This window comes from Tsuneonella amylolytica (assembly GCF_003626915.1).
Lineage (GTDB): Bacteria > Pseudomonadota > Alphaproteobacteria > Sphingomonadales > Sphingomonadaceae > Tsuneonella > Tsuneonella amylolytica.
Window position 1 is genome coordinate 724389 of sequence record NZ_CP032570.1, and the last position, 225980, is coordinate 950368.

The 225980-nt window shown below is 67.5% G+C and carries 215 protein-coding genes, 4 tRNA genes, 1 other RNA gene and 1 riboswitch (2 of these 221 cut by a window edge); of the genes, 124 read left to right on the forward strand and 96 right to left on the reverse strand.

All coding sequences use genetic code 11. From position 1 onward, the window contains the following. The 3 genes from D4766_RS03685 to D4766_RS03695 form a co-directional block, all read right to left on the reverse strand. On the reverse strand, positions 1-599 hold the 5' portion of the coding sequence (locus tag D4766_RS03685) for an arginyltransferase (RefSeq protein WP_120716231.1). It extends 244 nt beyond the left edge of the window; the window shows 599 of its 843 coding nt (coding positions 1-599); its start codon is at positions 597-599; its stop codon lies off the left edge, out of view. Between the two features lie 156 nt (positions 600-755). Further along, complete coding sequence (locus D4766_RS03690; protein ID WP_120716232.1) at positions 756-1667, reverse strand: glycoside hydrolase family protein; 912 nt, start codon at positions 1665-1667, stop codon at positions 756-758. Positions 1668-1696: 29 nt separating this feature from the next. Then, complete coding sequence (locus D4766_RS03695; protein ID WP_120716233.1) at positions 1697-2941, reverse strand: threonine ammonia-lyase; 1245 nt, start codon at positions 2939-2941, stop codon at positions 1697-1699. A 90-nt stretch (positions 2942-3031) separates the two neighbouring features. Here D4766_RS03695 and D4766_RS03700 point away from each other — a divergent pair, with 90 nt between their 5' ends. The 4 genes from D4766_RS03700 to D4766_RS03715 all read left to right on the forward strand — a co-directional run bounded on the left by D4766_RS03700 (position 3032) and on the right by D4766_RS03715 (position 6329). Then, positions 3032-4732: an amidohydrolase gene (locus D4766_RS03700; RefSeq protein WP_120716234.1), complete on the forward strand. Its 1701-nt coding sequence runs from the start codon at positions 3032-3034 to the stop codon at positions 4730-4732. 302 nt (positions 4733-5034) lie between these two features. Next, a complete protein-coding gene (locus D4766_RS03705; protein WP_120716235.1) occupies positions 5035-5250 on the forward strand; it encodes a hypothetical protein in 216 nt (71 codons plus the stop codon). Positions 5251-5491: 241 nt separating this feature from the next. Then, complete coding sequence (locus D4766_RS03710; RefSeq protein WP_120718036.1) at positions 5492-5941, forward strand: PaaI family thioesterase; 450 nt, start codon at positions 5492-5494, stop codon at positions 5939-5941. Then, complete coding sequence (locus tag D4766_RS03715) at positions 5934-6329, forward strand: PaaI family thioesterase (protein WP_120716236.1); 396 nt, start codon at positions 5934-5936, stop codon at positions 6327-6329. Before D4766_RS03710 ends, D4766_RS03715 begins: the two co-directional genes overlap by 8 nt. Here the strand turns inward: D4766_RS03715 and D4766_RS03720 are convergent. Together D4766_RS03720 and cobS are read right to left on the reverse strand one after the other, a co-directional pair. After that, positions 6326-8488 (reverse strand): transglycosylase domain-containing protein, encoded by a 2163-nt coding sequence (locus D4766_RS03720; protein WP_120716237.1) that lies wholly within the window; start codon positions 8486-8488, stop codon positions 6326-6328. The genes D4766_RS03715 and D4766_RS03720 overlap by 4 nt on opposite strands. A 73-nt stretch (positions 8489-8561) precedes the next feature. Further along, on the reverse strand, positions 8562-9551 hold the full coding sequence (gene cobS, locus D4766_RS03725) for a cobaltochelatase subunit CobS (RefSeq protein ID WP_120716238.1): 990 nt from the start codon (positions 9549-9551) through the stop codon (positions 8562-8564). Between the two features lie 78 nt (positions 9552-9629). On the opposite strand from cobS, the gene D4766_RS03730 reads away from it, so the two are divergent. After that, complete coding sequence (locus D4766_RS03730; RefSeq protein WP_120716239.1) at positions 9630-10472, forward strand: oxygenase MpaB family protein; 843 nt, start codon at positions 9630-9632, stop codon at positions 10470-10472. Here D4766_RS03730 and D4766_RS03735 read toward each other — a convergent pair whose 3' ends face one another. Beyond that, the gene (locus tag D4766_RS03735) at positions 10473-11168 is read right to left on the reverse strand and encodes a winged helix-turn-helix transcriptional regulator (RefSeq protein ID WP_234024879.1); all 696 of its coding nucleotides are present in this window, start codon (positions 11166-11168) and stop codon (positions 10473-10475) included. Positions 11169-11241: 73 nt separating this feature from the next. Between D4766_RS03735 and D4766_RS03740 the strand changes: the two genes are divergently transcribed. From D4766_RS03740 to D4766_RS03775, 8 genes are read left to right on the forward strand one after another with little or no spacing between them, the layout of a single operon-like run. Further along, complete coding sequence (locus tag D4766_RS03740; protein ID WP_120716240.1) at positions 11242-11682, forward strand: VOC family protein; 441 nt, start codon at positions 11242-11244, stop codon at positions 11680-11682. Between the two features lie 4 nt (positions 11683-11686). Next, positions 11687-12370, forward strand: a complete 684-nt coding sequence (locus D4766_RS03745) for a glutathione S-transferase family protein (protein WP_120716241.1) — start codon at positions 11687-11689, stop codon at positions 12368-12370. 3 nt (positions 12371-12373) lie between these two features. Next, entirely contained in the window at positions 12374-12730 is a 357-nt protein-coding gene (locus tag D4766_RS03750) for a DUF1428 domain-containing protein (protein WP_120716242.1), read from the forward strand. 2 nt (positions 12731-12732) lie between these two features. After that, positions 12733-13545 (forward strand): VOC family protein, encoded by an 813-nt coding sequence (locus D4766_RS03755; RefSeq protein ID WP_120716243.1) that lies wholly within the window; start codon positions 12733-12735, stop codon positions 13543-13545. Position 13546: 1 nt separating this feature from the next. Beyond that, entirely contained in the window at positions 13547-14023 is a 477-nt protein-coding gene (locus tag D4766_RS03760; RefSeq protein ID WP_120716244.1) for a VOC family protein, read from the forward strand. A 4-nt stretch (positions 14024-14027) separates the two neighbouring features. Further along, positions 14028-14705, forward strand: a complete 678-nt coding sequence (locus D4766_RS03765; RefSeq protein WP_120716245.1) for a dihydrofolate reductase family protein — start codon at positions 14028-14030, stop codon at positions 14703-14705. Next, a complete protein-coding gene (locus D4766_RS03770) occupies positions 14702-15358 on the forward strand; it encodes a glutathione S-transferase family protein (protein ID WP_120716246.1) in 657 nt (218 codons plus the stop codon). The genes D4766_RS03765 and D4766_RS03770 overlap by 4 nt, the downstream gene beginning before the upstream one ends. Before the next feature lie 16 nt (positions 15359-15374). Then, complete coding sequence (locus D4766_RS03775) at positions 15375-16013, forward strand: glutathione S-transferase family protein (protein WP_120716247.1); 639 nt, start codon at positions 15375-15377, stop codon at positions 16011-16013. Here D4766_RS03775 and D4766_RS03780 read toward each other — a convergent pair. Further along, entirely contained in the window at positions 16010-16630 is a 621-nt protein-coding gene (locus D4766_RS03780) for a J domain-containing protein (protein WP_325049112.1), read from the reverse strand. The two genes, D4766_RS03775 and D4766_RS03780, sit on opposite strands and share 4 nt — an antisense overlap. Positions 16631-16665: 35 nt before the next feature. On the opposite strand from D4766_RS03780, the gene D4766_RS03785 reads away from it, so the two are divergent. From D4766_RS03785 to D4766_RS03805, 5 genes are read left to right on the forward strand one after another with little or no spacing between them, the layout of a single operon-like run. Next, the gene (locus D4766_RS03785; RefSeq protein ID WP_120716249.1) at positions 16666-16956 is read left to right on the forward strand and encodes a BolA family protein; all 291 of its coding nucleotides are present in this window, start codon (positions 16666-16668) and stop codon (positions 16954-16956) included. Beyond that, a complete protein-coding gene (locus D4766_RS03790) occupies positions 16953-17672 on the forward strand; it encodes a glutathione S-transferase (protein WP_120716250.1) in 720 nt (239 codons plus the stop codon). Before D4766_RS03785 ends, D4766_RS03790 begins: the two co-directional genes overlap by 4 nt. Next, positions 17669-18550 (forward strand): pirin family protein, encoded by an 882-nt coding sequence (locus tag D4766_RS03795; protein ID WP_120716251.1) that lies wholly within the window; start codon positions 17669-17671, stop codon positions 18548-18550. The genes D4766_RS03790 and D4766_RS03795 overlap by 4 nt, the downstream gene beginning before the upstream one ends. Further along, positions 18547-19359: an SDR family NAD(P)-dependent oxidoreductase gene (locus D4766_RS03800; protein ID WP_120716252.1), complete on the forward strand. Its 813-nt coding sequence runs from the start codon at positions 18547-18549 to the stop codon at positions 19357-19359. The genes D4766_RS03795 and D4766_RS03800 overlap by 4 nt, the downstream gene beginning before the upstream one ends. Next, on the forward strand, positions 19359-20255 hold the full coding sequence (locus tag D4766_RS03805; protein ID WP_120716253.1) for an alpha/beta fold hydrolase: 897 nt from the start codon (positions 19359-19361) through the stop codon (positions 20253-20255). Before D4766_RS03800 ends, D4766_RS03805 begins: the two co-directional genes overlap by 1 nt. A gap of 136 nt (positions 20256-20391) precedes the next feature. Here D4766_RS03805 and D4766_RS03810 read toward each other — a convergent pair whose 3' ends face one another. Both D4766_RS03810 and D4766_RS03815 read right to left on the reverse strand, forming a co-directional pair. After that, a complete protein-coding gene (locus tag D4766_RS03810; protein ID WP_120716254.1) occupies positions 20392-21225 on the reverse strand; it encodes an outer membrane protein in 834 nt (277 codons plus the stop codon). A 159-nt stretch (positions 21226-21384) separates the two neighbouring features. Continuing rightward, positions 21385-22485 carry a DUF2332 domain-containing protein gene (locus tag D4766_RS03815; protein ID WP_120716255.1) on the reverse strand — a complete coding sequence of 367 codons (1101 nt, stop codon included), beginning with the start codon at positions 22483-22485 and terminating at the stop codon, positions 21385-21387. Positions 22486-22530: 45 nt separating this feature from the next. On the opposite strand from D4766_RS03815, the gene hisG reads away from it, so the two are divergent. From hisG to D4766_RS03865, 10 genes are all read left to right on the forward strand, one after another. Beyond that, entirely contained in the window at positions 22531-23175 is a 645-nt protein-coding gene (gene hisG / locus D4766_RS03820) for an ATP phosphoribosyltransferase (RefSeq protein ID WP_234024880.1), read from the forward strand. After that, entirely contained in the window at positions 23172-24461 is a 1290-nt protein-coding gene (hisD, locus tag D4766_RS03825) for a histidinol dehydrogenase (RefSeq protein WP_120716257.1), read from the forward strand. Before hisG ends, hisD begins: the two co-directional genes overlap by 4 nt. Continuing rightward, entirely contained in the window at positions 24458-24913 is a 456-nt protein-coding gene (gene nusB / locus D4766_RS03830; protein WP_120716258.1) for a transcription antitermination factor NusB, read from the forward strand. The genes hisD and nusB overlap by 4 nt, the downstream gene beginning before the upstream one ends. Continuing rightward, complete coding sequence (gene thiL, locus D4766_RS03835) at positions 24910-25788, forward strand: thiamine-phosphate kinase (RefSeq protein ID WP_120718038.1); 879 nt, start codon at positions 24910-24912, stop codon at positions 25786-25788. Before nusB ends, thiL begins: the two co-directional genes overlap by 4 nt. Before the next feature lie 114 nt (positions 25789-25902). Continuing rightward, complete coding sequence (locus D4766_RS03840; protein WP_120716259.1) at positions 25903-28059, forward strand: sodium-translocating pyrophosphatase; 2157 nt, start codon at positions 25903-25905, stop codon at positions 28057-28059. Between the two features lie 115 nt (positions 28060-28174). Then, the gene (locus D4766_RS03845; RefSeq protein WP_120716260.1) at positions 28175-29308 is read left to right on the forward strand and encodes a GNAT family N-acetyltransferase; all 1134 of its coding nucleotides are present in this window, start codon (positions 28175-28177) and stop codon (positions 29306-29308) included. 5 nt (positions 29309-29313) lie between these two features. After that, positions 29314-30186 (forward strand): transcriptional regulator, encoded by an 873-nt coding sequence (locus D4766_RS03850; protein WP_120716261.1) that lies wholly within the window; start codon positions 29314-29316, stop codon positions 30184-30186. A gap of 32 nt (positions 30187-30218) precedes the next feature. Next, positions 30219-31133: an acyl-CoA thioesterase gene (locus D4766_RS03855; protein ID WP_120716262.1), complete on the forward strand. Its 915-nt coding sequence runs from the start codon at positions 30219-30221 to the stop codon at positions 31131-31133. 74 nt (positions 31134-31207) lie between these two features. Further along, positions 31208-31834, forward strand: a complete 627-nt coding sequence (locus D4766_RS03860) for a helix-turn-helix domain-containing protein (RefSeq protein ID WP_120716263.1) — start codon at positions 31208-31210, stop codon at positions 31832-31834. A 266-nt stretch (positions 31835-32100) separates the two neighbouring features. Next, entirely contained in the window at positions 32101-33006 is a 906-nt protein-coding gene (locus tag D4766_RS03865; RefSeq protein WP_162935646.1) for a GGDEF domain-containing protein, read from the forward strand. Between the two features lie 69 nt (positions 33007-33075). On the opposite strand, the gene gatB is transcribed toward D4766_RS03865, so the two are convergent. From gatB to rpsU, 6 genes are all read right to left on the reverse strand, one after another. Beyond that, positions 33076-34578: an Asp-tRNA(Asn)/Glu-tRNA(Gln) amidotransferase subunit GatB gene (gene gatB / locus D4766_RS03870; protein WP_234024881.1), complete on the reverse strand. Its 1503-nt coding sequence runs from the start codon at positions 34576-34578 to the stop codon at positions 33076-33078. Beyond that, entirely contained in the window at positions 34569-36053 is a 1485-nt protein-coding gene (gene gatA / locus D4766_RS03875) for an Asp-tRNA(Asn)/Glu-tRNA(Gln) amidotransferase subunit GatA (protein WP_120716265.1), read from the reverse strand. Before gatA ends, gatB begins: the two co-directional genes overlap by 10 nt. After that, a complete protein-coding gene (gene gatC / locus D4766_RS03880; protein ID WP_120716266.1) occupies positions 36054-36356 on the reverse strand; it encodes an Asp-tRNA(Asn)/Glu-tRNA(Gln) amidotransferase subunit GatC in 303 nt (100 codons plus the stop codon). A 10-nt stretch (positions 36357-36366) separates the two neighbouring features. Then, positions 36367-38127: a DUF4153 domain-containing protein gene (locus D4766_RS03885; protein ID WP_120716267.1), complete on the reverse strand. Its 1761-nt coding sequence runs from the start codon at positions 38125-38127 to the stop codon at positions 36367-36369. A gap of 51 nt (positions 38128-38178) precedes the next feature. Next, a complete protein-coding gene (locus D4766_RS03890) occupies positions 38179-38745 on the reverse strand; it encodes an FKBP-type peptidyl-prolyl cis-trans isomerase (protein ID WP_120716268.1) in 567 nt (188 codons plus the stop codon). Positions 38746-38861: 116 nt separating this feature from the next. Further along, positions 38862-39068: a 30S ribosomal protein S21 gene (rpsU, locus tag D4766_RS03895; protein ID WP_120716269.1), complete on the reverse strand. Its 207-nt coding sequence runs from the start codon at positions 39066-39068 to the stop codon at positions 38862-38864. Between the two features lie 197 nt (positions 39069-39265). Between rpsU and crcB the strand changes: the two genes are divergently transcribed. The 8 genes from crcB (at position 39266) to D4766_RS03935 (ending at position 44547) form a co-directional block, all read left to right on the forward strand. Beyond that, positions 39266-39673 carry a fluoride efflux transporter CrcB gene (gene crcB, locus D4766_RS03900; RefSeq protein ID WP_194955789.1) on the forward strand — a complete coding sequence of 136 codons (408 nt, stop codon included), beginning with the start codon at positions 39266-39268 and terminating at the stop codon, positions 39671-39673. Then, positions 39673-40797, forward strand: a complete 1125-nt coding sequence (locus D4766_RS03905) for an RluA family pseudouridine synthase (protein ID WP_120716270.1) — start codon at positions 39673-39675, stop codon at positions 40795-40797. Before crcB ends, D4766_RS03905 begins: the two co-directional genes overlap by 1 nt. Continuing rightward, positions 40797-41396, forward strand: a complete 600-nt coding sequence (locus tag D4766_RS03910) for an FMN-binding negative transcriptional regulator (RefSeq protein WP_120716271.1) — start codon at positions 40797-40799, stop codon at positions 41394-41396. Before D4766_RS03905 ends, D4766_RS03910 begins: the two co-directional genes overlap by 1 nt. Continuing rightward, on the forward strand, positions 41393-42043 hold the full coding sequence (locus D4766_RS03915; protein WP_120716272.1) for an HAD-IA family hydrolase: 651 nt from the start codon (positions 41393-41395) through the stop codon (positions 42041-42043). Before D4766_RS03910 ends, D4766_RS03915 begins: the two co-directional genes overlap by 4 nt. Beyond that, positions 42036-42296 carry a hypothetical protein gene (locus D4766_RS03920; protein ID WP_120716273.1) on the forward strand — a complete coding sequence of 87 codons (261 nt, stop codon included), beginning with the start codon at positions 42036-42038 and terminating at the stop codon, positions 42294-42296. Before D4766_RS03915 ends, D4766_RS03920 begins: the two co-directional genes overlap by 8 nt. Then, positions 42293-42988 carry an ATP12 family chaperone protein gene (locus D4766_RS03925; protein WP_120716274.1) on the forward strand — a complete coding sequence of 232 codons (696 nt, stop codon included), beginning with the start codon at positions 42293-42295 and terminating at the stop codon, positions 42986-42988. Before D4766_RS03920 ends, D4766_RS03925 begins: the two co-directional genes overlap by 4 nt. A 98-nt stretch (positions 42989-43086) precedes the next feature. Continuing rightward, entirely contained in the window at positions 43087-43683 is a 597-nt protein-coding gene (locus D4766_RS03930) for a J domain-containing protein (protein WP_120716275.1), read from the forward strand. A 60-nt stretch (positions 43684-43743) separates the two neighbouring features. Continuing rightward, on the forward strand, positions 43744-44547 hold the full coding sequence (locus tag D4766_RS03935; RefSeq protein WP_120716276.1) for a lipid II flippase Amj family protein: 804 nt from the start codon (positions 43744-43746) through the stop codon (positions 44545-44547). 25 nt (positions 44548-44572) lie between these two features. Here the strand turns inward: D4766_RS03935 and D4766_RS03940 are convergent, their stop codons facing one another. From D4766_RS03940 to D4766_RS03955, 4 genes are read right to left on the reverse strand one after another with little or no spacing between them, the layout of a single operon-like run. Next, the gene (locus tag D4766_RS03940) at positions 44573-45157 is read right to left on the reverse strand and encodes an ABC-type transport auxiliary lipoprotein family protein (RefSeq protein ID WP_325049114.1); all 585 of its coding nucleotides are present in this window, start codon (positions 45155-45157) and stop codon (positions 44573-44575) included. A gap of 37 nt (positions 45158-45194) precedes the next feature. After that, entirely contained in the window at positions 45195-46145 is a 951-nt protein-coding gene (locus tag D4766_RS03945) for an MlaD family protein (RefSeq protein ID WP_120716277.1), read from the reverse strand. A 9-nt stretch (positions 46146-46154) separates the two neighbouring features. Further along, positions 46155-47144, reverse strand: coding sequence for an ABC transporter ATP-binding protein (locus D4766_RS03950; RefSeq protein WP_120716278.1), 990 nt, complete (start codon positions 47142-47144; stop codon positions 46155-46157). After that, the gene (locus D4766_RS03955) at positions 47144-48253 is read right to left on the reverse strand and encodes an MlaE family ABC transporter permease (protein WP_120716279.1); all 1110 of its coding nucleotides are present in this window, start codon (positions 48251-48253) and stop codon (positions 47144-47146) included. Before D4766_RS03955 ends, D4766_RS03950 begins: the two co-directional genes overlap by 1 nt. Positions 48254-48334: 81 nt before the next feature. Here D4766_RS03955 and D4766_RS03960 point away from each other — a divergent pair, with 81 nt between their 5' ends. From D4766_RS03960 to D4766_RS03970, 3 genes are all read left to right on the forward strand, one after another. Beyond that, the gene (locus tag D4766_RS03960; RefSeq protein ID WP_234024882.1) at positions 48335-51106 is read left to right on the forward strand and encodes a valine--tRNA ligase; all 2772 of its coding nucleotides are present in this window, start codon (positions 48335-48337) and stop codon (positions 51104-51106) included. A gap of 203 nt (positions 51107-51309) precedes the next feature. Beyond that, positions 51310-52044: a 7-carboxy-7-deazaguanine synthase QueE gene (locus D4766_RS03965; RefSeq protein ID WP_120716280.1), complete on the forward strand. Its 735-nt coding sequence runs from the start codon at positions 51310-51312 to the stop codon at positions 52042-52044. Between the two features lie 53 nt (positions 52045-52097). Further along, complete coding sequence (locus D4766_RS03970; RefSeq protein ID WP_120718043.1) at positions 52098-53540, forward strand: MATE family efflux transporter; 1443 nt, start codon at positions 52098-52100, stop codon at positions 53538-53540. A gap of 4 nt (positions 53541-53544) precedes the next feature. Here the strand turns inward: D4766_RS03970 and D4766_RS03975 are convergent, their stop codons facing one another. The 5 genes from D4766_RS03975 to D4766_RS03995 form a co-directional block, all read right to left on the reverse strand. Beyond that, the gene (locus D4766_RS03975; protein WP_120716281.1) at positions 53545-55227 is read right to left on the reverse strand and encodes an ATP-binding protein; all 1683 of its coding nucleotides are present in this window, start codon (positions 55225-55227) and stop codon (positions 53545-53547) included. A 95-nt stretch (positions 55228-55322) separates the two neighbouring features. Then, positions 55323-56066 (reverse strand): TIGR02186 family protein, encoded by a 744-nt coding sequence (locus tag D4766_RS03980; RefSeq protein WP_120718044.1) that lies wholly within the window; start codon positions 56064-56066, stop codon positions 55323-55325. 23 nt (positions 56067-56089) lie between these two features. Then, on the reverse strand, positions 56090-57004 hold the full coding sequence (locus D4766_RS03985; RefSeq protein WP_120716282.1) for a sulfite exporter TauE/SafE family protein: 915 nt from the start codon (positions 57002-57004) through the stop codon (positions 56090-56092). A 46-nt stretch (positions 57005-57050) separates the two neighbouring features. Next, the gene (locus D4766_RS03990) at positions 57051-57725 is read right to left on the reverse strand and encodes a hypothetical protein (protein WP_120716283.1); all 675 of its coding nucleotides are present in this window, start codon (positions 57723-57725) and stop codon (positions 57051-57053) included. Positions 57726-58165: 440 nt separating this feature from the next. Beyond that, entirely contained in the window at positions 58166-59566 is a 1401-nt protein-coding gene (locus D4766_RS03995; protein WP_120716284.1) for a glycosyl transferase family protein, read from the reverse strand. Between the two features lie 87 nt (positions 59567-59653). Here D4766_RS03995 and nhaA point away from each other — a divergent pair, with 87 nt between their 5' ends. After that, entirely contained in the window at positions 59654-60859 is a 1206-nt protein-coding gene (nhaA, locus tag D4766_RS04000) for a Na+/H+ antiporter NhaA (RefSeq protein WP_120716285.1), read from the forward strand. Between the two features lie 187 nt (positions 60860-61046). Here nhaA and D4766_RS04005 read toward each other — a convergent pair whose 3' ends face one another. Beyond that, a complete protein-coding gene (locus D4766_RS04005; protein ID WP_120716286.1) occupies positions 61047-61808 on the reverse strand; it encodes a TorF family putative porin in 762 nt (253 codons plus the stop codon). 271 nt (positions 61809-62079) lie between these two features. Between D4766_RS04005 and D4766_RS04010 the strand changes: the two genes are divergently transcribed. Beyond that, a complete protein-coding gene (locus tag D4766_RS04010; protein WP_120716287.1) occupies positions 62080-62883 on the forward strand; it encodes a metallophosphoesterase in 804 nt (267 codons plus the stop codon). Further along, positions 62880-64190 (forward strand): UDP-glucose dehydrogenase family protein, encoded by a 1311-nt coding sequence (locus D4766_RS04015; RefSeq protein ID WP_120716288.1) that lies wholly within the window; start codon positions 62880-62882, stop codon positions 64188-64190. Before D4766_RS04010 ends, D4766_RS04015 begins: the two co-directional genes overlap by 4 nt. Before the next feature lie 48 nt (positions 64191-64238). Here D4766_RS04015 and D4766_RS04020 read toward each other — a convergent pair whose 3' ends face one another. From D4766_RS04020 to D4766_RS04040, 5 genes are all read right to left on the reverse strand, one after another. Then, positions 64239-66287, reverse strand: a complete 2049-nt coding sequence (locus tag D4766_RS04020) for a S46 family peptidase (RefSeq protein ID WP_120716289.1) — start codon at positions 66285-66287, stop codon at positions 64239-64241. A gap of 75 nt (positions 66288-66362) precedes the next feature. Further along, an RNA gene (gene rnpB, locus D4766_RS04025) (RNase P RNA component class A) lies at positions 66363-66780 on the reverse strand. Between the two features lie 7 nt (positions 66781-66787). Further along, positions 66788-67495, reverse strand: coding sequence for an N-acetylmuramoyl-L-alanine amidase (locus tag D4766_RS04030; RefSeq protein ID WP_120716290.1), 708 nt, complete (start codon positions 67493-67495; stop codon positions 66788-66790). 4 nt (positions 67496-67499) lie between these two features. After that, complete coding sequence (locus D4766_RS04035; RefSeq protein ID WP_120716291.1) at positions 67500-68144, reverse strand: histidine phosphotransferase family protein; 645 nt, start codon at positions 68142-68144, stop codon at positions 67500-67502. Between the two features lie 126 nt (positions 68145-68270). Further along, positions 68271-68666 carry a M67 family metallopeptidase gene (locus D4766_RS04040; RefSeq protein ID WP_120716292.1) on the reverse strand — a complete coding sequence of 132 codons (396 nt, stop codon included), beginning with the start codon at positions 68664-68666 and terminating at the stop codon, positions 68271-68273. A 16-nt stretch (positions 68667-68682) separates the two neighbouring features. Here D4766_RS04040 and D4766_RS04045 point away from each other — a divergent pair, with 16 nt between their 5' ends. Continuing rightward, a complete protein-coding gene (locus D4766_RS04045; RefSeq protein WP_120716293.1) occupies positions 68683-69627 on the forward strand; it encodes an RluA family pseudouridine synthase in 945 nt (314 codons plus the stop codon). 123 nt (positions 69628-69750) lie between these two features. Next, a complete protein-coding gene (gene rpoH, locus D4766_RS04050) occupies positions 69751-70674 on the forward strand; it encodes an RNA polymerase sigma factor RpoH (protein WP_120716294.1) in 924 nt (307 codons plus the stop codon). Between the two features lie 51 nt (positions 70675-70725). Here rpoH and D4766_RS04055 read toward each other — a convergent pair whose 3' ends face one another. After that, the gene (locus D4766_RS04055) at positions 70726-71469 is read right to left on the reverse strand and encodes an SDR family oxidoreductase (RefSeq protein WP_120718045.1); all 744 of its coding nucleotides are present in this window, start codon (positions 71467-71469) and stop codon (positions 70726-70728) included. Between the two features lie 104 nt (positions 71470-71573). Here D4766_RS04055 and mtgA point away from each other — a divergent pair, with 104 nt between their 5' ends. After that, positions 71574-72242: a monofunctional biosynthetic peptidoglycan transglycosylase gene (gene mtgA, locus D4766_RS04060; RefSeq protein WP_120716295.1), complete on the forward strand. Its 669-nt coding sequence runs from the start codon at positions 71574-71576 to the stop codon at positions 72240-72242. Positions 72243-72246: 4 nt separating this feature from the next. Continuing rightward, positions 72247-73155 (forward strand): cation diffusion facilitator family transporter, encoded by a 909-nt coding sequence (locus D4766_RS04065; protein ID WP_120716296.1) that lies wholly within the window; start codon positions 72247-72249, stop codon positions 73153-73155. Here D4766_RS04065 and D4766_RS04070 read toward each other — a convergent pair. The 3 genes from D4766_RS04070 to D4766_RS04080 form a co-directional block, all read right to left on the reverse strand. Continuing rightward, positions 73152-73850: a class I SAM-dependent methyltransferase gene (locus D4766_RS04070; RefSeq protein ID WP_120716297.1), complete on the reverse strand. Its 699-nt coding sequence runs from the start codon at positions 73848-73850 to the stop codon at positions 73152-73154. The two genes, D4766_RS04065 and D4766_RS04070, sit on opposite strands and share 4 nt — an antisense overlap. A gap of 28 nt (positions 73851-73878) precedes the next feature. Further along, positions 73879-75147: an ATP-dependent Clp protease ATP-binding subunit ClpX gene (gene clpX / locus D4766_RS04075; protein ID WP_120716298.1), complete on the reverse strand. Its 1269-nt coding sequence runs from the start codon at positions 75145-75147 to the stop codon at positions 73879-73881. Positions 75148-75347: 200 nt separating this feature from the next. Further along, entirely contained in the window at positions 75348-76049 is a 702-nt protein-coding gene (locus D4766_RS04080; RefSeq protein ID WP_120716299.1) for an ATP-dependent Clp protease proteolytic subunit, read from the reverse strand. Between the two features lie 220 nt (positions 76050-76269). Between D4766_RS04080 and D4766_RS04085 the strand changes: the two genes are divergently transcribed. Continuing rightward, a complete protein-coding gene (locus tag D4766_RS04085; protein ID WP_162935647.1) occupies positions 76270-78369 on the forward strand; it encodes a TonB-dependent receptor plug domain-containing protein in 2100 nt (699 codons plus the stop codon). A gap of 99 nt (positions 78370-78468) precedes the next feature. Here D4766_RS04085 and D4766_RS04090 read toward each other — a convergent pair whose 3' ends face one another. The 3 genes from D4766_RS04090 to D4766_RS04100 all read right to left on the reverse strand — a co-directional run bounded on the left by D4766_RS04090 (position 78469) and on the right by D4766_RS04100 (position 80674). Further along, positions 78469-78870, reverse strand: coding sequence for a DUF1622 domain-containing protein (locus D4766_RS04090; RefSeq protein WP_120716301.1), 402 nt, complete (start codon positions 78868-78870; stop codon positions 78469-78471). Between the two features lie 47 nt (positions 78871-78917). After that, entirely contained in the window at positions 78918-80528 is a 1611-nt protein-coding gene (gene tig / locus D4766_RS04095; protein ID WP_120716302.1) for a trigger factor, read from the reverse strand. A gap of 61 nt (positions 80529-80589) precedes the next feature. Then, positions 80590-80674, reverse strand: a tRNA-Leu gene (locus D4766_RS04100). 142 nt (positions 80675-80816) lie between these two features. Here D4766_RS04100 and D4766_RS04105 point away from each other — a divergent pair. The 3 genes from D4766_RS04105 to D4766_RS04115 are packed head-to-tail and all read left to right on the forward strand — an operon-like array spanning position 80817 to position 81512. Next, positions 80817-80996 (forward strand): hypothetical protein, encoded by a 180-nt coding sequence (locus tag D4766_RS04105; protein ID WP_120716303.1) that lies wholly within the window; start codon positions 80817-80819, stop codon positions 80994-80996. Then, the gene (locus D4766_RS04110) at positions 80993-81190 is read left to right on the forward strand and encodes a hypothetical protein (RefSeq protein WP_120716304.1); all 198 of its coding nucleotides are present in this window, start codon (positions 80993-80995) and stop codon (positions 81188-81190) included. The genes D4766_RS04105 and D4766_RS04110 overlap by 4 nt, the downstream gene beginning before the upstream one ends. A gap of 40 nt (positions 81191-81230) precedes the next feature. Beyond that, the gene (locus D4766_RS04115; protein WP_120716305.1) at positions 81231-81512 is read left to right on the forward strand and encodes a DUF3297 family protein; all 282 of its coding nucleotides are present in this window, start codon (positions 81231-81233) and stop codon (positions 81510-81512) included. 12 nt (positions 81513-81524) lie between these two features. Here D4766_RS04115 and D4766_RS04120 read toward each other — a convergent pair whose 3' ends face one another. Beyond that, positions 81525-82298, reverse strand: coding sequence for a CHAP domain-containing protein (locus D4766_RS04120; protein WP_120716306.1), 774 nt, complete (start codon positions 82296-82298; stop codon positions 81525-81527). A 120-nt stretch (positions 82299-82418) separates the two neighbouring features. On the opposite strand from D4766_RS04120, the gene der reads away from it, so the two are divergent. Then, the gene (der, locus tag D4766_RS04125) at positions 82419-83819 is read left to right on the forward strand and encodes a ribosome biogenesis GTPase Der (RefSeq protein ID WP_120716307.1); all 1401 of its coding nucleotides are present in this window, start codon (positions 82419-82421) and stop codon (positions 83817-83819) included. On the opposite strand, the gene D4766_RS04130 is transcribed toward der, so the two are convergent. Together D4766_RS04130 and D4766_RS04135 are read right to left on the reverse strand one after the other, a co-directional pair. Beyond that, positions 83816-85093, reverse strand: a complete 1278-nt coding sequence (locus D4766_RS04130; RefSeq protein ID WP_120716308.1) for a DUF418 domain-containing protein — start codon at positions 85091-85093, stop codon at positions 83816-83818. The two genes, der and D4766_RS04130, sit on opposite strands and share 4 nt — an antisense overlap. A 38-nt stretch (positions 85094-85131) precedes the next feature. Continuing rightward, positions 85132-86322, reverse strand: a complete 1191-nt coding sequence (locus tag D4766_RS04135; RefSeq protein WP_120718046.1) for a tetratricopeptide repeat protein — start codon at positions 86320-86322, stop codon at positions 85132-85134. Between the two features lie 206 nt (positions 86323-86528). On the opposite strand from D4766_RS04135, the gene D4766_RS04140 reads away from it, so the two are divergent. The 3 genes from D4766_RS04140 to D4766_RS04150 are packed head-to-tail and all read left to right on the forward strand — an operon-like array spanning position 86529 to position 89248. Further along, on the forward strand, positions 86529-87254 hold the full coding sequence (locus D4766_RS04140; RefSeq protein WP_120716309.1) for an AAA family ATPase: 726 nt from the start codon (positions 86529-86531) through the stop codon (positions 87252-87254). A gap of 31 nt (positions 87255-87285) precedes the next feature. Next, positions 87286-87816, forward strand: coding sequence for a hypothetical protein (locus D4766_RS04145; protein ID WP_120716310.1), 531 nt, complete (start codon positions 87286-87288; stop codon positions 87814-87816). Positions 87817-87844: 28 nt separating this feature from the next. Further along, positions 87845-89248 (forward strand): SPOR domain-containing protein, encoded by a 1404-nt coding sequence (locus tag D4766_RS04150; RefSeq protein WP_120716311.1) that lies wholly within the window; start codon positions 87845-87847, stop codon positions 89246-89248. Positions 89249-89275: 27 nt separating this feature from the next. On the opposite strand, the gene D4766_RS04155 is transcribed toward D4766_RS04150, so the two are convergent. Genes D4766_RS04155 through D4766_RS04165 form a run of 3 tightly spaced genes read right to left on the reverse strand, consistent with a single transcriptional unit; the run spans position 89276 to position 92060 of the window. Next, positions 89276-89764 (reverse strand): VTT domain-containing protein, encoded by a 489-nt coding sequence (locus tag D4766_RS04155; protein WP_120716312.1) that lies wholly within the window; start codon positions 89762-89764, stop codon positions 89276-89278. A gap of 56 nt (positions 89765-89820) precedes the next feature. Further along, positions 89821-91038 carry a dihydroorotase gene (locus D4766_RS04160; protein ID WP_120716313.1) on the reverse strand — a complete coding sequence of 406 codons (1218 nt, stop codon included), beginning with the start codon at positions 91036-91038 and terminating at the stop codon, positions 89821-89823. Further along, the gene (locus tag D4766_RS04165) at positions 91035-92060 is read right to left on the reverse strand and encodes an aspartate carbamoyltransferase catalytic subunit (RefSeq protein ID WP_120718047.1); all 1026 of its coding nucleotides are present in this window, start codon (positions 92058-92060) and stop codon (positions 91035-91037) included. Before D4766_RS04165 ends, D4766_RS04160 begins: the two co-directional genes overlap by 4 nt. 110 nt (positions 92061-92170) lie before the next feature. On the opposite strand from D4766_RS04165, the gene sppA reads away from it, so the two are divergent. Together sppA and D4766_RS04175 are read left to right on the forward strand one after the other, a co-directional pair. Continuing rightward, positions 92171-94048, forward strand: a complete 1878-nt coding sequence (gene sppA, locus D4766_RS04170) for a signal peptide peptidase SppA (RefSeq protein WP_120716314.1) — start codon at positions 92171-92173, stop codon at positions 94046-94048. Positions 94049-94139: 91 nt separating this feature from the next. Further along, positions 94140-94214 (forward strand) — tRNA-Val (locus tag D4766_RS04175). Between the two features lie 42 nt (positions 94215-94256). Here D4766_RS04175 and D4766_RS04180 read toward each other — a convergent pair. From D4766_RS04180 to D4766_RS04210, 7 genes are all read right to left on the reverse strand, one after another. Continuing rightward, positions 94257-95750 (reverse strand): tryptophan halogenase family protein, encoded by a 1494-nt coding sequence (locus tag D4766_RS04180; RefSeq protein ID WP_120716315.1) that lies wholly within the window; start codon positions 95748-95750, stop codon positions 94257-94259. Next, positions 95735-96652 (reverse strand): alpha/beta hydrolase, encoded by a 918-nt coding sequence (locus D4766_RS04185; RefSeq protein WP_120716316.1) that lies wholly within the window; start codon positions 96650-96652, stop codon positions 95735-95737. The genes D4766_RS04180 and D4766_RS04185 overlap by 16 nt, the downstream gene beginning before the upstream one ends. Beyond that, on the reverse strand, positions 96649-98691 hold the full coding sequence (locus D4766_RS04190; RefSeq protein ID WP_120716317.1) for a glycoside hydrolase family 97 protein: 2043 nt from the start codon (positions 98689-98691) through the stop codon (positions 96649-96651). The genes D4766_RS04185 and D4766_RS04190 overlap by 4 nt, the downstream gene beginning before the upstream one ends. After that, a complete protein-coding gene (locus tag D4766_RS04195; RefSeq protein WP_234024884.1) occupies positions 98688-100307 on the reverse strand; it encodes an alpha-amylase family glycosyl hydrolase in 1620 nt (539 codons plus the stop codon). Before D4766_RS04195 ends, D4766_RS04190 begins: the two co-directional genes overlap by 4 nt. Beyond that, positions 100304-102154, reverse strand: a complete 1851-nt coding sequence (locus D4766_RS04200; RefSeq protein ID WP_120716318.1) for an alpha-amylase family glycosyl hydrolase — start codon at positions 102152-102154, stop codon at positions 100304-100306. The genes D4766_RS04195 and D4766_RS04200 overlap by 4 nt, the downstream gene beginning before the upstream one ends. Further along, a complete protein-coding gene (locus D4766_RS04205) occupies positions 102151-103641 on the reverse strand; it encodes a tryptophan halogenase family protein (RefSeq protein WP_267896441.1) in 1491 nt (496 codons plus the stop codon). The genes D4766_RS04200 and D4766_RS04205 overlap by 4 nt, the downstream gene beginning before the upstream one ends. Positions 103642-103776: 135 nt before the next feature. Next, positions 103777-106560: a TonB-dependent receptor gene (locus tag D4766_RS04210; protein WP_234024885.1), complete on the reverse strand. Its 2784-nt coding sequence runs from the start codon at positions 106558-106560 to the stop codon at positions 103777-103779. A gap of 214 nt (positions 106561-106774) precedes the next feature. Here D4766_RS04210 and D4766_RS04215 point away from each other — a divergent pair, with 214 nt between their 5' ends. The 3 genes from D4766_RS04215 (at position 106775) to D4766_RS04225 (ending at position 110882) form a co-directional block, all read left to right on the forward strand. Continuing rightward, complete coding sequence (locus D4766_RS04215) at positions 106775-107812, forward strand: LacI family DNA-binding transcriptional regulator (protein WP_120716320.1); 1038 nt, start codon at positions 106775-106777, stop codon at positions 107810-107812. A gap of 150 nt (positions 107813-107962) precedes the next feature. After that, entirely contained in the window at positions 107963-109483 is a 1521-nt protein-coding gene (locus tag D4766_RS04220) for an MFS transporter (RefSeq protein ID WP_120718050.1), read from the forward strand. A gap of 4 nt (positions 109484-109487) precedes the next feature. Further along, positions 109488-110882 (forward strand): alpha-amylase family glycosyl hydrolase, encoded by a 1395-nt coding sequence (locus tag D4766_RS04225; RefSeq protein ID WP_120716321.1) that lies wholly within the window; start codon positions 109488-109490, stop codon positions 110880-110882. Positions 110883-110886: 4 nt separating this feature from the next. On the opposite strand, the gene D4766_RS04230 is transcribed toward D4766_RS04225, so the two are convergent. Then, positions 110887-112191 (reverse strand): sulfotransferase family protein, encoded by a 1305-nt coding sequence (locus tag D4766_RS04230; protein WP_234024886.1) that lies wholly within the window; start codon positions 112189-112191, stop codon positions 110887-110889. A 117-nt stretch (positions 112192-112308) separates the two neighbouring features. Between D4766_RS04230 and serS the strand changes: the two genes are divergently transcribed. The 4 genes from serS (at position 112309) to D4766_RS04250 (ending at position 116260) form a co-directional block, all read left to right on the forward strand. After that, positions 112309-113583 (forward strand): serine--tRNA ligase, encoded by a 1275-nt coding sequence (gene serS / locus D4766_RS04235; protein ID WP_120716323.1) that lies wholly within the window; start codon positions 112309-112311, stop codon positions 113581-113583. Then, on the forward strand, positions 113583-114344 hold the full coding sequence (gene surE, locus D4766_RS04240; RefSeq protein ID WP_120716324.1) for a 5'/3'-nucleotidase SurE: 762 nt from the start codon (positions 113583-113585) through the stop codon (positions 114342-114344). Before serS ends, surE begins: the two co-directional genes overlap by 1 nt. A gap of 61 nt (positions 114345-114405) precedes the next feature. Continuing rightward, the gene (locus D4766_RS04245; RefSeq protein WP_120716325.1) at positions 114406-115203 is read left to right on the forward strand and encodes a M23 family metallopeptidase; all 798 of its coding nucleotides are present in this window, start codon (positions 114406-114408) and stop codon (positions 115201-115203) included. A 7-nt stretch (positions 115204-115210) separates the two neighbouring features. After that, positions 115211-116260: a potassium channel family protein gene (locus tag D4766_RS04250; protein ID WP_194955790.1), complete on the forward strand. Its 1050-nt coding sequence runs from the start codon at positions 115211-115213 to the stop codon at positions 116258-116260. On the opposite strand, the gene D4766_RS04255 is transcribed toward D4766_RS04250, so the two are convergent. Beyond that, entirely contained in the window at positions 116257-116667 is a 411-nt protein-coding gene (locus D4766_RS04255; protein WP_194955791.1) for a DUF1761 domain-containing protein, read from the reverse strand. The two genes, D4766_RS04250 and D4766_RS04255, sit on opposite strands and share 4 nt — an antisense overlap. A gap of 79 nt (positions 116668-116746) precedes the next feature. Between D4766_RS04255 and rimO the strand changes: the two genes are divergently transcribed. Further along, positions 116747-118180, forward strand: coding sequence for a 30S ribosomal protein S12 methylthiotransferase RimO (gene rimO / locus D4766_RS04260; RefSeq protein ID WP_120716326.1), 1434 nt, complete (start codon positions 116747-116749; stop codon positions 118178-118180). Here rimO and D4766_RS04265 read toward each other — a convergent pair. Further along, positions 118152-118730: an alpha-ketoglutarate-dependent dioxygenase AlkB gene (locus D4766_RS04265; protein ID WP_120716327.1), complete on the reverse strand. Its 579-nt coding sequence runs from the start codon at positions 118728-118730 to the stop codon at positions 118152-118154. The genes rimO and D4766_RS04265 overlap by 29 nt on opposite strands. A 94-nt stretch (positions 118731-118824) precedes the next feature. Here D4766_RS04265 and D4766_RS04270 point away from each other — a divergent pair, with 94 nt between their 5' ends. The 3 genes from D4766_RS04270 to D4766_RS04280 are packed head-to-tail and all read left to right on the forward strand — an operon-like array spanning position 118825 to position 121582. Beyond that, entirely contained in the window at positions 118825-120951 is a 2127-nt protein-coding gene (locus tag D4766_RS04270; protein WP_120716328.1) for a CHASE3 domain-containing protein, read from the forward strand. Continuing rightward, positions 120948-121313 (forward strand): response regulator, encoded by a 366-nt coding sequence (locus D4766_RS04275; protein WP_120716329.1) that lies wholly within the window; start codon positions 120948-120950, stop codon positions 121311-121313. The genes D4766_RS04270 and D4766_RS04275 overlap by 4 nt, the downstream gene beginning before the upstream one ends. Then, on the forward strand, positions 121310-121582 hold the full coding sequence (locus D4766_RS04280) for an Hpt domain-containing protein (protein WP_120716330.1): 273 nt from the start codon (positions 121310-121312) through the stop codon (positions 121580-121582). The genes D4766_RS04275 and D4766_RS04280 overlap by 4 nt, the downstream gene beginning before the upstream one ends. On the opposite strand, the gene D4766_RS04285 is transcribed toward D4766_RS04280, so the two are convergent. The 5 genes from D4766_RS04285 to D4766_RS04305 all read right to left on the reverse strand — a co-directional run bounded on the left by D4766_RS04285 (position 121579) and on the right by D4766_RS04305 (position 124858). Then, the gene (locus D4766_RS04285) at positions 121579-122118 is read right to left on the reverse strand and encodes a JAB domain-containing protein (protein ID WP_162935648.1); all 540 of its coding nucleotides are present in this window, start codon (positions 122116-122118) and stop codon (positions 121579-121581) included. The genes D4766_RS04280 and D4766_RS04285 overlap by 4 nt on opposite strands. After that, positions 122103-122615: a hypothetical protein gene (locus D4766_RS13715; RefSeq protein ID WP_162935649.1), complete on the reverse strand. Its 513-nt coding sequence runs from the start codon at positions 122613-122615 to the stop codon at positions 122103-122105. Before D4766_RS13715 ends, D4766_RS04285 begins: the two co-directional genes overlap by 16 nt. Before the next feature lie 19 nt (positions 122616-122634). After that, a complete protein-coding gene (locus D4766_RS04295) occupies positions 122635-122970 on the reverse strand; it encodes a hypothetical protein (protein ID WP_120716333.1) in 336 nt (111 codons plus the stop codon). Between the two features lie 34 nt (positions 122971-123004). Beyond that, entirely contained in the window at positions 123005-123577 is a 573-nt protein-coding gene (locus D4766_RS04300; RefSeq protein WP_120716334.1) for a LuxR C-terminal-related transcriptional regulator, read from the reverse strand. An 81-nt stretch (positions 123578-123658) separates the two neighbouring features. After that, the gene (locus D4766_RS04305) at positions 123659-124858 is read right to left on the reverse strand and encodes an LL-diaminopimelate aminotransferase (RefSeq protein ID WP_120716335.1); all 1200 of its coding nucleotides are present in this window, start codon (positions 124856-124858) and stop codon (positions 123659-123661) included. A 92-nt stretch (positions 124859-124950) separates the two neighbouring features. Between D4766_RS04305 and D4766_RS04310 the strand changes: the two genes are divergently transcribed. The 6 genes from D4766_RS04310 (at position 124951) to D4766_RS13720 (ending at position 131115) form a co-directional block, all read left to right on the forward strand. Next, the gene (locus D4766_RS04310; RefSeq protein WP_120716336.1) at positions 124951-126813 is read left to right on the forward strand and encodes a PHA/PHB synthase family protein; all 1863 of its coding nucleotides are present in this window, start codon (positions 124951-124953) and stop codon (positions 126811-126813) included. A 108-nt stretch (positions 126814-126921) separates the two neighbouring features. Then, the gene (gene phaP / locus D4766_RS04315; protein ID WP_120716337.1) at positions 126922-127734 is read left to right on the forward strand and encodes a TIGR01841 family phasin; all 813 of its coding nucleotides are present in this window, start codon (positions 126922-126924) and stop codon (positions 127732-127734) included. A 164-nt stretch (positions 127735-127898) separates the two neighbouring features. Continuing rightward, positions 127899-128276, forward strand: coding sequence for an ATP-dependent Clp protease adapter ClpS (gene clpS / locus D4766_RS04320; protein ID WP_234024887.1), 378 nt, complete (start codon positions 127899-127901; stop codon positions 128274-128276). Between the two features lie 118 nt (positions 128277-128394). After that, complete coding sequence (locus tag D4766_RS04325) at positions 128395-129672, forward strand: LptF/LptG family permease (protein WP_120716338.1); 1278 nt, start codon at positions 128395-128397, stop codon at positions 129670-129672. Between the two features lie 6 nt (positions 129673-129678). After that, complete coding sequence (gene lptG / locus D4766_RS04330; RefSeq protein ID WP_120716339.1) at positions 129679-130776, forward strand: LPS export ABC transporter permease LptG; 1098 nt, start codon at positions 129679-129681, stop codon at positions 130774-130776. A 72-nt stretch (positions 130777-130848) separates the two neighbouring features. Beyond that, a complete protein-coding gene (locus tag D4766_RS13720) occupies positions 130849-131115 on the forward strand; it encodes a hypothetical protein (protein ID WP_162935650.1) in 267 nt (88 codons plus the stop codon). Positions 131116-131269: 154 nt separating this feature from the next. On the opposite strand, the gene D4766_RS04340 is transcribed toward D4766_RS13720, so the two are convergent. Next, entirely contained in the window at positions 131270-132397 is a 1128-nt protein-coding gene (locus D4766_RS04340) for a fatty acid desaturase family protein (RefSeq protein ID WP_234024888.1), read from the reverse strand. An 89-nt stretch (positions 132398-132486) separates the two neighbouring features. Here D4766_RS04340 and D4766_RS04345 point away from each other — a divergent pair, with 89 nt between their 5' ends. The 3 genes from D4766_RS04345 (at position 132487) to D4766_RS04355 (ending at position 135496) form a co-directional block, all read left to right on the forward strand. Continuing rightward, on the forward strand, positions 132487-133641 hold the full coding sequence (locus tag D4766_RS04345; RefSeq protein WP_120716340.1) for an N-acetyltransferase: 1155 nt from the start codon (positions 132487-132489) through the stop codon (positions 133639-133641). Between the two features lie 129 nt (positions 133642-133770). After that, positions 133771-134220 (forward strand): response regulator, encoded by a 450-nt coding sequence (locus tag D4766_RS04350; protein WP_120716341.1) that lies wholly within the window; start codon positions 133771-133773, stop codon positions 134218-134220. A 481-nt stretch (positions 134221-134701) separates the two neighbouring features. After that, a complete protein-coding gene (locus D4766_RS04355; RefSeq protein ID WP_120716342.1) occupies positions 134702-135496 on the forward strand; it encodes a response regulator in 795 nt (264 codons plus the stop codon). A 147-nt stretch (positions 135497-135643) separates the two neighbouring features. Here D4766_RS04355 and D4766_RS04360 read toward each other — a convergent pair whose 3' ends face one another. Beyond that, the gene (locus D4766_RS04360) at positions 135644-137326 is read right to left on the reverse strand and encodes a CHASE domain-containing protein (protein WP_194955792.1); all 1683 of its coding nucleotides are present in this window, start codon (positions 137324-137326) and stop codon (positions 135644-135646) included. 215 nt (positions 137327-137541) lie between these two features. Here D4766_RS04360 and D4766_RS04365 point away from each other — a divergent pair, with 215 nt between their 5' ends. The 3 genes from D4766_RS04365 to D4766_RS04375 all read left to right on the forward strand — a co-directional run bounded on the left by D4766_RS04365 (position 137542) and on the right by D4766_RS04375 (position 139644). Further along, positions 137542-137760 carry a NepR family anti-sigma factor gene (locus D4766_RS04365; RefSeq protein WP_120716343.1) on the forward strand — a complete coding sequence of 73 codons (219 nt, stop codon included), beginning with the start codon at positions 137542-137544 and terminating at the stop codon, positions 137758-137760. Then, positions 137760-138371, forward strand: coding sequence for a sigma-70 family RNA polymerase sigma factor (locus D4766_RS04370; protein WP_120716344.1), 612 nt, complete (start codon positions 137760-137762; stop codon positions 138369-138371). The genes D4766_RS04365 and D4766_RS04370 overlap by 1 nt, the downstream gene beginning before the upstream one ends. 73 nt (positions 138372-138444) lie before the next feature. Then, entirely contained in the window at positions 138445-139644 is a 1200-nt protein-coding gene (locus tag D4766_RS04375) for an AI-2E family transporter (protein WP_234024889.1), read from the forward strand. A gap of 71 nt (positions 139645-139715) precedes the next feature. On the opposite strand, the gene D4766_RS04380 is transcribed toward D4766_RS04375, so the two are convergent. Continuing rightward, positions 139716-140327 (reverse strand): superoxide dismutase, encoded by a 612-nt coding sequence (locus D4766_RS04380; protein ID WP_120716345.1) that lies wholly within the window; start codon positions 140325-140327, stop codon positions 139716-139718. A gap of 61 nt (positions 140328-140388) precedes the next feature. Then, a complete protein-coding gene (locus D4766_RS04385; RefSeq protein ID WP_325049118.1) occupies positions 140389-141708 on the reverse strand; it encodes a dicarboxylate/amino acid:cation symporter in 1320 nt (439 codons plus the stop codon). A gap of 41 nt (positions 141709-141749) precedes the next feature. Here D4766_RS04385 and glmM point away from each other — a divergent pair, with 41 nt between their 5' ends. Genes glmM through thiD form a run of 3 tightly spaced genes read left to right on the forward strand, consistent with a single transcriptional unit; the run spans position 141750 to position 144129 of the window. Further along, a complete protein-coding gene (gene glmM / locus D4766_RS04390) occupies positions 141750-143087 on the forward strand; it encodes a phosphoglucosamine mutase (RefSeq protein WP_120716346.1) in 1338 nt (445 codons plus the stop codon). Then, a complete protein-coding gene (locus D4766_RS04395; protein ID WP_120716347.1) occupies positions 143087-143314 on the forward strand; it encodes a DUF1272 domain-containing protein in 228 nt (75 codons plus the stop codon). The genes glmM and D4766_RS04395 overlap by 1 nt, the downstream gene beginning before the upstream one ends. Continuing rightward, positions 143311-144129, forward strand: a complete 819-nt coding sequence (gene thiD / locus D4766_RS04400; protein WP_120716348.1) for a bifunctional hydroxymethylpyrimidine kinase/phosphomethylpyrimidine kinase — start codon at positions 143311-143313, stop codon at positions 144127-144129. The genes D4766_RS04395 and thiD overlap by 4 nt, the downstream gene beginning before the upstream one ends. On the opposite strand, the gene D4766_RS04405 is transcribed toward thiD, so the two are convergent. Together D4766_RS04405 and D4766_RS04410 are read right to left on the reverse strand one after the other, a co-directional pair. Further along, positions 144126-144998 carry an LOG family protein gene (locus D4766_RS04405; protein WP_120716349.1) on the reverse strand — a complete coding sequence of 291 codons (873 nt, stop codon included), beginning with the start codon at positions 144996-144998 and terminating at the stop codon, positions 144126-144128. The two genes, thiD and D4766_RS04405, sit on opposite strands and share 4 nt — an antisense overlap. 55 nt (positions 144999-145053) lie before the next feature. Further along, complete coding sequence (locus D4766_RS04410; RefSeq protein WP_120716350.1) at positions 145054-146346, reverse strand: DUF2254 family protein; 1293 nt, start codon at positions 146344-146346, stop codon at positions 145054-145056. A 155-nt stretch (positions 146347-146501) separates the two neighbouring features. Between D4766_RS04410 and D4766_RS04415 the strand changes: the two genes are divergently transcribed. From D4766_RS04415 to D4766_RS04425, 3 genes are all read left to right on the forward strand, one after another. Beyond that, the gene (locus D4766_RS04415) at positions 146502-147380 is read left to right on the forward strand and encodes a bacteriorhodopsin (protein WP_120716351.1); all 879 of its coding nucleotides are present in this window, start codon (positions 146502-146504) and stop codon (positions 147378-147380) included. Between the two features lie 2 nt (positions 147381-147382). Continuing rightward, a complete protein-coding gene (locus tag D4766_RS04420; protein ID WP_120716352.1) occupies positions 147383-148201 on the forward strand; it encodes a Brp/Blh family beta-carotene 15,15'-dioxygenase in 819 nt (272 codons plus the stop codon). A gap of 92 nt (positions 148202-148293) precedes the next feature. After that, complete coding sequence (locus tag D4766_RS04425; RefSeq protein ID WP_120716353.1) at positions 148294-149052, forward strand: Crp/Fnr family transcriptional regulator; 759 nt, start codon at positions 148294-148296, stop codon at positions 149050-149052. A gap of 33 nt (positions 149053-149085) precedes the next feature. On the opposite strand, the gene D4766_RS04430 is transcribed toward D4766_RS04425, so the two are convergent. Then, positions 149086-149159 (reverse strand) — tRNA-Gln (locus D4766_RS04430). Between the two features lie 197 nt (positions 149160-149356). Here D4766_RS04430 and D4766_RS04435 point away from each other — a divergent pair. After that, entirely contained in the window at positions 149357-150574 is a 1218-nt protein-coding gene (locus D4766_RS04435) for a Ppx/GppA phosphatase family protein (RefSeq protein WP_120716354.1), read from the forward strand. Beyond that, a complete protein-coding gene (locus D4766_RS04440; RefSeq protein WP_120716355.1) occupies positions 150571-151254 on the forward strand; it encodes an RlmE family RNA methyltransferase in 684 nt (227 codons plus the stop codon). Before D4766_RS04435 ends, D4766_RS04440 begins: the two co-directional genes overlap by 4 nt. A 390-nt stretch (positions 151255-151644) precedes the next feature. Here D4766_RS04440 and D4766_RS04445 read toward each other — a convergent pair whose 3' ends face one another. Continuing rightward, positions 151645-152346, reverse strand: coding sequence for a c-type cytochrome (locus D4766_RS04445; RefSeq protein WP_120716356.1), 702 nt, complete (start codon positions 152344-152346; stop codon positions 151645-151647). A 145-nt stretch (positions 152347-152491) separates the two neighbouring features. Here D4766_RS04445 and D4766_RS04450 point away from each other — a divergent pair, with 145 nt between their 5' ends. From D4766_RS04450 to D4766_RS04480, 7 genes are read left to right on the forward strand one after another with little or no spacing between them, the layout of a single operon-like run. Further along, positions 152492-153382 (forward strand): prephenate dehydratase, encoded by an 891-nt coding sequence (locus tag D4766_RS04450; protein WP_120716357.1) that lies wholly within the window; start codon positions 152492-152494, stop codon positions 153380-153382. Beyond that, positions 153383-154063: a hypothetical protein gene (locus tag D4766_RS04455; RefSeq protein WP_234024890.1), complete on the forward strand. Its 681-nt coding sequence runs from the start codon at positions 153383-153385 to the stop codon at positions 154061-154063. Positions 154064-154070: 7 nt separating this feature from the next. Then, positions 154071-155348, forward strand: coding sequence for a DUF4350 domain-containing protein (locus tag D4766_RS04460; protein WP_120716358.1), 1278 nt, complete (start codon positions 154071-154073; stop codon positions 155346-155348). 2 nt (positions 155349-155350) lie between these two features. Then, entirely contained in the window at positions 155351-156307 is a 957-nt protein-coding gene (locus tag D4766_RS04465; protein ID WP_120716359.1) for an AAA family ATPase, read from the forward strand. Positions 156308-156314: 7 nt separating this feature from the next. Further along, a complete protein-coding gene (locus D4766_RS04470; RefSeq protein WP_120716360.1) occupies positions 156315-157628 on the forward strand; it encodes a DUF58 domain-containing protein in 1314 nt (437 codons plus the stop codon). Then, positions 157625-158662 carry a stage II sporulation protein M gene (locus tag D4766_RS04475; protein ID WP_120716361.1) on the forward strand — a complete coding sequence of 346 codons (1038 nt, stop codon included), beginning with the start codon at positions 157625-157627 and terminating at the stop codon, positions 158660-158662. Before D4766_RS04470 ends, D4766_RS04475 begins: the two co-directional genes overlap by 4 nt. Then, a complete protein-coding gene (locus D4766_RS04480; RefSeq protein ID WP_120716362.1) occupies positions 158659-159564 on the forward strand; it encodes an RDD family protein in 906 nt (301 codons plus the stop codon). The genes D4766_RS04475 and D4766_RS04480 overlap by 4 nt, the downstream gene beginning before the upstream one ends. 24 nt (positions 159565-159588) lie before the next feature. Here the strand turns inward: D4766_RS04480 and D4766_RS04485 are convergent, their stop codons facing one another. Then, positions 159589-160644 carry an isoaspartyl peptidase/L-asparaginase family protein gene (locus D4766_RS04485; protein ID WP_194955793.1) on the reverse strand — a complete coding sequence of 352 codons (1056 nt, stop codon included), beginning with the start codon at positions 160642-160644 and terminating at the stop codon, positions 159589-159591. A 19-nt stretch (positions 160645-160663) separates the two neighbouring features. Then, positions 160664-161203, reverse strand: coding sequence for a phosphatase PAP2 family protein (locus tag D4766_RS04490; protein ID WP_120716363.1), 540 nt, complete (start codon positions 161201-161203; stop codon positions 160664-160666). Between the two features lie 135 nt (positions 161204-161338). Between D4766_RS04490 and D4766_RS04495 the strand changes: the two genes are divergently transcribed. Next, positions 161339-161875, forward strand: a complete 537-nt coding sequence (locus D4766_RS04495; RefSeq protein WP_234024891.1) for a GNAT family N-acetyltransferase — start codon at positions 161339-161341, stop codon at positions 161873-161875. 109 nt (positions 161876-161984) lie between these two features. Next, positions 161985-163799 (forward strand): DUF885 domain-containing protein, encoded by a 1815-nt coding sequence (locus D4766_RS04500; protein ID WP_120716364.1) that lies wholly within the window; start codon positions 161985-161987, stop codon positions 163797-163799. A 7-nt stretch (positions 163800-163806) separates the two neighbouring features. Here D4766_RS04500 and D4766_RS04505 read toward each other — a convergent pair whose 3' ends face one another. Then, positions 163807-164829: a CorA family divalent cation transporter gene (locus D4766_RS04505; RefSeq protein ID WP_120716365.1), complete on the reverse strand. Its 1023-nt coding sequence runs from the start codon at positions 164827-164829 to the stop codon at positions 163807-163809. A gap of 70 nt (positions 164830-164899) precedes the next feature. On the opposite strand from D4766_RS04505, the gene ispG reads away from it, so the two are divergent. The 4 genes from ispG to D4766_RS04525 are packed head-to-tail and all read left to right on the forward strand — an operon-like array spanning position 164900 to position 168047. Continuing rightward, complete coding sequence (gene ispG, locus D4766_RS04510) at positions 164900-166045, forward strand: flavodoxin-dependent (E)-4-hydroxy-3-methylbut-2-enyl-diphosphate synthase (RefSeq protein WP_120716366.1); 1146 nt, start codon at positions 164900-164902, stop codon at positions 166043-166045. Next, on the forward strand, positions 166042-166770 hold the full coding sequence (locus D4766_RS04515) for a hypothetical protein (protein ID WP_120716367.1): 729 nt from the start codon (positions 166042-166044) through the stop codon (positions 166768-166770). Before ispG ends, D4766_RS04515 begins: the two co-directional genes overlap by 4 nt. Next, complete coding sequence (locus tag D4766_RS04520; RefSeq protein ID WP_234024892.1) at positions 166770-167282, forward strand: thioredoxin family protein; 513 nt, start codon at positions 166770-166772, stop codon at positions 167280-167282. Before D4766_RS04515 ends, D4766_RS04520 begins: the two co-directional genes overlap by 1 nt. 24 nt (positions 167283-167306) lie before the next feature. Beyond that, positions 167307-168047 (forward strand): murein L,D-transpeptidase catalytic domain-containing protein, encoded by a 741-nt coding sequence (locus D4766_RS04525; RefSeq protein ID WP_120716368.1) that lies wholly within the window; start codon positions 167307-167309, stop codon positions 168045-168047. Between the two features lie 57 nt (positions 168048-168104). Here the strand turns inward: D4766_RS04525 and D4766_RS04530 are convergent, their stop codons facing one another. After that, a complete protein-coding gene (locus D4766_RS04530; protein ID WP_407701502.1) occupies positions 168105-169535 on the reverse strand; it encodes a L,D-transpeptidase family protein in 1431 nt (476 codons plus the stop codon). Between the two features lie 140 nt (positions 169536-169675). Between D4766_RS04530 and D4766_RS04535 the strand changes: the two genes are divergently transcribed. From D4766_RS04535 to D4766_RS04545, 3 genes are all read left to right on the forward strand, one after another. Next, positions 169676-170572 (forward strand): DMT family transporter, encoded by an 897-nt coding sequence (locus D4766_RS04535; protein WP_120716370.1) that lies wholly within the window; start codon positions 169676-169678, stop codon positions 170570-170572. A 123-nt stretch (positions 170573-170695) separates the two neighbouring features. Beyond that, positions 170696-173368 (forward strand): aconitate hydratase AcnA, encoded by a 2673-nt coding sequence (gene acnA, locus D4766_RS04540; RefSeq protein ID WP_120716371.1) that lies wholly within the window; start codon positions 170696-170698, stop codon positions 173366-173368. Beyond that, a complete protein-coding gene (locus tag D4766_RS04545) occupies positions 173365-173811 on the forward strand; it encodes a rhodanese-like domain-containing protein (RefSeq protein ID WP_120716372.1) in 447 nt (148 codons plus the stop codon). The genes acnA and D4766_RS04545 overlap by 4 nt, the downstream gene beginning before the upstream one ends. 77 nt (positions 173812-173888) lie before the next feature. On the opposite strand, the gene D4766_RS13725 is transcribed toward D4766_RS04545, so the two are convergent. The 3 genes from D4766_RS13725 to ruvA all read right to left on the reverse strand — a co-directional run bounded on the left by D4766_RS13725 (position 173889) and on the right by ruvA (position 176919). After that, entirely contained in the window at positions 173889-175046 is a 1158-nt protein-coding gene (locus tag D4766_RS13725; RefSeq protein WP_162935651.1) for a hypothetical protein, read from the reverse strand. 248 nt (positions 175047-175294) lie between these two features. Beyond that, positions 175295-176326 carry a Holliday junction branch migration DNA helicase RuvB gene (gene ruvB / locus D4766_RS04565; protein ID WP_120716376.1) on the reverse strand — a complete coding sequence of 344 codons (1032 nt, stop codon included), beginning with the start codon at positions 176324-176326 and terminating at the stop codon, positions 175295-175297. Then, the gene (gene ruvA, locus D4766_RS04570) at positions 176323-176919 is read right to left on the reverse strand and encodes a Holliday junction branch migration protein RuvA (protein WP_120716377.1); all 597 of its coding nucleotides are present in this window, start codon (positions 176917-176919) and stop codon (positions 176323-176325) included. Before ruvA ends, ruvB begins: the two co-directional genes overlap by 4 nt. Positions 176920-177292: 373 nt before the next feature. On the opposite strand from ruvA, the gene aroC reads away from it, so the two are divergent. The 5 genes from aroC (at position 177293) to D4766_RS04595 (ending at position 185433) form a co-directional block, all read left to right on the forward strand. Continuing rightward, positions 177293-178363, forward strand: a complete 1071-nt coding sequence (gene aroC, locus D4766_RS04575) for a chorismate synthase (protein ID WP_120716378.1) — start codon at positions 177293-177295, stop codon at positions 178361-178363. Between the two features lie 150 nt (positions 178364-178513). Then, the gene (gene ahpC, locus D4766_RS04580) at positions 178514-179080 is read left to right on the forward strand and encodes an alkyl hydroperoxide reductase subunit C (protein WP_120716379.1); all 567 of its coding nucleotides are present in this window, start codon (positions 178514-178516) and stop codon (positions 179078-179080) included. 85 nt (positions 179081-179165) lie between these two features. After that, positions 179166-180755 (forward strand): alkyl hydroperoxide reductase subunit F, encoded by a 1590-nt coding sequence (ahpF, locus tag D4766_RS04585; RefSeq protein ID WP_120716380.1) that lies wholly within the window; start codon positions 179166-179168, stop codon positions 180753-180755. Between the two features lie 177 nt (positions 180756-180932). Continuing rightward, positions 180933-183128, forward strand: coding sequence for a catalase/peroxidase HPI (gene katG, locus D4766_RS04590; protein ID WP_120716381.1), 2196 nt, complete (start codon positions 180933-180935; stop codon positions 183126-183128). Positions 183129-183288: 160 nt separating this feature from the next. Next, positions 183289-185433: a catalase gene (locus D4766_RS04595; RefSeq protein WP_120716382.1), complete on the forward strand. Its 2145-nt coding sequence runs from the start codon at positions 183289-183291 to the stop codon at positions 185431-185433. A 6-nt stretch (positions 185434-185439) separates the two neighbouring features. Here the strand turns inward: D4766_RS04595 and D4766_RS04600 are convergent, their stop codons facing one another. Genes D4766_RS04600 through D4766_RS04610 form a run of 3 tightly spaced genes read right to left on the reverse strand, consistent with a single transcriptional unit; the run spans position 185440 to position 187893 of the window. Then, a complete protein-coding gene (locus D4766_RS04600) occupies positions 185440-185988 on the reverse strand; it encodes a Smr/MutS family protein (RefSeq protein ID WP_234024893.1) in 549 nt (182 codons plus the stop codon). Beyond that, positions 185985-187211, reverse strand: a complete 1227-nt coding sequence (gene mltA, locus D4766_RS04605; protein ID WP_120716383.1) for a murein transglycosylase A — start codon at positions 187209-187211, stop codon at positions 185985-185987. The genes D4766_RS04600 and mltA overlap by 4 nt, the downstream gene beginning before the upstream one ends. A gap of 31 nt (positions 187212-187242) precedes the next feature. Next, positions 187243-187893, reverse strand: coding sequence for a Tim44/TimA family putative adaptor protein (locus tag D4766_RS04610; protein WP_120716384.1), 651 nt, complete (start codon positions 187891-187893; stop codon positions 187243-187245). A 220-nt stretch (positions 187894-188113) separates the two neighbouring features. Here D4766_RS04610 and secB point away from each other — a divergent pair, with 220 nt between their 5' ends. The 4 genes from secB to D4766_RS04630 all read left to right on the forward strand — a co-directional run bounded on the left by secB (position 188114) and on the right by D4766_RS04630 (position 192213). After that, positions 188114-188662, forward strand: a complete 549-nt coding sequence (secB, locus tag D4766_RS04615; protein WP_120716385.1) for a protein-export chaperone SecB — start codon at positions 188114-188116, stop codon at positions 188660-188662. Positions 188663-188721: 59 nt separating this feature from the next. Beyond that, positions 188722-190329 carry a murein biosynthesis integral membrane protein MurJ gene (gene murJ / locus D4766_RS04620; RefSeq protein ID WP_120716386.1) on the forward strand — a complete coding sequence of 536 codons (1608 nt, stop codon included), beginning with the start codon at positions 188722-188724 and terminating at the stop codon, positions 190327-190329. 6 nt (positions 190330-190335) lie between these two features. After that, complete coding sequence (trpS, locus tag D4766_RS04625; RefSeq protein WP_120716387.1) at positions 190336-191352, forward strand: tryptophan--tRNA ligase; 1017 nt, start codon at positions 190336-190338, stop codon at positions 191350-191352. Between the two features lie 132 nt (positions 191353-191484). Beyond that, positions 191485-192213, forward strand: a complete 729-nt coding sequence (locus D4766_RS04630) for a DUF4136 domain-containing protein (RefSeq protein WP_120716388.1) — start codon at positions 191485-191487, stop codon at positions 192211-192213. A gap of 70 nt (positions 192214-192283) precedes the next feature. Here the strand turns inward: D4766_RS04630 and D4766_RS04635 are convergent, their stop codons facing one another. The 4 genes from D4766_RS04635 to D4766_RS04650 form a co-directional block, all read right to left on the reverse strand. Further along, positions 192284-192613: a hypothetical protein gene (locus D4766_RS04635; protein ID WP_120716389.1), complete on the reverse strand. Its 330-nt coding sequence runs from the start codon at positions 192611-192613 to the stop codon at positions 192284-192286. Beyond that, positions 192613-193182 (reverse strand): GNAT family N-acetyltransferase, encoded by a 570-nt coding sequence (locus D4766_RS04640; protein ID WP_120716390.1) that lies wholly within the window; start codon positions 193180-193182, stop codon positions 192613-192615. The genes D4766_RS04635 and D4766_RS04640 overlap by 1 nt, the downstream gene beginning before the upstream one ends. Further along, positions 193169-194347 carry an amino acid aminotransferase gene (locus D4766_RS04645; RefSeq protein WP_120716391.1) on the reverse strand — a complete coding sequence of 393 codons (1179 nt, stop codon included), beginning with the start codon at positions 194345-194347 and terminating at the stop codon, positions 193169-193171. The genes D4766_RS04640 and D4766_RS04645 overlap by 14 nt, the downstream gene beginning before the upstream one ends. Before the next feature lie 86 nt (positions 194348-194433). Next, on the reverse strand, positions 194434-195249 hold the full coding sequence (locus tag D4766_RS04650) for a DUF1134 domain-containing protein (protein WP_194955794.1): 816 nt from the start codon (positions 195247-195249) through the stop codon (positions 194434-194436). Positions 195250-195446: 197 nt separating this feature from the next. Here D4766_RS04650 and D4766_RS04655 point away from each other — a divergent pair. The 5 genes from D4766_RS04655 (at position 195447) to purC (ending at position 200128) form a co-directional block, all read left to right on the forward strand. Then, positions 195447-195537 (forward strand) — tRNA-Ser (locus D4766_RS04655). 90 nt (positions 195538-195627) lie between these two features. After that, positions 195628-196533, forward strand: coding sequence for a sulfate adenylyltransferase subunit CysD (cysD, locus tag D4766_RS04660; RefSeq protein ID WP_120718063.1), 906 nt, complete (start codon positions 195628-195630; stop codon positions 196531-196533). Next, positions 196533-198464: a sulfate adenylyltransferase subunit CysN gene (cysN, locus tag D4766_RS04665; protein WP_120716393.1), complete on the forward strand. Its 1932-nt coding sequence runs from the start codon at positions 196533-196535 to the stop codon at positions 198462-198464. The genes cysD and cysN overlap by 1 nt, the downstream gene beginning before the upstream one ends. Next, the gene (locus tag D4766_RS04670; protein WP_120716394.1) at positions 198461-199216 is read left to right on the forward strand and encodes a 3'(2'),5'-bisphosphate nucleotidase CysQ; all 756 of its coding nucleotides are present in this window, start codon (positions 198461-198463) and stop codon (positions 199214-199216) included. The genes cysN and D4766_RS04670 overlap by 4 nt, the downstream gene beginning before the upstream one ends. Before the next feature lie 105 nt (positions 199217-199321). Then, positions 199322-200128, forward strand: a complete 807-nt coding sequence (gene purC / locus D4766_RS04675) for a phosphoribosylaminoimidazolesuccinocarboxamide synthase (RefSeq protein ID WP_120716395.1) — start codon at positions 199322-199324, stop codon at positions 200126-200128. Positions 200129-200132: 4 nt separating this feature from the next. Here the strand turns inward: purC and D4766_RS04680 are convergent, their stop codons facing one another. Beyond that, positions 200133-201011, reverse strand: a complete 879-nt coding sequence (locus D4766_RS04680) for a diacylglycerol/lipid kinase family protein (protein WP_120716396.1) — start codon at positions 201009-201011, stop codon at positions 200133-200135. Between the two features lie 50 nt (positions 201012-201061). On the opposite strand from D4766_RS04680, the gene D4766_RS04685 reads away from it, so the two are divergent. Genes D4766_RS04685 through purQ form a run of 3 tightly spaced genes read left to right on the forward strand, consistent with a single transcriptional unit; the run spans position 201062 to position 204906 of the window. Then, the gene (locus D4766_RS04685; RefSeq protein ID WP_120716397.1) at positions 201062-203917 is read left to right on the forward strand and encodes a M16 family metallopeptidase; all 2856 of its coding nucleotides are present in this window, start codon (positions 201062-201064) and stop codon (positions 203915-203917) included. A gap of 60 nt (positions 203918-203977) precedes the next feature. After that, positions 203978-204229 (forward strand): phosphoribosylformylglycinamidine synthase subunit PurS, encoded by a 252-nt coding sequence (purS, locus tag D4766_RS04690; protein ID WP_120716398.1) that lies wholly within the window; start codon positions 203978-203980, stop codon positions 204227-204229. Next, positions 204229-204906: a phosphoribosylformylglycinamidine synthase subunit PurQ gene (purQ, locus tag D4766_RS04695; RefSeq protein WP_120716399.1), complete on the forward strand. Its 678-nt coding sequence runs from the start codon at positions 204229-204231 to the stop codon at positions 204904-204906. The genes purS and purQ overlap by 1 nt, the downstream gene beginning before the upstream one ends. On the opposite strand, the gene D4766_RS04700 is transcribed toward purQ, so the two are convergent. The 4 genes from D4766_RS04700 to D4766_RS04715 all read right to left on the reverse strand — a co-directional run bounded on the left by D4766_RS04700 (position 204903) and on the right by D4766_RS04715 (position 210442). Beyond that, the gene (locus D4766_RS04700; RefSeq protein ID WP_120716400.1) at positions 204903-207161 is read right to left on the reverse strand and encodes a putative bifunctional diguanylate cyclase/phosphodiesterase; all 2259 of its coding nucleotides are present in this window, start codon (positions 207159-207161) and stop codon (positions 204903-204905) included. The two genes, purQ and D4766_RS04700, sit on opposite strands and share 4 nt — an antisense overlap. Before the next feature lie 302 nt (positions 207162-207463). Further along, complete coding sequence (glmS, locus tag D4766_RS04705) at positions 207464-209287, reverse strand: glutamine--fructose-6-phosphate transaminase (isomerizing) (RefSeq protein WP_120716401.1); 1824 nt, start codon at positions 209285-209287, stop codon at positions 207464-207466. Positions 209288-209336: 49 nt separating this feature from the next. Next, positions 209337-209528 carry a PIN domain-containing protein gene (locus D4766_RS04710; RefSeq protein WP_325049120.1) on the reverse strand — a complete coding sequence of 64 codons (192 nt, stop codon included), beginning with the start codon at positions 209526-209528 and terminating at the stop codon, positions 209337-209339. Further along, positions 209525-210442 (reverse strand): DMT family transporter, encoded by a 918-nt coding sequence (locus D4766_RS04715; protein ID WP_120716402.1) that lies wholly within the window; start codon positions 210440-210442, stop codon positions 209525-209527. Before D4766_RS04715 ends, D4766_RS04710 begins: the two co-directional genes overlap by 4 nt. Positions 210443-210612: 170 nt before the next feature. On the opposite strand from D4766_RS04715, the gene D4766_RS04720 reads away from it, so the two are divergent. Next, positions 210613-212136 carry a TadA family conjugal transfer-associated ATPase gene (locus D4766_RS04720; RefSeq protein WP_120716403.1) on the forward strand — a complete coding sequence of 508 codons (1524 nt, stop codon included), beginning with the start codon at positions 210613-210615 and terminating at the stop codon, positions 212134-212136. Here D4766_RS04720 and D4766_RS04725 read toward each other — a convergent pair. Then, positions 212133-212363 carry a hypothetical protein gene (locus D4766_RS04725; RefSeq protein WP_120718064.1) on the reverse strand — a complete coding sequence of 77 codons (231 nt, stop codon included), beginning with the start codon at positions 212361-212363 and terminating at the stop codon, positions 212133-212135. The two genes, D4766_RS04720 and D4766_RS04725, sit on opposite strands and share 4 nt — an antisense overlap. Before the next feature lie 56 nt (positions 212364-212419). On the opposite strand from D4766_RS04725, the gene D4766_RS04730 reads away from it, so the two are divergent. Continuing rightward, positions 212420-213328: a DMT family transporter gene (locus D4766_RS04730; RefSeq protein WP_120716404.1), complete on the forward strand. Its 909-nt coding sequence runs from the start codon at positions 212420-212422 to the stop codon at positions 213326-213328. 61 nt (positions 213329-213389) lie between these two features. After that, a complete protein-coding gene (locus tag D4766_RS04735; protein ID WP_120716405.1) occupies positions 213390-213521 on the forward strand; it encodes an entericidin A/B family lipoprotein in 132 nt (43 codons plus the stop codon). Positions 213522-213543: 22 nt separating this feature from the next. On the opposite strand, the gene D4766_RS04740 is transcribed toward D4766_RS04735, so the two are convergent. From D4766_RS04740 to D4766_RS04785, 10 genes are all read right to left on the reverse strand, one after another. Next, positions 213544-214002, reverse strand: coding sequence for an ABA4-like family protein (locus tag D4766_RS04740; protein WP_120716406.1), 459 nt, complete (start codon positions 214000-214002; stop codon positions 213544-213546). A 5-nt stretch (positions 214003-214007) separates the two neighbouring features. Next, positions 214008-215627, reverse strand: coding sequence for an aminomethyl-transferring glycine dehydrogenase subunit GcvPB (gene gcvPB, locus D4766_RS04745; protein ID WP_120716407.1), 1620 nt, complete (start codon positions 215625-215627; stop codon positions 214008-214010). Then, on the reverse strand, positions 215624-216985 hold the full coding sequence (gene gcvPA, locus D4766_RS04750; RefSeq protein ID WP_120718065.1) for an aminomethyl-transferring glycine dehydrogenase subunit GcvPA: 1362 nt from the start codon (positions 216983-216985) through the stop codon (positions 215624-215626). The genes gcvPB and gcvPA overlap by 4 nt, the downstream gene beginning before the upstream one ends. Positions 216986-217097: 112 nt before the next feature. Then, positions 217098-217469, reverse strand: a complete 372-nt coding sequence (gcvH, locus tag D4766_RS04755) for a glycine cleavage system protein GcvH (RefSeq protein ID WP_120716408.1) — start codon at positions 217467-217469, stop codon at positions 217098-217100. Beyond that, entirely contained in the window at positions 217466-218608 is a 1143-nt protein-coding gene (gene gcvT / locus D4766_RS04760; protein WP_120716409.1) for a glycine cleavage system aminomethyltransferase GcvT, read from the reverse strand. The genes gcvH and gcvT overlap by 4 nt, the downstream gene beginning before the upstream one ends. Before the next feature lie 155 nt (positions 218609-218763). Continuing rightward, a riboswitch (glycine riboswitch) is annotated at positions 218764-218856 on the reverse strand. 72 nt (positions 218857-218928) lie between these two features. Then, complete coding sequence (locus D4766_RS04765) at positions 218929-219873, reverse strand: sulfite exporter TauE/SafE family protein (RefSeq protein WP_162935652.1); 945 nt, start codon at positions 219871-219873, stop codon at positions 218929-218931. Next, positions 219849-222464, reverse strand: a complete 2616-nt coding sequence (metH, locus tag D4766_RS04770) for a methionine synthase (RefSeq protein WP_120716411.1) — start codon at positions 222462-222464, stop codon at positions 219849-219851. Before metH ends, D4766_RS04765 begins: the two co-directional genes overlap by 25 nt. 16 nt (positions 222465-222480) lie before the next feature. After that, positions 222481-223527: a homocysteine S-methyltransferase family protein gene (locus D4766_RS04775; protein WP_120716412.1), complete on the reverse strand. Its 1047-nt coding sequence runs from the start codon at positions 223525-223527 to the stop codon at positions 222481-222483. Further along, positions 223514-224428: a methylenetetrahydrofolate reductase [NAD(P)H] gene (gene metF, locus D4766_RS04780; protein WP_120716413.1), complete on the reverse strand. Its 915-nt coding sequence runs from the start codon at positions 224426-224428 to the stop codon at positions 223514-223516. Before metF ends, D4766_RS04775 begins: the two co-directional genes overlap by 14 nt. Then, positions 224425-225432, reverse strand: a complete 1008-nt coding sequence (locus tag D4766_RS04785) for an ArsR/SmtB family transcription factor (protein ID WP_120716414.1) — start codon at positions 225430-225432, stop codon at positions 224425-224427. Before D4766_RS04785 ends, metF begins: the two co-directional genes overlap by 4 nt. A 141-nt stretch (positions 225433-225573) precedes the next feature. Here D4766_RS04785 and D4766_RS04790 point away from each other — a divergent pair, with 141 nt between their 5' ends. Then, positions 225574-225980 carry the 5' portion of a PepSY-associated TM helix domain-containing protein gene (locus D4766_RS04790; protein ID WP_120716415.1) on the forward strand. 751 nt of this gene lie beyond the right edge of the window, so 407 of the gene's 1158 nt are visible here — the first part of the coding sequence; the start codon lies at positions 225574-225576; its stop codon lies beyond the right edge, outside the window.

Below are 225980 nucleotides of genomic sequence, written 5' to 3' on the forward strand. Positions count from 1 at the left end.
CGGATGTGGTCGAGGATGATATAGTTGCCAAGACCCGTCCGCTTCTCATGTTCGGGATCGTAGAACGAATAGATCATCGACGTCCCGTCGCCCTGGCGGTCCGTGAGGCAGGCACCGACGAGACGGCCCGGCTTCAGTCCCTCCGCGGGCTCCCGATATTCAACGACATAGCTGGTTACGGGCGTATGTTCCACCATATCCGCATAATCGATCTCGTCCATCGCGGCCATGCCGCCGCCCGGATGCCGGGCGCCGAGATATTTGCGCAGCAATTCGAACTGTTCGCCGGTCGCCCACGGGCGGCATTCGGTCGCCACGAGGTCGCCATTGCGCTTGAGGTTCCGCTTCTGTGCGCTCGAGGGCGCGAACTCCGCTACGGGAACCCGGACCGACACGCAGGCCTGGCAGTCGAGGCAGCTCGGCCGGTAGGCGACCGTCTGGCTGCGGCGGAAGCCGATCCGGCCCAGCGCGTCGTTGAGTTCGTCCGCGTGCGAGCCCTTCAGTTCGGTGAACACCTTCCGCTCGCTGCGGCCCGGCAGGTACGGGCACGGCGCGGGGCTCGTCACGAAGAAGCGGGGGAAGCGAACGGGGGCCGTCACGGCTGGGTCTGATACCTTTGGGCGGGGTCTGCGATCTCGTGCCGGTATGCCCACGCGGCCCCGGCGGTAAAAGACCTTTAACCACGTATCGTCGTTAACGGAAACTTAGTTTGCACAGTTGCGAAGAAGTTTCCGCCTTCCGCCCGACGCCGCCACTCAGCCGTGGAACGCCCGTACCGTCGCACGGCGCAGGATGCGGTCCTCCAGCGAATAGTACAGCCGGATCGTGTCGCCTTCCTCGACCAGCGCGGATGCGGCGAAGGCGATGTCGGTCCCGTCGCGGTGCTCGGGCGGCGGGGGGACAATCAGCGGTTCTAGCCCGCGGGCGGTGACGCGCGTGAAGTTCGCATCGAAGGCGATCCAGCCGATGCGCCAGCGCGCGTCGGCGGTCGCGCCGTTGTAGAACATGACCGGGTCCATGCCCGGCAGGTTTACGACCGGGCCGGTCGACAGGTGCCAGTTGTCCCACGACCCTTCCCGCACGGTGAAGGGATCGGCGACGACCTCCCACGGGCCGTCCGGCCCCGGCCCCACGGCCATGCCGATGCGCGAGGCGTTGTCCTTCGCGTATTCGTAGAACAGCCGGAACCGTCCGTCGGCCCCTTGCGCGACGGTCGCTTCCTTGATGTTGCCCTCCCCCTCGGGGGCTTTGAGCACCACGCGCTCCTTCACCAATTCGGTAAGCGACAGGCCGCGCGCGACCATCATGCAGCCCTGCAACGGATCGCCGTGGACGCCGGTGTAGTAGACGAGCACTTCGCTGTCGGCGGCGATGACCACGGTCGGGTCCTCCACCCCCTTCGCATCGTCCGGCGCGGGGCCCGGCGCGATCGCCGGGTGCGGGTCCATGACGAAGTTGAGGCCGCTTGCATCCGCCTCGCCCGAATAGATGATGCCCGTGGGATCGCCCACCTTCAGCGGGTCGGGCAGGACGCGCACGAGCAGGTGGCACCCCTTCGGGTCCGTCCAGACGTAGGGGCTCATCAGGTCGTACCCGGCGAGCAGCCCGTCGGGGCGGGAGATGTCCAGCGTGACATCGTCGAGCGCCTCGACCGCGAAATCGACCATACCCGGCGTGCCTTCCGCTGCCTAACGCGTCAGTTCAGTTCGACCTGCGTCACCGTATAGCCCTTGCCGCGCAAGTTCTCGATCAGGGCGTCGATCTGCTCGCGGTCGCGCGCCTCGCACTCGATGTCGGTGATGAGGCCCTTGGCCGGGAGGGTGGTGAAGATGCGCTGGTGATAGATCTCGATGATGTTGACGTTGTGCGCGTCGAATTCGCGCATCACCTTGTAAAGCGCGCCGGGCCGGTCCTGCAGCGTCACCCGCAGCCGCGCGAGGCGGCCCGAACGGGCGAGGTCGCGCAGCAGCACGTTGGCGAGCAGGCGCGTGTCGATGTTGCCCCCGCACAGCACCAGCCCCAGCTTGCGCCCGGCGAAGCGTTCGGGGTGGGCGAGCACGGCGGCGAGCCCGGCTGCGCCCGCGCCCTCGACCACGGTCTTTTCGATCTGGAGCAGCAGGCTGACCGCGCGTTCGAGCGCGTTCTCGTCGACCAGCAGGATGTCGTCGACCTGCCGCGCGATCACGCCGGCGGTGAATTCGCCCGGCTCCTTCACCGCGATGCCTTCGGCTAGGGTATCGCCGCCGCATTCCACCGGGCAGCCGTTGATCCGTCCGTACATCGAGGGGTAGAGCGCCGCCTCGACGCCCACGACATCGATCGCCGGGTCGTGCGCCTTGGCCACGGTGGACATCCCGCTGATGAGCCCGCCCCCGCCGATCGGCACGACCATGCAGTCGATCTCGGGCGCGTCGGCCAGCATCTCGAGCGCGGTCGTGCCCGCGCCGGCTGCTACGTGGGGATCGTCGAACGGATGCACGAACGTGAGGTCGCGTTCCTTTTCCAGCAGCCGCGCGTGGGCGTAGGCTTCGTCGAAGGTCTCGCCCTCCAGCACCACGTTGCCGCCGACGCTCTCGGTCTGCATGATCTTCACGCTGGGCGTGGTGCGCGGCATCACGATCGTCACCGGCACGCCGAGCCGGGTGCCGTGGTAGCTCAGCCCCTGCGAATGGTTGCCCGCCGACGCCGCGATGACGCCGCGGGTCCGCTGTTCGTCCGACAGCTGCAACAGCGCGTTGAGCGCGCCGCGCTCTTTATAGGCGGCGGTGAACTGGAGATTCTCGAACTTGAGCCAGATGTCCGTGCCCGCGATCGCCGACAGCGTCTTGGAATACATCGTCGGCGTCCGCACGACCGCGCCGGCGATTCGCTCCGCCGCGGCGCGCACGTCGTCGATGGTGAGGGCGGGGTCGCCGGGGCGGCGGGGATCGGCTTCGCTCATGGCCCCGCCGCCTAGGCCAATCGCGCGTGCGGGGAAACCTCGCGCGTTGTTCATTTGCTTCACAGGCTTTCTTGCCTAGGCGATAGCGCCATGAAGACCGCCCGCCTCCTTCCGCTCCTCGCCCCCGCCCTCGCCGCTCTCGCGGTCGCCGCCCCCGCCGCGGCCGACACCCTGGTCGACAACGTGACCGGCATGTCGATCGACCGCCAAGGCAACGTCACCCGGTTCACCGGCATCTGGATCGACGACGACGGCCGCGTAAAGCAGCTTCTGCAGCGAAAGGACAAGCGGCCCCAACGCACCGACTACGGCGTGGATGCCAAGGGCGCGGTGGTGATCCCGGGGCTGATCGATTCGCACCTGCACGTGATGAACATGGGGTTCGCCGCGCTGACGCTCGACCTCAGCCAGACGAAGTCGCTGGCCGAGGCGCAGGCGGCGATCCGCGCCTATGCGGCGCAGTATCCCGACCGCAAGTGGATCGTCGGGCGCGGGTGGAACCAGGAAACCTGGGGCCTCGGCCGCTTCCCCACCGCCGCCGAGCTCGACGCCGCGGTGGCCGACCGGCCGGTGCTGCTGGCGCGGGTCGACGGCCATGCCCAATGGGCCAACACGCTGGCGCTGAAGGCGGCCGGGGTCACCGCGCAGACCGCCGACCCGGCGGGCGGGCGGATCGACCGGCTGCCCGGCTCGAAGGCGCCGGCCGGGGTCTTCGTCGATGCCGCGACCGCGCTGGTGGAGAAGGCCGTCCCCCCGCCGCTGCCCGCCGATTACGACCTCGCGCTCGCCAAGGCGCAGGAACTGCTCTTCGCCCGCGGGGTGACCGCGGCGGCCGACATGGGCACCACGATCGAAGGCTGGCAGTCCATGCGCCGCGCGGGCGATGCCGGCTGGCTCAAGATGCGCATCATGGCCTACGCCGCCGGAACCGATGCGATGCAACTCATCGCCGGATCGGGGCCGACGCCGTGGCTCTACGGCGACCGCCTCAACATGAGCGGCGTGAAGATCTACCTCGACGGCGCGCTGGGTTCGCGCGGGGCGTGGCTCAAGGCGCCCTATTCCGACAATCCCGGCAACCGCGGCCTGCCGCTTATCGGCCCCACGCGCCTGCGCAACGAGATGAGCCGCGCCGCGCTCGGCAAGTTCCAGGTCGCCGTCCACGCGATCGGCGATGCCGCCAATGCCGAGGCGCTATCGGCGATCGACGAGCTCGCGCTCACCTACACCGGCGACCGGCGCTGGCGGATCGAGCACGCTCAGGTCGTCTCGCCGGCCGACATCCAGGCGTTCGGCCGCAACGGCACCATCGCCTCGATGCAGCCCGTCCACCAGACGTCGGACCGGGTCATGGCCGAAGCGCGGCTGGGCGCGGCCCGGCTGCCGGGCGCATACGCGTGGCGCTCGATCGCGGCGACCGGGGCGCCGCTCGCGTTCGGGTCAGACGCGCCGGTCGAGCTGCCCGATCCCTTCGCCGGGATCGCCGCCGCGATCAGCCGCACCGGGCCCGACGGCCAGCCGTTCGGCGGCTGGATGCCGCAGGAAGCGGTCGGCCGGGAGGCGGCGCTGGCCGCCTACACCGCGGCGGGCGCCTACGCCGGGTTCGGCGAGACACGCTTCGGCGAACTGAAGCCCGGCATGCGCGCCGACTTCGTCGTCATCGACCGCGACCCCTTGCTCGTCGCACCCGAACAGGTCCGCAACACGCGCATCATGCAGACCTGGGTGGGCGGCGAGCGGGTATTCCTCGACGATCGCCCCGCCGCGGACCTGCCGCCTGCGGGACGTTAACCCGATCTCAACCCCGAATCGAGCAATCGGGAAAGCGGGAACGGTGAGAACCGTCCCTCGTTGTAAAGTCTGCATTTTCGCGAGGTGAAACCGGAACGATCGGAGGCTTCGCGAATTGCTTTAGTGGTGGGGGACTTTCGCTCCTTCGCAACCGTTGCTTAAATGCAGCACTTGTTATCGATGATGCCGAGCAACCGAGATACCCGCCCATTCCGTATTTAAATTGGGTTGCCCTGATGAACCGCTTGGCATAGGGCGACGACGACGGATAAAGATAGAACTGCTCTTCGAGGAGATACCGTATGAAGTTCCGTAACCTTGCTGCTGCTGCCGCAGCCGCGACTCTCGTGGCGGCCCCGGTCGCTGCCCAGGCCGCTCCGCGCGCCGCTGCCCCCGCCGAAGAAACCAGCGAGCTGGGCGGCGGCAACTACATCCTCGCGATCCTCGCGGTTGCCGCGATCATCGCCGGCATCGTGATCGCCGTGAGCGACGACGACAACGACGCCGTCAGCCCGTAAGCTGACGCGACACGTCGAAAGATGGAAAAACGGGGTCTCCGGACCCCGTTTTTTTTCGTCCGCCGTCCGGCGCGGTTGCGCGGTTGCGATGGGCAATGGTGATGCGCGAGACGGGTAGATCGACTTGGTAATGCCAAGGCGGCGGCCTGCGCCGTAGGTCCACACACCCTCTTCACTCGCCTGCTGTCCATTTAGCGTTTGCATTGGGCGCGTCGCCGCGTCACCCGCACGCGCCATGAACATGTTCAGCGGAACCTTCGACCCCGCCGTCCTGTCGGACTGGGTGCTCAAGCGCGCGCACCCCGGATGGCTCGGCCTGCGATACCGCGACCACGGCGACGATTGGTGCGAGCTCGAACTGCCGTGGCGCGCCGACCTCGTTGGCGACGAACGGCAACCGGTCCTCGCCTCCGGCCCCATCGTCAGCCTGATGGACATGGCGGCCGGCATGGCGATCTGGGTGGCCAACGGCGAGTTCCGTCCCGTCGCCACGCTCGACCTGCGCGTCGATTACCTGCGGCCGGCGCGCGAATGCGCGTCCGTGATCGGGCGCGTCACCTGCTATCGCATGACCCGCAGCGCCGCCTTCGTCCGCGGCACCGCCCACGACGGCGATCCCGGCGATGCCGTGGCCGAAGTGACGGGCGTGTTCATGACGCTCGACCCCAAGCGGATGGTCTGGCGTGGCTGATCTCCTCACCGCCTACGCCCGCGCACTCGGCGTCACCGTAGCCGGCACCGACGACGGCGCGCCGGTCCTTTCGCTCGGCTTCTCGCACGATCTGGAAGGGCGCCCCGGCGCCTGGCACGGCGGGGCGATCGCCGGACTGCTGGAAACCGCCGGCTACGCCGCGCTGCGCAGCGCGCTGGCGGAGGCGGGGCGCGACCCGCTGCTGAAACCGATCAACGTCACCGTGCAGTACCTGTCCACCGGCAAGCCGCAGGCGAGCTACGCGCGGGGCCGCATCGTGCGGCTGGGGCGGCGCAATGCCAACCTGGCGGTCGAGGCGTGGCAGGACGATCCGGCCAAACCGATCGCGAGCGCCGTGATGAACATCCTGATGGTCGAAAGCGACTAGCGCGGCAGGACCTGCGGCGGCAGGTCTTCCGGCAACGGCCGCTCGTTCGCCGGCGGGGGCGGAGCGGGACCGGGATTCACCCGCACCCCCTCGCGCCCGATCCGCACGTCGACCGGCAGGCCCTCCGCGTCGGTCGTGACCGTCACCCCGTCGGTCCCGATCCGGACCCGCGAGCGGTCGTCGCCCAGCGGGAACTCGGTGGGAATGTCGCCGGGGCCCGGCACGTCGAGCGGCTCGATCGGGCCGCCGGGGTCCTCCTGTACGTCGGGCGCCGGTGCCGGTCGCGCCGCCCCGCGCCCCAATGCCTGAACCATGAAGTCGCGCCAGATGCGCGCGGGCACGCTGCCGCCGGTGACGCCGTTCAGGGGCGTGTTGTCGTCGTTGCCGACCCATACCCCGACCACGAGGTCGCCCGCGTAGCCGACGAACAGCGCGTCGCGGTAATCCTGGCTGGTGCCGGTCTTGCCGAAATTGGGCACCGACAGCGACGCCGCGCGCCCGGTCCCGCGGTTGATCGCGGCCCGCAGCAGGGTTTCCATGTCGGCGTGAGTGCGGCCCGACAGGCGGGTCTGGTTCGACCAGTTCCAGGCCCGCGCCAGCCAGCCCTGTTCGGGCGTGGCGAAGGCGCGGGCGCGCACCGGAAACTCGTTCGCCGCCACACCGGCGTAGGCCGACGTCAGTTCGAGCAGCGTCATCGTCGAGGTGCCGAGCGCGAGACTGGGATCGCCTTCGGCCAGCGGCGACCGCACCCCCAGATCGCGGGCCGTCGCGATGACCTTTTCGCTGCCGACCGTCTGCAGCAGACGCACCGCCGCGACGTTGCTCGACCGGGCGAAAGCATCCTCCAGCGAGATGCTGTCGGAATAGTTGCCCGCCGCGTTCTTCGGGCGGTAGCCGCCGGTGGTGATCGGCCGGTTGTCGATCCGGTCGTCCGGGCTCATCCCGTTCCGGAGCGCCGCCAGCCAGACGAACAGCTTGAAGGTCGAACCCGGCTGCCGCCGGGCCTGCGTGGCGCGGTTGAACGGCGACTTCTCGTAGTCCTTGCCGCCGATCATCGCAACGACCTCGCCATTGGGCCGCATCGCCACGAGCGCGACTTGCGCCTTGCCCGGCGCCTGCATCACCGCGCGCCGCGCAATGCTTTGCAGCCGCGAATCGAGCGTGGTGGTCAGCGTCTGGCCGCCGTAACCGGCCTCGGCCAGCGCGCGCCCCTGCGGCAGTGCCCAGTCGGCGAAGTAGGTGCCGGTCGGCAGCGCCTTGCCCGGCCGCACGTCGAGCCTTGGCGGACGCATCCGCGCGCCCTCGGCCGGCGTCAGGTATCCCGCCTCGACCATCGAGCCGACGACGAGCTTCATCCGCTTGGCCGCCCGATCGTAGTGCTTCGTGGGCGCGAAGCGCGACGGCGCCTGCACCAGCCCCGCCAGCATCGCGGCCTGATCGGCCTTCAGCTTTTCCGGCTGGCGGTAGAAGTAATGCAGGCTCGCCGCGCGCAGGCCGTAGACGTTGTCGCCGAAGTAAGCGTTCGACAGGTACCGCTCGAGAATTTCGTCCTTCGACAGCCACGCCTCCAGCCAGAACGCGATCAGCATCTCGCGCGCCTTGCGCGTCAGGGTCTGTTCGGGGGTGAGGAAGGTGAACTTGGCGAGCTGCTGGGTGATCGTGCTGCCGCCGCCGTAGCCGGTCCACGCCGCACGGGCGAGGCCGCGGGGATCGACGCCCCAGTGATTGTAGAACCGGCGGTCCTCGATCGCGAGAAAGGCCTCGACCACATGGGGCGGCAGCGCCTTCACCTCGACCGGGCGGTCGATCACCGCACCGTTGCGCGCGATCGGCGTGCCGTCGCTGGCGAGCAGGGTCAACTGCGGCGCGGCGATCGGCTGCAATGATTTCGACAGCGGCGCGGTGACGGCGAGCCAGGCGACGATCAGGATCAGCAGACCGATGACGGCCGCGATGCCGCGCACGATCCACCAGCGTTTCTGGCGACCGAACCACGTCCGCTTGGCAGGGCGGAGTTCGTCCAGCCGGCGGTCCCACTCCTCGAACCGGTCGGCGGCGGCGGGCTCGTCGCCATAGGCGTCGTGCAGCGCGAAGTACCCGCCCTGCGGCGGCTCCGGTTCGGGATTGCGGGATCGGCCCCAGATGTCGCGCATCGCCATCGTTTAGTGTATTATCAGGTCAATACACGCATGGATAGGCCCGGCAAGCTGAACGCGCGCCGAAGCGCCGCGTTCAGTTCCGGCCGACGACGCTTTCGGGCAGGTCCACGCCGAACACGCGCTGGTAGTATTCGGCCACCAGCACCCGCTCCGCCTCGTCGCACTTGTTGAGGAACGTCACCCGGAAGGCGAAGCCGACGTCGCCGAAGATCGCCGCGTTCTGGGCCCACGTCATCACGGTGCGCGGGCTCATCACGGTCGAGATGTCGCCGCCGATGAAGCCCTGCCGCGTCATCGCGGCGACCTTCACCATGTCGGCGATGGTCTTGGGATCGGTCTGCGGCGCCTTGGTCGCGACGATCTTCTGCTCGGTATCGGCGGGCAGGTAGTTGAGCGCCACGACGAGGTTCCAGCGGTCCATCTGGCCCTGGTTGATCGCCTGGGTGCCGTGATAGAGCCCGCTCGTATCGCCCAGCCCGACCGTGTTGGCGGTGGCGAACAGGCGGAAGTGCGGGTCGGGCCGGATCACGCGGTTCTGGTCGAGCAGGGTGAGCTTGCCCTGCTGTTCGAGCACGCGCTGGATCACGAACATCACGTCCGGGCGGCCGGCGTCGTATTCGTCGAACACCAGCGCCACCGGGTGCTGCAGCGCCCACGGCAGCAGGCCTTCGCGGAACTCGGTCACCTGCAACCCGTCGCGCAGCACGATCGCGTCGCGCCCGACGAGGTCGATGCGGCTGATGTGCGCGTCGAGGTTGATGCGGATGCACGGCCAGTTGAGGCGCGCGGCGACCTGTTCGATGTGCGTCGACTTGCCGGTGCCGTGGTAGCCCTGCACCATCACCCGGCGGTCGTGCGCGAAGCCGGCCAGGATCGCCATCGTGGTGTCCGGATCGAACACGTAGCCTTCGTCGAGGTCGGGGACGCGCGGATCGGCCTGGCTGAAGGCGGGGATCTGCCAGTCGAGGTCGAGCCCGAAGACCTCGCGCGCGCTGACGGTGGTGTCGGGCGCGGCGAGTACGGTGCGCTGGGCGGTGTCGAGGTGGTCGGTCATGTCGTTCATCGCGAAGCGGCCTAACCGCGCCGGCTGCCGCCCGCAAGCGTCCTTGCCTGCAACCGATACACCCGCGATAGTCGCGCCATGCGCCCCAGCCCCGCCGATCTCGTCCGCCGCGCCCTCGTCGGGCGGGTGCGGGCGGTGTTCAATGATACCGCCGCCGGGCAACAGCCGGTTTCGATCAGCGACGACGCGCTGTTCGAACGCGATTCGCCCATCCGCATGGTGCATTCGGGCGTCGTGCCGATGATGGTCGGCGGCATCCGCAGCCTGCTCCTCCAGATGCTGCACCCCCACGCGCTGCAGGGCGTGCTCGACCATTCGGACTTCCGGGCCGACATGCACGGGCGGCTGCGGCGCACCGCGCGCTTCATCGCGCAGACGACCTACGCCCACCGCGACGAGGCGATGGCCGCGATTGGCCGGGTCAACCGCATCCACACCCGCGTCAACGGGACCGTGCCCGACGGCACCCCCTATTCCGCGACCGATCCGCGCACGCTGGCTTGGGTCCACGTGGCCGAGGCGACGAGCTTCCTCGAGGCGCATATCGCCTACGTGCGGCCCGACATGCCGAGGCAAGAGCAGGACGAATACTTCCGCCAGTTCGCCGTCATCGCGCGGGCCCTCAATGCCGATCCGGTGCCCGAAACCCGCGACGACGCCGAAGCGCTGATGCTGGAACTGCGCGCCGATCTCGCGGCCAGCGAAGCTGCGCGGGAGGTGGCCGACCTCGTCCTCAACGGCCGGCCCGAAGGCGCGCCGCGGTCGGTGCAGCGGGCGCTCGGCACCGCTGCGGTCGACCTGCTGCCGCCCTACGCGCGCACGATGCTGGGGTTGTCGCGCCCGACCGTCAGCGCCCTGCCGGCCCGGCTCGCCACGAAGACGATGTCCGACGGGCTGCGCTGGGCATTCCGCCAGCCGTAATCAGGCGAGCGGCGGCGGCAGGCTGAACAGCGCGACGTAGCGCATGGCGAGATCGCGGTCCCCCTCGATCGCGAGATCCGCCTCGCGCTCCAGATCGGCCCACGGAATTCCGGCGTAGATGCCCGCCGCGATCGGCGCGGCTGCGGGCGCGCGGAACACCGCGTCGGCGCCCTCCACCGGCGCGCGCACGATCGGCAGTCCGGTCGCGGACGGCTCGGCCACGAAGTTCTCGTCCCCGATGGCGAACCCGATCCGGCCCGTCACGCCCGGCAGCGCCGAGCGGTCGACCATCGTGCGCATCGACATCATCAGCGACACCGGCGACAGCGGCAGCGTGGGATCGTGCGCGCTCGATTGCGCGGCCCAACGCCCCGCCTCCTGGATCAGCGGTTCGGCGGCGTAGCCCCATTCGGTCAGTTCGTAGACCTGCGCCTTGCCTGGCGGGCGAAGCTGCCGCCTGGCGAGGACCCGCGCAGCCTCCAGCGAGGCGAGCCGCTCGGTCAGCACCTTGGCGCTGATGCCCGGCAGGCTGGAGCGAATGTCCGAGAACCGCCGCGCGCCCAGCATCAGTTCGCGCACGATCAGGAGCGACCATCGCTCGCCGACGAGCTCCATCGCGAACGCGGTTCCGCAGGCGTCGCCGTACCACCGCCCGTGCCCCTCCACGACCTCTTTGGTTTCTTTTTGTAACTTCACAGTTGCTTTAGGTAACTACTCGTGCGACCCATCGCAAGTCCCCGAGTCGCACACGACCGGAATGGAGAGAGCGATGACCCAGACGATATTCGTGAACCTGCCCGTGGCCGACCTCGCCCGGTCGAAAGCCTTTTACGAGGCGATCGGGTTCGAAAACGATCCTCGCTACACCAACGATGTCGCCGCCGCGGTCTTCCTGTCCGAAGCCATCTACGTGATGCTGCTGACCCACGATTTCTGGAAGACGTTCACCAGCAAGGCGATCCCCGACGCAAAGGCGAGCGCGCAGCTCATGCTGGCGATCAGCCGTGAGGATCGCGGTGCGGTCGACGCGATGGTCGAAGCTGCGGCCGCCGCGGGCGGAACGCCCGACTGCAATCCGCGGCAGGACCACGGCTTCATGTACGGGCGCAGTTTCGAAGACCCCGACGGCCACATCTGGGAACCGAGCTGGATGGACCCGGCGGTTCTGGAAAAGGGCCCGCAGGCACACGCCGAAGCGCAAGACGGCTGACCCGATGTCGATGATCGACCCTGCCGCCGATGTCGTCATCGTCGCCTACCGGTGGGTGCCGGGCTTCGCGCAAGGCTACGTCCGCGACCTGCGCCCTCGCTGGGCGTGCGAGGAGGCCGGCATTCCCTATGCCGAGCACCTGATCGACGTGATGGACAAACCGGCGGGGTATTACCACGAGCAGCCCTGGGGGCAGGTCCCGGCCCTGCGCGACGGCGATGTGCGCGTGTTCGAAAGCGGCGCGACCCTCCTCCACTTGGGCGAGAAGAGCGAGGGCCTGCTGCCGCCTGCCGGCCAAGCCCGCGCCACCGCGCTGTCGTGGTTGCTGGCCGCGTTCAACACCGTCGAGCCGGTGCTGATGGAGCTCACCACCATCGATGCGTTCGCCAGGGGCGAGGATTGGACCGAACTGCGCCGCCCCAGCCTCGAGGCGTTCGTGCGCAAGCGGCTCGCCCCGGTGGAGGCGCTGGTCGGCAGACAGGAGTGGCTCGGCGAGGCGTTCTCGATCGCCGACATCGCGATGATCACGAGCCTCCGCGAACTCGACAGCAGTGCCTTGCGCGGCGAGCACCCGGCGATCGCCGCCTACGTCGAACGCGGCATGGCGCGCCCTGCTTTCCGGCGGGCGATGGCCGACCAGATGGCCGCCTTCGCCACCCACTCCCCGCCCCAGACAAAGGAAGCTTGACCCATGTATATCAACGGATTCGTCGTCCCCGTCCCGGCCGACAAGAAGGACGCCTATCGCGAGGTCGCCGAGAAGTTCTGGCCGATCGCCCGCGATTACGGATGCACCGGCCATGTCGAGGCATGGGAATCCGACATCAAGGACGGCAAGCACACCGACTTCCGCCGTGCGGTCGACCTTCAGGACGGCGAGAAGGTGGTCTTCAGTTGGATGACCTGGCCTGACAAGGCCACCGCAGATGCCGCGGAAGAAAAGATGATGGCAGACGAGCGGATGGAGGCGATGGGCACCGATATGCCGTTCGACGGCAGGCGCATGATCGTCGGCGGGTTCGACGTCTTCCTGGACAAGGAAGCCTGACCATGACCGATCCAGCCGACCGCGGCGCCTTCATCTGGTACGAACTGATCACCGACGACGTCGCGGCCGCGCGGACATTCTACCGCAACGTCGTCGGGTGGGAGATCGCCGCCGAAGGACAGCCGCTCCCCACCGGCGGCACCTATCGCATGATCGCTCGCTCCGACGGCGGCAACGCGGGCGGCGTGCTCGACATGAGCGCCGAGATGACGGCGGCGGGCGCGCGGCCGGGCTGGATCGGATACGTCCACCATTCCGACGTCGACGCTGCGGTGAAGGCGGTGATCGACGCCGGCGGCGCGGTCCACATGCCGCCGATGGACATGCCGGGCGTCGGCCGGATGGCGATGGTCGCCGACCCGCAGGGCGCGACGTTCTACGTCATGGCCCCCACCCCGCCCGAAGGCGATCCGGACGCGCGAAGCGACGTGTTCGATTACGCGAAGGCGCAGCACATGCGCTGGAACGAACTGTGGACCACCGACCCCGATGCGGCGGTCTCGCTCTATCGCGACCTGTTCGGCTGGACGCAGGAAGGCGCGATGCCGATGGGGCCGATGGGGGATTACAAGTTCATCCAGCACGGCGGCGACGGCATCGGCGCGATCGCAAAGGCGCAGCCCGGCGGCGAGGGTTCGCGCTGGCAATACTTCGCCGGCGTGGACGATATCGACCGGGCCTGCCGCGCCGTGACCGACAGTGGCGGCACGCTGCTCGGCGAACCGCAACAAATCCCGGGCGGCGAATATTCGGCCTACGCCCACGACCCAAGCGGCGCGACCATCGGCCTCGTCGGCCCGCGCAAGGAGACCTGAGATGGACAAGCTCACCACCGTCCTGTGGTACGACGGCGATGCTGAAGAGGCCGCGCGGTTCTATGCCGAGACGTTTCCCGACAGCGGGGTCGGCCCCATCTTCCGCGCGCCCGCGGATTTCCCGAGCGGCAAGCAAGGCGACGCGCTGACGGTCGGCTTCACCGTGTGCGGCCGCGCGTTCTCGGGCCTCAACGGCGGCGACATGTTCAAGCCCAACGAGAGCGTCAGCTTCATGATCGTGACCGAGGACCAGGCCGAGACCGACCGTTACTGGGACGCGATCGTCGGCAACGGTGGGCAGGAAAGCGCCTGCGGCTGGTGCAAGGACAAGTGGGGCTTCAACTGGCAGATCACCCCGCGCACCCTGCTCGAATCGCAGCAGGCCGGCGGCGACGAGGCGCGCCGTGCGTTCGAAGCGATGCTGCAGATGGGCAAGATCGACGTCGCGGCAATCGACGCGGCGCGCAAGGGAGACTGACGCCATGCCCCGCAAGATCACCGGAGCCGCGTTCCTGTCGCTAGACGGCGTGATGCAGGCCCCCGGCGGCCCGACCGAAGACCCCACCGGCGGCTTCGACGAAGGCGGCTGGGTCTTCCGGCTATGGGACGAAGGCGTGGGCGAAACGCTCGGCGAACTGTTCTCCGCCGAATTCGACCTGCTGCTGGGCCGGCGCACCTACGACATCTTCGCCGCCTACTGGCCCTATGCCGAAGAGCCCGAGAACCGCCCGATGCGCGATGCGTTCGATGCCGCGAACAAGTACGCCCTGACCCGCGGCAACGGGCCGCTCGAATGGCGGAACAGCCACCGATTGACGGGCGTCGAGGACGTCGCGCGGATCAAGGCCGAACCGGGCCGCGACCTCATCATCCAGGGATCGAGCACGCTCTACCCGGCGCTGCTCGAAGCGGGGCTGATCGACGAACTGATCACCATGACCTACCCTGTCATCCTCGGTCACGGAAAGCGGCTGTTCGGCGAAGGCACACCGGTCGCGAAGCTGGACATGACCGGCCACCGCGTGACCGACAAGGGCGCGATCGTCGCGCACTGGAAACCGGGCGGCGAGCTGCCCCCCTACCCCGACGAAGCCCCCATCGCCGCCACTAGCGACCGCGAGATCAAGCGCCGCAAGCGCATCGAGGACGGCAGCTGGTGAGCGGCCTTGTCCTCTACGGCCATCCGTTTTCCAGCTACACCTGGAAGGCGCTGATGCCGCTCTACGCAAACGGAACCGACTTCGAGTTCCGCAACGTCGATCCGTCGGTGCCGGGTAACTGGGACTACGTGCGCGCCCACCATCCGGCGGGCAAGTTCCCGCTGCTGCTCGACGGCGAGCGAACGATCTTCGAATCGACCGCCATTGTGGAATGGCTGGCGGCGCGCCATCCGGGGCCGGCGCCGCTGATCCCCGACGACCCTGCCGAAGCTGCGGCCGCGCGGATGACGGACCGGTTCTTCGATCGCTACATCATGGATGTCGCGCAACTGTCGGTGAACGCACACATCGCCGATGCCGAAAACCCCGACCCTGCCGCGCTCGAGACTGCCCGGACGGGACTGCTCCACGGTTATCGCTGGCTGGAGGAATGGCTCGGCCGGAACGACCTGCCCCCGCACGTCAGCCTCGTGAGCTGCGCGGCGATGCCCAGCCTGTTCTACGCCGATTGGGTCGAGCGCATCCCCGATGACTGCCCAATGGTCCGGGCGCTGCGTGCCGAACTGCTTGCCCTGCCAGCTGCGGTGCGCTGTATCGAGGATGCACGGCCGTACCGCGCCTACTTCCCCCTCGGCGCCCCCGACCGCGACTGATCGGAGAACGAAAAGCATGGCCGACTATACGTTCTACACCAACCCGATGAGCCGCGGGCAGATCGCCCGCTGGGCGCTGCACGAGGCGGGCGCGGACTACGAGCAGGTGCTGGTGGACTGGCAGGACAAGGGCGGCCTGTCCGCGGTCAACCCGATGGGCAAGGTGCCGGCGCTGGTCCATCATCGCGGCGGCCACGACCACGTAGTCACCGAGGCGGCGGCGATCTGCCACTACCTTGCCGAGATGTCCGCCCCCGGCCTGCTGCCCCGCGACGGCGAGAAGGCCGACTATTTCCGCTGGCTGTTCTTCGCGGCAGGTCCGGTGGAACAGGCCGTGACAGACCGCAGCATGGGATGGGAAGTGCCCGCCGACCGTACCGGTATGATCGGATACGGCACCTACGACCGAATGGTCGACACGCTCGAGAGCCTGCTGAAGGACCGCGCCTACGTCTGCGGCGACCGGTTCACGATGGCCGACGTCTATGTCGGCAGCCAGGTCGGGTGGGGTCTCGCGTTCGGCACACTGCCGAAGCGCGATGCCTTCGCCGCCTACGATGCCCGGCTGGACGAGCGCGAAGGACGCAAGGCCGCCCGCGCGATCGACGATGCCCTGATCGCCGAGGCGCAAGGCGCGGAGGGTTCGGGGGGCTAGGCCAGCGCGGCGCTCCGCCGGAGGAGCTGATACGCCTCGACGACCTTGCGCAGCCGGTCCTCGTGACTGCGGTCGCCGCCGTTGCGGTCGGGGTGGAACAGCCGCACGAGTTCGGAATAGCGCCGACGCAGGCCTTGCCGATCGATGTCGGGCGACAGTTCCATAGCCATCAGCGCGTCCTGTTCGGCTCGGGTGAAACGCGCGGCGTTGCTGCGGAACCGCGCCTCGTCGCGCGCCCGGTTGCGGATGCCGTTCGCGCGCGCACCGATCGCATCGAGCGGATCGTCGAAATCGGCCCAGCGCGGCATTGCGTCGCCCGCGGCATCGGCCCCGAACACCCGCCGCGTGCTGGAATTGCGCCAGCCCGCCGCCGGATGCTGCGCGTCGAGGATCTCCTCCGCGCTCATGCCCTCGAACCAGTCGTACTTCGCGTTGAATTCGCGCACGTGGTCGAGGCAGAACCACAGGGATTCGCCCGGCCCGTCGAAGCTGGCCGAGCGCGGCCCGGGCGCGCGGAACTGCCCGGCCTCGTCGCAGCCGGGGGCCTGGCATTCCTGTATCCTGTCGTCGTGTCGTCCGTGGAACCGTGTTGGGCGCATCCGGGCCGAGGTAGGCATGGACAAGCCGCCTCACAACTCCCAAGACGGCGCGCATGGCCGGTCCGTTGCAAGCCGAGATGGAATCGCTGCTCAGCGCGGCATTCTCCCCCAACCGCCTCCAGGTGATCAACGACAGCGCCGCGCATCACGGCCATTCGGGCGACGACGGCAGCGGCGAATCGCACTTCACCGTGGTGATCGAGAGCGAGGCGTTCGCCGGCAAGTCGCGCCTGCAGCGCCAGCGCATGGTCAACGCCGCACTGGGCGACATTCCCGGCCAGCGCGTCCACGCCCTCGCAATCCGCGCCTTCGCGCCGAACGAGCCAACGAAGGAGACGCTATGAGCTACGACCTCTGGTACTGGCCCGGCATTCCGGGTCGCGGCGAGTTCGTCCGGCTCGCGCTCGAGGCGGCCGGGGTGCCCTACCGCGACCGCGCGCGCGATGATGGCGAGGACGCACTGGTCGCCGACTGGCAGGGCCGCGAGGGTATCGCCCCGTTCGCTCCGCCATACCTGACCTGTCAGGTCGAAGGCGAGACTATCACCATCGCACAGGTCGGCCATATCCTCACTTGGCTCGCCGATGCGCACGGCTTCGGCGCCGGCGACCTGCCGCGCGACCTGGAACTCATCATGCTCCAGTTGACGGTCAGCGACGTCGTCGCCGAAGTGCACGCGGTGCACCACCCTGTTGCCGGCAGCCTCTATTACGCCGACCAGAAGGACACGGCGCAGCAGGCCGCGAAGCATTTCCGCGACGAACGCATTCCCAAGTTCCTCGGCTATTTCGAAGGGGCGCTCGAAGCCAACGACGGTCCGTTCGTGCTCGGCGAGAAGTGGAGCCACGTCGACACCTCGCTGTTCCAGCTGGTCGAGGGGCTGCGCTACATGTTCCCCCGGCGCATGGCCGGTGTCGAAGGCGATTACCCGTGTCTCGTCGCCTGCCACGACGCGGTCGCCGCTCTCCCCGGCATCGCGGCCTATCGCGCGTCCGACCGCTGCATACCCTTCAACGAGGACGGCATCTTCCGCCACTATCCGGAGCTCGACGGCGCATGATCGAAGCCACCATCGCCCCCGTCACCCACGATCTCGGCCAGTTCGAGGTCAACCGTGTGCTCCCGAGCAAGGGGCGCACGATGGTGGGGCCATTCATCTTCGTCGACGAGTTCGGGCCCGCCACGCTCGACGTCGGCACCGGCATGGACGTGCGCCCCCACCCGCACATCAACCTCGCCACGGTCACCTGGCTCTTCGAGGGCGCGATCGACCATCGCGACAGCCTCGGCACGTTCGCCACGATCCGCCCCGGGCAGGTCAACCTGATGACCGCGGGCCGCGGGATCGTGCATTCGGAACGCTCGCCCGAAACCGAACGCGTCGGCGGGCCCAAGCTCTACGGCATGCAGACCTGGCTGGCTCTGCCCGACGGGCAGGAAGAGATCGATCCCGCGTTCGAGGCGCAGAAGGATCTGCCGCACGTCTCCGACGGCGGGGCGCATGCCACCGTCATCATGGGCGAACTGTGGGGCGCGAAGGCGGCGACCACCCAGCACGCCGCGACCATCTATGCCGAGATCGTGCTCGATGCCGGCGGCGCCCTGCCGATCGACGCGGATGCCGACGAACGGGCGGTCATGCTGGTCGGCGGCGAGGCGAGCATCGACGGGCAGGCGCTCACGCTCAATCATCTCGCGGTCCTGCAGCCGGGCAAGGCCATGCGGCTCTCCTCCGAACGCGGCGGCCGGGTCATGCTGATGGGCGGCGAGGCGTTCGCCACGAAGCGCCACGTGTTCTGGAACTTCGTCAGCTCGAGCCGCGATCGCATCCAACAGGCGAAGGAAGACTGGCGCGGCGGCAACTTCCCGCTGGTCCCCGGCGACAGCGAGGAGCGCATCCCCCTTCCCGAAGTCCCCAAGACGGTGAGTTACCCATGAAGATCAAGGGAAAGGTGGCCTGGATCACCGGCGCCTCCAGCGGCATCGGCGCGGCGCTCGCCCGCCAGTGGGCCGCGCGCGGCGGGCACGTGATCCTGTCGGGGCGCGATATCGGCCGGCTCGACGACGTGGCGGGCTCGCTCGCCGGCGAGGCGTTCATGCTGCCCTTCGAAGTGCGCGACGAGGAGGCGCTGGCCGAGGCGACCGAATGCGCGCTGGGGTGGAAGGGCGGCATCGATCTCGCGGTCGCGAATGCGGGCATCAGCCAGCGTTCGGCGGCGGTGGACACCTCGATGCACGTCTATCGCGACATCATCGAGGTCGATCTCCTCGCCCAGATCGCCTTCGCGCAAGGCCTGATCGGCCCGATGAGCGAGCGGGGCAGCGGCGCGCTCGCCTTCGTCAGTTCGATCGCGGGCAAGGTCGGGGTGCCGATGCGCACCGCCTACAGCGCGGCGAAGTTCGGGCTCGCCGGCTATGCCGATGCGCTGCGCGGCGAGCTGTCGCAATCGGGCGTGTCGGTGCACTGCATCTATCCCGGCTCGATCCGCACCGACGTCAGCCGCAACGCGCTCACCGCCGACGGCAGCCGCCGGGGCAAGAGCGACAAGGCGATCGACGAGGGTATCGACCCCGACGAGGCGGCGGCCGAGATGCTCGACGGGATCGCCGCCGGCACGCGCGAGATCATCGTCGCGACCGGCGGGGAAAAGGCGATGGGCGAAGCGCGCCGCACCCCCGACGCCCTGTTCGACCAGGTCGCCGACATGGTCGCGAAGGGGTACATGGAGAGGTTGAAGGAGGGCTGATGATGAAGCGGGTCAAGCTGGCAAGCGGGATCGAGCTCGACGTCGTCGACGAGGGGCCGACCGATGCGCCCGCGTTGATCTTTCTCCATGGCTTTCCGGAGAACCACCAGACCTGGCGGCACCAGGTCGCGCATTTCAGCGACCGCTACCGCTGCGTCGCGCCGGACCAGCGCGGCTATCGCGGCAGTTCGAAGCCGCCCGAGGTATCGGACTATACCCCCGACAAGCTGATTGGCGACGTGTTCCAGCTCGCCGATGCGCTCGGCATCGAGACGTTCACGATCCTCGGCCACGATTGGGGCGGCGCGATCGCCTGGGGCACCGCGTTGGCGGGGCAAATGAACGGTCGCGTGACCCGCGCAGTGATCGCCAACGCGCCGCATCCCGCGATCTTCCAGGAACTGCTCTACACCAACCCGCACCAGCGCGAATCAAGTCAGTACATGCGCGGCTTCCGCGATCCGGCGAACGATGCGCTGGTGAGCGAGCACGGGCTCGGCGGCATCCTGTTGCAGGAAATCAAGTGGGACAGCGGCGACGTCATGCCGCCCGAAGAACGCGCCCGCCTGCTGGAAGACTGGCAGGACCGCGACGCCGCCTTCGCCATGCTCAACTGGTACCGCGCCAGCCCGATCGACGTGCCGCCGATGGACGCGCCCTTCGCGGTGCCCGAAGGCTGGACCCGCCCGCCGCTGCCCAACCTCGCCATCTCCACGCTGGTCCTCTGGGGCATGGACGACCTCGCCCTGCCGCCGGACAACATCGAAGGGCTGGCGGACGTGGTCGACGACCTAACGCTGTTCGAGGTGCCGGGCAGCGGCCACTTCGTGACGTGGGAAGCGCCGGACGCGGTCAACGCGGCCATCTCTCAATTTCTGGACCGGACCGGCGGTTAGGGGACCGGCGGGCCGAACCGTCCGCCCGGCATACCTAACCGTCGGTCGGCGCGGCGCTGCTTCAAAGCAACCAACGAAAAAGGGCGCCCCCGCGGAGGCGCCCTTTCCTCGATTTCGACCGAAAGGCCGGATCGCGTCAGAAGCGGAAGCCGGCAGTCACCCGGAACGAGTGGCTGTCGAGCTTCGTGTCGGCGGGGCGCAGGTTGGTGCCGCCGCCGTTCAGCAGGAACGGGTTGGTCGCCGGCGCGGTGCCCGGTCCGACCGCTACGAAGGCGTCCTCGTCCTTGTAGTTCGAATACAGGTACTCGAGACCGATCGTGAACGAGTTGCCCAGCAGGATCTCGCCGCCGCCGCCGACCTGGTAGCCGAACTGCATGTCGTCGTTGCCGTCGGGCGTGAACGAGTTGGCGCCGTTCGTGGTCGTGAAGGTACGGTCGATGTCGGCGTAGGCTACGCCGCCGGTCGCGTACAGCAGGCCGCGACCGTCGCCCGGCGAGATGCCGAGACGCGCGCGGGCGGCGACCGAGTAATCGACACCGCGGGTGTAGGTGTAGCTGGCGGGCGTGGTGCTGAAGCTGGTCTGGCTCTCGACCGCATCGCTCTTCGCGCCTTCGACCAGCACGCCGCCGACGAACATGCCGAAGCGCTTGTCGAAGCCGACGCGCACGGCGTAGCCGAGGTCGTCGCTGTCGTTGTCGCAGCCGGCACCCGGCGCGTTGCCGTTCGCCGCGCCGACGCAGAAGCCGGGCGAGAAGGCGTTGGCGCCGGTGGTCGTGCGCACGACGTCGCCGAACGTGCCGTCACGGTTGGTGTCGAACTCCAGACCCGGACGGCCGGTGTCCACGGCGTCGAGGCCGACGGCACCCGAAACGTAGAGGCCGTCGAACGTGGTGGGGGTGTCCTGGGCGAGCGTCGGGGTCGCCACGAGGGCGAGCGAAAGAACCGAGGCCGAAGCCAGCATCTTGATCATGGGAATTCCTGCAAAAGGGGTTGCGACTTTAGAACCTCCAGAACCACCCTTGGTGATACCGGTTCCGCTGCAAATGCGAACTACCGGACGATGTTGCATTGCAGCAACAGGGGCGGCTCGTTCACCGAGCGGGCGGCCCGGCGTCGTCTCGATGCGCTTTCAGGCCAGCCAGTCGATGTCCGCCCCGTGGGGATGCGACCAGGTGAGCTGGATCGCTTCCTCGCCGCCGGGCCAGTAGCGGACCTTCGTGCCGTGGCGATGCACGGTCCGGTCGGCCTCGACCGCGATCCAGGCGAGCGGCTTGTCGGGCGTCGCCCTGGCGCCGGCGGCCTCCATCGCGGCGGTGACGCGGTCCTGCTGATCCGCCGGCACGTACTGCCAGACGATCGAGTGCATGAGCACCCGCGTCGTTTCGGCAGCCTGCGGTCTGGCGAGCTCGGTTTCGATGAATTCGGCAGCGTTTTGGGCGCCGATTTTCGGCGGCTGCACGTGCGCGGCGGCGATAGCGGCCTCCAGCCGTTCGAACCGGACGGTGTGCTCGGGCCAGATGTAGGCCTTCAGCCGCAACGCCTGCGCCGGGTCGGTGAGATCGACCGGGGCGATGTCGCAGCCCTTCAGGCCGGCGATCCGCACCAGCCGGTCGGGCGGCGGCGGGCCGTGCCATTCGGGTTCGAACCGCATCACCGGATCGATCGGCCCCGCCCACACCCCGCCGAGATTGTAGGCATAGCGGTCCATCATCAGGTTGATCCCCGCGCTCGATCCGATCTCGAGACAGTCGAACACCGCCGGCAGTCCCCGGTCCGCCAGCCACAACATCGCCGCCATGAAGTTGCTCGATCGCCCCGCCTCGTTCGTCTGCGGCGGCCCGGCCAGCCAGGCCATCAGCGGCGCCTCGTGCGCGGCAATCGCGTCGCGGACCAGAGCGACATCGTCCTGCGCGGACCCGTTCGCTTTTGGCCCGCGATAGATCGGGCCGAGTTCGGGCTGCGCCCGGCTCAGCCACAGCGAGTGGATGCCGCCTGCGATCCTGAGCGGCAGCGCATCGGCGAGCGGCGCGCCCTGCCACTTGCGGATGCGATCGAGCAGCGCGCCGGGTTCGTCGCTTTCCACCAGCCGGCGCAAGGCATCCACCACCCGCGCGGTGATCGGGGCGTTGGCGGCGGTGCAATAGGCGACTTGGTTCTCGAACGAGCGGGCGACCGCGCCCTCGCCGCTCATGCCGATGTCGACCAATTCGTATTTCGGCCGCTCGTTCATCCTTGCGTTGCCCTTTCGCTGCCCGCGCCCTAGATGCGCCGCGCCGTGCAAAACCCGCCGCTGACCTTCGCCGTGCCCAAGGGGCGCATCCTCGACGAGGCGCTGCCGTTGATGGCGCGCGCAGGTCTGGTGCCCGAAGCCGGCTTTCACGACAAGGCCGACCGACGCCTCGCCTTCGCTACCGCCGACGGTGCCGCCCGCATCATCCGCGTGCGCGCGTTCGACGTCGCCACTTTCGTCGCCCACGGCGCGGCGCAGGCGGGCATCGTGGGTGCCGACGTGGTCGAGGAATTCGATTACTCCGACCTCTACGCGCCGGTGGACCTCAGCATCGGATACTGCCGCCTGTCGGTCGCGGAGCCGGCCGCCGGGGCCGCGAGCATCGACGGCAGCACGCACGTGCGCGTGGCGACCAAGTACCCCAACCTCACCCGCCGTCACTTCGAGGCGAAGGGCGTGCAGGCCGAATGCGTGAAGCTCAACGGAGCGATGGAGATCGCCCCCGAACTCGGGCTCGCAGGCCGCATCGTCGATCTCGTATCGAGCGGCCAGACGCTGAAGGACAACGGGCTCGTCGAAACGGCGCGGATCATGGAGATCACCGCCCGGCTGATCGTCAACCGCGCCGCGCTCAAGACCGATCCGCGCGTCGGTGCACTCGTCGAACGCTTCCGCGAGTTGGCCGCATGAAGCGCCTCGACATCACCGATCCCGGCTTCGCGACGGCCTTCCGCCGGATCGTCGAGGACCGGCGCACCAGCGACGACGGCGTAGCGCAGGGCGTGACCGACATCCTCGCGCGCGTCCGCGCCCGGGGCGATGCCGCGCTCGCCGAATACACCCAGCGGTTCGACGACCACCAGCTGACCCACGAAGGCGACTGGCGGATCGATCTCGCCGAATGCCGCACCGCGTTCGAGGGGCTGGAGCCGATCTTGCGCGATGCGCTCGTCCTCGCCGCGGACCGCATCCGCGCCTTCCACGAAGGGCAGTTGCCGCAGGACCGCGACATGACCGACACTGCCGGCGTGCGGCTCGGCTCGCGCTGGCGGCCGGTGGATGCCGCCGGCCTTTACGTGCCCGGCGGACGGGCGGCCTATCCCTCCTCGCTGCTCATGAACGCTATCCCCGCCAAGGTCGCCGGGGTCGAGCGGCTGGCCGTCGTCACCCCCACCCCGCGCGGGGTGACCAATCCGCTGGTGCTGGCCGCCGCGCACGTCGTGGGCGTGGACGAGATCTGGTGCATCGGCGGGGCGCAGGCGGTGGCCGCGCTCGCCTACGGCACCGAACGCATCGCCCGCGTCGACGTGATCACCGGCCCCGGCAACGCCTGGGTGGCGGAGGCCAAGCGCCAGCTTTACGGCGTGGTCGGCATCGACATGGTCGCCGGCCCCAGCGAAATCCTCGTCATCGCGGACGGCCTGAACGATCCCGACTGGATCGCCGCCGACCTGCTGAGCCAGGCCGAGCACGACCCCGACGCGCAATCGATCCTCATCACCGACGATGCCGCCTTCGCCGAGCAGGTGGAGGATCGCGTGGACGTCACTTGCGCGATGCTGTCGACCGGCAAGGTTGCGCGCCAGAGTTGGGACGATCACGGCGTGATGATCGTCGTCGAACGGCTGGAACAGGCGGTGGAACTCGCCAACGCGCTTGCCGCCGAACACATCGAGCTGGCGGTCGCCGAGCCCGCGCCGTTCGTGGACGGTATCCGCCACGCAGGCTCGATCTTCGTCGGGCGGATGGCGCCCGAGGCGGTCGGCGATTACGTCGCCGGGCCCAACCACGTCCTTCCGACCGGGCGCCGCGCGCGCTTTTCCAGCGGGCTGTCGGTGCTCGACTTCATGAAGCGTACGAGCGTGATCGAGCCGGGCGAGGCAGGCTTCCGCGCCATCGGTCCCGCCGCCGCCGCGCTCGCGCATGCCGAGGGTCTGCCCGCCCACGCCCTTTCCATCGAGACACGACTGAAATGAACAGCAACCTCCGCTCACAGGCCCGCTCGACCGCGCGCCTTGCCGCCGTCCAGGCGCTTTACCAGCAGCAGATGGAAGGCACCGGTACCGCGCGCCTGCTCGACGAGTTTCACCTCCACCGGCTCGGCATGGAAGACGAGGAGACCGAAGCCGAATTCGCGGACGCCGAAGTCGATTTCTTCGACGATCTGGTGACCGGCACCCTCGCCCGGCGCGACGAGATCGACGCGCTCGTCGGCGGCAAGCTTGCCAGCGGCTGGACCGTCGCCCGCCTCGACAAGACGATGCTGCAGATCCTGCGGGGCGGCACCTACGAACTCATCGCCCGGCCCGACGTGCCGGTCGCCGCCGCGATCAGCGAGTGGGTGGACGTGGCCAAGGCGTTCTTCGACGACCGCGAGGCGAAGTTCGTGAACGGCGTGCTCGACGCGGTGGCCAAGAGCGCTCGCTGAACGGCGAGTTCGCCTTCGTCAAGGCGCTGCGCCGTCTCGCGGCGCATCCGGCGGCGCGCAACCTCGACGACGATGCCGCGGTCCTCGAGATCGGCGCCGAGACCCTCGTCCTCACCCACGATGCGATGGTCGAAGGCGTCCACTGGCTGCCCGGACAGGACATGGCCGACGTCGCGTGGAAGCTCGTCGCCACGAACCTGTCGGATCTGGCGGCCAAGGGGGCGATGCCGGTGGGCGTGCTGCTCGGCCATATGCTGGGCGACGGGGACGACCGCTTCCTGGCAGGGATCGAAGAGGTGCTGGGCGAATACGATGTCCCGCTGCTGGGCGGCGACACGGTGTCCGGCGGCCCGCCGCGCGCACTGGGGTTGACCGCCATCGGGCGCGCCAACCACATCCCGGTTCCGTCGCGCGCCGGTGCGATGCCCGGAGACGATCTTTGGCTAGCCGGCAGCGTCGGTGCTGCGATGCTTGGGTTCGAAGTCCTCCGCAGCGGAGGCGGCGACGACAGCACCGCCTATCGCCGCCCCCGCCCGCTCCTGACGGAAGGGCATGCGCTCGCTCCGCTGGTTACGGCGATGATGGACGTGTCCGACGGGTTGCTGCTCGACGCGTCCCGACTCGCACATGCGAGCGGGGCGACGATCGACCTCGACCGCGGCGCTGTTCCCCTCGCCTGTCCCGAAGAGCGCCGCGACGACGCGCTGCGCTGGGGCGACGATTACGCGCTGCTGTTTACCCTTCCCCCCGGTACCATCCCGCCGGTCGCGGCGCATCGGATCGGCAGCGTTGGACCCTCGTCCGGGCACCGGCTTCTGATCGACGGAAAGCCGCCCGCGCCGGGCGACCGGCTCGGCTACAGCCACGCGGGCTGACCCCTTTCACAGCCCTTCGGTTTGGCACTTGCCAGTCCGACTCGCCGCCTTATACCTTTCGCATTACGCTGCCCGTCAGAGGCGGCGATCATCAGGGAATGGGAGGGGACGTTCGTGGACCTTGTTCTGATTTCAATTGTCCTGGGGGCGCTGGCGGTCGTTTACGGTTTCGTCACCAGCCGCCAGGTGCTGGGCGCAAGCGCCGGCAACGCGAAAATGCAGGAAATCGCCGCCGCCATCCAGGAAGGCGCGCAGGCCTACCTCAAGCGGCAATACACCACGATCGCCATCGTCGGCGTCGTCGTCGCGGTGCTCGTCGGGCTGTTCCTCGGGCCGATCTCGGCCATCGGCTTCGTGCTCGGCGCAATCCTGTCGGGCGTGGCGGGCTTCATCGGCATGAACATCTCCGTACGCTCAAACGTCCGCACCGCGCAGGCCGCCTCGACCGGGCTGCAGGAAGGCCTGACGATGGCGTTCCGCGCGGGCGCGATCACCGGCATGCTGGTGGCGGGCCTCGCACTGCTCGCGATCGCCGTGTTCTTCTGGGTCCTCGTCAACGCGATGGGGCTGGCGGCGAACAGCCGTGCGGTGGTCGACGCGCTCGTCGCGCTGGCCTTCGGTGCCTCGCTCATCTCGATCTTCGCGCGCCTGGGCGGCGGCATCTTCACCAAGGCCGCCGACGTCGGCGCCGACCTCGTGGGCAAGGTGGAAGCCGGCATTCCCGAAGACGATCCGCGCAACCCGGCGGTCATCGCGGACAACGTGGGCGACAACGTCGGCGACTGCGCCGGCATGGCGGCCGACCTGTTCGAGACCTACGTCGTGACCGTGGGCGCCACGATGGTGCTCACCGCGCTGCTCCTCAAGGGCCTCGGCGACCTGTTGCTGCCGATGATGAGCCTGCCGCTGCTGATCGGCGGCGCGTGCATCCTGACATCGATCATCGGCACGTATTTCGTCCGCCTCGGCGGGGGCAAGAACGTGATGGGCGCGATGTACAAGGGCTTCCTCGTCACCGCGGTCCTTTCGATCCCGCTGATCTGGCTCTGCATCGAGACCGCGATCGGCACTGGCACGGAAATCACCCGCAGCCTCGCGGATGTCAGCGCCGGTCAGCCAACCGCGGAAGAAGGCCTCGCCGAACAGGTCGTCACCTTCACCGGCATGGACCTGTTCTGGTGCTCGCTGCTCGGCCTCGTCATCACCGGGCTGATCATCTGGATCACCGAGTATTACACCGGCACCAATTACCGCCCGGTGCGCTCGATCGCCAAGTCGTCGGAAACCGGCCACGGCACCAACGTGATCCAGGGCCTCGCGATCAGCATGGAAGCGACCGCGCTGCCCACGCTGGTGATCGTGGCGGGCATCGTCATCGCCTACCAGCTCGCCGGCCTCATCGGCATCGCCTACGCGGCGACCGCGATGCTGGCGCTCGCGGGCATGGTCGTGGCGCTCGACGCCTACGGCCCGGTCACCGACAACGCCGGAGGCATCGCCGAAATGGCGGGCCTCGACGACAGCGTGCGCGAGAAGACCGACCTGCTCGACGCGGTGGGGAACACCACCAAGGCGGTGACCAAGGGCTACGCGATCGGATCGGCCGGCCTCGCCGCGCTGGTGCTGTTCGCCGCCTACACCACCGACCTCGGCGAGTTCTTCCCGAACCTCGACGTCGATTTCAGCCTGGAGAACCCATACGTCATCGTCGGTCTCCTGCTGGGCGCGCTGCTGCCCTACCTGTTCGGTTCGATGGGTATGACCGCCGTCGGCCGTGCGGCGGGCGACGTCGTCGTCGATGTGCGCGAACAGTTCAAAGCGAACCCGGGCATCATGACCTACGAGACGAAGCCCGACTATGCGCGCACTGTCGACCTCGTCACCAAGGCGGCAATCAAGGAGATGATCGTCCCCTCGATGCTGCCGGTGCTGGCGCCGATCGTGGTCTACTTCGTCATCACCGCGATCGCGGGCCAGGCCAACGGCTTCGCGGCGCTGGGCGCGCTACTGCTGGGCGTGATCGTGGGCGGGCTGTTCGTCGCGCTGTCGATGACCGCCGGCGGCGGCGCGTGGGACAATGCGAAGAAGTACATCGAGGACGGCAACCACGGCGGCAAGGGCTCCGAAGCCCACAAGGCCGCGGTGACCGGCGATACCGTGGGCGATCCCTACAAGGACACCGCGGGCCCGGCCGTGAACCCGATGATCAAGATCACCAACATCGTGGCCCTGTTGTTGCTGGCGGCACTGGCCGCCGGCGGCGCCGGCTGACACACGCACCAGTCGTTCACGGATAACGCGAGGCCCGTCCCGTTTTCGAACGGGGCGGGCCTTTGCATGTGCGCGTTAAATCTTCCCTCAGCGATATGCCGTATGGGCGGCCGCGATGGAGCATCCGGTCCGGCCATACGACGTGCGTGATCCGCGGGCGGACCTTCTCGAGGTGCGCCCGTGGCGCTCGCCGCCCGGCGGCTCCGGATGGGATGGGCTCGCGGTCCGCGCTTCCGAACCCAACCCGTTCGCCGAACGATGGTGCCTGGCGCCCGCACTCGCGGCGTTCGACGCGGCGGGCGGCGCGATGCTGGCGCACTACACCGTCGGCGGCGAGACCACGGGCATCGTCCCCCTCGCCCGGTCGGCCCGTTACGACCGCTATCCGCTGCCGCACATCGGAAACTGGCTGCATGCCAACGCCTTCCTCGGCACCCCGCTCGTCGCCGCGGGGCACGAGCACGGGTTCTGGCAGGCGCTGCTGCAATGGGCCGACGACAACGCCGGTCGCGCGCTGTTCCTTCATTTCGAAGGGCTCGCCGCCGAAGGTCCGCTGTTTGCCGCCTTGCGCGACGTATGCACCGCACAGGGGCGGGCCCGGGCCATCGTCCACCGTCACGACCGCGCGCTTCTGCGATCCGATCTTTCGCCCGAGGCCTATTTCGAAGGATCGATGAGCGCGAAGAAGCGCAAGGAACTGCGCCGCCAGGCCAACCGCCTGGCCGACGAAGGGACCGTTGCCTTCGAGCGCCGGGAGGATGCCGCCGGGCTCGATCGCTGGACCGCCGAATTCCTCGCGCTCGAGGCGGCGGGGTGGAAAGGGGCCCAAGGCTCGGCAATGGCGAGCGATCCCGCCAAGGCCCGCTTCTTCGCCGATGCGCTCGCCGGTGCCGCCGCCGCCGGCAAACTGGAACGGATCGCGATCCGGCTCGACGGCCGGCCGATCGCGATGCTGGCCAATTTCCTCGCCCCGCCCGGCGCGTTCAGTTTCAAGACCGCCTACGACGAAGGGCTCGCGCGGTTTTCGCCCGGCGTCCTCCTGCAGCGCGAGAACCTCGCGTTGCTCTCCCGCCGCGATATCGCGTGGACCGATAGCTGCGCCGCGCCCGACCACCCGATGATCGAGCGCATCTGGCGGGAAAAGCGCACGATCGTGCGCACCAGCATCGCCATCGGCGGCCGCGGCCGCCGCGCGCTCGCATCCGCTATCTTCGCCGCCGAGACGCGCGGCCAATCCCGGGGACAGTAACACCGATGGACGCCCAGACCGGCTTCACCGCGACCGACACCGCCGTCTTCGACGCCGATGCCCGCGCGCATTTCGCCGCCGCCTATCCCGAAACGCCCGGCGTCATCCGCCACAATCTGGCCGACAGCCCCCTGATGACGCTCGACGCGCTTGCCGGCCTCGCCGGTCGGCTGCCCCCCGCGTCGATCGAATACAACCGCGGCGACCTGCCGATCGGGGTAGACGGCAAGCCGGGCGGCACCAGCGTGGGGATCGAGGATACGATCCGCCACATCGCCATCAGCAACAGCTGGGCGGTGCTGAAGAACATCGAACAGGTGCCCGCCTACCGCAACCTGCTGCTGGCGCTGTTGGGCGAACTGCAGCCTCTCATCGAGGCGAAGACGGGCGCGATGCTGCGCCCACAGGGGTTCGTGTTCATCTCCAGCCCGGACGCGGTGACGCCGTATCATTTTGACCCCGAACATAATATTCTGCTGCAGCTGGTCGGCAGCAAGACGATGACCCAGTTCCCCGCCGGGGTCGACCGGTTCGCGCCCGATACCCTACACGAAGGGTATCACATCGGCGGGCCGCGCGAATTGCAATGGCGCCATGATCTTGCCGACGGGGGCACCGCGTTCGCGATCGCGGCGGGCGAGGCGGTGATGGTGCCGGTCATGGCCCCGCACCACGTCAAAAACGGCCCCGCCAGCTCGATCTCGCTGTCGATCACCTGGCGCAGCGACTGGTCCTTTGCTGAGGCCGATGCGCGCTGCTGGAACGGCGTACTCCGCCGCTGGGGCCTCAACCCCCGCCCGCCCGGCCGCTTCCCGGCGACCAATCGCGCCAAGGCGGCCGCGTGGCGCATATGGCGGCGGCTGCCGAGCACGAATTGACGCGCGCGTAAGGCTGCCCCAAGGGCGTGGACATGACCGATACCCCCGCCCAGCTCACCGACGAAAGCCTCGTCGCCGACCTCGTCGCCCTGCTCGATCCCGCACCGCTCGGCGACGACCGGTTCGAAGGCGCGCGCAAGAAGGGCGGTCACGGCCGCGTCTTCGGCGGGCAGGTGATCGCGCAGGCGCTGATCGCCGCCGAACGCACCGTGGACGAGGACCGCGCGGCCCACTCGCTCCATGCCTATTTCCTGCGCGGCGGCAGCGAGGACCATCCGATCACCCTGGAAGTAGATCGCCAGCTCGACGGCGGCAGCTTTTCCAATCGCCGGGTCGTCGCCAGCCAGCCCGACGATAACGGGACGATGCGCCCGATCCTGAACCTTGCGGCGAGCTTCCAGAAGCATCAGCCCGGCCTCGAACACGAGCGGGTCGACATTCCCGCAGTCCCCGGCCCCGAGGAACTGCGCAGCGACGAGGAACTGCGCAACGAGATCGCCCCCTCGTTGCCCGAGCGGGTCCGCCGCGTGTTCGCCGAGCCGCGCCCGATCGAGATCCGGGCCACCACCGGCCGTCACTGGCTGAGCGAGGGGCCGCAGGAGCCGGTGCAGAATTCGTGGTTCCGCGTGCGCGCTCCCCTGCCCGACGATCCGCGCATCCACCGCGCGGCGCTGGCCTACCTCAGCGATATGCAGTTGCTCGGCACCAGCATCATGCCGCACGGGCTTAGCTGGATGCGCGGCGAGGTGAAAAGCGCCAGCCTCGACCACGCAATCTGGTTCCACGCGCCGTTCCGCGCGGACGAATGGATGCTCTACCACTGCGACAGCCCGTGGTCCGGCGGCAGCCGCGGCTTCAACCGCGGGGCGATCTTCCAGGACGGCCGGCTGATCGCCAGCGTGGCGCAGGAAGGCATGATCCGCCGGAACGAGCCCCGCACGCGCTGAAACCTTTCGGAAACTAACCGAGTCTTAACCCCGCTCCCCGACTGTTTCCCCACCATAAGGGGAGCGCAATCACAGTGGCCATCGACGCGGTATTTCAACAGGACGACGAACGCGGCAATGCGCGGCGCACGCTGCGCCTCGGCGTCGGCGGGCGGCTCGGCGATGCGAGCGCGATCGCGGTCACCGTCCGCAACATCTCGGCCAGCGGATTGCTGATCGACACCCCCGCCCAGCTCGCGGACGGGGACCGCTTTGCGCTCGACCTGCCCGAAGCGCCCGATGCCGTCGCCACGGTCGTGTGGTCCGACGGAAGCCTCTTCGGCTGCCGCTTCGATACTCCCCTGTCGTCCGCCGCCCTCAGCGCAGCCGAACTGCGCGGCGAGCCGACCGATCCCGACGGGCAGGCGAGCGAGGACTTCGGGGAGCGCATCCACCGCCTGCGCATCGAGCGCGGACTGTCGCTGGCCGATATCGCCCAGCGCCTGGGTGTGTCGAAGCCGACGGTGTGGGCGTGGGAACACGGCAAGGCGCGCCCGGTCGATCGCCGCCTCCCGGACCTTGCCCAGGCGCTCGGCGTGACACCCGGCGGCCTCGAGCCGGCCATCAGCGGCCCGCCCGAAGTCCTCGAGCGCAGCCGCCGCAAGATCGCCGAAGCCTACGGCGTCGATGCGGCCAAGGTCCGCATCATGATCGAACTCTGACACGCGAAACCGCTTGCCATCTTAACTCGGAATCGAGCAGGACGAGAACGTGGTTAACGAATCGTTTCTGTTGATAAATCAATTCGTTAGTTTGGACTAACGAAAAACGGAACGACCGTCGCTACACCGCCGGGGGCTACCGCCTCTGTTCGCCGTCTCGCATTAGGGCATTGGTGCGGGACAGGGGGTTTCGTTAGTTTTCCGGGTTTCGCGAATCGGGTTCCGATCGCATGCCCGGAAGACGCCATAGGGGGCGTCGGAAGCGAATGAGGGGCACTTTCTCGCCGGGTGAATACTCGGCGCTCTATGAGCTCGTGGCGGGCAGTCCGACCGATCTCGTTCTCAAGACCGATCCGCGCGGGCACATCGTCCATGCCACTCCGGCGAGTGCGCGGCTGGGCCTTGCCTTCGCGGGCGATCCGGTCGGCCGCCACCTGCTCGAACTGCTGCACCCGTCGTGCGCCGAGATCGTCATTGCCGAGCACGGCGCAGCGGTCGCCGGACGGACGGGTACCGGCTGGATCGAGGTTCTGGCGATCGCGCAGGACGGGGCGCAGCGCTGGCTCGAGATGAAGCTGGGCCCGCTTCCTGCCGGACGGGGGGCGCTGGGGCTCCTGCGGTCGATCGAGGATCGCAGGTCCCTGGAGGACCGGCTCTTCACCGCCGAGATGACCGACCCGCTGACCCGGCTCACCAACCGCGACGCGTTCACCCGCATGCTGGCGCACCTCGTGGAGCGCGGAGCGGCCGGGCACCTCGCGCTGTTCGATCTCGACCACTTCCGTTCGATCAACTTGCGCCACGGACACAGCGGCGGGGACCGCGTGCTGGTTGCTTGCGCCCGGCTCATGCGGGCGCTGCTGGGGCCCGACGACATCATCTCGCGCACCGGCGGCGGCAGTTTCGGCGTTCTCCTGCCGGGGGCCGACGCGGGCGGAGCGCGGTCGGCCTGTGAGAGCGTGGTCGCGGCGCTGCGCGAACTGGGCGCCGAAGTGCCGCGCGGCCTTCGCCTGACCGCCAGCGCCGGCCTCGCCCGGATTGCCGGAAGCGCCGATGCCGCCCTGCGCAATGCCGAACTCGCGCTGCTCGCCGCCAAATCGCGCGGCCGGGCCCGGGTCGTGTGCGCCGAAGGGGCCGCAAGCCCGTGGTCGCTCGGCAAGAGCTGCCACTGAGCGGCCGTTTCGCACGCGCCGAAACGGCGCTGCGGAACGGCTATTCGGCGGAATCCGGTTCGCCCGGCGTCACCCGTCGAGCTTGGCGCGCAAGACCTGGTTGACGACGGCCGGGTTGCCCTGCCCGCGCATCGCCTTCATCGTCTGGCCGACGAAGAAGCCGAACAGCTTGTCCTTGCCGCCGCGATATTCGGCGACCTTGTCGGCGTTGGCGGCCAGCACCTCGTCGATGACCTTCTCGATCGCGCCGGTGTCGGACTGCTGCTTGAGCCCTTCCGTCTCGGCGATCTCGGCGGGGTCGCGGCCGGTCTTGAGGGCGATCTCGAAGATCTCCTTGGCCTGTCCGCCGCTGATTTCGCCCGCGCTCTGCATGGCGAGGATGGCCGCCTGCGCAGCGGCGGTGGCGTGCGCCGGGTTCGCCCCGCCCATTGCGTTCATCACGCCGGGCGCGACCGACAGCGTCCAGTTGGCGACCTGCGTAGCGACGTCCTTGTCGCTCTTCCCGAGCTTCCCGGCGGTTTCCGACAGGAGTTGCTCGAACCGCGCATACGTTTCCACCTCGGCGGTCAGTTCGCGCGCGTTGTAGTCCGAGAGGCCGAGCGCCTCGACGTACCGGGCGCGCTTGGCGTCGGGCAGTTCGGGCAGGCTCTGACGGCATTCGGCGAGGAAATCCTCACTGAGCTCCAGCGGCAGCAGGTCGGGATCGGGGAAGTAGCGATAGTCATGCGCGTCTTCCTTCGACCGCATCGAGCGGGTGGTGCCGGTGCCCGGATCGAACAGCCGGGTTTCCTGCACCACCGTGCCGCCGTCCTCGATCAGGTCGACCTGCCGGCGGGCCTCGTGCTCGATCGTCTGCATGACGAAGCGGACCGAGTTCACGTTCTTCGTTTCGGTACGGGTGCCGAATTCCTCTCCCGGCTTGCGCACGCTGACGTTTACGTCGGCCCGCATCGAACCTTCTTCCATGTTGCCGTCGCACGATCCGACGTAGCGCAGGATCGACCGCAACTTGCGCACGTAAGCCCCTGCTTCGGCGGGCGAACGCATGTCTGGCCTACTGACGATCTCCATCAGCGCGACGCCGCTGCGGTTGAGATCGACGTAGGACAACGAAGGGTGCTGGTCGTGCATCAGCTTGCCCGCGTCCTGCTCGACGTGGATCCGCTCGATCCCGATCACCTTGTCCGCGGGGATGCCGGCCTTCTCGTCCGCCTCGATCGTCAGCGAGCCTTCGCCCACGATCGGATGGTAGAGTTGGCTGATCTGGTAGCCCTGCGGAAGGTCCGCGTAGAAGTAGTTCTTGCGGTCGAACCGGCTCCATGCGTTGATCTGGGCGTCGATCGCCATGCCGGTGCGCACGGCCTGCCGGATGCATTCGCGGTTGGGCACCGGCAACATGCCGGGCATCGCCGCATCGACGAGTGACACCTGGCTGTTCGGCTCCGCCCCGAAGGCGGTCGCGGCGCCCGAGAACAGCTTGGCATTGGAGGTGACCTGCGCGTGGACTTCGAGGCCGATCACGACCTCCCATTCGCCCGTGGCGCCCTGGATGCGGTAGGTGCTCACCACCATTTCTCCGGCTTGGCGTTGAACTGCGCGTGGCTCTCGATCGCGAGTCCGGCGTTGAGCACGCCTTGCTCGTCGAAGGCGCGGCCGATGATCTGGAGGCCCAACGGCAGCCCTTCGGAGTTCAGCCCGGCCGGCACGCTCATCGCGGGCAATCCCGCCAACGAAGCGGGCACGGCGAAGACATCGTTGAGGTACATCGCCAGCGGATCGTCAACCTTGTCGCCGAGCGGGAAGCTGGCGGTCGGCGTCGTGGGTGCGAGGATTACGTCGCACTGCCCGAACGCGGCCGCGAAGTCGTTCGCGATCAGTGTGCGGACGCGCTGCGCCTGATTGTAATAGGCATCGTAGAAGCCTGCCGACAGCACGTAAGTGCCGATCATGATCCGGCGCTTCACCTCGTCGCCGAAACCGGCGGCGCGGGTGGCGGCGTACATGTCCTGCAGGTTCGCGCCGTCCGGCAGGTCGCGCAGGCCGTACCGCACGCCGTCGTAACGGGCGAGGTTGCTCGAAGCTTCGGCAGGGGCGACGATGTAATAAGCGGGCAGCGCGTACTTGGTGTGTGGCAGGCTCACCTCGACGATCTCGGCGCCTGCGTCCTTCAGCCAGGCAATGCCGTCGTCCCAGCTCTTGAGGATGTCCGCGTCGGTGCCGTCCATCCGGTATTCGCGCGGGATGCCGACCTTCTTGCCGCGGAGGTCGGGATCGAGGCCCGCTTCCCACTGCGGCACCGGCATGTCGAGGCTGGTCGAATCCTTGGCATCGAAGCCGGCCATCGCCTCCAGCATGATCGCGCAATCGGTGACGTCGCGCGCCATCGGGCCCGCCTGATCGAGGCTGCTGGCGAAGGCCACGATGCCCCATCGGCTGCAGCGGCCGTAAGTCGGCTTGATCCCGGCGATGCCGGTGAACGCGGCCGGCTGGCGGATCGAGCCGCCGGTGTCGGTGCCGGTCGCCGCCGGGCACAGCCGCGCCGCGACCGCGGCCGAGCTGCCGCCCGAGGAGCCGCCGGGGGCGAGGCCGGCATTGGCCCCGTCCTTGCGCCACGGCGAGATCACGTTGCCGAAATAGCTCGTCTCGTTCGACGAACCCATCGCGAACTGGTCGAGGTTGAGCTTGCCCAGCATGCCCGCGCCCGCATTCCACAGGTTCGCCGACACGGTGCTTTCGTACTCGGGCACGAAGCCTTCAAGGATGTGGCTCGCCGCGGTGGTCTGCACGCCCCTGGTGGCGAACAGGTCCTTCATTCCGATGGGCACGCCGGCGAGCTTGCCGAGGTCCCTGCCCGCCGCGCGGTCCGCATCGACGGCCCGTGCGGCCTCGACCGCCAGATCGGGTGTGGCGACGATGAAGGCGTTGAGCGCGTCCTGCGCGGCAGCGACGTTGGCGTTGAAGCCTTCCGCCACCTCCACCGCGGTGAAGTCGCCGGCGCGCACCCCGTCGCGGATTTCCTTGACGCCGAGTTCGGTCAGGTCGGTCATTTACTCGATCACCTTGGGCACGCCGAAGAAGCCGTGTTCGGGCGCGGGGGCGTTGGCCAGCACCGCGTCGCGCACGCCGCCGCCGGTCAGCGGGTCTGCATCGATCACGTCGTCGCGCAGGCGCTGGTGGTTCGGGATCACCGCGGTCATCGGCTCGACGCCGCTGGTGTCCACCTCGCCGAGCTGTTCGACCCAGGCGAGAATGTTGTTGAATTCGGGCACCAGCCGGTCGAGCGCGGCATCATCCATCCGGATGCGCGCGAGCGAAGCGATCTTGGCCACTGTTTTGCGGTCTACTGACATGGCCCGGGCCCTAGCGACCGGTCGGGGCCCCTTCAAGCGCCCTTGCGGGATCGAGCACCTCGATCGGCTTGCCGTTCACGAAGAGCGTCTTGCGCGGGACCGTGCGAACCTCGACCGTGTCGCCGTGCCGGTAGAGCGTGGTCTGGGCCCGCAGGTCCGTTTCGATGTCGGGTTCGAACTGGCCTTCGGCATCGATTATCACCACGTTCGCCGTGATGCCGCCCAGTATGGCGAACCGACGGCCGCCGCGCGCGGGGCCCAGATCGATGACATAGCACCCCTGCGCGCAGCGATAGCCGTCGGTGGCGAGGTTGCGATAGACCCGGTCCTTCACGGCGGGATCGGCGGTGCGGACGACGATGAGGCCGCGGTCGGTCCGGCGCGGTTCCACCTGTGTGACGCGCCTGTCGCGCAAGGCCAGCCGCGCCAGCCGAGCGACCTGGGGCCGGTCGCTTCGCCCTAGGGCTGCAAGCGCCTTGCGCCCCGCATCTCCGAACTCCCAGCGCAGCGCCTCGTAGTCGAATGCCTCCGCGCTGACCGTGCCGCGTTCCAGCCGCGCCACCTGCTGGCGCGCGCCGATCGCCCCGAAGTCGAAGATCGGCAGGGCCAAAAACAGCGCCACGGCCGACACAAGCACCGCCAGGTTCAGGTTCGCGCGGCGCAGGTTCTCCTGCCATCCGTGCCGCCGGCCCCGCACCGCCGCCACGAACCATGCAAGGCCGCAGGCGGTCGCCACCGCGATCGCGACGATGCCCCACAGCCGTTCCGGGCTGAGCCCGTGCTGGGCCACCCGCGTCCCCATCGACACCGCGGCGAAGACGGTGAGCGGCAGGATGCTGAGCGCAAGGACGCGCGCCGCCAAACGCAGGGCCCGGTTACCGCTGCTCTCGCCATCGTCCTCGCGCAGGATCGCATTGGCCAGCACCCATGCGCCGGCCGCGCAGGCGAGCAGGACCGGCGTCGCACTGCGTGTCGCTTCCCACAGGACGTCGGGGCCCGAGACGATCATCGCAGCGAGGAACAGCGCGAGCCCCGCCGCCAGCGGCACGGCAAGGATCGACAGGACGGCCATCACGACCGTGCGCAGCGTGCCGATGATCCCGATCTCGTTGCGCAGCGTGCCGAGAGCCGCACCCAGCGCCGCGCCGGAGAATGTCGCACCGAACCACCCCTCGCGCATCAGGTCGCGCAGCACCTCGATCTTCAGCAGGTGGAACAGTTCGGACAGCAGCGACAGCAGCAACCACGACGCACCCAGGAACACTACGCTGCCGGCAAGGCAGATGGCATCGTCCCAGACCTGTCGGTGGATACGCGCGTACGGGGTGGCGAAACGGGTGCGGTGAAACCCGGCCTGGAACAGCGGCAGAGCGATGCCGGTCGCGGCCAGTCCGGCGAGGAACCCGTATTCAGACCCCGCATGCGCATCGCCCGAACCGACAGCGCGCCACGCGAGGCCTGCCATGACGAGGCCCGCCAGCGCGGCGAAGGCAAGCGGCCCCCGCCACCGGTCCCGCTCGAGCGAGAATGCGAACGCGCCTGCACCGAAGAACACGAATGCTCCGAGCGCGGCGCGCCAGCCTTCCTTCGTGTCGGGACCGTCGCCGCCGGTCGCGGCCCATATCGCGAGACCGGCAAGCGCGAGCAGTCCGGCCAGCAGCCACGGCCGCACGGGCCAGCGCGAACCCGTAACTGCGTCACCGCTCGCCGGGTCGATCGTTTGCTCGGTCATCGTCCACTTCGCCTGTTCGGGGTCGACGATAGCTGGCACGGCGCGCCGCTCAAAGCATGAGCGGGAGGTGAGTAAACGCTGAAAAGCGCCTTACTGCTGCGGCGCGGGCGGGCCTGCCGGAGCCTCGGCGCCGCCCTGCTGAGCCTGCATCATCTGCTGCAGCGCCTGGAACCGCTGGGTCGCCTCGGCTTCGCTCATGAAGTCGACCATCTCGACATCGAACGTCAGGTTCGCGTTCGGCGGAATCGGCGAATTCGGCGGCGGGGCGTCGCCATAGGCGTCCTTGGCCGGGATATTGACGACGTACTTGCCGCCCTTCTGCATTTGCTGCAGACCTTCGGCGAAGCCGGGGACCACGCCCGAAACCTGCATCGGCATCCCATCGGGGATGATGCCGCCGGTCGGGAACGGCAGTTCCTTCGAACGGTCGAACTCGGTCCCGTCGGCCAGCGTGCCGACGTATTTGATGAAGACGACGTCCGACGGACCCGGGCGCGGCCCGGTGCCTTCGGTGATCGTGTCCACGGTCACTCCGTCGGGCACGCTGGCGAAGGCGATACCCGCACCCAGCAGCACGGCGACGACGACACCGAGCCAGAGCTTGGTCAGCGACCCCTTGGCGATCGGCTGAAGGGGAACGCGGGTGATCTCGGTCATCGTGATATCCTGAAAGGGCCCGGAACGACGAAAGGCGAACTGCTAAGGGCGAACGACAAAGGGCGCGGATTGCTCCGCGCCCCGATGCCTTATCGTGATGTGTCGTGCAAGGAGCCTTACTTGACCCCGTCGCGCTCCATCCGCTTGCGCTCCATCTTGCGGGCGCGGCGCACGGCGGCGGCCTTTTCACGGGCGCGCTTCTCGCTCGGCTTCTCGTAGTGGCGACGCAGCTTCATTTCGCGATAGACACCCTCGCGCTGCAGCTTCTTCTTGAGCGCGCGCAGGGCCTGATCGACATTGTTATCGCGAACCATGATCTGCATAAAAAGTCCAACACCTCACTGCAAAAGCCCAGAGCCCGCATCGAATGGCGGGGTAACGCCCTTGTATACATACGAAAAAAGCGGCGCATCCGTTCCCGGACGCGTCCGAACCGGGGCGCCCTTAACCGTGCACGGGCGATTCTGCAACCCTTACGGGCACTTTGCACGAGGGCTCCGGCCCCGCTAAGGGCTGCTCGATGACAGCTCCCAGTCCCCTGACGGCCAGCGCAATGGTTTTCGCCGGAGGCGGAGCGGGCGCCGTGCTCCGCTATCAGCTCGGCCGTGCGATGACCGGCGCGCTGGGCCCCGCCGCCGTATCCGCCTTTCCATGGGCCACGCTGGCCGTGAATGTAATCGGGAGCCTGGCGATGGGCCTCCTGGCGGGCTGGCTGGCTAAGGCGGGGCCCGGTGCGGGGGAAACCTGGCGGCTCGTCGTGGGCGTAGGTTTTTTGGGGGGCTTCACGACGTTTTCCGCCTTCAGCCTCGAGCTGATGCTGCTGATCGAGCGCGGACAGGCGGGAAGCGCGTTCGCCTATGCCGCGGTCTCGGTGCTGGCGGGGCTCACCGGCCTCTACATCGGCCTCATCGCGATGCGGCTCGCTTGATGACCGACCAGAGCACCGACAACGTCCGCCAGTTCACCGTCGGGTCCGACGACGAAGGCATCCGGCTCGACCGCTGGTTCAAGCGGCACCTGCCGCAGATCGGCTTCGCCACCGTCAGCCGCTGGGCCCGCACCGGGCAGGTCCGCGTTGACGGCAAGCGTGCCAAGCCGGAAGACCGGCTTGCCGCGGGCCAGGTGCTGCGCGTACCGCCGGGCGGCGACGTGCCGCGCAGCAAGGCGGCCCCCGCGCGGCGCGAGCTCTCCCCCGAACAGATCGCCGAGGCCGAGGCCATGGTGCTGGTGCAGGACCGTGCGGCGATCGTGCTCAACAAGCCGCCCGGCCTCGCGACCCAGGGCGGCACCAAGACAACCGCCCACGTCGACGGCCTGCTCGATGCCTTCGTGGAGGATGGCGGTCCGCGCCCGCGGCTCGTCCACCGGCTCGACAAGGATACCAGCGGCGTCCTGCTGATCGCCCGCACCCCGGGCAGCGCGGCGTTCTTTTCCAAGCGGTTCTCGGGCCGAAGCGCGAAGAAGGTCTACTGGGCGCTCGTCATGGGCATTCCGGAGGTCGGGCACGGCCTCATCGAAGCGCCGCTCGCCAAGCAGCCGGGCACCGGCGGCGAGAAGATGCACGTCGACGAGGAAAACGGCCAGCCGGCCCGCACCCGCTACCGCGTGATCGACCGCGCTGGCAACCGCGCCGCCTGGGTGGAGCTCGAACCGCTGACGGGGCGCACGCACCAGCTGCGCGCCCATATGGAAGCGATCGGCCACCCGATCGTGGGCGACGGCAAGTACGGCGGCCGCGAGGCGTTCCTGACCGGCAGCATCAGCCGCAAAATGCACCTTCATGCCCGGCGGTTGATCATCGATCACCCCGACAAGACGAAGCTCGACGTCACAGCCCCGCTGCCCGAACACTTCGCCGCGAGCATGGAGCAGCTGGGCTTCGACGAAACCCTGAGCGACGCCTCGCCCACCGAAGGCCCGCCGGAACGGACGAAGGACGAGAAGAAGCAGGCCGCGCGCCAGCATGCCAAGCAGCTTCGCAAGTCCAAGCCCACCCGTCGCGGGCGGGCCGAAACGCGTAAATCCATGGGGCCAAAGAAGGGCAAGCGCTGATGCACCCGAACCCGCTGTTCCGCAGCGAGGATCGCGGCCTGTTCGAAGCCCTGATCGACCAAATCGGCTTCGGCATGGTCTTCGCCGGCACCCCCGATGGCCCGCGCGTGGCGCACACACCGCTCGTGAGCACCGGTGACGGGGCGATCCAGTTTCACCTATCGCGCGGCAATGCGCTGACGAAATGGCTGGACGGGGAGACCGCGCTGTTCACCGTCAACGGACCCGACGCCTACGTCAGCCCGCGCTGGTACGCCGACCGGGCGACGGTCCCCACATGGGACTACGTCGCGCTGGAAATGGAAGGGCGTGTTCGGCGAATGGAGCGGGAGGGACTGGAAGCCCTGCTCCATACCTTCATCGAAAAGCATGAAACGCGACTGGGCGGTGAGAAATGGTCCGCCGACGAGACTCCCGCCGCGATGTGGGACAAGCTGCTCGGTGGCATCGTGGGGTTCGAGATGGAGGTGCAGGCCTGGCGCCCTACCTTCAAGCTTAGCCAGAAACAGCCCGCCGAGGTTCGCGAGACCATCGCCGAGGGGCACGAGGCGAACGGTGCCCCCGCGCTGGCCGCTCTCATGCGGAGCCTCGCGCCATGAAGCTGGCGGTGTTCGATTGCGACGGCACCCTCGTCGACGGGCAGGCCCCGGTCTGCGATGCGATGGAGGCAGCCTTCGCCCAAGCCGGCCTGCCCGCGCCGGGTCGCCACGCGGTACGCCGCATCGTCGGGCTCAGCCTGCCGCAGGCAGTGCGCGCGCTCGCACCCGATGCCGATCCGGGCCGGCAGGCCGCGGCGGTCGATGCCTACAAGATCGCTTTCCGTGCGGCGCGGGAGGAGGGACGGCTGGAAGAACCGCTGTTCGCCGGCATCGCCGACCTTCTCGGCCGCCTCGTCGATGGCGGCTGGACCCTCGCCGTCGCCACGGGCAAGTCCGACCGCGGGCTGACCGGCTGTCTCGCGGGGCACGGCATCGAAGGGCATTTCGCCTCGCTGCAGACCGCCGACCGGCATCCGTCGAAGCCCCACCCCGCCATGCTGGAGGCCGCGCTGTTCGAGACCGGCGCGCGTGCGGAAGAGGCAGTGATGATCGGCGACACGACGTTCGACATGGCGATGGCCCGCGCGGCGGGCGTGCGCGCGGTCGGTGTCGCATGGGGCTATCACGCCGCAACCGAACTGCGCACAGCGGGGGCCGAAGCCGTCGCTGCCGACGCCGAAGAACTGGAGACCTTTCTACATGGCTAGCCGCCCTCCCGAACACAGCACCGAAGGCCGGATGGAGCCGACCCCTCCCACCAATCAGGAGCGTGTCCGGTTCGCCTTCATATCCATCCACCGGCTCGTCGGGGCTGCGCTGATCGTGCTCGGCATCCTCGTTTTGCAGGGGGGGATCGACTGGTCGCAGAAGGTCGGGTGGGTCCTCCTTGTCGTGGGCCTGCTGGACTTCTTCATCGCGCCCCTGGCATTCGCGCGGTTGTGGAGGACACGGCCGGAATGAAGCGGTTCTGGAAGGACGCGACTGTCGAGGAGCGCGACGGCGGATGGCGGGTGCTGCTCGACGGGCGGCCGATCCGGACGCAGGCGACCGGCGCGCCGCAGGTGCTGCCCACGCCGGCGCTGGCCGAGATGCTCGCGGCGGAATGGCGCGCGCAGGGCGAGGACATCGATCCTGCGACTTTCCCGGCGCGCGACATGGCCGACTATGCGATCGATGCGGTCGCCGCCGACCCGGGCCGGACGATCGATACCGTGCTGCGCTATGCCGAGACCGACACCCTTTGCTACCGCGCCGATCCGGACGAGCCGCTGTGGAAGCGGCAGCAGGAGGTCTGGGAGCCGATCCTCGCCGCGTTCGAGGCGCGCGAAGGGCTGCGGATGGAGCGGGCCAGCGGAATTCTCCACCGCCCGCTCGCACCCGAGACGCTGGCGACTTTGCGCGACCGGCTGACCGGGCTCGATCCGCTGACGCTCGCCGCGCTGGAGACGATAACCGCGCTCGCCGCGTCGCTGGTCACCGGCTTGTCCGCACTGGAGGTAGATGCCGATCCGGCCGCGCTGTGGGCGGCTGCCGAACTGGAGGAAGCCTGGCAGGCGGAGCAGTGGGGCAGCGATTCCGAAGCGGAGGCGCGGCGCACCAAACGCGCGCAGGCGTTCCTACAGGCTCACGCGTTCGCGCATGCGATAAGGTGATCGCGGCGCGCCGGCATTTCGCCTAAGCAAAGGCGAATCGACCGCAAGAACGGTCAGGGATCGCACAGTCCAGGCTTACCGATCCAAGGGGTATCCCCATGCCGCGCAGCGTACCGGAATTCATCGATTTCTACGAGGTTCTGCACGTCGATCCCGGCTGCTCCCAGCGCGAGCTCGAGGTCGCGTTCCATCTTCTCGCCAAGCGGTTCCATCCGGATTCGCCCGACACGACCGACATCGACCGGTTCGATGAAGTCACTGCCGCTTACCGTGTGCTGCGCGATCCGGTCGCCCGCAAGGAGTACGACGACCGCTTCTTCCCGAACCGGCAAGAGACGATCACGAACGGCCGGTGCGACGACGCGGACGCGCTCGACGAACGGACCGCGGTGTCCGATGCCGAGATGCATTCGCGCATCCTGCTCGCGCTCTACAAGCGGCGGCGCGCGCACCCCACCGATGCCAGCGTCGGGCAGTGGCACCTGCAGCAAGCGATCGGGTGTTCGCCGGACTCGTTCGATTTTCACATGTGGTACCTGAAGTCGAAGGGCTTCGTCGAAGTCGCCGAGGACTCGGGCTTTGTCATCACGATCGGCGGCGTAGACGAGGTAATCTCGCAAAGCCGGGCGCACCGTGCCGAACGGCTGCTGCTGACACTCGCCGATCCGGACGAGGAAAACGGCGGCTCGCGCTAGGTCCCGCTCGCACCCGGCCGATCGCGCCGCTAAGGGGCGGCGGCAACCCGGGAACTTCCGATGGACCGATCGCTCCTCATCATCTGCGTGCTGACCGCGATCATCAATCTGATCGGCGCGCTGGCCTACGCCGCGCGCATCGCCGGTGTGCGGACCCGCAAGATCGCCATGAGCTTCGCGCTGTTCAACGCGCTGGTGCTGGTATCGCGGCTGTCGAACGGCTTCCTGGCGCCGCTGATCGCCAAGCGGGTCGAGAACGCCTTGGCGCGAGGGGCGGGCGCGCACCTGCAGGCCGACTTCCGCATCATCCTGCTGGCGACGACGCTGGGCGTGGTAGTGGGAATCGCGTTGGTCCCGGCGGCACAGAGGCTGATGGCGCGGGTGATCGAGGGAATGCAGCATCGCCGCTCGCTCGCCCGGGTGGCCTTGCGCACGTTCACGCCCGGCGGCCTTCGGACCCTGCGTGACTCGGCGACCCTGCCGAAGGTGCGCCGCCCGATGTCGCTGAAGCCGCCACGCGAGGTGGGCTGGAGCGTGCTCGCCGCCAACTGTTTCGCGCAGGCGATCCTCGTCGTCGGCGTCCTGGCGTCGATCTACGCCGGGTATGTCGAGCCGCAGTTCCGCGTCACCGCCTCGCAGCTGTCGGCATTGATAAACGGGTTCGCGACGATCCTGCTGTTCCTCGTGATCGACCCGCAGCTCTCGCTGCTCACCGACGACGTGATCGACGGCAAGACGAGCGAGGCGGCCTATCGCCGGTCAATCGTGTGGATATCGGGCAGCCGACTGGTGGGCACGATCCTGGCGCAGGCGCTGTTCCTGCCGGCCGCGCTCGCCATCGCGTGGGTCGCGGCGCGGATTTGAACCCGCCGCGCCGCCACGAAACCGGTCAGCGGACCCAGTCGGCAACCTGGCCTGCGACGTCGTTGGCCGCCATGTTGAGCGCTATGCCGACGGGCGCGGCTTCGGCCACGACACCGGGCACTTCGGCCGTGAAGCGGCGCGTGGTCACCTGGGTGCCGTTGACGTCGCGCACCGCGTCGAACGTCACGCGCACGCTTCCGGTCCGCGCGTCGTAGCCGAAGTCTTGCAGCGTGCCCCGCAGCTGGTTCGTGGGGGTCAGCGCCGGATCGTCGTAATCGATCACGAGCCGGCCGGTCTTGGCGCGGATGGTTTCGCCCAGCAGCTTGCGGAACAAACGCGTCGGTCGGTCGGCCCAGACGGCGTTTTCGACATAGGCGATATTGCTGTCGTCGATCTGCACCGGCACGCGCGTGACCGCCAGCTTCGCCGGGGCGTCGGGCTCGTTTATATGCAGCGCGCTGGCGACGTCGCCGTTGATCGTGGTGCCCGCCGGTACCGACGCCGTAGGGGTCAGGTTCAGCAGGCTTTCGGGCGTCTTCGGACCGAAGCTGATGCAGGCCGACAGCATCAGGACCGAGGCCGAGGCGAGTGCGATACGGGTCATGGTCATGGCGATACTCACTCGCTCGGGGTCGTTTGGGTGGACGTCACTTGGGCTTGTAGTCGGGCAGCTTCTGGCCGCCGATCAGGCCGCCTGCGCCCTGGCTGTTGATCTTTTCGGTCACTTCGCGGAGCGACTTGCTGGTTTCGCGCAGGTCCCGGATCGTCGCCTCGGCAGCGGGCAGCGTGCTTTCGGACAGCTGGCGGGCGGCCGGTCGCGCGTCCTCGAGGGTGGTCGACAGCGACTTGGCCGCGTTATCCGCGGACTGCAGCGTGGTGCGCATCTGCGCCGCCAGGCTCTGCCCTTCCCTGTTGAGGAGGGTGTCCGCCGATCCCATGACCTTTTCGAACTGGTCAAGTGCCTGGCTCGCCTCGCCCAGCGTGACCTGCAGTTCGGCCATCGTGCGCTGGACCTGCGGGGTCGCCTGCGCAAGGTCGGCGGTCATACGGTTGGTGTTGTCGAGGATACCCGCGATCGAGGCCTGGTTGCGGTCGCCCAGCAGCAGCGTCAGCCGTTCGGTCAGCGTCGCCAGCCGCTCGAGTAGCAGCGGCGCGTTCGACAGCAGTTCGCCCAGCCCGCCGGGCTTGGGCGGGATGACCGGCGCGCCTTCGGGGCAGGCCGTGGTCTCGCACGTGATCGGCTTGGCGCCCTTGCGCGCGCCGTCGAGCAGGATGGTGGAAACGCCGGTGAACGAGCCCTGCATCGTGGCGGTGGTGCCGACGAGGATGGGCACGTTGTCGTCGATCTTCACCCGCACGCGGACGAATTCGGGGTCCTTCTCCCACAGCTTGATCTCGCTGACCTGCCCCGCGGGCACGCCCGCGAAGCTGACCGCGGACCCCTTGGCAAGGCCGGCGACCGACTGCTTGAAGAAGATGTCGTACTCTTCCTGTTCGCCCTTGTTGAGGTTCGACAGCCAGACGAAGAACAGCGCAAGAGCCGCCAGCAGCGCCAGCGTGACCGCCCCCACCCAGACATTATTGGCCCTGGTTTCCATTCGCCTCGCCTATGCCTTCTTGCTTGGTGGATTGTCCAACGCTTTGACGGCGTTGAGCGCCACCGGCTGGTCCATGTGCTTGCGCAGCGTATCAAGCGCCTGCGCGGTGAGCGAAGCCCGCCCGCGCGGCCCGTTGAAGTATTCCTGGATCCACGGGTGATCGAGCTTCATCAGGTTGGGTACGGTATCGACCGCGATCACCTTCTTGTCGGCGATCACCGCCACCCGGTCGCATATCTCGTGAAGGGTATCGAGATCGTGGGTGATGAGGAAAACGGTCAGCCCCATCGTGTGCTGCAGTTCCAGCGTCAGCTGGTCGAACGCCGCCGCGCCGATCGGATCGAGGCCCGCAGTCGGCTCGTCGAGGAACAGGAGCTCGGGATCGAGCGCCAGCGCCCGGGCGAGGCCGGCGCGCTTCTTCATGCCGCCGGACAGTTCGCTCGGATACTTCGCCGCCGCTTCGGCCGGGAGGCCCGAGAGCATGATCTTGTAGCGCGCGATCTCGTGCATGAGGTCGGGTTCGATGTCGGGGTAGAACTGCTTGAGCGGCACCTCGACGTTCTCGCCCACCGTCAGGGTGGAGAACAGCGCGCCGCCCTGGAACAGGACGCCCCAGCGGTTGCGCACGCCGATCACGTCGTCGGGTTCGCCATCTGTGATCGAGCGGCCGAACACGTCGATGTGCCCCTCGTCGGGTATCTGCAGCCCGATAATCGAGCGCATCAGGACCGACTTGCCGGTGCCGGACCCCCCTACCACGCCGAGGATTTCACCCCGCTTGACCTTCAGCGACAGGTTCTCGTGGATCACCTGGTCGCCGAAGCTGTTCCTGAGCCCCTCGATGACGATCGGGTATTCGCCGCGAAACCGCTCGTACGGGCGGTTGACGTCGGGATCGCCGAGATCTTCCGCGCGGGCCGTGGCCGCGCCGTTCTCGGCCGCGACCGCGGCGGCATCGTCTTCGGCCGGCGGGGCCTGGGGTTCGGTCTCGTCGGCCATCATGCCCAGCCCACCTGCGTGAAGAATACCGCGAAGAACGCATCGAGCACGATCACCGTGAAGATCGCGACGACCACCGCCTTCGTTGTCCGCAGGCCCACTTCCTCCGAATTGCCGGAGACCTGCAGCCCCTGGTAGCACCCGGTCATTCCCACAATGAGGCCGAAGACCGGCGCCTTCACGAGGCCCACGTACAGGTCGTAGATCGGCACCACTTCCTTGATCCGGCTGAGGAAGCTGGTGAACGGGATGCCGAGCATGAGGTCGCCGATCACCGCACCGCCGATGATCGCCATGACCGATGCGTAGAAACCCAAGAGGATCATCATCAGCGTGACCGCGAGGACCCGCGGCAACACGAGCGCTTCCATCGGCGAAATGCCGATCGTGCGCATCGCATCGATCTCTTCGGTCAGCTTCATCGTGCCGAGTTGCGCGGCGAACGCACTGCCCGAACGGCCGGCGACCATGATCGCGGTCATCAGCACGCCCAGTTCGCGCAAGGTGATCCGCCCGACGAGGTTGACCGTCAGCGTCTCGGCGCCGAACTGCTGCAACTGCACCGCACCCTGCTGCGCGATGACGATGCCGATGAGGAAGCTCATCAGCCCTACGATCGCGAGTGCCTGGACCGCGACGAGTTCGACCTGGTGGACGAACGCCTTCGTCCGGAAACGGCGCGGATGGCGGATGATCGAAACCGCCGCCGAAATGAAGCCGCCGAGGAAGGAGACCCCGTTGACCGTGCCGCGGCGCATTCCGCCCACGCGTTCGCCGGCGGCGGAGAGGACGCGGACGTACGCTGGCGGGCGTTCGGGCGTCACCGTCCCGCCGCTTTCCGCGTTCTTCAGCGAATCCATCAGCCGCTGCGCGCGCTCGCTGGCACCGACGACCGCTCCGCCGGTATTGCGGGCGAGCCCGAGGACGATCCACGCGCCCAGCGTGTCGATCTCGTCGATGCCGCCGATGTCGATCTCGGACACCGGCTCGTCGATGGCGCGCAGGTCCTGGTCGACCGGGCCCAGCGTGGACACCAGATAGTTGCCCGACAGCACCAGCCGCCGGTTGCCGCCCTCGCCGCCGAATTCGAAGTCCGCCCCGTCGCTCATCTAGGCGCGCATATGCGGCGAAAACCGCGCCGCGACAAGCGGATGCTGATACGCGTGTTGCGCCTGCGAAACGGCGCTGGCATGGCACCGGCCGATATGGCCACCGAACTCGACAAGACATTCGACCCCGCCGCGATCGAAACGCGCTGGTACCGCCACTGGGAACAGGCCGGGCTGTTCCGCCCCGAGCGCGCGGACGCCACGCCCTTCACCATCGTCAATCCCCCGCCCAACGTCACCGGTTCGCTCCACATCGGCCACGCCCTCGACAACACGTTGCAGGACGTCGTGGTGCGATACGAGCGGATGCGGGGCAAGGATGCACTGTGGGTGGTCGGCACCGACCACGCCGGCATCGCGACGCAGATGGTCGTCGAACGGCAGATGGCCGAACGGCAGGACCGGCGCACGAACTACAGCCGCGAGGAATTCGTAGGCAAGGTGTGGGAGTGGAAGGAGGAAAGCGGCGGCACGATCACCGGCCAGCTCCGCCGCCTCGGCTGCTCGATGGACTGGTCGCGCGAGCAGTTCACCATGGACCCGCACTTCAGCGCGGCGGTGACCAAGGTCTTCGTCGACCTCTACAACCAGGGGCTGATCTACCGCGACAAGCGGCTGGTGAACTGGGATCCGGCATTGAAGACCGCGATCAGCGACCTCGAGGTCGAGACGCAGGACGTGAAGGGCGGCTTCTGGCACTTCCGCTATCCGCTGGCGGACGGTGCGACGACCGATGCCGGCGCCGATCACCTCGTCGTCGCGACGACCCGGCCCGAAACGATGCTGGCCGACATGGCCGTGGCCGTGCATCCGTCCGACGAACGCTATGCCGGCGTGGTGGGCAAGGAGATCGTCCAGCCGATCACCGGCCGCCGCTTCCGGGTGGTGGCCGACGAGCACGCCGATCCCGAACTCGGCAGCGGTGTCGTCAAGATCACCCCGGGGCACGACTTCAACGACTTCGAGGTCGGCAAGCGCGCCGGGATTGAGCCGGGCGACATGCTCAACATGCTCGATGCCGAGGCGAAGGTGGTCCAGACCGCCGACGGACTGGTGCCCGAAAGCTACCTCGGCATGGACCGCTTCGACGCGCGGGCGAAGGTCGTCGCGGAGATGAAAGACCTGGGCTTCCTCATCCCCCACGTCGACAAGGATGGCGAGGAACACGACGCCGAACCGCGCACGATTGCCACCCCCTTCGGCGACCGCGGCGGCGTAGTGATCGAACCTTGGCTGACCGACCAGTGGTACGTCGATGCCGAGAAGTTGGCGCAGGCCCCGATCCAGGCGGTGAAGGACGGCCGGATCGAGATCGTCCCCAAGACCTGGGAGAAGACCTTCTTCAACTGGATGGAGAACATCCAGCCGTGGTGCGTCAGCCGCCAGCTCTGGTGGGGGCACCGCATCCCGGCGTGGTATGCCGACGACGGGCAGGTCTATGTCGCGCCGACCGAGGCCGAGGCGCAGGCCCTCGCCGGCGAAGGCGTGGTGCTTACCCGCGACGAAGACGTGCTCGACACGTGGTTCTCCAGCGCGCTGTGGCCCTTCGCCACGCTCGGCTGGCCGGAGGAGACGGACCTCCTCGCCAAGCACTACCCCAACGACCTGCTGATCTCGGGCTTCGATATCCTGTTCTTCTGGGACGCGCGGATGGCGATGCAGGGGATGCATTTCCTCGGCGAAGTACCGTGGAAGCGGCTCTATCTCCACGGGCTCGTGCGCGCCGCCGACGGCGCGAAGATGTCGAAGTCCAAGGGCAACGTCGTCGACCCGCTGGGCCTGATCGACAAGTACGGGGCCGACGCGCTGCGCTTTTTCATGTGCGCCATGGAAAGCCAGGGCCGCGACGTGAAGATGGACGAGGCGCGGGTCGAGGGATACCGCAACTTCGCCACCAAGCTGTGGAACGCGACCCGCTTCTGCCAGGCCAACGGTATCGGGGCTTCGCAGACGCTGCACGCGCCGCAAGCCACCCATGCGGTCAACAAGTGGATCGTCGGCGAGGTGGTCGATACCCTTGGCGCAATCGACAAGGCGATGGCCGACCTGCGATTCGACGCGGCGGCGAACGCGATCTACCGCTTCGCGTGGGACACGTTCTGCGACTGGTACCTCGAACTGATCAAGGGACAGGTCGACGACGAGACGAAGGCCGTCGCCGGCTGGGTTCTCGATCAGATCCTCGTCATGCTCCACCCGTTCATGCCCTTCGTGACCGAAGAGCTGTGGAACGCGCAGGCACGATTCCAGGGGGGCGAGCGGCCCTACGAACTCATCGTCGCCAAATGGCCCGAACCTGGTGCGTCGGGCGATGCCGCCGCCAAGGCCGAGGTTGAGTGGCTCATTGGGCTCATTTCCGAGGTCCGTGCGACCAAAGCCGGTTTGGAAGCGAGCGCCAAGCGATTGACCGTAGGCGTTACGCTGATTGATGACCCTTACCGGCGGTGGCTTAAGAACAACCGCGCTGCATTTTTCCGCATGGTGCGCGCGGACGCGTTATGGATTTCAGATGCTCGCGATATGGGTTTCTGGGGTGATGCTAGCGACTTCACACAAGTAGCCGAGCGCGACCTTGCGGACATGGGACTGCTTGGAGAGGTCCAACTGACATTCGCGGGCATCGAGGGTCGACTTGATTTCCACGGTGCTGTGGACACCGCAGGAGCAAGGGAGCGATGGAAGAAGGCGCTGGCCCTGTCGGAGAAGGAAGCCGCGAGCCTCGCGGGCCGGCTTTCGAATGCGAACTTCGTCGAGCGCGCGAAGCCCGAGGCGGTCGAAAAGGCCCGCGCGGACCACGCCCATCACGCGGCGGAAGCCGAACGGCTGAAGGCGGCGCTGGCACGGCTGGGATAGGTGGCGCGCGAAGCGTTTTCCTACCCCGCCGTGTTGTGCCAAGGCACGGCGATGCCCGCCGCCCGCCCCTCGCACCGTTCGCAAGGCGACATGATCCTGCGACAAGGCGACGCCCTGCCCCTGCAAGGCGACGCCCCGGCCCGCCAAGGCGACACTTTCCCCTCTGGACACTGTGACAGGTGTGACACGCCCTCGGTGAGCGCATGAACCTGACCCTCGCCACCGACGACACCGGCGAACCGGAGATCTTCGCCTCGCTACAGGGCGAAGGGCTGTCGGCGGGGGTGCCGTGCACGTTCGTCCGCCTCAGCCGGTGCAACCTCGCTTGCGTCTGGTGCGACACTGCCTACACCTGGCACTTCGATGGCGACGCGCGCCCGCATCGCGGCGGCAAGACCTACGACCGCAAGGCGAACCAGGTCGCCCTGTCCCCGCTCGAGGCCGCCCGCACGATCGACCGCCTCCCGCCGCGCCGCCTCGTCGTGACCGGGGGTGAGCCGCTGCTGCAGGCCACGGCTCTGGCGGAGATGGCCGCTCTCCTCCCCGATCACGCGATCGAGGTGGAGACCAACGGCACGGTCGAGCCCCCCGCAAGGTTCGACGCCTTCGTCGGGCACTATACCGTCAGTCCGAAGCTCGCGCACAGCGGCAACGCGGCGGAACTCGCCCTGCCCCCTGCCCGTCTCGCGGCCTGGGCCGCAGACCCGCGCGCCTGGTTCAAGTTCGTCGTCGCCGCCCCGGCCGACGTGACGCAGGTTCTCGCGCTGCAGGCCGGCTTCGGCATCACGGCGGACCGCATCTTCCTGATGCCGGAAGGGACCGACACCCCCACCCTGCGTGCGCGCGAAGAATGGCTCGCCCCGCTCTGCGTCGAGCACGGCTTCCGCATGAGCGACCGGCTGCACATCCACCTCTACGGCGACACGCGCGGAACATGAGCGAGACCGAAGCCCCGCCTGCCCCGATCCCCGGCCCAGCCCCGGCCGTCGGCATGCCGCGCCGCAAGGGTACCCGCGACCTGACCAGTGGCCCCGTATTCAAGACGCTGGTTCTGTTCGCATTGCCGACACTGGGCTCGAACCTGCTCCAGTCACTGAATGGTACGGTCAATTCGATCTGGGTCGGCCGGCTGATCGGCGAGGCCGCGCTGGCCGCGACCGCGAACGCCAACATCGTCATGTTCCTCGTGTTCTCGACCGTCTTCGGCTTCGGCATGGCGGCGACGGTCAAGATGGGGCAGTTCTTCGGCGCGGGGCAGGAGGATGCCGCCCGGCGGACCTTCGGTAGCGCGCTCGGCCTGTGCCTGGCGATGGCGGTGCTGGTGGCGACGCTCGGCTGGATATTCGCGCCCGCGTTGCTCGGAGCGCTCGGTACGCCCGGCGCATCCTACGCACTGGCTCTCGATTACCTGCGGATCATCTTCGTCTCGATCCCCGGCGGCATCGTCACCGTGATGATCGCGATGGGGCTGCGCGGTGCGGGCGACAGCCGCACCCCGTTCCTGTTCATGATCCTGACCGTCGTCATCGACGTCGCGCTCAACCCCCTGCTGATCGCCGGGATCGGGCCGTTCCCCCGGCTCGGCATCGCGGGGTCGGCCACGGCGACCGCGATCGCGAACTACGTCTCGCTCGCCGCGCTCGTGACCTATGTCTATGCCCGCGACCTGCCCTTGCGGCTGCGCGGAAGCGAGATCGGCTATCTGGTGCCGCGGCGGCAGGAACTCGGCTACATCGTCGGCAAGGGGTTGCCGATGGGCGCGCAGATGCTGCTGGTGTCGTCGGCCGGCATCGTCTTCATCGGTCTCGTCAACCGCGAAGGGCTGCTGGCGGCGGCGGCATACGGCGCGGCGCTGCAGCTGTGGACCTACATCCAGATGCCCGCGATGGCGATCGGTGCTGCGAACAGCGCGATGGCCGCGCAGGCGATCGGTGCGCGTCTGCCCGGTCGGCTCGACCAGATCAGCCGCGCCGGCATCATCGCCAACCTTGCCATGACCGGCACGATCACCGCTCTGATGCTGCTGTTCGACAGGGCCGCGCTGGTGCTATTCCTGGGACCTGATAGCCCGGCGGTCCCGCTTGCCCGGCATATCCAGTTCCTCGCCAGCTGGAGCTTCATCCTGTTCGGCGTCACCATCGTCCTGTTCGGCACGATGCGGGCCGGCGGCGTCGTGTGGGTGCCACTGATCGTGCTCGCCGTCGCGATGTTCCCGGCGCGGCTCGGCTTCTACTACGGCTTTCGCGACATGCTCGGCCAGGACGCGCTGTGGCTCGCCTTTCCGTTCGGCTCGAGCGTGTCGATGCTGCTCGCGATCTGGTTTTACCGGCGCAAGGGGTGGCGCGAGAAAGGCCTCGCCATCAGCCCCGAGCGCGCGGCCGAAGAATGCCACACCGACGGCGACGCCGCCGGGCGCTTCAAGCCGGAGATGTAACCCCTTACTTGCCCTGGGAGCGCCAGCGCTGGACGATCCGGTGGACCCGGTCCTCCTCGCCGCCCGACTGGCGCCACAGCTCGACGAAGCTGGGATCGTCGGATGCCGGGCGCTTCTGCTCTTCCAGGTTGTCGAAGCTGACCCGGATCGGGATCGCCACGCCTTCGCCGCAGATGATGCACTCGCGGTTGCGAAGCGCCGGGATGCTGTCGAGGAAACCGCGCGCGCCCTCGGGCATGGCGGCCTTCACGAACGCCTGGTCGCGGTCGTTGTTGAGGCGCATCGAGATGATCGTGCCGCACTGGCTCAGCACGCCTTCCGCAAGGTCCGACGGACGCTGGGTGATGAGGCCGAGGCTGATGCCGTACTTGCGCCCTTCCTTTGCGATCCGGCTGAGGATGGTGCCCACGCTGGAGCCGTCGGCGTTCTTCTCGTTGGGGACGTAGCGGTGCGCTTCCTCGCAGACGAGCAGCACCGGGCGGGTCTTCTCCTCCCGTCCCCAGATGGCGAAGTCGAACACCAACCGGCTGAGCACCGCGACGACCGTGCTGGTGATGTCGCTCGGCACGCCCGACACGTCAATGATCGCGATGGGCTTGCCGCTCGAGGGCATGCGGAAGATCTTGGCGAGAAAATCCGCCATCGTGTCGCCCACGAGCATGCCGGAGAACATGAACTGGTAGCGCGGATCGCTCTTCAGTTCTTCCAGCTTGGTCTTGATCCGCTGGTACGGCGCGGTGTTGGTCGCCTTGTCCAGCTTACCCATCTCGTTCTGGATCTCGTTCGACAGGTCCGACAGGAGATAGGGAATCGGCGAGTCGACGGTGATCTTGCCCATCGTTTCGGCCAGCCGGTTCTTGGCGCGCGCGCGCAACAGGCACTTGGCGAGGATGTCGGCATCGATCTGGCGATCGTTGCCGTTGGTCGTGAGCAGCACCTCGCAGTGCTCTTCGAAATTCATCAGCCAGTACGGCATCTGCAGATTGCTGACGTCGAGGATCAGGCCCGTCGTCCGGAACGCGGCGGAATATTCGCCGTGCGGGTCGATCATCAGGATGTGCCCGTCGGGCGCCGCCTCGCAGATGCGGTGGAGGATCAGCGCGGCGCTGGTCGACTTGCCGGTACCGGTCGAGCCGAGCAGCGCGAAGTGCTTGCCGAGCATCGCGTCGATGTAGAGGCCGGCGCGAATATCCCGGGTGGGATAGACCGTTCCGATCTGGATGTTGCTGCGTCCGTCGCTGGCGTAGATCTGCCTGAGGTCCGCGGTGGTCGCGGGATAGATAAGGGCACCGGGCACCGGATAGCGCGTGACGCCGCGGCGGAAGCCGTGGATGCGCCCCGTCAGCTTCTCCTCGTTGCCTTCGCCTAGGAAGTCGATGTTGGCGAGCACGCCGCCGCCCGCGCGCCGGTCCTGCTTCTGGTTGCGGACGCTGGCGAGCAGCCAAGAATTGCCGACACGAATCTTGACCTGGCTGCCGACCTGTCCGGCGAGCGCGATCGACGGGTCCTCGTCCGCCATGCACTCGTTGAGACGTTCGAGATCGAGCGCGATCTGCGATCCCGAGCCGGCGATCTCGAGCACCACCCCGATGGGCTGCATCGCGTTGTCCGGGCCGGTATCGCCGCCCGCGGTCACGGCCTCCTGCGGCTGGAAGCTGTTGAAAGTCTGCCGGTCCATATCGCCCATGACGGGTGCGCCCCTCGATTAATCCCGGGGGGCGTGATGAAGCCGGTGCGGTTAAGATCGCGTCAACGCTATGGCAGGCGGAACCGCCGGCAGCGTCAGATCAGAGCGAACAGGCGACCCGCCATCCAGCCCATGCCGATCGACAGCCCGATCGCCATCAGCCCGTACCAGAACGCCTGGGCACGCGAGAACACCTCGACGAAGCGCTCGAACCCGACCTTGGCGACCTCGACCTCGGCCACCGCGGACGAAACCACACGCCCGTTGCTGACGGCGAAGGTTTCCGCGGTGTAGGTTCCCGTCGTGACGTTGGAGGGAAGCGCGATGCGCGCCTGGTAGAGCACCTGTTCACTGATGGAGACGCCGCGATCGTCCGACTTGTACAGGCCCTGCCGTTCCTTGAGGTCCACAAGCCCGGCAGTAAACCGCGCCTGCTCGGCCGGATCGATCTCCCCGGTGGGGGAAAGCTGGATGAAGTTCGTGCCGAACTCGTAGATCGCGGCGGTCTTGTCGTCGACGATCTCGGCGATCGGACGCGACGACGCGACCGCGAAGAACGACGGCGCGGAGCGGAAATCGGTACTTGCCGCGTTAATCCAGACGCCGCCGACCTTACTCTTCTCGCGAAGACGGATGGGTTCGGTCGGCCCCTTCAGCACGACGACCACATCGTATCCTCGCGCCGCCCGGGTGCCTTGCGGGTCGAGGATCGCGCCGAACAGGAGCAGTTCGGTACCGGTGAATCCCTGCCGCACGCGCACCTCGTGCTGGCTGACTTCGGGCACGAGAATGGGATCGCGCTGCGCGTCCGCCGCCGCTGGCAACATCGCGGCTAGCATCGCGATGAAGGCGAGCAGCACCCTCACAGCGGCGCGATCGTATAGATTTCGTCGGGTCTGACCCCCAGGCCCCACAGCATTCGCAAGGCGATCGCCAGGACGATCGCGGCGAGGATGAGGCGGAGCTGTTCGGGCTTCGCCTTCTGCGCCAGCTGGTCGCCGATTTGCGCACCCGAAACCGAGCCCAGCAACAACAGACCGGCGAGAACGATGTCGACCGCATGGGTCGTCAACGCATGCATCATCGTGGTGACCATCGTCACGAACAGGATATTGAACAGGCTCGTGCCGACGACCACCCCAGCGCTCATGCCGAGGATATAGAGCATAGCGGGAACGAGGATGAACCCGCCGCCCACGCCCATCAGCATCGTCAGGATGCCGACGCCGACACCAAGCAGCAAGGGTGCGAGCGGCGAGATGTAGAGGCCGGACCGGTAGAACCGCCAGCGCCCGGGCAAGGCGGCGACGAGCGGGTGGTGACGGCGCTTGGCCGCGCGCGGCTTGTCGCCGCTCCGGGACGCCCGGATGGAGGCCCATGCCTCGCGCGCCATCAGCGTGCCGATAGTGCCGAGCATCATCACGTAGAGGAAGTTGATGACCGTATCGATCTGGCCGATCGACTGGAAAAACCGGAAGAGGAGCGCGCCGATGCCGCTGCCCACGAAGCCTCCCGCGATGGTGACCCCGCCCAGCTTGTAGTCGACCCCGCCCCGGCGGTTGTGGGCGAGCACGCCCGACACGCTCGCCCCGGTCACCTGGGTCGAGGCGGATGCAGCAGCCACCGTCGGCGGGACGCCGTAGAAAATCAGCAGCGGCGTCGTCAGAAACCCGCCGCCGACCCCGAACAGGCCCGACAGGACCCCGGTCAGCGCGCCCAGCGCGATAATTACCAGCCCGTTCACCGAGAGGTTCGCGATGGGCAGGTAAACGTCCATGGCCAGCCCCTATGCCAGCCGCGCCCCGATAGGAAGCGGCGCGTCGTTAGAAGCCCGTCGCAACCGTCACCGCGACCCCGCCGCCCGGCCGTGCGTTTCCGGCAACCGGCACGCGGTAATCCACACTCACACGCGCCGGCACGCCGGCTTCCTGCAGGTCGAGCGTCAGGGATGGTCCCAAGTCGAGCCTGCCGGCAAAGCGCTGCGCCCCGCCCCATGCGCCCGCGCCGAGCCGGACTTGCGCGCCGCCGACATTTGCGACGGCCCGGTCGAGCCTGGCCTGCCCGTCGACGAAGCCGGTGGCGTAGCGTCCACCAACCCAACCCGCCTGACCGTACCCTTCGAGCCGGAACCCCGCGGGCAGGTCGATCGGGGCGAGTTCCGAAACCGCGATCAGCGCGGGTCGGATTTCCGTCTCGCCTCCGATACGGGTCGCGCGCGCTTCGGCTTGAAGCCGCACTGGTATCCGCGGGATGGGCCGCGCCGATATTCCTGCTGCGAGGTCGCTCTGCGCGAACAGCCCGGGTGCGTGCGTCGCCCGGACGTAGAGGCCTGGCGCCACGCCGCCCTTCGCTATGTCGAAGCGGACGACCGCCCCGCCCTGCGTGCCGCCATACACGGTCGGCGCAGGTCCGCCGGTCGCGACCCGCCCGATGCCGCTGCCCGGTCGCCACGCGAACCACGCGTCGGCATGAAACCGCCCCGGCTTTTTGAGCGACATCGAAACACCAGCCGGAACGAGCGGCGAACTCGCGGCGCGAGAAGCCGGATGATCGGCCATGCGGCGATCCGGCGATGGTTGCCCCAACCCATTGGACGGCAAAGCCGACAAACCGGTCGGCGGACCGAGAAAGACCGAGGGCGTGAAGCTTTCCGGCCTTTCGACCGTCGGACGGTGGGCGGGCCTCGTGAGCTTTTCCGCCCATCGAACCGACCCAACCTGTGATATCGGCTCGGCTGTGTGCGAAGCGATCCAAGCCGGGGCGGTCGAACCCGCGGGCGATCCGACCGGAACTGTATAGGTGTCACGCAAAGCCTCGGCGGGGAGAAACGGCGTTTCCCACACCATCGCCCTGACCCCGGCCCATCCCGCTAGCAGAAGCAGCAGCGCCGCCAGCGGCTCCCCACGCCGCCGTGCCCCGAGGCCTGCCGCCGGACCGTTCACGTCGCCTGCTCGCTCGCGGCGATGGCCGGATGGACCAAGTGGCGCGTCTTGTCCCACCGCGGCGCACGTCCGCTCAGGGTGGCGATATATCCGGTGAACGCGCGCCGCCCCGCCATGATCGCGATGATGTTGGCGACCGGTATTCGCAGGACCGACCGCAACCCTTCGGCCCAGCCGTATTCCCGCGCCGTGAAAGCGAAGCGCCAGGCCGCGCGCCAGACGAAGCTTGCGAGGTTGAAGACAAGCAGGGCCCAAATCCATGGCGACGGTTCGAGCGCGGCGCCCACCCCGATCCATTCGAGCGCCAGACCGATGGCGACAAGGGCGAGAAGCAAATAAGCGGACGCCAGTACGAGCGCGGTCAACGGGCCGCGCCGGTCGCGCAATCGCATCCAGGTATCGATCACGCTGTCGCTCCAGCCCAGCCGGTCCCACGACTGCAAGGCGATTCCGTGCACCCAGCGCGTCTTCTGCCGGACGGCCCAGTCGATCCGGTGCGGAAACACGGCGCGCGTCGCAACCAGCCGTCCGTCCGCGTGGCGCACGCGCACGAACCGGGTCCGTCCTCCCAGGTCGGCGATGCCGAGCCCGAGTTCGTAGTCTTCCGTCAGGCACTCGGCGGCGAAGGGACCGTCGCCATCGCGCCGGCGCGCCAGCCAGCCGAGCGCACGCCGCGATATCGCGCAACCGACCCCTGCGGTCGGCAACCCCGCACCGAGCGCATCGCGAACGACCATCGCCTTGCCGTGGGCTTCCGCGAATTCCTCGCAATAATGCGATGCGATCCAGCGCGACCGCGCGATGGGTTCGGGCAGCACCGGCAACTGGACGAGATCGGCGACGGCCAGTCCCTGATCGAGCAGTCCCAGCGCTGCGGGATCGACCATGTCCTCGGCGTCGTGCATCACGATCATCCGGAGCGCCCGACCGGAGCGGCGCTCGTCCTGCTCGATCGCGCGGTACAGCCGGTTGAGACAATCCGCCTTCGTGGTGGGTCCGTCGCGATCGTGTATGACGAGACGCACGCGGGGATCGCCGTCTGCCGCGACCGCGACGGCTTCGATCGAGGCAGGATCGTTGCGGTAGCATCCGACATAGACCGCCAGATCGGCGTGCGGCCAGGCGCCGAGCATATGGCGCACCGTCGCGCCGATCACGCCCGCTTCCCGCCACGCCGGCACGATCACTGCTGCCGGTCCGGACAGGGGCGCATCAGCATCGTGCCCGTGCGAAAGCCGCCCGGTTCGCGCGCGGCCCGTTAGCCGGAGCCAAATCCACGCAAAATCGATTGCGAGTTCGTCTATCGCCCCGACCAAAAAGAAGATACCGGCGAACAGCAACAGTTCGTGCTGCACCAGCACGAGCCATTCGGCAGGTGAAAATCCCCCGTTCGGCAAGTTGGCGACCCCCGTATTGCCCCTTAGGTGTCGACTAACGAGGGAAGTAGCGGCTGGCAACGCAAACTATCGATTGAGAATAACGGAATGACGCAGACGAAATCGCCACTGAGAATAGCCATCGCTCCAGTCCGGGCTTTGTTCGTGTCGGATGCGCGCGAAGGGCTGCTTTTGATGGCGGTGGCGGTGTTGGCCCTGATCGTCGCCAATTCGGCATTCTCCGAGGCGTACGAGGGTTTGCTACACGGAACCCTGCCCTGGTCCCCGGTCCCGAAGCTGTCAAATATTCACCTGTGGATCAACGACGGACTGATGGCGCTGTTCTTCTTCGTCGTCGGACTCGAGGTGAAACGCGAACTCGTAGAAGGCGATCTGGCCGACCGACAGGCCCGCCGCTTGCCAGTCATGACCGCCGCGGCGGGCATGATCGTACCGGCCGCCGTGTTCATATCCTTGGTAAACGGCAACCCCGAGCTCGATCGTGGCTGGGCCATTCCGGCGGCGACCGATATTGCCTTCGCGATGGGCGTCGTCGGCCTTCTTGGCAACCGGGTTCCGGCCGCTTTGCGTTTGTTCCTCCTCACCGTCGCGATCGTCGACGATATCGGCGCCGTCATCGTCATCGCCGTGTTCTACACCGCAAAGGTCAAGGCTGCGTGGGCGATCGGCGCAGTCGCCGCCGCTTCGGTTCTCGCGCTGTTCAATATGCGCCGGATCGACAGCATCTGGCCCTATGCGATCGTCGCCGTCGCCCTGTGGTTCTGCGTCCTGCATTCGGGGATCCACGCGACCGTCGCCGGCGTGGTCGCGGCACTGTGCGTCCCGATGCGCAAGCGCGACGACACGCCGCTGCTTGCTCCGCTGGAGCACCGGTTGACGCCGTGGAACGCCTATTTCGTCGTGCCGCTGTTCGCACTCGCCAATGCGGGGGTCGATCTGCGCGGCGCGAATCTCGATACGTTCCTCGCACCTCTGCCGCTGGCGGTGGCTGCGGGACTCGTGATCGGCAAGCAGGCGGGCATCATGGGAGCGATCTTCGCAGCGACCAAGCTGGGGATCGCGCAGCGCCCGCGCGGAACGACCTGGCTGCAGGTGTGGGGCGTTTCGGTCCTGTGCGGGATCGGCTTCACGATGAGCCTATTCATCGGCACAATGGCCTTCGCGGGCGTTCCCGAACTCTACGAACAGGCAAAGATCGGCGTGCTGACCGGTACGTTCATCTCACTGGTGATGGGTTACCTGATCCTGCGCTTCGCTCGGCCGGCGGCAGCATCGAGCGAGATACCGACCTAGCAAGTCGTACCGCCAGGGCTGTCGCCTTCGAGGAACGCTGGCGACGGATCGTTCCGCCGAAGCGCCTGAGCGCATCGATGGTCTTGCCAGCGCCCGTCAGAACAATGGCGGCGCTCGGCGTGTGGTCCGGCCGCCCGGGGAGGGGCAGGAAGGTCGGGACGGACGGATCCGCCTGCCCGTTCCCGTCTCAGAAACTCGCCCCCAGCGAGAACACGACCGCGTCGTCGGTGAAACCGTCGATCGATGGCCCTTCCGTGCCGACGTAGCTGACGCCGAGCGTCAGGCTGCCGAGCACCGTGGCGCTGGCGCCCAGCGACCAATCGAATCCGGTCCTGTCGCCCGTGCCGGCCAGAAACGACGGAGCGAGCGCGCCGTCGGTGTAACCGAGATGCGCCGACAGGCTCACCGGCGTGTTCGGGATGGCGGTGCCCAGTTCGGTGTGGATGTAGAGGTTGTCGTCGCCGCCCAGCGAATCCTGCTTCCACGCGTAGTTCGCGCCCAGCTTCGCCTCGACCGGGCCGAGAGTCGTCGAAACCGTGGCGTAGGGTTCCCAGTACTGCGCCTTCACGCCCTTCGCGTTCGTGGGATAGGCATAGAGGAGCACACCGACATCGATGCCGACCCCCTCGGCCACGTCGCCCGACCAGCCCCCGAACAGGTCGAGTTCCATGTCGCCGTACACGTCGGTACCGCCGTCATCGATCGAGGAGGCCCAGGTGCCGGCGTAAAAGCCGCTGTCGTGGGTGACCGTGACGCCACCCTGGATCGCCGGGTCACCGCCGGACAGCGAGACACCGCGAAAGCGATAGTCGGATACGAGCGTAACGCTTCCCGAAACGGTGAGGCCGTCGGACGAAGCGGTTTCGTCCTGCGCGAAAGCGGGGGCGGCCGAGAGGGCTGCGAACGACAGAAACGATGCGGCGGCAAAGCCGCGGATGGACGTGAGCATGGCAAACTCCTTGGGGTTTGTGCTGTCGTCCCACCTGCGCACACGCCGGGGGTTCGTCGTTATTGCGAACCGTCTTCCGGCATATGCGCAACTTTCTTGCCAAGTCATGCTGCAATGCACAAGATAAAAATGCCGGTTGGCGTAAACAGTCTTTCGGGTGTTGGATTTGAGCATCACCGGCCTGCAATTAAGCCGCCGCTCATCGTTTGCCGAGCATTGCGCGGTCGCCTATGCGGCCCCTCTCCCATGGAAATCGACCTCTAGCTCCGACATGTTCGCTTCTCTTCGCAACATCTTCAACGCGCGTCCCGTTGCCCCGCCTCCGGCCGTTCCGGACGGCACGCGGTATTACGCGGTGGGAGACATCCACGGTCGCTGCGATCTGTTCGAAGCGCTGGCCGATGCCATCGACGAAGACGACCGCCGCGCCGGACCTGCGCGGACGACGGTCGTCCTGCTCGGGGACCTCGTCGATCGCGGACCCGACAGCGCGGGCGTGATCGCGCGCGCCCGGCGTTGGGGTGACGAGCGCAAGGTCGAACTGCTGGTGGGCAATCATGAAGAGATGTTCCTCGACTCGTTCGAGGACACCGGCATCCTGCGCCACTTCCTGCGACACGGCGGGCGCCAGACCGTGCTCAGCTACGGCATTCCGCAGCAAGTCTACGACGAAGCCACACTCGAGGAACTGCAGGAGCTGATGGCAGCGCGGGTCCCCCGGGAGGACCGAGCCTATCTTGCCGCCGGGCGCGACTATCTCGTCGCAGGAGACTACCTGTTCGTCCATGCCGGCATCGCCCCCGATGTCGCGCTGGACCAGCAGTCCAGCCATCACATGCGCTGGATCCGCGAGCCGTTCCTCGATCACGCCGATCCGCACGAACATTTCGTCGTTCACGGCCATACCATCACCGACGGTATCGACGGGCGTATCAACCGGGTGGGAATCGACACCGGCGCATACCGTTCGGGCAGGTTGACCGCGCTGGTGCTGGAGGGCACGGAGCGCCGCACGATCCAAGCTGTCGAGACCGACGGTACGATCGCCATCGAAACGGGGGCAGTGGCCGCATGAAGATCGCCATGGTGGGTTCGGGTTACGTCGGGCTGGTGTCGGGGGCGTGCTTCGCCGACTTCGGTCACGATGTCGTCTGCATCGACAAGGACCAGACCAAGATCGACAGGCTGCACGACGGCGTCATGCCGATCTACGAGCCGGGGCTCGACGCGCTGGTCGAGACCAACGTCGAGGCCGGTCGCCTCACCTTCACGACCGATCTGGCCGAAGGTATCCGCGGCGCCGCGGCGATCTTCATCGCGGTCGGCACGCCGAGCCGCCGCGGCGACGGACACGCCGATCTCACCTACGTCCACGCTGTCGCGAAGGAAGTGGGCGAGACGCTGGAGCACGACTGCGTGGTGGTCACCAAGTCGACCGTGCCGGTCGGCACCGGCGACGAGGTCGAGCGCATCATCGCCGACACCGGCTGCGCGCACCGGGTATCGGTGGTCTCGAACCCGGAATTCCTGCGCGAAGGCGCTGCGATCGGCGATTTCAAGCGGCCCGACCGCATCGTGATCGGGGCGGAGGACGAATTCGGGCGCGAAACGATGCGGCAGGTCTATCGCCCGCTGCATCTTAACCAGTCGCCCATCCTGTTCACCAACCGGCGCACGAGTGAGCTCATCAAGTACGCCGCCAACGCCTTCCTCGCGACCAAGATCACCTTCATCAACGAGATGGCGGATCTGTGCGAGAAGGTCGGGGCAGATGTCCAGGACGTCAGCCGCGGGATCGGCATGGACGGGCGCATCGGACCCAAGTTCCTCCATGCCGGCCCCGGCTACGGCGGCAGTTGCTTTCCCAAGGATACCCTGGCCCTGCTCAAGACGGCCGAGGATGCGGGCGCGCCGAGCCGGATCGTCGAGGCGGTGGTCAAGGTCAACGACAGCCGCAAGCGCGCGATGGGCCGCAAGGTGCTCGACGCGCTGGGCGGACCCGAGGCGGCACGTGGCAAGACCGCGGCGCTTCTCGGATTGACCTTCAAGCCCAACACCGACGACATGCGCGACAGCCCGGCCATCGCGGTCGCGCAGGCGCTCGATGACGCGGGCGTGGCTGTGAAGGCCTACGACCCCGAAGGCATGGAACTCGCCGCGCCGTTGATGCCGGGCGTGACTATGTGCACCAGCGCCTACGACGCTATCGAGGGTGCCGACGCGGTCGTCATCGTGACCGAGTGGGACGCCTTTCGTGCGCTCGACCTCGCCAGGGTCAAGGACCTCGCCAATGCGCCGGTCCTGGTCGACCTGCGCAACGTCTATCGGCCCGGCGAAGTGCGCGCGGCGGGCTTCGAGTATTCGAGCATCGGCCGCGCCTGATCGCAGCCGGCAATGGCGGCGCCGGGTCCTCCCCGGCGCCGCCTCGCATCACTTGGCCGCCAGTTCCTTGACCAGGGCCGGTGCCGGGTAGATCTTCTCGAGCGCTTCCTGCACCGCGTCGGTCGAGACCACGACGGTGCGGTTGAGCGTGCCGTCGTAGCCGTAGTTGCCGCCCAGCGAATGGATGTTGCCGTCGAACGCGGCACCGATCACCGTGCCCGCGCGGTCGATCACCGGCGAGCCCGAGTTGCCGCCGATGATGTCGTTCGTGGTGACGAAATCGTAGGTGGCGGCGGGGTCGATCCGGTTCTTGCGAGCGGCGAAGGCTGGCGCGACGTCGTATGGCGCGTTGCCGGTCGCGCGATCGAAAGTGCCGCCCATCGTGGTCTGGTAAGGCACCTGGTTGCCGCGCTCGGTCCACCCGGCGACCTTGCCGTAGCTGATCCGCAGGGTGAACGTCGCATCGGGGTACAGCGTGTCGCCGTAGGCGGCGAACCGCGCGTCGGCGAGCTGGCTGCCAGCGATCGCCAGCGGGCCGGAGTAGGCGGCATCGGTCGCCTTCTTGAGCTCACGCTGCCGGTCGGCGAGGCGCAGGGCGTACACGATCATCGGATCGTCCGATGCGCGCACGGCCTTCATGCCCCCGTCCCACAGGGCCTTGCGGACCGCCGGATCGGCAAGCTTGCTGCCCTCGACCAGCGACTTGGCGAGGCCTTCGGGGCTCGCCTTGCCGAGCAGCAGCTTGGTGTCCGGATCGTCGGCGCCGAGGTACTCGCGCGCTTTCGACAGGCTCCATTCCAGCGTCAGCTCGTCGAGCCACGGGTAGATCGGCCGCTCGTCGAGCAGGCGCTTCTCGGTCAGCGGCAGGGCGCTGTCGGTGAAACCGGGCAGGCGTTCGCCATTGGGCTTGTCCCGTTCCTGCGCCGCATAGACCAGCGTCTGGGCGTACCCGTAAAGATCGCTCGAAGGCTGGAGGAACCGGGCCGGCAGGTACAGCTTGCGATATTCGGCCACCGCCCCATCCACCGTGGTCCACGGATCGCCGACGGCGGGATTGTTGGCGCTCTGCGTTTTGAGCGCGGTTTCGTTGGCGGCGAGCTGACCTGTGAAAGCCGGGTCGTTGAGCGCCTTGGTCCGGCCGATATAGACCTTGAGGCTGTTTTCGATCCCGTTGAGGGTGTCGAGGCCCTCCCGCTCGTGCTGGGGGCTCTCGTCCATCGCGCGGATGAGGCGCCCGCGCAGTTCGGACATCGTCGCCAGCGTCGTGGGCAGGCGCACCTCGCGTTCGAAGGCGATCTGGCTGCCGGTCCACAGGCGGCTCGTCGAACCAGGGTTGCCGACCACGAAAGTGACTTCGCCTTCCTTCGGCGGACGCGGGTTCCACTTGAGATGGTTGGGCGTCGAGATCGGCTTGCCGTTCTCGTAGGCGCGCAGGAAGCTGGCATCCATCGAGTAGCGCGGGAAGTTGAAGTTGTCCGGATCGCCGCCGAACGTGGCCGCGCGGTCTTCGGGTGCCCAGACGAGGCGAACGTCGGAATACTTGCGATACGTGTAGAGCTTGTACTGGCCGCCGCCGAACAGCGTGACCACCTGACAGCGGGTTGTGGCGAGGTCGGTGCAGTTCGCCTTCTCGATCTCGGCGATCTTGGCATCGCGTGCCTTGGTCAGCGCCTCACCGGTAAAGTTGCCGAAGGCACCTTTCACGTCGCTCGTGACATCGGTGATCTTTGTGACGACTTCGGCTTGCTGGCCCGGACACTTCAGTTCCATCTCGCGCCGGTCGGAAATGAAGCCGCGATCGAGGTAGTCATTTGCATCGCTCGAATTGTCGAACAGACAACTGGCGATACAGTGGTGGTTGGTGAGGATGAGGCCCGAGTTCGAGACGAAGCTTGCCGAGCAGCCGCCGGTCAGGCGCACGGCGGCGCCCTGGACCCGGTCGAGCCACGCCTGGTCGGGCGCCCAGCCGTATTCCGCCCGCATCTTGGCCGCGGGGAAGCCGTCGAACGTCCACATCCCCTCGTCCGCGGCGGCGGGGGCGGCAAGGCCCAGTCCGGCGATCGCGGCGGCGGAGGTCAAGAGACCGATTCGAAGCATGCATACTCTCCTGGTTACGTTTGCAACCGGGTATGCCGCGGGCGATCCAAAAGTCCATGCAGTCTGTCGAGTCAAATTGCCAGGAGGCCTGTAAGCCGGGTTCTGTCCGGCGGCCGGTTTCCTTTTGGACCCTCGCCGCCGGGGCAGCCATTCATCTCGGCGACGGATCGCTCCGTGCGCTCGAGCAGCCAACCCGGGCCTCTCGGGACGAAACGTCCCTGCCACCTGTCCGAAGACACATGGCACGAGGCCCCTATTTGGCCTTGCTCCGGGTGGGGTTTACCTTGCCGCTTGCCGTTGCCGGAAGCGCGGTGCGCTCTTACCGCACCCTTTCAGCCTTACCTCGAGCCCAATCAGATCGGGTGAGGCGGTCTACTCTCTGTGGCACTGTCCCTATGGTTGCCCACGGCGGGCGTTACCCGCCACCCTTGTTTCGTGGAGCCCGGACTTTCCTCGAACACCCGAAGGTGCACGCGGCTGCCCGGCCTCCTGGCAAATCGCTATCTAGTCCGTCCCTGGTCGCGATCCAAGAGCAACTGGAACAGTATCGCGCGAACCTGCCCATCGATCTCGCCGTCGATCTTCTCGGGCCGCCAGCGGCGCTGGAACGCCTCCACCGCCTTGTGCCCGTCGGTCACGTCGTATCCGTAGCGCTCCAGCGCGAGGTAGAACGAGGCGTCGTTGTCGAACGGGTCGCCCTGTTCGAGTTTTTCCGGCCGGGGAAGGCAGAGTCCGTATCCGGCCAGCCGCTCCCACGGGAAAAGCTCGCCCGGGTCAATCTTGCGCGCGGGCGCCACGTCGGAATGGCCGACCACGTTGGCGCGCGGAATGTCGTGGTCCTTCACGATTCGCGCCAGTAGCGGAACCAGCGCCTCGAACTGCGCATCGGAGAACGCGCGGTATCCACCCGCATGGCCGGGATGATCGAGCTCTATGCCGATCGAGGCGGAATTCACGTCCGGATGCCCGCGCCAGTAGCTGATGCCCGCATGCCAGGCCCGCTTGTCCTCGTCGACCAGACGGATCACCTCGCCCGCCTCGGTAATCAGGTAGTGCGCGCTGACCTTGGCTTCGGGATCGGTGAGCTTTTCAAGCGCGGTCTCGACCGGCTGCATCTCGGTATAGTGGATCACCACCATGCTGATCGGCAGCGCGCGCTCGTCCCAGTTGGGCGACGGTTGGTGGCGGTGGACCAGTTCGTCGCGCATGATTTCAGCCTTCGGGAAGGACCGCGCCGAGGACCAGCGCGTCTGCGGACAGCATGTATTGCAGGCCGCCGCCCGCCTGCCGGGCGACGAGGCTGAGCATGTGCGCGGCTGCGGTGCGGCTCGACAGTTCGCCCGCGGGCAGGCTGCCCTCCAGCGCGCGGCCGATCGTCTCGTCGAAGGCAATGCGCGGACCGACGGCGCGTACGACGATCTCGCTCGCCCCGCCGCGGCTCTCGGCGCCGACGTCGAGCGTGCCGCCGCGGACCAGCGCGTCGAGGCCCATCTGCGCGAAGTTGAGCAGCACCTTCACCGCGCCTTTCGGCATGCGGGGTTCGGCCAGCGCCCAGTTGAGCTCGACCCGCTTGGCCCCGGCGACCAGCGCTTCGACAACCGAGCGGGCTTCGTCCACCGGCACGCTTTCGCCGAAGCCGCCCGCCGCACCGAAGGCGAGGCGAAAGAACTTGAGCTTGTCGGCGCTCGCCTTCGCGCTCTGTTCGAGCAGTTCGAGGCAGCGCTGCCGCATCTCGGGATCGCGCTCGTCGGCGAGCAGTTCGAGCCCGTTGGTCATCGCGCCGACTGGCGACAGGAGATCGTGGCAGAGGCGCGAGCAGAGGAGGGCGGCGAGATCGAGTTGGTCGGTATCGTTCATCGAGGGAGTGCGGTTCCTTAACCGTGTCACACCTGTCACAGTGTCCTGGAGGTAGGTCCGCAAGCCCCGCATGACCACCGCATCGTTCGGCAATCGCGAGGGTTTCGAACCGTCATTCCGGTCGTCCTAGCCGCCCCCGTTCCGGTAGGAAAGCGCTACGAACCCGCCCGGTGAGTCGCGCCACCACCCGACCCTCCCTTCGCCGACGATCGCCCACACCCTGCCGTCGCCCGTTCCGTGCGCGCGGTCGGTCGCCGAGGGGGCTGGCGGACCGTGCGGGTGCGAATGCCAATAGCCGATCACCTCCGGCCCGCCAGCCCTCGCTGCCCGGTGCGCGTCGACCAGCGCCTGCGGGTCGATTTCGAAATGGGTGTCCGGGTTCGAATGGACGTTGGCGGCCAGCGTCGCGGTTTCGATCGTACCGGCCCGCCCCAGCAGCAGACCGCAGGCCTCGCGCGGGTAGGCGGCAGACGCGCGCGCGAGCATCGCCGGTTCGACCTCGCTTGAGACTTCGATCTCCATCGCGCATGGCCATACCATGTCAGGCGGCGAAATCATCTCCGGCACCCTCCCCGCTCCCGGCCGGCTCGACAAGGTGCTGGCCGATGCCACCGGCCTGTCGCGCGAGCGGGTAAAGGCGCTGATCGGCGAACTGGCGGTCGAGGTCGCGGGGGGGACGGCGTCGAGCGCCTCGGCGAAAGTCTCCGGCGGCGAACCATTCCGCGTTTCCCTGCCCCCGCCCGCCCCGCTCGACACCCCGGCGCAGGACATCCCGCTCGACGTGGTGTTCGAAGACGATCACCTGATCGTGGTCGACAAGCCCGCCGGCCTTGTCGTGCACCCCGCAGCAGGCAATCTCGACGGAACGCTAGTCAACGCGCTGCTGCATCACTGCGCCGGACGCTTGAGCGGCATCAACGGCACCCTGCGCCCGGGTATCGTCCACCGCATCGACAAGGATACGAGCGGATTGCTGGTCGTCGCCAAGAGCGATGCCGCGCACGAGGGACTGGCGAAGCAGTTCGCCGACCATTCGATCGAGCGCACCTATCTTGCGGTGACCGGCGGGCAGCCGAAACCGGCGGCGGGCCGGATCGAGGGGCGCATCGGTCGGTCGGATGCCAACCGCAAGAAGATGGCCGTCCTTCCCGACGGCTCCACGCGCGGGAAGCACGCTGTCACGCACTACCGCACGCTGCGCCCGCTCGGCCATGCCGCGCTGGTCGAATGCCGGCTCGAAACGGGACGCACCCACCAGGTCAGGGTTCACCTCGCGTCAATCGGTCATCCGCTATTGGGAGACCCTGTGTACGGTCGTTCGCCCGCACCCTTGCGCACCATGCTCGCGGAAATCGGATTCCGCCGTCAGGCGCTTCATGCGGCGAGCCTCGGCTTCATCCATCCGGTCACCGGAGAACGGCTCGGCTTTTCCGCCGAACTGCCCGCCGACATGGCGGAACTTATCGACCGGATAGATGATTGAAATCGACGAACTGCACTCGCACGGTCAGGGTGCCAATCCTACATATGGTGGAGCGTGCCCCACCCGAAGGATGCCCAGCAGGGGTCCCGACAACGAGGGCGACGCGAGAAAGGTCAGGGTAAAGTGAGCAATTCCAGTCCCAAAGTCCCGGCGCTGAGCGGTGAGCAGAGCCTCAACCGCTATCTCGCCGAGATCAAGAAATTTCCGATCCTCACGCCCGAGCAGGAATACATGCTCGCGAAGCGGTACGAGGAGCACGAGGATCCCGAAGCTGCGGCGCAGCTCGTCACCAGCCACCTGCGGCTCGTGGCCAAGATCGCCATGGGCTATCGTGGATACGGCCTGCCGGTCAGCGACCTCATCTCCGAAGGTAACGTCGGCCTCATGCAGGGCGTCAAGAAGTTCGAGGCCGATCGCGGCTTCCGCCTTGCCACGTACGCGATGTGGTGGATCAAGGCGTCGATCCAGGAATTCATCCTGCGCAGCTGGTCGCTCGTGAAGATGGGCACCACTGCCGCGCAGAAGAAGCTGTTCTTCAACCTGCGCCGGATGAAAAAGGAGCTCGAAGCCTACGAGGACGGCGACCTCCATCCCGACGATGTCCTGAAGATCGCAACCGATCTCGGCGTGCCCGAGCAGGAAGTGATCAACATGAATCGCCGGATGATGATGGGCGGCGACGGCTCGCTGAACACCCAGATGCGCAATGGCGAGGAAGGGTCCGGCGAGTGGCAGGACTGGCTGACCGACGATCGTCCGCTGCAGGACGAAACCACCGCCGAGGCGGAGGAAGCGCAGGTTCGCCACGAGATGCTCGTGGAAGCGATGGACAGCCTCAACGACCGCGAAAAGCACATCCTCACCGAACGGCGCCTGACGGACAATCCGCAGACGCTTGAAGAGCTTTCGCAGGTCTACGACGTCAGCCGCGAACGTATCCGCCAGATCGAGGTGCGCGCGTTCGAGAAGCTGCAGAAGGCTATGGCCCGGATCGCCAGCGAACGCCTCGCCCCTCCGGGCAGCATCGCCGCTCTCGCGGCCGGTTGATTCGAGCCGAATAGAAACGAAGGGCCGCCCGCGAGGGCGGCCCTTTTCGCATCAGCGCTGGTTGAGCATCGCGAGCATTTTCCCGAACGTCCCATCGCGTTCGGCATGGCGGAGCGGCTCGACCGGACCGGTCAGCACTTCGCTCGGCGTCTCGTCGCCTTCGAACTGCGCCATCGTCTCGGCAATGAAGTCGGCGAGCGGCATGTACATGTCGTTGGTGGACTGGCCGGGCGTGAGATCGGTCTGGACGCCCGGGGGCGCGACCTCGATCACCTCGACCGCGTCGCCCAGCTTCGCGCGCAGCGACACCGTGTAGCTGTGCAGCGCCGCCTTGGTGGCGGAGTAGGTCGGCGTGGCCGGCAACGGCACGAACGCAAGGCCCGACGTGACGTTCACGATTGCCGGATCGGCCCTCGTCTTCAGGTGATCGATCAGCGCATCGGTCAGGCGGATCGGGCCGAGCAGGTTGGTGGCGATCGTCGCTTCCGCGTCGCCCAGGTCGCGGCCGGCGGTGGCATCCTCGTATTTCATGATGCCCGCATTGTTGACGAGCACGTTGAGGGCCGGAAACTCGGCCACGATCTCCCTCGCCGCCCGCTCGATGTCAGCCGGGTCGCCGACATCGAACACCATCGTGTGGAAGCCGTCCTGTCCGCCGGTCGTTTCCTCCAGTGTTTCGGGGGTTCGCCCGGCGACGATCACCGTATTGCCGTGGGCGTGCCACCAGCGGGCCATTTCGCGGCCGATGCCGCTGCCCCCGCCGGTGACGAGAATGGTGTTGCCGCTGGTCTTCATGGTCGTGTTCTCCATCGTGTCGCCGCGAGGTGGGGATTGCCGGCGGTCGGCGGAAGGGGCGGTGCAATTTGCCAGCCGTCCCCGGCTCTCCTATCGCCGCCACGATGTTGTGGTTAGCCAAGCTCCTCGCCAGGATCGCCGTCGGCTTCGTCGCGCTGAGCCTTGTGCTCGTCATCGTGTTCCGGTTCGTGCCGGTGTTCTACACTGCGACGATGGCGATGGATCCCAACCCCGTCGTCAGGAACTGGGAACCGCTGTCGAGCATCGACCGCAACCTCGTGTCCGCCGTTATCGCGGCGGAGGACGGCAAGTTCTGCACCCATGACGGCTTCGACCGCGAGGCGATCGAGAACGCCATGAGGCGGAACATGGAAGGTGGTCGCATCCGCGGCGGCTCCACGATCAGCCAGCAGACGGCCAAGAACGTCTTCCTGTGGCAGGGCGGTGGCTATTTCCGGAAAGGCCTGGAGGCCTGGTTCACCTTCCTGATCGAAAAGATGTGGGGCAAGCGGCGGATCATGGAGGTCTACCTCAATGTCGCGGAGACCGGCATCGGCACGTACGGCGCGGAAGAGGGGGCGCTGCGTTACTTCCGTCATTCCGCGGACCGGCTGACCCGGACCGAAGCCGCGCGGATGGCCGCCGCGTTGCCCTCGCCCAAGACGCGATCGGTCACCAACCCGACCGGCTTCACCCGCCGCTACGGCAACACGATCGCCGCGCGTATCGGTGTGGTGCGGCGTGACGGGCTCGATTCCTGCGTCTACGAGTAGGCCGATGGGCGCAGGGCACTCTCACGATCATGGCGGGCATGGGCACGGCCAGCCGCCGAAGGACTTCGGCGCGGCCTTCGGCTGGGGCATCGGACTCAACCTGGCGTTCGTCGCGGTCGAGGCGTTTTACGGCTTTGTCTCGGGGTCGATGGCGCTGGTCGCCGACGCAGGCCACAACCTCAGCGATGTGCTCAGCCTCGCGCTCGCATGGGGGGCGAGCGTGCTGGCGAAGCGGCCGCCGGGCGGGCGCTACACCTACGGTTTCAAGAGCTCGACGATCCTCGCCGCGCTCGCCAACGCGGGCCTGTTGCTGGTGGCGATCGGCGGCATCGCCTTCGAGACGGTCAACCGGATGAGCGAACCGCCGGCGGTGGAGGGGCGCACGATGATCGTAGTCGCCAGCATTGGCATCGTCATCAACGCGGCCACCGCGATGCTCTTCGCGCGAGGGCGCAAGAACGACATCAACATCCGCGGCGCGTTCCTGCACATGGCTGCCGACGCGCTGGTGAGCCTGGGGGTCGTCGTCGCGGGCGCGCTGATCCTGTGGACCGGGCAGCGGTGGATCGACCCCGTCACCAGCCTTGTCATCGTGCTGGTCATCGCCTGGGGAACGTGGGGCCTGCTCAAGGACAGCGTGAAGCTGGGGCTCAACGCCGTGCCGGACCATATCGACGAGGCGGCGGTGCGTCGGCATCTGGCGGCGCTACCGGGCGTGAGCGCGGTGCACGATCTCCATATCTGGCCCATGAGCACGACCGAAGCGGCGCTCACCGCCCACTTGGTCATGCCCCGCGGGCATCCCGGCGACGTGTTCCTGCGTTCGCTGGCGCACGATCTCGAACACGACCACGCCATCGGCCACGTCACCGTGCAGATCGAACAGTCGCGCGAATGCGCGCAAGGCTGCTAGGCGCGTTTCCTGAACAGGCCGGCCGGCCCGGTGCCCTCCACCCTGAACCCGTCAGACCCGTAGAGACAGGTGGACGGCTCCAGCCCGCAGGTATCGACGAGTTCGTAATTCGCTCCGCCCGGGAGATCGGCCAGGCGGAAGTGCGCATGACCCCATCCGAGGTAGCCGCCGGGCGCGATAGCTGCGTCCAGCGGGGCGAAGGTCGCAGCAGCGGCGGCAAACGGCAGTATCGGGGTGCAGGTGTCCGGGCGATGGCGTTCGATTTCGCCGTGGCGGAACACCGCGAGAGCAAGCGCCGCGTCGAACGGCGCGCCCGGCGGGGGGCGGTCGCCGATGAGGTAGCACGAAAGCGGGTTCCGGTCGCGCCGGCGAGCCCGTTCGAGCGCGCGGGGGTTGACGTCGACGCCCACGATCGTCGCGTCCGGCAGGCGGCGGCGGTGTGCCCGCACCTCTTCCCCGCCAGCGCATCCGAAAGACAGGATGCGCGGGTCAGGCCGGTCGGCGAAAGCGCCGGCGACCGCGTCGAACAGCGCCGGGTAGCGCTCCTCGGAAGATGTGGTCCACGGTTGCAGCACGGCGAGATCGCTGCCGCCAGCGACCATGCGGCCGAGCGCGGCGAGATCGGGGTTGTGCAGGCGGCGGCGGAACGCGCGCAGGGCCGAGAATGGACGTAAGGCGGGCGGGACGCGCGGCATGGCCGAGGCTATTCCCGCCCCGGCGATATCAGGCCGCTTCGTCCTTTTTTCCCTTCTTGGCCGACACGACGCGGACAGGGTCCTTGCGCCCTTCGACGACGTCCTTGTCGACGACGATCTCGGTCACGCCGTCCATCGTCGGCAGGTCAAACATCGTGTCGAGCAGCAGCCCTTCCACGATCGAGCGCAGGCCGCGTGCACCGGTCTTGCGCTGGATGGCGCGCTCGGCGATCGCCTTCAGCGCATCCTCGGTGAAGGTAAGCTCCACGTCTTCAAGCTCGAAAAGCTTCGCATACTGCTTGACGAGAGCGTTCTTCGGCTCGCTGAGAATTTCCACCAGCGCCGCGACGTCGAGATCGTTGAGCGTGGCGATCACCGGCAAACGGCCGACGAATTCGGGGATGAGCCCAAACTTCAGCAGGTCTTCCGGCTCGCACTTCTGCAGCAGTTCGCCAACGCGGCGCTTGTCCGGATCGGCGACGTGCGCGCCGAAACCGATCGAGCGCTTCTGAAGGCGGTCGGCGATGATCTTGTCGAGCCCCGCGAACGCGCCGCCGCAGATGAACAGGATGTTCGTCGTGTCGACCTGCAGGAATTCCTGCTGCGGATGCTTGCGGCCGCCCTGCGGCGGAACGGAGGCGGTGGTGCCTTCCATCAGCTTCAGCAGGGCCTGCTGCACGCCTTCGCCCGAAACGTCGCGCGTGATCGAGGGATTTTCCGCCTTGCGCGTGATCTTGTCGATCTCGTCGATGTAGACGATGCCGTGCTGCGCCTTGTCGACGTTGTAATCGCTGGCCTGCAGCAGCTTCAGGATGATATTCTCGACATCCTCGCCGACGTAACCGGCTTCGGTCAGCGTGGTCGCGTCGGCCATCGTGAACGGCACGTCGAAGGTGCGCGCCAGCGTCTGCGCGAGCAGGGTCTTGCCGCAGCCGGTCGGGCCGACAAGCAGGATGTTCGACTTGGCGAGTTCGACGTCGCCCGCTTTGCCGCCGTGTTTCAACCGCTTGTAGTGGTTGTGCACCGCGACGCTGAGCACACGCTTCGCGCGGTCCTGCCCGATCACGTAGTCGTTCAGCGTCTCGAAGATGTCGAGCGGCGTCGGAACGTCGCCTTCCTTGCGCCCGGCGATGCCGGCCTTCGTCTCTTCACGGATGATGTCGTTGCACAGTTCCACGCACTCGTCGCAGATGAACACCGTGGGTCCGGCGATGAGCTTGCGCACCTCGTGCTGCGACTTGCCGCAGAAGCTGCAATAGAGGGTCGATTTGCTGTCGGTTCCGCTCAACTTGGTCATGTCCCGTCTTTCCGAACCCGCGGCCAGCCCATGGAGAGGGTGGAGGGATTCGCCGACCCTAAGGCCGGATTCTCGATAATCAACACATTGCGCCTAGCGTGTCCGCCCTTGCGGCAAGCTGAAGCGGCACGGTTGCCGAAATGCTACGCCGACCCTGCCGAAGCGGGTCCGGCCGGCGTGCATCGCCTGTACGCCTGCGGTTATTCGGGCGCTCCGCCGCTGCCCGGCTCGCCGGCTTCCTCGTTCTCGGGCCGGGTCTCGAAGACCTTGTCGACGATGCCGAAGGCCATCGCCTCGTCGGCCTCGAGGAAGGTGTCACGGTCCATCGCCTTCTCGATCTCGGTCAGCGTCTTGCCGGTGTACTTGGCATAGAGGTCGTTCATGCGGGTGCGCATGCGCAGGATCTCGCGCGCCTGGATCTCGATGTCGCTCGCCATGCCGCGCGCGCCGCCGCTGGGCTGGTGCACCATGATCCGCGCGTTGGGCAGCGCGATGCGCATGCCGGGTTCGCCCGCCGCGAGCAGGAAGCTGCCCATCGACGCCGCCTGGCCGACGCAGACGGTCGAGACGCGCGGCTTGATGTACTGCATGGTATCGTGGATCGCCATGCCGGCCGTCACCACGCCGCCGGGCGAGTTGATGTACATGCTGATGGGCTTCGAGGGATTCTCGCTTTCGAGAAACAGCAGCTGCGCCACGATCAGCGAGGCCATGTTGTCCTCGATCTGGTCGGTCACGAACACGATCCGCTCGCGTAGCAGGCGGCTGAAGATGTCGAAGCTGCGCTCGCCCCGGCTAGTCTGTTCGACCACCACGGGCACCAGCGCGCCGGTCACCGGATCCTGGGTGAAGCGACCCTGGCTGCCATAAACATGCTGCGATCCGCCGAACACGTCGATCATGAAAATTCCGTCCTTGTAAATATCCGGCAGCCTATGTCGCTAGTGGCATACAGATGTTCAAGGGCATTAACCGAGACCATCCCCTGCATGACCTGCCGGCCCTCGATCTCCTGACGATTACACTTGTCGTTGATCGCCCAAACGATGTCGTTCGTCGAAGGACACGGGACGCCGCCGTGTCATTGACACAATACACCTTCCAGAAAAGGGAAGGAAGACCGTGAGCTTGCAGTCCAAACACGTCGCGCCGGTTGTAGCGGCGCTCCTCGCGTCGGTTTCAGCGCCGGCCCTGTCGCAGGATGCGCCCAGCGGCGATGCCCCGCCGCCCGATGCGCCCGAGCCCGCGAACGTCGAAGGGCGTCAAAGCTACAGCGCGGCGGATTTCGCGCGCTTCGCGCCGAAGACCGCCCTCGACATGTTGAACAACGTACCCGGCTTCCTCATTCGCGGCGACCAATCGGGCACCCGCGGGCTGGGCAATGCCAGCGAGAACGTACTCGTCAATTCGCGGCGGCTGCCGTCGAAATCCGACGATCTGCGCGACCAGATCGCCCGTATCCCGGCGTCCAGCGTCGTTCGCATCGACATCGTGGATGGCGCCACGCTCTCGATCCCCGGCCTGTCGGGGCAGGTGGCCGACATCATCACCCGGCCCGACACCTTCACCGGCAGCTTTTCGTGGAACGGGGAGGCCCGAGTGCACTTCACCCGTCCGCGTTACACCGCGGGCGAAGTGTCGGTGAAGGGGACGCTCGGGAGGATCGAATACACCGCCGCACTTGCGAACAGCGTCGGCGGCGGCGGGTTCGGGGGGCCGTATCAGATCCTGAACGCGGATCGGTCGCTGCGCGAGATCCGCGATGGCAAGCTGGTGTCGGAATACGACGCACCCAAGCTCAGCGTCGGGTTGAAGCATACCGCCCCTAACGGGGCGATCGCGAACCTCAATGCCTCGTATCGCCGCCAGTACGAGGATTACACCGACGACGAGGTCCGGACCCCGGTGGGCGGTGTTCCGCAGTTCCGCGATCTCAGCGGCCGGTTCCGCGCATACGACTACGAGTTCGGCGGAGACTACCAGTTCCCCGTGTTCGGCGCGCAACTCAAGCTGATCGGGCTGAACCGCTTCGACCAGAGCCGGTTTCGCGAAGAGGTGGTCACTACGTCGTCGGCTGGCGGCATCCCCGATGGCGGGCGATATGCGCAAGTCGTCGATTCGGGCGAAGTCATCGGCCGGTCCGAGCTTTCCTGGAAATGGGGCGTGGCGGACTGGCAGATCGCGGGGGAAGCTGCGTTCAACCGGCTCGACAAGAATGCCAGCCTGTTCGACCTCGCGTCCGGGGGAAGCTTCGTCGAGATCCCCTTCCCGCAAGGCGATGGCGGGGTGCGGGAAGACCGCTACGAAGCGAGCCTGAGCTACGGGCGCCCACTGACGCCGAAGCTTTCGCTGCAGGCAATTGTCGGTGCGGAGCATTCCACGATCAGCCAGACCGGTCCGACCGGGGTTTCGCGCAGCTTCCTGCGGCCCAAGGGCACGCTGAGTCTGGCCTGGCAGCCCAAGCGCGGCCTCGACCTGTCGTTCAAGCTCGAACGAGCGGTGGGCCAGCTCAACTTCAACGATTTCCTAGGCCGCGTCTTCCTCGACGATGCGAACCAGAACGACAGCAACTTCGATCTCGTCCCGTCGCAAAGCTGGAATGTGGAGGTCGCCGGCAAGAAGGACCTCGGCCCCTGGGGGAGCACCAACTTGCGGGTGTTCTACCGGGACTTCGAGGATTACGTCGACCTTGTGCCCCTGCCCGGCGGCGGTGAAGGACGCGGGAACATCGACCGGCTGCGCCGCTACGGGTTCGAATGGACCAGCACGGTCAAGCTGGAGCCCATCGGGTTCCGTGGGGCGAAGATCGACAGCAATGTCATCCTGCAAACGTCGCGCCTGATCGATCCGTTGACCGGCGAGAAACGCCAGATGGACAGGCTCGGCTACCGCGTCATCGAAGTCACGTTGCGACACGACATCCCCGGAAGCGACTGGGCATGGGGTGCAGGGTTCGAACATATCGATTCGACCGAATACCATCGCATCAACGAAGTAGGCAAAGAGACCGAAGGCCCAATCTTCGATCGCTACTTCATCGAGAACAAAGACGTGTTCGGGCTGACCGCGCGGCTCGACGTGATTAACCTGGTGGACGCAAGGCACCGCCTGTACCGCACGGTCTATACCGGACGCCGCGATACCTCGCCCGTCGCCTTCATCGAAGACCAATCCCGCTTGATCGGGCCGATCTTCCGACTGTCGCTGAAGGGCAACTTCTAGACCGCACTTCGCATCGGGCGTCTTCGAGGAAGAGGGGCGGACGTATTGCCGCAAGGCGTGCAAGGCGCCGCCCCAAGGGTCTCGTTTCAAAAACCCTCGTCAACCTACGGATGCCGACGGCGGATCGCGAAGGGAGGAAGCGCACTTTCGCGACTGGGCGGCATCTATCTCGCGCTGGAGGAAAAAATTGAGCGCGGTCCGGATGGTCGCGATCGCGGCCAATTGGCCGATTTCCGACCAGCTCGGCGCGACCGCCGTGCGCAGGATGTCGGCACCGAGCAGCAGTTCCAGCGCCAGTGCCAACCAACGACCGAGACGAAGGCGGATATCCTCCTTCGTGTCGTGTGCAACCTGGGCTTTGTCGGTGCCGCTGTGCAGGCGGAACGTGCCGAGAAGCCGCACGACCGCTTCGGCCACGGCATAAGCGACGATGACCGCCGAAACACCCTCCACCACCAGCGAAGTAGTGGTGGCGACTTCGCGGATCCAATCTTCGAGCATGCAGCGATAACCGGCGCGATCACGCGCCGGTTCCGCTGCAACGCACCTTACTTCTTGGCGGCCTTCTTGGCCGGAGCCTTCTTGGCCGCAGGCTTCTTCGCCTCGGCCTTGTCGGCGGCAGGCTCTTCGGTCGCGTCCTTCTTCGCGGCAGCCTTCTTCGGAGCCGCCTTCTTGGCGGGCGCCTTCTTGGCCGGCTCGTCCGCCGCGGTTTGCTCAGCCGTATCGCCGGTGGCCGTATCGCCGGTGGCCGTATCGTCAGCATCGGGCGCGGCGCCCTTCTTGGCGGACTTTTTGGCCGGAGCTTTTTTCGCGGGCTTGGCTTCGGCGTTCTCTTCCGCCTCGATCGCGGCCTGCAGTTCGTCGCGGGTCACTTCCCGCTCGGTCACTTCGGCCTTGTCGAACAGGAAATCGACGACCTTGTCCTCGTAGAGAGGGGCACGCAGCTGCGCGGCGGCCATGTCGTTGGTGCGGATCAGCTCCATGAACCGGTCGCGGTCTTCCGGGCGATACTGCTGGGCAGCCTGCTGGATGAGCATGCTCATTTCCTGCTGGGTGACCTGCACGCCGTTGGCCTGGCCGATCTCCGACAGCAGCAGTCCGAGACGCACGCGGCGCTCGGCGATCGAGCGATAGTCGTCCTTCTCGCTCTCGATTTCCTTCATCGCGCCTTCGGGATCGGCATCGTTCGCGGCTTCCTGCTGGAGCTGCTGCCAGATCTGCTCGAACTCGGCATCGACCATTCCCTGCGGCACGGCGAAATCGTGGCCCGAGGCGAGCGCATCGAGCAACTGGCGCTTCATCGCGGTGCGGGTGAGGCCGCCCAACTCCTGCTCGAGCTGGCCCTTCAACAGGCCGCGCAGCTGATCGAGGCTCTCGAGGCCGAGGTTCTTCGCAAAATCCTCGTCGATCGCGGTCTCGTCTTCCACCTGCACCTTGTGCACGTGGATCGCGAACTGCGCGTCCTTGCCGGCGAGTTCCTTGGCCGGGTAATCCTCGGGGAAAGTCACGGTGATCGTCTTGTCGTCGCCCGCCTTCACGCCGGCGAGCTGTTCCTCGAAACCGGGGATGAAGCGACCGGCACCGATGACCAGCGGCGCTTCCTCGGCCTTGCCGCCTTCGAATTCGACGCCGTCGATCGAGCCGGTGAAATCGATGATGACCTGGTTGCCGTCGCCTGCCTTCTTGGTCTTGGGGGCGTCCTTCCAGCTCTTCTGCTGGCCTGCGATGTTCTGCACCGCCTCGTCGACCTCGGCGTCGGTGACGGGCACGGTCAGCTTCTCCAGCTTGATCCCGTCGGTCGAGGGCGCCTCGATCTCGGGCAGCACTTCGAGATCGACGGTCAGCGTGGCGTCCTTGCCCTGCTCGTAGCCGTCACCGAACTGCACGTTGGGCTGCATGGCGGGGCGCAGCTTCTTGTCGCGCATCAGGCCGTCGACCGCGCCCTGGATCTGGTCGTTGACGACTTGCGCGTGCAGCGCCTCGCCGTGCATCTTCTTGACCAGGTTGGCGGGTACCTTCCCGGGGCGGAAGCCGGGCATGCGCACCTGCGGGGCGATCTTCTTCACCTCCGATTCGATGGCCGCGTCGATGTCCTTCGCCGGGATCGTGATGGAATAGCCGCGGCGCAGGCCCTCGTTGGTGGTCTCTTCGATCTTCATGGGAGGTCAAAAGCCTTCTTGAATCAAATCCATAGTGATCGCCCGGGGCGACTGCGGCGGTTGGTGCGGGCGAAGGGACTCGAACCCCCACATCTTGCGATGCCAGAACCTAAATCTGGTGCGTCTACCAATTCCGCCACGCCCGCTGACCCGAACGAACCCGCGCGGGCAGGCGGGCCTGCTCGCGAACAGGGGCGTGCCGTTACAGCGGGCGAAGCGAAAGGGCAAGCGGGGGAACGGGCGCGCCGGGCGGAGCGTTTGCACCACGACACGAAAGGATCGCCTACGATGGCTACCCAGCCCCCGGAAACTCCCGACACCATCGACCCGACCAGCCCCGCCGAAGTGCCGCCCGTCATCACTCCGACGGAAGAACCGGCGGGTCAGCCCGACGAGGTCGCACCCACCCAGCCGGACACGATCCAGCCGGGCGAGCAGCCCGCCGAGATACCGGTGCCGAAGCAGTGACGACCGCTCCCGTCCCCGATCCACGGGGGAAGCCGGTTTCGTCCGACGAACTGGAGAAGGATGCGCCGCTGCCCGACGACGGTCCGCTGATCGACACCGGTCCTGCCGAGATCGACGTCGAGCGTGAGGCGGCAGGCGTGCAGCCCGAGAAGGAACCCGGCCGGACGCCCGAAATCGAAATGCCTCCGGACTGATCTTGCCCGTGTCTTCCCCTCGCACTAAGGGCGCGGCCTTATGAGCGACGACAAGCCCCAAACCCCGCCCGACCGCCTTTCGGTCAATCCGCGCAGCGAACATTTCGAGCAATCTGCACTCGAACGCGGCATTGGCATCCGGTTCAAGGACCGTGTGCGGACCGACGTCGAGGAGTACTCGATCTCGGAAGGCTGGATTCGCGTGCAGGCGGGCAAGACCGTCGATCGCAAGGGACAGCCGCTGACGCTCAAGCTCAACGGCCCGGTCGAAGCCTGGTTCGAGGATCTGGGCGACGACGCACCCGTCGCGAAGAAGGGCTGACGCGGCGTCCCGTCAGGGATTGTAGCGCGCGATTGCCGCATCGAGCGGATCGCGCGGCGGTGCCGCAGGTATGCGAGCAGCAACCCTTTGCGCTGACACCCTGGCAAGTCGCGATGCTGAGCTCGGTACCGAACGCGCGCTTGGCGCTTCGCCCAATCCGGCGAAGGCGTTTGCGAAGGCCTTCGATGGTTTTGCGCTGATCGGCGGCGGGGCGTAGCGTGCCGCGGCAAGAACCCGCGCGCCGCCCAGTTCGCCGCCCACTTCTCCACCCCTGGCACGATCGTTGTAGATGAAGCCCGCGACGGGCCAGACCGTCGTCCCCAGATCGCCGATGGGCGCGTACCACACGCGAACCTGGCTCCAGTCGTTGGCCGGCGAGACGTCTATCGCCCGCACGCCGCGCTCGATCTGCCCGCGGCGCCCGTTGATCGGGCTCCAATTCGCATGATCTAGCAGGACGGTACGCGAATCGACGACCCGCGAGACCGCGGCGACATGGCCGAGGACCATGCTGCCACTGGACCGGAACGCCATCACCGCCCCCGCCTTCGGACGGTTGCCGCGGGCATACCGGCCCGCCGCCTGATCCCACCACGTATGGGCATCGCCGTAGATCTGCACGCCCGATCGCTCGCGCGCATAGGGCACGCACTGGAGGTAAGGCGGCAGTTCGGCCCGGTTCTCCGCCGTATCGCCAAACGAGAACTGTTCGGATGCGGCCGCCAGCGCGGCCCCCGGACAGGCGAGCGCACACGCTGCCGCGATGGTGATGAACCCTTCCCTCATGCAAGGTACATTTGCCCTTACAGGGTTAGGGCCGGCCTGCCGGACATGGTTAACGGCGCGGTAACCGATAGCGACCGCGCTTGCCTTCGCGGCGGCAAAGCGCCACCTGCAACGGCAATTATGAAACCCACCGTCATCATCATCGGCCGCCCCAACGTCGGCAAGTCGACGCTTTTCAACCGGCTCGTCGGCAAGAAGCTGGCACTGGTCGACGATCAGCCCGGCGTTACCCGCGATCGGCGGCAGGGCGACGCTGTCATCGCCGGGCTCGAATTCACCATCGTCGACACCGCGGGCTGGGAAGACGAGGACGCGGAAACCCTCCCCGGGCGGATGCGCGCGCAGACCGAAGTCAGCATCGAAGGCGCCGACGCCGTGTTGTTCGTGATCGATGCGCGTGCCGGCCTTACCCCGCTCGACAACGAGATCGCACGGTGGCTGCGGACCGAGGACGTCCCCGTCGTCGCGGTCGCCAACAAGGCCGAGGGCAAGGCGGGCGACGGCGGCCTGTACGAAGCGTTCTCGCTCGGTTTCGGCGACCCGGTGGCCCTTTCCGCCGAACACGGCGAGGGCGTCGCCGACCTGTTCGAGGCGCTTTATCCTCTCATCGGCCATTACGAGGCCGAACGCGAAGCCGCCGACCTTGCCGGCGAACCGGCCGACCCCGACGATCTCGCCACGGGACCGCTCAAGCTGGCGATCGTCGGGCGGCCCAACGCCGGCAAGTCCACGCTCATCAACCGGATGCTCGGGCAAGACCGCCTGCTGACCGGGCCGGAAGCCGGCATCACGCGCGATTCGATTGCGGTGGACTGGCAGTGGACCGATCCGGACGGCGAAGTGCGCGACGTCCGGCTGATCGACACCGCCGGGATGCGCAAGCGCGCTCTGGTGGTCGACAAGCTGGAAAAGCTGGCGGTCGCCGATGCCAAGCACGCGGTCGATTTCGCCGAAGTCGTCGTGCTGCTGCTCGACGCCACGCGCGGGCTGGAGCACCAGGATCTCAAGATCGCGTCCCACGTGATCGAGGAAGGCCGGGCCCTGATGGTGGCCATCAACAAATGGGATCTTGCCGGCAGCGAGGAGGTCGGCGATGCCAGCCGCCTGTTCAACGGCATCCGGGGCGCGCTGGAGGACGGATTGTCGCAGGTGAAGGGCCTGTCCGTCTTCGCGGTTTCCGCGAAGACCGGCAAGGGCATCGACCAGATGTTGAAGGCCGCTTTCGAAATTCGCGAGGCGTGGTCGAAACGCGTGCCGACTTCCGCACTCAACCGCTGGTTCGACGACGCGCTGGAAGCCAACCCCCCGCCCGCGCCCAAGGGCAAGCGGATCAAGCTGCGCTACATCACCCAGGCCGGCACCCGCCCGCCGCGCTTCGTGGTGTTCGGCACCCGGCTCGACATGCTGCCCAGGAGTTACGAACGGTATCTGGTCAACAGCATCCGAAAGGAGTTGGGCTTCGATGCGGTGCCGGTGCGCGTCGTGCTGAAGTCGCCGAAAAACCCATACGCCAAGGACTAGCGCTGCAAAGGGAACATCCGACCGTAGGTCAGGCAGCGCCACAGCCATTCGAGCGGACCATAACGATAGCGCGCCAGCCATGGCTTCGACCACGCGAGCATCAGCACCCAGGTGGCCAGCACCACGAGATAGAGCTGCGGCCGGTCGAGCTTGCCGTAGAGGCCGAATGCCCAGCCCGAGAACACGAACAGCATGACCAAGCTGGTGCCGAGATAGTTCGAGAACGCCATGCGCCCCGCCGCGACAGTCCGCGATCCCAGCCAGCCGGTCACCTTCGGCCCCCACAACGCCAGCAGCGCCGCCAGCCCCAGCACTGCGGGCAGCCGCGTGAAGAGCGACGCGCCGATGAAGGCGAAGAGCGTGCGCGCATACGTGAACCCGCCCCCCATCACCCACAGCCCCAGTAGCAGCGTTGCCGCGGTCCCGGCGGCGAGGCCCGCCCAACCCCACATGGCTTGCCTGCGCGCGTCCAATCGCCCGGCGAACACACCCGCCCGGTAGAATGCCATGCCGATCAGCATCAGCGGGATCGTCTCGGTGAAGATCTGCCCGAGAGTCAGCAGCCAGTCCCAGGTATGGGACTCGGCGGTGTGCGCGACCATGTCGAGCCACGAACCGTCGGTCCTGATCGCCAGTTCCCGCGCGCCATCGCTGCGTTCGCCCGCGATCATCGCCTCCACGGCGCGCGCGCCGTCGGCAAATCCCGGGCTGCCGCGCAGACCGGTTTCGGAGGAAGCCCAGAGATACCCGAGCGACAGGGTCGAAAGCAGCGCGCCGAAGACGTAGCCGGTAAGGCCCACCGCCATCTGCGTCACCGGCCTCCACCGCACGCAGGGAAGCACCGCCAGGCCGCACAGCGCGTAGATAGCCAGGATGTCGCCCCGCCACAGCAGATAGTAATGGGCAAGACCGAAGGCGAGCATCCAGAGAAGGCGGCGCACCTGCAAGCCCAACCCCGCCCCCCTTGCCCAAGCGCGGTCCATGAACAGGACAAGACCCGCGCCGAAGAGCAGCGTGAAGAGCCCGCGCATCTTGCCGTCGACCGCAACGAACTGGCCCAGCCAGAGCCAGTCGGACACAGCGCTGCGCGGTGTCAGGAACCCCTCCGGCCAGGTGTAGGCGAGCGGGGGCTGGCCGAAAGCGACGATGTTGGCGGCAAGGATGCCCATGACCGCGATGCCGCGCGTGAAGTCGAGACTGGTCAAGCGATCTCCGCCGACCGGCGCCGCGCCCTGCGGCTGGTCCGGCGTCGCCGGGATCGTCGCGTCCGTCATGCCCGCGCCCTAGCAGCGCGAGCGGCGCCGGCCATCCCTTATCGGGTGACGAGGCAGGCCTGACCGGCAGTCTTCAATGCGGCACAGGCCGATTGCGCGGCGGACTGGCTCGCCCATCCTTCAGCGAGCAGGCGCGTGAGCTTGCCGGCCGATACCGTGACCTTTCGCTTGCCAGCCAGCGAGGCTTTGCCGGCAACCTGCGACCACGCACGATCGGCATTCCCGGCAACCGAGAACGCGCCCAGTTGCAGCTTCCATGGGCCGCTGGCCGTGGCGGGAGCCGGGGCAGGCTTCGGCGCCGGTTGTGCGGCCGGCCTGGCCGCAGCCGGCGCTTTCGCCGCCACCGTGGATGCCGGCGGGCGGGCAGCGGGAGGCGCGATCACCGCTGCCACGGCCGGGCGCGCGAAATCCGCTCCGGCGGTCGCGGGGCTCTCGGTGCCGGTGGCCCGCATAGCCTCGTTCACGGCGGCTTGCGCCACGGGGATCGACGGCGCGACGGCGACCGGCTCCACCCGTTGCGGAACGCGCACCGGCGGTAGCGCCGCGGGCGCCGCCGCGACGACCGTGGCCGGAGGGGGCGGAACGGCGGCCGCCGTCGGACCGTCCCCGAGATCGGCGGCAGCAAGCTGGCTCGTCCGCCGGGCATCGGCATCCTGCCGCATCTGCGCCGCGAGCGACTGGGCCTGCTGGCGCTGCGCGAGTGGGACGAACTCGTCCATCTGTTTCAATCCCTGTGTCGCCTGCGGCAGGCCCGCGCCGTTCGCCAGCGTCAACAGGGCATAGGCGCGCACCCAGTCCTTCGCCACGAGGTCGCCGTTGAAGTGCGCGATTCCGACCAGGTATTGCGCGCGCGGATCGCCGCGTTCGGCAGCGGCAGTCACATAAGGCATCGCCTGTTCGCGGCGACCGTCCTGGAACAACAGCAGCCCGTAATTGTCGGCGGCCTTCACGTGGCCCTTGGCCGCGGCGCGCGCATAGAGACCTTCGGCCTGCTTGAGATCGACCGCGACTCCGCGCCCGAGGCGGTAGGCCTGCGCGAGGTTGAACATCGCGTCGGCATCGCCCTTGCCCGCGGGGCCGCGCCATTCGGCGACGGCTTTCGCGAAGTCGCCCGCGCTCCATGCGTCCACGCCTGCCTTCACGTCGGCATGCGCGGCGCTGGCGAGGGCGAGCAGCAAAGGTCCGGCAAGGCAGGCAAAGGGAATGCGGCGGGCACGGTTTGCGGTCATCGGCGGTCCCTTCATTATCGGTTCCATGCGAACCGACATAGTGAATGAGCCGTTAGCAAAGGGTTTCCATCACCCCTTCGCCCTCGGCACGCCACCAGACCGCGCCGATCAACGGCGTTAACCCGATCTTTAGGGTATGCTGCGATCCCCCTTTCGGCGGAGTGCATGGGCGCATTTCCGCGATGGATTTTTCAGGGGGACCAGCCTTGCGGGTACTGGCATTGGCTTCGCAGAAGGGCGGATCGGGCAAAACCACGCTCTCCGGGCACCTGGCGGTGCAGGCGCAACGCGCCGGCGCCGGACCGGTGGTGCTCATCGATATCGATCCGCAAGGGTCGCTCGCCGACTGGTGGAACGAGCGCGAGGCGGAATACCCCGCCTTCGCCCAGACCACCGTCGCCCGGCTCGCCAGCGATCTGCAGGTGCTGCGCCAGCAGGGCTTCAAGCTCGCCGTCATCGACACCCCGCCGGCCATCACGATGGCGATCCAGTCGGTCATCGGTGTCGCCGAGCTGATCGTCGTTCCGACCCGCCCCAGCCCGCACGACCTGCGCGCCGTGGGCGCCACGGTCGACCTGTGCGAACGCGCCGGCAAGCCACTGATCTTCGTCGTCAACGCGGCCACGCCCAAGGCCAAGATCACCAGCGAAGCCGCCGTCGCGCTGAGCCAGCACGGCACCGTCGCGCCGATCACGCTGCACCACCGCACCGATTTCGCTGCGTCGATGATCGACGGCCGCACGGTGATGGAAGTCGATCCCGAAGGCCGCTCCGCCGCCGAAATGGCCGCGCTGTGGAATTACGTGTCCGACCGGCTCGAAAAGAATTTCCGCCGCACCGTGTTCGCTGCGCCTGGCGCGATGCACCACCAGCAGGCGCCCGGCGCCGCCTATCGCCCGCAAGGCGGCTTCGGCCGCCGCGTGGCGCAGTAGGCGCGGGCCCGGACGGAAAGGCCGAGCGCAGATGGCCGAAATCTCCTTCGCCTCGCTGAGCCCGTCGCTCCTCGCCCGCAAGGGGGGCGCGAAGCCCGCGATGCGTCCGCAGCACGCCGCCCTCGCCTCGATCCCGTCGATCGCGCCGGAGGCCGATGCCGACAAGCTCGAGGACCTCGGGTGGAACGACATGGGCGACGGCGACGATACCGCCGCTCCGCACATGGGCAGTGCCGAGATCTTCGCGCTGACACCGATGGCGGGACCGGACGAGGTTTCCGCGGAACCCGAAGTGCTGCGCCAGCGCGAGGCCATCGCCGAACGCATCGCGCCTCGCCCCGCGCCCGCCGCACCGAAAACCGTAACGACCAAAAGTCCGCGCGCCCGCAAGGATCGCGCCGCCTTCACCCTGCGACTGGATCAGCAGCGCCACGTCAAGCTGCGCCTCGCCTGCACGATGCGCGATACCAGTGCCCAGGCGTTGGTCACCGAGGCGCTCGACGCCTTTCTGGGCACAATGCCCGAACTCGAAGCGCTGGCCGCACAGGTCAAGCCGCGCTGAAACCGAATACCGACTGGGGGATACCACGATGACCCGCACCGCCAACGCCCGCATGCTGACTCTCGCCGCCGGCACCGCGCTTGCCTCGATGGCGCTGACCGGCTGCGCGACGAAGTCCGCGCCGCGTGCCGATTTTTCGGCGGGACGCGCCGAAGTCGCGCTGAACAAGGGTAAGGTGTCGGACGCGATCGCCCATGCGGAAGCCGCGGTCCTCGCCGAACCGCGCAATGCCGCCTACCGTTCCATGCTTGGCGCGGCCTATCTCGAAGCAGGCAGGTTCCTCTCGGCCCAGACCAGCTTCGACGATGCGTTGACGCTCGGCGACGAAAGCGCGCGGACCGCACTCGGCTTCGCGCTCGCCGCCATCGGCACGGGCGACCGCCGGGCCGCCGTCGAGGTTCTCGACGACTGGCGCGACGACATTCCGGCGTCCGACCTCGGTCTCGCCTATGCCCTTGCGGGCGACACGGCACAGGGCGTCCAGATCCTGACCGACGCGATCCAGGCGGGCGACAGTGCGGCCAAGACGCGTCAGAACCTTGCCTATGCACTCGCGCTCGGCGGCAACTGGGCCGGCGCGCGGATCATGGCGGCGCAGGACGTGCCCGCCGACAAGCTCGACGCGCGGATCGCCGAATGGGCGGCGATGGCCAAGCCCGAGGCGAACCAGCGGCGTGTGGCCTCGCTCCTCGGCACCGCCGTGGTAGCGGACGGCGGCCAGCCGGCGCAGCTCGCCCTCGTCAACAACCCGAGCCACGAACAGGTCGCCGCCGAAGCTGCCGCCTATGCCGAGCCTGCGCCCGATGCCGCTCAGCCGACCGCCGTCGCCTATGCCGGCGGAGAGTTGCCGGCGCTGGCGAGCAGCGGGCCTGCACCGGTCGCTCCGGCACCGGTCGCTCCGGCACCGGTCGTCGCCGTCGCCACGCCCGATGTCGCGCCCCCGGCCGATTTTCAGAGCGCGTTCGCCGCGCCCGCACCGGTCGCCGCAACGCCGGCGGCAATGATGGAACAGGTCGTCGCTTTCGCAAGCAAGCCGGTGGTCCAGCAGACACCCACCCGCCTCGGAGCCGTCGAATCCGTGCGCGCCGTCGACACACGCCGCGTCGCCCCCCGTCCAGTCGCGAAGGCCGCAGCCACCGGGGGCAGCCACCTCGTCCAGCTCGGATCGTTCTCGTCCGAAGCCGGCGCGCGCCGCGCGTGGGGCATCTATGCCAAGCGCTTCCCGCAACTGTCGGAATACGACATGGTGATCACCCGCGCGGTCGTGCGCGGGAAGACCTACTTCCGCGTCTCGGCCGGCGGCCTGCAGCGGGCGGAAGCGACTGGCATGTGCTCGACCGTCCGCGGCAAGGGTCAGGGCTGCTATGCCTGGGCCGAGGGCCGCCCGATGCCCGGCGCAACCGACAGCGGGATTCGCATGGCCTCGCGCTAACGAAGCGCCGGCAGATCTTGGGCGGCGCTAGAGCGCCGATCCCGCCAGCGACGACAAGCCGATAGCCGGCAAAACGCCGATCGCGGTCGCGATGGCATACCGGCGCGGGCCGACATTGGCGAGTGCACACAGACCCGTCACCGCGATGTGCGGCAGGCCGGCCAACCGCAGCATAATGAGCGGCACGATCCCCTTGCCCGCCGCCAGCGCGTCGAGCCGGGCGAGCTTGTGCCCGTAGCGCTGCCGGATCGTCGCATGCGATCCCCGTTCGAGCACGTGGTAAAGAACCATCGAACCGATCATCGCGCCCACCGCCACGGCCAAGGCGCCGAGCCCAACACCGAGCAACGCGCCCGAAGTGAACGAGATCGGCAGGAGCGTGCCGGGAATGCCCGATGCATAGGCCGACGCGGTGATCGCGAGGAACACGAGCGCGATCCACACTTCGCCGAAGGGAGCGGCAAGTGCGGCCTGCAGGCCGGATATCGGCAGCCAGTTGAAAATAAAGCTGTCCATACGACACTAGCGGACAGCGATCGCAGCCGTTCCCTTCGTCGTCGCCGTTCGCCGCGTCAGAGACGCGTTCCACCTTTGAAGGTCGCCAGCACTCGTCCCTGCGTGGGTTGGCGATCGAACGGCGTATTGCCCGCGGTGGCTGCCATGCGCGCGCTGTCGACGATCCACGGCCGCTCGGGATCGACCAGCAGCACGTCCGCTTCCATGCCTTCGGCCAGCACACCCGCTGCGACGCCCAGCAGGCGTGCGGGCGTGGACGCGAGCAGATCGAACGCGCGCGGTAGGTCGATGACGCCATCGCGCACCAGGGTCAGCGTCATTGCGAGCAGCGTTTCGGCCCCCGCCATCCCGGGCGCGGCATCGGCGAAGGGCAGCCGCTTGTCCTCCGGCCCGCGCGGATCGTGACCGCTCGAAACGACGTCGATCGTACCGTCGGAAAGCGCCTCGCGCACCGCCTGCCGGTCGTCCTCGCAGCGCAGCGGCGGCGAAAGGCGGGCGAAGGTGCGAAAATCCATCGTCGCAAGATCGGCCAGCATGAAGTGCGCCGGGGTCACGCCCGCGGTTACCGCCGCGCCCCGTGCCTTGGCAGCCCGTACCAGTTCGAGCGCGGCGCGGGTCGTCACCTGGCGCAAGTGGAGGCGCGCGCCGCTCATTTCGCACAGCGCGATGTCCCGGGCGATGGCCAGCGCCTCGGCTTCGGCAGGGGCGCTCAGCAGGCCGAGCCGTGTCGCCATCTCCCCGGCGGTGGCTGCGGCCTCGCCGGCAAGGCCGCCGTCCTCGGCGTGGCTCACGACCACCATGTCCAGCATCGCGGCATATTGCAGCAGTCGCAGCATGACGCCCGAATCGGCGATCCAGCGCCGCCCGGTCGCGATGCCGCGCGCGCCGGCCTCTTTCATCAATGCGATTTCGGCGAGCTGCTCACCGCCGAGACCGACGGTGGCTGCTGCAAGCGGATGGACCCACAGATCGGGCTTCCCACTCTTTGCGATGTAGGAAACGCGGCTCGGCAGATCGAGCGGCGGAGACTGGTCGGGCATCAGCGCCGCGCGCGTGATGCCGCCGAACCGGAATGCCGGCTTGTCGACGGCGAACACCCCCAGATCGACGATACCCGGTGCGACGAAGGCGCCCCTGGCGTCGACGACCTCATCGCCCTCCGCCGGTGCAGAGAACCCCGCGATACGTCCACCTTCGAGCCGTAGCGATCCCTCGCGGATACCGCCGGGAGTGACGATCCTGCCGCCCGTGATCGTAGTCGCCTGCGGCTTCATACTTTCTCTCCCCAGCCCTCGACACCGCGGCGGCGGCGGGTTAGCACGTCGAGGCAGGCCATGCGGATGGCGACGCCCATCTCCACCTGGCGGGTGATGATCGACCGGTCGATCGCGTCGGCCACGTCGCTGTCGATCTCCACCCCGCGGTTCATCGGGCCGGGATGCATCACGATCGCATCGGATGCCGCGAGTGCGAGGCGCTTTCGCGTAAGCCCGTAGAGGTGGTGGTATTCCCGCGGGCTCGGCACGAACTGGCCGCTCATCCGCTCGGTCTGCAGGCGCAGCATCATGACCACGTCCGCGCCCGCGAGCGCGGCATCGAAATCGTGGAAGGCAGTTACGCCCATCGCCTCGATGGCCGAAGGCATCAGCGCGGGCGGCGCGCACACGCGCACGCTGGCCCCCATCGCCTGCAGGCAGAGAATGTTCGATCGCGCGACCCGGCTGTGCAGCACGTCGCCGCATATCGTCACCGTCAGCCCGGTGAAATCGTCGGCCGCCTGTCCGCGTTCGCGCAAGGCATGGCGCAGCGCCAGCGCATCGAGCAGGGCCTGCGTCGGGTGTTCGTGCTGACCGTCGCCGGCATTGAGCACCGGGCAGTCCACCTTGTCGGCAATCAGCGCGGTCGCCCCGCTGCTGCCGTGGCGGATCACGATCGCGTCGGCCCGCATGGCGTTCAAGGTGATCGCAGTGTCGATCAGCGTCTCGCCCTTCTTCACCGAGCTTTGCGCCGCGTGCATGTTGACGACGTCCGCCCCCAGCCGCTTCCCCGCGATCTCGAAGCTCAGGAGCGTGCGCGTGCTGTTCTCGAAGAAGGCGTTGATGACGGTGAGGCCGGCCAGCAGGCCCGAATGCTTGGCCGCCTCGCGGTTCATCGCCACCCACTGCTCCGCCTCGTCGAGCATGTAGAGAATCTCGTGCCGCTCGAGCTGCGAGATGGCCAGCAGGTCGCGGTGCGGGAACGCGCGCGCGCCGATCGGGTAGCGCCAGCCACCCCGGTTGTTTTCCGCCGATGTCATTGAAGCCATGCCCTTGGTCGAGAGGTGTATGCCGGTCAAGCGCATTCCGGTGGCGCGTCGGGCCGGCAATCCCTAGCTTGCCCGGCGACTTTACCCGAGGAAACCCAAGCATGTCGTTCGCCCGCAAGGTCTGGCACCTGATCGTCGCCGTCAAGGACGGGCTCAGCCTCGTGTTCCTGCTGCTGTTCTTCTTCGCGATCTACGCCGTGCTGACCGCTCGGCCGAGCCCGGCGGCGGTGCGCGAAGGCGCGCTGCTGCTCGATCTCGACGGTACCATCGTGGAGGAGAAAAGCCGCGTCGATCCAATTCAGGTGCTGCTGTCGGGCCAGGCGCCGGTCGGGGAATACGACGTGCAGGACCTCGTGCGGGCGATCGACGCGGCGGCCACCGACGACCGGATCAAGGCGGTCGTCCTCGACCTCAGCGGTTTTACCGGCGGGGGACAGGTCCATGTCGAGGAGGTCGGTGCAGCGCTCGACCGGGTACGCACGGCGAAGAAGCCTGTGCTCGCCTGGGCGGTCGCCTATACCGACGACGGGGTCATGCTGGCGAGCCACGCGAGCGAGGTATGGGTCGATCCGCTGGGCGGCGCGTTCGTGACCGGCCCGGGCGGCAACAACCTCTACTACGGCGACCTGCTGAAGCGGCTGAAGGTCGACGCCCACGTCTTCAAGGTCGGCACCTACAAGAGCGCGACCGAACCCTATACCCAGACCGGCATGTCCGAACCCGCCCGCGAGAACTATAGCCAGCTCTACGGCGCGCTGTGGAGCGAATGGCAGGCGCACGTGAAGAAGGCCCGGCCCAAGGCGCAGCTGGCGCAGATCGCCCAGGACCCGGCCGCATGGCTGGCGGCGGCCAACTTCGACAGCGCGACAGCGGCGAAGAACGCAGGCCTCGTCGATACGCTGGGCGACAAGGTGGCGTTCGGGAAACGGGTCGCGCAGATCGCAGGCGCCGATCCTTACGACGACATGCCCGGCCGGTACGCCATGACCGAGCTCGATCCGTGGCTCGCCGACAATCCGGTCGAGGAGGCCGGCGACGCGATTGGTGTCGTCACCATCGCAGGCAACATCGTCGACGGTGACGCCGGGCCCGGTACGGCGGGCGGCGACCGGATCGCCGAACTGTTGGACGAGGCGCTGGAAGACGATCTCAAAGGCCTGGTCGTGCGGGTCAACTCACCCGGCGGTTCGGTGATGGCGAGCGAGGAAATCCGCCGCGCGATCCTGCGGCACAAGGCCAGGGGCATTCCCATCGCGGTCTCGATGGCCAACGTCGCGGCGTCCGGCGGCTACTGGGTCGCCACCCCCGCCCAGCGCATCTTCGCCGAGCCCGACACGATCACCGGTTCGATCGGCATCTTCGCGGTCGTGCCCACTTTCGAGCAGGCAGCCGCAAGTTGGGGCGTCTATTCCGACGGGGTGCGCACCACCCCGCTGTCCGGACAGCCCGACCTCATCGGCGGCCTGACGCCGGAAGTCGAAACGATGCTGCAGGGCGCAATCGAGGACGGCTACCGCGATTTCCTTGGCCGCGTGGCGCAGGCGCGCGGGATGACCCCCGAACGGGTCGACACGATCGCGCAAGGGCGCGTTTGGGACGGCGGAACCGCGCGGCAGATCGGCCTCGTCGACCAGTACGGCGGGCTCGACGATGCGCTGGCATGGGTGGCGGAGCAGGCCAAGCTGGGCGACGGCGAATGGCACGCGGCCTACCTCGGCGACGAGGCTGGCACGACCGACACCCTGCTGCGCCGCCTGCTGATCGGCGACGGGACGCGCAAGTCGGCGGCGACGGACGTGTTCGGCGCCGTGGCGATGCGGCGCGAGGCAACGCTCGGCCAGCTGGCTGGCGATCTCGAGCGGCTGACCGGAACCCCGGGCATGCAGGCATACTGCATCGAATGCGCGCCCCTGTCGCGCACCGCACCTACCGGCACGCTCAAGGGTTGGCTCGCGCGGCTCGTCCAGCTGTTTGCCTGACGCCGCGCGGAAGGGGTTGCCAGGCGCGCGGACGGGTGGCAAAGGCCCGCCCCTGTCCGCCCCGCCGAACATCTTAGGCAGGCCGCAGGACGGGCGCGTAGCTCAGCGGTAGAGCACACCCTTCACACGGGTGGGGTCACAGGTTCAATCCCTGTCGCGCCCACCAGTTTCGGCTGGACCGGCCCCGCGGCATTGCGATGGGCGGCGCTCAAAGCCTTGCGAAATTGATTGCGCACGCGGCGAGCATCGCTTCGACTTTCTCGAGCGATTGCCGCCCGGCCTCGCCGGCGGGTTGCATCTTCGCTGGCGCAGGAAACGAACCATAGCCGGCGAAAAGGGCGTGCCAGCTCATCGCCGAGTAGGCCGGCACGGCGTAGGCGCGCGCGTTCGCTTTGGCGAGGTCGCCATGAGTGAACCAGGCGGTCATCATCGCCTTGAGGCCGTCCGACAGGTCCTGGTTCTTGCGGTTCTCGTGCCAATAGGGCGAATCGTTGCGCTGGTTCATCCGGTAGTGGCCGACGATGTAGTCGCGCACCCCTTCGTAGCGGAGCGCGACACGGTCGTTGAAGGCTGCACGGTGCCGGTCGGTAAAACCGCCGTCCTCGAAGGCGCGCGCGAATTCGAGCGCGGTGGCGATGACGATGTGGAGCGCGGTCGCTTCAAGCGGCTCGATGAACCCCTGCGCCAGGCCGGCGGCAAGGCAGTTGCGGTGCCACGTCCGCTCGACGCGGCCGACCCGCATGCGCAGGATCCGGGCATCGGCCGTGCTGCCGCAGGCGGCGCGCAGTTCCGCCTCCGCCGCTTCGTCCGAGATGTGCGCGCTGGAATAGACGTAGCCGTTGCCGACGCGGGTAGTGAGCGGGATCGACCAGCGCCATCCGGCGGTCATGGCGACGGCCTCCGTCTGCGGGCGGATCGCCGCCGGTCGCCCTGTGGGCATGACGACCGCGCGGTCGTTGAAGAGGTTGCCTGCGAAGGACCGGAATTCTCCGCCCAGCGCGCGCTGGGCGATGATACCGACGAAGCCCGAACAGTCGACGAACAGGTCGCCTTCGATTCGCTCGCCGCCTTCGCACACCAGCGCCGCGACATTGCCGGCCTCGTCCAGCGCGACATCGGCGACTCTGCGTTCGAGATGGACGACGCCGCGCGCGGTCGCCCAGTCGCGCAGGAACGCGCCGAGCTTGTGGGCATCGAAATGGTAGCCGTAGCTCGGGCCGAAGGGGAAGCCGGCCCCCGGGTGCGGGCCCCTGCCCTCCTCCGCAAGCCGTGCTGCGAGAAACCACGGGTCGGGCAGCGCGGGCACGTCCAGGCCCCGCCGGGCGAGCGCGCAGTTGGCGACGAACGCCGGTTCGGTGTGAAGGTCGACCGGTCCCGGGAACGGGTGAAAGTAGCTTTCGAAACCCGGCCGCTCGCTCCAGCCGGTGAACCGGATACCGAGCTTGTAGGTGGCATCGCACGCGGTCATGAAAGCCGCTTCGTCGATGCCGAGATGGTCCCACAGCGCCTTCATCTGTGGGGTCGACCCTTCGCCCACGCCGATGGTGCCGATCTCGGGACTTTCGACCAGCGTCACACTGCCGCCCCGGTGACCCCAGGCCTTGTGCAGAAGGCAGGCGGTGATCCAGCCGGCGCTGCCGCCGCCCAGGACTACGACACGGGGAGGTTTCGGCTGGTCGTCGTGGCTCACCGCCAGAGCCATGCCAGCATTTCGGGCATCCGTGCACGCCAGAAATTCTCGTCGTGCTCCGCGCCCGCGAAACTGCGAGCGGTGAAGTCGCGGCCCTCCGCCCAGCCCGCCGCGGCGAAGTCGCCGGCGACCGCATCCTGCCATGGACCGAACGTGCCATCCATTCCGGCCGTGCCGTGGTCCATCCAGATACGCCGGCCCCCGGGCCTGCCGAGCGCGGTCGCGAGATAGGCCGCCCATGCGCGCTCGATACCCGGCTTGTGAGCGGCAGCCACGTCGCCGCCGACCGGCGCGAAGGGGATGCTCACGCACCCTGCCCGGCCGAAGACGTCGGGCCGCTCGATAGCGGCATAGCAGGCCATGAGCCCGCCCATGCTGGCGCCGACGACGGTCGTGTCGCGCGGGGCCGTGCGCGTGCGGAAGGTCCGGTCGACGCGGGGCTTCAGCACGTCGGCCACCCAGCCGAGCTGGCGATCGGCCGCGAACGGCCCGCCCGCCTCCCCGGCCATCGCGGCCCGGACGGCATCGGGCATCGCCGCCGCGGGCTTCTGCGGCAAGTAGACGCGGTAGCGGTCCTTGCCGGGCGGAGACCACACGCCGACGACGATGTGCGGCTCCGCCTCCCCCGCCCCGACCATGCGGCCGAGGACATCCTGCACCATCCACGCCTTGCCGTAATGGGTCTGCGCAGGGTCGAACAGGTTCTGCCCGTCCCACATGTAGAGCACCGGGTATCGGCGGGCGGGATTCGCGGCGTATTCGGGCGGCAGCCAGACGGTCACGCGCTGTTCGGGCAGGCCCTCCGCAGCGAGGCCCGCCCACTCGATCGTACGGGCAACGGGCGGCTGCGGCGGTACCGTCGCGCATCCTGCCAGCGCGAGCGCGAGAACCGCCGCGAGCAACCGTGCGATCATTTGCCCGGGGCGAGGCGCACCGCCGCCCCGCCGCCGGGCGCGAGCCAAAGGGTCAGCGTGTCGCCCTTGCGCACCGTCTTCGTGTCGTAGGCGATCCGGTGGCGCGCATCGGTCTCGTAAGTCGCGCCCTCGCCGTCCTTCCAGATCGAGGCGGTGTAGGGCTTGCCGGGTTCGAGGAAGTCGAACGTCACCGTGACCTCGCGGGCCGTCGCATCGTTGATGCCGCCCACGTACCAGTCGGCGCTGTTGCGATCCTTGCGCGCGAAGATCGCGAACTCGCCCACCTCGCCCGCGACGAGATGGCTTTCGGCCCAGTCGGCCGGCACAGCCTTGATGAATTCGAGCTCCTTCGGATGCTCGGCGAGGCTTTCGACGAAGTCCGCCGCCATCTGGATCGGCGAATAGATCGCGAGATAGAGGCCGAGCTGCTTGGCGACCGTACTGGCCATCGGCACCCCGTTGCCGCCGGTCACGCTGAGCACTCCGGGCGTGTAGTCCATCGGCCCCGACAGCATCCGGGTATAGACCAGCGTCGGTTCGTGGCTCGGCGGATTGTTGAACGGCGCCCACGCGTTGTATTCCTGACCCCGCGCGCCCTCGCGGGCGACCCAGTTGGGATAGGTGCGGCGCAGGCCGGTATCCTTCACCGGTTCGTGCGGGTTGATCGCCACCTTATTTCTCGCCGCTTCCTCGACCACCCGCAGGTGGTGCTGCACCTGCCGCTGGCCATCGTGCCATTCCATCGTCTGCTCCCCGCACGGGTCGGCGATGTCGGCGTTGCAGGAGATGATCCCGCCGGCATCGGCGACGTAGCCGGTCTTGACCACGTCGATCCCGTACTGCGCGTTCTGCTTCATCGCGTCGGCGAGCTGCGCCTCGTACACCGCGATGTTGCCGCCGGTCTCGTTATGACCGATGAGGTGCACGCCCTTCTTCCTGGCATAGGCCGCCAGCGCAGGCAGATCGAAGTCGGGATAGGGCTTGGTGAAGCTGAATTCGCGGCCGTTGCCGAACCAGTTGCCGTCCCAGCCGTAATCCCAGCCTTCTACGAGGACCCCGCGGAAGCCGTGCTTGGCGGCGAAATCGATGTACTGCTTGGTCCGCTCGGTCGTGGCGCCGTGATTGGGACCCTGCGCCCAGCTCCACTTGCCGCTGATCATGCCCCACCAGATGCCGATGTACTTGGCCGGCTTGAACCAGCTGACGTCGCCCAGCTTGTTGGGTTCGTTGAGGTTGAGTTCGAGATCGCTTTCGACGAGGCCCGCCGCGTTCGGCGCGATACGGACCGAGCGCCACGGCGTCGTGAATGCGCCCGTGCGCACGACCTTGGCCCCGCGGCTCGAGGGGGCGAGCGTCGCGCGAAATCGCTGGCCGGTCAGCCGCTGCAACCACATGCCCGAATAATCGACCAGCGCGGCCTCGTGGAATGCCATGTGGGTGCCGTCGTCGAGGCGGATCGTCATCGGCGTGTGCGCCATCGAGACCGCGTCGATCGGGGTCTTCTGGTAGATCTGCTCGTAGCGGTTGAAGTCGCCCGCCTGGATCCACCACGCGGTGCCCTTGGGCACGATGGCGAACTCGGTCAGCTCTTCCGCGATGCTGGTCTTGGGTTGATCCGGCCGGTCCGGAAATTCGCTTCGGAATCCGAACCCGTCGTCGAACACGCGGAAGCGGACGGTGAAGCGCCGGTCTGTGGGTGCGTGGGCGAACGTGACGGCCAATTCGTTGTGCCGGTCGGTCACGAAGCGGCGCTCGCCCCACGGCTGTTCCCACCGGGTGTCGACGCTGGCCGTCTTCGGCGTGCCTTCGATGGCGAGGCCGCGGCGCAGCGGGTCCTCGTCGGTGAAGTTGAAGGCGATGACGCTCTTTTCGATCAGCGGCTTGCCGCCGCGCGAGACCTCGTAGAACGGGATGCCCTCGCCGTCGGCATCGACGGTGACGACGATGCTGCCGTCGGGCGATGCGACGGTCTCGGCACCGAGAACCGCCGCCGGGGCCACGAGCGCTGAGGCGGCGAGGAGGAGCGCGGCGGCCTTCATCGGGCGATCACCAGCGCGGCGTAGGCGGGCAGCGCCGAAGGGGTCGCGCCGTTGATGGCGGCCAGTGTATCTCCGGTCGCCCGGTCGTGGTTCAGTTCGATGGTCTCTCTCCCGAAATTGGCGACGATGCGGACGCTTTGCCCGTCTGCGCTGCGGTCGAGGACGAGCAGGTCGCCTTCCGCGCGGCAGGCATCGATCGTCCCGTGATGGAGCGCGGGGTTCGCCGCGCGCAGCGCCAGCATCGCGCGCGTATGCGCCAGAAGCGAGCGATCGTCGGCTTCCTGCACGTCGACCGCGCGGCCCGCGTTTTCGGCCCCGACGGGCAGCCACGGCTCGGTGGACCCGAACCCGGCGTCCGCCGCGTCTGCGGTCCAGGGCATGGGCGTGCGTGCGCCGTCGCGGCTGAGGGTGAGCGGCCAGTTGGCGATCGCTTCGGGATCGCGCACCTGTTCGAACGGAATGTCGACCTGGGTCAGCCCCAGTTCCTCGCCCTGATAGAGGATGGCATTCCCGCGCAGCGCCACCAGCAGGAGCATCTTGAGCCGGGCGAACGCGTCCCGGTCGGCCGGCGCACACCACCGGCTGAGCGCGCGCGGCGCGTCGTGGTTCTCGAACGCCCAGCTCGGCCAGCCGAGGCCGGGCGCATTGGGCCATTCCGCGAGCGCCGCGCAAACCAGTTGCGGCGTCAGCCGGTCGGCATAGAGGAAGTTGAACCCGTAGGCCGAATTGAGGTGATTCTCGCCGGCGGTAAAGGCCTTCATCTCGGCCTCCGCCTCGTCACCGCCGACCTCGGCGACGGTGAAAACCGCATCGTACCGGTCGGTCAGCGCGCGAATCCGCTCGATGAAGCGCGGGATGTCGGGATGGGACTGGTTGTGGACCCGGCGCTGGAAATCGAACGGCCGCGTGCGCGGCCTGTCGGTCGGCGGCGCGGGCGGATTGTCGCGCAAGGCAGGGTCGTGCATCGCGAAGTTCAGCGCATCGATGCGGAACCCGTCGACGCCCCTGTCCAGCCAGAACCGCATCACCCCCAGAACGGCGTCCTGCACGGCGGGGTTATGCAGGTTGAGCTGCGGCTGGCTGCCGAGGAAATTATGCAGGTAGTACTGTCCGCGCCGGGCGTCCCACGTCCACGCGGGACCCCCGAACACGGACTGCCAGTTCGACGGCGGCGACCCGTCGGGCTTGGCGTCCGCCCAGACATACCAGTCGTTCTTCGGGCCGGTTCTGTCCTGACGGCTCTCGGCAAACCACGGATGTTCGTCCGAGGTGTGCGAATAGACTTGGTCGATCAGCACTTTCAGACCGAGCGCGTGCGCCCGCTCGACCAGCGCATCGAAATCGGCCAGCGTGCCGAAAATGGGATCGACGTCGCAGTAGTCGGCCACATCGTAGCCGAAATCCTTCATCGGCGACCTGAAGAACGGGCTGACCCAGATCGCGTCGACGCCGAGCGAGGCGACGTGCTCCAGCCGCGACGTGATCCCGGGCAGGTCGCCGATCCCGTCGCCGTTGGAATCCATGAAACTGCGCGGGTAGATCTGGTAGATCGTCGCCCCGCGCCACCACGGGCGCGGCACGGTGTCGGCAAGTGAAAGTTTCTCGGGGCGGTTCACTGTACCGTCTCCCGCGCGCGGCAGACCGCCCAACCAAATGCCGGAAGCGAAACGGTGGCGCTGCCCGGAGCCGCGCTGGAAGCGGGGCAGTTGCCCGCCAAAGTCTGGAGGCTCAGCACATCCGTACCGACAACGATATTGGCTTTGCGCGGAGCAGCAGTGGTGTTGAAAACGACGAGGTACTCGGTACCGTCGACCGGATCGAAGCGACTGACGGCGAACACGCCCGGCTCCTGTTCGTAATGCCGCACGATCTGCTTTCCTGTGCGAAGCGCAGGATGCGCTTGCCGCAGTCGCGACAGCGCGCCGATCTGGCGAAACAACGGATGGCTTTCGTCGAAGTTCGCTTCTGCAGTGGTTGAAGCGGTGCCGATAAGGGGGTTATCGTTGTATATCGCCGTGCGGCTGGGAAACATGTCCTCCCGCGCGAGCTGGTCACCACCGGTCCCGACAAAACCCTGCTCGTCACCGTAGTAGATCACCGGTGCCCCCCGCAGCGTCAGCAACATCGCGTGTGCGAGAAGCGTGCGAGCCAGCAGGTCGTCATCGGAAATGTCCGGCATGTCGGCCTTCACCATCATCGCGAAGCGACCCATGTCGTGGTTGCCGAGGAATGTCGGCAAGTTGCGCGCCGCCGGTTCGCCGCCTTCGTAGAGCACATCTCCGTCGAACAGATCGTTGAGCACGTACGTGCCCTTCCCCCGGCCGAGCACTTCGCGCACGGCCGCCTGGAAGGCGAAGTCGAGCACCGCCGGTAACCCGTCCCGCCGGGTGTATTGAGCGATGTAGCCGTTGTCGGGCACGTCCTTGTATACTTCGCCGAAGATCGCGAAGTTGGGAATGCCGCGTGCAGCCGCGCGTGCCTGCATGGCCGGAACGAACTCCCGCCAGAAGCCCGGATCGACGTGACGCGCCGTATCGATGCGGAATCCGTCGACGCCGTAATCCTCGATCCATTTCCCGTAGATCTCGATCATTCCCGACCGGACGCGGGGATGTTCGGTGAACAGGTCGTCAAGGCCCGCGAAGTCGCCGAAGCGGCTGCTCTCGCCGGTAAACGTGCTGTCGCCGCGATTGTGATAATAGATCGGATCGTTCAGCCAGGCGGGCCGCTTCACGTCCTTCTCTCTTGCCGGCACCACAGGGGTGTAGGCGTAGGCGGGATCGGTCAACTCGGCGAAGTTGGCCGCGCTCGAATTCGCATCGCCGGCGAAACCCGCATTGATGGGCGCGCCGCCCAGGCCGCCCTTGCGCGAATAGGGATAGTCGCCGCGGCTGCGATACCTGTAACCATTCGCCTCGCCGTCGGCGTATTTGATGACGTCGGCGGTATGGTTGGTGATGATGTCCATGTAGACCTTCATCCCGCGCGCGTGGGCGTCATCGACGAAGACCTTGAATTCGGAAGGCGAGCCGAAGTGCGGATCGGGCCGGGTGAAGTCTGTCACCCAATATCCGTGGTAACCTGCGCTTTCATCGCCCTTCGGCCCCTGGACCGGCTTGTTCTGGAAGATCGGGGCGAACCAGATCGCGGTGATCCCGAGGTTCTGGAGATACGGCAGCTTCTCGGTCAGGCCCTTCAGATCGCCACCGTGGTAGAATCCCTTGGCCGTGGGATCGAAGCCGGTGACGAGCCGGTCGCCCGTAAGGCCGCCTCGATCGTTGGCCGGGTCCCCGTTGGCGAACCGGTCGGGCAGGACGAAATAGATCGTCTCGTCGGCCGGCAGGCGGTCCCGGAAGCTTGCAGCCGCGACCGGCGCGGTGGCCGCGGCGGGCGCAACCTGCGCAGAGGCACAGCCGGGGAGCAGGGCGACGAGTGCGGCGGCGAGAATGGGGCGGACGGTCATGCGGCGACTCCTTGCCGGGTTTGGGCGATGCACTGCACGGCCTCAAAATGGCGGGGCATCGGGCGAACCGCCTCGGCCGAGGCGGCTTCGATATCGGACAGGAAGCGGCGCAAGCCGTCCTCCGGCATGGCATCGGCCAGCGGGCTCCAGCGCCGGGTGGCGACATCCTGTCCCGCGAAGACCTGGAACCAGGCGACTTCGGTGAACAGTTCTTCGTGCTCGCGATGGATGAACCCGCAGGCCCGCCACGCCTCGATCTTCGCGACCAGCGTATCGGGCAGGTCCATCGAGCGGCAATCGTCCCACAAGGCTTCGCCGTGCCGGTTGTTGGCATGGTAGTGGAGGACGAGGAAATCGCGCACCCGGCTCCATTCGAAGTCGGCCTGCGCGTTGAACCAGTCGGCGATGCCCGGGTCCGGGCGGCCGGCGGGAAGAACCGAGAGAAACCGCCCGATCGCACTTTGGACGAGATGGATCGAAGTCGACTCCAGCGGCTCCATGAACCCGGCCGCGAGACCGATGGCGAGGCAGTTGCGGACCCAGTGCCGTCGACGTGTGCCGGTCGTGAAGCGCAGAGGACGCAAATCGCCCTGCGGCTCCCCGTCGAGGTTCGCCAGCAAGGTGTCCGCCGCCCTCTCGTCGCTCCAGTGCGCGGAGGAGTAGACCACGCCATTGCCGATCCGGTGCTGGAGCGGGATGCGCCATTGCCAGCCGCCCTCGCGCGCGGTGGAGCGGGTATAGGGCGTGAAATCGCCCCCGCCGGTGCATGGCACGGCGAGTGCCCGGTCGCAGGGCAGCCAATGCGACCATTCGTCGTAGCCCGCTTGCAAAGCGCCTTCGATCAGCAGGCCGCGAAAGCCGGTGCAGTCGAGAAAGAAGTCGCCGGCAATTCGCCGGTCGCCGTCGAGGGCGACGGAAGCGATTTCACCGGTCTCGCCCTTTTGCTCGACCGAAAGTACCGTCCCCTCGACACGCCGGACCCCGCGCGCTTCGGCATAGCGGCGCAGGAACGCGGCATAGAGCCCGGCGTCGAAATGGTAGGCGTAGGGCATGTCCCCGCTGGGCTGCATCCGGCCGGTCCGCGCGGCGATCTCGTTCACCGAATAGTGCGCAGTCGGCTTCGCGATGCCGAGGGCGCGGCCGCGCAGCCACAGGTCGCGGAATGGGACGAGCCCCTCCCCGCGACCCACCGTCCCGAAGGCGTGCATGTAGCTGCTGCCCGGGCGCCTCCAGCCGTCGAACGAAATGCCGAGCTTGAAGGTGGCACCGGTCTCGCGGACGAACTCGCCCTCGTCGATACCGAGCGCGGCGTTGAACAGGCGTATCTGCGGGATCGTCGCCTCGCCCACGCCGACGGTGCCGATCGCCTCGCTCTCGACGAGCGTGACCGTGAGGTGCGGGGCAAACCGCGATAGCGCGGCCGCAGCCATCCAGCCGGCGGTACCCCCGCCGACGATCACGATGGTCTCGAGCCTGTCAGTCGGCACGGATGCGCTCCCCCGCTCGTCGGTCGTCCGGGCGCCGCGGGGGCCAGCTTGGCCCGCGTGCGGCAACGTTACAAGGTCTGGCGGGATTGCGGCGGCCGGTACTCGTGTCGAACACCGGCCCCGCTCCCCGTATCGTCAGAACTTGTAGGTGAACCCGGCCAGGAACCGGCGACCGTAGATCTGGTAGTCGATCACCTGGTTACGGTTCGCGCCCACCGAAGCGAACCGTTCGTCGGTGAGGTTCTGTCCCTGCAGGTAGAGCGACAGGCCCTCCAGCGCGCTGCCCGGCTGGAAGTCGTAGCCGATCTGCGCGTCGATGATCGTCTCGGCGAGCGCGGTCCGGCGCGTCGGCGAACCGCCAAAGCCGGTGAAGTCGCCGAGGAAGGTCGACCGGTACCGCGCGCTGGCGCGGGCGTTGAAGCCGTACTTCTCGAAGTACGCGGTGCCGTTCACGACCCACTTCGAATAGCCGGGGATCTGCGTCTCGTTGCCGTCCGCATCCTCGACGTTGGTCTTGGTGTAGCCCGCGCCGCCGGTGATGCCGAACCCTTCGAGCGCGCTGCTGAAGGTCGAGAACGGGAGGGTGACCGCCAGTTCGCCGCCGTAGAGGTCGCCGCCGCCGGTGTTGACCGGAGCGTCGAGCGTGCCGATCGCCGGCAGGTTCGGGTAGGCCGCCGCACCGGTCGGGGTAGGGAAGCCCGAGTAATCGAACGGAATACGGCCGTTGAAGATGTAGCTCTTGATGTCCTTGTAGAACAGTTGGAGCGCGACGACGCCTCCGGTGCCGAAGTACTGCTCGACGTTGAAGTCGACCGCGTTGGCCCGGTAGGGGCGCAGGTACGGGTTGCCGCCGCCGCCGCGGATCAGGCCGCCGGGAACCGAGGCATCGATGCCGTAGCCGATCGACAGGCGCATGTCGTCGAGGCGGGGACGCATGATCTCGCGCGCCGCGGCGAAGCGCAGCACGGTGTTGCTGGGCAGGCGCAGCGACAGGTTGAGGCTGGGCAGGACGTCCCAGTAATCGTCGCCGAGCGTGCGAAGCAGCGGGCCGGCCGCCGGGAATACGAACCCGGTCGACTTCTGTTCGGTGTTGATCGCCTGGACGCCGACGTTGCCGGTCAGGTCGGCAGCGCCGAGCTGCGCCTCGATGTTCGCCTGGAGGTAGGCAGTCAGCAGGTCCTCGTTGACGGTGTAGCCCTTGCCCAGCACGTCGTTCGCGGCATTGGGGCCGGTGGTCACCCGCGGCTCGAGCACCAGCACTCCGCCTGCGATCAGATCGCGCGCGTCGTAGCTGAGGATGGGTCCGAGCCCAAGGTAGCCGAGGTTGGTCGAACGCAGCTGGTACTGCGACGGAAGCGCGACCCGCGTCGCGGTGCCCGGCAGGCGGATGAACGCCTCGTCCGGGGTCAACGTCTTTTCGCGGCGGGTGTAGTTCATCCCCACCTGCACGCTCGAGAGGAAGCCGCCGTTGAGCTCCTTCTCGACCTCGGTGCGGAACTGCCACAGCTCGTCGTTGATGATGCGGTTGTTGGAGTAGCCGGCCTGCGGCACGGCGCCCCCGCCCCAGCCGAGCGGGTCGGTGAGGAAGATGCGGCTGGGATCGCTGTAGTCGAGCGACGGGCTGAACACGGTGCCGGTCGGGCCCGACTGGAAGCCGATCGTGGCCGCCGCGCCGTTGCCGGTGTTCGCGCCGTCGAAGCCGGTGCCGGCGTAGCTTTCGAGGCTCAGCTCGTTGCGGTCGGTGCGCGAATAGCCGACGTCGAAGAACGCGTGCCAGCCGTCGTCACCGTCGTAGTCGACGTTGAAGCCACCCGAATACTGGTCGGCCTTGCGCTGGAAGATGTCGTTGCGCACGACGCCGCGCACGTTGCCAAACGTGCCCGCCGTGGCGAAGCCGTCCTCGACCGTGGTGATCGAGGTGGTGGTGCCGAACGAGCCAAAGCCGAGCGGCAGTTCGATGCCGCGCTTCGACTGGTCGTCGTTGAAGTTCGAATAGAACCCGTCGAGCGTCATGCGAAGCGTCGGGGTCGCCTGGTACTGGACGGTCCCGTTGATGCCGAGGCGCTTGAGCTGGGTCGAGGTGACGTACGACTTCGATCCGCCGATCACGCTCGGGCTCGCCGCCGAACCGTCGCCGGCGTATCCCCAAGCATTGAATTCCTGCAGCTGGTAGGGCTCGTCGACGTATGATGCGGCGAGCGAGACGCCGAGGGTGTCGTCGGCGAACTGGTCGACGTAGGTCGCATTGACGCGGTAGCCGAGGTCCTTCGAACCGGCGTTGAGCTTGCCGAGATCGGCGTAGGAACCGCGCGCGCCGACCGCCAGGATACGCTTGCCCGTCTCGAGCGGGCGGATCGTGCGGATGTCGATCGTGCCGACGAGCCCCTGGCCGACGAGCGAGGCACTCGGCGACTTGTAGACGACGACCTGGTTGACGATTTCCGCCGGGTACTGGTCGAGCTCGACCGAGCGGTTGTCGCTGGTGGTCGTCTGCTCGCGGCCGTTGAGGGTCGTCTGCGAGAAGTCCGGGCCGAAGCCGCGGATGGCGATCACGTTGGCGCGGCCGTTGAGGCGCTGGGAGGTGAGGCCGGGCAGGCGGGCGATCGATTCACCGATCGATGCGTCGGGCAGCTTGCCGATATCTTCGGCGTTGATCGCCTCGACGATCTGCTCGGCACCCTTCTTGGTGTTCACCGCGTTCGCGAGGCTGGCGCCGTAGCCGGTGACGACGATCTCGTTCGGATCGGCTTCCTGGTCGGCCGGCGCGGTATCCTCGGCGGTGGTGGTCGCGTTGGGATCGGTATTGGTGCTGGCACCGGTCGTAGTCTGAGCAAACGCCGCCGGGGCGAAACCGCCGACCAGCGCGAATGCCAGAGCCGTTCCGCTGACGCCGCGGATAATGGTGGTGCGAAGTGTCACGATCGATCTCTCCCCTCGGGGGCGCCGTCCAAAAGCGCCGCTCTTGTCGGTCCGATACGGGCGCGACCGCCCCTCCCGGAAGCCGGTATACGTATGCTTGTGCAGTGCAGCATCACCGGTGTGGCCGATTTGCGACATCCGCGGTCCCACCGTTCGCACTGGCTTTCCATTCGTGCGCGCGCGGCATAAGTCTCGATGCGATCAGGGAGAGAGCATGGGCCGCGCACCGACCGGCAGGCCGACCAGTTTCGACATCGCCTACCTCGCCGGGGTTTCGCAGCCGACGGTGAGCCGGGCTTTGCGCGGCGACCGGTCGGTAGCACTGGCGACGCGCGAGAAGATCGAGCGGATCGCGCGCGAGCTCAATTACACCGTCGACAAGAACGCGAGCTCGCTGCGGAGCCAGCGGTCGAACACCATCGCCCTGCTCTTTTTCGAGGACCCCACTCCCGACGAAAGCATGATCAACCCGTTCTTCCTGGCGATGCTGGGGTCGATTACGCGCGCGGCGGCCAATCGCGGACTCGATCTCCTCATCTCGTTCCAGCGGCTCGAGGACGATTGGCACGTACGCTACCAGGACAGCCACCGGGCCGACGGGCTGATCCTGCTCGGTTACGGAGACTGGACGGTTTACCAGCAACGCCTCGAGCAGCTGCGCCGGCAGGGCACGCACTTTGCCCGATGGGGGTCGGTATCCAACGATGCCGGGGGCGGCACGGTGGGCTCCGACAACTTCGAGGCCGGGCGCATGGCGGGCGAGCATCTCGTGGCGCGGGGGCGGCGGCGGGTGGCCTTTCTCGGGCACGCCGACAGTCACTACCCCGAATTTGCCAGCCGGTACGAAGGTCTATGCGCCGCCCTGCGGACAGCCGGGCTCGAACCCGAGTCCGCGCTCCAGCACGATGCGGTGACGAGCGAGGAAGCCGGTTACCGCGCCGCGCGGGCGATCCTGGCGGGCGGCATCCCGTTCGATGCGATCTTCGCCGCGTCGGACCTGATCGCGATCGGCGCCCTGCGCGCGCTTGCCGAGGCGGGGCGCAGCGTGCCTAGCGATGTCGCGGTGGTCGGCTTCGACGACATTCCGGCCGCCAGCCTCACCCGCCCGCCGCTGACGACCGTGCAGCAGGACATTCGCGGCGCGGGGGAGATGCTGGTCGAGACGCTGCTCGCCAATATCGCGGGCCGGCCCCGTCCCGCCCCGCGACTGCCGACCCGTCTCGTCGTCCGTGAGAGCACCGCCACCGGCTGACCCTGCCGCCCGCAGTCGCCCGCTGCTGCCCGAACGAGGGCAGCGCACAACATTCGTATGCGGCTTGCCGCACTGGCCGGTTTGCGCCAGCGCCTGCCGGATGAAAGGGCGGTCCGAGCCGCCGAGGGACACGGGAAGGATGGGCCGCGCATGAGCCAAGTGCTGGAGAAACCGCGGCAGGGCTTTGCCGGGCTGTGGAACATCAGTTTCGGCTTCTTCGGCATCCAGATCGGCTTCGCGCTGCAGAACGGCAACATGAGCCGCGTCTTCCAGACGCTGGGCGCGAGCATGGACGACCTTCCCGCGTTGTGGGTCGCGGCACCGCTCACAGGCCTCATCGTCCAGCCTATCATCGGATACCTGTCCGACCGCACGTGGAACCGGCTCGGCCGCCGACGGCCCTATTTCCTCACCGGAGCGATCCTCGCCGCGCTGGCGCTGTTCCTCATGCCGCTCGCCCCGTCGTTCGGCGCGCCGCTGCTGTTCGCGTCCGCGCTGCTGTGGCTGCTCGACGCCAGCCTCAACATCTCGATGGAGCCGTTTCGCGCGTTCGTGGGCGACATGCTGCGGACCGACCAGCACGCCGCGGGCTATGCGGTGCAGACCGCCTTTATCGGTGCGGGCGCGGTGGTCGGCTCGATCTTTCCCTGGTTGCTCGACCAGATGGGGGTCGCCAACGTCGCCCCCGATGGCGCGTTGCCCGACACCGTCCGTTGGAGCTTCTGGGCGGGCGGCGCGGCGCTGTTTGCGGCAGTGCTGTGGACGGTGCTGACGACCCGCGAATACTCGCCCGAACAGCAAGCTGCGTTCGCGGGCGCCGACGCGGTCCCCACCCACCAGCCGGTCGAGGCGCTGGCGGAAAAGGGATCGGGCGGACCGTTCGCCTGGGTCGCCGCGGGCGCCGTCGTCATGATCCTCGTCGACGTGCTGGCGCTGGAGAAGGAGGTCTATCTCCTCGGCGCACTGCTGATCGCCTACGGCGCGCTCAGCAGCATCGCGATCCGCCTCGCGCGAAAGGGCCGCGTCAACGGAATGCTGACCCAGATCGTCGGCGATTTTTCCGGAATGCCCGAGGTGATGAAGCGCCTCGCGCTGGTCCAGTTCTTCAGCTGGAGCGCGCTGTTCATCATGTGGATCAACACGACCCCGGTCGTGACGCAGTACGTCTACGGCAGCACCGATACCGCCAGCGCGGCTTACAACGACGGCGCGAACTGGGTGAACGTACTGTTCACGGTCTACAACGGCGTTGCGGCGGTCGCGGCGCTGGCGCTCCTCCCGTGGATGAGCCGTAGGTTCGGACAGGTGAAGACGCACTCGATCTGCCTGACGCTGGGCGCGGTCGGCTTCGTAATGTTCTTCTTCGTGCGCGACGCGCAGGCGCTGCTGCTGGCAGAGGTCGGGATCGGCATCGCCTGGGCCAGCATCCTCGCGATGCCGTATGCCATTCTCGCCAGCAACCTGCCGCAGGCCAAGCTCGGCATCTACATGGGCCTGTTCAACGTCTTCATCGTCGTGCCGCAGCTGCTGGTCGCGACCGTGATGGGCACGATCATGAAGCACGCGTTCCCGGGCGAGCCGGTGTGGACGATGCTGTTCGCCGCGGCCAGCTGGCTCGTCGCCGCCGCCGCGATGACCCGCGTGGCCTCGGCCATTCCGCAAAAGGCCTGATCCGATGAAGAACGCCATGCTCGCAGCCGCAGCCGTCCTCACCCTTGCCGCACCTGCCGCGGCGCAGACGACCTACGATCCGGTGTGGCAACCCGAACCCTATTCGACCGTCCGGCATCCCGAATGGTCGAAGGACGCGGTCCTCTACCAGATTAACACCCGCCAGTTCACGCCCGAGGGGACGTTCCGCGCGGCCGAGCGCGAATTGCCGCGGTTGAAGGCGCTCGGTGTGAATGTGCTGTGGCTGATGCCGATCCACCCGATCGGCGCGAAGAACCGCAAGGGCACGCTCGGCAGCCCCTATTCGGTGCGCGACTATTACGACGTGAACCCGGAATTCGGGACGAAAGCGGATTTCAGGCACTTCGTCGACGCGGCGCATGCGGCCGGTTTTCATGTCATCCTCGATTGGGTCGCCAACCACACCGCGTGGGACAACCGGTTGGTGACCGAGCATCCCGACTGGTACGAGAAGGACTGGAAGGGCGACTTCCGCCCCACCCCCTGGTGGGACTGGTCCGACATCGTCGATCTCGACTGGTTGCAGCCCGGTGTGCGCAAGCACGTGGGCGAGGCGATGGAGATGTGGGTGCGCGACTACGGCGTCGACGGTTTCCGCGCGGACGTGGCGGGCTACGTACCGCTCGATTTCTGGGAGAAGGAACGCGCCCGGCTCGAGGCGATCCGGCCGGTGTTCATGCTGGCCGAATGGAAATCGTCCGAACTGACGCGCAAGGCGTTCGACGCGGTGTACGCCTGGGAATGGCATCACATTGTCAAGGACATCGCGAAGGGCAAGTCCGACCCCAGCGCCCTCTACGGCTACTACGCCGAGAACGAGAGTGCCTGGCCGCGGCAGGCGATGCGGCTGACCTACATCGAGAATCACGACAGCAACGCGTGGGAAGGGACGCAATACGAGAACTTCGGCGATGCGCTGCCGGCGATGACGGCGCTCGCCTTCACCGGCGAAGGCCTGCCGATGGTCCACAACGGGCAGGAAGCCTGCAACGCCAAGCGGCTCGAATTCTTCGAGAAGGACCCCATCGACTGGTCGCAGGCGAATGGGTGCACGCTCGGTCCGCTGATCCGCGACCTCGTCGCCTTCCGCCGCGCGAATCCCGCGCTCGCCAACGGTCAATGGGGTGGCCGCATGAGCCAGGTCGTGACCGACCAACCGAAGCAGGTGTTCGCCTGGACGCGTCAGACGGACGGCAACCGCGTCGTGGGCATATTCAACCTGTCCGCCGCGCCGGTCACGGCTACGCTGTCCGATGCCCACGCGGCCGGGCAGTACCGCGCCTTTCGCACGGGTGAAGCGGTCACCCTGACGCCGGGGCAGACGCTCACGCTGGCCCCGTGGGAATATCGCCTGATGTCGGCCGCAGCCGTCCGCTAGGCGGTCACCCGCGCGAGAGCCTGCGTCGGCGGGGCGGGACGGCCCCTTCCATGGGCACGTCGAAGCGGCGGATGTAATCGGACATCCGCTCGACGACCTCGCCCTCGTCGAGGCCGAACTCGGGCAGGCTGTAGTGGTGCGGCGTACGCTTGAGCGCGCGGCTGCGCTCGATGTAGCGCTCCATGCCCGGGACGGCGCTGTCCATCTCGAGCCCGAGAAACTTGTAGATGCGCGCCATCGTGCCGCGCCAGTCGCGGTCCATCGCGTCGTATTGCACGTCGATCATGCGGTGGGCGGGTATGGCGCGCCGGGCCTCCATCATGCGGCGGGTCATGAGGTCGGTCTTGCGCAACCATTCCGCCCCGACGACGCCCGCACGGGCATGGTCGGAATAGATGATGGTCTGGTTCCAAGCGAGACTGGCCGCGCTGCCGACGACCTGGCGCGGATCGCGGTGGGTGAAGATCAGCCGCGCATCGGGGAAGACCTTCAGCAGCGCGGGCAGGTCGAGCATGTGCTGCGGGGTCTTTAGGATCCACGGACGCAGAGAGCTTTCCTGCTGGCTCCAGCCGATCAGCCGCAGCAGGTTCGCCATGTGCCGGTAGGCAGGCGTCGCATCCTCGCCTTCGGTAAAACGGGCGTAAGTCGGCACGTGCCACTGGGCATCGTGCTTCATGCCCCACATGCTCGCGACCAGCAGGCCGAGTTCTTCCTCCGGCTCGTAAGGGCCGGTAGGGTGGATCGACAGAGTGCGCGGATTGGCGAGCCGCGCGACCTTCATGATCCGGTTGGCGAGCTTCGGCCGGAAATCCTCGGCCCGGCCTGCCAAAACATCTTCGAAGTCGGGCCGCGGCACCGGGCTGATCGTCTCGAAGCTGCGCATGTGGGCGAAGCGGCGATCGGCGGCGAGCAGGCGGTGGAGCCGGGTTGTGCCGCTGCGCATGGGCCCGACGATCACCACCGGATGCGGGATCGGGCGCGCGAGGATTTCGGGATGCCGATCGAACCACATCTGGGTGTAGAGCCGGTCGCGCAGAACGTGGTGGAACTGCTTTTCCGCCGCGAGCGCGCCGATGGCGTTGAGCCGCGCCTCTTCCCGAACGCTTTCGAGCAGGACCTCCATCGGTTTCTCGAACCAGCGGTCGCCGAAGTCGGTGAGCCCCGTCGCCTCGACGGCCTGGCTCAGCAACTCGTCTTTCGTCAGCCTCGCGGGAGCGATCGCGCCGAACCTGCGCCCCGCCCTTACGCCCGCGTCGAGCACGTCGATTAAGCGGGTGCGGCGTGGCGGCCGGATGTCGGTTTCGTGCAAAGGGAACCCCCATCGTGAACAGGCAGCGTCCCACCGCGCCGGTTGCCTATCTACCGTTGCCCGCGCCGCCGGTTCCCGCATTGCCCTGCCCGAAGCGGTGCGGCATAGGCCGCGGCCATGCACGACATACGCCTCATCCGCGACGATCCCGCCGCCTTCGACGCCGCCCTCGCCCGCCGGGGTTTCGCCGCGTCGTCGGCGGAGGTGTTGGTCCTCGACGAGACCCGGCGCGCGGCCGCGACCAAGGCGCAGGACCTCCTTGCCCGTCGGAACGAGGCATCGAAGGCGATCGGCGCCGCTATAGGTCGCGGCGACACCGACGGGGCGGCTGCGCTCAAGGCGGAAGTTGCGGGAATCAAGGAAGAACTTCCCGCGCTGGAGGCTGCCGAGCGCGAGGCCGCGCAGGCCCAGGACGACCTTCTCGCGCGGCTTCCGAACCTGCCCGCCGACGACGTTCCCGACGGCGAGGACGAGGCGGGCAATGTCGAGATCGCGCGCTGGGGGACCCCCCGCGACTACGCTTTCGAACCGAAGGAACACGCCGATTTCGGGCCCGCCCTGGGCCTCGACTTCGAGGCCGGCGCCGCGATCGCGGGAGCGCGTTTCACGTTCCTGCGCGGGCAGATGGCAAGGCTGCAGCGGGCGATCGCGCAGTTCATGCTCGACGTCCAGACCGGCGAGCACGGCTACATGGAATGCGCCACGCCGCTGCTGGTGCGCGAGGAGGCGATGTTCGGGACCGGGCAGCTTCCCAAGTTCGCCGAGGACAGCTTCCAGACCACCGACGGACGCTGGCTGATCCCTACCAGCGAGGTCAGCCTGACGAATTTCTGCAGGGAAACGATCGCCGAATTTGGCACTCCCTTGCGTCTGACGGCGCTCACCCCGTGCTTCCGTTCCGAAGCCGGATCGGCGGGGCGCGACACGCGCGGGTACATCCGCCAGCACCAGTTCGAAAAGGTGGAGCTCGTGAGCATCTGCCGCCCCGACCATGCCGCCGCCGAACACGACCACATGCTCCGCAGCGCGCAGGTCGTCCTCGAACGGCTCGGCCTGCCCTACCGCACGATGCTGCTGTGCGCGGGCGACATGGGCTTCGGCGCGAAGAAGACCTACGACCTCGAGGTCTGGCTGCCCGGCCAGCAGGCTTACCGCGAGATCAGCTCGGTGAGCTGGTGCGGCGACTTCCAGGCGCGGCGGATGAACGCCCGCTACCGTGCGGAGAACGGCAAGCCCGCCTTCGTCCACACCCTCAACGGCAGCGGCCTGGCGGTCGGGCGCACGCTGGTGGCGGTGCTGGAGAACTACCAGCAGGAAGACGGCAGCGTGATCGTGCCCGAGGCGCTGAAGCCGTGGGCCGGCGGGCTCGAGATACTGGAGCCGGCAAACTGATGCGCATCCTCCTCACCAATGACGACGGCATTCACGCTCCCGGCCTCGAAGTGCTGGAAGCGATCGCCCGCGAGTTCACCGACGACATCTGGATTTGCGCGCCGAGCGAGGAACAGTCGGGCGCGGGACACTCGCTTACGCTCACCCGTCCGGTACGATTGCGCAGGCACGACGAGCGGCGCTTCTCGGTCACCGGCACCCCGACGGACGCGGTGACGCTGGGCCTGCGCAAGGTGATGGACGGCCCGCCCGACGTGATCCTGTCGGGGGTCAACCGCGGCGCCAACCTCGCCGACGACGTGACCTATTCAGGCACCGTGTCCGCCGCGATCGAGGGCGCGCTGGCCGGCATTCGCGCGATTGCGCTGAGCCAGGTTTACGCCAGCGAAGGTATGGGCGACTCGGTCCCGTTCGATGCCGCCAGGGCCTGGGGCGCGAAGGTGCTCGCCCCGCTCCTCGATGTGCCGCTGCCGAAACGCACGCTCGTCAACGTGAACTTCCCCGCCCTTCCCGCCGACCGGATCAGGGGTATTCGCGCAGTGCGGCAGGGGTTCCACGACTATTCGCGCGGCACCGTGGTCGAGGGCCGCGACCCGCGCGGCTATCCCTACTACTGGTTCGGCCTGGAGGCGATCGAGCACACGCTCGATCACGGCACCGATCTGGAAGCGATCGCCGACGGGTACATCGCGGTCACCCCGCTGCAGCTCGACCTCACCCACCACAGCTCGCTCGGCGCGCTGGCCGATCGTTACGGTTGAGCCTTTCGGATAAAGGGGACGGGGATTCCCATTCGCGCGTGACGCGTTATGGTCGCACCCCATGAAGAGGATCGCCACCCTGCTCGCTGCGGCGCTGGCCGCTTCCCCCGCCCTCGCGGCGAACCCCAGGACCGAGACCGAGCACGTCGTCACCGATGGCGAGACGCTGTCCGGCATCGCCGCGCGCGCCGGAGTACCGCTGTCGGTCATCGCCGAGGCCAACCTGCTGCGCGAACCATATGCGGTGCGAAAGGGGCAGAAACTCGCCATTCCCCGCCAGCGCGTGCACACGGTCCGGAAGGGCGAGACCGGGCTCGGCATTGCCGCCAGATATGGCGTGCCCTTCGACCGGATCGCCGTCGCGAATGGTCTAAGCGAAAGCGGGACCGTGCTGCTGGGGCAGAAACTGATCATCCCGGCGGTCGTCGCCGCGCCCGATGCGGCGTCGCTCGCCGTCGCGGCAGCGAGCGCGGCTACGTCCGATCCGTATTTCCGCCGACCGCACGACGGGAAGGTTCAGCTCGGCTATTCCCGCCGCGCCGACGGGAAGGGGCATGACGGGATCGACTATGCCGCCAACCCGCTCGACATGGTCCGCGCTTCCGCGAGCGGGACGGTGAGCGGCATCTCGCAGCGCGATCCACGGTTCGGCAAAATGGTCACCATCGATCACGGCGGCGGCTGGAAGAGCGCCTACGGCCACCTCGCCGACATTACCGTGGAGATGGGCGACGTCGTCAAGACCGGCGAGCGCGTGGGCCTCGCCGGAAGCAGCGGGCAGGCCGACGGAAACGAGGTCCACTTCGCCATCCGCCGCAACGGCAGGCCGGTCGACCCGGCCCCTTTGCTCGCCCGGTGAGCCGAGGTTGAGCAAGAAGCCCGCTCCTAGACGGCCGTACCGCGGGCCGCGCTTCCAGCCGCTGCGGCGCTCGGTGGGCGTGCCGGTGTGGGCCGACCTCGGCATCCGGCTGGCTCTGGCGCTGGGCCTCGTGATGATGGTGGTGATGATCCACTGGCTGGATCGCGATGGGCTGGTCGACAACCTCGACGGGCACATCACCTTCCTCGACGTCGTCTATTTCACGATGATCTCGATCACCACCACGGGCTTCGGCGACATCGCGCCGGTATCCGACCGGGCGCGGCTGATCGAAGCAGTGATCGTCACCCCGATCCGCTTCGCCGTGCTGTTCATCTTCGTGGGCGCGGCCTACGACTTCGTCATCCGCAGGAGCTGGGAGAAATACCGCATGCGGCGCATTCAGGAACGGCTGACCGGCCACATCGTCGTGCTCGGCTTCGGCATCTCGGGTTCGGAAGCGGTCCACGAACTGATCGAGCGCGGGACCGACCCCGCGCAGATCGTCGTCATGGACCCGAGCGAGGAACGCCTGGCCGAGGCCGAGGCCCTGGGCTGCAACGTGATCGAGGCCGACGCCACCCGCGACGAGAGTCTGGAGGCCGTGCGCATCTCGCGCGCCTCGACCGTGCTCGTGTCGGCGGGGCGCGACGACAGCTCGATCCTCATCGTGCTGACCGTACGCCACCTCGCCCCCGAAGTCCCGATCAGCGTGGTCGTGCGTGCAGCCGACAACGAACTGCTCGCCCGCCAGGCGGGGGCCGACAACGTCATCAACCCGGTGCGCTTCACCGGACTGCTGCTGGCTGGCAGCGCGCAAGGTTCGCACATCGCCGACTATATGGCCGATCTCGCCTCCTTTGGCGGCAAGGTGCAGCTCGTGGAACGCAAGGTCGCGCCGGACGAAGTCGGCAAGACGATCGAGGAGCTGTCGAGCGGCGGCAAGGGCCTGCGCGTCTATCGCGGCGATACGATGCGCGGATACTGGGAATGCGGCCCGCTGGAGATGGGCGATACGATCGTCGAAATCCGTCCGACCGCAGTGACCGAAGCCTAGCCCAGGAGGAAGAACACCAGCCCCATCGCAAGATAGGCGGCCAGCCAGTACCCCGCGTCGATCAGCGCGACCCGGGTGGGGACGCGAAGCTGGGCGAAGCTGATCCACAGCGCCGGGATGACGAAGGCGAGCGCGAGGCCGCCGCTCATCATGAAATAGAGCCACGGCTTTGCCGCCAGCGTGTCGGCCCCGACGCGGGCGAACATATGGCCCAGCATCGCCGCGGTCAGCAGCAGGAGCACCGCCGACACCGCCACGATGCTGGCCGGGCGGCCCCGCCCGATCAGCCGGCCGGCCGCGACCTTGCGCGTCTTGGCCCGGCCGAACACCGGGCCGAACCAGGCACAGGCGAGCCCGCCTGCGACGAGCGCGGCGACGATCACGGCGATCCAGTTGACGGGTCCCAAGCCCGGCGACCTTCCTTAAGATGTGTTATGGTTCGCCGGTGTAGCGCAAACGCGCGCACGGGTGTAGGGGGCCGCGCAAATGCCCGGCTCCACCCCTCTTTCGACGATCCCCGACCAGAAGCGCATCGGCATGGTCAGCCTCGGCTGTCCCAAGGCGCTCGTCGATTCCGAACGCATCCTCACCCGGCTGCGCGCGGATGGCTATGCGATGAGCCCGGACTATGCCGGCGCGGACGTGGTGCTGGTCAACACCTGCGGCTTCCTCGACAGCGCGAAGGAGGAAAGCCTCGAGGCGATCGGCGAGGCCATCGCCGAGAACGGCCGCGTGATCGTGACCGGCTGCATGGGCGAGGAGGCCGAGGTCATCCGCGCGCGTTTCCCCGAGGTACTCGCCGTGACCGGCGCGCAGCAGTACGAGGCTGTGGTTGAAGCCGTGCACGGGGCCGCGCCGCCGAGCCAGGGGCCGTTTATCGACCTCGTTCCGCAGCCCTCCGCGCTCAAGCAGCGAAGCGGTAGCGCCGACGAATACGTCAAGCTGACGCCGCGGCACTACAGCTATCTCAAGATTTCCGAAGGCTGCAATCACTCCTGCGCGTTCTGCATCATCCCCCAGCTGCGCGGAAAGCTCGTCAGCCGGCGGATCGACGCGGTGCTGCGCGAGGCGGAAAAACTGGTGGCGGCCGGCACGAAAGAATTGCTGGTCATCAGCCAGGACACCTCGGCCTACGGCGTGGACACCCGGCACGACGAACGGATGTGGAAGGGACACCCCGTCCGCGCGCACATGACCGATCTCGCGCGCGAACTCGGCCAGTTGCGCACGCCGGAGGGTGCGGCGCCGTGGGTGCGGCTGCACTACGTCTATCCCTACCCCCATGTCGATGCGGTCATTCCGCTGATGGCCGAGGGGTTGTTGACGCCGTACCTCGACATCCCCTTCCAGCACGCCAGCCCCAAGGTGCTGCGCGCGATGAAGCGCCCGGCGAACGAGGCCAAAGTGCTGGAACGGGTGAAGGCGTGGCGGCAGATCGCCCCCGACCTCACCATCCGGTCGAGCTTCGTCGTCGGCTTCCCCGGCGAGACCGAGGACGACTTCCGCTACCTGCTCGACTGGCTGGAGGAAGCCCAGCTCGACCGGGTGGGCGGTTTCCGCTTCGAGCCGGTCGCCGGCGCGCAGGCCAACGACTTGCCCGATCCCGTACCCGAGGCGGTGAAGGAAGAACGCTACGCCCGGCTGATGGAAGTCACCGAGCGGATCAGCGCAGCCAAGCTCGCCGCCAAGGTGGGCCGGGTGCTGCCGGTGATCGTCGATGAAGTAGGCGAACCCGACGAGGACGGCGACGTGGGGGCCACCGCGCGCAGCCAGGCCGACGCGCCCGAGATCGACGGCAACGTATACCTGCGCGATGTGCCCGCCGGCATCGTGCCGGGCACGATCGTCGACGTCCGCATCGAGGATGCCGACGCGCACGACCTCTACGGGGTTATCGCCCAGGAACGCGCAACGTCCTGAAGGTGATGCTGCGCCGGAGCGCGTCCATCGGCGCGATCGAGTGCTCCCATTCGTGCCGCACCTCGCCGTCGAGCAGGTAGACAGAGCGCGGCGGCAGTTCGACGCTGCGCCGGTCGAATCCTCCGTCCGCCCGTCGCCGGCGCAGGCGCAGCACCGCCGGCGCGCCGAGCGACAGGCCCATGACCTGCCCGTACTGCGGCCGGTCGCGGTGCCAGCCGATCCCTGCGCCCGGATCGTAGCGGATCAGCAGCGCCTGCACGAACGGCTCCGTCTCCACGCCGAGTGCCGCGGCGAGATCGGCGCGCAACGCGGTCAGCCAGTCCGGCAAAGGCGGCGCAGGGATCGTGCGCCCCCGCTGGTAGTCGTAGGCCGAGCCGTAATGCGCGGTCAGCCGCTTCCCTTCCCACTGCCCGAACTTGAACGGTTCGAGCGGCGCGGCGTCGATCCGGGCGGCGCACGCGCGCTCCCCTTCCGGACCGATCGCGTGCGGCACAAACGACAGGCCCGGCACCGCCGGATCTGGGTCGAACAGGGACGGCTGCACGGACATTCAGGTGATATGGTGACAGCCTGCCGCACCGGCCATCCCCCCCGACGCATGCGGAGAGGATTGTTTATGGTTTTCGCGGTATGAAGCCGTCACGATGACCACCGGACTATCCTTGCCCTGGAAGCGCGCGCTCGGCGCCGCCGCCCTGTTTTCGATACCGCTGCTGCTGTTCGGTTTCTTCCTGCTCCTCCAGAGCGAGTTCCGCGACGCCAAGACGATGCGCGAGGCGGCGGAGCAATCGGCGGATACCCGTGTGGAACTGCTGCGCCTGATGTCGCTGCACCAGAACGTCGAAACCGGCCAGCGCGGCTACAACATGACCGGAAAGGCGGCCTTCCTCGAACCGTATCGGGATGCACGGTCGCAAATTCCCGCCTCCTTCGCCGCCCTCGATCGCCTTGCCATGACCGATCCGGATTTGCGAGCGGAGCTGGGCGAACTCAGAGCCTTGTCGCGCGAGCGGCTGGAGTTCTCCGAGCGCGCGGTCGCGCTGACCCGGCAGGGATCGGGCGCGGAGGCGGTGGCCCTGGTATCGAGCGGGCGCGGCAAGGCGATCATGGATGCCATCCGCGCCGAAGTGGACCGGCTCGACGCTCTCGAGGCCGCCGACCTCGCGGTCGCCGTGGAGAACCGTGAGATGTCGCGCATACGGGTGCAGCGGACAATCAACCTAGTCCTCGCCGCCCTCGCCCTGCTCCTCGCACTCATCGCCGCGTTCACCGGCCATACCATCCGCGCACGCCAGCAGGCGCTCGCCCGCGAGACGGCGCTCAATGCCCGTCAGCAGGCGATTTTCGACGGGGCGGTCGACGGTATGCTCGTGCTCGACGAGGACGGCTACGTCCGCGAGATGAACCCCTCGATCACCCGGCTGTTCGGGCTCCAGCCGGCCGACCTCATCGGACGGCACAACACCGTCCTGATGGCCGATCCGCCTTCACTCGCCGACAGCCAGGCATGGCTCAGGATGGTCGGTGCCGCCGGCAGCCGGGGCGCGGGCGAACGGCGCGAATTCCAGGGCAAGCGGGCCGACGGAAGCCGGCTGGAAACCGACGTCGCGATCAGCCGCGTCGGCGGAGACGGTGCGCGCGAATACATCGCGGTCATCCGCGACATCACCGAGCGCAAGCGGGTGGAGGACATGAAGACCGAGTTCGTCTCCACCGTGAGCCACGAACTGCGCACGCCGCTCACCTCGATCGGCGGCTCGCTTGGTCTGCTGGCGGCGGGCGCGGTGGGGCCACTCAACGAAAAGGCCGCGCGCCTCGTCAACATCGCGCACGGCAACTGCGAGCGGCTGATTCGCCTCATCAACGACATCCTCGACATCGAGAAGATCGAATCGGGCAAGATGCAGTTCGACCTGCGCCGCATGATGCTCGGCCCGCTTGTCGACCGCACCGCCGCCGCCAATCGCGGCTTCGCGGACAAGCACGGGGTGACGGTGGAAACCCAGCTGCCGCCCTGGCCCATCGCGGTCATGGGCGACCCCGACCGGTTGGAGCAATTGCTCACCAATCTCGTCTCGAACGCGATCAAGCATTCGCCCGAAGGCGGCGTGGTCGAAATCGGGATCGGCAACGCCGGCCAGCGGGCGCGTATCGAAGTGCGCGACCGCGGCGCCGGTGTGCCCGAGGCATTCCGCGGGCGCATCTTCGGCAAGTTCGCCATGGCCGACCAGTCCGACAGCCGGGCGCGCGGCGGCACCGGCCTCGGCCTTGCCATCGCCCGCGAGATTACCGAGCGTCACGGCGGCACGGTGGGGTTCGAGGATCGTACAGGCGGCGGCACGGTGTTCTTCGTCGAGCTGCCGATGGCCGAATGCGAGGAGCGGATCGCCTCTGCCGCCGACGACGGCCTGCCCCGCCTGCTTCACCTCGACGACGACAGCGACTGCCTGTCCGTCGTCGAAAGCGCGTTCGCCGGCCGCGCGAATGTCGTGTCGGTATCCTCGATGCACGATGCCCGCGCAGAGCTCGCGCAGCGGCCGTTCGCAGGGGTACTGGTCGATGTCGTGGTGCCGCCGGACAACGGCCTCGACCTCGTGCCGTGCCTGCGCCAATCGTTTCCGGGCCTGCCCATCGTGGTCTTCTCCGCCCTCGACGACGTCGAGAAGACCGACGACGTCGACGCGGTCCTCACCAAAAGCCGGTCCTCGATCGAAACGCTGGTCGAAACCACGATGGCGCTCGTCGCCCGCGGAAGAAGGGAAGCCGCATGATCCGCATCCTCTACGTCGACGACGAGCCCGACATTCGCGAAATCGCCGAGATGTCGCTGTCGCTCGACCCCGATTTCGAGGTCCGCACCGCCGATGGCGGCACGGCGGCGCTGGCGACGGTCGCCGACTGGCGGCCCGACATCGTCCTGCTCGACGTCATGATGCCCGGGATGGACGGCCCGGCCGTGCTCGCCCGGTTGCGCGGCGATCCGGCGACTGCGGACTTGCCGGTCGCCTTCGTCACCGCCCGCGCGCAGAAGAGCGACATCCAGAATTTCGCGACGCTCGACGCGGTCGGGGTGATCGCGAAGCCGTTCGACCCGATGGAGCTTGCCGCGCAGGTCCGCGCGCTGCTGCCGTGACGCCGCTTGAGCAGCGCATCGCCGAACTGTCGGCGCGGTTCTCCGCGCAGGCCGGTGCCGAGCGCGACGCGCTGCTTGCGGCGCTCGCGGCGGGGGATCGCGAGACGCTGCAATCGCGCGCGCACAAGCTGGCGGGCACCGCCGGCATGTTCGGCCACGACGATATCGGGGAGGCGGCCTTCGCCCTCGAAACCGCGGCGGAGACCGGCGCCGACTGTGCCGGACCGGCCCATGCGCTGGCAGACATGCTCGGCGAAATCTCGCCCTAAAGGCAGCCGGCCGCCCGCATGCTGTAGACTCGCCTGCGCGTCACCACGAGGTGGTCGATCAGGTCCAGCTCCAGCGCCCCCACCAGCGCTGCTATCCGTTGCGTCGCGGCAAGATCCTCCGCGCTGGGGCGGCAGTCGCCCGAGGGGTGGTTGTGCGCGAGCAGGAATGCGCGCGCGCCGAGGGCAAGACCGCGCTCGACCAGCGGCCGCATCCGCGCTTCGATGCGCCCGGCGCTGCCGCTGGCGAACGGTTCGTCGCACAGGTATCCATGCGCGGCATCGCACCACACGACATAAAGTCGTTCTTCCGTGGCGAGGCCGATCCGGCCCCGCAGGTAGCGATGGAGCCGCGGATCCGATCCATCGACGCGGGTTCCCGCCAGTTCCTCGTCCAGTGCCGCTTCCACCAAAGCCCGCGCTCCGGCGATGGCGCGCAAGGCCGCCTCGTGCCCCGGCACCGCGGCGCAGAGTTGCGGCAGGGGAGCGGCAAGCACCTGGCGGAGCGATCCGAACCGTTCGATCAGGCGTTCGGCCAAGTCCCCCGCGCTCTCGCCGGCGAAGGGGGCGAAAAGCTCCGCCACGACCGATAGGGGCCGTACCGCGCCACCCGCCGGCGATGCCACCAGATGCCCAGCGCCAGGACAATGATCTGACAATACGACGGTCCCACGTACATCACTACGTAGGCGAGTGGCGAAATGCCCTCCACCAGCTCGCGCGCCAAGTGCGCGCTCATCGCGACTACCTGGAATGCGGCGAACCATAGCGGATAGATCCTGTTGGCGCGGATCGCCGTGCCGAGCGCGACGGCGAGCGCGACCGCATCGATGACGACGTGGCCGGTGTCGATCGTCGACAGGTCGCTCCAATCGCCGAACAGCGCGTGGTTGGCGGAGTCGGCGACCTTGAACCAGACGAGCACGCCCGCGAGTATCCGTTCGGGCCCGCCGCCCCAGCGCCACGCCGCGAGGGCGAGCGCGGCGTAGAGCGCAGCCTGGAGCCAGAAGCGGACATCGGCGGACGCGAGCGACATTCCCTCGCGATAGACTGGCCTATGCGGCCGCGAAAGCGGGCAGTTCGGCGATTGCCCGGTCGGGAACCACCGTATCGACATCGCCGTCGTCGCCCATCGTTTCGCGCGCGATCTTGCTCAGTTCGTCGTGCACCCGGAGCAGGCTGGTGGACAGCGCCAGCGCCTGTGTTTCGGCCTGGTTGAGCCGCAGCAGCGCCCTTTGTCCCCTGTGCACTTCGACTTCCGGGTTCTGGCGGGCGCCGACCATCGCCTGCTTCAGGCGGGCGCAGGCGACCATCACCTCGTCGCTGACGGCTTCGGCTTCGCGGATCAGCTTGCGGATAGCGAGGGCATCGTGGCGGATCGTGTCGGACATGGCGGGTAAACTCCGGCGGGTCGCCCGCCGGGGCTCAGCCGGACGGGCTCGATGTATCGGAGGGGATTGCGGCCTTGCCCTTCAACGCCTCGCTCAGGGAGAGCGATGCCGTCACCACCAGGACGATCGCGGCAAGGATGCCGAAGGCGAGCCCGATGATGACGGCGAGACGGAGAACGATGGCGTTGCGGCCGTCGAGCGCCCCGGGAACCACCCGGGGTTCGTCCCTCGTCCACGGCGCCTCAATCGCAAAAAACGACGCGTCGGAAAGAACGAACTGCCCGGGCTGAACCCTGCCCTCGTTCTGGCCGACATCGCTCGCTTCGGGGACTTCAGGAGTTCTCCATGCAGGATTTCTGGAGGGGCCTGCAGTCGGCAAAGGGGGCGGTTCGGGCGGGCTGTAGCCCTCGCCCGCGCGCCATGCATCCACCAGTTCGGGCAGGCTCCCTACCCCGTAGAGCTCCTTCAGCGTGCGGACGTGCTGGTTCACGCGCGATTCGGAAATGCCGAGTTCGGCCGCCACCGCCTTCAACGGCAGGCGCCGGTCGATACCGTCCAGCACCGCGCGCTGGCGGTCGGTCAGTTCGCGATCGAGAACGGCCGGCATGGAAAAGTCAACGCTCCTGTGGGGACGAAGTGCCGCATATGGCAGGTGTGCCCTTGCGGCAACCGCGGCGCGCCTGCCGGGTCACGCGGCGCTGGCGTTGATGCCCATCGACTGGAACCAGCGCTTCACATTGCGCGCGGCCTGGCGCAGGCGCTGTTCGTTCTCGACCATCGCGATCCGCACGAAGCCCTCGCCGTCCTCGCCGTAGCCGACGCCCGGCGCCACCGCGACTTGCGCCTGGGTCAGCATCTGCTTGGAAAATTCGAGACTGCCCATGTGCTTCAGCGCAGGCGGCAGCGGGGCCCAGGCGAACATGCTGGCGGCGGGCGGCGGGATGTCCCACCCGGCCCGGCCGAACGCCTCGACCATCACGTCGCGGCGCTTGTGGTAAAGCTGGCGATTGCGCTCGACGATGTCCTGCGGACCGTTGAGCGCGGCGCAGGCGGCCGCCTGAATGGGGGTGAAGGCACCGTAATCGAGGTAGCTCTTCACCCGCGTCATCGCCGCGATCAGTTGCCGGTTGCCGACCGCGAAGCCCATGCGCCAGCCGGCCATCGAATAGGTCTTGGACATCGACGTGAATTCGACCGCCACATCCTTCGCGCCCTTCACCTGCATGATCGACGGGGTCGGGTTGCCGTCGAAATAGAGTTCGGAATAGGCGAGGTCGGAGAGGATCCAGACCTCGTTTTCCTTCGCCCACGCGACCAGCCGTTCGTAGAACGCGAGGTCCACCACCTCGGCGGTGGGGTTGGAGGGATAGTTCACCACCAGCACGCTCGGCCGCGGTACGGTGAAGGCCATCGCGCGCTCGAGGCTGCGGAAATACTCCTCGTCGGGCGTGGTCGGCACGCTCCGGATCGTCGCCCCGGCGATGATGAAGCCGAAGGTGTGGATCGGGTAACTGGGGTTGGGCGCCAGTACGACGTCGCCCGGCGCGGTGATCGCGGTGGCGAGGCTGGCGAGCCCTTCCTTCGAACCCATCGTCACGACGACTTCGGTCTCGGGATCGAGCTCCACTCCGAAGCGGCGACCGTAGTAGTTCGCCTGCGCGCGGCGGAGGCCGGGGATGCCCTTCGATTGCGAATAGCCGTGCGCGTCGGGCTTCATCGCCACCTCGCACAACTTGTCGATCACGTGCTGCGGCGGGGGCAGGTCGGGGTTGCCCATGCCGAGGTCGATGATGTCCTTGCCGCCGGCGCGCGCCGCGGCCCGCATGCCGTTGACTTCGGCGATGACGTAGGGCGGCAGTCGCTTGATGCGGTAGAATTCGTCGTTCATCGGTCTCGATACGCTGCTAGGGTGCCGGTCGGCGGCCCGACTGTATGCGAATCCGCCGGCGTGCGAAACCGCGAAGCTCGACAGGAAAAACTATGGCCGACGACACCCCGACCCCGTCTCCTTTCGCGGCCTTCTTCGACATGCAGGGCGAAGCGGTTCGGGAAATGTGGGGTCAAGTCGCGCCCAGCGGCGCCACGCCGCCGATGATCACGGATTGGGCCGAAGCGGGCGCGTGGGGTGAAACCGCGCAGAAGCTGCAGGCGATGTGGCTCGAGTTCATAGGCGAGAAGGCGCGCGAGGGGGCAGGCGGATTGAACGCGCTCGACCCGGCGCAGTTCATGCTGCTGTCGCACGGCTGGGCCGGTGCCGCCCAGGGCGCCATCCAGTCCCAGGCGAAGCTTGCCGAGGACGCGATGGCGATGTGGCAGGGCATCATGTCGGGGGCGTTCGGCGGGAAGGAACGCGAGGACGCCCCGGCCCTTCCCCGCAGCGACAAGCGCTTCGCCGATCCCGCCTGGCGCAGCACGCCGGCCTTCGCGCTCATCCACCAGACCTACCTGATGCTGGCCGAATACTTCGTATCGGCCGCCGACAGCGTCACCGGCGTGGACGACGAGAAGAAGGAGCAGCTGACCTTCGCCACCCGCGCGCTGGTCGAGGCGATGAGCCCGGACAATTTCCTCGCCACCAATCCCGTCGTCCTCAAGCGCACGATCGAGACGAAGGGCGCGAACCTGGTGCGGGGCATGGAGCACCTGATCGCGGACCTGCGCCGCGGGCAGCTGACCCATACCGATACCGAGGCGTTCAAACTGGGCGAGAACATCGCCACGACGCCCGGCAAGGTCGTGCACGAGGGGCCGCTGTACCAGCTCATCCAGTACAGCCCCTCGACCGACGAAGTCGCCGAGATTCCGCTCGTCATCTTTCCGCCGTGGATCAACCGATTCTACATCCTTGACCTCACGCCCAAGAAAAGCTTCATCAAGTGGGCGGTCGACCAGGGGCTGACCGTGTTCGTGGCGAGCTGGAAGTCCGCCGACGCGAGCATGAAGGACGTCGTCTGGGACGATTACATCCGCGCGCAGATCGAGGCGATCGACTTCATTCGCGAACGGCTGGGCGTAAAGAGCACCCACGCCATCGGCTACTGCGTCGCCGGCACGACGCTTGCCGCCACGCTCGCGATCCTCGCGCGGCGGGGCGAGGCGGACAAGGTGGCGAGCGCCACGTTCTTCACCGCGCAGGTCGATTTCGAGCGCGCGGGAGAGCTCAAGAACTTCATCGACGACGGCCAGCTCGAGATGCTCGGCAACCTGTCGGCCGACGGATACCTCGACGGGCGCTACATGGCCGCCACGTTCAACCTGCTGCGCGGGCGCGACCTCATCTGGAACTACGTCGTCAACAACTACTTGCTGGGCGAAGACTACCCGGCGTTCGACCTCTTGCACTGGAACGGCGACGTCACCAACCTGCCGGCCAAGTGGCACGGCGACTACCTGCGCGACCTCTATCGCGGCAACAAGCTGGTGGTGCCCGATGCGATGGAGGCCGACGGGACGCCGATCGACCTCACCCGCATCGAGACGCCGATCTACATCCAGGCGGGCAAGGAAGATCATATCGCCCCGGCCGAAAGCGTCTGGCGGATGACCCGTCACGTGCGCGGCGACACCACGTTCGTCCTCGCGGGGTCGGGCCACATCGCGGGCGTCGTCAACCATCCCGATGCGAACAAGTACCAATACTGGACCGGCGACAGCGCGGCCGGCAGCCTGGCCGAGTTCATCGAGAGCGCGACCGAGAATCCGGGTAGCTGGTGGCCGCACTGGCGTGCCTGGCTCGCCGAACGCGGCGGCCAACAGGTGCCCGCGACCGACAAGCGCAAACCCGGAGAGGACGGCGATCGCGTCATCGAGAACGCTCCGGGACGATACGTGATGGCGCGCTAAGCGCTTCAATTTCTTCGACGAACCATTTTATTGTGCAGTGCACAAAATATCCTTGACTTCGCATTTGCAATGCCTATTTTGTGCAGTGCAACATAGGAGCGAAGTCCGATGGCATCCGCCGCCGACGACACTAAGTTTGTGAAAGCCGACCCGGCCGCCGAGAAGGCCTTCGCCGAAGCGGTGGGGTCACAGCCGGGCAAGGCTGCCGCGATCGAAGCGCCGGAGCCTGCTCCGTCGAAGATCGCCGCCGCGGTCGCCGAGATCAAGGCTACGCCACCGAAAAAGGCGCCGGCTCGCAAGGCGACCAAGCCGGCCGCCAAGAAGTCCGCGCTTCGCAAATCGGCCTCGAAGTCTGCGATCGCGCAGACCCGCGTCGCCCGCACGCAGGCTGCCAAGCCTGCCCTCGACGAGACTACCACTGTCAAGACCACCGCACCGCGCATCGCCGCTGTCGCTCAGATGAAGGACAAGATCATGGCTACCGTCAACGAAACCACCACCGACTACACCGCCAAGGCCAAGGACCTGGCCTCCGACGCGCAGACCAAAGCGAAGGCCGCGTACGACAAGATGCAGGCCGTCGCCGGCGAGATGACCGAGTTCACCAAGGGCAACGTCGAAGCGATGGTCGAATCGGGCAAGATCCTCGGCACCGGCATGCAGGACATGGTCCGCGGCGAAGTCGAAGCCGCCAAGGGCGCCTTCGAGACCGCCACAGCCGACGTGAAGGCGATGGCCGCGGTCAAGAGCCCGACCGAACTGTTCAAGCTGCAGGGCGAAATGCTGCGCCGCAACTTCGACGCGATGGTCGCGCACTACTCGAAGAACGCCGAGACCTCGATGAAGCTCGCCAACGACGCCTTCGCGCCGATCTCGAGCCGCATGAGCCTCGCCGCCGAGAAGATCTCGAAGGCCGCGTAAGCGCCTTCCCCTCCGCGCGCACCGCCCTCCTCTCCCTGAGCGGGGTGCGCGGGAAAAAATCGGGCCGGACGGTACGCCGTCCGGCCCCTTTTTGTCTTCGGATTACCTTAACCGGCGCCGCTGCATCTTGCTTGCCGCCGTTCCGATACGATATTGCGAGCCCGATGACCCGTTTCCCCACCGCCTTGCCCTTTCCAACCTGCGCCGCGGGCGACGACGACGAGCGTGGCGGCGACCGCGACGGGGACATGGAAGTCGGCATCGCGACCAAGACCCGCGCCAAGCCCAAGAAGCCGAGCCAGTACAAGGTACTGATGCTCAACGACGACTACACCCCGATGGAATTCGTCGTGATCGTGCTGAAGCGCTTCTTCAAGATGGACATGGAACAGGCCACCCGCGTCATGCTCCACGTTCACCAGCGCGGCGTCGGCGTGTGCGGCGTATTCCCCTACGAAGTCGCCGAAACCAAGGTGAACCAGGTCATGGACTTCGCGCGCGAGAATCAGCACCCGCTCCAGTGCACGCTGGAAAAGGCGTGATTTTAAGGTGCCCGGGCACCTGCCAGCCGGCGGTTCGTTAGGCGACAGACGACAGGGCATGACCGCGCGGTGATTTGCCGCTAGGGGCAGGTCCGGACCACAGAAGACCCGCGCCCCCTTGTTCAAGTTCCTGCCCGCCATCGACCGCTACATCCTCCGCCTCGTGCTCGTGCCGATGTTCGGCGTCTTCGCGCTCGCCGCGTCGCTGCTGATCCTCGACAAGATGCTGCGCCTGCTCGATTTCGTGGCGGTGCAGGGCGGGCCGATCGGCGTCGTGTTCAAGATGCTGGCCACGATGATGCCCGAATACGCGTCGCTCGCGATCCCGCTGGGGCTGCTGCTGGGCGTGCTGTTCGCCTTCCGCAAGCTGGCGACCACGAGCGAGCTCGACGTGTTTCGGGCGGTCGGCCTCAGCTACAACCGGCTGCTGCGTGTGCCCTACGCAATCGCGCTGGTGCTGGTTGCAATCAACGTGGCGCTGGTGTTCTACATCCAGCCGATCAGCCGGTACTGGTACGAACGGCTCGATTACGAACTGCGCTCGGGCGCTCTTGGCGCGTCGATCAAGGTGGGCGAGTTCACCACCCTGAAAGACCGCATGGCGCTGCGTATCGAGCGCAGCGAGGACGACGGGCGGCGGCTGGTCGGCATCTTCGCCCGCGTCGCCAACGAGAAGGGGCAGGTGCTCTCCATCTCCGCCAACGAGGGCGCGTTCCTCGCCACGCAGGACAGCCCCGACACGATCATCCTGTCCCTGACCGACGGCATCATCGTGCAGGACATGGGCGGCAACACCAGCCCCCGGGTGCTGAGCTTCACTCGCCACGACCTGCCCATCGACCTGCCTGCTGTCGCCCAGTTCAGGTCCCGCGCCGGCGCCGACGACACGCGCGAGTTCATCCTGCCCGAGCTTTTGCGGATCGGTTGGGGCGACCGCACTGCGACCGACAGCGAGCAACGGGCGGGCAGCCAGGCGAGCTTCAACTTCCGTCTGGTGGAAGTGGTAATGATGTTCCTGATGCCCCTGCTGGCGGTGGCGCTGGCGATCCCGCCCAAGCGATCGACCAGCGCGCTGGGCGTCTTCGTTTCGATCGTGATGGTCGTCGCCTATCACAAGATCAACCAGTACGCGGAAGACTACGCGGGCCTCGGCCGGGTCGATCCGACGCTGGCGCTGTGGATACCGTTCGTGCTGTTCGCCGCGCTGATCCTGTGGATGTACTGGCGGGTCGCTTACGTGCCCGGCGGTCAGGCGATCGGCGCGCTTGAGACCGCCTTCTCCAAGTTCGGCAAGAAGGTGCGCGGCCTGTTCCGCCGCCGGCTGCCAGGCGCCCTGCCCGAGCCCGAGCCGGAGCCCGATCGCCCTGCCGCCCCGCAGCCCCTGCCCGCCGAGTAGCCTTCGATGCAGTTGGACTTCTTCCCCTCGCGCGCGCTGACGGTCTATCTCGCCAAGCTGTTCGTGGTCCGCATCCTCGCGGTCCTCGTCATGCTGGTGCTCGTGCTCCTCATGCTCGACCTGCTGACCACGACGGGCAAGATCCTGGCCGTTCCGGGCAACGGGCAGAGCGAGATCTGGACCTACGCCACCCTGCGCGCGCCGCAGCTTGTCGCGCGGTTCCTGCCCTATTCGGTGCTGCTCGCCACGATCATCACTCTGGTCACGCTCAACCAGAACAGCGAGGTGATCGCGATGAAGGCGGCCGGCCTCAGCGCGCACCAGGTGCTGGCCCCGCTGCTCCTGACCGCGCTCATCGTGGGGGTTGGCAGCTTCGCCTTCAACGAACGCGTGGTCACCCGGGCAACCGCCACGCTCAAGGCGTGGGACGCGAACGAGTTTCGCCAGGTTCCCGCCGATTCGGGCGTGCGATCGAACGTCTTCATCGCCGACGGGCCGGACATCCTCTCCGCCGCCAGCGTCAGCGGCCAGGGCGACGATACCGTTCTCACCGGTGTTTCGTGGTATCACCGCGCGCCCAGCGGCGCGCTGTCGGACCAGGTCCGCGGCGACCGCGCGACGTGGACCGGCGACGGCTGGCGAATCGAGAACCCGCGCCGGTTCGATGTCGCCACGGCCAAGAGCGATTCGCCCGAATCGCTGGTGATCGGCCGCGGCGTGACGCCCGAACAGATTCGGCTCGGGAGCATAGACCCCGACGCGCAATCGTTCTGGGAACTCTCGCGCTCGATCGACGACTACGAGGTGGCCGGACGGCGCACCGCCGAACTCAGGTCGAAATGGTGGCACAAGCTGGCCGGACCGCTTTCTTCGGTGCTGATGCCGCTGCTCGGCGCGGTGGCCGCATTCGGTCTTGCACGGTCGGGCCAGCTGTTCGTTCGCGCGGTGATCGGCATGGCGCTGGGTTTCGCCTATTTCGTGGTCGATAACGCCGCGCTCGCGATGGGCAACTTCGGCGGCTACCCCCCGCTGCTGGCGGCCTGGGCCCCGTTCGTCCTGTTCGCGCTGATCGGCGAAACTGTTCTCATTCGCACAGAAGAATGAATTGCGGCGGAACAATGGCGGCTGTAAGGGGTTGAGGCCGGGTTACCCAATTCCCGGATGGAGATACCTATCATGATCAAGTTCATCGTTCCCGCTCTCGCCGCTCTGACGCTCGCCGCCTGCGCCGACAGCACCCCCGAAGACACCATGGCGACCGACACCGCCACCGACACCACGATGACCGAGCCGATGGCGACGGACACCGCGATGGCTGCCGATCCGATGGCGACCGACACCACCATGGCGACCGATCCGATGGCGACCGGCACGGCGACCGACGGCGCGATGGCGACCGACGGCGCGATGGCCACCCCGACCGCCACGTCGACCCCGATGTGATCGTCACGCTGCAGCGGTTCGCCGCTGTTAGCGTAAGGGGACCGTAGGCTTCGCCCACGGAAACCGAGATGGGGGCCGCCTCTTCGGAGGCGGCCCCTTTTTCGTGCGTGCGAGGATCCGAGGGCGGCCCGAAAAATCGCGGCCCGTTCGCCTCCTAGGCCGCGGTTTCTTCCGGCATGGGCGCGCGCACTGCGTCCCCGCCCGCGCCCACCCGGCGGCGCATCGTGCTGCCGCCGATCTTGCCGAGCAGCGGCATCATGCCGCGATAATGCGCCCGCCCGTATGTCTCGCGCGCATGCTCGTGCGCGGCGAGCCTCCGGTGCGCTTCCCCCAAGGCATGATAGGGCAGCGAGGGCAGGAGGTGGTGCAGCGCGTGGTAGCGCAGGCCAACAGGCGCCCACAGCGCCGCGAGCGGGCCGGGCGGCGGCACGTTGACGGTGTCGAGATACTGGGCGGTCACGCTCATCGGCTCGCCCTCGTTCTCCCACAGGTGCGCGACGAGTGTGCGAAGCTGGTTGAGCACGCCGACCGCGCTGAACACCGCCAGCGCCACGGCGAGGGGCCGCCAGCCGATCCAGAACACGCTCGCGATCACGATCACGCCCCAGATCGCCGCACCCGTTTCCAGCAGGACGAAGCGGCGCTTGTCCGCAGGCGCCGGCGGACGGCGGCGGAAGTCGGGGTTGATCGCCAGCGTGCTGAACCGCTCCCAGTTCATTCGCCGCAGCGGCGGGATGAGCAGGCCGAGCGGCGCGAGAACGCCGTAGCGGATGACGAGACCGATCGGCGCCAGCAGCGCGATCAGCACGAATGCCGGCAGGCTCCACGGCTTCATCAGTGCCAGCGGGAGGTATTCCGGATCCTCGGGCGTGCCGTACCGCTTGCGCGAATGGTGGATGGTGTGGCCGTCCTCGTACATGAAGCTCGGCGTCAGCATCGGGATGCCGACGAGGAGGTTCCAGGCAGTCCGGAACCCCGGCAGCGCATCGCGGTGCAGGTGCGTGAGTTCGTGGATGAACAGCAGCGCGCGGTAGAGCGCCAGCGTCGAGACCAGGCCCAGCGCGACGGTGAGCCAACCGAACGGCACGAGGATCGCCCCCGCCAAGGCCGCGTATCCCACCAGCGCGGACCCCAGCATGTCAAGCCAGTAGATGTGCGCCTTCGCCTCGCCCAGTTCGCGCATGATCGCGGCCGCCGCCTTCAGCAGGGCCTTGTCGTCCTGGTCGCGGGCGCCGGTATAGGCGGCGACGGTGTCTTGGCGGCGGTGGGCGGTGTCGGTCACAATATGCTTTTCCGTGGACGGCGGCGGGCCTATCCGCCCGGTGCCGCTATCCCATAGGGCGGCGGGATGAACGAGGTCGGAAGCGGCGCATGCGCAAGATAGAGATCACCCCCGTCGCCAGCAAGCGCGACCGGCGCGAATTCGTCGATCTCGCTTATCGCCTGAATGGATCGGACCCGAACTGGGTCGCCCCTTTGCGGTCCGAGGCGATGGAGCTGGTGACGCCGGGCAAGAACCCGTTCTTCGAGCATGCCGATGTCGAGCTCATGCTCGCCCGCGCCAAAGGGCGCGTTGTCGGTCGCATCTCGGCGCACATCGACCGGCTCGCCCTCGCCCAGCCGCCTGAGCAGGGCATGGGGCCCGGCACCGGCAACTGGGGCCTGCTCGAGGCGGAGGACGAGGACATCGCCCATGCGCTGATCGCACGCGCCGAAGGCTGGATGCGGATGAAAGGCATGGACCGCGTCCTCGCGCCGCTCAGCATGTCGGTGTGGGAAGAACCGGGCCAGCTCGTGCGCGGGCACGATCATCCGCCCACGGTGATGATGGGCCACCAGCCCGAACGCTACGCCCGCTGGATCGAAAGCGCGGGCGGATATGCACCGGCCAAGTCGTTGCTGACTTACGAGCTCGACATCCGAAAGGACTTCCCGCCCCTCATCCAGCGGATCGTCGCTGCCGGCGAGAAGAACGAGCGAATCCGCATCCGCAAGGTCGACAAGTCGCGCTTCGACGAGGAAGCGCGGCTGATCCTCGAGATACTCAACGACGCGTGGTCGGACAACTGGGGCTTCGTCCCCTTCACCGAGGCCGAGATCGCCTATGCCGGCAAGAAATTCCGGCCGATCGTGTTCGAGGACCTGATCATGGTCGCCGAGTACGACGGCGAACCCGTGGCGTTCATGATGACCCTGCCCGACCTCAACGAGGTGCTGGCACCGCTCAAGGGCAGGCTGTTGCCGTTCGGTTGGGCCAAGTTGCTGCTCTGGCTCCGCAAGCCGAAGGTCCGCACCATGCGCGTACCCCTGATGGGTGTGCGCAAGCGCCTGCAGTCGAGCCGGATGGCCAGCCAGCTGGCCTTCATGCTGATCGAGACCATCCGGCAGAATGCGGTGGCCAACTACGGTGCGTCGCGCGGCGAGATCGGCTGGATCCTCGACGACAACCAGGGAATGGTCGCGATCGCCGACGCGCTGGAGACGACGATCAACCGCGAGTACGTGATCTACGAAAAGGTGCTCTGATCCGACTTCCGTGGCGGCTTTGCCACGGCGTGGCGCAATTGCCGCACGCATGGGAACCGCTCTTGCGCATGCGCCGTTCGCCTATTCGCAGACCGCCGGCAATCCGCCGCGCGGGGGGAGACAGCGCACGTGGCCAGGAAAGCCGATTCGAAAGACGCGAAAGCGACGCTCGGCAACGTGCTGCTGGTGGAGGACGATGCGCTGATCGCTGTCGCGCTCGAAGGGTCGCTGCTCGAAGCCGGGGCCACATCGGTCCGCATCTGCTCCACCAGCGCCGAAGCGCTTGCCGCGCTGCGCGACGAGAAACCCGATTGCTTGGTTCTCGACGTTCACCTCGCCGATCGCGACGACGGTTGGGCGTTGGCGGAACTGGTCAATTCGGTCGGGCCGAAGCCGCCGCGCATCGTGTTCTCGACCGGCGCCCCGCAAGACATTCCTGAAGAGATCGCCGAACTCGGCCCGGTGCTCGCCAAGCCCTACGATCATGCCGAACTGATCGCCGCACTCGGGCGGCCAGCCCCGACCGGCCTGTTCGCGCGCCTGCGCGATGCCTTCGGCGCTCGGCCCGAGAGGGCCTGACCCTTACCACATTCGTTGTTTTGATCTGGCGCCGCCCCGCTGCCGGGCCCGTATCTGCGTTTACCCGCGCTAGCGTTGCGCAATTCGCGCCTGGTAAGAAAAAAGGCCTCCGCTCTGATTAACAGAGCGGAGGCCCTTCGGGATCGTATCACCAGCCGCTTGGACGGGAGGGGGGGTCTCGGCGGTGACAAAGGTAGAATGCTCGTCCCGAAATCGCGTTCCCGCCCCCGGACGATTTTTTGCACTGCACCGTCCTTTTTTGCAATTCGCGTTGTAAACCCACGATAATTTGTTCTCTACCGCGTCGTGCAGTGCGGACGACACAACGGAGGGGGCGATAGCGCCGAGCATCGGCGTCCCTTGCTCCACGCTGCGGTTCCCTCCTTGTCAAAGTGGTGGCGGAACAATACCTGACGGCCTTCGTTTTGCCCCCGATATCCCGACGGGATATGTCACGGGAATTCAGACGGGAAGGGAATGCATGTCGCTCGGGGATCAGGTCGCCGCGAATCTGCCTTACTTGCGCCGCTACGCGCGCGCGCTCACTGGGTCGCAAAATACGGGTGACGCCTTCGTGCGCGCCACTCTCGAAGCTGCTCTGTCGGACGACGATCTCAAGCAGTCGCTCGAAGGCGGACGCGTGCCTTTGTACCGCGCGTTCAACAAGGTCTGGTCGAGCGCCTACATGGAAGTCGAGGACGAACGGTCCGGCGACGTGGGACACGAAGGCGCCGCTCAGGATCGCCTGAAGGCGATCACGCCGCTTAACCGGCAGGCCCTCCTCCTCACCACGCTCGAGGATTTCTCGATTCCCGACGCGGCCGAGGTCATGGACATGGACCCCGCCGACGTCGAATCGATGGTGCAGGAAGCGGTCGAGGAGATCGACCGCGAATCCGCCACCAGCGTCCTCATCATCGAGGACGAGCCGCTGATCTCGATGCAGCTCGAGGACCTCGTCCGGTCGCTGGGTCACGACATTTGCGGCACCGCCGCCACGCGCACTCAGGCGCAGGAAGTCGTGGCCGAGCAGACGCCGGGCCTCGTTCTCGCCGATATCCAGCTTGCCGACGGGTCGTCGGGCCTTGACGCCGTGGACGACATCCTCGCGATCGGCAGCGTGCCGGTGATCTTCATCACGGCCTATCCCGAGCGTCTTCTCACGGGTGACCGGCCGGAGCCGACGTACCTCGTCACCAAGCCGTTCCAGGAATCGACCGTTCGCGCGGCGATCAGCCAGGCGCTGTTCTTCGGATCGAGCCGCCCGCTTTCCTGAGGCGGCCGCCCGACCCCACAATCAAGGTACCGATCGAGACCGCCGCCCGCTCAACGCGTGGCGGCGGTCCTTTCGTATGCGGTTCGATAAGGGGTCGGCTTCTCCGATGGAACGGGAGCAACCTCTGCGGCAACGGTCGCTGTAGTATCAGGCGTTGCGCTTCTCACGCTCCGCCCGGCGCCGGGCCCGCAGTTCGAATTCGCTCGGCTGGCGGACGGGGACATACAGGGTGCACAGGACCCCCTCCTTGTCGAAGCGCAGGTCGACGGGGTGGCGGAGCTCGTGCGCGACGATCTTTTCGATGAGATCGGTACCGAAGCCCCGCGGGCGCGTGGCCGGCACCGGTGGGCCGCCGCTTTCCACCCAGCGCACGCTGGCAAGGTCGTCGCGGTCGAGCGCCCATGTCACCCGCACCGTCCCGCCCGCCGCCGACAGCGCGCCGTACTTGGCCGCGTTGGTTGCGAGCTCGTGGATGGCAAGCCCGAGCGAGAGCGCGTCGTTGGGCGCGAGCTCGACGTCGGGTCCTGCCGTCGTCAGCGCACCCTCCGACCGCGCATAGGGCGCCAGTTCGGCATTGATGACGGCCTCGATCGGGGTGGTACCCCATTCGGACTGGGTCAGAAGGTCGTGCGTCGCCGACAGCGCGCGGATGCGCCCGTCGAGCCCTTCGGCGAAATCGTCGAGGTTCGTGGCGCGGCGGCGCGTCAGGCTGACGATCGACAGGACGTTCGCTAGCGTGTTCTTGACCCGGTGGTTGAGTTCGCGGGTCAGCGTGTCGCGGATCGAGTTCTGTTCGGCGAGCCAGTCGAGGCTGGCCTGGTCCTCCACCGCCTGCTGGGTCAGCAGCCGCGCCACAACCATCAGCAGGCTGGCGACGAGAAGGCCGAACAGCAGCGTCAGCATCGACAGCATCGACAGGGTCGCGCCGCGGGCGGACTCCACCTCGAGCAACATCGGCCGGTTCGCGACCATGACCCGTGTCGTCAGTATGCGACCGGTCCGCGTTTCCGGGGCGATCTCGGCCAACAGGGCCTGCGGTCTCTTCGAAATGCCATCGTAAAGGCGGATGCCCATTTCGTTGCGCGTCTCGAGTTCAAGAGCGGAATCAAGGAAATCGCGCGCGTTGAAGGGGCTGTAGACGAACCCCTTCAACCGTCGTTCCTGCCCGACCGTCCGGTCGAATACCGGCATGAATATGCTGAATCCGGGCGATGCCAGGTCGGCTTCCTGCGCCAGTACGATGCGTCCGCTCGCAGTCGGGCGAACGGTGCGTTCCGCCTCGTCCATGGCCGCCCGCCGAACGGGCTCCGAATACATATCGTACGCGAGCGCCCGGCGATTGCGCTCGGTGTCGGGCTGCAGGAAAGTGACCGGCACCATCAGCGGGGTCGTCGTACGCGGCTGGGGATGGATGCGTGGGCTACCGGGCATTTCCTGCGCGATCCGCGTTTCGAAAGACGACAGTTCGTTCGGTCGCACGGCCTCTGCCCAACCGATGCCCTCGGCCCCGCGATAATCGGAATCGAGCCGCAGTTCCTGCACGAACCGGCGGAAAAGCGATGGCGACACATCGTCGACCGTGCCGAAAAGCGCCGCGCCTGCGCGCAAGTATGCCGAGGAGGTGTTTCCGCGCCGATCGATCGCCGACGAAACGGCCAGCGCCGTTTCGTTGAGCCGCGCTTCTTCGCGACGGCGCTCCCCCCGCTCGATCGCGAACACGCTGAGCGCGGTAATGGCGACGATCAGAAGGAAGATCGCAAGCGGTACCGCGCGCGGATAGGAAACGAGCCATCGCCGAGCCTGCCGGGGTCGGTAGTCGGAAATCTGCAAGCCGGCTGCCCCTAGCCATAATCCATCGGTGCTGCGTCGAAGCGCGGCGAGCTATGTCGCTTGCATGTGCGCGAAGGGGGAACCAAGAGCCACCCACATCGTTCCCCGAATTAGCAGGTCGCAGACAATACGCGGCCGGTAGTATCAAACGGGTCGCAAGCCGGTTTTCGGTAAGGGAGTTGGCCTGCCCATGTGGCGGCCTATATTGGGGCGGTATGGATTTGGAAAAGCGACCGATCGGCAACACGCCGAAGGATTCGAGCGGCGACAAGCCGGGGAAAGGGAACGACATGTCTCGCACGCATGCGCACGGGCAGCGTTCCGCGAATCCGGGCTGGGCCAACGGCCTGCGCCAGTTGTACGACACGGTGGTGGAGGAACCGCTGCCCGACCAGTTCAAGGACCTGCTGTCCAAGCTGGACAACAAAGACTGATGTCGGAAGGCAAACGGACGGCCTCCGAACTGGCCGACTTCAAGCGCGAGCTGACGGAGGTCGTGCCGCATCTGCGTGCGTTCGCACGCGGATTGTGCGGCCGCCCCGACATGGCGGACGATCTCGTTCAGGAAACCTTGCTCAAGGCGTGGGCCGCGCAGGAGCGCTTCGAACCCGGCACGAGCATGCGGGCCTGGACCTTTGTGATCCTGCGCAACGCCTACCTCACCGACATGCGACGCAACCGGTTCCGCGGCGATTTCGACGAGGGCGTGGCCGAACGTATCCTGACCGCCCCGGCGGGGCAGGAGGAACCTATTCACCTCAGCGATATGCGCCGCGCGCTGCTGACCCTTCCCCCGGAACGCCGCGAGGCGCTGCTGCTGGTCGGGGCGGGCGGGTTCTCCTACGAGGAAGCGGCCAATATCTGCGGCTGCGCGGTGGGGACCATCAAGAGCCGTGTGGGCCGGGCGCGTGCCGCGCTGACCTCGATGCTCGACGAAGGCGATATCCCGCAGAGGGCAATCGGGGACGAGAGCGCGCATCGCGCCATCCTGGAGGAACTCGACGAGGTGGCCGCGGGCAACGGTGTGAGCGAACCGACCCGCTGACGGTGCGGTCCGGCTTGCGCCGCCAATTCACTGTCGGCACTATCGCCAGCGCATCGCAAGGGCCTCCACGCACATGACCGACGCGGGTTCGCAGCCGACTTCCATCCCGGCCCTCGAGGCGGGCGAGCCGCCCGTCGAAGGGGCGGTCCGGCGGCCGGAGGCAATGACCTTCGCCGCGCAGGAACTGCGGCTCATGTCGTCGCTCGTGGTCATACTCGGGCTGGGCCTGTTCTTCGCCTTGCCGTTCGTCCTTTCCATCGGATCGGTCGTGTTCCTGCCGGTCGTGACCGCGCTCATACTGACGGTCATCCTGTCTCCGCTCGCCGACAAGCTGGCGGCGTGGGGATTGCCGAACACCCTGTCGGCCGTCCTGTCGCTGCTGTTCATGCTGGCGGTGGTGGTGCTGGCGCTCGCCCTCATCTTCCAGCCGGCCATTTCGCTGTTCGATTCGCTGCCGGCGATCATGGAGCGGCTGGGCGACCGGTTCGCCGACCTGCAACGCCAGTTCTACTGGCTCGGCCAAGCCAACCGGCGTTTTGCCGAAATTACCGGCCAGTCGGGCCGCGAGGTCGTGGTCGCCACGCCGTCCTTCATCGAGGAATTCGCCTACGCCACCCCGACGGTTGTGCTGGAGACCCTGCTGACGTTCCTGATGGCCTTCTTCATGCTGGAGGCGCGCGTGCGGATGCGGCGTCGGCTTCTGTTAGAACGCAGCGATTTCGGCGCCAGCATCAAGGCCGCCCGGGTTATCCGCGAGGTGCAGGACCGGGTCGCCGCCTACATCCTGACCGTGACGTGGATCAACGCCGGCGTTGGCGTCATCGTGGCGCTGGGCGCATGGGCGCTGGGGCTGGAGGCACCGGTCATGTGGGGCGGGCTCGCCGCGATCCTCAATTTCCTGCCCTACATCGGGCCGCTGACGATGGTCGGCGTCCTCGCGCTGTTCGGTGTGGGCACGTCCGATACGGTGCTGGTCGGGATCATTCCGGCGCTCGCCTACCTCGGGCTGCACACGGTGGAATCGAATGTGGTCACTCCGTCGATCCTCGGCGCGCGATTCACGATGAATCCGGTGATGATCCTCATCGCGCTCAGCTATTTCACCTGGATCTGGGGCATGATCGGCGCGCTGCTGTCGGTGCCGATCCTGCTGACCCTGACCGCGTTCTTCGACCACGTCGGCCGCCCGAACCTGATCGGTTTCATGTTCGGCGAACCGCTGTTCGACACGGGCGAGACCCTGCCCGAGGCGCCCGAGCCCGACCTGGCCTGATACCATACAAAGGAACGGCCCGCTTCCAGCAAAGGAAGCGGGCCGTTGCGAAACTTGCCGCGATCAAACGATCAGCTGGGGTATTTCCACGTCTTGCCGCGGGCAAGGTTGTCGGATGCGAAGCTCCAGTTGAGCTTCCCGTCGACGACCGCATCAAGGTATGCAGGGCGCGCGTTCTGGTGGTCGAGGTAGTAGGCGTGCTCCCACAGGTCGATCACCAGCAGCGGATTGCCGTCCAGATCGGCGAACGTATCGCCGTCGTGGGTCTCGCCGATTTCGAGCTTGCCGCCCTTTTCGACCAGCCAGACCCAGCCGCTGGCGAAGTGGCCGGCGCCGCGTTCCTTCAGCTGCTTCTTGAGGTCGTCGACCGAGCCGAAGGCCTCGTCGATCATGCTCTTCAGTTCGTCGGACGGGTTGCCGGGCTCGCCACACAGCGAATGCCAGTAGAACCCGTGGTTCCAGCTCTGCGCGGAGTTGTTGAACAGGCCCTGGTTGCTGCCGCGCGCCTTGGCGATGACCGTTTCGAGATCGGCATCGGCCAGGTCGGTGCCTTCGATCGCGGCGTTCGTCTTGTCGATATACGCCTTGTGATGCTTGCCGTGGTGGTAGCTCAGCGTTTCGGCGGAAATCGCCGGGTCGAGCGCGGTATCGTCGTAAGGCAGGGGCGTGACTTCGAAGGCCATGGTTGTCTCCCGTGGTCGGATTGGAGTGGAAGGGGTGTCCTATACCAATGCGCGGGCGGCGCTAGGGTTGCAGGTCCCCCGCGATATCTCCGCCCTTTTTGCGGTCGACGGCGGCGGCAAGCGCCACATCGGCGGTGACGTTGGCAACTGTGCGCATCAGATCGGGCATCATTTCGACCGCGACGAGCAGTGCAAGCGGGCCGATCGGCACCCCCATGGCCAGCGCGATCGGGCCGACCGAGATGACGAAGCTGATCGTGCCGGGCAGGCTGACCGAGCCGATCGCGATCACGAACGCCACCGCCGCACCGGCGAGCAAGGCCGGCACCGTCAGCTCGACCCCGGCGAGGTGGGCGACGTAGATCGCCACCGCCATGTTCATCGCCGGGCTCGTCGCGCGGAAGATCGCGACGCTGAGCGGCAGGACGAATTCGGCCGTCTCCTCGCGCAGGCGCAGCCGCCGCGCGCTGTCGAGCATGGCAGGCAGGCTGGCGAGCGAGCTCTGCGTGCTCAGCGCCACGGTCTGTGCGGGCAACAACGCGCGGGCGAATGTCCACGGCGCGATCCCGCCGGCAAGCCACGCGACTAGGTACCCGCCGACGAGGATCACCGTGCCCACCGCCACCACGATGAGGATGTAGTGCGCCAGCGTGGCGAAGGCCGCGCCTCCGCTCGCCGCGCCGACACCGAGCGCGAGCGCGAACACACCCACCGGGGCTGCCCACAGCACCCAGCCGATGATCATCAGCATCGCATTGGCGACCGCGCGGAAGAACCCGATCAGCGTCTCGCGCTGGCCGGCCGGAAGCCGCGAAACCGCGACCGCGAAGGCGGCGAAGAAAAGTGTCAGCGGCAGCATTGCGGTTTCCGCCGCGGCGGCAACCATGTTGGGCGCGATCAGCGATTCCACAAAAGCGGCGATGGTCGGCACTTCCTGCGGCTCGCCCCCTGCCGACAGCACGCCCGCGGCATCGGCAGGCGGGGGGACCAGCGCGAGCAGCGCGGGCGTGAAGAACGCGCTCATCAGGCCCGAAAACGCGAGCACGCCGGCCACCCACGCCAGCATCCGGCGCGCGGTCGCCCCGGCGCGGGCAGCCATCGCCATTTGCGCGATGCCGATGACGAGAAGCCCCGCGACCAGCGGCACGATCGTCGCCTGGAGCGACCGCAGCCACAGCGTGCCGATCGGCGCGGAAATGGCCAGCGCGGTGTCGAGAGCGTTCGTGCGGGCGAGCACGATCCCTGCCACGAGCCCCGCGATCAGGCCCGCCAGCGTCCAGCCGGCGGGAATCCGCACAGATACCAGTTGTCGTTCGGCGTCCGCCGGTCCCCTGTCCATCGCCGCGACGATAGCGCGTTTCGCCTTGCGCGCTAGTGACATCGCGCGCCGCGTTCGCCATTGCCGGGTCGCAAGGAGTTACCATGACACGCAAGTTCTTCGGCACGGACGGTATTCGCGGGCGGACCAACGCGGGCGTCATGACCGCCGCGACCGCGATGAAGGTGGGCCAGGCCGCCGGCCGCCACTTCCTGCGCGGCGAGCACCGCCACCGGGTGGTGATCGGCAAGGACACGCGCCTCTCTGGATACATGATCGAGAACGCGCTCGTCGCCGGGTTCACCAGCGTCGGCATGGACGTGGTGATGACGGGGCCCCTGCCCACCCCCGCGATCGCGATGCTGACCCACGAACTGCGGGCCGACGTGGGGGTGATGATCAGCGCCAGCCACAACCCGTTCGAGGACAACGGCATCAAGCTGTTCGGCCCCGACGGATTCAAGTTGTCCGACGCCGACGAGATGGCGATCGAGGCCTTGCTGGAGGAGGAGCCGGTCCTCGCCGACGCAGCCGACGTCGGTCGCGCCCGCCGGATCGACGATGCGCGCGGCCGCTATATCCATGCCATCAAGCAGGCGGTGGCGAGCGACATTCGTTTCGACGGACTGAAGGTCGTCGTCGATTGCGCCAACGGCGCGGCCTATCAGGTCGCCCCGAGCGCAATCTGGGAACTGGGCGCGGAAGTCATCCCGCTCGGCGTCACGCCCAACGGCACCAACATCAACAAGGACGTGGGCTCCACCAGCCTCGACGCGATCAAGGCGCGGGTCGTCGCGGAAGGCGCGGACATCGGCATCGCGCTCGACGGCGACGCCGACCGGCTGCTGGTCGTCGACGAAAAGGGTCAGACGGTCGACGGCGACCAGATCATGGCGCTGATCGCTCTGCGCATGCAGGAAAAGGGCATGTTGCTGGGCGGCGGGATCGTGGCAACGGTCATGTCGAACCTCGGCCTCGAACGCTGCCTGTCGGATCGCGGGCTCAAGCTCGAACGCTCGGCCGTGGGCGATCGCTACGTGCTCGAGAAGATGCGCGAAGGCGGCTACAACGTCGGCGGCGAGCAGTCGGGTCACATGATCCTGCTCAACCACGGCACCACCGGCGACGGCACAGTTGCGGCACTGCGTGTTCTCGCCAGCCTCGTGCGCTCGGGCAAGCCGGCGAGCGAGCTCCTGCACCAGTTCGAGCCCGTGCCCCAGCTTCTCAAGAACGTTCGCTATGCGGGCGGCAAACCGCTGGAGGATGCCGGGGTGAAGGCCGCGATCGCCGACGCGGAGGCCGACCTTGCCGGCAAGGGCCGCCTCGTTATCCGCGCATCGGGCACCGAGCCGCTGATACGGGTCATGGCCGAAGGCGACGATGCGGCCGAGGTCGAGAGGGTAGTCGACACCATCTGCGACGCGGTGCGGGCGGCCGCCTGATGGCGTTGGAAATGCGCCCCGACTGCGAGCGGTGCGGCACCGACCTGCCGGCCGAAGCGCCGGGCGCCTTCATCTGCAGCTTCGAGTGCACGTTCTGCGCGACCTGCGCCAATACGCTCGACGATCGCTGCCCCAACTGCGGCGGCGAGCTGATGGACCGCCCAACCCGCGCCAGGAAGCATCACGCGAAGTATCCTCCTTCGGCCGACCGAAGGTACGCCGGGTGAGCGGGCGCACCCCGCCTCGCGTGCTGGCCATCGCCGGCTCCGACAGCTCGGGCGGCGCAGGGATCCAGGCCGACATCAAGACCATCGCGATGCTGGGCGGTTACGCGATGACCGCCATCACCGCGATCACCGCGCAGAACACCACCGGGGTGCAGGCCATCGCGCCGCTCGATCCCGGCATGGTGGCCGAACAGGTGCGCTCGTGCCTGTCCGACATTGGCGCCGACGCGATCAAGATCGGCATGGTGCACGACGCGGGCATCGTAAACGCGATCGCCGACGTACTTTGCGATCTTCCCGACGGTGCGCGGGTCGTGCTCGACCCGGTGATGATCGCAACTTCCGGGGCCACCCTCATCGCGGAGGATGCCATCGCCGCGATGCGCACGCGATTGTTCCCGCTGGCGACGGTCATCACCCCCAACCTTCCCGAACTCGAGCACCTCGTCGGCCGTACGCTGGCGACCCGCGACGAATTCGCCGCCGCTGCGCTCGAAATCGCCGAGGCGTACGGATGCGCGGTGCTGGCCAAGGGCGGACACGCCGCCTTCGCCGACGACGAGGGCCGCGTGCTCGACCTGCTGATGTGGCCCGACGGCGAATTCGCCCAATACGGCGACCCGCGCATCGACACGCGCCATACCCACGGCACCGGGTGCACCCTGTCGAGTGCGATCGCGACGCTGCTCGGCCATGGCCAGCCGCTACCGCACGCGGTCCGGCTGGGCCGGCGGTTCGTGCGCCGCGCGATGGAGACCGCGCCGGGTTTCGGGGCCGGCGGCGGCCCGCTTGGCCATCAGGCGGTGCGCGGCTAGCGCTTGAGGTCGTAGAAGGCCGCGATGTGATCCCAGGCCTCGTCCGCGGTCTCGCACCAGCGGAACAGGTCGAGATCCTTCTTCGAGATCACACCCTCTTCGGCGAATGCGTCCCAGTTGATCACGCGGGTCCAGAAATCCTTGCCGAACAGGAGGATCGGCATCGGCCGAATCTTGCCGGTCTGGATCAGGGTCAGCAGTTCGAAGAATTCGTCGAACGTGCCGAACCCGCCCGGGAACACCGCCACCGCCTTCGCCCGCAGCAGGAAGTGCATCTTGCGCAGCGCAAAGTAGTGGAACTGGAAGCTGAGATAGGGGGTGACGTACGGATTGGGCGCCTGTTCGTGGGGCAGCACGATGTTGAGGCCGATCGATTCCGCGCCGGCCTCGCTCGCCCCGCGGTTGGCCGCTTCCATGATCGACGGGCCGCCGCCCGAGCAGATCACGAACTGGCGCTTGCCGTTTTCCACGATCGCCCGTTCGCTGACCATCCTGGCAAGCTTGTAGGCCTCGTCGTAGTACTTCGCCTTCTCGGCGAGGCGTTCGGCGACGACGCGGGTTTCCTCGGTCGCGTTCTCGACCAGCGCGTCTGCGTTCTCGGGCGAAGGGATGCGGGCGCTGCCGTACATCACCAGCGTCGAACCGACGCCCGCTTCGTCGAGCAGCATTTCGGGTTTCAGCAGTTCGAGCTGGAAGCGGACGGGGCGCAGCTCCTCGCGCAGCAGGAAATCGGTGTCCTGGAACGCCAGACGATAGGCCGGATGCCGGGTCTGCGGCGTGTCCGGCGTGCTCTTCTCGCTGAACGCCGCTTCTTCTTCGGCGGGGAAAAACTTGCGATGCGAAAGATCGCGCTCTTCTGATTTGGTCATTGGCGGTCCGATAGGCGCACCGGGCGCGCTGCACAATGCCCGGGCAAGGGGCGTTTCAGGCGGCAGCGTCGAAGCGTGCGATGCGCTCGCGGATGGCGGCGCGATCGATTTCGGCCGTGGCGCGGTCGGCGGCATGATCGGCCAGTTCGCGCGCCTTTTTCGTCACGAAGGCCCGCAGGTCCGCGCTTCGGCATCGTGCCGGAAGCGCCGCGATCAAGCGCGCGTAGTTGTCGATCATGCGGGTGCTGACCGAAGGGTACTCGCAGGCGGCCTGACGCAGGGCGTCGAGCGGATCGTCGAACAGTCCGCGAAAGTCCTGACCCGGCAGCTCGATCCGCGTCTCGTCAGCGTAGACGGGGACCTTGCCGTCGTCGATCCAGAGGTCCGTCTGCCCCAGCATCGCGGTGGTCAGCCGGTCGCATGCGGCAATCGCGGTGTAGAAGTCGTTTACCGCCGGGCTGAGAGCGCGGGCGGCGACCTCGACGAGCAGGCGGACCTGGAACACCGCCCCCTGCCCCTCGCTGCGAAAGTCTCCGATGGAGATCGCATCGGTCAGCCTGTCGGCACGGTCGAAGGAGTGCTGCAGCCGGATCAGGGGTTCGCCTTCCAGCACGTGCTGGCCGGGCGCGGCGCAGACGCGGACGACGCCGGTGTGATCGCGGAGGTACTTGCGAAGCCTTTCGATGTCGGCCCCTTCGATATAGCCTTCGCGTGGGGCGGCCACGGTCGTCGCCCACGAGCCTTCGAAGGGCGCGGCGCCGGCAAGCGCAATGGTGCCGCGGCTCGCTTCTCGGCCGAGGTTGTGAATGGCCCGGTCGACGAAGATCGTACGGCCGAGATCGTGCAGTGCTACCGTAAGCATGGCGACGTTCACGGTCTGCAAGGCCATCACCAGCGCGACCGTCGCCAGAGGGGTGTCGGAAAGGTCGGCCTCGGCATCGATCGACGCGAGCGCGACCAGCGAGAAGATGAGCGTCGACGACAACCCCGACAGCGACGCGCGCACGAGCCGCTTGTTGAGCCAGCGGTCGATCAGCCGCACGCCCAGGTTGCTGCTGGCCACCGTCAGAACGAGCAGCGCGATCGAGAAATAGAGGGTCGCCAGCGCCACGTTGACGCCGACTGCGACGCCGACCAGATCCTTCGCGGTATCGGACGTCTCAACAGGCGACAGGTCCGCCGACAGGATCCACGGGGTCAGACCTGCCCGGTCTATCAGGATGGAGGCGAGCGCGAACAGCGGTGCCAGAAGGACGGCCAAGACCGGAAGCGACCAGTAACTGGCCGCGATCCGGTGAAATATCCACCCGCCGCGGCCAAGAAACGGTCCGCTGCTTCGATCCAACATTTGTTGCCCCACGACTTAATCGGTGCGACCCGCGGGAACCCTAACGCAGATTAGTCACTTTGGTTGCTGCGCGATCACCGGCCTAGGGGCGACCACCTTTCCGAAGCAGTCAGCGCGCAAACAGGGTCTCGCAACAATGGGGAAAGGCCTAGGCCATGACTGTGCCTGCAACGATCGACGCCGCCGCGCGTCAACTTGGCAATATCGAAAATCTCGTTCCGCTCACAAGCGGACAGTACACCATGGGATCGCTGATCCTGATGGTCAGCTACGGCGCGCATTTCGCGTTCATCATCTATTTTATCCTCACCAGCTTCCAGCTCGCCCCGCGCTATCGCGTGGTGCCGATCCTGTCGGCGGTGGTCATGGCATCGGCGGGCCTCAGCCTGCTGCGTGAATTCAGCCTGTGGGACGCCAGCTACGCGTTCGACGGCAGCCTTTATCAGCCGCTGGCCGAAGGCAACACGTTCACCAACGCGTTCCGCTACGGCAACTGGACGATCACGGTTCCGCTGTTGCTGACGCAGCTCGGCATCGCGCTCGCGTTGCCGCGCAAGGAGCTTTACCCGCGGGCGGCCCGCATGATCATCTCGGCTTTGCTGATGATCTGGACCGGCCTCTACGGCCAGTTCGGCGAAACCGGTGACTGGTCGCGTCTCAACATCTGGGGCGTGATCTCGACGGTGTTCTTCGTCTGGCTCATCATCGAGGTGCGCGGCGTGATCGCACAAGGCGTCGCGACCAGCCCTGGCGAACTGAGGGCCTGGCCGAAGAACATCTTCTGGTACTTCCTGGCCACCTGGGGTCTCTATCCCATCGCCTACGCGCTGCCGCAGCTCGGCTTCACGGGCGATGTCGTGGTGACCCGCCAGCTGCTGTTCTCGATCGCCGATATCTCGACGAAGCTCGTCTACGGCATCATCCTGTCGCGCTACGTCCTGCGTCGCTCGGCGCTGGAAGGTTATGTGCCGGCCGCCGAAGCGCTCGAGGTTTCGCCGCTCGGCAGCCAGGTCGCCTCGCAGCGCGGCGACTGACCATGAAACCGGCCGTCCTTTCGGCCGCAAGGGGACCCCGGCTTCGCGCTGGGGTCCTCTTTCCGTTTCTACTTTTCACGCTGGCCCTCGCTGCACAGTCTGCCGGGCTTTCTGCCTCGGTCGGCCTCGGGCTTGCTCTGTTTCTCGCCGGGCTGGCCCATGGCGCGGGCGAAGAAGAGGACGGCACGATCCGACCCCTCGGTTTGCCGCAGGCGACTGCGTACGTCGTTTCCGCCCTTGCCATCGCCGGCCTTTTTCTTGCCCTGCCGCTGGCAGGCCTCGCGCTCTTTCTCGCACTATCGGGCTGGCATTTTGCGCATGGCGATTGCGGCCTCGCCAGACTTTCGCGATTTGCCATGGCGGGTCTCGCGATCGGAGGGAGCGCGCTCTTCCATCCCCATCCGACTACCGACACGTTCTCGACAGTGGTCGAGGGGTCCGTCCCGTTGGCATTCACTCAAGTCCTGGCGATTGCCGGAGTGTTCGGCGCTGGCGCCGCTCTCGTTTCGGTAGCTCGGGGCAGGCGCGATTGGCCGCTCGCGCTTCTCGCCCTCGCAGCGACGGCGGTGTTCCATCCGGTGCTCGCCGTGGGTTTCGTCTTCTTCATCGGACACGCTTTGCCGATCCAGTTGCGCCAGCTAGGGCGCTACGGCAGCGCAGCGGTTGCGAAAGCGATAGCATGGCCGACCGGAATCGCCGTTGCGGGAGCGGCCCTGATGGCAGCGTCCGTCGCGGCGGGCTGGATGACCCTCCCGATCGCTGCGGCGTTCGCCTTCGGCTTCGCCACCCCGCATATGCTTACCGACCGTTTGAGGGTCTGAGGTCGACGGGCGAAAGCCCGAAACCAAGTCAACATAGGTTGCTTTGACGACCCCGAACGGCGAAGTTATCGGCGCCAGCGGGAGGACGCTACGTGACGACCGAACTGTTTCTGAAAGGCCGGCTGCGCCACGATTTGTCGCAGGACGAAAAGTCCGCGCTGGAAGGCGCGGTCGCGCGGATATTCGCGCTCGAGCCACGCCAGCGCCTTACGCGTCGGGGCGAACGTCTCGAATGGTCGTATTACATCATCGAGGGGGCGATGCTGCGCTATCTCGACGACAAGCGCGGTGCGCGCCAGATCGTCGGCATCAATATTCCGGGCGATTTCGTCGACCTGCACGGTTATCCGATGAAGCGGCTCGACCACGGCGTCGCCGCTCTCGGCCGTGTGACGATCGCCGAGTTCAGGCACGTCGACCTTACAGACCTTATCGAGAAATTTCCCCATCTCGGCCGGGCGCTGTGGTTCTCGACCCTGCTCGACGCCGCGCAGCACCGCGAGTGGATCTTTCGCCTCGGGCGCCTCAATGCCGAGGGGCGAATCGCGCATCTCATCGCCGAGCTCATCCAGCGGTGCCGGATGGTCGATCTCTACGACGGCCGGTTCCTGACGATCCCCATGCTCCAGCGCGACTATGCGGAGGCGTGCGGGATCACCTCCGTTCATGCCAACAGGAGCTTCCGCACGTTGAAGGATCGCGGCGTGCTGATGCCGCATGGCGACGGCAAGATCGAAATCCTCGACGAGGCCGCCTTGCGAAAAATCGGGGAGTTCGAAGGCGACTACCTCTACGGCGAGGGCGAACTCGCGCTGTCCAGCATGACGGATCAACCGATGGAGCGCGACTAGCCGCGCGCTGCGTGTGATTCGCGATGTGGGAAGTGGATGCCCCGCAAGGATTCGAACCTTGATTGACGGAGTCAGAGTCCGCTCTCTTACCATTAGAGGACGGGGCATCATCTCTTCGGCCGCGCTATGCGCCGCCTCGCGAGGGGTGCGCACTTAGGTTCGTGCAGGCGGCAGGTCAAGGCCGCGAATGCATGGGCGCGGAACGGCCCGCTTGCCGGATGGCCCGCCCCCCGCTAGCATCGCCGTCAGGTCCCCGGCGCGCGTAAGTTCGATGCGCGGCGGGAGGAACAGAAAGACTTGAGAAATGGCGGATTATTCTCCGCCGGACACGCAGAGAGACGGAAAGGCAGGGACAGGCGGCAAAGGGAGCGGATCGTCCGGCAAGGTAGCCGATTTTCGCTACAAGCGCTCCTCGCAGTCCCAAGGCCGACCGAACCAGACCGCTTCGCAGCGTCGACCCGCACAAGCACGTGGCGCAGGTAGCGGAGCAGCGTCCGGACCGGCACCGGCGCGCGCCATGCCGCCCCCCGGATCGACACGCAGACAGGCCTATGCCGCGCTCGATCTCGGCACCAACAATTGCCGCTTGCTGATCGCCCGGCCCGAAGGCGAGAACTTCACGGTCATCGATGCCTTCAGCCGCGTCGTCCGGCTTGGCGAGGATCTTGCCCAGAGCGGCCGGCTGAGCGACGCCGCGATGGACCGGGCGCTGGCCGCCCTGCACATCTGTGCCGAGAAGCTGCGCCGCCGTAACGTCTTCCTCGCCCGGTCGGTCGCGACCGAGGCGTGCCGGCGCGCGATCAACGGCAGCGACTTCATCGACCGGGTGCGGGAGGAGACCGGCATCGCGCTCGACATCATCACCGCGCAGGAAGAGGCGCGGCTCGCCGTTCTCGGCTGCCATGTCCTGCTGGAGGCGGGGCATGGCCCTGCGGTAATCTTCGACATCGGCGGCGGTTCGACCGAACTCGTGCTGATCGAACCGGGCGAGAACGTGCCGCGCATCATCGACTGGGCCAGCGTGCCATGGGGAGTCGTCTCGCTGACCGACACCGTCGGCCGCAGCGAAGGCGCGAGCGAGGCCGACCGGGTCGAACGATATGCCCGGATGCGGATGCTGGTTTCCGACAGCTTCGCTCCGTTCGCGGCTCGGGTGGCCGATGCCTCGCGCGCCGAGGACATCCGCCTGCTGGGGACCAGCGGCACCGTCACGACGCTGGCCAGCCTGCATCTCGAACTGCCGCAGTACGACCGGCGAGCGGTGGACGGATTGATCGTGCCGGCCGCATCGATGCGGGACATCAGTACGCGTCTTTCTTCCATGGCACCCGAGGATCGCCGCGCTTTGCCCTGTATCGGCCCGGACCGTTCGGATCTGGTGGTGGCGGGCTGCGCCATCCTCGAAGCGATTCTCGACCTCTGGCCGGCCGACCGGCTGGGCGTGGCCGACCGGGGGATTCGCGAGGGCATTCTGCGCAGCCTCATGGCTGGTACCCCCGCCCCGCCGAAGGCCGCATCATGAGCCGGTCGGGCAAGGATCCGGTCAAGCGGGTCAAGACCGCGCGCGGGCGGACCGCGTCGTCCAACCGCTGGCTGTCGCGCCAGCTCAACGATCCGTACGTCCGGCAAGCCAAGGCCGATGGCTATCGCAGCCGCGCGGCTTACAAGCTGGCCGAACTCGACGAGAAGTTCGCCGTCCTGAAGGGCGCGAAGCGCGTGGTCGATCTGGGCGTCGCACCGGGCGGCTGGGCGCAGGTCGTGCGCAGGAAGCGCCCCGCGGCGGCGATCGTCGGCATCGATCTCCTCCCCACAGAGCCGATCGAGGGAGCGACCCTGCTGCAGATGGACTTCATGGCCGACGAGGCACCGGGCGCTTTGGTCGAGGCGCTGGGCGGCAAACCCGATCTCGTGATGAGCGACATGGCCGCCAACACGGTGGGTCACAAGGCAACCGACCACTTGCGCACGATGGGGCTGGTGGAAGCGGCGGCCTGGTTCGCGGTGGAAAACCTAGAACCGGGCGGGTCCTTCATCGCCAAGGTGTTCGCCGGCGGCACCGATGCGGGCATCCTGGCGCTGCTGAAGAAGCATTTCCGCACCGTCAAACACGCCAAGCCGCCCGCGAGCCGGAAGGATTCGAGCGAGTGGTATGTGATCGCGCAAAGTTTCAAGGGCGAGCAGACTGCACCGGCGGACTGCTGAGCGATACCATCCGCTACACTTCGGAACGTGGCGGAATGTCCGGGCGGGCGTAGGGCGGCGGCAGTTTCCGACCGGAACACACCATGACCGTTCGCCACGACATCGCCTAAGCCCTCATCGCACTGATGGGGATCGCGCTCGTGTTCGCTAGCCTCCACCTGCGGCGCCGGCGCATCCGTCACGGCAAGGCGATGCGCGGATGGCGCGGGCGCTGATCGTCCCCAATCGGCACACGGATCGGCGCGAGCGACAGCCTAAACTTGTTTGGGGCGCGCGCGGGCGCCGGGTGCAGTATTCAGCAGATGCGACCCGAAGGATAGCCGATGCGAGTCGGCCTTCCTCTACTTAAGAAACCCCGCTCGCGGTCCGCCGCGGGCGGGGTCTTTTTTGTCAGCTCTGCGGGGGCGGATTGGCCGAAGCGCCCTGCGCAGTCGGAACCGGCTGGGAGGTGCCGGCACCGCCGGCTGCTTCGACCGGATCGACCGGGGCACCCTCGACTGCGCCGGGGCCTGCACCGGGGGCACCCTCGGCCGCGTCGGAACCGGGCGCGGCAGGCGCTTCGGGCGTCGGGAGGGCCGGGCCGCCGCCCTGCTGCCGGAGATAAAGGATGATGTTCGCCCGGTCCTGTCCGTTCGACAGACCGGCGAAGCTCATCTTGGTGCCGGGCGCGAACGCCTTGGGGCTCTTCAGCCAGGCGTCCATGTTCTCGTAAGTCCAGCTGCCGCCGTGGCCCGACAGGGCGCTGGAGAACGCGTAACCGGCCTTCCCCTTGCCGATCTGCTCGCCCATCGTGCCCCACAGGTTCGGACCCTGCTTCACGCCGCCGCCCTGGTCGAAGCTGTGGCACGTGCCGCAGCGCGCGGCTGCAGCCTTTTCACCCGCGGCAACGTCGCCCGTCGCGAGCAGTTCGGCCAGGCTCGGCCCGCTTTCGCCTTCGCCCTCTTCCACGACGCCTTCGATCGGGTACCCCATTTCTTCGGGGCGATGCGGGCGATCGGCGGAGAAGTAGCCGGAGCTGACGGCGCTGAGGCCGAGGCCGACGACGCCGGCGAACAGGACCCATCCGGCGGCGGTATTGAAACGGTCGTCCATGCGTGCGGTATTCCGGTCGTGTGACAATGAAAGTGGCGGCTTTGCGGCGCCGCTCTAGTCACCGCCACCGCGGCGCGCAAGGGGTGGCGCACCGCCGCCTTGGCGCTTGCCCGCCGCGCGGGGCACCGCTAGCGCCGCCGCGACGATGGACGCCTTCCCCGCCCCCGCCCGCGCTATGGTGCGCGCGATGCAGGCCGCCGCCGAAGGCGACCCGGCGCGCGCGGTCGCGTTCGCCGGGGCCCCTGGCGCCAATTCGCACCGTGCGGCGGCGGAAATGCGCCCTGACGGGCTGCCGCTGCCATGCTACAGCTTCGAGGATGCGATCGACGCCGTGAAGGCAGGCCGCGCTGGATGCGCCGCAATCCCCGTGGAGAACAGCCAGCACGGACGGGTGGCCGATATCCACTTCCTGCTTCCCGAAAGCGGCCTTGCCATCACCGGCGAGCATTTCCTGCGCATCAACCACGCCTTGATGGCAACGGGCGGCGGCCCGTTCACCGCCGCCTACAGTCACCCGCAGGCATTGGGGCAGAGCCGCGCTTTCCTGCGCGCTCGCGGCATCGCTCCGCTCGCCTATGCCGACACCGCCGGGGCGGCCGCCCACGTGGCGGAGCGCGGCGAGGACAGGATCGCGGCCATCGCTCCTCCGCTCGCCGCCGAGCTCTACGGCCTCGAAATCGTGGAGCACGACGTCGAGGACGCGCCCGACAACACCACCCGCTTTCTCGCACTAGCCCGCGACGCTCTCGATCCGGCGACGATCGCGGGCGAGGCCATCACGACGTTCGTGTTCGAGGTGAAGAACATCCCCGCCGCGCTCTACAAGGCACTGGGCGGGTTCGCGACCAACGGGGTCAACATGACCAAGCTGGAATCGTACCAGGCGGGCGCGAGCTTTTCGGCGACGATGTTCTATGCCGACATCATCGGCAGCCCCGGCCAGCCGCCGGTCGACCGCGCGCTGGAGGAACTGGCGTTCCACTGCAAGGAACTGCGCATGCTCGGCACCTATCCGCAGGAGCGGACGCGCGGCTAGTTGTACGGCGCCCCGCGCCGTGCCACCACCTGCATGGTGACGCAGGGGTCGGGCACTATCGGCGATGCCGGCAAGGCGTGGGACGCGGTCCGCGCCGATTCGGCGATCCAGTATGCCCCCGTCCCCGCCCCGCCCCCGTCGAAGCCGCCGGGCTGGCTGGAAGCGTTCTTCGACTGGCTCGGCCGCATCCTCTCGCCAGTGGGCGAGGCGCTGGGCGTCGGCTGGCCGGTCCTGAAATGGACCTTGGTCTTGATCGCCGTCGCTGCTGTGGCGTTGCTCGCGTGGCGGGTTCTCGGACCCGTCATCGGTTGGAAGGTCCCCCGCCGTGCGCACGCCGGGGACGAGGCGGATTGGACCCCTGCTTCCCACGAGGCGCTGGCATTGCTCGCCGACGCCGACAGGCTCGCGGCGGAAGGACGCTTCGACGAGGCGACGCATCTTCTCCTCCGCCGCAGCGTCGGACAGATCGCCGCCGCCCGTCCCGAATGGGTCGAACCGGCGACGACCGCGCGCGAACTGGCGCGGTTCGAAGCGCTGCCGGACGGCGCGCGCCGCGCGTTCGCGACCATCGCCGAACGGGTCGAGCGCAGCCTGTTCGCCCTGCGCGCGCTGGGGGCCGAGGACTGGCAGGCAGCACGGGCGGCTTATGCCGACTTCGCGCTGGCGCGGCTGACACCGTGAGGGACGCGTGAACCGCGGCGCGTTCGACCGGCGAACGGTGCTCGGCCTCGTCCTGCTGGGCGCGCTCGCCTTCGTGGCGATGCTGTGGTTCATCGGCCAGGGCGACACCGACGGCGGCCCCGAAAACGGGCAGGCGCACGCCGCCGGCCACGGCCTTGCCGGGTATGCCGCGCTCGCCGATCTGCTGGGCCGCCAAGGGCACACGGTGTCGCTGTCGCGCAACGAGGGTCGGCTCGACGACGAGGCGCTGCTGATCCTCACTCCGACCCTCAACGCCGACCCCGACAAGCTGGCCGAGATCGTCGAGGATCGCCGCTACGTCGGACCGACCCTGCTGATCCTGCCCAAGTGGTTCGCTTTCCCCCTGCCGGCTGGCACGCGGGGATCGAAGGAAGGCTGGGTGCAACTGCTCGCAGCGTCCAAGCCGGGCTGGGCGGCCAGGCTGGACGGCGAGATCGCCATGAAGCCTGAGATCGGCCAACTCGCCCCGGGTTCCGCGGACTGGACCGGCCTCGGCCTTTCGGGCGCGCTGCCCCGCCCCGACGAGGCGATGGGCATCGAGGGCGGCGACTGGGCCACGCTGGTACGCGATTCGCGCGGCCGCGACATAGTCGCCTACGCCGCCGACGACGGATGCTACCCGGTGCTCGACGGGGCGGCCGGGTTCACGACCCCGGGCGAGGATGCGTGCGAGAGCGACAAGTGGAACGTAACCGTCGCCTTCGAACCCGACCTGTTCAACAACTACGGGATGGCCGACCGCAACCGGGCGCTACTCGCGGCGAAAGTGGTCGAGCTTGCGCGCGAGGGCCAGGACGTGCCCGTGGTGTTCGACCTCACGCTCGCCGGGCTCGGCGGCGCGAAGAACCTCCTCACGCTGGCGTTCCAGCCCCCGTTCCTCGCGGCGACGCTGTGCCTTTTGCTGGCGGCGGCGGTGATCGGTTGGCGCGCGTTCGGACGGTTCGGACCCGCGGTGGCGGAGCGCCGATCGATCGCGTTCGGCAAGACGCGGCTCGCTGCCAACGCTGGCGGTATCGTGCGGCGCAGCGGGCGGCTGTACCTCCTGAGCGGCCCTTACGCCGCGCTCGTCGGAGGGCGCATCGCCGCCGCGCTCGGACTGCGGCGACCCGACCCCGATGCCATCGACGCCGCGGTAGCCCGGCTACGGCCCGATGCACCTCCGTTCTCGGCGCTCGTCCGCCGCCTCGAAACCGCGCAAGGGGCCGGCGCGACGCTCCGCGCAGCCCACGCGCTCCATGCACTCGAAAGGGATCTTCGCCGATGACAATGCAACTGGACGAGGTTCGCAGCCTCGCGGACTCGATGCGGTCCGAAGTCGCCAAGGCGATCGTCGGGCAGGATCAAGCGGTCGAGCATCTCCTTGTCGCGCTGCTGGCCGAAGGGCACGTGCTGCTGGAAGGGCCGCCGGGCACCGCCAAGACTTTCCTCGCGCAATGCTTCGCAGGCGCGCTCGGCCTCGATTTCGGGCGCATCCAGTTCACCCCGGACCTGCTGCCCGGCGACATCCTTGGCTCCAACCTGTTCAACTTCCAGACGAGCCAGTTCACCCTCACGCGCGGCCCGGTGTTCCGCGATCTTCTGCTGGCAGACGAGATAAACCGCACCCCGCCCAAGACGCAGGCCGCGCTGCTGGAAGCGATGCAGGAGCGCAAGGTGACGCTCGACGGCGAGACCCACCCCCTGCCCGACCGGTTCATGGTTGTCGCGACGCAGAACCCGATCGAGAGCCAGGGGGTCTATCCCCTGCCCGAGGCGCAGCTCGACCGGTTTCTCTTCAAGCTCATCGTCCCCTATCCCTCGGCGGAGGAGGAAGCGGCGATCGTCGCAAGGTTCGGCCAGCGACAAGGTCCGGTAAGCCCGGCCGAGTTCGGAATCGAGACCGTTGCCGACGCGGGTCGCCTCGCCGCTGCCAGCACGGCGCTGGACCAGGTTACCGTTGCCGAAGGGATCGTCGATTACGTCGTGCGCCTGGTGCGCGCCACGCGGGAGAGCGCCGACCTGTCGAGTGGGGCGAGCCCTCGCGCCGCGGTCGCGCTGGCGAACGCCGCCCGGGCCCGCGCGGCGCTGGAGGGACGGGACTACGTCGTGCCCGACGATGTGAAGGCGCTCGCCACCGCGGTCCTGCGGCACCGCCTCATCCTCAGCCCCGCAGCCGAAATCGAAGGCCGCGAGATCGAGGCGCTGGTGGGCGACCTCATCGAGCGTACCGAGGCTCCGCGATAAAAGCGCGATGATCGTACCCACCGCCCGCACCGCTCTCGTCGCCGCGCTCGCCGCGCCGGTGGCGCTGCTCGTGGCGGCAGCCGCACCGGGCGCATGGGTGGTCGTGCCGGCGGTCGCCGCGCTCATGCTGGGAATCGTGTTCCTGGACACCGCGCTGGCGGGCCGGCTGGCGGACTGGAAAGTCGTCGCGCCGCCCGACTGCGAAGTCGGCGAGCGAACGACCGTCGGCATCCTCGCCGACTTCGACAACCGCCGCCGGGGCGGCACGGTGGAAGCTGCGCTGGGGTTCGACGCGCGTCTGGGACAAGGCGGGCGCGCGGCAATCGATCTGAGCCCGCACGAAGGTGCCTGGCAGGGGACGGTCGATTTGGCGCCAGAGCGGCGCGGGACCGCGACGCTCGATCGATTGTGGCTGCGCTGGACGGGGCCGCTCGGCTTCGGTGCGCGTCAGGTCGAACTGCCGCTCGGCCAGGCGATCCGCATCTGGCCCGACCTGTCGCCGGTACGCAGTCCGGCGCTCCAGCACTTCATGCGCGATGCCGCCTTCGGAGTGACCGCGCGGCGCATCCGGGGCGAAGGGACGCAATTCGAATCGCTGGCCGAATACGAGCCGGGGATGGACCGCCGCCGGATCGACTGGAAGACGAGCGGCCGCCACACCCGCCTCCTCGCGCGCGAGAACGAGGCGGAGCGCAACAACCAGATCGTCTTCGCGTTCGATTGCGGACAGGCGATGTGCGAGCCGGTGGACGGGCTGCCGCGCATCGACCGGGCGGTCAGCGCCGCACTCACTGCGGCATGGGTCGCGATCAAGGGCGGCGACCGGGTCGGCCTCTTCGGTTTCGCCCGGCGGCCCGAGGTGATGACCCCGTTCTACAGCGAGACGCGCGCGTTCCACCGCCTGCACTCGGCGGCCGCGGCGCTGGATTATCATGCCGAAGAGCCGAACTTCACGCTCGCCCTCGCGACGCTGGGCGCGCGGCTGAAGCGGCGCAGCATGGTCGTGCTGTTTTCCGACTTCACCGATCCCACCGGCGCGGAACTGATGGTCGAGAGCCTCGGCCGGCTGACCGACCGGCACCTGGTGCTGTTCGTCACCATCGCTGACAGCGAGCTCGAGGGATTGCAGGCGGCCGAACCCGACACACTCGACGCGGTTGCCACGGCGATTGCCGCCGGCACCCTGTCGCGCCAGCGCGAGATCGTGCTCCTGCGCCTGCGCCAGCTTGGCATCGACGTGATCGAGGCGCCGTGGGACGCGATCGGGTACCGCCTGATCGACCGTTATCTCGACGCCAAGCGCCGCGGAGCGATCGGATGAGCGCCGCGCTCGCCGATCCCGTAGCCGCCATCGAACGCGTCGTCCTGCGCTCCGACCGCTTCCGGCTCGCGCGGGAGGGGGACTGGCAGCGGCTCGATGTCATCGTGACCGCGATGGAGAAAGGCCGGCTGAATCGTCTGTCCGACGAGGACGTGCTCGCGCTGCCGGCGCTGTATCGCACCGCCGCGAGCAGCCTCGCCGTCGCGCGCGAGACCTCGCTCGATGCCGCGACACTCGCCTACCTCGACGGCCTCGTCCAGCGCGCGTGGTTCCAGGTCTACGGCCCGCGGCAGGGTTTCGCGGGCTGGCTGCGCGGGTTTCTCGGCGGGGGCCTGTCGGCCGCCGTCCGGGCGATCTGGCTCGACATCTGCATCGCGCTGGCAGTGATGGTCGCGGGGGCGGTGACCGGCTGGCTCCTCGTCGCGGGGGACGAGGACTGGTACTGGAGCCTGGTGCCCAGTCAGTTCGCCGACACGCGGGTGCCGGGGGCGAGCCGCGAAGTACTGCTGAAGGCCCTCGGCACCGCGGACTCCGCCGCCGGGCTGAGCGGGTTTGCCGCCTTCCTGTTCCAGAACAACGCGGGCGTCGCCATCGTCGCCTTCGCGCTGGGGTTCGCTTTCGGAATCCCTACGCTGCTGCTTCTGCTCAAGGAAATGGCGACACTGGGCGCGATGGTCTGGCTATTCTCGACGCGCGGGCTGGCACTCGATTTCGCAGCCTGGCTGTCGGTGCACGGGACGACCGAGCTGTTCGCGATCCTGCTCGCCGGGGCGGCCGGGCTGCACGTCGGGCGCGCGATGGCGTTTCCCGGCGACCGCTCGATCCTCGCTGCCACCGCGGCGGCGGGACGGCGGTCGGCCACGGTGATGGCAGGGGTGGTGCTGATGCTGGTCGTGGCCGCCTTTCTCGAGGCGTTTCCCCGCCAGCTCGTCGGCGACACGGGCGAGCGGCTGGTCATCGGCGGGGCGATGCTGGCGGGCTGGCTCGCCTATTTCTTCGCCTTCCGCCGCGCTTCTCCCGAGGCCGCGGCATGACCGCTACAGTCGCCGCATTCGCCGCCAAGCGCCGCCGCACGGTCCTCACCGCCGAGGGGTTGGCGATGCCCGTCACCCTCGCCACCCGCGCCTCGCGCTTTGCCGCGCTGCTGCTCGACTTCGCGATCCTGCTCACGGTCACGATCGCGGTTACCTACGCTCTTTACCGGATCGGCGGCGGTATTCGCGGCGAGGCGGCGAAGGGCGGCGCGGGCGAATTCCTCGGGATCGTGCAGGCCTTGTTCTGGTTCCTCGCGTGGAACGGCTACTTCATCGCCTTCGAACTGGGTCCGCGCGGGGCGACCCCAGGGAAGCGGGCGCTCGGCATCCGGGTCGCCGCGCGGCCATTGGGCGAAGGGGGAAAGCGGCTGACGGCGGAGGCGGTGATCGCGCGCAACCTGCTGCGCGACATCGAGCTTTTCATGCCGCTGATCTTCCTCCTCGTCGCTCCGAGCGGAGAGGCGGGATCGGCCGGCGTCGCAGGTATGGTGTGGTTCCTCGTCTTCGCGCTGTTTCCCTTCTTCAACCGCGACGCCCTGCGCGCAGGCGACATCGTGGCAGGCACATGGGTGGTCGAGACGCCGCGCTCGAAACTGCCCGATACCCTCTCGACCGAAGGTGCCGCGACGGGCCCGAGCACCGTCACCGGCGCCTCCTACCGCTTCGGCGAGGCGGAGCTGGCGATCTACGGCGAGCACGAATTGCAGACCCTCGAACGCGTATTGCGCGAGGACCGGGAGGAGGCGATCGTCGCGGTGCACGAGGCGATCTGCCGCAAGATCGGCTGGACCCCCGGTGCCGGCGACGAGCGGGCTTTCCTGGAAGCGTACTACGCCCAGCTTCGTGCGCGGCTGGAGGGCGGAATGCGGTTCGGCAAGCGCAAGAAGGACAAGTACGAATGACCCGCCCCGCCCGGCCAAACAGAATTACTCGTCGGCGAAGATCGCGACTTCGCTGAGGCCGTCCGACGTCGCGCGTCCGCGGTACATGCCGGGCGTGTTCATCGAGAACACCGGCTTGCCATCGGGCCCCGCGACGATGACCCCGCCGTCGCCGCCCATCTCGCCCACCTCGGCGATCACGCCGTCGACGATGCCCTGCAGAACCTCGGTCGTCAGCGGGACCGTTTCGGTCTTGCCGTCGACGGTCAGCTTGCGCGCCGCGCGGACCCGTTCGCAGATCGTGTGGGCGACCGCGGCGCGGATGAAAAACTCGCCCGATCCCGTGGCGCTGACCGCGCAGGCGGCATCGTCGGCATAGGTGCCCGCGCCGATCACCGGCGAATCGCCGATCCGGCCCCAGCGCTTGCCCGTCATCCCGCCGGTCGAGGTGCCCGCGGCGAGGTGCCCGTCGGCATCGCGCGCGACCGCGCCGACGGTGCCGAACTTGAACTCCACGTCGAGCGCGGAGAGGTTCTTCGCCTTCAGTTCTTCCAGCTGGCGGCGGCGATGGTCGGTCGCGAAGTATGCGGGCGCCACGATCGCAAGGTCATGCTCGCCAGCGAACTGTTCGGCCCCCTTGCCCGACAGCATCACGTGCCGCCCGTCGTCCATCACGGCCTTCGCCAGCAGAATCGGGTTGCGCACCGTGTGGACCCCCGCGACCGCGCCCGCGCGGCGTCCGTTGCCGTCCATGATCGAGGCGTCGAGTTCGTTGATGCCGTCCCAGGTGAAGACCGCGCCCTTGCCCGCGTTGAACTTGGGATCGTCCTCCAGCCGGGTGATCGCCGCGGTCACCGCATCGACCGCACTGCCGCCGCCCGCCAGCACCGCGCGGCCCGCGTCGAGCGCGGCCTGCAGCGCGGTGCGATAGTCGGCCTGCTGTTCGGGCGTCATCCGGCTGCGTTCGAGCGTGCCAGCCCCGCCGTGGATGGCGAAGGACCAGCCGGGCGCCGGAGCGGCGGCGGGCGCCGCATCCTGTGCCGGAGCGGCGGTGGTCATGGCGATGGCGAGGCCGGCAGCGGCGAGGAGGCGCAGGAGCATGACGCCATGCGTATCGCGCTCAGAACGCGAAGTCGACCGTCGCGCCGCCGCCCCCGGAGGCGACCCACGGCACGACCGCCATGCGCCGGTCGGCGAGCGGACGGGTGAGGAGCAGGCCCGCCGCCGTCCCGATGGCCGCGCCCGCGGCGACATCGTGCCAGTAATGCTTGTCGGCCTTGACCCGGGCGACACCGACGAATGTCGCGATCGCGAAGGCCGGTATTCCCTCGCCCGCCCCGCGCCGCTCGTAGATGGAGGCCGCCGCGGCGAACGAGGCAGCGGTATGGCCCGAAGGGAAGCTGCGGTTGTCGCTGCCGTCGGGCCGGGTCTCGGGGAAAATCTCCTTGAGGCCGGTCGTGACCGCATATGACGCGCCCACGGACATGCCGGCCTGGAGCGCGCCGCGGCCGTCGCCGCTCACCGCCGGAACACCGACCGACCATATGCCGAGCGCCGCGGCGCCGACGTCGCTCGCGACGTCCCAGTCCTTGGTGGAAGCGGCTGCGGGAGAGGCGGCGACAATGGCGGCGGCAGAGGCGGCGAGGATGGCGGTGCGCATGCCGCTTTCTAGGATATGTCGCCGGCGCTGGAAATCGAAATGCGGCTGGACGAGAGACGGCGATGCCCGTGCGGGGACCGAATGGGGAATACGCGCCGTCTTCCCTGCCGCGACGACAGCGAATAGAGGCGCCGGGTGAGCATTCTCCTGCGCCCCGCGACTCCCGACGATGTAACCGAACTTGTCGGCGTCGGCCGGCAGACCTTCATCGACGCCTTCGCGCACCTCTATTCCGAAAGCGACCTTGCGGCGTTTCTCGACAACTGGCGCTCGCCCGAACGGATCGCGGCGAACATCGCCGCTCCCGATACGCGGGTGACCGTGGCGACCGGTGCGGACGGGGCGATCGTCGCCTATTGTACGACCGTGTTCGGCAAGGGGTTCGACGAACGGCCCGAGCCCCGCCCCGAGCATCCCGCCTTTCTCAGCCAGCTCTACTGCCTCGGCTCCGAAACCGGGCGCGGCACCGGCGCGGCGCTGATCGAGGACTGCCTTGCCGAAGCGCGCCATCGCGGCTGCGACGCGGTGCAGCTGTCGGTGTGGGCCGAAAACTACGGCGCGCAGCGGTTCTACGCCCGCTATGGCTTCGCCAAGGTCGCCGACATCGACTTCTGGGTCGGCGACCACCGCGACGACGAATTCCTGCTGGAATTGCCGCTTACCGCAGCCTGAGCGCGCGTTTCGACGAGCGGCCGATGCCGGGCGACCGGGGCGGACCGCATGCGCTTGCCGCATGGCGTGAAACGGCGCACATCGCCCGCACATTCCCGGGAGGAAACCGATGCACAAGACCATCGCCGCACTGTTGCTCGCCGCCGCGCCGCTCGCCTTCGCGCCCCTCGCTGCCAGAGATGCCGCACAGGACTCCACCGCTACCGCATCCGCAGGCGCCCCCGCCCAGCCCGCCTGGGTCGCGCGCAGCAACGCCTACACCCAGCAGGTGATCGACCTGCAGGCCCGGTTCTTCCCCGAAGGTGCCTCGTCAAGCGGGTACGAGCAGTACGACGGCCTCGTCCGCGACCTCGGGCCCGGGATCAACGACCGCTACGCCGCCGCGATCGAGGCGAAACTCGCCGAGCTGCGCGCCGCACTGGCGAGCGAGAGCGATCCCAACGTGAAGCAGGACCTGGAAATCCTGATCGGCTCGCTCGACCGCGACCTGCGCGGGGTGCGGCTGGGCCAGAAGCTGACGATCGACTGGTACAATACGCCGCAAAGCATCTACGGCGGCATCCAGTCGCTGCTCGACGATCAGACCGCGCCCGCGCGGCGCGGCAAGGCGCTCGAACTGCTGCAGCGCTACACCGGCACATATCCCGGCACCACGCCGCTTACCGACCTGGCGAAGGCGCGCTTTGCCGAAAGCGTCGGCGACGGCCGGATCGGCCCGTTCCGCACCGAGGTGAGCGAGGCGGTCGCCAAGTACCCGACTTTCGCCCGGGGCATCCGCGACCTGTTCGCGAAGTACGACATCGAGGGCCCCGCCGCCGCCAGGGCACTGGCCGCGATGGACCGGCAGTTCGCCGATTACGGCAGGTGGACCACCACCACCGTCTTGCCGGTCGCGCGCACCGAGGCGAAGCTGCCGCCCGAACTCTATGCCCTCAATCTCGAATACGTCGGCATCGACATGGCCCCGCTCGACGCGGCGAGCCAGGCGCGGCGCGGCTTCTACGAGATCCGCTCGCAGATGAAGGCGCTCGCGCCCGAGGTGGCGGCGAAGCTCGGCATGGCGCCCACGACCGACTATGTCGCGGTGATCGCCGAACTCAAGAAGCAGACGATCCCAAACGACAAAATTGAGGCGTTCTACCGCGACATCAACCGCCAGCTGGAAGACAAGGCGCGCGCCGCCGGCGTGGTCGACATCCCCGATTACGAATTGCAGATGCGGCTCGCCAGCCCGGCCGAATCGGCTGCCCAGCCGGCGCCGCACATGCTGCCCCCGCGGCTCGTCGGCAACACCGGCGAGCGCGGCACGTTCGTGCTGACGACCGGCGACCCCAGCGCGGGCGCGGATGCGGCCGCTTACGACGACTTCAACCACCCCGCCGCCGCCTGGACGCTGAGCGCGCACGAGGCGCGGCCCGGGCACGAGCTGCAGTTCGCCGCACTGGTCGAACAGGGCGTCAGCCTGGCGAGGCTGCTCTACGCCTTCAACAGCGTGAACGTGGAAGGCTGGGCTCTTTATGCCGAGGCCGAGATGCTGCCGCTGGAGCCGCCCGAAGGGCAAATGATCGCGCTGCAGTTCCAAATGCTGCGGGCCGCGCGCGCGTTTCTCGATCCGATGCTCAACCTGGGTCTCATCGACCGCGCCGAGGGCGAGCGCATACTGCGCCAGGAGGCCGGGTTCTCCGCGCCGATGACCAAGCAGGAACTCGACCGCTACACCTTCCGCAGCCCCGGGCAGGCGGGGGCGTACTACTACGGCTATCGCAAGCTCATCGACCTGAGGATGGAAACCGAGATCGCGCTGGGCGACAGGTTCGACCAGAAGGCGTTCAACGACTTCCTGCTGAGCCAGGGGATCATCCCGCTCGAACTGATCGCCAGGGCGGTGCGCGAGGAGTTCATCCCCGCGCAGCGCGCGCGGTAAGGGTGGGTTAGAGCCATCTCCAGCGGCGAAACAGCAACAGTGTCAGCAGACCGATGCCGAGACACAGGCCGCTCACGAACCAGAAGCCGAACGGATGGCCGGCAATATCGGCCCATGGCATACCGCCGACGTTGATTCCAAATAAACCGACCAGGAAGGACAGCGGCAGAAAGACGGTCGCGACCAGGGTGAGGCGGCGGTTGGTCTTTTCCGCCAGCGCCAGCGAGCGACTGCGCAATTCGTCCATCAGCACGACTGCGCTTTCCTTGCTGACGTCGATGTCGTCGAGAAATCGGCGCAGGAGCGCGATGGTTTCGCCGATCTCCCGCCGGTCGTGTCCTTCGAACCAGCCGGGCGCATCGCGGCTGATGGCTTCCAGTGCGACGTGCTGCGGCCCCATGTGACGCTGCAGCGCGAGACAGTTACGGCGAATGACAGCGATCTCGGCGAGCAGCGGTTCGCTGTCTTCCCGTTCGAAATCGAGATCTTCCATGCGATTGATCTCGTCGTTCATGTCGACGATCGCGGCATTCATGCGTTCGACGAGGTGTTCGGTCAGCTGCGTCACGAGCGCGCCCGCATCGACCGGACCCTTGCCCGCGTCGATTTCCCTCAGGGTATCGCGCGGGGTCTGCAGCGGCAGGCGGCGCAGGGTGACGAGCCGCGCGCCGTCGCTCCACAATTGCATCGAGACCATGTCCTCGGGCTCGGCCCCGGGATTGAAGTTGATGCCCCGCAGCGTCGCCACGAGGTTCTCGCCGTCGCGAAAGGCGCGCGGGCGGGTCGCCTCGCCGGTCAGCAGCTCGGCGGTCGATTCGGGAATTCCGAACTCGCTCTCGAGCCATTCCTGCACGCCGTCGGCGGTGCGGCACACGTGAAGCCACAGCACCTCGCCCGGGTGGGCCGGCTGCCAGCCCTGCGCCTGTTCCCAGCCGATCGGCCGCCCGCCGCCGCGCCCGTCGAGCACGCGCCCGAACAGCAGCGGCCCGCCTGCGGAAACGTCGTCGGTGGGGTCGCGCGTGATGGTCATCGCCGCCCTTTGCCGTATCGCGCGGGCGCTGTCATTGCCCCTTCATCGCGCACGGACTATATCGCAGGTCATGTCCTCGATACGCCCGTGGCGCGACATCGCCCGCCGCCAGTCCCGCCAGATCATGGTCGGCTCCGTTCCAGTCGGCGGCGACGCGCCGATCAGCGTGCAGACGATGACCAACACCCCGACGGAAGACGTCGGCGCGACGATCGATCAGATCCGCCGCTGCGAGGATGCCGGGGCGGACATCATTCGCGTGAGCTGCCCCACCGCAGAGAGCACCGCGCGCTTCGACGAGATCACCCGCGCCGCGAAAGTGCCGATCGTCGCCGACATCCATTTCCACTATAAGCGCGCGCTCGAGGCGGCCGACAAGGGCGCTGCGTGCCTGCGCATCAACCCCGGAAACATCGGCTCGAGCGAGCGGGTGGCCGAGGTCGTCCGCGCCGCCAAGGCCAACGGCTGCGCCATCCGCATCGGCGTCAACGCCGGCAGCCTGGAAAAGGATTTGCTGGAAAAATACGGCGAGCCATGCCCCGAGGCTCTGGTCGAAAGCGCGCTCGATCATATCAAGCTTCTGCAGGACCACGATTTCCACGAGTTCAAGGTGGCGGTGAAGGCGAGCGACGTGTTCCTCGCGGTCGCGGCCTACATGCAGCTGGCCGAGACGGTCGACTGCCCGCTGCACCTCGGCATCACCGAGGCAGGCGGCCTGATCGGCGGCACGGTGAAATCCTCGATCGGCATCGGCAATCTGCTGTGGGCGGGCATCGGTGACACGATCCGCGTCTCGCTGAGCGCCGAGCCCGAGCAGGAGGTCAAGGTCGGCTTCGAGATCCTGAAGGCGCTCGGCCTGCGCACCCGCGGGGTCCGCATCGTGTCGTGCCCCAGTTGCAGTAGGCAGGGCTTCGACGTGATCCGCACGGTCGAGGCGCTGGAGAAGCGGCTCGAACACATCAAGACGCCGATGAGCCTCTCGGTCCTCGGCTGCGTAGTCAACGGCCCCGGCGAGGCGCGCGAAACCGACATCGGCCTCACCGGCGGCGGCGCTGGCAAGCACATGGTGTACCTGTCGGGCGTGACCGACCACCACGTGCAGTCCGCCGACATGCTCGACCACATCGTCGGCCTGGTCGAGGCGAAGGCCGCCGAGATCGAGGCCGGCATGAGCGATGCCGGCGACGCGGACGAAGTGGCCGTAGCCGCCGAATGATCGGCGCGTTCTTTCGCCGCATCTGGGAAACCCTACGCGACGGCGTGCGCCTGTGGTGGCTCGCGCCGCTCATCCCGCTGATCTCCGCAGTCCCGGAATTCGCGCAGCACGTCGCCGAGGTGAACCTCGGCATGTTCGCGAGCAAGGAGGCTTTTCGCGAACTGGCTAACGACCCCGCGCGCTGGAGCTACGGCTATTTCAAGATCGCAGGGCTGGTGCTGGCGATGTTCGCCGCGGCCCGGTTCTGGGCGGTCGGCAAGCGCTGGTGGGACCCTAGGACCATTGCCTGGCGCCCGTTCCTGATCGGCCTGGCGCTCAATGTGCTGGTCACCGTGGCCCTCCTTCCGCTGGAAGGCACGTTCGACGGCGTCGCATTCCAGATCGTCACCGTCGTTCTTACGGTCGCGACCCTGCCGTTGTTCGTGCTGATGTTCGGCGGCCTGTTCGGCGACCGCGAGGCGACGCTGGCCCGGGCCTATCGCTCCGGATGGTCGCGGGCGATCATGATCGGCATCCTGTTCTTCGGAGTGATGCTTGGCCTGCAGCCGCTCCACCAGTTCAATCATACGCTCGCGATTGGCGAGTCGGCGGTCATCGTGTGGGGGCTGATGATCTGGGATTCGATACTCGTAGGCACGATGGCCGCTCTCGCCGGGACGGCGTTCCACCACGGCTACGAACCGCTGCGCCGCGACGCAGGCGATCCCGCATCGGCGGCAGCCTGATGCGCATCGCCGTACCCCTGCTGCTCGCGCTATCGGCGCTGCCGATCGCCGGCTGCGCGACGGCCGGTACCGCACCAGCGACGGCGCGGCCCGACGCGAAGTTGTTCGATCCCGCCGCCGATGCCGGGGCGCAGGTCGCCGCCGCGCGCGAGCGGTCGACCGTATCGGGCAAGCCCCTGCTGCTGGTCCTCGGCGCGAACTGGTGCCACGACAGCACCGCGCTCGCCGGCTGGCTCGAGACGCCGCGATTCCGCCAGCTGGTCGCCGACGGGTTCGAGCTCGTGTTCGTCGACGTCGGCAGCCCGCAGACCGGCGAAGCGCGCAACCAGAATATCGCGCGACGGTTCGGGATCGACCGGATGAAGTCCACTCCCGCGCTCGTGGTGGTCTCGCCGCAAGGTCAGGTGCTCAACGCACGAACCGCCACGACCTGGGGCAACGCCGCCAGCCGCAGTGAGGATGCGATCTACCGCGAAATCGCGTCCTACGCGCCGCGTTCACGCGCCGGATAGGGGCGGGCGTGCTAAGGTGAAGCCATGAAGCGGCGCGACATCCTCAAGGGCACCCTGGCCGCCGGCGCCGCGCTGGCCGCGCCGGGCCATGCGCAGGTCCCCGGCCACGTCGGCCGCCCCGGCCCGGTCCCGGCGATGCCCAACCCGCTCGGCAAGCGCGACCGGCGGCTGTTCGCCATCGCGCACGAGCAGTTGCAAAAGCACACCGCCCCCTTGTGGGAACGCGACATGGTCGGCGTGCTCGATTTCGGTCTGCGTTCGAGCGAGCCGCGGTATCACTTCTGCAATTTCGAAACCGGCACCGTCGACAGCTACCGCGTGGCGCATGGGCAGGGTTCGGATCCCGAGCACGACGGGTGGCTCAACTGGTTCTCCAACGTCCCCGAATCGTGGTGCACCAGCAAGGGCGCCTACATGACGTTCGGCTGGTACACCGGGCGCTACGGCACCTCGATCCGGCTGGAGGGGCTTGATCCGACCAACTCGAACGCGCTCGACCGGGCGATCGTGATGCACCGGGCCGACTACTGCGAGCCCGAGCACCTCGCCCGCTGGGGCCGGCTGGGCCGCTCCAACGGCTGCTTCGCGATGAGCGACGCGGATTTCAAACTCGCGCTGCTGCGCATGGCGGGCGGCCGCCTGATCTATGCCGAGAAGCTGGGCATCGGCGCGGACGGCGAAACGGTGAGCGAAACGCCGAAGGACTTGCGGCTACTGCTACCCGAAGGCCAGCCGCAGCCCGCCCCGAACCCGGGCGTCTACTAGCCGGCAATACGGTCCGGCGTCCTCCGGCCGAAACCGGAGAGACGCCGGCTATCCCCCTTACGTCGTCTGCAGATCGTCCACGATCTCGACCGCTTCTTCGCTCGTCTTGCGGGCGCGGTCGGCCTGGCGGGGCTTGTCGAAGCTGGCGAGGACCGGCGCGTCGCGGCCGTAGATGTCGTTGAACTGGCGCAGCTTGCCGTCGATGTCGCGGCCCATCGTGAAATACGTGATGTAGACCGGCATCGATTTCTGGATCGGCACGCGGGTGTACTTGCCGCTGGTGCTGATCGCGACCGCCTCGTCGGCGGCGGCTTTCCGGGTTTCGGGCGTGTCGGCGAGGTTGCCGAGGATCGCCATCGTGATCGCCAGTTCCTGCGCGCGCTCCACGCGGACGCAGCCGTGGCTGAGGGCGCGAGCCTCTGCATTGAAAAGGCCGCGGCTCGGCGTGTCGTGGAGGAAGATCGCGTGCGGATTGGGCATGTCGAGCTTCATCAGGCCGAGCGAGTTGTTCGCGCCCGGCTGCTGCACGACGGTGACGAAGCCGCTGTCCTTGTCCTTCCAGCCCTTGTAGCCGGCGGCCTTGGCCCAACCGGGGTTGCCCAGGACTTTCGCACCCAGGCCTTCGCCCTTCACGATCGACTGCGGCACGGTCCAGGTCGGATTGAAGACCACGCCCTCGACCTCTTCGGCCAGCTGCGGGGTCGCGGTGCGGCCCGGCTTGCCGACGATGGTCTTGTAGGTGCTGATGATCTTGTCGTTCACCGTCAGGCGGAGCTGATACTCCGGCACGTTGGTGATGAGGTACTGGCGGCCGAGGTCCTTCGCCAGCCAGCGCCAGCGGTCCATGTTGGCACGGATGAGCTTGCGGGTGGCGGGCGACGTCGTTTTGGCGAGTTCGGCCTTCAGCACCGCGTAGTCGGGGTGATCGGGGGCGAGCGCCATGAGGCTGGCGGCGACCGAATGCCTAGCCAGCGCCTCGGCCATGATGTCGCCGGTGCGGTAGCGGTCGGGATCGGGGTCGACGACGAACCACTGCTTGCGGTCGTCCATCGGGGTGCGCCCGTCGCGCATGTCCTCGACCAGCCAGGCGAAGCTGCGGCTGGCGGCCTGATTCAGCGCGTCGCCCGGCCCCGCGGCGATGGCGGCGTCGAGTTCCGCCGGCTTGTAGTCCTTGGGATCGAGGCCTTCCGCGCCGATGGAGGCGATGACGCCGGCCAGCGCCTTGGCATCGGCCAGCGACCACACCTGCACCGCGGGCGCGATCGGCTGGACCATCGGGGTCGCCTCGGCGCGCTTGGCCATCGCGTCGATCGAGGCGGCGACATTGTCCTGCGCGTGTGGCGGGGCCGTGGCCGGTTTCGGGGTCGGCTTCGATTCGGCCGGCAGCAAGCTCTGCGGCGCGGCAAATGCCATGCCGGGGATCGCCGTCAGCGCCGCGGCGCCCATCAACCCGCCAGCCAGCAACGCGCGCCTGTAACCCGTCTTCACCACATCGACCCCTTCGGTAATTTCAATCGTCCGGTCGGCGCGATCATAGCGCCGACACCCCCCGCCCTTCAACGGGTGCGGCTGAAGCTCGGCTGAATCCGCCTTGACCGGTGGCCCGAATGCCACGAACCGAGCCGCCCATGCCGCGCGCCGATCACCCGCACCTGCCCGTCTTCGCGGCGATCCTGGCCATCGGCCTGCTGAGCTGGATGGACGCGTGGATGAAGGGCGCGGCGCTGGCGATTGGAGCGTTCAGCACCGTTCTCGTCCGCGCGCCGATCAGTCTTGCGCTCGTCGCCCCGGTATGGGCGGCGCGGGGCGGGCGGTGGCCATCGCCGGCGGTGCTGCGGCTGCACGTGGCGCGCGGGCTGACCATCGCGGTGATGGGTTTCCTGTTCTTCTATTCGCTCACCGTCCTCCCGCTGGCGCAAGCGATCGCGATCAGCTTCGTCGCGCCGCTCATAGCACTGTTCCTTGCCGGGCTGCTGCTGGGCGAGCGGATCGGACGCGGGGCCATCGCCGGCTCCTTGCTCGGGTTCGCGGGGGTGCTGGTGATCGTGGGCGGCAAGCTCGTGCGCGAGATGCTGACCCCGGGCGCGGGCCTCGGCATCGCGGCGGTGCTGGCGAGCGCGGTGTTCTACGCGGTCAATCTCGTCCTCGCGCGCAAGCAGGCGCAGGTGGCCGGGCCGCTGGAGGTCGCCCTGTTCCAGAACCTCGTCTGCCTCCTCGCCTATGCCGCCTTCGCCCCGTGGTTCCTCGAATTGCCGGAGACCGCGGCGACATGGCGCGACATCGGGATTTCGGCGGCGCTCTCGGTCGCGGGCGCGATGCTGTTCGCATGGGCCTATGCCCGTGCCGAAACCCAACGACTGGCCCCCGTCGAATACTCGGGCTTCGTCTGGGCGGCGCTGTTCGGCTGGCTTCATTTCGGGGAGGCGGTGACCGGCGCGACGGTCGCGGGCGCGGTGCTGATCGTGGCAGGATGCTGGATCGCGACCCGCGGCGCCCCGCCCCCGCCCGAACAGACCATCGCCTGAGCGCCAGACCCGGCTAGGGGTAGCCCAAGCAATCCTCGCCCGCCCCGCCCTTGACCTGACGCGCCCCGGCGAGCAGGAGCGCGAGCAAATTCCCGCTCACGAACCCCAAGGAAACAGGCAGGCATGACCCAGGTCGGCAAGGACACGCTCGGAACCCGCAGCACGATGACGGTGGGGGGCAAGGACTACGCCTACTACTCGCTCAAAAAGGCTGCCGAGACCATCGGCGACGTTTCGCGCCTGCCGTTCAGCATGAAGGTGCTGCTGGAGAACCTGCTTCGCTTCGAGGACGACGGCTTCACCGTTTCGACCGACCACATCCGGGCCATCGCCAACTGGCAGAACGATCCCAAAACCGGAATCGAGATCCAGTACCGCCCGGCCCGTGTGCTGCTGCAGGATTTCACCGGCGTGCCCTGCGTGGTCGATCTTGCCGCCATGCGCGACGCCATCGCGAAGCTCGGCGGCGACACCGCCAAGATCAACCCGCTGGTCCCCGTCCATCTCGTCATCGACCACTCGGTCATGGTCGACGAGTTCGGCCACCCCAAGGCGTTCGAGAAGAACGTCGACCTGGAATACGCGCGCAACGCCGAACGCTACGACTTCCTCAAGTGGGGCTCCAAGAGCCTCGACAACTTCAGCGCGGTGCCGCCGGGCACCGGCATCTGCCATCAGGTGAACCTCGAACACATCGCCCAGTGCGTGTGGACGGGCGTCGACGACAGCAGCACCGCGGTCGCCTATCCCGATACGTGCGTCGGCACCGACAGCCACACGACGATGGTCAACGGCCTCGGCGTTCTGGGCTGGGGCGTCGGGGGGATCGAGGCGGAGGCGGCCATGCTCGGCCAGCCGGTCTCGATGCTGATCCCCGAAGTCGTGGGCTTCAAGATGACCGGCAAGCTCGCCGAAGGCGTCACCGCGACCGACCTCGTGCTCACTGCCACCCAGATGCTGCGCGCCCGCGGCGTCGTCGGCCGCTTCGTCGAATACTTCGGCGACGGGCTTGCCGCACTCAGCCTCGCCGACCGCGCGACGCTGGCCAACATGGCGCCCGAATACGGCGCGACCTGCGGCTTCTTCGGCATCGACGACAAGACGCTCGAATACCTCAAGCTCACCGGACGCGCGGAAGACCAGATCGCGCTGGTGGAGGCCTACGCCAAGGAACAGGGTCTGTGGATCGACCCGGCGAGCGAGCCGGTATTCACCGACACGCTGGAACTCGACCTGTCGACCGTCGTCCCCAGCCTCGCCGGGCCCAAGCGCCCGCAGGACAAGGTCGTGCTCCCCGAGGTGGACGACCTGTTCAACGGACAGCTGAAAGAGGTCTACAAGAAGGACGCGCCCGCGCGCGTCGATGTGGACGGCAAGGGCCACGACATCGGCGACGGCGACGTGGTGATCGCCGCGATCACCAGCTGCACCAACACCAGCAACCCCGACGTGCTGATCGCCGCCGGTCTCGTCGCCAAGAAGGCGAACGAGCGCGGCATGAAGCCCAAGCCGTGGGTCAAGACCAGCCTCGCACCCGGATCGCAGGTGGTCACCGACTACCTCGAGAAGGCGGGCCTGCAGGACCATCTCGACGCCATCGGCTTCGACCTCGTCGGGTACGGCTGCACGACCTGCATCGGCAACTCCGGCCCGCTGGCCGAGCCGATTTCCAAGGCCATCAACGGTAACGATATCGTCGCCGCCAGCGTCCTGTCGGGCAATCGCAACTTCGAAGGCCGCGTGTCCCCCGACGTGCGCGCGAACTTCCTCGCCAGCCCGCCGCTGGTCGTCGCCTACGCGCTGAAGGGCACCGTGACCGAGGACATGGTCGAAACCCCCATCGGCCAGGACAAGGACGGCGCCGATGTCTTCCTGAAGGACCTGTGGCCGACCAACGACGAGGTCGCTTCGGTCCGCAGCGGCGCGATCGACCGCTCGATGTTCGAAGCGCGGTATGCCGACGTCTACAAGGGCGACAAGCACTGGCAGGCGATCGACGTCACCGGCTCGGACACCTATTCGTGGCGTGCGGGCAGCACCTACGTCGCCAACCCGCCCTATTTCGAGGGCATGGAGATGACCCCGGCGCCGGTCACCGACATCGTCGATGCCAAGCCGCTGGCGATCCTGGGCGATTCGGTCACGACCGACCACATCAGCCCGGCCGGTGCGATCAAGGCCGACAGCCCGGCCGGCACCTACCTGCAGGAACATCAGGTCGCCAAGGCCGACTTCAATTCCTACGGCAGCCGCCGCGGGAACCACGAAGTCATGATGCGCGGGACGTTCGCCAATATCCGCATCAGGAACGAGATGGTCCCCGGCGTCGAAGGCGGCATGACCACCTATGGCGGCGAGACGATGCCGATCTACGACGCCGCGATGAAGCACAAGGCCGACGGAACCCCGCTGGTCGTGATCGCCGGCAAGGAATACGGCACGGGCTCCAGCCGCGACTGGGCGGCCAAGGGCACCAACCTGCTCGGCGTGCGGGCGGTGATCGTCGAGAGCTTCGAGCGCATCCACCGCTCGAACCTCGTCGGGATGGGCGTGCTGCCGCTGCAGTTCAAGGACGGCGAGACGCGCGAGACGCTCGGCCTCGGCAGCGACGACAGCTTCACCATCCACGGCCTTGCCGACATCAAGCCGGGTCAGGACATGGAGGTCGAGGTGACGAAGGCCGACGGCACGAAGTCCACCTTCACCGGCAAGTGCCGGATCGATACCGCCAACGAGCTGGAGTACTACTTCAACGGCGGCATCCTGCAGTACGTGCTGCGCAAGCTGGCGGCATGAGCGCGGGCGCGCTCCGCATCGCGCTGGCGGCCGGGCTCGGCCTTGCCGCCGCCGCCTGCGGGGCGCAGCCGGATGCCGCTCCGGGCGTCGGGAACTCCGCGGAAGCCGGCACGAGCCGGGCCGCGCCGGGCATCGCCACGATCGATGCGGGCGAGCTCGCCGGTCTGGTGACGCGGGGCGAGGCAGTGTTGGTCGATGTCCGCACGCCGGAAGAATTCGCGGACGGCCATATCGCCGGCGCGGTAAACCGGCCGCTCGATACCTTTGATCCAAGCGCGGTGCCGCGCGAGGCGGGCAAGCGGACGGTGCTCTATTGCCGTTCGGGCCGTCGCTCGCTGGAAGCCGCCGAACGGCTCGTCGCCGCCGGGGGCAGCGCCACTCATCTGGGAGGCGGCATCCTCGCATGGGAGAAAGCGGGCCAGCCGGTCACGCCGGGGCGCTGACAGCTGCCAAAGCCTGCGAAAAAGGGGCGGCTCCCTCGCGGGGGCCGCCCCTTTCGCTTGGCGTCCTGCTTCGAGGTTCAGTCCGCCGGCTTGGCCTTTTTCTTGCGGCGCACCAGAACCGCCGCAGCGGCCGCGCCGAACAGGATCGTCATCGGCGGCGCGGGCACCGGGTGACCGCTGGTGCCCGAGGTCGAGCTGCTGGTGCTCGACGATCCGCTGGTCGAGGTCGAGGTCGACGACGAAGTGGACGAACTCGTGCTAGAGGACGTGCTGCTGCTCGTCGACGACGAGGTCGAGGTGCTGCTGGTGATGTTGCCCGATGTCGATGTGCTGGTCGAAACGCTGCCCGACTGTTCCTGCTGCTGCGACTGGGACTGATTGTTGTTGTTGGTATTGGCGTTGGAATTGTTTGCGCTGTTGTTGGCCGAATTGTTCGCGCTGTTGTTTGCGGAATTGTTGGCGCTGTTGTTGGCCGAATTATTCGCCGAATTGTCGTTGTTGTTGTTGTTGACGATATTGACCGTCGTTCCCTGCCCTTGGTCTTGGCCCTGACCCTGGCTACCGCTGGTCGTCGTGGTCGAACTGACCACGACGCTGCCGCTCGATCCGCCGCCACCCACGAAGCCGCCGAAGAACCCTCCGCCGAAGCCGCCGCCGAAACCTCCGCTGCCGCCGACGACGGTCACGCCGCCGCCGCCGCCTGACACCGGAACCGCCGCCGGAAGCGGAACGGGTGCGAGGGCGACCTGATAGGCCACGCCGCACCCGGCCCCGTAGCCGTAACCGTAACCGCCGCCGCCATAGGCGTAGCCGCTGCCCGCTCCATACGCGCCACCAGCGCCGTTCGCGCCGTAGCCGCCCATCGTTCCGTATGCGCCCGAGCCGCCATGGCCGGCGCCCCCGCCGTGCCCGCCACCGTACGCCGGTCCCGCGACATAGCCGCCGCTCGACGCGCCGTAGGAGCCCAGCGGGGCGGAGCCTGCAGGCACGCATTCGACCTCGCGCCGCACGATCCGCCGCTTGCGCTGGACGGTCTTGGGCACGTGCCGCTTCGCGACGTGGCGCTTGGCCACCGTGCGGACGGGCTGGCTCTTCACCGACCGCACCTGCTTGGTCTGCTTGACCGAGGTGGTGTTGGCCGCCTGCGTCTCGGCGACGTGCAGCGCACCGCCCGCGAGCAGGGCGGTGCCGGCTGCAGTGGCGGACAGTTTCGCAAGGGCCATCTTGACCGACATGGGCTGTTCTCTCGTTTCCTCTTGGGGTGTCCCGCCGGCGGCTCCGGCTGGATAGGCCCCTGTCGCATCAGGAAACGGCAGACAGTGCTTATGGACAATTGAATTAACTACGATGATTGGCGGCGATGGTCGTTTTTCCGAGCCCTCTGACCCCATCGGAGCCGGTCTGTCCCATTCCGGCACCGCTTGGCTAACCCCGCTTAACCCTCGCGCCCTGCCGAAAGGTTAGGGCGGGGTTAGCCGGCGAATCACTCCCCGCCCGGATCGAACAGCCCGACCTGCGATCCCGACGGCGGCGGGAGACCGATATGCGCCCAGCCCGCGTCGTTGAGGCAGCGCCCCCGCGCTGTGCGCGCGACGAGGCCGAGCTGGATGAGGTAGGGCTCGATAACTTCCTCGATCGTGTCGCGCGGTTCGCTGAGGCCGGCGGCGAGCGTTTCCACCCCCACCGGCCCGCCCTTGTACGGGTCGGCGATCATGCGGAGATAGCGCCGGTCCATCGCGTCGAGGCCGAGCCGGTCGATCTCGAGCCGGGTCAGCGCGGCATCGGCGATCGCGGCGGTCACCGCCCCGTCGCCCGCGACATGGGCGAAGTCGCGCACGCGGCGCAGCAACCGGCCCGCCACGCGCGGGGTGCCACGGCTGCGGCGGGCGATCTCGCGCGCCCCGCCGGGTCCGAGCGGAAGGCCCAGGAGCCCCGCCCCGCGGGTCACCACGCGCTCCAGTTCCTCGACCGTGTAGAAGCTGAGCCGGACCGGGATGCCGAACCGGTCGCGCAAGGGCGTCGTCAACAGCCCCTGCCGCGTTGTCGCGCCGATCAGCGTGAACGCCGGCAGGTCGATCCGCACGCTGCGCGCCGAGGGTCCTTCGCCGATAATGAGGTCGAGCGCGCGGTCCTCCATCGCCGGATAGAGGACTTCCTCGACCACGGGATTGAGCCGGTGGATCTCGTCGATGAAGAGGACGTCGTTCGCTTCGAGGTTAGTGAGCAGCGCAGCCAGATCACCCGCTTTCGCGATCACCGGGCCGCTGGTGGCGCGGAAACCCACGCCGAGTTCCTTCGCGACGATCTGCGCCAGCGTGGTCTTGCCGAGGCCGGGCGGCCCGAAGAACAGGACGTGGTCCATCGCCTCGCCCCGCGCCTTCGCGGCATCGACGAACACCCGCAGGTTCTCCCGCGCTGCCTCCTGCCCGACAAATTCGCCGAGCGATTTCGGACGCAGCGCCGCGTCCGGGTCCTCCGGCTGGCGCTGGGGGGAAAGGATCGGGTCGCCGCTCACCCGGCCGCCCTCTTCAGTGCCACGCGGATGAGGTCGCTCTCGGCCGCGCCTTCGCCCAGTTCGTCGATCGCGCGGGCGACCGCGGCGGCGGCGACGGGGGGTTTGAAGCCGAGGTTCTGGAGCGCGCTGGCGGCATCGGCGCTTGCCCCGCCCTTCGGCAGCGGTATTGCCGCCCCGCCACCAGAAGGCAACGCTCCCGCCTTGTCCTTCAGTTCATTCACGATCCGGCTCGCCAGCTTCGGCCCGACGCCGTTCGCGCGGGCGACGCTGGCGGCGTCCTGGGCGGCGCAGGCGCGCTGGAGTTCTTCGATGCTGAGCGCCGAGAGGATCGCCAGCGCCACCTTGCTGCCCACCCCCTGCACCTGGGTGAGCAGGCGGAACCAGTCGCGTTCCCCCGCGGCGGCAAAGCCGAGCAGGCGCATGTCATTCTCGCTCACCTGCAGGTCGGTGAACACCGTGCACGCCTCGCCCGTCTCGCCCAGCGCGGCGAGCGTCTTGGACGAACAGTGGACGAGATAGCCCACGCCCGCGACGTCGATCACCGCCCAGTCGCTACCAGTTTCGTCGAGCAGGCCCTTGAGCTTGGCAATCATGAGTCTCTTTCCGCGCTACCGCCTTCGCTACTTGAGCGCGTTTTGTTCCTGCCCCAGCCGGCCGCGCTTGGGAAGGGCCGCTTTGCGATCGTCCGCGAGCCCGTTCGCCGGCGGCATGTCACACCTGTCACAGTGTCCAGAGCAGTTGGTGTCGCCTTGAACCGGAAGGTGGCGCCTTGCGGGCCCGCGGCGTCGCTTTGCACGCCCATCCCGTCGCTTCGGGCGAGGGCGTTCGAGTGGGAAAAGGGAGATCCGGCGGCCATGCACCTGCAATAGCTGAAAGGGGTGCAGGTAGGAAAATCATTCCGGCCCCAAGAAGCCCCTGCGCGCACTCGGCTCGACACGCGCGTCCGCGCGGCTAAACAGGCGCACCATGAGCTGGAACACCTTCGGACGCGTCTTGCGCATGACGACCTGGGGCGAAAGTCACGGTCGGGCACTGGGCGCGGTGGTCGACGGGTGTCCGCCGGGTCTGGACCTTTCGGAAGCCGATATCCAGCCCTGGCTCGACGCGCGGCGTCCGGGCCAGAACCGGTTCACGACTCAGCGGCAGGAACCCGACGCGGTGCGCGTGCTGTCGGGCGTGTTCGAAGGCAAGACCACGGGCACCCCGATCAGTCTCATGATCGAGAACGTCGACCAGCGTTCGAAGGACTATTCGGAGGTCGCAAAGGCCTACCGACCCGGCCACGCCGACTACGCCTACGACGCAAAGTACGGCTTTCGCGACTATCGCGGCGGCGGGCGCTCCTCCGCCCGCGAGACGGCGGCGCGGGTCGCGGCGGGCGCGGTGGCGCGGCTCGTGATCCCGGAGGTGACGATCGAGGCCTACGTCGTCGAGATCGGCGGCGATGCGATCGACCGGGCGAACTTCGACCCGTCCGAAATCGGCAACAACCCGTTCTGGTGCCCCGACGCGGCTGCCGCACAGCGATGGGCCGCGTTGGTGGACGATGCGCGAAAGGCTGGCTCCAGCCTCGGTGCGGTGGTCGAATGCACCGCGCATGGCGTTCCCGCCGGATGGGGCGCACCGATCTATGCCAAGCTCGACGCCGACCTCGCAGGCGCGATGATGGGCATCAACGCGGTCAAGGCGGTCGAGATCGGCGACGGGTTCGCCGCGGCGCGCCTCACCGGCGAGCAGAACGCCGACGCGATGCGCCCCGGCGAGAACGGTCCGCAGTTCGCGGCCAACCATGCCGGCGGAATCGCGGGCGGGATCAGCACCGGCCAGCCGGTCGTCTGCCGCGTGGCGTTCAAACCGACCAGTTCGATTCTGACCCCGGTCGATACGATCGACCGCGACGGCAATGCCGCGGAAATTCGCACGAAGGGCCGCCACGACCCCTGCGTCGGCATTCGCGGCACGCCGGTGGTCGTGGCGATGATGGCGCTGGCGCTCGCCGATCACAAGCTGCTCCACCGTGCCCAGACGGGGCGCTGACTGTAAGCAGAAGCGGGAAATCCGAACTTTCAAAAAGTTTCGCACCGCTGATTGATAATTTCGATGTTAGCAATCGCACAAACCCGCTTTTGTGCGGCGCAGCAATGCCTATCTCGCCTCCACCAGTTTCAAACAAACGGAGACGATTTCATGGGTATCATCGGCAGCACGATCCAGCCGTTCAAGGCGACCGCCTTCCAAGCCGGCAAGGACTTCTTCGACGTCACGGAGGCCGACATCGCCGGCAAGTGGGCGGTGTTCTTCTTCTACCCGGCCGACTTCACGTTCGTCTGCCCGACCGAGCTCGAGGATCTCGGCGAGCGGTACGACATGCTCCAGAAGATGGGCGTCGAGGTGTTCGGCGTGTCGACCGACACGCACTTCAGCCACAAAGCCTGGCACGACACCAGCGAGAAGATCGGCAAGCTGAAGTTCGCTTTCCTCGGCGACCAGCTCCACACGCTGGCCAAGAACTTTGGCGTCCTGCGCGAAGACAGCGGCCTTGCCGACCGCGCGACCTTCGTGGTCGATCCGGACGGCGTGATTCAGATCATGGAGATCACCTGCGAGGGCGTGGGCCGCAATGCCAACGAACTGACCCGCAAGATCAAGGCCGCGCAGTATGTGCGCAACAACCCGGGCCAGGTCTGCCCGGCGGCGTGGGAAGAAGGCGAGGAAACGCTCGCCCCCAGCCTCGACCTCGTCGGCAAGATCTGACCTGACGCATACGGGGGCCGCCGCGCGCGGCCCCCACCCCTTTTCCATACCCTTTTTCCCTTCCCCGATCACCAGCGGACCCGCCATGCTCGACGCCAACCTGACCCAGCAGCTTTCGACCTACCTCGCCAACCTGCGCGAGCCGGTGGAACTCGTCGCCTCGCTCGGCGACGATGCGAAGTCGGCACAGACGCGCGAGCTCTTGACCGAAATCGCCGGCCTGCACGAAATGGTCACCGCAAGCTTCGACGGCGACGACGCGCGCCGGCCGAGCTTCGTGATTCGCCGCGCGAGCGACCCGGCGCGCTGGGTGCGCTTCGCGGGCCTGCCGCTGGGGCACGAGTTCACTTCGCTCGTTCTCGCGCTGCTGTGGGCCGGCGGCCATCCGCCCAAGGTCGATGCCGAACAGCTCGAAACGGTCCGCGCGCTCGAGGGCGATTTCGCGTTCGAGATGTATTTCAGCCTGTCGTGCCACAACTGCCCCGATGTGGTGCAGGCGCTGACCCTGATGGCGCTGGAAAATCCGCGCATCACCGCCACCTTGATCGAGGGCGGCACGTTCAAGGACGAGGTCGACGCGCGCGAGGTCATGGCGGTGCCCGCCACGTTCCTCAACGGCGAACCGTTCTGGAACGGCAAGCTGGACCTCGCCGAAATCCTCGCCCGGCTCGACAGCGGCGCGGCGGCCAAGGCGGCCAAGAAGATGGACGCGGCCGATCCGTTCGAGGTGTTGATCGTCGGGGGCGGCCCGGCGGGCGTGGCGGCTGGCATCTACACCGCGCGCAAGGGCTTTCGCACCGGCATCGCAGCCGAGCGCATGGGCGGCCAGCTCAACGACACGCTGGGCATCGAGAACCTGCCCGGCACCGCCTATACCGAAGGGCCGAAGCTCGCCGACAGCCTGAAGGCGCAGGCGGCCGAGAACGGCATCGAGACGATCAACCTGGCGCTCGCGGAGCGGCTGGAACCCGCCGCCGAACGCGGCGGCTTCCACACCGTGCACTTCGCTGGCGGCGGCAGCCTCAAGGCGCGCAGTCTCATCCTCGCCACTGGCGCGCGCTGGCGCAACCTGGGCGTGCCGGGCGAGGCGGAATACCGCAACAAGGGCGTTGCCTATTGCCCGCACTGCGATGGCCCGCTGTTCAAGGGCAAGCGGATCGCGGTCGTCGGCGGCGGCAATTCCGGCGTCGAGGCGGCGATCGACCTCGCCAACATCGTCGGCCACGTGACGCTGATCGAATACGACGGCCAGCTTCGTGCCGATGCGGTGCTGCAGGACAAGCTGCGCTCGATGAAGAACGTCGACATCCTCACCTCCGCCCAGACGACCGAGATCGTCGGCGACGGCGGCAAGGTCTCGGGCCTCCGGTGGAAGGACCGCGAAAGCGGCGCCGAAACGCTCGTCGAACTGGAGGGCGTGTTCGTGCAGATCGGCCTCGTCCCCAACACCGAATGGCTGGCGGACAGCGGCATCGAACTGTCGCCCCACGGCGAGATCGTGGCCGACGGCAAGGGCGCGACCAGCCTCGCGGGCGTGTTCGCCGCGGGCGATGCCACGACCGTGCCCTACAAGCAGATCGTCGTGGCGATGGGCCAGGGCTCGAAAGCCGCGCTGAGCGCGTTCGATTACCTCATCCGTTCCGAACCGGTGGGCGAGATCGCGCAAGCCGCCTGACCCTGCCGAGCCTGAAATAAATGGCCGCTGCCCCGACCACGGGCGGCGGCCTTTTTCATGCCCAACCGCTGGTCGTGTAATCGAAACGGTCAATCGAACTGTGCCGTTCAATCTATTGGACCGAACCACCAACCGCGTGCATCCTCCCTGCCAGAAAATCAGGAAAGGATGCATGTCATGGACGCCAAGACCGGAGACATCAGCGGTGGTTGCCCGATGGGAGAGGGCGGCGTGCGCGCCCTGCTCGGCCGCACGAACAAGGACTGGTGGCCGGAAATGCTCGCCACCGAAATCCTCAACCCCAACGGTCCGACCAACCCGCTGGGCGAGGACTTCGACTATGCCGAGGCGTTCAACGCGCTCGACTACAACGCGCTGAAGCAGGACCTTCACGCGCTGATGACCGACAGCCAGCCGTGGTGGCCGGCGGACTACGGCCATTACGGCCCGTTCTTCATCCGCATGGCGTGGCACGCGGCGGGCACCTACCGCACGGCGGACGGCCGCGGCGGCGCGAACAGCGGACAGCAGCGCTTCGCCCCGCTCGACAGCTGGCCCGACAACGGCAATCTCGACAAGGCGCGCCGCCTGCTGTGGCCGATCAAGCAGAAGTACGGCCAGAACATCAGCTGGGCGGACCTGTTCATCATGGCCGGCAACGTCGCCATCGAATCGATGGGCGGCCCGGTCTTCGGCTTCGGCGGCGGACGTCCCGACGTGTTCGAGCCCGAACGCGACATCTACTGGGGTTCCGAAGACAAGTGGGTCAACGAGGGCGTGCAGACCCGCATCGCGCCCGAACACGGCTACGAACAGCTCGAAGGCCCGCTCGCCGCGATCCAGATGGGCCTCATCTACGTCAATCCGGAAGGGCCGGGCGGCAACCCGCACGACGATGCCGGCGCCGCGCGCGACCTGCGCGAGACGTTCTACCGCATGGCCATGAACGACGAGGAAATCGTCGCGCTGACCGCCGGTGGGCACACCTTCGGCAAGGCGCACGGCAACGGCGACCCCAGCACGCTCGGCCATGCCCCCTCGGGCGCGGACCTCGCCGCGCAGGGCTTCGGCTGGGTTTCCGGCGAGGAGCATGGCGGCATCGGCGAGCACACCGTGACCAGCGGCATCGAAGGCGCGTGGACCAACACGCCCGACACCTGGAGCGAGAACTACTTCCGCCTGCTGCTCGACTACGACTACGAACTGGTGAAGTCGCCCGCGGGCGCCAACCAGTGGCAGCCCATCGACCAGAAGGAAGAGGACATGGCCCCGGCGGCCTGGGATGCCAGCATCAAGGTTCCGACCATGATGACCACCGCCGACATGCAGATGAAGCGCGACCCGGAATTCCGCAAGATTTCCGAACGCTTCCGCGACGATCACGAGGCGTTCAAGGATGCCTTCGCCCGCGCATGGTTCAAACTGACCCACCGCGACATGGGGCCCAAAATCCGCTACCTCGGCCCCGAGGTTCCGGCCGAAGACCTGATCTGGCAGGACCCTGTGCCGGCCGGCACCGTGCCGTCCGACAGCCTCGTCGCCGAAGTGAAGCGCAAGATCGCGGACAGCGACCTTACCGTCAGCCAGCTGATCAAGACCGCGTGGGCATCGGCCAGCACCTACCGCAAAAGCGATTACCGCGGCGGCGCCAACGGCGCGCGCGTCGCTCTCGAGCCGCAGCGCAGCTGGGAGGTCAACGAGCCCGAGATGCTGGCCAAGGTGATCGACACCCTGAACGGCCTGCGCGGAGAGATGAGCCTCGCCGATGCCATCGTGCTCGGCGGCGTGGTCGCGCTGGAGAAGGCGGGTGCCGGCGACGTGCCGTTCACCGGCGGCCGCGGCGACGCGACGCAGGAACAGACCGATGTCGAGAGCTTCGGCTGGATGGAGCCGGAAGCCGACGGTTTCCGCAACTACGTCGGCAAGAAAAAGCTGGCATTGAAGGTCGAGGAGATGATGCTCGATCGGGCGAGCCTGCTCGGCCTCTCGGTGCCCGAGATGGTCGTGCTGGTGGGGGGCCTGCGCGTGCTGGGCGCCAATCACGGCGACCGCGGGCACGGCCATCTGACCAAACGGTCGGGCCAACTCACGAACGACTTCTTCGTGCACCTGTTCGACATGACCAACGTGTGGAAGATGACCGACGAGACGGACCAGGAATACGTCGCGACCGACCGGGCCGAAGGGCACGAGAAGTGGAAGGCGACCCGCGCCGACCTCATCTTCGGCAGCAACGCCGAACTGCGCGCGGTGGGCGAAATCTATGCCCAGAAGGGCGGCGAGGAGAAGTTCAAGCGCGACTTCGTCAAAGCCTGGACCAAGGTCATGGACGCCGACCGTTTCGACCTCACTTTCGCGAAGTACCACCAGTAAGGGATAAACCCTTCGGGTAGCGCGAGAGACCCCCGGCAGCATGGCTGCTGGGGGTCTTTTCGTAGATCGTGACCTGTTGTGGCCTAACGTCGATCAGTCGAAGGAACGGTTATGCGGACGGACCGTAGGCTTGGCACCCCCAAAGGAAAGAGTTCCAGCTATGGCCAAGACCCCAACCAAGAGTTCGCAGCCCTCCCGCTCGGGCGATGCCGATCCGGAACTGTTCGAGCTTTCTGAGGGCGGAGCGAACCACCAGCAACCGCGCGGAACCGACGACGTGATGACAACCGCTCAAGGCGCGCCGGTCGGCGACGACCAGAACTGGGCGACCGCGGGACCGCGCGGTCCGCAACTGCTCGAAGACCACATTGCGCGCGAGAAGATCTTCCATTTCGATCACGAGCGCATTCCCGAACGCGTCGTCCATGCCCGCGGCTACGGCATCCACGGGCACTTCGAACTCAAGCGCGCCATTCCGGAATACTCCCACGCGGCGATCTTCAACGAGGTGGGGGAAAAGACCCCTACCTTTACACGGTTCTCTACCGTCGCTGGATCGAAGGGATCGCCCGACGTGGCGCGCGACGTGCGCGGGTTTGCGACAAAGTTCTACACCAAGGAAGGCAACTGGGACCTCGTCGGCAACAACATTCCGGTGTTCTTCATCCAGGACGCGATCAAGTTCCCCGACCTGATCCACGCCGCCAAGCCCGCCCCGGACCGCGCATTTCCCCAAGCCCAGACGGCGCACGACAACTTCTGGGATTTCATCAGCCTGACGCCTGAGTCGATGCACATGGTCATGTGGATCATGTCCGACCGTACGATCCCGCGCAGCTTCCGCTTCATGGAAGGGTTCGGCGTCCACACCTTCCGTCTGGTCAATGCCGAAGGGGCGGCGCACTTCGTCAAGTTCCACTGGAAGCCCCGGCTGGGCCTGCAGTCGGTCCTGTGGAACGAGGCGGTGAAGATTAACGGCGCCGATCCCGACTTCCATCGCCGCGACATGTGGGACTCGATCGAGGCCGGCGATTTCCCGCAGTGGGACCTCGGCATCCAGGTCTTCGACGAGGACTTCGCCGACGGATTCGACTTCGACGTGCTGGATGCGACCAAGATCGTGCCCGAGGAGGATGTACCGGTCGACATAATCGGCACGCTGACCCTCGATGCCAATGTCGACAACTTCTTCGCCGAGACCGAGCAAGTCGCATTCTGCACCCAGAACATCGTGCCGGGCATCGATTTCACCGAAGATCCCCTGCTGCAGGGTCGCAACTTTTCGTACCTCGATACCCAATTGAAGCGCCTGGGCGGGCCCAATTTCACACACATCCCGATCAATGCGCCGCGCTGCCCGGTCCGCCATTTCCAGCAAGACGGCCACATGGCGATGACCAACCCCAAGGGACGAGCAAACTACGAGCCCAATAGCTGGAACGGTCCGATCGACGACAACCGCGAACCGCGCGGACCGCGCGCCGATCGCTCGCGTGGGTTCGCTACCTATGGCGACGTTGCGACGGGACCCAAGGTCCGCGTCCGGTCCGAGACGTTTGCCGATCACTACAGCCAGGCGCGGCAGTTCTACGTGTCGCAGACGCCGGTGGAACAGACCCACATGGGCAATGCCTTGACGTTCGAGCTGTCGAAGGTCGAACGGATGGATATTCGCAAGCGCATGATCGGGCATCTGCGGCATATCGATGAAGGTCTGGCGAAGGACGTCGCCGACGGAATCGGGCTGGACGAGATGCCGCCCAAGGTGCCTGCCGCCCGCGACCCGATCACCGATCTGCCCGAAAGCCCCGCGCTGTCGATCATCAAGAACGGCCCGGACAGCTTCAAAGGGCGCAAGTTGGGCATCTACATCGCGGAAGGCGGCGATGCCGATATCGTCGACGCGCTGAAGAAGGCGGCCGAAAATGCGGGCGCGATGGCCGAGATCGTGGCGCCCCATATCGCGGGCGCGGCCTTGTCCGACGGTGAGAAGATGCCGGCGCAACAGAAGATCGATGGCGGTCCCTCGGTCCTGTACGACGCCGTGGCGATCGTCATGGGCAAGGACGCGGCCGCCAACTACGCCGACGACAAGCCCAGCATCGATTTCGTCAACGATGCCTTCGCGCACGCGAAGTTCATCGCCTATGTCCCCGAAGCGGTTCCGCTGCTGGAAGGGGCCGGGGTAAAGGCGAAGATGGATGACGGCTTCGTCGAACTGTCCGGTGCCGATAGCGCCGACGGGTTCATCGAGACCTGCGGCAAGCTGCGGTATTGGGACCGAGCTAAGGTCAAGCAGGACTGATCGGATTTACTTCATCCGCCTGAGCACGATGTAGAGCGCCCCCTCGCCGCCGTGGCGGATGTGCGCCTTGCGCACTGCGGCGATGGCGGCATGGTGGCGGCTGGCGGCGAGCCAGTCAAGCACCTTGGCCCGGATGGCACCCCGCGCCCCCGCCCGGTCGGCAGCCGCCACGGGCCGCGACTTGCCCGTCACCAGCAGCACCGTGCGCGCGCCCATCGCGCGGGCCTGGTCGATACCGTCCATCAGCCGGGTATAGGCGGTGTCGAGGGTATGGCCGTGCAGGTCGAGCGTGAGGTCGGGCTGCAGCGTCCCGCGCGCAAGCTTGCGGTCCCATGTCGAATCTAGGGTGGGCGCCGGAGCCGCTCTTGGCGGTTCGGGCCGCGTCGGCGTTGTCCTGACGGGCTTGGCGGGTCGCTCGAACGCGGGCGGCGGTGGTGGGGACGCAGCAGCTTCGGAAGCCGCGACGGGCAGGTTCGGGGCCATCGGCTTGACCGTGGAGGCCACCTGGGCCCACGCCGCCGCTTCGTCCGCGGTCAGCCCGCGGGGCGGCCTCACCGCCCGGTCAGGCGCGCGACGGTGCCCTTGGGCAGCAGCAGCAGCGCCTGCCCCCGCGCGCTCATTCCGCCCGCGATCGTGCGTGCATCCTCGCCCGCGCCCCAGAACGTGTCGAAGCGGTTGGGCCCCTTGATAGCGCCGCCGGTATCCTGCGCGATCCACAGACCCGACGCCTCGCGCCGGTCCATCCGCAGCCAGACGGGCGCGCCCAGCGGAACGAAGGCGGGGTCCGCCGCGACCGAGCTTTCGCGCCGCACCGGCACGTTGAGTGCGCCGAGCGGCCCGTCGCCGGTCAGTTCCTTGAAGAAGACCCAGCTCTGGTTCTCGTTCATGATCGCCCGGCCTTCCGCCGGGTAATCGCGCAGGTAGCCCATGATGCCCTGCATCGAGGTATCGTAAGGCGTGCCGTCGCCGATCAGGCCGCGGTCCTTCATCAGGCGGCCGATGCCGGTGTAGCCGCGGCCGTTCTGCCCGGCATAGCCGATGCGCATGACGCGGCCGTCGGGCGCGAGCAGGCGGCCCGACCCCTGGATCTGGAGGAAGAAGAATTCGATCGGATCGGCGGCCCAGGCGATCTCCAGCCCGCGATTGGCGAGCGCGCCGTTCACGATTTCCGCGCGGTCGTAGTAGGGGACGAAGCGCCCTTCGGCGTCGTAGCGCCCGAGCTGCTGGCGGCCCGTCCGCTCGGTCACGGGCGTGGTTTCCCACCAGCCGCGCACCAGTTCGGGCGGCATCGCGTAGACCGGCACATCGTAGCCCGGCAGGCGCTGGCGCGCGCCGCGGATTTCGGGTTCGTAATAACCGGTGGCGAAGGCCGCACCGTCGGCAATGCGCGCGGTTTCGAAATGGCGATCGAAGAACGCTGCCGCGTCGGCCTGCGGCCAGGCTCGCGCGGCGGTGCACGCCGGTTCCCACGCCGCACCGGTCGCAATGCCGCTGGCGTCGCTGCGGGTGAGCAGGCGCGGGCAGCTCTCGCGGAAGCTGGAGAGCGCACCGGCGGCATCCGCCGGCGCGATGCCGAGCGATGCGACCGAGGGGCCGGCGACGATGCCCGCCGAAACTGCGTTGGACGGCGCCGGCGGAGTGGGCGTCGGCGTCGGAACAGGCGTGGGAACGGAAACCGGCGGGACCGAAACCGGCGGCGTGCCGGCCGTGGGTTCGGGCACCATCCGGCACGCGGCGAGCGCGACGGTCGCCAATGCGATCGTCGCCGCAGTCTTCATCCGCATGATCCCTCCCCGCGCGCCGTCAGTTTCAGGCTTCGTCGGTCTCGTCGAGCAGCCAGTGGGGATCCGCCTCGCGCACGTCGCGCTTGAAGGTCCACAGGTCACGCGCCTCGACTGCGTCGGTCAGCGAACCGGCGACGACGGTGCCGTCGCGGTCGCGTGTGACGGCCGCGATGTCGGCGATGAAGCGCATGGTCACGCGCGCGGTCTTGCCGACGAGTTCGGCCGAATCGATCTTCGCGCCCTCGATCCGGACGAGCCGGTTGTCGAGCGTTTCGCCCGCTTCCTCGCGCGCGGCGATGGCGGCGTCGAAGCCGGCATAGACATCGTCGTCGCACAGTTCGCGCAGCGTTTCGCGGTCGCCCTGCCAGAACGCCTCGAGCACCATGGCGTAGGCACCCTTCGCGCCTTCGACGAAGCCCGACACGTCGAACGTGCGGTCGGCCGCGGCGATTTCCCGCACGCCGCGTTCGACCGCGGGCAGCACACCTTCGAGGCCGGCGGGGCGCACGGGCTGCGCGGGCCGCAGCTGCGCGACCGGCGACGGCGCCGCGTCAGGCGCGTCGAAACGGGTCGGATCGGGCTGTTCCTCGTGCTCGGCACGGCGGCCGAGCACCGAATACAGGCGCATGCCGAGGAACGCGGCGATCATGGCGAGGATGACGATCTGCAAGATCACGTGAATTCAGCCCAGTCTGCGCGGATATGTTACGGCAACGTCCCACCCGTCGCCATCCGCAGTCCTACGATGGTGCCCTAGATAGGCACGTTTTACAAACGAACAACGCACGACTTCGGCAATCGGGTGCGCCGTTGCGATGGGTCACGCGCGATGCTAGGCGCGCCGCCGACCGAGCGCTTGCCGATGGGGCGCGCCGACAGCAGGACACCCGAACATCATGGCCGAAGAAGGCGATATCCTCACCGACCTCAACATGGACCCCAACGCGAACGCCAACGGCGCCGATACGCAGCCGGTCGCCGGCGTGATCTCGCAGTACGTCAAGGACCTGTCGGTTGAGAACCCGAACGCCCCGGCCTGCTTCCAGTGGCAGAGCCAGCCGAACATCGACCTGCAGTTCAACATCGCCGCCGAAAAGGTGAGCGACGAGGTCCACGAAGTCGAGCTGAAGGTGAAAGTCACCGCCAAGGCCGACGAGGGCGACCTGTATTTGGTCGAGCTCGCTTATTGCGGCCTCATCGGCATGCGCAACCTGCCCGAGGAACACGGCCACGCATTCCTTTATGCCGAGGCGCCGCGCATCCTGTTCCCCTTCGCCCGGCGCGTGATCGCCGACGCGACCCGCGACCTGGGTTTCCAGCCGCTGATGGTCGACCCGATCGACTTCAACGGCCTCTATCTCAACCAGTTGCAGCGCAAGGCCGAGGAAGATGCCGCGGCCGCGGGCGGCATGGGCGACGTTCCGCCGCCGTCCGGCGAGGCCTGATCGCGGCGCCCCGCCCGGGGGCCACGTGAAGGCCATGAGACGGCCATGAGGGGGACCGGGTGAGCAATCTCGTCAGGAGCGTCGGCACGATCGGCGCATTGACCGCGGTCAGCCGCGTGTTCGGCTTCGTGCGGGACATGCTGCTGTCCCGCGTGCTGGGCGCGGGGCTGGCAGCCGACGCCTGGCAGCTCGCCTTCACGCTGCCCAACACCTTCCGCCGCCTGTTCGCCGAAGGCGCGTTCAGCGTCGCCTTCGTGCCGATGTACACCCGCCGCCTTCACGGCGCGGCGGAGGACGGCGGGGGCGAAACGGGCGCCGACGCGTTCGCGGGCGACGTCCTTTCGGTCTTCGTCTGGGTGCTGCTGGGATTTTCCGCGCTGTGCATGGCCGCGATGCCCGGCATCGTCTGGCTGCTGGCGCGCGAGTATTCGGACGTGCCGGGCAAGTTCGAACTGTCGGTCATGCTCAGCCGCATGACCTTCCCCTACCTCGCGCTCGTGAGCCTCGTGGCGATGCTGTCGGGCGTGCTCAACGCCCGCAGCCGCTTCGCGCCGGGCGCTTTCGTGCCGGTCTTTCTCAACATCGTGATGATCGCCGGCATCGTGACCGGGTGGTACCTGCGCGGAGAAGACGGCAGCGACGAGATCGTGGCATGGTCGCTAGCGATCGCGCTGACGCTGTCGGGGGTGGTGCAGCTTGCCTACATGGCATGGGCATCGCGCCGGGCAGGCGTGCGGCTGAAGGTTACCCGGCCGAAATTCACGCCCGAAGTGCGCCGGCTCGGCATGCTGATCCTGCCGGCGACGTTCGGCGCGGGGATCTACCAGATCAGCCAGCTGGTCGACACGTTCTTCGCCACCAGTCTGCCGCAGGGATCGCTGACCCTGTTGAAGCTCGCCGACCGGCTCAACCAGATGCCGCTCGGCATTTTCGGCATCGCGCTCGGCACCGCGATCCTGCCGATGCTCGCGCGCCATATCCAGCAGGGCGACGCGGGCGAGGCGCAGCGGCTGCAGGCCAACGCGGTCGAGGTCGGCACTCTGCTCACCCTGCCCGCCGCCGTCGCGCTGGCGATCTGCGCGCCGGCATTCGTGACGGCGTTCTTCGTCGGCGGCAAGATGACGCTGGCCGACGGCGCGATCATGGCGAATATCGTGGTGGCGCTGGTCTGCGGCCTGCCGGCGTATGTCCTCGTCAAGGTGTTCCAGCCGGCCTTCTTCAGCCGCGAGGATACGCGCACCCCGGTATGGACCGCCGCGTTCGTGCTGGCGGTGAACATCGCGCTCAATTTCTACGTCGTGCCGCGCTACGGCATCGTTGGCCTTGCCGCGGCGACCGCGATCTGCGCCACGTTGAACGTCGTAACGCTTACGATCATCCTGCAACTGCGCGGCTGGTTCCGCTTCACCGGAGCACTGGCGAGCCGCATCGTGCGGCAGGTGCTGGCTACGGCGGCGATGGGCGCATTCCTGTACTGGCTGATGCCCCTCATGGCGGACCGCTACGGCGGCACGGTGCTGGAACGCACCTGGTCGCTCGGTGTGCTGGTGGCGGGCGGCATGATCGTGTTTTTCGGCGTGGCCTTCGCCATCGGCGCGCTCGACAAGGACCTTCTCGCCCAGCTACGGCGCCGCCGTCCCGCCAAACCCGTGGACCTTGCAGAGTAGATTTCCATGCGCGTCGTCTCGGGCATCCAGCCCACCGGTAACCTCCACCTCGGCAACTACCTCGGCGCGATCCGCAATTGGGTGCGGATGCAGGACGAACTGGCTGAAGGCCAGCAGGCGCTGTTCTTCCTCGCCGACCTTCACGCGATCTCGATGCCGCACGACCCGGCCGAACTGAAGCGCGGCACGCTGGAAATGGCCGCCGCGCTGGTGGCATGCGGCATCGATCCCGACCGGTCGATCCTGTTCAACCAGGCGCAAGTGCCCGCCCATGCCGAACTGCAGTGGCTGCTCGGCGGTACGGCGCGGATGGGCTGGCTGAACCGCATGACGCAGTGGAAGGACAAGTCGGGCAAGAACCGCGAGGGGCAATCGGTCGCGCTGTTCACCTATCCCGTGCTGCAGGCCGCCGACGTGCTGCTCTACCAGGCGACACACGTGCCGGTGGGCGAGGACCAGAAGCAGCATCTCGAACTTGCCCGCGACATCGCGCAGAAGTTCAACAACGACTTCGCATCCGAAGACGCGCCGGTGTTCACCCTGCCCGAACCGATCGTCCCGCCCGAAGCGGCGCGGATCATGAGCCTGCGCGACGGCAGCGCCAAGATGAGCAAGTCCGATGCGTCCGACATGGCGCGCATCAACCTAGTCGACGACGCCGACCTCGTCATGCAGAAGGTGAAGAAGGCCAGGACCGATCCCGAACCTCTGCCGTCGGAAGCCGCCGGGCTGGATGGACGGCCCGAGGCGCTGAACCTCGTCACCATCTATGGCGCGTTGACCGGCAAGCCGGTGGACGCCGTGCTCGCGGAATTCGGCGGCGAGGGCTTCGGCAAGTTCAAGCCGGCGCTGGGCGAAGTGCTGGTCGAAACGCTGAGGCCGATTTCGGCGCGCTTCACGGCGCTGCTGGCCGATCGCGAGGCGCTCGACGCAATTCTCGCGCGCGGCGCGGCGCGGGCACGCGAGATCGGCCGCCCCACGCTCGACGCAACCTACGCCGCCCTTGGACTGGTGCGTGGCTAACACAGCGCAAGGTCGTCATTCAAACTCGGTTCACCGCGCTATCTTTACACCTCGTCGCACTAGTGACAGCCTGCGTCGTCGAACCGAAGTCGCAGCGCGTTTGCACTTCACCGAGTCGAAGGGGTTCGCACCATGTCCATACTGACCAATGCCGGTCGCACGCTGAAGATGATCGCCGCGCCGCTCGCGCTCGGCGCGCTCGCCGCGTGTGCCACGCCGTTCAACGCCAACGTCCAGCGTTTCCAGAACGCGATGCCCGCGCCGCAGGGCCAGACCTTTGCCGTCGTGGCGGAGGATCCCTCCCTCGCCGGCGGGCTCGAGTTCGCGCAGTACGCGAGCTACGTCTCGGCCAACATGGCGCGGCTGGGTTACACGCCGGCCTCCTCGCCCGATGTCGCCACGCTGCTCGTGCGGTTCGACTACGGCATCGACAACGGGCGTCAGCGCGTCCGCCAGACCGGCTTCGCCGATCCCTTCTACGATCCGTGGTACGGCTATGGCCGGTTCGGCTACGGCCGGTTCGGCTACCCCTCGCGCTTCGGGTACAGCCGGCTCGGCTATCGCGGCGGCTACGGCGGCCGCTGGGGCTACGGCTTCTACGATCCGTTCTTCGACAACGGGCTCGACGTCTACACGGTCTACACCAGCGATATCGACATGAAGATCGACAATCGCGCCACCGGCCAGCGCCTGTTCGAAGGCAAGGCGCAGGCCCTGTCGACCTCCAGCCGCCTGCCCTATCTGGTGCCCAATCTGGTCGAGGCGATGTTCACCGACTTCCCGGGCCGCTCGGGTGAAACCGTGCGCATCTCGGTCGCGCCGGAGAACATGCCGGTACAGCGGAACCAGGTCCGCCGCTGATCAACGAGATCGGGGGCAACCATCGAGAGACGGGCCGCGTCGAGAGACGCGGCCCGTTTTTCGTTGTGCGTCAGTCGAATACAGAAGCGTCTCGCGCGCGCATGGGGGCCGGGTCGAACTTCACGATCGCGACGATGGCGATGATCGGCACCATGGCCTTCATCGCGAATACGCCGCTTCCCCAATATGCGACGACGACCGGGATCTGGATGCCGACATTGAACACGAGTTCGCCTTCCGGTCCGAAAACGCGCCCGACTCCGACAAATCCGAATAGCGAGCCGGCGATCCACAACGGCTTGCTTCGCACGCCCTTTGCCCGCGCCGATGCCCAGACACCGTAACCCGACAGGAATGCCGACAACAACGCGGTAACGACGACGACGACCTGGCCGATCATCAGCTGTGCTGCGGCGACGCCAGCGGCCCGCTGGCGAACCCCGTCCGATCGATCTCGTAGATCACATGCCGGGCCGGACCGTTCGGCGTCTGCGTGATGTCGATGCGGTCGGTGAGCCGGCCGCCGATATTCTCCATCGCCTTGCGCGAGATCACGTTGTCCTCGCCGACGCGGAAATCGACTCGCGCCACACTGGCAAGTGCGTGGGCGAGCATCAGCCGTTTCATCTCAGCATTGGCACCGGTGCCCCACAGGCTGCGCGCGAGGAACGTCCAGCCGATTTCGACCGAGCCGCCGCCCGACGGATCGAGGTTCTGGAAGCGGCTTGATCCGACGATCTCTCCTCCCGCCTTCTCGATCACCGCGAGTGCGCCGCCGCTGGCCAGAGCATCCTCGACGAAGGCACGGAAGACCGGCTCCTGCCAGCGATCGTGCATCGGGTGGAGCGCCCAGACCTGCGGGTCGGAAGCCACCGCGAACAGCGCGTCCCAGTCGTTTTCGCGCAAGGGGCGCAGATGCAGCCGCTCGCCCTCGAGCGTCGGCTGCCGGTCGAGATCAGCCGGCGACATCGCCCAGTGCCTCGACGAACTTGTCGATGTTGCCCTGCGTCAGCCCGGCGACGTTTATGCGGCCCGACCCTGCCATGTAGATGGCGTGATCGTCGCGCAGGCGCTGGATCTGTTCCTTCGACAGCGGGAGCATCGAGAACAGGCCGTTCTGTTCGCCGAGCGGCGCGAGATCGACGTTGCCCACCGTGCCCGCCGTCGCAAGCCGCTCGCGCACCTGACGCATTCGGGAGCGCATCCTTTCGAGCTCGTCCAGCCACTGGGCGGTCAATTTGTCGTCGCGCAGGATCAGGCGCACCGCGGCCGCGCCGTGATCGGGCGGCATCGACCAGTTCGCCCGAGCCAGGGCGGCCGCGTTGGACATGATCGCGGGCAGCCGGCTGCCCTCGTCCGCCATCACGTAAAACGCGCCTACCCGGTCGCGGTAAAGGCCGAAGTTCTTGTCGCAGCTGTATGCGACCAGCGCCTCGGGCACGGCGGCGAGCACCGTGCGAAGGCCGGCGGCGTCTTCCTCCATACCGTGGCCCAGCCCCTGATACGCCACGTCGATGATCGGCAGCGCCTTCCCGTCCGCGAACCCGTGCGCGATCGCCGCCCATTGTTCGGGCGTGTAGTCGATGCCGGTGGGGTTGTGGCAGCACCCGTGGAGCAGCACCGCCTCGCCCTCGCCCGCCCCGGCGATCGCGGCGAGCACCGCGTCGAGGTTCGCCGTCCCGTCGGCGCAGGCATGATCGAACTCGGCCACTTCGAGATCGAGGTCGGCGAGGATCTGCGCATGATTGGGCCAGCTCGGCACACCGAGGTGCACCTTCGTGACCCCCGCCGTACGTGCCAGCGCCGCCGCCAGCCGCACCGCGCCGGTACCGCCCGTGGTCTGCATCCCCTCGATCCGGCCGTGCATAGTGGGATCGCCCGCCCCGAACACGTAGGGCATCAGCGCCTCGACGAAACCCATATCGCCCTCGGGCCCGAGATAGGCTTTCGAGGTCTGATCCTCGACCAGCTTGCGTTCGGCCGCCTTGATTGCGGCGAACACCGGAGTATCGCCCTGGCCCGTGCGATAGACGCCCACGCCGAGGTCGATCTTGTCCGCGCGGTCGTCCGCGGCGTGGAGCTTGATCAGCGCGAGGAGCGCATCCGGGGCGGCGGATTCGAGTTTTTCGAGCATTCGGCCCCCTTAACGCATGCGAGAAGGGCCGCAACGGTCATCCCGCAGCGGCCCCGCGATGCCCGAGGGCAGATTTTATTGGTAAGTCAGAACGGCAGCCAGCGCTGCTTCTTGGAAAACTTGAGATAACCGGCATTCACGCCCAGCCGCAGCCCGGCGCCGACCCGGATGGGGATCAAGACGACGTCGCCCTTGCGCACGTAGGAGGCATTGAGGCCGCCGATGACGTAGGCCGCCCCTTCGCCGGCGGGGAAACGCTCGTAGAGTTCCTCGGTATCGTAGAGGTTGTAGACCAGCACAAACGTGTTGCCCGCGTTCGCGCCCGCGTCGAAGCCGATCGACGGGCCGGTCCAATAGACGGGTTTCTGCCCCTCCACCTTGTGATGCAGCGTGCCCGAACCGTACCGCGCGCCGACGACGAACGCGCCCCCCGCCTCGCGGCCGATGATGTAGGCATTGGGTTCGCCCTGCTTGGCGAGCAGATCCTCGATCATCCGGGCGAGACCTTCGGCGCCCTTGCCGAAAACGCCCTCGGCCGCTCCGATGAGGTCGTCCTTCTTGTAGGTATCGCCCTGAACGGCGGCGACTTCCGGATTGGCCGACGCCTGGCTGGCCGCGACCGAGGCGTCGCCGCTGGTCACGACGGGCTCGCTCCATTCCGGCGCGACCTCCGTCGGGGCGCCGGCGGGCGGCGCCGCGGAATAAGTTGTCGTATCGTTGTAAGGCGCCGGCTCGCCCGGCGTCTCGGCGGGGGCCTGGGTGTTGAGATCGGCATCGATGCCCGAGTTGGGATCGATCGTCTCGATCTGCGCCATCGCGGGGCCGGCGACGAACGCTGCGGCGGCGAACGCCGCGATCGCTGCCCTTCGCGCACGGCGGACGATGGCTTCGAAATTGGTCATGGGTCCCTCCATCCCGTCCCTCGGGATTTGTCCACCTCGCAAGAAAGGCCCCCGGCGGTGAAGCGGCAATGAATGCGCGGCGAAGCGAATCCGATTTGCGGCAAAGCGAGTCCTCTTCGCCGACTGCGACGATGCCCGCAATGAAGCCTTGCCGCCCGAAAACCCCCCCGCTATAGCGCGCGCCTGCCATCGGGCCCGGAGACGTGGGTGAGTGGCTGAAACCAGTTCCCTGCTAAGGAACCGTACTCTATCAGGGTACCGAGGGTTCGAATCCCTCCGTCTCCGCCACCGGCTTCCGAAGTTCGCGCCCCCCTTACCCGATACCCAAGCATTTCTTGCTTCGCTGCCCATGCGCATGCTGCCATGCGGCGCGGCACGATGAGCAGTTCCCTCACCCATCTCCAGCGTCTCGAGGCGGAGAGCATACATATCATGCGCGAGGTCGTCGCCGAGGCGGCGAAGCCCGTGATGCTCTACTCGATCGGCAAGGACAGCGCAGTCATGCTGCACCTAGCCAAAAAGGCGTTCCATCCCGCGCCGCCGCCGTTCCCGCTGCTGCACGTCGATACCACGTGGAAATTCCGCGCGATGTACGATCTGCGCCAAAAAAGCGCGGACGACGCCGGGATGGACCTGCTCGTATGGCAGAACGAGGAGGCGAAGAGCCGCGGGATCAACCCGTTCGACCACGGCCCGCTCCATACCGACATGTGGAAGACGCAAGGGCTGAAGCAGGCGCTCGATCATTACGGGTTCGACGCGGCCTTCGGCGGCGCGCGCCGTGACGAGGAGAAGGCCCGCGCGAAAGAGCGGGTGTTCAGTTTCCGCACCGCCAGCCACGGTTGGGACCCGAAGGATCAGCGGCCCGAACTGTGGAACCTCTACAACACGCGCAAGAAGCCGGGCGAAAGCATTCGGGTGTTCCCGCTGTCGAACTGGACCGAGCTCGACGTGTGGCAATACATCCAGCTCGAAGGGATCGAAATCGTCCCTCTCTATTTCGCCGCGCCCCGGCCGACGGTGATGCGGGATGGAATGCTGCTGATGGTCGACGACGACCGTTTCCCCCTCGCGCCGGGTGAGTATCCGGTCATGCGATCGGTCCGGTTCCGCACCCTCGGGTGCTATCCGCTCACCGGCGCGGTGGAGAGCGAGGCGGCGACGCTGAGCGAGGTGATCCAGGAGACGCTGCTCACCACGACCTCCGAGCGGCAAGGCCGGGCCATCGACCGCGACGAGGGTGGCGCGGGCATGGAGAGGAAGAAGCAGGAGGGGTATTTCTGATGGCCGACGCCGCCCCGCCCGCACCCGCCTACGAAACCGATGCACTGATAGCGGAGGACATCGACGCCTACCTCGACCGGCACCAGCACAAGACGATGCTGCGCTTCATCACCTGCGGCAGCGTTGACGACGGCAAATCGACGCTGATCGGCCGGCTGTTATACGACAGCAAGATGATCTTCGAGGACCAGCTCGCTGCGCTGGAAAACGACAGCCGGCGCGTGGGCACGCAAGGGCAGGAGATCGATTTCGCGCTGCTGGTCGACGGCCTCGCCGCGGAGCGCGAACAGGGCATCACGATCGACGTCGCCTACCGCTTCTTCTCGACCGAGAAACGCAAGTTCATCGTCGCCGATTGCCCGGGGCACGAACAGTACACGCGCAACATGGTGACGGGCGCGAGCACTGCGGATCTTGCAGTGATCCTGGTCGATGCGCGCAAGGGCGTGCTCGTGCAGACGCGCCGGCACAGCTATCTCTGCCACTTGCTCGGCATCCAAAACGTCGTGCTGGCGGTCAACAAGATGGACCTCGTCGGTTACGACCGGGCGACATACGACGCGATCGTCGCCAACTATGCGCTTTATGCGCAGAGCATCGGCATCGAGAGCTTCACCGCCATTCCGATCTCGGGCTTCCGGGGCGACAACATCGCCGGCCGTTCGGACAATACGCCGTGGTACGACGGGCCTTCGATGGTCGAGCACCTGGAAAGCGTGGAGGTGCTGTCGCAGCGCGAGGCGAGCAAGCCCTTCCGCATGCCGGTCCAGTGGGTGAACCGCCCCAACCTCGACTTCCGCGGGTTCGCCGGGCTGATCGCCGGCGGAACGGTTGCGCCGGGCGACGCGGTGCGTGTGCTGCCGTCGGGCAAGACGAGCACCGTCAAGGCGATCTCCACTTTCGATGGCGACCTCAATCTCGCGCAGGCGGGACAGTCGGTCACGCTGACGCTCGCCGACGAGATCGACTGCAGCCGCGGCAACGTGATCGCGGCGGCCGGCGATCCGCCGCAGGTGTCCGACCGGTTCGAGGCGACGATCGTCTGGCTCGACGACGATGTGCTGCTGCCGGGACGCGGCTACTGGATGAAGCTCGGCACGCAGACGGTCACCGCGACCGTCGCCGAGCCGAAATACGAGATCGACGTCGACGATCCCGCCGGGCCAGGCGCACACCTCGCCGCCAAGACGTTGAAGCTCAACGCGATCGGCGTGGCCGAGATCGCGACCGACCGGCCGGTGGTGTTCGAAAGCTATGCTGCCAATCCGGCACTCGGCGGGTTCATCCTGATCGACAAGATTACCGACCGGACGGTCGGCGCGGGGATGCTGCACTTCAGCCTCCGGCGCGCGCAGAACGTGCACTGGCAGCCGACCGACATCAGCCGCGATGCGCATGCGGCAATGAAGAACCAGAAGCCGCTGGTCCTGTGGTTCACGGGTTTGTCGGGCGCCGGCAAATCGACGATCGCCAACGCGGTGGAAAGACGGCTGGCCCGGATGAACCGGCACACCTTCCTCCTCGACGGCGACAACGTGCGGCACGGCCTCAACAAGGATTTGGGCTTCACCGAGGCCGACCGCATCGAGAACGTGCGCCGCATCGGCGAAGTGGCGAAGCTGATGGCGGACGCGGGCCTCATCGTCCTCACCGCCTTCATCAGTCCCTTCCGTGCCGAGCGCGCGATGGTGCGCGATATGCTGCCCGAGGGCGAATTCGTGGAGATCTTCGTCGATACCCCGCTGTCGGTCGCCGAGGAGCGCGACGTGAAGGGTCTCTACAAGAAGGCGCGCGCGGGCGATCTCAAGAACTTCACCGGGATCGACAGTCCCTACGAGCCGCCGGAAAACCCCGAGATCGTGGTAAACACGGTCGAGATGACCGCCGACGAAGCCGCCGAGGCCATTCTCGCGAAGCTGTTCCCGCTGTGACCGACGCCGATCTTGCGGCCCATCTCGCCGAAGAGGCGGGGCGCATCCTGCTGGAGGTGCGGGAAAGCGGCCGCCATCACGGCGAGGACCTCGGCCGCGCCGGCGATGCGGAGGCGAACGCCGTCCTCGTCGCCGCCTTGCGCGAATTGCGTCCCCACGACGGACTGCTGTCGGAAGAGGAAAAGGACAGCCCCGCCCGGCTCGGGAAGGAGCGCGTGTGGATCGTCGATCCGGTCGACGGCACGCGGGAATACGGTGAAGGGCGCACCGACTGGGCGGTTCACGTCGCGCTGACGGTGAACGGGGTGGCCGAAACCGGCGCGGTGGCCCTGCCGGGGCTCGGCCTCGTCCTGCGATCCGATGCGCCCGCCCCGCTTCCGCCCGCCGCCGACCGTCCGCGACTTGTCGTCAGCCGCACGAGACCCGCTGCCGAAGCCGTCGCGGTATCGAAAGCGATAGGCGGCGAACTTTTGCCCATGGGCAGCGCCGGGGCGAAGGCGATGGCGGTGGTGCGCGGCGAGGCGGATATCTATCTCCACACCGGAGGCCAATACGAGTGGGACAGCTGCGCGCCGGTCGCGGTCGCTCGGGCACACGGCCTCCACTGTTCGCGGGTCGACGGATCGCCGCTCGTCTACAACCGGGCCGACACCTATATGCCCGACCTCCTGATCTGCCGTCCCGAATGGGCCGAACGGGTACTCGGCGAGATCGCGGCGCTCGCGGGCATTGGGGCGCGGGCCAACCTGTGATAAGCCGCATCTGCGCGACGGTATAACCGTTTACAGATCAATCATTTAGCTGCGTCGGACCGATTCCGGAGCGGCCGAAACCGATACTCGAAAGGCTCTGCCCCGATGTCCTCCCGCCGCCGCCAGGTCTACGAAGGCAAGGCCAAGATCCTCTACGAAGGCCCCGAGCCGGGCACGCTGATCCAGTACTTCAAGGACGATGCGACCGCCTTCAACGCCCAGAAGAAGGGCACGATCAACGGCAAGGGCGTGATCAACAACCGCATCAGCGAGTATGTGTTCACCCGGCTCGCTCACATCGGCATCCCGACGCATTTCATCCGCCGACTCAACATGCGCGAGCAGCTGGTCCGGCAGGTCGAGATCATTCCGATCGAGGTGATCGTCCGCAACGTCGCCGCCGGTTCGCTGTCGAAGCGCCTCGGCATCGAGGAAGGCGAGCCGCTGCCGCACACCCTGATCGAATACTGCTACAAGGATGACGCGCTGGGCGATCCGTTCATTTCCGAAGAGGAAATCGCCTGCTTCAACTGGGCGAGCCACGAGGAGATGCAGGATATCTCCAGCATGGCGATCCGCATCAACGATTTCCTCTGCGGCATGTTCGCCGCGATCGGCATCCGCCTGGTCGATTTCAAGCTCGAGTTCGGGCGTATATGGGACCAGGACTACAGCCGCACGATCCTGGCCGACGAGATCAGCCCCGACGGCTGCCGCCTGTGGGACATCAAGACCGGCGAGAAGCTCGACAAGGACCGCTTCCGCCGGGACCTCGGCGGCGAGAGCGAGGCGTATCAGGAGGTGGCACGCCGATTGGGGCTGCTGCAGGACGACGGCCAGGCGCCGGGCGAAGTGCTCGACATGAGCGCGCACCGCGGACGGCTACGCGGCAATCCTAAGCCCAAGAAGTAGGCGGTCAGATCACGTAGCGCAGGGTGATACCGGCCGGCTCGATTGCCATGCCGGCCCCTTCGATATGGTCGCCGTCCACCTGCACGGGGTGGACGCACCGGTCGAACGACGCGCGGCGTATGCTGCGGATTTCCGCAAGGCCCAGCCGGTCGAGCGGAAGCTTCGCGAACGCCGCCGCGACCGCCGCCATGATGCCGAGCCGGGACGGGCGGGTGAGGACGATCAGCTCCACCGCGTCGGCTCTCAGCGCAGCCTTGGGTGAAAGGCGGTAGCGGCCCGCATAAAGCGCACCGTGGCTCGCGATCACCGCGCCCGCCTCGCACGCGAACGGCGTTCCGTCGGCAAGCTCGCCCGACACGCGCATGGTCTCGCGCGGCCAGTGCCGCAGGACGCGCATCATCGCGACTACGTAGGCCAGCCGCCCGACCCGCTTCTTGAGTGCGCCCGACACGTGCGCGACCGCGTGGCTGTCCGGGCCGATGGACAGGCAGGCGACCACCGGCAGGTCGCCCAGCCGATAAAGCGGCGCGGAGAGCCATCCTTCCGGACCGCGCCGCCATGCCGCCATCACTTGCGCGGCCAGCCGCTCCGGATCGCGCGCATAGCCGACCTCGCGCGCGACGAGGTTGATCGTGCCCGACGGGGCGATGCAAAGCGGAATGGCTCCGGCCATCCGGCCGAGCGCCTGCACCGCATCGCGCAGCGTCCCGTCGCCGCCATGGATGCAGGCGAGATCGGGCGGGTCGCCGGCAGGCGTCCATTCGCGGGGCGAGGCGACGAGGCGCACGTCGACCCCTTCCGATGCGAACGCACGCGCCAGATCATCCAGCCGATGCTGCCGAAAACTGCCCGCATAGGGATTGTAGACGAGGTCGAGCTTCATCGGGCTGCGGTTGTTGCCCCGTTCAGCCGGGGCGGGCAAGGATGCCTGTCATGAAGTCCCTCGCGATACTGCCGTTCCTGCTCCTCTCCGCCGCCCCCGCTATGGCCGCCCCGCCCCCGCCGGAGACTGCCGCCGCCTGGCCGTTCGAGACAAGCGACGTGCCGGTCGACCCCGCCTTCCGGTTCGGCACGCTGCCCAACGGCATGCGCTACGTCCTGCGCGAAAATCACCTGCCCGAAGGCACCGTGCTCGTGCGCCTGCGCATCGGTTCGGGCTCGCTGGCGGAAACCGACGAGGAACGCGGCCTCGCCCACTTCCTCGAGCACATGGCGTTCAACGGGTCGAAGGCGGTGCCCGAAGGCGAGATGACGAAGCTGCTCGAACGCGAAGGGCTCGCCTTCGGTGCCGACACCAACGCCGCGACGAGCTTCGAATGGACGACTTACAAGCTCGACCTCCCGCGCAGCGATCCGAAGCTGGTCGACACGGCGCTGATGCTGATGCGCGAGACAGCCGGCAACCTCACCATCGACCCCGCCGCGGTCGAACGCGAACGCGGCGTGATCCTGTCGGAAAAGCGCGACCGCACGAACTGGCAGATCAAGGAGACCGAAGACGAATGGGCCTTCACCGCCCCCGGTGCGCGGTTTCCCGAGCGCCTGCCGATCGGGACCGACGAGACGCTCCGCGCTGCCGATGCCGAACGGCTGCGCGCCTTCTATCGGCGGACATACGTGCCGGGTAACGCGGTGCTGGTGGTGGTGGGCGCGATCGACGTTCCGGCGGTCGAGGCGGCGATCCGCGCGCGCTTCGCCGACTGGGCCCCCGCCCCGGTGCCGGCGACGCCAACCGCAGGCCCCGTCGACCTCGATCGCAAGGGCGAGACCGACATTTACCTCGACCCGGCGTTGTCGGAACGGGTGACCGCCTCCCGCCTGTCGCCGTACCGCGAGGAGCCCGACAGCATCGCCATGCGGCGGACGAAGCTGCTCCAGCAGATCGGATACAGCGCGCTCAATCGCCGGTTCGCCGCGCTCGCGCGGACGGAAGATGCGCCCTACCGCGGGGCCGGGTTCGGCACCGCCGACCTGTTCGATGCAGCGCGTTCGACCAATCTCATCGTCGACGCGCTCGACGGGCAATGGGAAAAGGGTCTGGCGACTGCGGTGCGCGAATGGCGAAGGGCGATGGAGTACGGCTTCACCGAGGCCGAGATTGCCGAGCAGGTCGCCCGCACCCGCCAGAGTGCCGAGAACGCAGCGGCGAGCGCCGAAACCCGCAGCAATGGCGCCCTCGTCGCGTCGATCGAGGCATTGCTGGGCGACGACCTCATCCCCTCCACGCCCGAAAGCGGCCTCGCCCGGTTCGAGGAGTTCGCCCCCTCGATCACGCCTGGCGCCGTGCTCGAAGCGCTTCGGGCCGACGCCGCCGCGCTCGACGATCCGCTGATCCGCTTCCAGGGGCGCCGCGCACCGGCGGGCGGGGCCGATGCGCTACGCACTGCGTGGAATACCGCGATGTCCGAAAGCGTGGCCGCGCCCGACCGGGTTGCCGCGGGCACGTTTGCCTACACCGACTTCGGGACGCCGGGGACGGTCGTCGCGGACAGCGTCGATCCCCGCCTCGGCATCCGCGAGATCCGGTTCGCCAACGGCGTACGGCTCAATCTCAAGAGAACCGGTCTCGAGAAGGATCGCATCCGCTTCGCCATGGCGATCGACGGGGGGCAGCTGCTCAATACCCGCAACGATCCGCTCGCGACGGCCATGGCCGGGTTCCTGCCGGTGGGCGGCCTCGGCAAGCACAGCGAAGACGAACTGCAGTCGCTGCTTGCCGGTCGTACGGTATCGATGAACTTCGCCGCTGCCGACGACGTGTTCGTCACCGGGGGCCTCACCACCCCCGCCGATCTCGAACTCCAGCTCGACCTCCTCACCGCGGCGCTGACCGATCCCGGATACCGCAAGGAGGGCGAAGCGCGGTTCCGGCGCGAGACAACCACATGGTACCGCCGCCTGCGGGCCACACCGCGCGGTGCGCTGAACGCAGAGCTAGGCCGCATCCTGTCGGACGGCGACCCCCGGTTCTCGCTCGCACCGGAAGCGGCCTATGCCGCGCTCACCTACGACGGCCTCAAAGCAGCGATCGGCGACCGGCTGGCGCGGGGCGCGATCGAGATCGGGATGGTGGGCGATATCGACGAGGCCGCGGCGATCGCGCTCGTCGGAAAGACGCTCGGCGCACTTGCCGAGCGCGAGACGGATTTTCGGCCGCGCGAAGAGGCCCGCGAGCGGACCTTCACCACCGACAGGGGGGCCCGGACCGTCGTTCACACCGGCGAACCCGATCAGGCCGTGCTGCAGATGGTCTGGCCGACCAGCGACGATCGCGATTTCGCCGGTCTTTTGCGGCTCGAACTGCTCGAGCGGGTGATGCGGATCGAGCTGACGGAAGAGATACGTGAAAAGCTGGGGAAGGCCTATTCCCCCTCCGCCGCCAACGCGTCGTCGGGCACCTACCGCGGGTACGGGACCTTTACCGTCTCCTCCTCGGTCGATGTCGGCGACGTCGGTGCCACGCGCGCCGCGATCCGGGCAGTGCTGGAACGGCTGGCGGCCGAACCGGTCGATGACGACGTGCTCGACCGCGCGCGCAAGCCGATGCTGGAGGCCTACGACAACATGTTCAAGACCGACGGCGGATGGCTGCGTGCCGCCGCGCGGGCCCAGACCGAAAGCTGGCAGGTCGACCGGATGCTGACCGGCAAGGCCGCCGCGAGCGCGGTTACCGCCGCCGACATCCAGGCGACCGCGGCGCGCTACCTGAAGCCAGGTGACGCGGTCGAGATCGTGGCGTTGCCCGCCCCCTCGCCGCCCGGCAAAAGCGGCTCGCCCGCCTTGCCCTGAGGGCCGCCTTTCGCCATAGGCTCGGCGCGTTTCCCGCCATCCATCGAGGGCCGTGCCGCCATGAAAGTCCGTATCCACGTCAGCCTGAAGCCTGGGGTGCTCGACCCACAGGGCCGCGCGGTGCACCACGCGCTCGAGGGATTGGGTTTCTCCGGGGTCGAGGACGTGCGCGTCGGTCGGCTGATCGAACTCGACGTGGCCGACGGAACCAGCGACGCGGACCTCGACGCGATGTGCCGCCAGTTGCTCGCCAACATGGTCATCGAGAACTACTCCATCGAGAAGCCGGAAACGGCCCGGGCGGCCGCCTGATGGCGTTCCGCGGCGCGGTCATCACCTTTCCCGGATCGAACTGCGATCGCGACATGGCGGTCGCGCTGGAAAAGGTGTCGGGCGAGAAGGCCCTGCGCGTGTGGCATGGCGATGCCGACCTGCCCGAACGGCTGGATTTCATTGCGGTGCCCGGCGGGTTCTCTTACGGCGATTATCTGCGCTGCGGGGCGATCGCCAGCCGCAGCCCGGTGATGCGCGCGGTGATCGAGGCCGCCGGCCGGGGCGTGCCGGTGCTGGGCGTGTGCAACGGCTTCCAGGTGCTGACCGAAAGCGGTCTGCTGCCGGGTGCGCTGATGCGCAATGCGCAGCTCACCTTCACCTGCCGCACGGCGCCGCTGGTTGTCGAAAACGGCCAATCGCTGTTCACGTCCGGATACGAGACCGGCAGCACGGTCCACCTCCCGGTCGCCCATCATGACGGCAACTACTTCGCCGACGAGGCGACGCTCGACCGGATCGAAGGCGAAGGGCGGGTCGCGTTCCGCTACGCGGACACGGTGAACGGGTCGCAGAGGGACATTGCGGGCGTCCTCAACGAAACCGCTACCGTGCTCGGCATGATGCCCCATCCCGAACGCGCGATCGAGGCCGATCACGGCGGCAGCGACGGCCGGACCCTGTTCGAAGGCGCGGTAGGTGCGCTGGTGGGCACCTAGGCTGCGTTGCTAACCTGGCGGGTATCATCCGGCAAATCCGTCGAGCGCCGGCGGAACAGCTTGAGAGCATCCTCCGCCTGCATCGGCCGTCCGAAGTAATAACCCTGAATCTTGGTGCAGCCGAGGCGACGGATAAGTTCCGCTTCCTCGGCGCTTTCGACGCCCTCCGCCGTGGTCGTCATCTCGAGGCTTTCGGCCATCGCGACGACCGCGCGGATGATCGCCAACGCTTCCTTGTTTTGCTGCGCCGCGCCCTGCACGAAGCTGCGGTCGACCTTGATGGTCGAGAAGCTGATCTTGCGGAGGTAACCGAGCGAGGAATACCCTGTACCGAAATCGTCGAGCGCGACGGTGCAGCCGAGTGCGATACACTGCTCGAGACTGGCGCGGGCGATGGACGCGTCGCGCAAGAAGATGCTCTCGGTCACTTCCAGTTCGAGCCGGCTTGCCGCAAGGCCGCTTGCCGACAAGGCGCGTACGACCGTGGTGGCGAAGTCCGGCTCGAAGAGCTGTTCCGGACTGACGTTCACCGCGATCCGGACATGTTCCGGCCAGCGCGTCGCCTCGCGGCATGCCTGTTCCATGACCCATGTGCCGATGGGCACGATCAGGCGGGTATCTTCGGCGATCGGCACGAACTTGCCCGGGCTGACAAAGCCGTGGTCTTTGCTGTTCCAGCGCACCAAGGCTTCGAAGCTGACGACGCATTCGCTGACGGCATCGACCACGGGCTGGAAGTTCAGCTCCAGTTCGCGGTTCTCCAAAGCCCGGCGAAGCGCGAATTCGAGCTGTCGGCGCTCCTCGGCATTGGCGTGGAGCGCAGGTTCGTAATCGCGATGCTCGCCCCCGCCTTCGTCCTTCGCACGGTATAGCGCGAGATCGGCATTGCGCATCAGTTCCTCGACCGACTTGCCGTCGCGCGGGCCGACTGCAGTGCCCACGCTGGCGCCGACATACAGCGTGTGGTGATCGACTTGATAGGGTTGCGAAAGGCGGGCGATGACGCTCTTGGCGACCCGTTCGATGCAGCTGCGCTCGCTCGCGTCGCGAATGACGATCGCGAACTCGTCGCCGCCCAACCGACCGCACAACTCGTTCTCGCCCATCAGTGCCTTCAGCCGCGCCGATACCTGCGCAAGAAGTTTGTCGCCCACCTGGTGACCGAGCGAATCGTTGACTGACTTGAACCGGTCGAGATCGATCATCAGGAATGCACACCGCGTGCGCCACTGTTCGGCATAACGCAGCGCATCGCCGAGCGCTTCGGTCAGCATCAGCCGGTTCGGGAGACCGGTCAGCGTGTCGTACCGCGCGAGATAGGCGATCTTCTCGCTCGACTCGCGCTGCTCTGTCACGTCCGAACCGACACCGCGTATGCCGAGGTATGCGCCGTTGTCGTCGAGCATCGGAGTGCCCGACAGCTCCCACCATCTGTGTTCGCGCCCGATGGCGACCTTGACGAGGAGGTTGGAAAAACTCTCGCGGCGCTTCAACCGTTCAGCCAGATCGTGCAGCGAAGACGGAAACTGGCCGCTTTCCCACGCCTCGCCGCTGATGAGTTCGAGGAACGCCTTGCCTTCGACGTCCTCCACCTTTTGCCCTAATGCGAAAGCGAACCGGGGACTGGCCGACCGGATGAGGCGGTTCGTATCGATTTGCCATAGCCAGTCGGCCTGGTTCTCTTCGAATTCACGAAGCAGCAGCGAGACGACCTCGCTCTTTTCCGCATTGCCGGCTTCCGCGAGGCAGGCGGCGAGATGGATGCGGGCGACGTTGGCAATTCCCGTGACGAGCACCGCGAACATCATCGCGACAACCGGGATAAGCGGCCATTGACCGAACAATGCCAGCGCTACCAAGGTCAGCCCCCCACTCGTCGCCGCGAACGCGAGCGTGACTACGGGTGCAAGACCCACGGCCAGCGTCGATGCGAGGAAGAGCAGTCCGATCATCGCGACCATCGCCGGCAACACTGCCGGATCCCCGAACCACCCGAACGCTATCGACGCACCGCCCCATACCATGCCCACCAGAGCGGCAGGCATCGCCCGTTGGCGCATTTCCGCATGAGCCAGTTTCGCACGATCCTCGAACGCGAGAAGCCGATCGGACCGCGCTGCAACACCGAGCGCCGCGAGAAGGACGGCCGGGAATGCCGCGAGCAGGACGAGAGGGGCGCTGAATGCATAGATCCAGCAGACGAGAGCCGCGCAGATCGCATGCATGACGATCCGAGCCCGAATGGTCTGGCCCATGCGAGAAAACTGCAGAGCCCGTAGCCGATTCCATTCGGGAGTGCCGGGGTCGCGTAGCCCCAATAGCGCGGCAAACGGCAGCGCGGCCGGATCGATCGGTGAAATGGGCGCACTGTCGTTCACCCAGCCGCGTTAGCTTGGCAAAGGTTATAGGCTAGTAAACTCTTTCAAAGAAAGCAAAATTCCGCAGGGTTTCGCAACGTCAAATTAACCAACCGGATATTTCACCAGCGCGATCCAACTTGCGCAACGGAACGGAACGGCACGCGACTTTCGGGCTGCTCGCGTGCCGTCCCAATCCATCATTCGACCGTCACGGATTTTGCCAGATTGCGGGGCTGGTCGACGTCGGTGCCCTTCGCGACCGCGACATGGTACGCGAGAAGCTGCACCGGCACCGCGTAGACCAGCGGAGCGATCAGCGGATGGACGCGGGGCATCTGAATCGTTGCGAGGCAGCCTTCGCCGGCTTCCTCGAGACCTGCCTCGTCAGAGATCAGCACGATCTTGCCGCCGCGGGCGCGCACCTCCTGCATGTTGCTGACGGTCTTTTCGAACAGCGGGCCGCTGGGCGCGAGAACGATGACGGGCACCGCCTCGTCGATGAGCGCGATGGGTCCGTGCTTCATCTCGCCCGATGCGTAACCTTCGGCGTGGATGTAGCTGATTTCCTTCAGCTTCAGCGCCCCTTCAAGCGCCAGCGGGAAGTCCGGCCCGCGCCCGAGGTAGAGCACGTCGCGCGCCGGGGCGATGAGGTGCGCCATGCCGGCGATGTCGTCGTCGTGGTCGAGCGCGGCGTTGAGCGCGGCCGGCGCCTCAAGCAGGTGGCGCACGACTTCCTGTTCCTCGTCGCGGTCCATCCGGCCCTTCTTCACGGCGAGATGCGCGGCGAGCGCGGCCAGTACCGCCAGCTGGCACGTGAAGGCCTTAGTGCTGGCGACCCCGATCTCCGGGCCGGCGTGGGTCGGCAGCAGCAGGTCCGCCTCTCGCGCCATGGAGCTCGTCGGCACGTTGACCACGACCGCGATCGTCTGGCCGGCGTCCTTACAATAACGCAGCGCCGCCAGCGTATCGGCCGTCTCGCCGCTCTGGCTGATGAAGAGCGACAGGCCGCCGTCTTCCAGCACCGGTTCGCGGTAGCGGAACTCGGACGCGAAATCGATGTCGACCGGAACGCGGGCGAACGTCTCGAACCAGTATTTCGCCACCATCCCGGCGTAATACGACGTGCCGCACGCCACGATGGTGACGCGGCGGATCGCGGAGAGATCGAAATCGATCTGCGGCAGCGCCACGCGGTTGCCGGCCTGGTGGATGTAGCTCTGCAGGGTCTGCGCGACGACGGTCGGCTGCTCGAAGATCTCCTTCTGCATATAGTGGCGGTAGTTGCCCTTCTCGACCGCGGCGGCCGAGGCGCCCGAAGTGGTTATCTCGCGCGTGGCGGGTTCGTTCTCCGCATCGAAGACCTGCGCGCCGTCGCGGGTAATCACCACCCAGTCACCTTCTTCCAGGTAGGCGATGCGCTGCGTCAGCGGGGCAAGCGCCAGCGCGTCGGAGCCGAGGTAGGTCTCCCCCTCCCCGTATCCGACCACGAGCGGCGAACCCAGCCGCGCGCCGATCAGCATGTCGGGATGGTCGCGAAAGGCGATGGCGAGTGCGAACGCACCGCGCAGGCGCGGCAACACGGACTTGACCGCGTCCTGCGGCGAGGCACCGTTCTCGATCTCTTCGGACACGAGGTGCGCGACGACCTCGCTGTCGGTTTCGCTTTCGAGCATACGGCCCCTGGCGGTCAGTTCCTCGCGCAGAGGCTTGAAGTTCTCGATGATCCCGTTGTGGACAAGCGCGACGTGATCGGTCGCGTGCGGGTGCGCGTTGTTGGCCGTGGGCGCGCCGTGGGTCGCCCATCGGGTATGCGCGATGCCAACGTCGCCGGGCGCGGGGTTATGGGCCAGTTCCTCGACGAGGTTGGCAAGCTTGCCCTGTGCGCGCCGCCTCACGAGCTGACCGTCATGGAGCGTGCAGACGCCCGCGCTGTCGTAGCCGCGGTATTCCATCCGCTTGAGCCCGTCGACCAGGCGATCCGCGACCTCTTCCTGGCCGACGATACCGATGATTCCGCACATAGGGTGATTGCTTTCTTCTACAGGATACAGGGAACGCGGATGCCCGGCCTCATGGCCGGGAATCCTTGGTATTTCGTGTCACCAGCACCCGCCCGCGTGTCTGGGCGGTGGCGAGGATGAAGGCATCGGGCCATCTCGATCGAGGCTTCTGGCGACGGATCGCGGCTGCGCGCAAGGCAATTTCCTCGTCCAGTTCGTCTAGCCCAAAGTGACCCAAAAGGTCGCCCTTCGCAATCTTCAAGGGATTTCGGCCGGCTCACGCCGCCCCTGCCCCGCCCGCCACAGATACAGACCGGCCCCGATGATGACCGCCGCGCCCAGCAGGGTCGTGGCGTCGGGCCGGTCGCCGAACCACAACCATCCGACCGTCGTGGCGACGATGAGCTGGACGTACGTCATCGGGGCGATCGTCGCTGCACCGGCGCGGGTGGTGCCGAGGTAGATGAGCCAGTGCGCGGAACTCGCCGTCAGCGCCACGACAGCGCATTTGGCGATCACGATCGCAGAAGGAACGCCCACTGCCAGCGCTCCGATGGCGGAAAAATGCCCCGCCACGGTCGCCGCCAGCATGATCGGCGCCGCCACCAGCGCGACCGAGGCCTGCATCGCCAGCGCGCTCGTCCGCCCCATGACCGCGCGGTTGGCCATCATCAGTCCGCTCATGCCCACAGCCGATCCCAGGGGCAGCAGGGCCGCCCACCCGAGTGCGGCGAAATTCGGACGCAGGACGATCATCACCCCGACAAACGCCACTCCCGATGCGATCCATGTTCGCAGTCGCGACGGTTCCTTGAGAAATAGGGGAGCGAGCAACCCCGTGATCAGCGGGCTGACGAAGACGATCGTCGTCGCCTCGGCCAGCGGCATCACGGTGAGCGCGGAAAAAAACGCAATGGTCGCCAGTGACACGCTCGCGCCGCGGACGAGTTGCAGGCCCGGTCGGTGCAGCACAAAGCCGCCCCGCCCTTCGCGCGCATAGAGCAACGCGGCGAGACCGCTGGCACCGATGGCATATCGCAAGGTCGCGATCGCGCTCGGCGCCCACTGGCCGGCCATCGATTTCACGACCGCGTCGCCCAGCGACAGGAGCGCGAAGCCGGCGAGTGCCAGCAGCAGTCCGCTGCGTTCCCCGCCGTCCGATTCGCCGCCCGTCATGCCGCGCTCCGTAGGGGCCGGATCGCTCCCGTGCCACCCCCGGCAGGCAGGGGCCCGCTTAGGAAAAAAATAAGGTTTCCTTCCTATTCACCTTCATTCGGAAGGCGCCGTTCGCTTCGTTGGCGGATGGCAGCCCACGCAATCGCCTGCAGGCCCCGAAGGAATTATCGATGAGCGCATTCGGACGGAAGAACGGACCCGGCGGCATGACCCCCGGCGGCCGCCCGTCGTTCGGCGTCGCGCGCCCGATGAAGGGCGGCATCCCCGCCGCCAACACGCCGCCGCCGGGCGGGGAGCAGTTCCCCCCGCTGCCGGGCGAAGGCGCGATGCACGCCCCGTCCCACGATGCCGGCGCCCCGAACAAGGGCGACGCGATGACCCGCCTCGCCGACCGCGCCAACGCGATCCACGAGCAGCAGGAAGTCGGCGGGTTCGAAGCATCCGTCCACAAGATCAAGGAGCAGGTGCTGCCGCGTCTGCTCGAACGCGTCGACCCGGAAGCGGCCGCAACCCTCACCAAGGACGAACTGTCGGAAGAATTCCGCCCGATCATCCTCGAGGTGCTCGCCGAACTCAAGGTCACCCTCAACCGGCGCGAACAGTTCGCGCTGGAAAAGGTGCTGATCGACGAGCTGCTCGGCTTCGGTCCGCTGGAGGAATTGCTCAACGACCCCGACGTCAGCGACATCATGGTCAACGGCCCCGACCAGACCTACATCGAGAAGAAGGGCAAGCTGGTCATCGCGCCGATCCGGTTCCGCGACGAGCAGCACCTGTTCCAGATCGCCCAGCGCATCGTGAACCAGGTCGGCCGCCGCGTCGACCAGACCACGCCGCTCGCCGACGCCCGCCTGAAGGACGGCAGCCGCGTCAACGTGATCGTGCCGCCGCTGAGCCTGCGCGGCACCGCGATCTCCATTCGTAAGTTCTCCGAAAAGCCGATCACCATCGACATGCTGCGCGACTTCGGCAGCATGAGCGACAAGATGGCGACCGCGCTGAAGATCGCCGGCGCGTGCCGGATGAACATCGTCATCTCGGGCGGTACCGGTTCCGGTAAGACGACCATGCTCAACGCCATGTCGAAGATGATCGACCCGGGCGAACGCGTGCTGACGATCGAGGACGCGGCCGAACTTCGCCTGCAGCAGCCGCACTGGCTGCCGCTGGAAACCCGCCCGCCGAACCTGGAGGGCCAAGGCGCGATCACCATCGGCGATCTCGTGAAGAACGCCCTGCGTATGCGCCCCGACCGCATCATCCTGGGCGAAATCCGCGGCGCGGAGTGTTTCGATCTCCTCGCCGCGATGAACACCGGTCACGACGGTTCGATGTGCACGCTCCACGCCAACTCCCCGCGCGAATGCCTCGGCCGTATGGAAAACATGATCCTCATGGGCGACATCAAGATCCCCAAGGAAGCCATCAGCCGCCAGATCGCGGAATCGGTCGATCTTATCGTGCAGGTGAAACGTCTGCGCGACGGTAGCCGCCGGACGACAAACGTGACCGAGGTCATCGGCATGGAAGGCGACGTGATCGTGACGCAGGAGCTCTTCAAGTTCGAGTATCTCGACGAGAGCGAGGACGGCAAGATCCTCGGCGAGTTCCGCTCGAGCGGCCTCAGGCCCTACACGCTCGAAAAGGCCCGCCAGTTCGGCTTCGACCAGGCGTATCTTGAAGCCTGCCTCTAGCCTTTGATCAGGCCGAGCACGCCGAGCCCGACGAGGGTCAGGCCGATCACGCAAAGGACGAGGAACAGGCCGGTCCACGGCACCCAGCCCACCTGGTCGATCCGCGCACGTCTGACGCGGCGGCTTTCGGCGTAGCGCGCCGCCGCCGCGACGAGCAGGACGCCGATCCCCCACAGCAACACGACTTCGGCATCGCTTGCGAACAACAGGGCGTCGGGCAGTTTCACGGTCGCCCATATGGGATGCGTTGCGCGGACCGCCAGTGCCACTATGGCGGGCGCAGATGAGCGATGCCGCCGCCGACCAACGCCCGATGATGGCGCTGCTGATCCGGCTGGGCGCCGCGTTCGTGCTGTCGATCATGCTGGTGTTCGTGAAGCTCGTCGTCGAAAGCGGCGTGACGCTCACCGAGACGCTGTTCTGGCGTCAGCTTCCGACCGTACCGATCCTGCTGGCCTGGTTTGCCGCGCACCGGCGGCTGCACGTTCTCGGCAGCAAGCGGCTGAAGGCGCACGCGGGCCGCGCGATGACCGGGCTCGCCGGCATGTTCCTCAACTTCGGCGCAGTGACGCTTCTCCCGCTGGCGGAAGCGACCACGTTCAATTTCACCACCGCGATCTGGGCAGTCGTGCTGTCGGCGCTGATCCTGCGCGAGCCGGTCGGCAAGAGGCGCTGGGGCGCCGTCGCGCTGGGGTTTGCCGGGGTGATCGTGATCGCGCAGCCCGGGCACAGCCACGTGCCGCCGCTGGGTGCGGCGATGGCGCTGTCGGCGGCCTTCATGATCGCGCTCATCTCGATCCAGATCCGCGACCTCGGCCGCACCGAGCCGCCGCTGACGATCGTCTTCTGGTTCGCCGCGTTCAGCCTTCCCCTTCTGGCGGCGGCAATGCCGTTCGTGATGACGCCGCACACCGCCTATCAATGGAGCCTGCTCGCCGGCCTCGGTTTCTTCGGATTGCTGGGCCAGTTCCTGCTGACCGCGGCCCTCAAGTACGGCGCGGTCGCGAGTGTGATCGTGATGGACTACTCCTCGCTCATCTGGGCGACGCTGTTCGGATTTTGGGTATTCGACCGGCTGCCGACCCAGGCGACGTGGGCGGGGGTGCCACTGATCGTCGGCGCAGGGCTTATCATCGCCTGGCGCGAGCACCGGCTTGCGCTGCAGCGTGCCCGTGTCATGGTCGGCGAATGACTTCGCCCCGTCCGGCCTTCAGGAAGCAGCCGGACCCGCAACGATAAAGGATCGAAGAACCATGACACGCAAGATCGTCCTCGCACTCGGCCTGGCGGCGCTGACCGTCTCGACGGCGGCCTGCAACACGGTGAAGGGTCTCGGCCGCGACATCCAGTCGGTCGGTCAGGCGGGCGAGGATGTGATCGACTGACCCACGCCAGGGCGCGGCGTCGTCAGCCGAGCGTCGGGCGCTTCTTCGACGTCCAGCCGCCGGGCCCGCGCGCGCGCCGTTCGCGCACGACCAGCCAGATCAGCAGGCCCGCCGGCCCGGCGATGAACGTCAGCAGCAGCACCGGTGCCTGCACGAGCCGCGAGAACTTCTTCGCGTCGGCATCGCGTGCGATCCACAGTCCGGCGAAGAGATCGAGCGCAAGGTAATGCGTCCATCCGATCGCTACACCGGCGTCGGTCGCGAACATCGACCGGACGCCCTCGATCGTCGTGAAGTCGCCGCCCCCTCCGCCGGTGGTCGCCAGCACCCAGCCGAGACCGGAGGCATAGGCGAGGCACAGGAGCGCGACGCCTGCGTACAACACAAGCGCGAGCGTAAACGGCCTGCGCGGCAGGGCGATCAGCACGACCCACATCGCCAGCGCGACGAGGTTGGTGATACCGAACATCGCCTGCCACATGCGCGCTAGCTCCCGCCCTGCTCGCTCCGGGTGGGCCGACCCCCGGGCACGTCGGGCTCGCTCCACGCGAGCACCGGTTTTCTCGCCGCGAGCGTTTCGTCGAGGCGGCGGCGCGGCGCGAAGTGCGGCGCGGTCTTCAGGCTTTCGTCGCCCGCCCTGGCGCGTTCGGCGAGGCTTCGCAGCGCGGCGATGAACTGGTCGAGGCCCGCCTTGCTCTCGGTCTCGGTCGGTTCGACCAGCATCGCGCCGTGGACGACAAGCGGGAAATACATCGTCATCGGGTGGAAGCCCTCGTCGATCATTCCCTTGGCAAGATCGAGCGTAGAGAGCCCACCGCCGAAGTTTTTATCCGAGAACAGCGCCTCATGCATGCACGGTCCGCTGCCGCCGAACGGCGCGTCCAGCAGGTCCTCGCAAGCGCGCAGCACGTAGTTCGCGTTGAGGACGGCGTCGCCCGATACCTGCCGCAATCCGTCGGCGCCGTGGCTGAGGATGTAGGCGAGCGCGCGGGTGAACATGCCCATCTGCCCATGGAAGGCGGTCATCCTGCCGAAACTCTGCATCTTGCCGCCGAGATGTTCCTGCGAAAACGCCTCGGCCTGCTCTTCCTCGATCAGGTGGACCACGCCGTCCTTCGTTCGCGCGGTGTAGGGCAGCGGACCGAACGGGCTCAGCGCCTCGCTCAGAACCACCGGCCCCGAACCCGGCCCGCCGCCGCCGTGCGGGGTGGAAAAGGTCTTGTGCAGGTTGATGTGCATCGCGTCGACGCCGAGATCGCCCGGGCGCACGCGGCCGACGATCGCGTTGAAGTTCGCCCCGTCGCAATAGACGTACCCGCCCGCCGCGTGGACCGCGTCGGAGATTTCCTTGAGGTCGCGTTCGAACAGGCCGCATGTGTTGGGGTTGGTGATCATCACCCCGGCGACGTCGGGCCCCAGCCGCGCCTTCAGCGCGGCGACGTCGACGCGGCCGTCGGCGTTGGCGGGAATGTCCTCCACCCGGTAGCCGGCAAAGGCGGCGGTGGCCGGATTGGTGCCGTGCGCGCTTTCAGGCACGAGCATCACCTCGCGCGCATCGCCCTTCGCTTCGAGCGCGGCGCGGATGCACAGGACGCCGCACAGTTCGCCGTGGGCACCGGCCTTGGGCGTCATCGCGACGCCGTGCATTCCGGTCAGCTCGATCAGCCAGTGCGCGAGTTCGTTGATGACTTCGAGCGCGCCCTGCACGGTGTCGACCGGCTGCAGCGGGTGCACGTCGACGAAACCGGGCATCCGTGCGACCTTCTCGTTGAGGCGCGGGTTGTGCTTCATCGTGCACGAGCCCAGCGGGAAGAGCCCGAGGTCGATCGCGTAGTTCTGCCGGCTGAGGCGGGTGTAGTGGCGCACCGTCTCGGGTTCGCTGAGGCCGGGGAGGCCGAACGCCTCCGTCCGGGCGAGGCCGCCCAGGCGGTTCGCACCCTCGCGGGGCTCGGGCAGGTCGACGCCGCACCTCTCGCCGCTGCCGATCTCGAAGATCAGCGGTTCTTCCAGCATCAGCGCGCGGTTGCCGGTGACGGTCGGGCTGTCCCCGCCGGGGGCGGCAGCGTTCATCGCGGGCTTCCAGCCGCTCGTGTTGGGCGCGTTCATGCCAGCACCTCCTTCAGCGCGGAGCAGAGGGTGTCGATATCCTCCTCGCTCGTGGTTTCGGTAACGGCCACCAGCAGTCCGCCCGACAGCGCGTCGGCGCCGGGATAGAGCCGGCCGAGCGAGACGCCCGCCAGCACCTTGTCCTTCGCCAGGTCGCGCACGACCGCGCGGGCATCGGTCGGCAGGATCACCGTGAATTCGTTGAAGAAGCTGTCGTTCAGCACCTTCACTCCGGGCAGTGCGGCCAGCTTGTCGGCGGCGATGCAGGCGAGGCGGTGGTTCTCCGCCGCCAGCGCCCGCAGCCCCTTTTCACCCAGAAGGGTGAGGTGGACCGTGAACGCAAGCGCACATAAGCCGCTATTGGTGCAGATGTTGCTGGTCGCCTTCTCGCGGCGAATGTGCTGCTCGCGGGTGGACAGCGTCAGCACGAACCCTCGCTTGCCTTCGGCGTCCACCGTCTCGCCGCACAGGCGGCCCGGCATCTGTCGCACGTGCCTGGGATCGCGCACCGCGAAGAGGCCGAGGTACGGCCCGCCGAACTGCAGGCCCACGCCCAGCGACTGCCCTTCGCCCACGACGATGTCCGCGCCCATCTCACCGGGCGACCTTACGGCGCCCAGGGCGACCGGCTCTGTATTCACCGCGATCAGAAGCGCGCCCTTGGCGTGCGCCGCCTCGGCGATCGGGGCGAGGTCATACACGTGGCCGAGGATGTCGGGGTACTGGACCACGACCGAACTGGTGTTCTCGTCGATCCGCGCGATGAGGCCGTCGATATCGGGCGCACCCGATAACGACGGAAGGGCGCCGGCGATCTCGTCATCGGTGAACTTAGCCATCGTGCGGATGGTCTCGGCATAGTGCGGGTGCAGCGCGCCCGACAGGACGACGCGCTTCTTCTTTGTCACCCGCCCCGCCATCGCCACCGCTTCCCAGCACGCGGTCGACCCGTCGTACATCGAGGCGTTCGCCACCGCGCAGCCGTAAAGCCGGGCGACCTGGCTCTGGAACTCGAACAGCATCTGCAGTGTGCCCTGCGCGATTTCCGGCTGGTAGGGCGTGTAGGCGGTCAGGAACTCGCCGCGCTGGATGATGTGATCGACCGACGCGGGCACGTGGTGGCGATAGGCCCCAGCGCCGCAGAAGAACGCCGCATCGGCCGCGGCGAGGTTCTTCATCGAAAGCGCGCGCATGTGCCGTTCGACCGCCATTTCGCTGGCGTGCGAAGGCAGGCCCCCGATCGGCTCGCGCAAATAAAGGTCGGCGGGCACGTCGGTGAAGAGCGCATCGACGTCGGGCGCGCCGATGACGGACAGCATCTCGCGGCGATCGGCATCGGTCAGGGGCAGGTAGCGCATTATCATCTCCAAAGCCCCTCCCCTTCAGGGGAGGGGTTGGGGTGGGGCATGTGGGCAAGCGGCGGCATGACAGCCCCCACCCCCCGGCCCCTCCCCTGAAGGGGAGGGGAGCCTAGAGGCTGTCGCAGAAGGCCTTGTACTGTTCCTTGTCCATCAGTCCTTCCAGTTCGTTCGGCTGGCTGATGGTCAGCTTGAAGAACCAGCCCTCGCTCTCGGGCGCGGAGTTGACCAGCGCGGGATCGTCTTCCAGCGCCGGATTGCCCTCGGTGACAATGCCGGTGACAGGCGAATAGACGTCGCTTGCCGCCTTCACGCTCTCGACCACCGCGGCCTCGTTGCCCTTGGCGACGCTCGTCCCTTCGGCCGGCACTTCGACGAACACGATGTCGCCGAGCTGTTCCTGGGCATACGACGTGATGCCGACCGTGGCCGACTGGCCGTCGACTTCGATCCATTCATGGTCTTCGGTGAAGTAACGCGTCATTTCGCAGCTCCTTTTCGGAAATAGCGGTGCGGGACGAACGGCATCGTCACCACCCTTGCGGGCAGACGCTTGCCGCGGACCTCGAGTTCAAGTGCGGTGCCTTCGGATGCGTGGGCGGCATCGACATAGGCCATGGCGATGGGATGGCCGAGCGTGGGCGCGAAGCCGCCGCTGGTGACGGTGCCGACTTCGCTGTCGCCGGAGAACACCTTCGCGCCCTCCCGCGCAGCCATACGACCTTCGAGTACGAGACCGACGCGCTTCGTGGGCGCACCGTCGGCCAGCAGACCGAGGATGCGGTTCGCGCCCGGGAAACCGCCTTCCGCCCGCCGCTTCTTGCTGATGGCGAAGGCGAGGTCCGCGCTGACCGGATCGGTATCGGACGAAAGGTCGTGACCATACAACGGCAGGCCGGCCTCGAGCCGGAGGCTATCGCGTGCGCCGAGACCGACGGGCTTGACCTCGAGTTCGGCGCACAGCCTTCCGGCGAGCTGGTCGGCCTGGTCGGCGGCGACCGAAATCTCGAAGCCGTCCTCGCCGGTGTAGCCCGACCGCGAGACCATCAGGTCGAGCTCGCCGAACTGCCAGTTCCGGGCTTCCATGAACCCGAAATCCTCGGTGATGCCGCGCATCGTGCGCTCCAGCGCGCTTGCCGCTTCGGGGCCCTGAAGAGCCAGCAGCGCGCGCTCGTCGAGATGGGTCAGGGTTATTTCGTCGGGCAGGTGTTCGCGCAAGTGGGCGATGTCGTCCCACTTGGTCGCGCCGTTGACGACGACGTAGTATTTCGGCGTTCCGCCGTCTGGGGTGACGTTCGTCACCATCAGGTCGTCGAGCACCCCGCCGTTCGCGTCCAGCAGCAGCGAATAGCGGACCTTGCCTGGCTTCAGCGCCGAGATGTCGCCGGGCAGCAGCGCCTCGAGCGCTTCGGCCGCCCCTTCGCCCTCGACGATGAGCTGGCCCATGTGGCTGACGTCGAACAGGCCGGCGTGATTGCGGGTCCACTCGTGCTCGGCCAGGATGCCCTCATACTGGATCGGCATCTCGTATCCTGCGAACGGCACCATCCGCGCGCCCTTCGCGCGGTGCCAGTGGTCCATCGGCAGCTTTTCGAGTTCGACGGTCTCTTCGCTCTCGCTCACGCACACTTCCCCGACAGCGCGGCCGATGCCCGGCGGGACACCTGAAAGACCGCTACCCCCTCTGTCGGGAAACCTGAGAGTTTGGCCGTGCCCGAAAGCAGGCTTACACCGTCGGTGGCCGCCCCTGACGGAGCGACGCTTTCCAGAGTATCGCACGGCCCGCCACGGTCCATTTGCCTGAGAGTTTCCGGGGCGGTTGCTCCTTCGGCGGCTTTTCGCGAGGAAAGGCTCTCTCCCATGGCGGACGTCGGGATTCGCATCCCGGCGACGCCGATGCTCTGCGCGAGGCAAAGGATTCGGTCAATCGCCGATCGACGCAATCACCGCCAATTGAGCCAGACGAGATACGTCGCCGACAGCACGATCCACGCGCCGTCCGCGGTCTTCAGACGCCGCGCCCCGAGCCACGTGGCGATCGGCCGCGCGAGGAAGCCGCCCAACGCTGCGCCGGGACCCGCCAGCAGCACGACCTCCCATTGCACCGTCCCGTTCCCGACATGCCAGACCATGCCGGATAGCACGCTGGCCGACGAGACGACGCAGGCCACCCCGGTCGACAGCAGGACGGGGTAGTGCCGCATGAAGAGATATAGAGCCACAAGTTCGCCGATCCCGACCGACAGCAACGCTGTGATAGCTCCGCCCGGAACCGCGAGCAGCGCCAGAACCGCAAGGTCGACCGGGGCAAGCGCGGTCCGCTCGTGCGCGGTGCGGTTCACGGTCCATGTGGTCGCGATCAACGCAAGGCCGAGCGGGATGGAGAACGCCTTGTAGACCAGTAGAATCGTACGATTGTCCACCGGCCCGATGCGCTGGACGATCAGCATCACGGGAAGCGAGATCGCGAGCACCGTCGCGGCGGCAAGAGCGTAGTCGCGCGGGCGCACGGCGCTGTGCAGGGCATCGGGCGGCGATGGCTGGTGGAGCAGCCGGTCGGTCCAGCGCAGCGCGCCCATGGTCATGCCGAAGCACTGGATGCCCATCGATGCCGCCGTCACCTGCAAGGGATCGAGCGCCATCACGCCCGCTTCGCGCAGGCCGTTGAACACCGGAACGAATACCACACCGCCGCCGGTTCCCGACGTATTGGCGATGATGGCCCCGACAACTCCGACGCCCGGCAGGAATGCAAGCTGGCGCAGTAATCCCGTGTCGACCGGCACGAGGAACCAGAGCGCAATCCAGATGCCGGCAAGCGCTACAGCCCCTACCCGGACGATCCGCCCGGGCACACGCAGCGTCAGTCGAGATTCGGGCGCAGCCACCGTTCGGCCGTAGCGAGGTCGACGCCGCGCCGCGATGCATAATCTTCGAGCTGGTCGCGGCCGACGCGGGCGACGCCGAAGTACTCGCTTTCCGGGTGACCGAAGTAGAACCCGCTGACCGCCGCGGTCGGATACATGGCAAAGCTTTCGGTCAGCGTCAGCCCGGTATGCGCCTCGGCATCGAGCATGTCGAAAAGCACGGGCTTCAAGCTGTGATCGGGGCATGCGGGATAGCCCGGCGCGGGGCGGATGCCGCGATACTCTTCCTTTATGAGTGCCTGGTTGGTGAGTTGTTCGCCCGGCGCATAGCCCCACAGGTCGGTGCGGACGTGCTGGTGCAGCCGTTCGGCGAATGCCTCGGCGAAGCGGTCCGCCAGCGCTTTCAGCAGAATATCGGAGTAGTCGTCCTTTTCGGCGCGAAAGCGTTCGGAATGCGGCTCGATCCCGTGGATACCGACCGCGAAGCCGCCGATCCAGTCGCCGGCGGGATCGATGAAGTCGGCAAGGCACATGTTCGCCCGGTCGCGGCTCTTCTTCACCTGCTGGCGGAGGAAGGGCAGGAGGACGTGGCGATCGCCCTCGTCGAGATGCACGGTCACGTCGTCGCCGTCGCGGGCGCAGGGCCATAGCCCCACGACGCCCTTCGCCGTCAGCCATTTCTCGCTTACGATACGGTCGAGCATCGCGTCGGCATCGGCCCTCAGCGCGCGGGCGGTTTCGCCGACCACCTCGTCGCCCAAGATCGCGGGATAGGTGCCGTGCAGTTCCCACGCGCGGAAGAACGGCGTCCAGTCGATGTACTGCCTGAGATCGGCGAGATCCCAGTCGGGAAACCCGTGAACGCCCGGATGGCGCGGCACGCCCGATTTGTCGGCGTAGCGCGGATCGTAAAAGTTCGCCCGCGCTTCCTCGATCGTCAGCAACACGCTCTGTGCCTTGCCCTCGCGCGCCTCGCGCACCTTGCGGTATTCGGCAGCGGTATCGGCGACGAACTGATCGCGCTGGGTATCGCTGAGGAGACGGCTCGCGACACCCACTGCGCGGCTCGCGTCGAGCACGTGTACGACCGGACCGGCATACTTGGGTTCGATCCGCAGCGCGGTGTGGACCTTACTGGTGGTCGCGCCGCCGATCAGCAGCGGCATCGTCATCCCTGCGCGCGCCATTTCCTCGGCTACCGTCACCATCTCGTCGAGCGAGGGGGTGATGAGACCCGACAAACCGATCATGTCGGCCTGGTTGTCGTTCGCGGTCTCGAGAATCTTGGCCCACGGCACCATCACGCCGAGGTCGATCACTTCGTAGCCGTTGCACTGGAGCACGACGCCGACGATGTTCTTGCCGATGTCGTGGACGTCGCCCTTCACGGTCGCCATCACGATCCGGCCTTTCGACTGGTCGGCGAGGCCCGAGGCGAGCTTCTCGGCCTCGATGAACGGGATGAGGTGGGCGACCGCCTTCTTCATCACGCGCGCCGATTTCACCACTTGCGGCAGGAACATCTTGCCGCTGCCGAACAGATCGCCGACCACGTTCATGCCGTCCATGAGCGGACCTTCGATCACCTCGATCGGGCGGTCCTTCTTTTGCCGCGCCTCTTCAGTGTCCTCGACCACGTAGGCGTCAATGCCCTTGACCAGCGCGTGCTCCAGCCTCCGCTCGACCGGCCAGCCGCGCCATTCCTCGGCGGTCTTTTCGTCGGCGGCGGACTTGCCCTTGTAGCTTTCGGCGAGCTCGATCAGCCTTTCCGTCGCATCCGGACGGCGCATCAGGATCACGTCCTCGCACGCTTCGCGCAGCGCGGGGTCGATCTGGTCGTAGATGTCGAGCTGACCGGCGTTGACGATCGCCATGTCGAGCCCGGCCGGAATGGCATGGTAGAGGAACACCGAGTGCATCGCGCGCCGCACGGTCTCGTTGCCGCGGAAGCTGAAGCTCAAGTTGGAAAGGCCGCCCGAATAGTGGGCGTGGGGGCAGAGCTGGCGCAGTTCGGCCACCGCCTCGATGAAGTCGAGCGCGTAGCGATCGTGATCCTCGATCCCGGTCGCTACCGCGAAGACGTTGGGGTCGAATATGATGTCTTCAGGGGGAAAACCGATGCCGGTGAGGAGGTCGTAAGCGCGCTTGCAGATCTCGACCTTGCGCGCCTTGGTATCGGCCTGCCCGGTTTCGTCGAACGCCATCACGACCGCGGCGGCGCCGTAGTCCATGCACTTGCGGGCGTGTTGAAGAAACGCCGCCTCGCCTTCCTTCATGCTGATCGAGTTGACGATCGGCTTGCCCGAGACGCACTTCAAGCCCGCCTCGATCACCTCCCACTTGGAGCTGTCGATCATCACCGGCACCCGTGCGATGTCGGGTTCGGCAGCGATGAGCTTGAGGAAGGTCGTCATGGCGTGGACGGCGTCGAGCAGCCCTTCGTCCATGTTGACGTCGATCACCTGCGCGCCGTTCTCCACCTGCTGGCGCGCGACCTCGACCGCGCGGGCATAATCGCCCGCCATGATCAGTTTTTTGAACGCCGCCGATCCGGTGACGTTGGTCCGTTCGCCGACATTGACGAAGCGCGATGATGCAGCAGCGGTGGTCACGAAAAATTCCAGTTCGTCAGGCGGCGAGCGTGAAGGGCTCGAGACCGGCAAGGCGGGTGGCGACCGGCGGGGTCGGCAGGACGCGGGGGGCAACGCCGTTCACGCTGTCGGCGATCGCCTTGATATGCGCTGGCGTCGATCCGCAGCATCCGCCCAGCACGTTGACCTGCCCCGCCTCCGCCCATTCGTGGACGAAGCCGGCGGTCTGGTCGGGCCGCTCGTCGTAGGCGCCCAGTTCGTTGGGCAGGCCTGCGTTGGGATAGACCATGATCGGGCAATCGGCGATTTCGGCCAGCGTCTTCACATGCGGGCGAAGCTGCGTGGCGCCGAACGAGCAGTTGAGCCCGACCGTCAGCGGCTTCGCGTGGCGGACCGCGTGCCAGAACGCCTCGACCGTGTGCCCCGACAGGTTGCGGCCCGACAGGTCGGTCAGCGTCATCGACAGCATCACCGGCACCTCGCGGCCCAGCGCCTTTTCGACTTCCCGGACGGCCATTATCCCGGCCTTCGCGTTCAGGGTATCGAAGATCGTCTCGACGAGGATGAAGTCCGCCCCGCCCTCGACCAGCGCCTCGGCCTGTTCGCGATAGACATCGACAAGCGTGTCCCAATCGATCTCGCGGTAACCCGGGTCCTCGACGTCGGGGGACAGCGACAGGGTCTTGTTGGTCGGCCCGATCGCCCCGGCGACGAAACGTGGGCGGCCGTCACCGGCCTCGAACTCGTCAGCCAGTCGCCGCGCCATCCGCGCGCTTTCGACGTTGATCTCGCGCACGAGGCCTTCCGCACCGTAATCGGCCTGGCTGATCCGGTTGGCCGAGAAGGTATTGGTCTCGGCGATGTCCGCCCCGGCCTCGAAGTAGGCGCGGTGGATCGATTCCGGCACGTGCGGCGCGGTCAGCGCGAGGATGTCGTTGTTGCCTTTCTGGTCGTGGCCGAGGGCGAGCGAGCCGGCGTAATCCGCCTCGGATAGCTTCCAGTTCTGGATCTCGGTGCCGAACGCCCCGTCGGTAATCAGGATGCGTTTCGCGCATGCGGCGAGGAATTGCTCACGCTTGGTCATGACGGGTGTCCTTGGGACGCATGCCGAGCAGGTGGCAGATCGCGTAGCTTAGCTCGGCCCGGTTGAGGGTGTAGAAATGGAAGTGCCGGACATCCCCGGCGTAAAGCTTGCGGCACAGCTCCGCGGCTACGGTAGCGGACACCAGCTGGCGCGCGGCGGGCCGGTCGTCGAGGCCTTGGAACAGCGTCTCCATCCAGTGCGGGATGGCCGTGCCGCACAGGCCGCTCATCTTCTGGACGCTGGCAAAGCTCATCACCGGCATGATGCCGGGCACGATCTCCGCAGCGATATTCGCCGCGGCCGCCTTGTCGCGGAAGCGGAAGAAGCATTCGGGATCGAAGAAGAACTGCGTGATCGCGCGGGTGGCCCCGGCGTCGATCTTGCGCTTCAGGTTGTCGAGATCGGCCGCTTCGTCGGCGCTGTCGGGATGTTTTTCCGGATAGGCGCCGACCGAGATCTCGAACGGGGCGATCCGCTTCAACCCGGCGACGAGCTCGGCGGCATTGGCGTACCCTTGCGGATGGGGGGCATAAGCCGCGCCCGGTTCCGCGACGTCGCCGCGCAGGGCCACGATGTGGCGCACGCCCGCGTCCCAGTAATCGCGGGCGATCGCATCGATTTCGTCGCGCGTGGCATCGACACAGGTGAGGTGTGCGGCCGCCGGGATGCCGGTCTCGCGCGCAATGCGGGCCACGGCGGCGTGGGTCCGCTCGCGGGTCGACCCGCCCGCCCCGTATGTGACCGATACGAAATCGGGACCGAGCGGCGCGAGGGTCTGCACACTGTTCCACAGCGTTTCGGCCATCTTCTCGGTCTTGGGCGGGAAGAATTCGAAACTGACGCCGATGTCGCCGGGCAGCGAGGCGAAAAGCGGCTGGGCGTGGGCGATCGCTTCGTTCATCGGACTGCCTCCTTGCGAGCGCGCGGCGCTTCGCTACGCGGCCCGATCCGCGCGACGCGGTCGTCGGCGCGCCGGCCCAGCCACACCATGACCGCCAGTTCCCCGCCCTCGACCATCGCGGTGTCCAGCGGATCGAACCCGTGACGCGCCAGCATCGTTGCGACCTGCGCATTGTCGAACCCCAATCGGGCATGGGCGTGCGCGCGGCGCAGTTCCTCGCGGTCGTGCGCGGCGAGGTCGACGATGGCGATCCGCCCGCCGGGCCGGCACACCCGCGCGGCTTCCGCCAGCGCGAAGTCCGGTTCGCTGGCGTAATGCAGCACCTGGTGGAAGACGACCGTGTCGAACGCCTGGCTTGCAAACGGCAGGACCGCGAAGTCTCCCTGGACGAGTTCGACGCGCGAAGGATCGAGCGACTGGAGGCGCGCGCGGGCGAGCCGCAGCATCTCGGGACTCTTGTCGAGGCCGGTCACGTGGCCGGCCCCGGGTTCGAGCAGTTCCGCGATGCGGCCGGTTCCGGTCCCGATGTCGAGCACCGAACCCAACGGCTCCTTGCCGAGCGCGGCGACCAGGGCATCCTCCACCGCGTCGGCCGGAGCGAGCAGCGCGCGCAGGCGGTCCCATTCGTTCGCATGGCGCGCGAAGTATTCGGCCGCGTTCGTTTCCCGCCCGGCGCGGATCGCGGCAAGGTGGCGGCGGTCGTCGGCGCAGGCCGAAGCGAACGCGGCGTCTTCGGTCTCGGCGGTTTCGAGCAGGTGCGCGACCGCCCGGGCGATGCCGGCTCCGCAGGCCGCAGACTGGCGCAGGAAGACCCAGCTTCCCTCGCGCCGCCGTTCCACGAGGCCCGCATCGGCAAGGATGGAAACGTGGCGCGACACGCGCGGCTGGCTTTGCCCCAGCACGTGCGCGAGTTCGCCCACCGCCAGCTCCATCGCGGCGAGCAACCGGACGATCCGCAAGCGGGTCGGATCGTCGAGGGCGCGGATGGTGGTTGCAATGCTCATTGCGAGATATAAAGATATCTTTATATGAGGATGTCAAGCTTCATCGTGCTTATCGGATAAAGCGACCGCCACCGCCTCAACGCTCGCTATTGATAATCATTCGCATTGACGTACGCAGGCCCTTCTTCTAGTTCGCCCGGCGTGACTCGCGCCGCCATCCGCACCTGGTATCTCGTCCACAAGTGGAGCAGCCTTGTGCCCACGGCGTTTCTGCTGATGCTGTGCATCACGGGTCTGCCGCTCGTGTTCCACGACGAGATCGATGCCGCCACAGGGCAGGATTATGACGCGATCCTCGCCGGCCCGCCTTCCGCGGTCGCAGGCGTCCCTCTCGACACGATGCTCTCCCGCGCGCTTGCCGAGAGACAGGGCGAAGTGCCGCTGTTCATGGCGTTCAGCCAGGACAGCCCGCTGCTGACGGTCACCACCGGCCCCGCGCCGGATGCCCCCGGCGACCGGATGACGCTGTTGTTCTTCGACCGCTCTACCGGCGAGGCCTTGGGACCGGCACCAACGAATGCGGTCATGGATTTCATCCTCACCCTGCA

Bases quoted from the DNA above. Each gene is read 5' to 3' on its own strand.
- D4766_RS03690 (WP_120716232.1), bottom strand. From the start codon at position 1,667: ATGGTCGATTTCGCGGTCGAGGCGCTCGACGATGTCACGCTGGACATC.
- D4766_RS03695 (WP_120716233.1), bottom strand. From the start codon at position 2,941: ATGAGCGAAGCCGATCCCCGCCGCCCCGGCGACCCCGCCCTCACCATC.
- D4766_RS03700 (WP_120716234.1), top strand. From the start codon at position 3,032: ATGAAGACCGCCCGCCTCCTTCCGCTCCTCGCCCCCGCCCTCGCCGCT.
- D4766_RS03705 (WP_120716235.1), top strand. From the start codon at position 5,035: ATGAAGTTCCGTAACCTTGCTGCTGCTGCCGCAGCCGCGACTCTCGTG.
- D4766_RS03710 (WP_120718036.1), top strand. From the start codon at position 5,492: ATGTTCAGCGGAACCTTCGACCCCGCCGTCCTGTCGGACTGGGTGCTC.
- D4766_RS03720 (WP_120716237.1), bottom strand. From the start codon at position 8,488: ATGGCGATGCGCGACATCTGGGGCCGATCCCGCAATCCCGAACCGGAG.
- cobS (WP_120716238.1), bottom strand. From the start codon at position 9,551: ATGAACGACATGACCGACCACCTCGACACCGCCCAGCGCACCGTACTC.
- D4766_RS03730 (WP_120716239.1), top strand. From the start codon at position 9,630: ATGCGCCCCAGCCCCGCCGATCTCGTCCGCCGCGCCCTCGTCGGGCGG.
- D4766_RS03740 (WP_120716240.1), top strand. From the start codon at position 11,242: ATGACCCAGACGATATTCGTGAACCTGCCCGTGGCCGACCTCGCCCGG.
- D4766_RS03745 (WP_120716241.1), top strand. From the start codon at position 11,687: ATGTCGATGATCGACCCTGCCGCCGATGTCGTCATCGTCGCCTACCGG.
- D4766_RS03750 (WP_120716242.1), top strand. From the start codon at position 12,374: ATGTATATCAACGGATTCGTCGTCCCCGTCCCGGCCGACAAGAAGGAC.
- D4766_RS03755 (WP_120716243.1), top strand. From the start codon at position 12,733: ATGACCGATCCAGCCGACCGCGGCGCCTTCATCTGGTACGAACTGATC.
- D4766_RS03760 (WP_120716244.1), top strand. From the start codon at position 13,547: ATGGACAAGCTCACCACCGTCCTGTGGTACGACGGCGATGCTGAAGAG.
- D4766_RS03765 (WP_120716245.1), top strand. From the start codon at position 14,028: ATGCCCCGCAAGATCACCGGAGCCGCGTTCCTGTCGCTAGACGGCGTG.
- D4766_RS03775 (WP_120716247.1), top strand. From the start codon at position 15,375: ATGGCCGACTATACGTTCTACACCAACCCGATGAGCCGCGGGCAGATC.
- D4766_RS03780 (WP_325049112.1), bottom strand. From the start codon at position 16,630: ATGCCTACCTCGGCCCGGATGCGCCCAACACGGTTCCACGGACGACAC.
- D4766_RS03785 (WP_120716249.1), top strand. From the start codon at position 16,666: ATGGCCGGTCCGTTGCAAGCCGAGATGGAATCGCTGCTCAGCGCGGCA.
- D4766_RS03790 (WP_120716250.1), top strand. From the start codon at position 16,953: ATGAGCTACGACCTCTGGTACTGGCCCGGCATTCCGGGTCGCGGCGAG.
- D4766_RS03795 (WP_120716251.1), top strand. From the start codon at position 17,669: ATGATCGAAGCCACCATCGCCCCCGTCACCCACGATCTCGGCCAGTTC.
- D4766_RS03800 (WP_120716252.1), top strand. From the start codon at position 18,547: ATGAAGATCAAGGGAAAGGTGGCCTGGATCACCGGCGCCTCCAGCGGC.
- D4766_RS03805 (WP_120716253.1), top strand. From the start codon at position 19,359: ATGATGAAGCGGGTCAAGCTGGCAAGCGGGATCGAGCTCGACGTCGTC.
- D4766_RS03810 (WP_120716254.1), bottom strand. From the start codon at position 21,225: ATGATCAAGATGCTGGCTTCGGCCTCGGTTCTTTCGCTCGCCCTCGTG.
- D4766_RS03815 (WP_120716255.1), bottom strand. From the start codon at position 22,485: ATGAACGAGCGGCCGAAATACGAATTGGTCGACATCGGCATGAGCGGC.
- hisD (WP_120716257.1), top strand. From the start codon at position 23,172: ATGAAGCGCCTCGACATCACCGATCCCGGCTTCGCGACGGCCTTCCGC.
- nusB (WP_120716258.1), top strand. From the start codon at position 24,458: ATGAACAGCAACCTCCGCTCACAGGCCCGCTCGACCGCGCGCCTTGCC.
- D4766_RS03845 (WP_120716260.1), top strand. From the start codon at position 28,175: ATGGAGCATCCGGTCCGGCCATACGACGTGCGTGATCCGCGGGCGGAC.
- D4766_RS03850 (WP_120716261.1), top strand. From the start codon at position 29,314: ATGGACGCCCAGACCGGCTTCACCGCGACCGACACCGCCGTCTTCGAC.
- D4766_RS03855 (WP_120716262.1), top strand. From the start codon at position 30,219: ATGACCGATACCCCCGCCCAGCTCACCGACGAAAGCCTCGTCGCCGAC.
- D4766_RS03865 (WP_162935646.1), top strand. From the start codon at position 32,101: ATGAGGGGCACTTTCTCGCCGGGTGAATACTCGGCGCTCTATGAGCTC.
- gatB (WP_234024881.1), bottom strand. From the start codon at position 34,578: ATGGTGGTGAGCACCTACCGCATCCAGGGCGCCACGGGCGAATGGGAG.
- gatA (WP_120716265.1), bottom strand. From the start codon at position 36,053: ATGACCGACCTGACCGAACTCGGCGTCAAGGAAATCCGCGACGGGGTG.
- gatC (WP_120716266.1), bottom strand. From the start codon at position 36,356: ATGTCAGTAGACCGCAAAACAGTGGCCAAGATCGCTTCGCTCGCGCGC.
- D4766_RS03890 (WP_120716268.1), bottom strand. From the start codon at position 38,745: ATGACCGAGATCACCCGCGTTCCCCTTCAGCCGATCGCCAAGGGGTCG.
- rpsU (WP_120716269.1), bottom strand. From the start codon at position 39,068: ATGCAGATCATGGTTCGCGATAACAATGTCGATCAGGCCCTGCGCGCG.
- crcB (WP_194955789.1), top strand. From the start codon at position 39,266: ATGACAGCTCCCAGTCCCCTGACGGCCAGCGCAATGGTTTTCGCCGGA.
- D4766_RS03905 (WP_120716270.1), top strand. From the start codon at position 39,673: ATGACCGACCAGAGCACCGACAACGTCCGCCAGTTCACCGTCGGGTCC.
- D4766_RS03910 (WP_120716271.1), top strand. From the start codon at position 40,797: ATGCACCCGAACCCGCTGTTCCGCAGCGAGGATCGCGGCCTGTTCGAA.
- D4766_RS03915 (WP_120716272.1), top strand. From the start codon at position 41,393: ATGAAGCTGGCGGTGTTCGATTGCGACGGCACCCTCGTCGACGGGCAG.
- D4766_RS03920 (WP_120716273.1), top strand. From the start codon at position 42,036: ATGGCTAGCCGCCCTCCCGAACACAGCACCGAAGGCCGGATGGAGCCG.
- D4766_RS03925 (WP_120716274.1), top strand. From the start codon at position 42,293: ATGAAGCGGTTCTGGAAGGACGCGACTGTCGAGGAGCGCGACGGCGGA.
- D4766_RS03930 (WP_120716275.1), top strand. From the start codon at position 43,087: ATGCCGCGCAGCGTACCGGAATTCATCGATTTCTACGAGGTTCTGCAC.
- D4766_RS03935 (WP_120716276.1), top strand. From the start codon at position 43,744: ATGGACCGATCGCTCCTCATCATCTGCGTGCTGACCGCGATCATCAAT.
- D4766_RS03940 (WP_325049114.1), bottom strand. From the start codon at position 45,157: ATGACCATGACCCGTATCGCACTCGCCTCGGCCTCGGTCCTGATGCTG.
- D4766_RS03945 (WP_120716277.1), bottom strand. From the start codon at position 46,145: ATGGAAACCAGGGCCAATAATGTCTGGGTGGGGGCGGTCACGCTGGCG.
- D4766_RS03950 (WP_120716278.1), bottom strand. From the start codon at position 47,144: ATGGCCGACGAGACCGAACCCCAGGCCCCGCCGGCCGAAGACGATGCC.
- D4766_RS03955 (WP_120716279.1), bottom strand. From the start codon at position 48,253: ATGAGCGACGGGGCGGACTTCGAATTCGGCGGCGAGGGCGGCAACCGG.
- D4766_RS03960 (WP_234024882.1), top strand. From the start codon at position 48,335: ATGGCACCGGCCGATATGGCCACCGAACTCGACAAGACATTCGACCCC.
- D4766_RS03965 (WP_120716280.1), top strand. From the start codon at position 51,310: ATGAACCTGACCCTCGCCACCGACGACACCGGCGAACCGGAGATCTTC.
- D4766_RS03970 (WP_120718043.1), top strand. From the start codon at position 52,098: ATGCCGCGCCGCAAGGGTACCCGCGACCTGACCAGTGGCCCCGTATTC.
- D4766_RS03975 (WP_120716281.1), bottom strand. From the start codon at position 55,227: ATGGGCGATATGGACCGGCAGACTTTCAACAGCTTCCAGCCGCAGGAG.
- D4766_RS03980 (WP_120718044.1), bottom strand. From the start codon at position 56,066: ATGCTAGCCGCGATGTTGCCAGCGGCGGCGGACGCGCAGCGCGATCCC.
- D4766_RS03985 (WP_120716282.1), bottom strand. From the start codon at position 57,004: ATGGACGTTTACCTGCCCATCGCGAACCTCTCGGTGAACGGGCTGGTA.
- D4766_RS03990 (WP_120716283.1), bottom strand. From the start codon at position 57,725: ATGTCGCTCAAAAAGCCGGGGCGGTTTCATGCCGACGCGTGGTTCGCG.
- nhaA (WP_120716285.1), top strand. From the start codon at position 59,654: ATGACGCAGACGAAATCGCCACTGAGAATAGCCATCGCTCCAGTCCGG.
- D4766_RS04005 (WP_120716286.1), bottom strand. From the start codon at position 61,808: ATGCTCACGTCCATCCGCGGCTTTGCCGCCGCATCGTTTCTGTCGTTC.
- D4766_RS04010 (WP_120716287.1), top strand. From the start codon at position 62,080: ATGTTCGCTTCTCTTCGCAACATCTTCAACGCGCGTCCCGTTGCCCCG.
- D4766_RS04015 (WP_120716288.1), top strand. From the start codon at position 62,880: ATGAAGATCGCCATGGTGGGTTCGGGTTACGTCGGGCTGGTGTCGGGG.
- D4766_RS04020 (WP_120716289.1), bottom strand. From the start codon at position 66,287: ATGCTTCGAATCGGTCTCTTGACCTCCGCCGCCGCGATCGCCGGACTG.
- D4766_RS04030 (WP_120716290.1), bottom strand. From the start codon at position 67,495: ATGCGCGACGAACTGGTCCACCGCCACCAACCGTCGCCCAACTGGGAC.
- D4766_RS04035 (WP_120716291.1), bottom strand. From the start codon at position 68,144: ATGAACGATACCGACCAACTCGATCTCGCCGCCCTCCTCTGCTCGCGC.
- D4766_RS04040 (WP_120716292.1), bottom strand. From the start codon at position 68,666: ATGGAGATCGAAGTCTCAAGCGAGGTCGAACCGGCGATGCTCGCGCGC.
- D4766_RS04045 (WP_120716293.1), top strand. From the start codon at position 68,683: ATGTCAGGCGGCGAAATCATCTCCGGCACCCTCCCCGCTCCCGGCCGG.
- D4766_RS04055 (WP_120718045.1), bottom strand. From the start codon at position 71,469: ATGAAGACCAGCGGCAACACCATTCTCGTCACCGGCGGGGGCAGCGGC.
- mtgA (WP_120716295.1), top strand. From the start codon at position 71,574: ATGTTGTGGTTAGCCAAGCTCCTCGCCAGGATCGCCGTCGGCTTCGTC.
- D4766_RS04065 (WP_120716296.1), top strand. From the start codon at position 72,247: ATGGGCGCAGGGCACTCTCACGATCATGGCGGGCATGGGCACGGCCAG.
- D4766_RS04070 (WP_120716297.1), bottom strand. From the start codon at position 73,850: ATGCCGCGCGTCCCGCCCGCCTTACGTCCATTCTCGGCCCTGCGCGCG.
- clpX (WP_120716298.1), bottom strand. From the start codon at position 75,147: ATGACCAAGTTGAGCGGAACCGACAGCAAATCGACCCTCTATTGCAGC.
- D4766_RS04080 (WP_120716299.1), bottom strand. From the start codon at position 76,049: ATGATCGACGTGTTCGGCGGATCGCAGCATGTTTATGGCAGCCAGGGT.
- D4766_RS04090 (WP_120716301.1), bottom strand. From the start codon at position 78,870: ATGCTCGAAGATTGGATCCGCGAAGTCGCCACCACTACTTCGCTGGTG.
- tig (WP_120716302.1), bottom strand. From the start codon at position 80,528: ATGAAGATCGAAGAGACCACCAACGAGGGCCTGCGCCGCGGCTATTCC.
- D4766_RS04105 (WP_120716303.1), top strand. From the start codon at position 80,817: ATGGCTACCCAGCCCCCGGAAACTCCCGACACCATCGACCCGACCAGC.
- D4766_RS04115 (WP_120716305.1), top strand. From the start codon at position 81,231: ATGAGCGACGACAAGCCCCAAACCCCGCCCGACCGCCTTTCGGTCAAT.
- D4766_RS04120 (WP_120716306.1), bottom strand. From the start codon at position 82,298: ATGAGGGAAGGGTTCATCACCATCGCGGCAGCGTGTGCGCTCGCCTGT.
- der (WP_120716307.1), top strand. From the start codon at position 82,419: ATGAAACCCACCGTCATCATCATCGGCCGCCCCAACGTCGGCAAGTCG.
- D4766_RS04130 (WP_120716308.1), bottom strand. From the start codon at position 85,093: ATGACGGACGCGACGATCCCGGCGACGCCGGACCAGCCGCAGGGCGCG.
- D4766_RS04135 (WP_120718046.1), bottom strand. From the start codon at position 86,322: ATGACCGCAAACCGTGCCCGCCGCATTCCCTTTGCCTGCCTTGCCGGA.
- D4766_RS04145 (WP_120716310.1), top strand. From the start codon at position 87,286: ATGGCCGAAATCTCCTTCGCCTCGCTGAGCCCGTCGCTCCTCGCCCGC.
- D4766_RS04150 (WP_120716311.1), top strand. From the start codon at position 87,845: ATGACCCGCACCGCCAACGCCCGCATGCTGACTCTCGCCGCCGGCACC.
- D4766_RS04155 (WP_120716312.1), bottom strand. From the start codon at position 89,764: ATGGACAGCTTTATTTTCAACTGGCTGCCGATATCCGGCCTGCAGGCC.
- D4766_RS04160 (WP_120716313.1), bottom strand. From the start codon at position 91,038: ATGAAGCCGCAGGCGACTACGATCACGGGCGGCAGGATCGTCACTCCC.
- D4766_RS04165 (WP_120718047.1), bottom strand. From the start codon at position 92,060: ATGACATCGGCGGAAAACAACCGGGGTGGCTGGCGCTACCCGATCGGC.
- sppA (WP_120716314.1), top strand. From the start codon at position 92,171: ATGTCGTTCGCCCGCAAGGTCTGGCACCTGATCGTCGCCGTCAAGGAC.
- D4766_RS04180 (WP_120716315.1), bottom strand. From the start codon at position 95,750: ATGGCTCTGGCGGTGAGCCACGACGACCAGCCGAAACCTCCCCGTGTC.
- D4766_RS04185 (WP_120716316.1), bottom strand. From the start codon at position 96,652: ATGATCGCACGGTTGCTCGCGGCGGTTCTCGCGCTCGCGCTGGCAGGA.
- D4766_RS04190 (WP_120716317.1), bottom strand. From the start codon at position 98,691: ATGAAGGCCGCCGCGCTCCTCCTCGCCGCCTCAGCGCTCGTGGCCCCG.
- D4766_RS04200 (WP_120716318.1), bottom strand. From the start codon at position 102,154: ATGACCGTCCGCCCCATTCTCGCCGCCGCACTCGTCGCCCTGCTCCCC.
- D4766_RS04215 (WP_120716320.1), top strand. From the start codon at position 106,775: ATGGGCCGCGCACCGACCGGCAGGCCGACCAGTTTCGACATCGCCTAC.
- D4766_RS04220 (WP_120718050.1), top strand. From the start codon at position 107,963: ATGAGCCAAGTGCTGGAGAAACCGCGGCAGGGCTTTGCCGGGCTGTGG.
- D4766_RS04225 (WP_120716321.1), top strand. From the start codon at position 109,488: ATGAAGAACGCCATGCTCGCAGCCGCAGCCGTCCTCACCCTTGCCGCA.
- serS (WP_120716323.1), top strand. From the start codon at position 112,309: ATGCACGACATACGCCTCATCCGCGACGATCCCGCCGCCTTCGACGCC.
- surE (WP_120716324.1), top strand. From the start codon at position 113,583: ATGCGCATCCTCCTCACCAATGACGACGGCATTCACGCTCCCGGCCTC.
- D4766_RS04245 (WP_120716325.1), top strand. From the start codon at position 114,406: ATGAAGAGGATCGCCACCCTGCTCGCTGCGGCGCTGGCCGCTTCCCCC.
- rimO (WP_120716326.1), top strand. From the start codon at position 116,747: ATGCCCGGCTCCACCCCTCTTTCGACGATCCCCGACCAGAAGCGCATC.
- D4766_RS04265 (WP_120716327.1), bottom strand. From the start codon at position 118,730: ATGTCCGTGCAGCCGTCCCTGTTCGACCCAGATCCGGCGGTGCCGGGC.
- D4766_RS04270 (WP_120716328.1), top strand. From the start codon at position 118,825: ATGACCACCGGACTATCCTTGCCCTGGAAGCGCGCGCTCGGCGCCGCC.
- D4766_RS04275 (WP_120716329.1), top strand. From the start codon at position 120,948: ATGATCCGCATCCTCTACGTCGACGACGAGCCCGACATTCGCGAAATC.
- D4766_RS13715 (WP_162935649.1), bottom strand. From the start codon at position 122,615: ATGTCGCTCGCGTCCGCCGATGTCCGCTTCTGGCTCCAGGCTGCGCTC.
- D4766_RS04295 (WP_120716333.1), bottom strand. From the start codon at position 122,970: ATGTCCGACACGATCCGCCACGATGCCCTCGCTATCCGCAAGCTGATC.
- D4766_RS04300 (WP_120716334.1), bottom strand. From the start codon at position 123,577: ATGCCGGCCGTTCTCGATCGCGAACTGACCGACCGCCAGCGCGCGGTG.
- D4766_RS04305 (WP_120716335.1), bottom strand. From the start codon at position 124,858: ATGAACGACGAATTCTACCGCATCAAGCGACTGCCGCCCTACGTCATC.
- D4766_RS04310 (WP_120716336.1), top strand. From the start codon at position 124,951: ATGGCCGACGACACCCCGACCCCGTCTCCTTTCGCGGCCTTCTTCGAC.
- phaP (WP_120716337.1), top strand. From the start codon at position 126,922: ATGGCATCCGCCGCCGACGACACTAAGTTTGTGAAAGCCGACCCGGCC.
- clpS (WP_234024887.1), top strand. From the start codon at position 127,899: ATGACCCGTTTCCCCACCGCCTTGCCCTTTCCAACCTGCGCCGCGGGC.
- lptG (WP_120716339.1), top strand. From the start codon at position 129,679: ATGCAGTTGGACTTCTTCCCCTCGCGCGCGCTGACGGTCTATCTCGCC.
- D4766_RS13720 (WP_162935650.1), top strand. From the start codon at position 130,849: ATGATCAAGTTCATCGTTCCCGCTCTCGCCGCTCTGACGCTCGCCGCC.
- D4766_RS04345 (WP_120716340.1), top strand. From the start codon at position 132,487: ATGCGCAAGATAGAGATCACCCCCGTCGCCAGCAAGCGCGACCGGCGC.
- D4766_RS04355 (WP_120716342.1), top strand. From the start codon at position 134,702: ATGTCGCTCGGGGATCAGGTCGCCGCGAATCTGCCTTACTTGCGCCGC.
- D4766_RS04365 (WP_120716343.1), top strand. From the start codon at position 137,542: ATGGATTTGGAAAAGCGACCGATCGGCAACACGCCGAAGGATTCGAGC.
- D4766_RS04370 (WP_120716344.1), top strand. From the start codon at position 137,760: ATGTCGGAAGGCAAACGGACGGCCTCCGAACTGGCCGACTTCAAGCGC.
- D4766_RS04375 (WP_234024889.1), top strand. From the start codon at position 138,445: ATGACCGACGCGGGTTCGCAGCCGACTTCCATCCCGGCCCTCGAGGCG.
- D4766_RS04380 (WP_120716345.1), bottom strand. From the start codon at position 140,327: ATGGCCTTCGAAGTCACGCCCCTGCCTTACGACGATACCGCGCTCGAC.
- D4766_RS04385 (WP_325049118.1), bottom strand. From the start codon at position 141,708: ATGTCACTAGCGCGCAAGGCGAAACGCGCTATCGTCGCGGCGATGGAC.
- glmM (WP_120716346.1), top strand. From the start codon at position 141,750: ATGACACGCAAGTTCTTCGGCACGGACGGTATTCGCGGGCGGACCAAC.
- D4766_RS04395 (WP_120716347.1), top strand. From the start codon at position 143,087: ATGGCGTTGGAAATGCGCCCCGACTGCGAGCGGTGCGGCACCGACCTG.
- D4766_RS04405 (WP_120716349.1), bottom strand. From the start codon at position 144,998: ATGACCAAATCAGAAGAGCGCGATCTTTCGCATCGCAAGTTTTTCCCC.
- D4766_RS04410 (WP_120716350.1), bottom strand. From the start codon at position 146,346: ATGTTGGATCGAAGCAGCGGACCGTTTCTTGGCCGCGGCGGGTGGATA.
- D4766_RS04415 (WP_120716351.1), top strand. From the start codon at position 146,502: ATGACTGTGCCTGCAACGATCGACGCCGCCGCGCGTCAACTTGGCAAT.
- D4766_RS04420 (WP_120716352.1), top strand. From the start codon at position 147,383: ATGAAACCGGCCGTCCTTTCGGCCGCAAGGGGACCCCGGCTTCGCGCT.
- D4766_RS04435 (WP_120716354.1), top strand. From the start codon at position 149,357: ATGGCGGATTATTCTCCGCCGGACACGCAGAGAGACGGAAAGGCAGGG.
- D4766_RS04440 (WP_120716355.1), top strand. From the start codon at position 150,571: ATGAGCCGGTCGGGCAAGGATCCGGTCAAGCGGGTCAAGACCGCGCGC.
- D4766_RS04445 (WP_120716356.1), bottom strand. From the start codon at position 152,346: ATGGACGACCGTTTCAATACCGCCGCCGGATGGGTCCTGTTCGCCGGC.
- D4766_RS04450 (WP_120716357.1), top strand. From the start codon at position 152,492: ATGGACGCCTTCCCCGCCCCCGCCCGCGCTATGGTGCGCGCGATGCAG.
- D4766_RS04465 (WP_120716359.1), top strand. From the start codon at position 155,351: ATGCAACTGGACGAGGTTCGCAGCCTCGCGGACTCGATGCGGTCCGAA.
- D4766_RS04470 (WP_120716360.1), top strand. From the start codon at position 156,315: ATGATCGTACCCACCGCCCGCACCGCTCTCGTCGCCGCGCTCGCCGCG.
- D4766_RS04475 (WP_120716361.1), top strand. From the start codon at position 157,625: ATGAGCGCCGCGCTCGCCGATCCCGTAGCCGCCATCGAACGCGTCGTC.
- D4766_RS04480 (WP_120716362.1), top strand. From the start codon at position 158,659: ATGACCGCTACAGTCGCCGCATTCGCCGCCAAGCGCCGCCGCACGGTC.
- D4766_RS04485 (WP_194955793.1), bottom strand. From the start codon at position 160,644: ATGCTCCTGCGCCTCCTCGCCGCTGCCGGCCTCGCCATCGCCATGACC.
- D4766_RS04490 (WP_120716363.1), bottom strand. From the start codon at position 161,203: ATGCGCACCGCCATCCTCGCCGCCTCTGCCGCCGCCATTGTCGCCGCC.
- D4766_RS04500 (WP_120716364.1), top strand. From the start codon at position 161,985: ATGCACAAGACCATCGCCGCACTGTTGCTCGCCGCCGCGCCGCTCGCC.
- D4766_RS04505 (WP_120716365.1), bottom strand. From the start codon at position 164,829: ATGACCATCACGCGCGACCCCACCGACGACGTTTCCGCAGGCGGGCCG.
- ispG (WP_120716366.1), top strand. From the start codon at position 164,900: ATGTCCTCGATACGCCCGTGGCGCGACATCGCCCGCCGCCAGTCCCGC.
- D4766_RS04515 (WP_120716367.1), top strand. From the start codon at position 166,042: ATGATCGGCGCGTTCTTTCGCCGCATCTGGGAAACCCTACGCGACGGC.
- D4766_RS04520 (WP_234024892.1), top strand. From the start codon at position 166,770: ATGCGCATCGCCGTACCCCTGCTGCTCGCGCTATCGGCGCTGCCGATC.
- D4766_RS04525 (WP_120716368.1), top strand. From the start codon at position 167,307: ATGAAGCGGCGCGACATCCTCAAGGGCACCCTGGCCGCCGGCGCCGCG.
- D4766_RS04535 (WP_120716370.1), top strand. From the start codon at position 169,676: ATGCCGCGCGCCGATCACCCGCACCTGCCCGTCTTCGCGGCGATCCTG.
- acnA (WP_120716371.1), top strand. From the start codon at position 170,696: ATGACCCAGGTCGGCAAGGACACGCTCGGAACCCGCAGCACGATGACG.
- D4766_RS04545 (WP_120716372.1), top strand. From the start codon at position 173,365: ATGAGCGCGGGCGCGCTCCGCATCGCGCTGGCGGCCGGGCTCGGCCTT.
- D4766_RS13725 (WP_162935651.1), bottom strand. From the start codon at position 175,046: ATGTCGGTCAAGATGGCCCTTGCGAAACTGTCCGCCACTGCAGCCGGC.
- ruvA (WP_120716377.1), bottom strand. From the start codon at position 176,919: ATGATTGCCAAGCTCAAGGGCCTGCTCGACGAAACTGGTAGCGACTGG.
- aroC (WP_120716378.1), top strand. From the start codon at position 177,293: ATGAGCTGGAACACCTTCGGACGCGTCTTGCGCATGACGACCTGGGGC.
- ahpC (WP_120716379.1), top strand. From the start codon at position 178,514: ATGGGTATCATCGGCAGCACGATCCAGCCGTTCAAGGCGACCGCCTTC.
- ahpF (WP_120716380.1), top strand. From the start codon at position 179,166: ATGCTCGACGCCAACCTGACCCAGCAGCTTTCGACCTACCTCGCCAAC.
- katG (WP_120716381.1), top strand. From the start codon at position 180,933: ATGGACGCCAAGACCGGAGACATCAGCGGTGGTTGCCCGATGGGAGAG.
- D4766_RS04595 (WP_120716382.1), top strand. From the start codon at position 183,289: ATGGCCAAGACCCCAACCAAGAGTTCGCAGCCCTCCCGCTCGGGCGAT.
- mltA (WP_120716383.1), bottom strand. From the start codon at position 187,211: ATGAAGACTGCGGCGACGATCGCATTGGCGACCGTCGCGCTCGCCGCG.
- secB (WP_120716385.1), top strand. From the start codon at position 188,114: ATGGCCGAAGAAGGCGATATCCTCACCGACCTCAACATGGACCCCAAC.
- trpS (WP_120716387.1), top strand. From the start codon at position 190,336: ATGCGCGTCGTCTCGGGCATCCAGCCCACCGGTAACCTCCACCTCGGC.
- D4766_RS04630 (WP_120716388.1), top strand. From the start codon at position 191,485: ATGTCCATACTGACCAATGCCGGTCGCACGCTGAAGATGATCGCCGCG.
- D4766_RS04635 (WP_120716389.1), bottom strand. From the start codon at position 192,613: ATGATCGGCCAGGTCGTCGTCGTCGTTACCGCGTTGTTGTCGGCATTC.
- D4766_RS04640 (WP_120716390.1), bottom strand. From the start codon at position 193,182: ATGTCGCCGGCTGATCTCGACCGGCAGCCGACGCTCGAGGGCGAGCGG.
- D4766_RS04645 (WP_120716391.1), bottom strand. From the start codon at position 194,347: ATGCTCGAAAAACTCGAATCCGCCGCCCCGGATGCGCTCCTCGCGCTG.
- D4766_RS04650 (WP_194955794.1), bottom strand. From the start codon at position 195,249: ATGACCAATTTCGAAGCCATCGTCCGCCGTGCGCGAAGGGCAGCGATC.
- cysD (WP_120718063.1), top strand. From the start codon at position 195,628: ATGAGCAGTTCCCTCACCCATCTCCAGCGTCTCGAGGCGGAGAGCATA.
- cysN (WP_120716393.1), top strand. From the start codon at position 196,533: ATGGCCGACGCCGCCCCGCCCGCACCCGCCTACGAAACCGATGCACTG.
- purC (WP_120716395.1), top strand. From the start codon at position 199,322: ATGTCCTCCCGCCGCCGCCAGGTCTACGAAGGCAAGGCCAAGATCCTC.
- D4766_RS04680 (WP_120716396.1), bottom strand. From the start codon at position 201,011: ATGAAGCTCGACCTCGTCTACAATCCCTATGCGGGCAGTTTTCGGCAG.
- D4766_RS04685 (WP_120716397.1), top strand. From the start codon at position 201,062: ATGAAGTCCCTCGCGATACTGCCGTTCCTGCTCCTCTCCGCCGCCCCC.
- purS (WP_120716398.1), top strand. From the start codon at position 203,978: ATGAAAGTCCGTATCCACGTCAGCCTGAAGCCTGGGGTGCTCGACCCA.
- purQ (WP_120716399.1), top strand. From the start codon at position 204,229: ATGGCGTTCCGCGGCGCGGTCATCACCTTTCCCGGATCGAACTGCGAT.
- D4766_RS04700 (WP_120716400.1), bottom strand. From the start codon at position 207,161: ATGGGCCAGACCATTCGGGCTCGGATCGTCATGCATGCGATCTGCGCG.
- glmS (WP_120716401.1), bottom strand. From the start codon at position 209,287: ATGTGCGGAATCATCGGTATCGTCGGCCAGGAAGAGGTCGCGGATCGC.
- D4766_RS04715 (WP_120716402.1), bottom strand. From the start codon at position 210,442: ATGACGGGCGGCGAATCGGACGGCGGGGAACGCAGCGGACTGCTGCTG.
- D4766_RS04720 (WP_120716403.1), top strand. From the start codon at position 210,613: ATGAGCGCATTCGGACGGAAGAACGGACCCGGCGGCATGACCCCCGGC.
- D4766_RS04730 (WP_120716404.1), top strand. From the start codon at position 212,420: ATGAGCGATGCCGCCGCCGACCAACGCCCGATGATGGCGCTGCTGATC.
- D4766_RS04735 (WP_120716405.1), top strand. From the start codon at position 213,390: ATGACACGCAAGATCGTCCTCGCACTCGGCCTGGCGGCGCTGACCGTC.
- D4766_RS04740 (WP_120716406.1), bottom strand. From the start codon at position 214,002: ATGTGGCAGGCGATGTTCGGTATCACCAACCTCGTCGCGCTGGCGATG.
- gcvPB (WP_120716407.1), bottom strand. From the start codon at position 215,627: ATGAACGCGCCCAACACGAGCGGCTGGAAGCCCGCGATGAACGCTGCC.
- gcvPA (WP_120718065.1), bottom strand. From the start codon at position 216,985: ATGCGCTACCTGCCCCTGACCGATGCCGATCGCCGCGAGATGCTGTCC.
- gcvH (WP_120716408.1), bottom strand. From the start codon at position 217,469: ATGACGCGTTACTTCACCGAAGACCATGAATGGATCGAAGTCGACGGC.
- D4766_RS04775 (WP_120716412.1), bottom strand. From the start codon at position 223,527: ATGACCAAGCGTGAGCAATTCCTCGCCGCATGCGCGAAACGCATCCTG.
- metF (WP_120716413.1), bottom strand. From the start codon at position 224,428: ATGAACGAAGCGATCGCCCACGCCCAGCCGCTTTTCGCCTCGCTGCCC.
- D4766_RS04785 (WP_120716414.1), bottom strand. From the start codon at position 225,432: ATGAGCATTGCAACCACCATCCGCGCCCTCGACGATCCGACCCGCTTG.